Origin of the sequence: Microcystis aeruginosa FD4 (assembly GCF_009792235.1) — a bacterium.
In the GTDB taxonomy this organism is placed as follows: domain Bacteria; phylum Cyanobacteriota; class Cyanobacteriia; order Cyanobacteriales; family Microcystaceae; genus Microcystis; species Microcystis viridis.
In genome coordinates, this window is record NZ_CP046973.1 from 1,836,748 (window position 1) to 2,067,433 (window position 230,686).

Sequence of the window (230,686 nt, forward strand, 5' to 3'; positions counted from 1 at the left end):
AACTAGAACCCGATAGTGATGGCATAATACGCTCCCAAATCTTCCCCGGTTTATGGCTAGATAAAAACGCTTTATTAATGGGCGACTTAGGAAAAGTTTTAGTGATTTTACAGCGAGGGTTAGAAACAGCAGAACATCGAGATTTTGTCAATAAACTAACTGCCAATCACAGCTAGATTGTAAAATTAGATAATTATTCTTTATCCACTGTCCTATAATTACAGAAAGAGTATTTCTGGCTTGCCGTTTTACCCCCAATAATCTCGCTCCTGATAATCTTCTCATCACCTTACTTTATGTCAAATCTAATCCTTTTCTGGCATCGTCGCGATTTACGTCTCTCGGACAATATTGGACTTAGTAAAGCTAGGGAACGTAGTCCGAAAATTATCGGGGTTTTCTGCCTCGATCCTGCTATTTTAGAAGGAGATGATATCGCCCCTGCTAGAGTTGCCTATCTCCTCGGTTGTCTAGAGGAATTAGCCAAAAATTATCGCCAAAAAGGTAGTCAATTACTGATTATTCGCGGCAACCCCAGTCAAACACTCGTCAACTTAGCCAGCAATTTATCTGCAAAAGCAGTTTTTTTTAACCTCGATATCGAACCCTATGCGCGTCAACGGGATCAACAGGTAATCGCTGCTTTACAAACAAAAGGAATTGAGGTAGAAACCTTCTGGGATCAACTTCTCCACGCTCCAGGGCAAGTCCTCACCCTCTCAAAAAGCCCCTACACCGTATATACTCCTTTTTGGAAAAATTGGAGCCAATTAGCCAAAGCCAGCCCCAAAACCCTAGAAAACCTGCAAGGATTAGACGAAAATGAGGGGGAGAAACTCACAGAAACTATTAACTTACCAACCCTAGAAAATTTAGGTTTTACTTGGCAAAATCCCTTACCCCTCACCCCCGGAGAAAAGGCCGCCAATAGCAGATTAGAAGAATTTTGTCAAGGGGTTATTAACAATTATCAAGAAGATCGTAACTTCCCCTCTGTCGATGGCACCTCGCGCTTGAGTGCCGCTTTAAAATTTGGGGCGATTGGCATTCGCACAATTTGGACGGCAACCCTAGAGTTATTAGAAAATTGCCGCGCCCAGGAAGCAAAAGATGGTATTATCACTTGGCAGCAAGAGTTAGCCTGGCGGGAATTTTACCAGCATTGTCTCTATTTTTTCCCAGAATTGGCGGTCGGTGCTTATAGAACAGAATTTCGTCATTTTCCTTGGCAGGATAACGAAGAACATTTTCAAGCTTGGTGTGAGGGAAAAACCGGCTATCCCATCGTTGACGCGGCGATGCGACAATTAAATGAAACAGGATGGATGCACAATCGTTGTCGCATGATCGTGGCGAGTTTTTTAACCAAAGACTTAATTATTAACTGGCAAAAAGGCGAAAAATACTTCATGCAGAAACTTTTTGATGGCGATTTAGCCGCTAATAATGGTGGTTGGCAGTGGAGTGCCTCTAGTGGCATGGATCCGAAACCTTTAAGAATTTTTAATCCCGCTAGTCAGACACAAAAATTCGATCCAGAAGGGGAATATATTCGTCAATGGTTGCCGGAATTAGCTTCCGTAGATACGGAATATTTAGTAACCGGGAAAATCCCCCATTTAGAAAGACATCGTTGTGGTTATCCTGAGCCAATTGTCGATCATAATCAACAACAAAAAGAATTCAAACGACTCTATAGTAATCAGAAGCTAAAACGGTAAAAATAGCTACTTTTGACCGGCTTTAATCTGGTTCCAAACATCCTCTAAACTTAGATATAACACAGGCACAACAATTAAACTCAACAGGGAAGAAGTGACTAAACCTCCCACAATTACCATCGCCATGGGTTGCCGCAATTCCGCACCAGTACCCAATCCCAAAGCGATCGGAATCATGCCTAAAATTGTCGAACAAGTGGTCATTAAAATCGGTCTTAACCTAATCATTCCCGTCTCTAAAACCGCTTGCTCCCGACTCCAACCCTGTTGACGCAATTGGTTAGTATAATCCAGCAATAACACAGCGTTTTTATCAAGTAATCCCAAGAGGAAGATAAACCCGATCAGAGAAATCATACTAAACTCACTACCCGTTACCAATAACCCCAACATTGCCCCCACAATCGCTAAAGGTAAACATAAAGCGATGACGATAGTTTCTAACAGTCTTCTGAATAATAACCATAAAACTCCTAACATTAAAATTGTCGCTAGGATTAAAGTGCGACCAAAACTGCCCAAAACATCGCTACTTTGAGAAGAAGTACCCCAACGCTGTAAAGTTATCCCTTCCGGTAAAGGAATCCCTTCAATTTTAATGGCCGCATCTTCTAATCCTAAATCCGGACTAAGATTAGCACTGAGAAAAATCGCCTGTTGACCATTTAAACGCTCGATCGCCAAAAAATCCCCCCGCTCATTTAATCTAGATGATAGGGAAATATCCTTTAAACCGGCGATTTTAGCGGCCTCAACCCGCAATTTCTCGGCACTATCGCGCAACAGCTGCAAATCATCGCTTTTAATCGCAATTTGGATCGGCTTTTCCGCTTCCGTCTGCACAAAAGGAATGTCCTCGATACTGACATTCACCCCTCTAATTGTCGGTAAAATTTGCCGAATCCGTTGCTGCACGGCACTGGTGTGAGATTGCCGATCGCTCTTCAGTTTAATGTGAATTTTGCCACGATTCGGCTCTCCCCGTAAACCGGCGATCATAAAAGTCGATTCCACTTCCCCATCCCCCAAAATCGGCGCTTCTAATTTGCTGCCATCGCGGATAGTGCGACGCAGGAGAAAACTTTCGGGAGAACTCGCTAACTGGGAAATCCAAGCGAAACTATCGCTAGAACTCTTAGCCGTCGGTTTATTAGGACTAATTTGCGTTATTTTCGGCAAAGGAGAAGTATAAACCAGATTAAACTCGCCGCGATCGAGTCGGGGAATAAATCCCCTAGAAATGAAAGGAATCAGGGCAATACCCGCCAAAAAGGTAATTAGGGCGATAGCAATGACCAGCAAACGATGACGCAATGACCAGTTTAAGAGCCGTCGATAGGCATTCTCAACCGGTCGCTTTTGTTTCGTCATTTTTGCCTGTGACTGCGGTTTCAGCCAATATACTGCCAAAACGGGCGATAAAGTTCTGGCGATCAACAGAGAAAAAATCACCGCAGCCGAGACAGTTAAACCGAAGGGTTGGAAAAACTGTCCCACCGCACCCCCCATAAAAGCGACGGGTATAAACACGGCAACAATGGTTAAAGTGGAAGCAGTGACAGCTAATCCGATCTCCCTTGTCCCCTTGAGTGCCGCATTTTTCGGGGTTTCCCCCGCGTCGATTAAACGGGAAATATTCTCCACATCAACGATCGCATCATCCACGACAATGCCAATCACCAAAGCGAGGGCCAGCAGCGTCAGGGTTTCCAGATTAAACCCATAGATTGCCATGATAATGAAAGTCCCCAAAAGAGATAGGGGGATAACCAGAGCAGAAATGATTGTAGCGGCGAAACTGCCTAAAAATATCAATATCACCAGCACCGACAGCAAAACTGCCAAGAGTAAATCATCGATCGTGCCTTGTAGGGCAGCGCGAATATATTCCGCTTGGGTTTCAGCTAAAATTATCTTGACATCGGGCAGTTTTTGTGCTATGTCTTTAACCCGTTTTTCTGCTTGGGCGGCCAGATCGAGACTATTGGCGGCACCTTTTTTGATTACCTGCACTGCGATTGCCTCTTGGCCATTAAAGCGCACCAGCGTGGGCAATGGTCGGGTTAAGCTTTTATGGGGATTATCTTCCCTAACTGTACCTTGACCGAGTAAATTAACTTTAGCCGTACCTGGGAGAGCTTTTAAGGGCGGAATTAAATAATCTTGGGCGATTTGGCTTAATTCTTCTAGAGTTTTCTGCTCACTCACCAGCGCATAGGTGACTGTTGCCGACTCATTTAAATCAACGGGGATAACTTCTGTGGTAGCTTGAGGTGGTAAAGGGACTTGCGAGATAGCCTGTTTAACTGCTGCGGTGGCCTTGTCTAAATTTGTGCCAATTTTAAAGAAAATGCTGATTACTGACTGTCCGGAGGAAGTAGTCGAGGAAACATCACGACGACCGGGGAGAGAGAAAAGAGGATTTTCTAGGGGTTTAGTTAATTGCTGTTCCGTGGTGATAGCAGTAGCTAAATCCGCTTGGGCGTTAATTATTACGACTGGAAAGCTGATATCAGGGAAAAGAGCGTATTTTAGGGAACTAAAAGCCAAAATTCCCGCCATGGCCACCGCTAACCAGAAAGCAATGGTTAACCTCGGGGCATTAATCGCTATTCGAGAGATATTCAGACGTTCTCGCCATGATTCTTTCATCTTTGTTGAATAAGTGGGGTGTGGGGTGTGGGGTGTGGGGAGTTTTCTCAGTGAACTGATAACTGATAACTGATAACTGATAACTGACTCCTAACCCCATGGTAGATGTGGGATTTTTGCAGGAGTTCTATTTTCCGACAAAGATAAGTAAAAATTATTTATTTACTGCAAAAACTTGAGAATATTTAAATTAACATTTCGCAATATTTATAAATTCTTAAAAATTAATTGAGAAAGATTTTTATTTAACAACGATGTTGCAATGGTTACAGCGATTTGATAGAATTTCATAGTCGGTTATTCTGTGCTTTTTTGGACAGTAATGGTTGAAACCCTTGCCACACCTAGAAGGTGATCCTAATTAAGACGGGTAAATCAGTCATTTTCACCCACAACGATGATCTTTTTTTTGTGTAGTTTTATTGCAAAAAAAAAGTTTTTTTGACAAAAAGCAGAAAGTATGATATTGGAGAAGGTAGCGGGGAGAAGGGAATTATGAATTATGAATTATGAATTGGGGAGAGTGATTGCCTTTATTTAGAAAACGGGTTTCTTGAAGAAACCCGTTTTCTTGCAATATTAATTTCTGTTACAGGGGTCTTGAAAAATTGGCGATTCTTTGCATAAAATAGCCGCAGTCATCCTTTCCAGTCAATGTCATGACTTCTCCCCTGTTGCCGATTCTTCCTGCTGTTGACGATGTTTTGTTCAATTTTGCTGAATCTGATGGCTTGAGTCAAGTTAATCAGGTGAATAGTGCGAGAAATCAGGGTTTAACCGCACCGGAATTAAATACTGTGGTTTTCCTCGATGCTGGTGTTACCGATTATCAAAGTCTCCAAGCTGGGGTAATCCTCGGAATCGCCACCGTTATTCTCTCCCCCAATCAAGACGGAATCGAACAAATCACTGCTTTTTTACAACAAAATCCCCAGATTACCACCATTCACCTCGTTTCTCATGGTGCGCCAGGATGCTTATATTTAGGGAATTGTCAACTCAATTTAACAAATATTTACGATTACCGCCAACAGTTACAGAGTTGGGCAAAAGACATCTCCAAAAATTTATAAGTCAGTCACAGCAAGGAAGAGAGGCAGATTAGACCAAGAGTCAAAATTAGCTCTCAAAACCGATTAATCAGGGCCAAAAGAGACAAAATCCAATTTTGACGGAAAACTATGGCTAATTATAACGTCAATTACTTCCCCTGATTGCTCCCATTCTATTACTTCTAAAATTAGCGCATCTCAACCTTACTCAGCCGCCAACGGTAAGTAAAACCGATTTATATCGACTTTTCTTTAATCTAAATCTTTCTTGAACCACTTTAAATACTTTGACAAATCGAATTAAATGCTCAACAAAAATTCGCCGAGATGATAAAACTTTATTTTCTTTAATTTGATTCTCGGTTAATTCTCCATTCTTGTTTTTTTTCTCAGGAGTTCTGCTTTGATTTTCTCCCAGGTAAGCTTTATCCCCAATAAAAGTTTGTTGAGAATCGAATTTGCTTAAAGTTTGCCGACAGATTTTTATGTCGCTCGTCGGACCAGGTTGACCAATAACTACATCAACAATATCTTCAGCTTTTGGCCAGACAATAAATTGACTTTTAAAAGTATGTCTTCTTGGCTTTCCCGAATAATATATTTTTTGTTCTTGATAATCGGTCGGTCTCTCCACGGGCTGTTCTGCGCTATCAACAATCAACTCATAATCCCTTAATTGTTCAATTATTATTTCCTCTTCTTGGCACTTCTTTATTTGTTCTAACAAACTTGGCGGTAACTCGCCTTCAAAAAGTTTTTGCCAATAGGTAAAGATATTATGAGCCGTTGATTCACTCACTTGAAATATTAGTCCTCAGAGTTGAAAGCTTAGATGATGTCTTAAATAAACCAACATTAGAACAATTTGTTCCCATAGCTGATAATTTAGGAGGTGTTCCGCTTCCTGGTTGATTAATCCTAATTTTGGTTTTTTCGATTTCTGATTGGTTTTTCCGATGTATAAGTTTTCCAAGTGCCCTCAGTTGTTCTAGTTGTTGGTAGTCAATTCCTAATCGTCTTTTAGTTTGTTTTGGATATTTTTGAATGGATTCCCAAGTGTAGTTTTTCATGGCTTTTTTTGAGTCACTATTTGTTTTATTATATCCTATTATTGTGATTTAATTAAATTAGGTCGAGGTCTAAAGATTAATCATATTCTACTGTACGGTTGTCAGGTCGCTGCGGGAGATGCGGGGACAGAGTTTATTAATAAATTGTCGCAAATTACTGGAGCGAAAATAGCGGCTTCCAGCAGACGGGTAGGAAATGCAGCCTTGGCAGGAAGTTAGGAATTAGAGGTGAGTTTCCCTGCGACAAAGGGAGAGAATAAAACCTTTGTCGAAACATTAGCTAAGATGTAGATGTAGGTTGCTCTAATGGGAAGTTTTGTGACGACAAGTAGCATTGATGATATTTATTGGGAATAATGAATCTAGAGGATTGCCTAACTTTCCAACTGGTAGCGACTTGCCATGAACCAAACAACCGCCAACTATGATGAACCCTAGAAAGAAGCATTAACCGAGTATTTTGAGGCATTTTTACATTTCTTCTTTCCCGAAGTTCACCAATTGATTGATTGGACAAAAATTCCCGAATCCCTAGAAAAAGAACTCAAACGGATTACCGCTTCAGCAAAGACAAAAAAACGTTTCGCTGACAAACTCTATAAAGTTTGGTTACTCAGGGGTGAAGAAGTCTGGATTTTGATTCATATTGAAATTCAAAGTCAATACGAAGAAAATTTCCCTCAGAGGATGTATATTTATAACTATCGGGCCTTTGATTTGTATCAGAAACCAGTTATCAGTCTCGCTATATTAGGAGATGAACGAGTAAATTTGCGACCAGACTCCTATAATTATACTATCGCCGGCTGTGAATTGACTCTGAAATTCCCAACAGTCAAATTACTGGAATATGAGGAAAAATGGTCAGAACTAGAAGCAAGTAGTAATCCCTTTGCTATAATAGTGATGGCACACCTGAAAACAAAAGCGACTACTAGGAACCTGCCAGAACGGGAACAGTGGAAGTGGAGGTTAATCAGGGGATTATATGAAAAGGAGTTCGAGAGGGAACAGATAATTAAACTGTTTGAAATCATCGACAATATGATGACTTTATCCTCTGAATTACAGTCAAGTTTAGAAAGTAAAATTAAACAATTTGAGGAGGAAAGAACCATGCCTTTATTAAGTAATATGGAGTTACGAGGAATAGAACGTGGTAAGGAAATTGGGGTGCTAGAAAAAAGCCGCGATGCCATAAAAACAGTTTTAACTGTGCGGTTTGGACAGATTTCTTCAGAAATTGAAGAGATAATCGGCAAAATGACTAACCCTACTATCTTAGAAGAGCTACTAAAATTAGCAGCTACCACTAATTCTCTCGCAGAATTTAAGCAGTCTTTGGCAAAAATCCAATCCTAGAACTTCTTTAGAAAACGGGTTTCTTTGAGAAACCCGTTTTCTTGCAATAAATGTTAATTTTTGTGATAGCACCCTTGAAAAATTGGGAATTGTTGGGCTAAAACTGTTAGCAATAAACCTTTCCAGTCAATGTCATGACTTCTCCCCTTTTGCCGAGCCTTCCTGCTGTTGACGATGTTTTGTTCGATTTAGCTCAATCTGATGGATTTTGGGCGAATTTGGCAATAGCTGTAGGTTAAGGGGGTGAGGTCATAACAATCCGTTGCCAAAACCGACTTTTCAGAATACAATGGAGAAGAGTAGTCATTCATCGCTCAGATTAGTTAAGATGACATTACATGACTAATAATATTGACCATGATCGCTTATTTAAGGAGTTAATCTCCACCTTTTTTATCGAATTTATTGAGTTGTTTTTCCCTCAATTGATGGATTATTTAGATAGGGACTCGATTACTTTTTTAGACAAAGAAGTATTTACCGATGTCACGGAAGGAGAAAGACATGAAAGCGATTTAGTCGCACAAGTTAGGTTTCGAGGAAAAGAATCTTTTTTTCTGATTCATGTAGAGGCACAGGAAAGTTCTCGAAAATGGTTTAACCGGCGAATGTTTACTTATTTTGCTCGCTTTCATGAGAAATTTGTCTTACCGATTTATCCGATTGTAATTTTTTCTTATTCAAAGCCAAAAAGAGAAGCGATTAGTCAATATGTAGTCGATTTTCCTGATTTAAAAGTCTTAGAATTTAATTATCAAGTAGTGCAGTTAAATCGATTAAATTGGCGAGATTTTCTCAATCAACCGAATCCGGTTGCTTCAGCTTTGATGGCGAAGATGAACATTGCCGAGAAAGAGCGAGCTAAGGTAAAAGCGGAATGTCTGCGCTTGTTAATTACTTTAAGGTTAGATGCGGCGAGAATGCAATTAATTTCCGGATTTATTGATACATATCTCAATCTAAATCCAGTGGAAGAGAGACAATTTCAAGAAGAGATTAGCACATTTAGTCAACCCGTACAGGAGGGAGTTATGCAAATTACCACCAGTTGGATGCGTCAAGGTATCGAACAAGGTATTGAACAAGGTATTGAACAAGGTATCGAACAAGGTATTGAACAAGGTATCGAACAAGGTATTGAACGGGAAAAGACATTGATTATTCGTCAACTTAAACGCAAGTTAGGGGAGATTAATCCTTCATTGGAAACTAAAATCATGGAGTTAAGTATTGATGATGTCGAAGTATTAGGAGAAGCTTTATTCGATTTCTCCACGGTTGAAGATTTAATCAATTGGTTAAATACTTTAACTGCCTAGTTCTTACGTTAGCGATCGCATCTTCGCAACAAATGAGAAAACGGGTTTCTTTGAGAAACTATTTAGAAAACGGGTTTCTTTGAGAAACTATTTAGAAAACGGGTTTCTTTGAGAAACTATTTAGAAAACGGGTTTCTTTGAGAAACTATTTAGAAAACGGGTTTCTTTGAGAAACCCGTTTTCTTGTATGTATAAATGTTAATTTTTGTTATGGCACCCTTGAAAAATTGGGGATTGTTGGGCTAAAACTGTTAGCAATAAACTTTTGCAGTTAACGTCATGACTCCTACCCTGTTGCCGAGCCTTCCTGCTATTTACGATGTTTTGTTCTATTTCGCTCAATCTGATGGCTTTTGGGCGAATTTAGAAACAGCTTTTGGGACAAATTATGATGTGGTTAAGGCGACAGAATTACGAAATCAGTGGCAAAGTCGCAATTTCAGTCAACTTCCCCCAATTGAGGTACTTAGTGATGAAGTTTTAGGGACAGCGAAGGGTGCTTATGCGGTTAGCACTAATAAAATTTATTTATCAGAGTCTTTTTTGAATGTTGCTTCCTCAGAATCGCTAGTTAAGGTAATTTTAGAGGAAATTGGGCATTATGTGGATGCTCAAATTAATCCGGTGGATAGCGCGGGAGATGAGGGTGAATATTTTGCTAAGGTGGTATTAAATCAACCGTTGACTGAAGCAGAAATTACCCGCTTAAAAACGGAAAATGACCAGGCTGTGGTGGTGATTGATGGACAATCAGTACAGATTGAACAGGCTATTACTTTAGTCGGGAGTTATGATACTCCTGGCTATGCTAGGGATGTGCAAGTAGTGGGTAACTATGCTTACGTAGCTGATTTTTTTTCAGGACTGCAAATCATCGACATCAGCAACCCCGCTGCACCTACTTTTAAGGGTAATTATAATACTTCTGGCTTGGCTGTTGGTGTGCAAGTAGTCGGTAACTATGCTTACGTGGCTGATAGTAGTTCAGGACTGCTAATCATCGACATCAGCAACCCCGCAACACCTACTCTTAAGGGTAATTATGATACTTCTGGCTATGCTAATGATGTGCAAGTAGTCGGTAGCTATGCTTACGTAGCTGATGAGGGTTCAGGACTGCAAATCATCGACATCAGCAACCCCGCTGCACCTACTCTTAAGGGTAATTATGATACTTCTGGCAATGCTTGGGATGTGCAAATAGTGGGTAACTATGCTTACGTAGCTGATGCTTATTCAGGACTGCAAATCATCGACATCAGCAACCCCGCTACACCTACTCTTAAGGGTAATTATAATACTTCTTATGCTTATGATGTGCAAGTAGTCGGTAACTATGCTTACGTAGCTGATGATTATTCAGGACTGCAAATCATCGACATCAGCAACCCCGCTGCACCTACTCTTAAGGGTAATTATGATACTTCTGGCTATGCTTGGGATGTGCAAGTAGTGGGTAACTATGCTTACGTAGCTGATGGTCTTTCAGGACTGCAAATCATCGACATCAGCAACCCCGCTGCACCTACTCTTAAGGGTAATTATGATACTTCTGGCTATGCTTTGGATGTGCAAATAGTGGGTAACTATGCTTACGTAGCTGATGGTGGAGATGGCTTGCAGATTCTTGATGTGAGTGAGTTTACTAACCCATCTACTTCGACTATTACCCTTGCTGTTTCTCCCACAAGTGTCACCGAAGACGGAACAACTAACTTAGTCTATACCTTCACCCGTTCTGGTGTAACAACAAATGCTTTAACCGTCAATTACACCCTCGGAGGGACAGCGACTCTTAATACCGACTACACTCGTACAGGGACTACCAATACAGTCACCTTCGCAGCCGGTTCATCCACTGCGACTGTAACAGTTGACCCCACTGCTGACACAACTGTTGAATCTGATGAAACCGTCATTTTAACCCTTGCGACCGGGACAGGTTATACCGTAGGTACTCCTAACGCAGCTACGGGGACAATCACCAATGATGATATCAGTGTCACCCCAATCGAAGCTTTCGGTAACACCAAATTAGTCAAAGACGCAACTAACAAACTTTACGCTCAAATTGGTAATAATAACCCCATCGCCATCAAAAATGGGGGGACTCAGATTACCACAAATATCTATCCGGGTTGGCAAACTCTAGCAGCAGAAACCGTCAATGGTGTCAATCAAGTTTTATGGAAGTATAACGATGGAAACTACCTCCATCTGTGGAGTTTAGATAATAATTGGAATTGGCAATCTTCCACTGGATGGTGGGGATTAAACTCATCGGAAGCTTTTACTCAAGAAACCAACTTCCAACAAGACTTTAATAGTGATGGAGTCATTGGTCAACCCTTCACCCCAATCGAAACTTTCGGTAACACCAAATTAGTCAAAGACGCGACTAACAAACTTTACGCTCAAATTGGTAATAATAACCCCATCGCCATCAAAAATGGGGGGACTCAAATTACCACAAATATCTACCCAGGTTGGCAAACTTTGGCTGCTGAAACCGTCAACGGAGTCAATCAAGTTTTGTGGAAATATAACGATGGTAATTATCTGCATCTGTGGAGTTTAGATAATAATTGGAATTGGCAATCTTCCACTGGATGGTGGGGATTAAACTCATCGGAAGCTTTTACTCAAGAAACCAATTTCCAACAAGATTTTAACGGTGATAATAAGATTGGTAATCCCTTACCCATTATCGGGTCATCAAACGATGATATTATCACCGGTACTTTGAACAATGATATTCTAGTTGGTGGCTTAGGTAATGATACCATAACAGGGGGTGCAGGTAGCGATCGCTTCACCTTTAACAACCGCAATGAAGGGATTGACACAATTACTGATTTTCTCTCCAGTCAGGGGGATAAAATTGCTCTCTCTGCTGCGGGTTTTGGCGGTGGTTTAGCCGCAGGAGTTGCGATTACAGCCGCTCAATTTGTATTAGGAACAACTGCATTAAATGCCAGCAATCGCTTAATTTATAATACAATCACTGGAGGACTATTCTTTGATGGGGACGGGACAGGTACACTAGCAGCCATTCAAATTGCAACTCTTAGTTCTAAACCCACTCTTACCGTCTCTGATATACTTGTATTAGTTTAATGTTAATACAGCTTGTAGGGTGCGTGTTTGCGGTTAAAAAGGGCTGTAATCGTTACATGGCAAGGATTTTAAGGTTTTATTCTTCTGAGCACTCTTAAGCATTAGGCTAAAATTTCTCGTCTGAAACCCTTACTCTGAGCCAATCAGCACTTTTTGAGAAGTTACATACTGATAACTGTTTACTGATAACTGATCACTGATAACTGCTATTCATACAAAATCTCATCAAAACAAGCTTCTCCCACACTGGATAAAGTCCTAGCGGCAGCTTTATCGGTTTTCGACTTCTGCACGAGGGCGCGGAATTGCTGTAGATTGTAACGAGCCTGGAATTTTTTAATCGTGCAGTCGCATAGGTCTTTTGCCACATCAGCAGCTAATCCCTCCCCGCGCGCTCTTTGTAAACATTCTTGACGATAACTGTCGAAAGTCGTGGCAGTATTAGAACTTTGGCTAAGGTAAACGGTATTATTAGCCTGTAATGGCAAGCATAAAGCCAATAAACCGATAAAAGTTAGTAAATATCTTTGATTTCCCATCATAATCGCTTTTTTAAGCCTGAAATACCCCACTAGATTAGAGACCCGCTGCATAAACTATAGATCGATCGCTTAACTCTTGGGTTCCACTCTTGGCAAACTGTCATCTGTTATGCTAGGATAAATACTGCTTGATCGGCGCCATCGCCAAGTGGTAAGGCAGAGGTCTGCAAAACCTTTACCCCCAGTTCGAATCTGGGTGGCGCCTTGGAAAATATCGGCAATCTTTCTTTTATTACCTTGTCTAAATGAAGGTTTAACAAGGTTTTACTTGATAGGCTGCCACTAGATAGCGAAAAATATACTCGACTATCTCTAAATAATTCTCGGTAGTTTCTAGAGACTCACCCCACACCGTCACACCATGGTAAGAAATCAGTAAAGCGGGAATTTCTGGGGGAAAAGTTGACAATCTACTTTCTATTTCTGCGGCAATTTTCGGCACATCGAGATAGTTAGCAAAAACTGGCATAAATACTTGAGGATTTTCTACCCAAATACCTAAACCTTTCAACATTTCTAAGGGGGGTAACGATAACTTATCCTCGCGAGCAAAACGGGAAACTAAATTCGCTTCCACCGAGTGAACATGATAACAAGCTTGTGCTTGGGGAAAGAGGCAATAAATCACCTGATGAATGCTAGTTTCTGCGGAAGGACGATTATCCCGATGAGCTAATTCTCTGACTTTTCCCGTCAGATCCATGCGCACAAAATCCTCTTCTGTGAGTTTACCTTTACTTTTACCACTGGCAGTAATCCAAAAACTATGATCATCAACTTTAGCGGACAAATTACCTGCCGTGCCAAGCATCCAACCCAGTTGATAAAATCTTCGGGCAGCTGCCACTAGAGATAGACGAGGATCACTCATGGTTTTTAGAGATATGGTAGATAGGTATCGACCTATTATAACAAGTTGAAGCCAGCAGACTACCCACTTCCCCGCAGATTTGGTGAGGGTGTCAATCTGGATAATCTCGATCAAAACTAAACCCAAGGTAGAATAGAGCGAGGAACCGGTGGGTCAAAAAGAAGATTGAACCAGGGAAAAGTGTTAGGAATGTGTTAGGTTAAAGATAATTGCAGCTTTGATGAATCGAGGGTTGAGCCGTGAATAACAACTTTTTCCGCAGCTATTCTGTCAATGATTCTGGTTTGGGTTGTTTCTTATCTTTGATTTTAGTCGGATTGTTGTTAGGCTCGATCGGACTGGGTTGGTTAGTCAATGGTTTTTTAATTCTCGTGGCATTCCTAATAATTTCCCCTGTCATTGCTTGGGTAATTTTTCGCTGGTGGTTACGACGCAATTTAGTTGAAGATAGCTGTCCCGTCTGTAGCTACGAATTTACGGGTTTTAATCGCATGGAATGCCAATGTCCTAACTGTGGTGAACCATTAAAAGTGGCAGGGGGTAAGTTTATTATTCTCACCCCTCCCGGGACGATCGATGTACAGGCGATCGAAGTGCCTAGCCAACAGTTAGAAGATTAGGGTCAAACCATCACCATCTAGGCACGCGCACCAAACTGAAAGCGGGGGTTCTGAATTTTAACAATAACAGCAGTCCCAGCAGGTGAATTGACCAATGAACGAGAACTAAGCCCCAAATAATTGCAAAAATCAAACTACTAACGGCAAGAGCTTTAAAAATATCATTATCGGTCTTTTGATACCAGAGAAGACTAAGGAAGGAAAGCAGTAGGAGTAGAAGGGGAAAAAGTGGGGAGAACATGGGGATCACCATTGGGTGAGGGGACTGTCTTCACATCCATAGCCTATCATTTTCCCTTGATAGCTACGGGTAGCAGCTGCTACATTCCCCCTATTTGTCATAAATCTTTAGAATTAAATTAAAAAGTTGACCGAAAAATTGGGTTTAAAGCCTCGCCCTTTTAGGGCGACTTTATCTGATGTATGATATTAAGAATAGCGGGCAGGGTAAGCAACCGCTTAAAAAACCCAGTCATCGCAGGATGAACGCACCTTGAAAACTAGAGTTATGGGGTTCTATAGGGGAATGCTCCTATAGGTAAAAGCTCTAAGCGTCAAGTACCAGAGAAACCAATTATTTTAGAGGTTTTGAACTGTATCGTAGGGCATACGAAAACAGGCTTCTGTAAGGGAGCGAAAGTCTGAGGAGAGAACCACCTCTGGGTGGGATTTCGCCAGGAATCTAATTCAAGTGGACTCGTTGAGCCAGAAATTCTCAGCAGTGATGCTAGAAGAATCCACGTCCGTTTACGGCGTGGGGTATGTCAAAAGCCAATCTTTTAGTATAAAGGTGGCGCGACAATCATCCTCATTGTAACGTAAAATAGCCGCCAATAAAGTCCGATCTCCTGTTTTTAACCACTGGTCATACCACCAAACGCATTGATCCCCGCTTACTCCTCGATCGCGCCATTGAAAGCCAATCCAGTTAGCGAGGGATTTTAAAGAATAACTTTCCACGGGAAAAGTTACCGAGTTAACTACATGATAGTGCAGATCAAAACAGCGAGAAACTAACTGATTAATCAAAGAAGAAGGAGTTTTATAAAGATAACCTAATCGCTTAATTGTTTCCACTTCGTACTCAGAAAAGTGAAAAATTGGTGCTTGATAATCCTGCATGACTAAGGTTAAGAATTCCTGCCAAATCCTGCCTTCATCTTCTGGCTTTTCTGCCAAAAAGGGATAAAATTGCTGGGTATTAACTCGATGGTCAACCCGTAAAACCCCCAAAAGATAATCTAAATTCTGTTCTGGTTCCGCTTCGATGTCAAAATAAAATTCAATCTCGGCCCTCGGTAGGGGGGACAAATAAGCAGTTTTGCCGTTGCTTTTGCGAAAGGCCCGATTTTCAATAATTGCTTGGGCCTGTAATTGTAACTGATTAGCCACCTCTAACCCCATCCCCTCCCCCATACGGGTAGGACAGGTAAGCGCCAGGGATTCCATGGTGGAAACCCCCAAAGACTGTAAAAATTGGTAACGACTGGGAGTCACCCCCGGGACTAAAGAAAGATGTTGACTCGCTTGGGCGATACCATAACAGTGACTATACCAATGACATAAACTGCAACGCTGACGCGAGATAAAAACTTCTGGTTCTTGGTGATTAATCACCATTTCGCCGAACTTTTTGATTATTTCCTCTAGTTTAGTTAACCAGAGATTCAATTCCACTCGATAGCGATTATGACGACGTAGGACAATTTCTGCGTAATTGGGAAAAACTCCCTGCATACTGGCTAATAAATAGGCGTAAAAAGTAGCCAGCATTTTATATTCAGGCTTAGGACGGCGACCGAGTTGAATATTGAGGGGATAATAAATCCAATCGCCAAATTTCGACTCTCCTGCCTGTTTAATTAATAAATGCGGGGAACCGGTTAAAGAGACGGGATAGCCAGATTGTAAAAGGACTCCGTGATAAATACAGGGGACACCCTGACCCATCAAAGCTTCCGTTTCCCTAGCGGCGGCTAAAATATCGGTGCTGGGAGTAGTCAGGGAACAATAATCGGGATAGGAGTCTTGCAGGACTTTTTTAACGTGACTTTGACTCTCCTGGCGCAATTTAAGCAAAAAATCTCGCTCAGGGTCTTTTTCTTGGCTATTGCCGTAGAGATTTAAAAACCCACGGCGTTGACAACGTTGGTAGTCTAGAAGTAGATCATCGGTCAGTAGCATTCTATACAAGGAGAAAAGTTAAGCTTTCCTGGACCAGTGAAGTAAAGTAAAAAATAATAAACTTAAAAAAAGGAAACATTCCCAAGTGTGTTTCCTCTACTCTAATACTATTGTGACAATTACGACTTAATCCGTCGATAGAATTCAGCCGTCGGTCGTCAGGAAGTGGGGAAATGGGGAAATGGGGAATTCAACTAAAACCCTAAAACCCTAAAACCCAACACCTTCTAACTGATAACTGATAACTGATAACTGATAACTGACCCCCCATCTCCTCGCTTATGCAGAATTTAGACGAAAATAGCCTCGATTTCGCCGTTAGTAAACCGGATTTAGCCGAACAAAGACAGGAATTTCGGGGACTTAGTAATAAAGTTTATTTTAATTTCGGTGGTCAGGGAACCTTGCCCAAGGCCGGATTAGAAGCGATTATCGATGCTCATAATTTTCTCCAACAAAAGGGGCCTTTTTCAGGACGGGTAAACGATTGGATTACAAAAAAAACGGAACTTCTACGGCAAGAAATGGCTCAGGAGTTGGGAATCAGCCCCAGCACTCTCTCTATCACCGAGGATGTCACTGTAGGCTGTAATATCGCCCTCTGGGGAGTTGATTGGCAAGCGGGGGAACATATTTTACTAACCGATTGTGAACACCCCGGAATTATCGCCACAGTTCGGGAAATTGCCCGTCGTTATCATCTGGAAATCTCCACTTGTCCTATTCGGGAAACTTTAAACGGCGGCAACCCGATAGAAGTCATTTCCGCTCATTTACGGCCAAAAACTAGGGTTTTGGTGGTCAGTCATGTTCTCTGGAATACTGGACAGGTTTTACCCCTCAAGGAAATCTCCCAGCTTTGTCATGATAATTCTGTCACCGAAAAACCCGTTTTAGTGGTGGTGGATGCTGCCCAATCCGTGGGTTGTTTGCCCTTGGATTTAAGCGCTACTGGGGCCGATTGTTATGCTTTTACGGGTCATAAATGGTGGTGTGGACCGGCCGGTGTGGGAGGATTGTATATTCGTCCCGAAATTTTCTCTAGTTTACAGCCCACTTTTATCGGTTGGCGCAGTATTGAAACAGATAAGCAAGGACAGCCTATCGGTTGGAAACCGGATGCCAGACGCTTTGAAGTGGCCACTTCTGCCTATCCTCAATTTGAGGGTTTAAGGGCAACTATTGCGGTACATAACGCCTGGGGTGATGGGGGACAAAGATACGAAAAAATCTGTCAATTAGCGGCTTATCTCTGGGAAGAATTAAAGACGATTAAAGGGGTGAAATGTTTAAAAAATTCTCCACCGGAATCTGGTTTAGTTTCTTTTCAAATTGACTCGGCCATCACCCCACAAAAGTTGGTGCAACAGCTAGAAAAACAAGGGTTTTTACTGCGAACTCTCCTCGACCCCCTCTGCGTGCGTGCCTGTGTCCATTATTTCACTTTGCCCTCAGAAATCGAGCAGTTAGTAGCAGCTATCAAAAAGTTAGTTTAAACGGGGTCGGGGATATTTTTATCCCTCGGCCATTAAGCGTAATAATTCGTCAGTAGATAGCTTCCCGCTTGCGTCGGTTCCCTCCAATAAACTATCGGCAAGATCGCGTTTATGGTGGTGCAGATCGACGATTTTTTCTTCGATCGTATCCTTGGCAACTAAGCGATAAATCGTCACTGGACGTTTTTGGCCGATGCGGTGAGCGCGATCGGAGGCCTGATCCTCCACTGCGGGATTCCACCAGGGATCAAGATGAATAACGTAATCGGCTGCGGTGAGATTTAATCCTGTCCCCCCGGCTTTTAAACTAATTAAAAATACGTCCCCTTCCCCCGCTTGAAACGCTTTCACCTGTTTCTGCCGATCGCCAGCAGGGGTACTACCATCGAGGTATTGATATTTTATCTGCCTTTGATCGAGATAACTGCGGATAATTGCTAAATGATCGACAAATTGACTAAATACCAACGCTTTATGCTGATTATCCAATAAATCATCCAGAATTTCCCCGAAACGAGACAATTTCGAGCCGGGTAAATCCAAATCTGGAGCCACTAACTGCGGGTGACAGCAGGCCCGGCGTAATTTCATGATCTCTGCCAGTACCTGGAGATGTTTTGCCCCGGCGGTACTGTCACTCTCCCTTAGTTTCTCCAAAGCACGCCGTCGTAAGGCCTCGTAAAACGCCTTCTCCTCGACGCTTAACTCGATCGGGACTAAAATCTCGGTACGGGGCGGTAATTCCGCCAGAACTTGGTTTTTGGTGCGCCGGAGAAGGAAAGGCCGCACCAGTTTTTTTAACTGTTCGCGAGCGGTTTTATCGCCGTATTTTTCGATCGGGGTGGCGAAACGGCGATCAAAACTTTCCAAGGATCCCAATAATCCCGGATTAATAAAACGGAAAAGATTCCATAATTCCCCTAAATGATTCTCGATCGGTGTTCCTGTGGTGATTAATTTAAAATCCCCCCGCAGATTCATCGCTGCTTTCGATCGCTTGGTGGAGAAATTCTTAATCGCTTGGGCCTCATCAAGAACGATTGTCCGCCATTCTACCCCGGCCAACATGGTGGCCACTTCTTCCTGCTGTAATAACCCATAGCTACAGACCAACAGATCAAAAGGTTGCAGTCGATCGAGTAGCGCTTGCCGATCGCCTGTTCCCAATTGGATGATATTTAAGGTGGGTGCGAACCTTTCCGCCTCACTAATCCAGTTCAAACATACTGAAGTAGGAGCGATCGCTAAAGTCGGACCCTCCGAGGCGCGGGTTAGGATCACTGCTAGGGCCTGTAAAGTTTTCCCTAATCCCATATCATCGGCCAAACAGGCCCCGGCCCCCCACCGGGCCAGCCTAGCTAACCAACGAAAGCCTTCCAATTGATAGTCGCGCAATTCTGCCTGTAGAGTTGAGGGGACTTCCGGGATAAAATCCTGACTCTCCTGAAAGCGTTGTAAATTATCGCGCCAACGTTTATCGGCCTTGAGTTGTCCCACTTCCTCGCTGAGTTCCGAGAGAATCGGGGCAGCGAAGGGATGAAACCGCAAACCGTCGCCGGACTTTTCCGAGAAAGCGCGCATTTCCTGTAACCGTTCCCGAAATGCCTCGGTTAGGGCGAGAAATTGACCATCTCCGAGGGGAATAAACCGCCCCGGCGATCCGTCTAGCAATTTCATCAACTCCTGCATACTCAGCACCGATTTCTCCTCTAGGTGCAGTTCCCCACTGACGGCAAACCAATCGCGCTGACTGTGGATATTTAGGTGTAGGTCTTGTAATCGAAGCTGACGCGACACCCGCCATTTTTCCCCTTCTGGCCATTCCACAAGGACGCTATCGCTTAATTCCCGCAATTCCAGCAGTAGATCTAGACAATCCTCTGGATTTTCTAGCCGCCATTCCCCATTTTCTTCCTCGAAACTGATCAGGATCGGACAAGAATCGATCGCTGTTTGGGCCAGTTTTTTCTCTAGGGCCAGATCCCTAGTGGTTTGCAGCCGTTCCCCCTCGATCTCGGCGATTACTGTTTCTCCCCCTTTTCCAGGCCGGAAGTAGGGACCGGCTGCCCCAAAAGGACGGCTGAGAACCGCCACTTTTAAACCCTCTCCGGCCGGTAAGAGATGAATCCGGGGTTGACTATCGGCTGCCACTGACCGGGCTGCTTTTCCTCCCCCGATATCGGAATGTACTGTCACCATCCCGGACAGGGAATTGATCGCAGCCAGGACTTTTTCCCGGCCCTTGTCGGGGACTTCTAGGCGGTTGCTTTTGCCGATAATGTCGGCGATGCTTCGGTGTTCCGGCTTGACTTCGATTACCTTAACGCGAGTGGGGGTTTCTTTCCAAATCAGCACTTCTTGGCGATCGCTGAGATCGGGCAGTAAAGACAGGATTAATTTACCCGATTTTCCCTTTCTTACTCGCAATTCCGGTTCCCCGGCGACGATTTCTACCCTCGTTCCGGGGGAATCTTCCCAAAACACCAGGGGATGACCGATCAGTTCGATAATGGCCCGGCGCTCAAAGTGATACTCGTTCTGGCCATAGTAACTGGATTCCACGAAGATATGGGCGCAAATTTTCAGGTCTTGCGGGGTTAAATAGTCAATTTCCCCAGTTTTTCGCAGACGTTTAAGGGAGACGGTACGGCCACGACTCCAATTACCCCGCGCGTCGAGTTTTTGTTCTTTTGGTTGCAGGAAATAATCCTCGGAATGGATAGTGATAAACCAAGCAAGGCGGACGACGGGGTTAGATTTACCCGGGGTTGGTGTTGGCGCGCACAGATTAGTCAAGGCATTCAGGCACAGTTGCCAAGCTTCTTGGGGTTCGATCGCATCTACCAGGGGGGAAGGGAGACGCTGGTTTTTAAGCACCTCCGCTTCCGGCGCTCGATTCGAGTCGAGACAGTAGGGCCCCGGTTTCTAGGGCTAACCAATGGTAGCCGGCCGCCTTGGCATCTTTGTAGAGGGGCAAGAGTAGGCGGGGCAGATGTTTTTTAGCGATGTCGCTACTCATCCAGTAGAGACAGATACTACTGATAAGAGTCTCTAGACCCTGGCCCATTTGGTAGGGATTGATCGTCGCATCGATGATTGCGTCTTTGGCCTGCATATCTCCCTGACGAGCAGCGATGATTTTTTCCAGACGGGCATAGATAGGGAGGAAAGGATGATCGTTTTGACGCGTCACCCAACTGGTATAGCTGGCGGCTTCGGCGAGACTTTCGGGGGTTCCTTCTTTGAGGAGGGCGAAAATAAAGGAGAAGCCGCTAATCGAAGAAAAATAGATTTTTTGTTTTCCTTTGGCTTTTTTTAGGGCTTTAAGGGCGAGGGTATATTCTTGGATCGCTTTGCTGTTTTCCCCCCCTAGAAAGGCCATCCAACCCCGGATCGCCCCGATTGCTGCTGCTTGGCTTTCTGGGAAGGGGCGATCAAGATACCGACGCACTTTATCACTTTGTCCTCGGATGATCGCCTGTTCGAGCCACAAATGGGCTTCGGAAACACTGGTCTGGTCTTGACAGAGTTCTTCTAGGAGGGAAAAAGCTCCATCGGCGCGAGTTATTTTTTCAAAGGCCTTGACAAGAATGCTATTTAGTGCTAGGGCTTGAAATTTGGTCGGTTGCGTCCGTAACCAATCCCCATCGAAGGGGTTATCGTAGATGAGGATAAGAAGGTCTTCTAGGCTGGTTTTTGAGGAGGAATAGCTGGTTTTCTGATAATCGGCGATTTGTTGTTCGATCGAGTCGAAATCCTGACGATAGATGGCCAGACGGATTTCTCGGATTAATTGCTCTTTTCCCTGAAAAACTAGGCTTTCATCCCAACGAGTTCGGGGTTGCGGCAGTTTTGCCTTGATAATCTCGGCAAAACGCTTGAATTCTCCCTTACTAACGCTATCACGGCTGGCAATCTCGACGAGTCGGGGATGACAGCGCGGCCCGTAGCCTTTGTCCTGGGTGATCACTTCCGCTTCTAGGAGGATATCTAAATGGGATTTCAGGGTTTGGCCGTTAAATCGCCGGTTGTTCTCGTCGCGGTAAGGGGTTTGATTTAAACAGTCTAGAAAAGTGCTGCGGGCGATCGGTTCATAGATTAGGGAAAAAAGACGGACGATCACCTGATCTAGTGCCGATAATTGTTGGTAGCGTTCGATGAGTTGGCGGCGGATTTGCTCGATATCTTGCATATTCGGTTATATTCGCTGATAATCCTAATCTTGTTGCGGGGATATGGCGGCAATTTATGGAGGGGTTTCCAGAAAAGGTTCGATATCGATCGGGAACCAATCCCCGTCTAATACCTGTTCGAGAGTGAATATAGACTCTGGGGGAATCGCATTTTTATCGACTATCCTGGCGTTAATCAGGGATTTTCTGGCGGTTACATAGGCTTTCTCCCAAGAATCGCGGGCATGGTTGACGAGGGTGGCACTATCTATTTTTTGTTCTAATTGCGCTCGGAAAGCCGCGATCTCCACTATCCAGTGACGGGCATTCCGTTCTTTTTCCGATTCCCAATAGGATAGTTTGAGCAAGTGTTCGATTAAAACGGTTAATAAACTCGTTATTGCCTGTCTCTCGCTTTTTCCCATGCACTCCACTTCCTCGATCAGGTTTTCCCAGTCCACCCTGTCAAACTCTTTTCGCTTTAACAGTTCGGCGGTTTTTTCTGTCCAGAGAACAAAATCTTCCTCGTAGAGAGCGGTCATCATAGATTTCTCATCCCGACCGGGAGCGCGGGGTAATGGCTCGATTATAACGCTCGATCGCTATCCTCGATCAGCTTCTAGTCCGGGGAATTTTTGCCAAGTTAGAGATTTATCCCTTAGCACAAGTTGTTCTTTTTGTCAAAAAAACTTTTTCTTTTTAACAAAAGTACACAAATATTTTGATCAACCTTATTGACGATGTTATTTTGGGACTACAGGGGAAAGATAACGTCGCTGCTAGAATTTAATTTTCAGACAAGTAACCTCAGAGCAGAAATTATGACCTTTACACCAGCTATTGATCCAGATATTGAATACCCCGATAGTGACGGTAAACCCATGGCCGATAATACCGAACAATACGAATGGATCGTGAAAATCAAAGAAAATCTTGAGATTCTCTTTGCTAATTCTCCTCAGGTTTTTATTGCCGGAGATCTGCTCTGGTATCCCGTCCAAGATAAAAAAATTACTGGACCGGTTGCTCCCGATGTTATGGTAGTATTTGGTCGTCCGAAAGGAAGAAGGGGTTCCTATAAACAATGGCAAGAAGATAATATCGCTCCTCAAGTGGTCTTTGAAATTCTCTCCCCTTCTAATAGCTTAGAAGAAATGGAGCGAAAACTACTCTTTTATCAACGTTATGGAGTGGAAGAATACTATCTTTATGATCCAGATTCTCATAATTTTCAAGGATGGTTGAGACAGGAAGGACTATTAAGCTCTATACCTGAGATCAAGGGATGGGTTAGTCCTCGGTTGGGTATCCGATTTGAATTGAGAGAAGATGGATTAGAAATTTATAGTTTAGATGGTCAGAAATTTTTAACTTCTATCGAGTTATCTCAAAGGTTAGAACAAGAGCGTCTTAAAGCTGAACAAGCAAGTTTACAATTGGAACAAGAGCGTCTTAAAGCTGAACAAGCAAGTTTACAATTAGAACAAGAGCGTCTTAAAGCTGAACGTTTAGCTGAATATATCCGTTCTCTGGGAATTAATCCCGATACTTTATGAATATTTAAAGGAGTATAAATTATGACCTTTACACCAGCTATTGATCCAGATATTGAATACCCCGATAGTGACGGTAAACCCATGGCCGATAATACCGAACAATACGAATGGATCGTTAAAATTAAAGAAAATCTTGAGATTCTTTTTGCTAATTCTCCTCAGGTTTTTATTGCGGGGGATCTGCTCTGGTATCCCGTCCAAGATAAAAAAATTACCGGACCGGTTGCTCCCGATGTTATGGTAGTATTTGGTCGTCCGAAAGGAAGAAGGGGTTCCTATAAACAATGGCAAGAAGATAACATTGCTCCTCAAGTGGTCTTTGAAATTCTCTCCCCTTCTAATAGCTTAGAAGAAATGGAGCGAAAACTACTCTTTTATCAACGTTATGGAGTGGAAGAATACTATCTTTATGATCCAGATTCTCATAATTTTCAAGGATGGTTGAGACAGGAAGGACTATTAAGTTCTATACCTGAGATTAAGGGATGGGTTAGTCCTCGGTTAAATATCCGATTTGAATTGAGAGAAGATGGGTTAGAAATTTATAGTTTAGATGGTCAGAAATTTTTAACTTCTATTGAGTTATCTCAAAAAGCTGAACGTTTAGCTGAATATATCCGTTCTCTGGGAATTGATCCCGATACTTTATGAATATTTAAAGGAGCAGAAATTATGACCTTTACACCAGCTATTGATCCAGATATTGAATACCCCGATAGTGACGGTAAACCCATGGCCGATAATACCGAACAATATGAATGGATCGTGAAAATCAAAGAAAATCTTGAGATTCTCTTTGCTAATTCTCCTCAGGTTTTTATTGCGGGGGATCTCCTCTGGTATCCCGTCCAAGATAAAAAAATTACTGGACCGGTTGCTCCCGATGTTATGGTAGTATTTGGTCGTCCGAAAGGAAGAAGGGGTTCCTATAAACAATGGCAAGAAGATAATATCGCTCCTCAAGTGGTCTTTGAAATTCTCTCCCCTTCTAATAGCTTAGAAGAAATGGAGCGAAAACTACTCTTTTATCAACGTTATGGAGTGGAAGAATACTATCTCTATGATCCAGATTCTCATAATTTTCAAGGATGGTTGAGACAGGAAGGACTATTAAGTTCTATACCTGAGATTAAGGGATGGGTTAGTCCTCGGTTAAATATCCGATTTGAATTGAGAGAAGATGGATTAGAAATTTATAGTTTAGATGGTCAGAAATTTTTAACTTCTATTGAGTTATCTCAAAGGTTAGAACAAGCAAGTTTACAATTAGAACAAGAGCGTCTTAAAGCTGAACGTTTAGCTGAATATATCCGTTCTCTGGGAATTGATCCCGATACTTTATAATGACATAAGTGATGGGTTGTGACGAATACTAAATTAACTGGTAAACTGCCTAAGTTATCGTCATTAAACCTAGTCTAGGGCTATACTTAACTATGTAATCACTAAAAAAGCAAATCTATGAAAGCTTGGGCAAAATCTTTAGAAAAACCAGCAGTGGAATTTTCTGAAACCCAATTAACCCTATTATCGGGGAAAATTCCCGATGGATTGCGGGGTAGTCTCTATCGCAATGGTCCGGGGAGATTAGACAGAGGTAAGCAAAAAGTTGGTCATTGGTTTGACGGAGATGGGGCAGTTTTAGCTGTACATTTTCATGATAAGGGAGCCAGTGCCACTTATCGTTATGTTCAGACTGCTGGTTATCAGCAAGAAAGCGCCGCTAATCAATATTTATTTCCTAATTATGGCATGAATGCCCCCGGATTCTTTTGGAATAATTGGGGAAAAGAGGTAAAAAATGCCGCTAATACTTCGGTGTTAGCTTTACCCGATAAATTATTAGCTCTCTGGGAAGGGGGTTTTCCCCATAAATTAGATTTACAATCTTTAGAAACCCTAGGTTTAGATAATTTATCTAGCTTACAAGCAAAGGAAACTTTTTCCGCTCATCCTAAACTAGATTTATCCAGAGGAGAGATTTTTAATTTCGGGGTAACAATCAGTGCCAAAGTTAGTTTAAATCTCTATAAATCTGACTCCACTGGTGAAATTATCCAGAAAAACACTTTTGAGTTAGATAGATTGTCTCTGCTGCATGACTTTGTTTTAGCGGGACAGTATCTCGTCTTTTTCGTTCCACCGATAAAAGCGGATAAATTATCGATACTGTTGGGATTTAAAACTTTTAGTGATGCCATGCAGTGGCAGCCAGAATTAGGAACAAGAATACTAATTTTTGAGCGAGATTCTCTGGAATTAGTCAGTGAAAGTGTTACAGATTCATGGTTTCAATGGCACTTCGCTAATGGTTGTGTGAATGACCAAGGCAATCTTGAAATTGTTTTTGTCCGTTATGACGACTTTAAAACTAATCAATTTTTAAAAGAAGTTGCCACGGGTGAAACCGAAACTTTAGCCATCGGAAAATTGGCAAGTATCACCATTAATCCCCTATCAGCAAAGGTGATTAATCAGGAAATTCTCTCGGATTTAAGCTGTGATTTTCCCGTGGTTTCCCCGCAACTGGTGGGACAAAAATGGCAAAATACTTTTTTAGCTGTCCATCGTCCCGATAGCGATATTCGTCGGGAAATTATCGGACTTCCTGCTTGTTATAATCACTCCACAGGTAAGTTAACTATTGCTTATCTAGAAAATAACTGTTATGGTGGTGAACCGATTTTTGTCTGCGATGGTTTATCTCCAGAAACGGGATGGTTAATCGTCGTGGTTTACGACGGCAATAATCACAGCAGTCAAGTGAGAATCTATGACAGTCAGCAGTTAGAAAAAGAACCCCTTTGCTGTCTGCAATTACCCAGTGTTATCCCTCCCAGTTTTCACGGCACTTGGCAAGAAAAATCAGAAAAAGGTGCAGAAGCAATCTCAACTGAGAAAAGGGGTTTCTATTTAGAAAACGGGTTTCTTTGAGAAACTATTTAGAAAACGGGTTTCTTCGAGAAACCCGTTTTCTGGAGAACGGTTGAAGATTTAATCAATTGGTTAAATACTTTAACTGCTTAGTTCTTATGTTAGCGTTCGCCTTCTGACAACAACCCACTAAAATTGTCATAATGAAACAACCAACCGCCAATTATGATGAACCCTGGAAAGAAGCATTAACCGAGTATTTTGAGGCATTTTTACATTTCTTCTTTCCCGAAGTTCACCAATTGATTGATTGGACAAAAATTCCCGAATCTCTGGAAAAAGAACTCAAACGGATTACCGCTTCAGCAAAGACAAAAAAACGTTTCGCTGACAAACTCTATAAAGTTTGGTTACTCAGGGGTGAAGAAGTCTGGATTTTGATTCATATTGAAATTCAAAGTCAATACGAAGAAAATTTCCCTCAGAGGATGTATATTTATAACTATCGGGCCTTTGATTTGTATCAGAAACCGGTTATCAGTCTCGCTATATTAGGAGATGAACGAGTAAATTGGCGACCAGATTCCTATAATTATACCATTGCTGGCTGTGAAGTCAGCCTCAAATTCCCAACGGTTAAATTACTGGACTATGAGGAAAGCTGGTCAGAACTAGAAGCAAGTAGCAATCCCTTTGCTATAATCGTCATGGCACACCTGAAAACAAAAGCGACTACTGGGAAGCTGCCAGAACGGGAACAGTGGAAGTGGAGGTTAATCAGGGGATTATATGAAAAGGAGTTCGAGAGGGAACAGATAATTAAACTGTTTGAAATCATCGACAATATGATGACTTTATCCTCTGAATTACAGTCAAGTTTAGAAAGTAAAATTAAACAATTTGAGGAGGAAAGAACCATGCCTTTATTAAGTAATATGGAGTTACGGGGGATAGAACAGGGTAAGGAAATTGGGAAGGAAATTGGGAAGGAAATTGGGAAGGAAATTGGGAAGGAAATTGGAGCGTTAGAAAAAAGCCGCGATGACATAAAAACAGTTTTAACTGTGCGGTTTGGACAAATTTCTTCAGAAATTGAAGAGATAATCGGCAAAATGACTAACCCTACTATCTTAGAAGAGCTACTAAAATTAGCAGCTACCGCTCATTCTCTCGCAGAATTTAAACAGTCTTTGGCAAAAATACAATCCTAGAACTTCTTTAGAAAACGGGTTTCTTTGAGAAACCCGTTTTCTGGTAATAAATGTTAATTTCTGTTACAGGGGTCTTGAAAAATTGGCGCTTGTTGGGCTAAAACTGTTAGCAATAAACCTTTGCAGTTAATGTCATGACTTCTACCCTGTTGCCGATTCTTCCTGCTGTTGACGATATTTTGTTTAATTTCGCTCAATCTGATGATTTTTGGGCTAATTGGCCAACTGCTTTTGGCACAAGCTATGATGTGGTTAAGGCAACAGAATTACGAAATCAGTGGCAAAGTCGAAATTTCAGTCAACTTCCCCCAATTGAGGTACTCAGTGGCGAAGTTTTAGGGACAGCGAAGGGTGCTTATGGGGTTAGCACTAATAAAATTTATCTATCAGAATCTTTTTTGAATGTTGCTTCCTCAGAATCGCTAGTTAAGGTAATTTTAGAAGAAATTGGGCATTATGTGGATGCTCAAATTAATCCGGTGGATAGCGCGGGAGATGAGGGAGCAATTTTTGCAGAGTTGGTGCAGGGAAATAGTCTGGATGTGGCAACCTTAGAGGCTTTACGAGAAGAGAATGACCAGACAACAATTATAGTAAATGGCGAAATTATTCAAGTAGAACAGGCAAATTTTACGGGGACTAATGGGAATGATAATATTACGGGAACTACTGAGAATGATAATATTTCTGGGTTAGATGGAAATGATACTTTAAGTGGTTTGGGGGGAAATGACGAACTTTATGGTGGTAATGGTAATGATGTCCTCAATGGTGATACAGGAGATGATTACTTTACCAATGATGGAGGTAATGACACGATAAATGGTGGTAATGGGATTGATCGCTATGAGGTTGACTACAGTAGTGCTAGTAGTGGTTTAACCATGACCTACAATACCGCTACCGGGAGTGGGACGATTACTGTCGGTACAGAAACTGATACCTTTACTTCGATTGAGGATTTTAACGGGTTTAAGGGAACTGAGTATAATGATGTCATTTTTGGCGGGACAGAAAGTGAATTTTATTATTATTATACTGGACTCAAAGGTGGAGGTGGTAACGACACCATTTCAGGTAATGCTGGTGATGACGAAATTTATGGAGAAGATGGCAATGATGTCCTCAATGGGGGTGCTGATAATGATGCACTTTATGGTGGTAGTGGGAATGATCTCCTCAATGGTGATGCAGGAGATGATTACTTTACCAATGATGACGGTAATGACACGATAAATGGTGGTAGTGGGATTGATCGCTATGAGGCTGACTACAGCTATGCTAGTAGCGGTTTAACCATGACCTACAATACCGCTACCGGGAGTGGGACGATTACTGTTGGTACGGAAACTGATACCTTTACCTCAATTGAGAGTTTTGAAGGGTTTAAGGGAACTGAGTATAATGATGTCATTTTTGGCGGGACAGAAAGTGAATTTTATTATTATTATGGTGGACTCAAAGGTGGAGGTGGTAACGACACCATTTCAGGTAATGCTGGTGATGACGAAATTTATGGAGAGGATGGGAGTGATGTCCTCAATGGTGATGTAGGGAATGATAGCCTTTTTGGTGGCAATGGGAATGATGTCCTCAATGGTGATGTAGGGAATGATGTCCTCAATGGTGATGTAGGGAATGACACGATAAATGGTGGTGGTGGTAGTGATAGATATCAGGCTGACTACAGCTATGGTAGTAGTGGTTTAACCATGACCTACGACACCGCTACCGCGAGTGGGACGATTACTGTCGGCACGGAAACTGATACCTTTACTTCGATTGAGAGTTTTGGCCAGACTTCTCCATTTAAGGGAACTGAGTATAATGATGTTATCTTTGGCGGGATAGAAGGAAATAGACTCTCTGGTGGAGGTGGTAACGACACCATTTCAGGTAATGCTAGTGATGACGAAATTTATGGAGAGGATGGGAATGATGTCCTCAATGGGGGTGCTGGTTATGATGATCTTTCTGGTGGTAATGGGAATGACACCCTACAAGGAACAGATGGCGGTACAGGAGAATCTGATGATTTAGTAGGAGATTCAGGAAACGATCGCTTTATCCTTGGAGATACGACAAGGGTCTTCTATGATGACGGTTTTTCAACTACTCAAGGTACTAGCGACTACGCGATAATCTATGACTTTAACCCCACTGATGACACAATTCAACTACGGGGTTCAAGTGGTGACTATCTGTTAACGGTTGATGGTTATCATACTAATCTCTACATCAACAAACCAGGAAACGAAGCAGATGAACTGATTGCTTATATCATTGAGCAAACAGCATTAAGTCTAACTGCTAGTTATTTTAGCTATGTTTCTAGTCCGACTCTTCCCAGTATTACTCTTGCAGTTTCTCCCAGTAGTGTTACTGAAGATGGGACAGCTAATATGGTTTATACCTTCACTCGCAGTGGAGTAACAACCGATGCTTTAACCGTCAACTACACCATCGGTGGGACAGCTACCAACGGGACAGACTACACATCTATTCCCACCAGTGTCACCTTTGCTGCTAATTCAGCGACTGCGACTTTAATAGTTGACCCCACTGCTGACACAACAGTTGAATCTGATGAAACCGTCGCTTTAACTCTTGCGACCGGGACAGGTTATACAGTAGGTACTCCTAATACAGCTACGGGAACAATTACCAATGATGATACCAGTGTCACCCTAGCGGTTTCTCCCAGTAGTGTGACAGAAGACGGGACAGCTAACTTAGTCTATACCTTCACCCGTTCTGGTGTAACAACAAATGCTTTAACCGTCAATTACACCCTCGGAGGGACAGCTACTCTTAATACCGACTACACTCGTACAGGGACTACCAATACAGTCACCTTCGCAGCTAATTCAGCGACTGCGACTGTAACAGTTGACCCCACTCCTGATACTACAGTTGAAAACAATGAAACCGTCGCTTTAACTCTTGCGACCGGGACAGGTTATACAGTAGGTACTCCTAATACAGCTACGGGAACAATTAATAATGATGATACCAGTGTCACTCTTGCTGTTTCTCCCAGTAGTGTGACAGAAGATGGGACAACCAACTTAGTCTATACCTTTACTCGTTCTGGTGTAACAACCAATGCTTTAACCGTCAATTACACCCTCGGAGGGACAGCAACCCTCAATACCGATTACACTCGTACAGGGACTACCAATACTGTCACCTTCGCAGCCGGTTCATCCACTGCTACCGTAATAGTTGACCCCACTGCTGACACTACAGTTGAATCTGATGAAACCGTCATTTTAACCCTCGCGTCTGGGACAGGTTATACAGTAGGTACTCCTAATACAGCTACGGGAACAATTACCAATGATGATAGCACTGTCACCTCGCAACTCTCCATCAACGACATCACCGTGGTGGAAGGTCAAAATAATAATGCAATCCTCACTGTTACTGTCAATAACCCCAATCCACAACAAATTACTGTCAACTATACCACTGCACCCATTGATGCTACCGCCAATGTAGATTACACTAGCCAGACAGGAACCCTCACCATTGCACCTAATACTTCCACCGCTAGTATTAGCATTCCCATCCTCAATGATAATCTCAATGAACCGGATGAAGTCTTTACCGTAACCCTGTCAAATCCCGTTAATGCTACCATCAATCCCGACGAAGCAATTGGACAAGTAATTATTACTGACACCCTACAAAGCGCAATTACTCGCACCTTACCCAATAATGTCGAAAACCTCAGACTAATTGGCACTAATAATATTAACGGTACAGGTAACGCTGGTGACAATAAAATTACCGGAAATAGCGGTAACAATATCCTCGCTGGTGCTAATGGCAACGATATTTACTGCTTCAATGCTTCAACCCTATTAGGAAGCGATACCATCCAAGAAACTACCACCGGCGGTATCGATACCCTCGACTTTACCTGGACAAATACCGCAGTAAGAGTTAACTTAGGTGTTACTACAAATCAAACCGTCGTCACCAATAATCTAAAATTGACTTTTTCGGCAAATAACACCATCGAAAATATTATTAGCGATAGCGGTAATGACCGGCTAACCGGGAATAGCCTTAATAATACTCTAACTGGCGGTGGTGGTAACGATCAATTAACCGGTCAAGACGGAAACGATAGTTTAATTGGTGGTTCCGGCGATGATTTACTCACTGGTGGTAATGGTAGCGATAACTTTATCTTCAATAGTAGTAATTTAGGCATCGATGCCATCAGCGATTTCACCCCAGGCAGTGATAAAATAGTATTAAGTAAAGCTATCTTTACTGCCTTACAAAGTAGCATTGGCAATGGCTTCAGTCAACCGGCTGAATTTGCCAGCATCGATGACGATGATTTAGTCGCCACTAGCAGCGCTTTTATCGTTTACAGTACCAGCAGTGGCAGTATCTACTACAATCAAAATGGTAGTGCTGCTGGCTTAGGAGGTGGCTTTGAATTTGCCAACTTGTTGACTGTTTCTACCCTGATACCGGCTGATTTCGCACTGATAAATTAACCTAGCCACACAGAGAAAACGGGTTTCTCGGAGAAACCCGTTTTCTCTGTGTTAAACCTTCCCAAATCCGGGCTGCACAATTTTAGGTATGTCAATCTACTGGACTGACACACTAGGTTTTGAGATTGCTTCGCGGGTATTTTCGTGAAGTTAGTTAAGTTATCGCTTCGATTGCCCGCTCGCAATGACACTTAGAGATTTTCACGCTGCACAAATTTAGCTGAAAGGTCTACTACTAGTTGTATTGGAGAGCTTTACAGGCAAGATGCCTGTGTCACAAGTAGTTATGATCCTGTGACTTGTCAAACCCCATCAATACCTGTTCTAATGCGGGTAAAAGTCGGTTAACCTGTTTAGCTCGGATCAAAAAGTCCCAGATGGGTTCGCATTTTTTCCATGCTCCAGAATAAGCTAAATGTCGTAAGCGATCGCCCCATTTATCTTTAACCCAAGCTCCTTGAAAAATAGCATACCAACGATAGAAATTATCATAAGATCTCTTATAACCTGCTTCTAATTCTTCTTTTGTTATATTAGCTGGTTGATAGACTACATGACGAGTATTGTATAAATCCCAATTATTGCTAATTATTCTATTACTAGCTTGCAAACGGTCATATAAAGGAGTACCTGGATAGGGGGTAAGAATATGAAAAGTTGCGGTTTCAATGCCTTGTTTAATTGCCCATTCTACGGTATAATCAAATACCGTGTTATCATCACTATCCATTCCGAAAACAAAACTACCATTAACCATCACACCATAATCATGTAAGCGTCTAATAGCCTGATCATAATCTCGATTAAGATTATGATATTTATGCTGTTCTTTAAGACTATTAGGGTTAAGAGTTTCAAATCCTACAAACAAGCTTTTTAAACCACATTCTACCGCTTTTTCTAATAGTCCTGGTTTTAGAATAGATTGAACTGTTGCTGCTGCTTGCCATACCCTACCCATCCCTTTCATCCCCTCAAATAACTCACCAGCAAAAGCTTCATTAGCAAATAAATGATCATCTAAAAAATAAAGATGTTTACCGGGAAGTCTAGCAATTTCAGCTAAAGCAGCATCTACGGGTTGAGTATAGAAAGATTTTCCTTCTTGATAAAAAGCATCTTTATAACAAAAATCACAATGATGGGGACATCCTCTAGATACAACAATAGAATTAGGTACTAAATAAAGATGACGTTTAATTAAGTCCCTTCTCACTGGAGGAACTCCCACAAGCGATCGCTCTTTAGATTGATATATTTTCTGAGGTTTTCCTTGACGAAAATCAGCCAAGAATTGCGGCCAGGTATCCTCACCAGGTCCAAGGAAAATAGTGTCTGCGTGTTGTGCTGCTTCTAGGGGTAAAGAGGTAACGTGCAACCCTCCTAATACCACATAAACCCCCCTTGAACGATAATGATCCGCGATTTCATAGGCGCGATAAGCGGAAGTAATATAAACTTGAATAACTACTAAGTCTGGTTCATCGTTTAAATTCAATGGTTCAACGTGTTCATCTTGTAAACAGATCTGATCTGACTCAGCAAAAAAAGCGGCGATCGTTGCTAAACCAAGAGGGGGAAAAAGATGATATTTAATCGGTCGCCAAAAGGGACTAAGAGCTTCAGTCAAGGCCGGCAGGATCATTTTAACTTGCATCTGTACCTCTTATTGATAATAAACACCCCGAGCATATCTAGTTCTAATCGCAAATGACTAAAACTTAACTTATATTTAAGCTTTTAGGTGAATATCCACTTTTGGCTCTCGTCGGTTAAACTGCTATATTATTACTCTGGTAATAGTAGCTATCCGTAGGGTGGGCTTTGCCCACTACCCTGTACCAGTAGTGTTTTAAACCTCGATTTGCGTAAGTCCTGATAAGTTCGAGACCCTTTGATGTAAGTTAATCTCTTAATAACATAATCTCGACGGTGGGCTTCGCCCACCCTACTTATGTCTCATTCTTATTTGAATTAACTATATCAAACAGATGAAAATTAAACTAAATTATGACGCAAAAAACCGCCAATTATGATGAATCATGGAAAGAAGCCTTAAGCGAGTATTTTGAACCCTTCTTAAGCTTTTTCTTTCCCCAAGTCCATCAATTAATTGATTGGACACAAATTCCCCAATCTCTTGATAAAGAACTGCAACAAATTACCACTTCATCAGAGACGAAAAAGCGTTTTGCTGATAAACTTTATAAAGTTTGGCTATTAGATGGCCAAGAGGTGTGGATTTTAATTCATATTGAGATTCAAAGCCAATATGAACTTGATTTTCCTCAACGGATGTATATTTACAATTATCGTGCCTTTGATCTGTATCACAAACCCGTTGTCAGTCTAGCCATTTTAGGGGATGAACAAATCAATTGGCGACCCAATTCTTATAGCTATGAGATGGGGGGTTATCGAACAAGTATTGAATTTCCATCTGTCAAACTCCTAGATTATTATGAGCGTTGGAGTGAACTGGAAACAAATACCAATCCCTTTGCTATAATTGTGATGGCACACCTAAAAACAAAGGCAACCACCAAAAACTTGCAACAGAGGGAACAGTGGAAATGGACATTAATTTGCGGGTTGTATGACCGAGGATTGGAAAGAGAACAAATCATTAAACTCTTTCAAATCATCGATAGAATGATGACCTTACCCAACCAACTACAGGAAAGTTTAGACAACAAAATCAAACAATTTGAGGAGGAAAGAACGATGCCTTTATTAAGCAATATGGAATTAAGAGGAATCGAACGCGGCAAGGAAATTGGCAAGGAAATTGGCGCGTTACAAAAGTCCCGTGATGCTATCAAAACGGTTTTACAAGTTCGCCTCGGCGAACTTTCTGGAGAAATAGCTGATTCTCTGGGTAAAATTTCCGATTTATTAGTCTTAGATGAAATGCTGAAACTCGCTGTAACCGTTAATTCTCTAGAAGAATTTAAGCAATCTTTGACAAGAATACAATCCTAAAATTAAACAATTTAATGAAGAAAGAACTTTATTACTGTTCAAAATATCTCACTTGCTAACCTAAACAATCCCAGTAATTTTATCTTCAGCTAAAATAGTCTTATATTTCGACTATATAACTTAATGATCGCACAACCATCAAACTCCAATACTAATCAATCTATCCCCGTAAAGATAATTGCTTCCCGTAACTTCATTGATTGTTTAGAGTCTCAGCAGATTAGTCTGGCTTTTACTACCTATCAAAGTTCTCAACTGATGTTTTTAGAAGTAAACGTCATCAAGCGGTCGGAAAAGAAACTGGTCAAACTAATCCTATTGAAAGATTAAATAATACCTTTCGACAAAGGATTTCTCTGCTGGTGAGAGAGAGTCTATCTTGTTCTAAAAAAATGGAGAATCACGTTGGGGAACCCTTTGGTATTTTATCCATGACTACAATGCTCAATTAGCAAAGGTTTGAGCTATCACCACTACAATAAAATCACTACCAGTTAACTATTGCTTATCTAGAAAGTAACTGTTATGGAAGTGAACCGATTTTTGTCTGCGATGGTTTATACCAAATTTCTAAATCCATGACAGACATCCACGCTCGAATGCTTGCCAAGCCTGCATTCGTTGTGACGCGAATAAAGAAAAATGGTATCCTATTGGTGATTTTCTCTCACTTAAGGTGAGCAGCAGAAGTTGTTCAAAGAGGGCGAAGGCAATTCGCCCCTACAATAATATTATTTCGCCAATGGTAGGGGCGCACCGCGTGCGCCCAAAATGTAATATAGATATTTCGACAAAATTGAGATGCACCAGGCATAACCATCTCTGTCATTACTTTTGAAAAATGGTATTATCTCCAGAAACGGGATGGTTAATCCTCGTGGTTTACGACGGCAATAATCACAGCAGCCAAGGGAAAATCTATGATAGTCAGCAGTTAGAAAAAGAACCCCTTTGCTGTCTGCAATTACCCAGTGTTATCCCTCCCAGTTTTCACGCTACTTGGCAAGAAAAATCATAAAAAGTATTGGTTAAAAGTTTCTAGTTTTTACCAAAAATATTGGCTGCGTCTTGAGAAGAAATCTTGAAAATTAGGTAGCTATAAGCAAGATGATCAATAGGTTTACGACTGGAACGCAGCCAATAAAAATGGTTAGAATCGGTGGTAATACCGATTAATTGATTAGCTTCTATCACCAGTAAATTAATTGGATTATCGAGGGAAACCTGTGAGGGTGGAACTTTTTGATTCTCGATGACTAAATTAAGTTTATTATCTCGATCATAACGGATAAAGAGAGCGTGAGGATGTTTTTGGAGATAGTCTTGCAGATAATTTTTATTTTGTCCCCAATCTAAATTGGAATCGGCCAGAACTTGATAGCTCATTTTGCGATCGATAACTAATTCGTTAAAATAGGAAATGTAATGGGGAAAATAGGAGAGATTGGAAATTAGTAAGTAAAGGGTCAGGACAATAATTAAAATGCGATAGGGTGGTTTATAAGTTGGCCAACCGGTAACAATCCGACTAGCAAAGACAAATAAAAAGGGGAAAATCATCAAAATATATCTAATACCTATTTGAGCAGTGTTAAAACTCATTAAGATGAAATATAATAGAGTGGGGATAAGCAAAAATGCTTCATTCTGCCAAAAATTTAACTGTTTTCTCCAGAGAAATAAACTAATAAATCCCAACCAGATAAATATTTGGGTAGCTATCGGTACTTTATAGAGAAAAGCGATCAGAAAATATTGGGGAAATCCCTTAATTTGGAATCCTTGTACTGGATCGAATATAAATCCTAACTGTCCCAAAAGATAGGGCATTCCACTACCAAAACCCGTTTCTTGTTTATACTTGCCAAAATCTAACGCTTGCAGATAAGCAGCGGGAATAGGAATCGGTAAAGACTTGAAGATAGGATAGGTTTGCAGCTGCTGAAAACTCTGACTGAGAAATTGATAATTCTGCAATTGAGTTCCACTTCTCTCAAAAGAATAACCAATATTTATGATTAAAATTGTTGATAGAATCATAGTTAATATATAGAAAATACTGCGCTTAATTCCTTGTTTAATAACTGCAATACTTTTCTGTTGAATAGATTGAATAATTGCCCGGTGGTAAAAACCTAAGCTTAAAATTACATAGATGGGAACTAAATAAACGGCTGTCAAGCGGCAAATTTGGGCAATTCCAAAAGTTAATATACTTAAAACTAGATTTTTTCTGCCCCCAAATCTTAGGAAAGACCAGAAATAGTAAACAGCAATAAAAATTGAGGCAGACCCAAATAAATCTTGAGTAATTATCCGTGAATTTCCGATAATATTGGGATCGAGAATATAGAGAATTAAAGCCAAAAATCCTGCTAATAATCCATAGAGTTGTTTTGACCAGATAAAAACATATATGGCTAGAATTACTGAGATAATAATCGTGGCAAACCGTCCAAAAAAATTATTTTCTAAGTTTATCTCTTTAGAGATAGGAAAAATATTTTGTATTGTTTGAGCGACTAGGGGATGCAGTGCTGAAGCTGGTAAAATATTACGATGATAAATATCGTGATCGCCCCGTTTCGCTGCCGTACCTCTGAGAATTTCTACTCCACTTTCATAATGATAACCTTCATCATAATTGAGGGATTCTGGTAGGGGAAAAAATAAACTGGTGACAGATAAAACCATAAATATCACCAAAATAATTACTAAATAGAATCGGTATTTTTGGGGGGAATTAAAGCTTATTTTCATAGATTAAATTTGCTTGACAAAATGACTTATATGTGTTAGTAAATTAAGTCCTAAAATTGAATTACCTTGCTCATTTAACAGAGGACTATAACAAGCGATCACTCCCTGTTTCGGTACAATTGATAATAAGGCCCCACTAACTCCCGATTTAGTGGGAAAACCCACCTCAAGGGCGAATTGTTGGGAAGCTTCATAAAGACCGCAATTAGTCATAATTTCTAGAATAATTTCGGCAAAAGAAGAAGCTAAAATCAACTTACCTAAATTAGCAAGATCGGCAATTTTGCCAGATAAACAACAGATTCGATTGTAGGTTTCCAGAGCTAAATAACGATGACTAATATAACCATTTTTTTCTAATTCTAAGCTTAAAGCTTGATTGTGAATATTAGGATAGGAGTGAACAGACTCAAGCACAGAGCGATCAAGAAATAATTGACAATTACCCATTTCATTTAACCATAAAAGCAAATTTTCACAGCGAGATTCTGGCGTTTCCCCTCCTAATAAATCCGCCAAAGCGATCGCACCACTGTTAATCAGAGGATTACGGGGAAAACCGCGATCCTCTTGCAGTTGAGTTAAGGAATTAAAAGGATAACTAGAAGCTTCTTTTCCCACGCAACGAAAAACAGCATCTTCCCCTAAATGAGTTAAAAGATATAATAACAAAAAAGGTTTAATCACACTCATCAAAGGAAAAGTTACAGTTTCATCTCCCCAAGACAAAATCTCCCCCTCAAGACAGTGAATCTGAAGAGCGAAAACCTCCGGATGAACTCGGTTCAAAACCGGTATATAATAGGGAGTCTGACCCTTCCTATCCGATAAATGCACTTCCCCGACCCAAGCTTGTATATCTTCCACCCTTAATCTAGCTAATCGGTTCATTTGTTTAATCCATGTACTCAGTCAAAGAAGCAGAATCTATAATTTTAACTCAAATTCAACCCCGACAAGAAACAGAAAAAGTTGCTCTAGAGGCAGCTTTTGGGCGCATTTTAGCCGAAGATATCAGCAGTGATTTAGACTTTCCCTATTGGGATAATTCTGCTATGGATGGCTATGCTGTCCGCTACGAAGATGTCAAAGACACTAACCCAGAAAATCCCGTTACTTTAAAGATTATCGCCGAAATTCCCGCCGGCAAAGCCCCCGAAACAATTATTCAACCCGGAGAAACAGCCCGAATATTTACAGGAGCGATGTTACCCGCCGGCAGTGATACGATTATCATGCAGGAAAATACTGACAAAAAAGGCGAGCGAGTGGCGATTCTTGTCCCTCCCGAAAAAATAGGTCTTTTCGTGCGTCAACGCGGCACATTCTATCAAGCAGCAAATACCTTATTAAAAGCCGGTATTGCCATTAATTCTCCAGAAATAGCAGTTTTAGCCACGGCACAAGCTACCGAATTAACAGTTTTTTCCCGTCCCAAAGTGGCAATTTTCTCCACGGGAGATGAATTAATTAATCCCGATGAAACCCTCCAAAAAGGTCAAATTATTGACTCAAATCGCTACGCTTTAACGGCATTTGTCGCCAGTTTAGGGGCAATTCCCAGACCTTTAGGTATAATCAAAGATAGTCCCGAACTTCTCAGAGAAACTATCAGAAAAGCCATTAATTCTAGTGCTATCGTCCTTTCCACCGGCGGTGTTTCCGTGGGAGATTACGATTATATCGAGGGAATTTTAGGGGAATTAGGAGCAGAAATTCTGATTCGCAGCGTTGCTATTCAACCGGGTAAACCCTTAACCTTCGCTACTTTTCCTAACGGTTGTATTTACTTTGGTATCCCCGGTAATCCCGTCTCTGCTTTAGTTTCCTGTTGGCGCTTTGTGCAAATGGCAATTAAAAAATTATCGGGATTGACAGATTATCAGAACAAATTTCTGCGAGTTGTCACCCGCGATACTCTCAAATCTAAGGGACAAAGAGAAGTTTATCTCTGGGGAAAAATAGAAATTATCGAGGGAGTTTATCAATTTCAACTTGCCTCTGGACAACACAATTCGGCTAATTTAATTAATTTAGCGGGTACTAATGCTTTAGCCATAATTCCCCAGGGTAAGACTACTATACAAGCGGGAGAAACAGCAGAAGTTATGATAGTTTCCTAAAAAAATACCTAACCAAATTTTTGGCTAGGTATCCATCAATTTACTTCATCGAAAATGTTGCCAGATAATTTAACCAACACCAACTAATGAACCCTGCAATTTAACATTGTCGCTATTCTTGGATATATCAGCTAATTGACTAATATTCTCTAACTCAATTGCGGGAACAGTTCGTTTAATTAAACCAGTTAAAACTTTACCCGGTCCCACTTCGAGCGCTTTTTCCACACCCACATCCGGCAATTTTAACATAATTTCTCGCCATCTTACGGAGCTAGTCATCTGCTGGATCAGATATTTTTTTAATTCTTCCCCGTCCTGGGTAGGATTGCTCGGATCGACATTAGAAATCACAGGAACTTTTGCAGACCGAAAATTAACCAATTCTAAAATCTGCTGAAATTGAATAGCAGCATTTTCCATCAAGGGAGAGTGAAAAGCGCCAGATACTTTTAACTGCATAACCCGCTTAACTTTCACTTGACCTAATACCAAATCCACCGCTTCAGGAGTCCCAGAAATCACCACTTGTTCGGCGCTATTATCATTAGCAATAACTACATTTTCCGTCTGATTAACCACTGTCTCTAGACCGATGCGATCGAATTTCATTAAGGCGGCCATTTTACCACCTTCGGCCGCATCCATCAAACGGGAACGGTTTTGAACTAGATTTAATCCTGTTTCAAAATTAAACACCCTGGCCGCATATAAAGCGGAATATTCACCGAGACTATGACCAGCAACTAGGTCGGGAAAATGACCTTTTTCTTGCAACAAATCCGCTAAAATACTCTCCACCACAAATAAACAAGGTTGGGTATAAAGAGTACGAGATAGGGTTTCTTCATCCCCTTGACATTTTTCCAGGACCGACCAACCGAGGATTCTTTCTGCTCTTTCTAATCTCTCTTGGCCAAGCGCGCTTTCCGCTAAATCTCCAATCATTCCTAACGCTTGCGATCCTTGTCCCGGGAATATCCACGCTGTTTTCATAAGTTCTTAAAATAGATAGATAGTTGTTTTTGGGTCAGTTATCAGTTATCAGTTATCAGTTATCAGTTATCAGTTATCAGTTATCAGTTATCAGTTATCAGTTATCAGTTATCAGTTATCAGTTATCAGTTATCAGTTATCAGTTATCAGATGTGAGTTATCAGATGTGAGTTTTTAGTTTACTGTTTACTGTTTACTGATCACTGTTTACTGTTTACTGTTTACTGATCACTGTTTACTGTTTACTGTTTACTGATCACTGTTTACTGTTTACTGATCACTGTTTACTGAATTAATCTCCCCAACGGAAGATAATCCCACCCCAAGTTAAACCGGCACCAAAGCCGGAAGAAGCAATAATATCACCTTTTTTGACCTTACCACTCCTGACAGCTTCATCGAGGGCTAGAGGAATCGAGGCCGCGGAAGTGTTGCCATACTCGCTGAGATTGCTGATCACTTTTTCCGGAGGCAGTTTCAGGCGATCGCTCACCGCATCCATAATTCTTTGATTAGCTTGGTGCAGAACTAACCAATCGATGTCACTGGTGGTTAAATTAGCTCGATAGAGAGCTTTTTCGATCACCTCTGGCACTTTCGCCACAGCAAAACGATAGACTTCCCGTCCGTTCATCCTTAGGGGCTTATAGGTCCCTTTTTGAACGCTTACCCCCTCCTTAAGAGGCAATTCCTCCCCCTGATAGGCGAGATTGAGAGAACTATTCTGGCTGCCGTCGCTATGGAGTTCAAAACCGAGAATGTTATCTTTTGTATCATTTGCTTGACAAAGAACCGCCCCTGCCCCATCACCAAAGAGGACACAGGTAGCGCGATCGTTCCAATCCACCCAACGGGAGAGAACATCGGCCCCAATAACCAAGACATTGCGGTAAGTACCGGTACGGATAAACTGGGTGGCGGTGACTAATCCCACCAGAAAACCCGAACAGGCGGCGGTGAGATCAAAAGCGATCGCCCGATTAGCCCCGATCTGACTTTGAACTTGGGCCGCACTACCGAACAGATCATCGGGGGTAGAAGTAGCCAAGAGAATCAGATCGATGTCCCTAGGCGACACCTGAGCCATTTCTAGAGCCTTAATCGCCGCTTGGGCTGCTAATTGGCTCAAAGACACCGATTGATCCGCTAAATGGCGTTTACCGATGCCTGTGCGACTTTTAATCCACTCATCGGAAGTCTCGACAATTTGGCTGAGTTCTTCATTACTGAGAAATTGCCCTGGTGTGGCCGATCCACAACCAGTAATGACGACTGCTGCCCCGAATCCGTTCAAAATATTCCCCCTTTTTCAGTGATCAGTGATCAGTTATCAGTGGGAAGTCGGGAAGTCGGGAAGTCGGGAAGTGGAGCATTTGGCTGAAATTTCCCTAAACCCCTAAACCCCTATCTCCTGCCTCGGAGCCTCGGAGTCTCCTGATCCCTTCAAGATGGCTCACAGCTTAATCTTCACTGTTCACCGACAACTCTTTTAATTGATGATGGTGGTCATTGTAGGCTTGAATGCGCTCAGAAACGCGATTATCGACGGCATTTTTCGCCTGTCGGATGGCATTAAAAATCGAAGGCGCTTGGGAACTGCCGTGACTGATCACACAGACCCCATCGACTCCAAATAACAGCGCACCACCGTGTTCCGCATGATCCATACGTTGTTTGATCTTTTTAAGATTGGGTTTAATTAAAGCCGTCCCCACTTTACCTTGTATCCCCCTAGGTAATTCCTCTTTGAGAATTTGTAGGATAACTCCTCCCACTGCTTCGGCAAATTTTAACAGGACATTACCAACAAAACCATCGCAGACGATCACATCAAATTGTCCCGATAGCACATCCCTGCCTTCAGCATTGCCGATAAAGGGAATTTGCTGGTTATTTTCTAATAATTCGTAGGTTTTTAGGGCGAGATCGTTACCTTTGCTGGCTTCTTCGCCAATATTGAGTAAACCGACTTTCGGTTCTTCAACCCCCATAACGTATTTACTGTAAATTGTCCCCATTAAGGCAAACTGCTCTAAATACTTGGGTTTACAGTCCACATTCGCCCCGACATCGAGGATAATCACCGATTTACCCGCCAACATCGTCGGCAGCACCGCACCGATCGCCGGGCGATCGATTCCTTTTAAACGACCTAAACGCAGCAACGCCGCCGCCATGGCTGCCCCGGAGTGACCGGCGGAGACCACCGCATCGGCGCGATTTTGTTTGACTAAATCCATGGCCACATTAATCGAGGCCGCTGGTTTGCGACGGATAGCGGTGATCGGTTCTTCGTCCATGGCCACCACTTCCTCTGCGTGGACAATGGTGAGATTCTTGGGACGGGGATGATGCTGGAAATAAGCCTCAATCCGTTCAGAATCGCCGACTAATAATACTTCTACATCTAATTCTTCGGAAGCTCGCATCGATCCCGCGATAATCTCGTTGGGAGCGTAGTCACCTCCCATCGCATCTACTGCGATTCTTGCCCGATTTAATGCCGTTTCTGCCATTGAGTCAGTGGGATAGAAATCTTTAATAAGTTGAGCGGCAGCTCTTGACAAAAGCTGACCGATCGAGGATTAGTGTTTTCTGATCGAGCAATTGTTAAAAATTACCAATCATCTCTATACAATAAGGCATCATTGCGATTAAGGAAAAGATGTTCTCAGTTTTTAATTTGGCAGTTTTCGGCTTTCTCTTCGGTTGGTTGGGGGGGCAATCCCAACCGATCGCCAATATTCCCCTAATTTCTTGGCAAAATCAGCCTATTTTTGACCTTCCCACCGCTCCCGATCCCCGGGTGGCGGCGATCGTGGCCGATTATCTGCAAGACTTGACTAACAAAGGTTTAAACTCTAGTCAACAACGGGTCTTAATTGAGACGGAATGGGCTGATTTAGCTGATCATCAGGGTAATCTGCCCGCTTCGGGGGCTTCTTTAACTAAAATCGCCACTACTCTCGCCGCCGTGGCAACCTGGCCTCTCGATCATCGTTTTGCTACTCGTTTTTACAGCACGGGAGAGGTAAAAAACGGGGTGTTAGAGGGAGATTTAATTATTGAAGGGTCAGGGGATCCTCTTTTTGTCTGGGAAGAAGCGATCGCAGTGGGCAATGGCCTCCATCAATTAGGCATCCGTCAGGTCAAAGGCGATCTGATCGTTACGGGTAAATTCGCCATGAATTTTCAAACCGACCCCCTCAAAGCGGGAGAATTGCTGAAAATTGGTTTTAATCAATCGAAATGGTCAAAAGAAACCAAAAAAGCTTTTCAGAGCCTTCCTAGCGTCACAGAAGCCCCACAGGTAAAGATTTTAGGCATGGTTCGAGCCAGTCAAATTCGCCCCGAAAATGCCCGATTATTGTTGGGCCATCAGTCCTTGACTTTAACGGAACTGTTGCGTCAGATGAATATTTATAGTAATAACGTCATGTCAGAAATGTTAGCGGAGTTGCTCGGTGGTCCGGCGGCAGTGGACGCAATTAATACTAAAATCACCGGGGTAGGAGAGGAAGAAATTCAATTAATTAATGGTTCGGGATTGGGTGTAGAAAATCGCTTGTCTCCCCGGGCAGTTATTGAGATTCTTAAAGCATTGGATCGCCAGTTAGCCAATCAACCGATCAAAGTCGCTGATTTATTTCCGGTGGGGGGACGCGATACCAAAGGAACTATGCAGTGGCGCGCCATTCCCAAAGGAGTGATGATTAAAACTGGAACTTTAGCCCAAGTTAGCGCCTTAGCCGGAGAAATTCCCACCCAAGAAAGGGGTAAAGTTTGGTTTGTAATTATGAATGCTGGTAGTAGCAATATCGAGGGATTCAGAAATCAGCAGGATCGGGTGTTACAAGCTTTAGATCAACACTGGCAAATTCTCCCGGAAGCGACTAAAGGATCGATTCCTGAAAGAGCCTTTCTAGGTGATTCCCAGTCGGGTAAGTCAGGGTTTCTAGAATTGATTGGCTAAGAGGTTATGGTGATGAGCGAATCTTATCGAAGGGAGGGCCTACGCTATACGGCCAGGGCGTACGCTATACGCCCCTACCAATCACACCGGCTGGAATGTAGGGGCGCAACGCTTGCGCCCATAATGTAACATCTTGAACATTTTTTACCCAATATCCAAGAGAGCCGAATTTTTAAGGATAGAAACATAACTGCGGCAAACCAAGGGATTCTTCCCAACCCATCATGAGATTGAGACATTGTACCGCTTGTCCCGATTGTCCCTTAACTAAATTATCGATCGCTGACATCACTATCACCCGATCGGTTCTCGGATCCACTTCAATACCGAGATAACATAAATTAGTACCACAGGCCCATTTAGTTTGTGGATAGACTCCCCCCGGTAGGATTTTGACAAAGGGAGAAGTGCGATAAAAAGCATTGTAGATAGTGATCAAATCATCCCGCACCAGATTGGGATCCCGCAAAGTTGCATAGACTGTGGACAGGATACCCCGAACCATAGGCATTAAATGGGGAGTGAACTGGACGCGCACCTCATGACCGGCTAAATCGCTGCAAATCTGCTCAATTTCGGGAGTATGACGGTGTTTTCCCGCTACATTATAGGCCCCGATCGAACCATCTGCTTCTGCCAATAACATATTAATCTTAGCTTGTCTTCCCCCTCCCGAAGTTCCCGATTTGGCATCAATAATCGTGGTTTCCGGGAGAATTAAACCCTGTCTTAACAGGGGAGACATCGCCATTAAACTAGCAGTAGGATAACATCCGGGGCAACCGATCAAAGAGGCATTTTTAATATCTTCCCGATAAAGTTCCGGTAAACCGTACACAGCCGTAGATGCGATCGCTTGATCCTGACGTTCCTTGCCATACCATTTACTATAGGTTTCTAGGCTAGTAAAACGATAATCTGCTGATAGATCCAAAACTTTACACCCTTTGGCGATCAAAGGAGGGGCTAAATCACAGGCTAAACCATTGGGTAAACCCAAGAAAACCACTTGACAACGGGAGGCAATTATCTCTAAATCGATCGCCTCCACATTAAGATTAATGCTATGACCGAGATGGGGATATAAATCACTGTAGGGTTTCCCCGCACTACTATCGCCCCCCAGATAGGCTAATTCTACTAAGGGATGTTCTTTGAGCAAACGTACCAACTGTACGCCACCATATCCGGAAGCGCCGACAATACCCACTGAAACCTTCTGTTCTTGCGTCATGTCCCTTATTCCTAAAAATTCTTATCGTTAAGATAACGCTTTAGTATGGCTGAATTTTAGCCTAACCAGTGGTATTTAAATCAAAAAACTTCCTGTAAAAACCTAGTATCTCGGCCGGGTTGTTCATAAACCGTCAATTTCTCTTGATCAATAGGCGGTTATCTTAATGATGAGGTACAAGGTTTTCCTTTTAGGGAATCTGTCATCGGGAGATGAGGCCAAATTAGGTTAAACTTCATCTTTATGAGAAAACCTGTAATTCAATCCCCCATCTTTACAATTTTGATCGCACCGTAAATTCATAATCTCCTCCCGGTTCTAATTGATAATCGTAGCGTTCTAAAAACCGATTCAAGGGTTCAAAAATCAAAGCCCTACCTAGGGAAGGTTGTACTAATAACTTGCCTTGAAGAAAATGCCATTGAAAACGCCATTGATATTGTTCCGTCCGCACTTCTCCCTCTAATTTCCCCGTTTGCCAAGATTGCTTAATTATCCGCACATAAGCCGTGCTTTCTGGTCGATTGCCGCCACTCACCTGAACCCTACCTATAGATTAAATATCAAACATTAAGATAGCGAATTAATCCTTGTTTGTCATTACTTCAGCCAATTTTCTCGACGCTATTCCGGCGAAGTGACTTCATTAACCTTAGAAACCAAGACATTTAATTGAAAAGGTCGCCCCATTTCCTTAGTAATGAATTTTTCCAACAATTCTACCTGTCTGGGAGTAATGCTTTCCGCAGTTCTTACTACTAATCTCACCCGGGGAGGTTGATTGAGCCAATTAATCGAAGATTCCAATAATTCTGCCCGTTGAAAGGTAATCGTTCGTTGTAATAAAGCTTTTTTGATCAGCCTTTCTAAGCGAGCTTGATTAGCCAGAGTTGCAAAACTTATTCCTAAGGGAATTAGCAAAACTGCTGTCAGGATAGAAGTCAAAATTAAAGCGTTACGCGCCCGATGAAAATTAGAATAACCTGCCAGCAAAAAGACCAACAAACAGGAGAGAGCAATGCCTAATAAATTGGTAATATATAACAGAGTTGCCCCCAAACTTAGGAGCCAATTGCCCTGGGATAATCCTAAACCGATCGTGCAAACTGGTGGCATTAAAGCCACGGCGATCGCTGTTCCCGCTAAAGTACCTGAAATTTTCGGTTCTATTTTGGCATAACCACTGATTGCCCCCGCGGTAATTGCTACTCCTAAATCTAAAAGATTCGGTTGAGAACGAGCTTGAATTTCACTACCAAATTCAGAAATTCCGATTAATAATCCTAGCAACCAAGCTATCGCTAAAGCGATAATCGTACCGACTAAAATCGCCAGGGCTGACTTACGAATTAATCGCCAACTGCCAATTAAACCACCAAAAGCCAGACTACGAATCGGCAACATCAAAGGGGCAATAATCATCGCCCCAATGATCACAGCCGCGCTATTGGCGACTAAGCCAAAGGTAGCGATCGCACAAGAACTAACAATCAAAGCTAGATAGGGAAAATCGAGGGACGCTTCTGCCCATAAATCGCGCCACATGGCCCGCGATTGTTGCCAGGTCAAGGGTTTTCTTGAGAACCACGAGTAGAGCCGTTCTTTTCTCGTCATTGTGCTTAGGAAGATGGACTTTTATTTTACTTATAACTTTTTTTCTCTAATCAATGTATATTTGTATCATTTTCTTTAACTAATCTTACCATTTTTTCTTCCCCTCCATTGATGAAACCTCATGACCAATTTGCCAAAAACTATCTGGAAGAATTATTGTCGCCCCTAGGCCGGGTAGAAATTAGCAAAGAAATTACCGACGAAACCCGACAGATTGATGTGTTTTTTTCACCTCATCCAAATCGGCAAATAACTGTCGATAATCTCGGATTATTAGGTCAAATTGCCCTAAATAGCGCTCTTCTAGAACCCGATCGTAATTCTCCCGCTCGTGCCGATGTGCGGAATTGTCTGACGAAATTAACCGCCGTTTTGGCTGAACTACAGCGACAGGCCAAACGAGAAAACATCCCCTACAATGAGGAAAATTTGCCCCGTTTATGGATTCTTGCTCCTGTGGTTAGTCAAACCATATTAAACGGTTTTGGGGCGGCCTTAGACCCGAATTGGCCTGAAGGGGTGTATTTCTTGCCTCCTTTACAGCGCACGGCTATTATTGCTATCAATCAACTTCCCGTCAATCCCCAAACCCTCTGGTTAAGGTTATTGGGTAAGGGTAAAACTCAGAATCAAGCCGTGGGAGAGTTGCTAAAATTACCATTAGGGAACAACTACCGTCAAAATGTCATAGAACTATTAGTTAGTTGGCGGGTGAGCGTGGAAATACAAAATATTTTAGAAGAAGAAGATCGAGAGGTGTTTATGACGTTATCGCAAACTTATCTGGAATGGAAAGAAGCAGTGAGACGACAAGCTAGACAAGAAGCTCTTGAAGAAGGTCGTCAAGCAGGTCTTCAAGCAGGTCTTCAAGAGGCGCGTCGGGGGATGATCGAGAATTTACTACAAGTGCGCTTTGGACAGTTAGATGATTCCTTTAATCCCGTGATTGAGGGATTGTTATCCTTATCCCCCAGCGAATCTAGCCGTTTATTGATAGAATCTAGCCGCGGGGACTTATTTCAGCGTTTTCACGATATAACTCCCCAGTAGATGGGAGAGGGGAAATGGGAGAGGGGAGAAAAAAGCTGACACTGATAACTGATAACTGATAACTGATAACTGACTTCTAACCCAATGTTGGTTAAAGATAAGCAAAAGTTATTTATCGACTCCAAAACCTTGAGAATATTTAAATTAACATTCCGCAATATTTATAAATTCTTAAAAATTAATTGAGAAAGATTTTTATTTAACAACGATGTTACAATGGTTACAGCGATTTGATAGAATTTCAAAGTGGGTTATTCTGTGCTTTTTTGGACAGCAATGGTTGAACCCCTTGCTACACCTACAGGGTGATCCTAATTAAGACGGGTAAATTGGTCAATTTCACCCACAACGATGATCTTTTTTTTGTGTAGTTTTATTGCAAAGAAAAAGTTTTTTTGACAAAAAGCACAAAGTATGCAGTAGTAGTTATGGCAGAGTGGGGGTTGGGGAAGTGGGGAAGTGGGGAAGTGGGGAAGTGGAGAAGTGGGGAAGTGGGGAAGTGGGGAAGTGGGGGAATTTCAACTAAAACCCCAAAACCCTAACACCCCAAAACCCTATCACCCGACCACCGATCAATGAATTTACCGTTTAGCGGCAACAATGGCAAAAACGGTGGTATGGGGATCATCTTTTAAAGTCACCCCTTCCGGCATTTTTAAATCACCCACGAGCAGGGATTGCCCCACACCGATGCCCGACACATCAAATTCGATCACTTCTGGGATATTATCGGCAATACAGGAGACATTAACTTCGTTAACGAACTGTTCGATTAAACCGCCCTGTTTAGTTCCGATCGCTTCTCCAATGGCTTTAATCGGAACAACGATATCGAGCTTACCGTGGGCAGATACCGAGAAGAAACTGAGGTGATAGAGATTTCTTTTCCAGGGATGAGATTGTACCTCTTGGATCAAAGCTTTTCCCGTCCAGGGCATTTCGGGAACATTCACATCCACCAGGGTATTATTTACCGAAGCCTTTTTAAGTAGGGTTAAGGCCGCTTTTTCTCCCACCACGAGGGAAACCGATTCCGTGCCGTTGTGGCCATAGAGAACCGCCGGGATCAAACCCTGACGACGCAGGGCCCTGGGGTTAATATTTTCGGGTCTTTTTTGACATTCAACGCTAACTTGCATAGTTGACTAATCCTCTTTGGCAATGATTTAAAATTCGTGATTATCCCAAGGTGAGCCATTTTCGTCCAAAAGAGCGCGTTTGGGTCCGTGAATGGGGTCTTCAACGATGATAGTTTGGTCGCGACTAGCTCCTAGGGAGATAATAGCGATCGGTACTTCCATGATCGCCCCTAGGAATTTTAGATAATCGAGGGCCTGTTTGGGCAGGTCTTCCAGACTGCGACAATCGCTGGTGGGTTGTTGCCACCCCGGCATCGTTCGGTAAATCGGTTGACAATGGGCGAATTCCACCGCACTACTGGGTAAATGGCGACAGGTTTGGCCGTCCAATTGGTAGGCAACACAGACTTTGATTTCCTCTAGGGTATCGAGAACATCTAATTTGGTGATCGCTAGACAATCTAAACCATTGATTCGCACTGCGTAACGACCGATAACCGCATCAAACCAACCGCAACGACGACGACGGCCGGTGGTGGTCCCGAATTCCGCCCCGCGATCGCATAATAACTGCTCGATCTCCCCCTCTAATTCCGTGGGAAATGGACCTTCACCTACCCTAGTGGTGTAAGCTTTGGCCACACCGATCACTCGATCGATTACCGTCGGACCGATGCCAGAACCTACACAAGCGCCACCAGCGATCGGGTTGGAGGAGGTAACGTAGGGATAGGTTCCGTGATCGAGGTCGAGTAAGGTTCCTTGGGCCCCTTCAAAAAGAATATTCTTACGCTTGCGGATTGCTTCGTAGATTTTTAAGGAACTATCGACCACATGGGGACGCAGTTTCTCGGCATATTCTAGATATTCCTCGATCACCGTCTTCGCATCTAAAGGCGGTAAGTTATATAACTTTTCTAAAATGACGTTTTTATAATTGATCGTCCATTCTAGTTTGTGCTGCAGATTCTCGGTATTGATCAAGTCGATGACTCGAATACCGATGCGCTCAGATTTATCCGCATAGGTGGGGCCAATACCCCTTCCCGTGGTGCCGATTTTGTATTTACCCCGTTTTTCCTCGGATGCTTGATCGAGCAGCCGATGATAGGGCATAGTGACATGAGCCGTTTGCGAGATATAGAGATTGTCGGTGGTAACATTGAGGGCGTGTAATTGCGCCATCTCTTTGAGTAACACCGAGGGATCTATGACTGTTCCCGAGCCGATTATACATTCCGTATCCGGGTAGAGAATCCCAGAGGGAATTAGATGGAGTTTGAACGTTTGCTCCTCGACGACGACGGTATGACCCGCATTTACGCCACCTTGAGAACGCACCACCACATCCGCCGATCGACTCAGCAGATCCGTGATTTTTCCTTTTCCTTCGTCGCCCCACTGGGCGCCGATTACAATAACGTTAGCCAAGGTATTTTAGTCTAGCTAAAGTTCACACAAACTACTATTATCCCTCTTGACGAATAGAACTGTCAAGTTATCTCTCTTAGCTAATTGTGGGGAGAAGGCGAGGGGAAAACTCGCCTATTTTCAGGGTTTATTGACCTTCCCGACTGATTTGACGCTCGATAGTTTCGATAGCGGCATTTAATCCCGCTAGACGGGTTTCGAGGTCATCGCGCATCCATTTGAGGAATGTTAATTTACGCTCTTGACATTCTTGGCGGGAAGTGCTGCCACAAGTGTTGAAGAAAAAGGGAAACATAGACTAAGAGGCCTGCTATAACTCTACGTCTCCTATCTTGACGAAAAATTTTAAAAAAGTCTAACCGTTAAGTCGCCATAATAACCACAGACCTAAACCAAAACCGAAAAAGTTAGGCAGCCAGGCAGCTAGGAAGGGGGAGAGGGTGGCAGTTAGTCCCAAGCTGCCGACAAGGAAGTTTAAAAGATAATAGAGGAAAACAATGGCGACACTGAGACCGAAACTGGTTCCCCGACCGATTCTTTGTGGTAGAGAACCCAAGGCACAACCTATGGTGGCAAAGACGATACAGACAAAGGGAAAGGCGATTTTTTGCTGGATTCGCACTTGAAAAAACCTGACTCTCTTATCATCGCCACTGAGTTTGAGTAGTTGCACATATTCGATCGCCTGTGGTATGTTCATCTCGTAGGGATCGCGGCTTTGACGAGCAAAATCGAAAGCGGAGCGAGATAAAGCGATTTTTTCGGCTTTAAAGGGGATAACTTGGCTATAGGAGGCGTTAGGGGGGGTTAATTCATAGATAATGCCGTTAAAAAAGTCCCAGACGTTATCGACGGCATTCCAACGGGCCGAATCGGCGATAATAATTTGATTTAATTCTTGTTTTAGCCAACGGATAACAGTGACGGTTTTCATTTTTTCCCCGTCAAATTGTTCGGCATAAAATAAACTTCTTAAATTGCGATTAATCGTACCATTTTCTAAGGTTTTTATTTCATAATCGGGATAATAAAAGTCTTTGTTTTTCCAAAAGTTTGCTTCTTTATTAATTTTCTGCACTAAAATTTCTGTGGCTCGATAATTAGCATTGGGAACCACATATTCGTTTAATAAAAATGTCACAACTGTAACTATTAAACTCAGGCAAAAAGTGGGTATAAAAAGACGGTAAATAGTGACTCCACAGCTTTGCAGGGCAACGGTTTCGCTATCACTACTTAAACGACCGTAGGTGATTAAAGTGGCCAATAAAAGAGAAACCGGTAGGGAATAAGTGACAAATTCAGGCACTTTTAACAGGAGAATTTCTAGGGCCGAGGCGAGGGGTAGATTAGCATCAACTACCTGATTAGCTAAATCGGAAAGATTGCCGATCGCTACTCCCAAAGAGGCAAATAAACCAACACTAAATAAAAATGGGGGTAGTAGTTGGCTGATCAGATAGCGATCAATGAGGGCAATACCTCCATTTACCCAGTAAGAAATCTTTTTCTTAATCATTGATTTTGGTTAACTCACTCCTATTTCATCCCATTTCCTAACCCGCGGCCGTCTTGCTTATACCTTCGGTTAGCCTATCATATTTTGTCTTTGACGAAAAACACCGCCGGAAGTTGTATGATGGCGGAGAGAGTGGACAGAAGTAAGGATTTGGGCAAGTGTAGATAATTTTTCTGTTCCTATTCCCCGCTCATCCCTAGGTGAATTATGCTGCTAAACTGGCAAACTTTTACTATTCATAAACGAGTACCTTTAACGATTAGTCGCGGCACTACCAGCGAAAATACTAATATCTGGCTGAAAATTAGCGAGGAAAATATCGAAGGTTGGGGAGAGGCATCCCCTTTTGATATTACCAGCGAGGAGAAAAAACCCGATAAAATCCTGCAAGAATTAAACTCGATCGCTCCTATTTTACAATCTTTTCACCCCTGTCAACGCCAAGAAATTGAGAAAATTTTATGGCAAAATCAGATAGCTTCGGCTACTCGTGCCGCTATTGATACGGCACTGCACGACTGGTTAGGCAAAAAAGCTAATTTACCTCTCTGGCAAATTTTTGGACTCGATCGCTCTTTGATTCCGCCAGTTTCTGTTACTATCGGTTTAAATTCTCGAGAAAATGTGCAGAAAAGGCTGTTAGATTGGCTAGAAATCGGCGATTTTAGCTTATTAAAAGTCAAATTAGGCTCACCGGACGGTATAGAAGCCGATCGAGCCATAATTCTGGCCATTAAAGAAATTGTCCCCCATTTGCCCCTAACTGTCGATGCTAACGGTGGTTGGAAATTTAGCGATGCGGTGAAAATGTGCCAATGGTTAGAGGAAAAAGGCGTTATTTATGTGGAACAACCCCTATCCGCAGGACAAGAACGAGATTTAATTGATTTATACCAAAAATCGCCCCTACCTATCTTCGTCGATGAAAGCTGTTTTTCTAGTCAAGATATCCCGAAACTGGCCGATCGAGTCCACGGCATTAATATTAAACTAATGAAAGCCGGTGGATTAGCGGAAGTACAAAGAATGATTCATATTGCCCAAGCTTGCCGACTGCAAATTATGTTCGGATGTTACTCTGACAGCAGTTTAGCCAATACTGCCCTAGCACATCTTGGCCCGCTTGTCAACTATCTTGACCTAGATAGTCATTTAAATTTACGCGATGATCCCTTTACGGGATTAAGCTTAGAAAAGGGACGTTTACAACCAAATAATTCACCCGGTTTGGGTGTTAGTTTACGGACAAAAGATGACTAATTATTTGACTCCTGACAAGAAAGTAGCGATTCTTCTCCACGAAGGAATCAAAGGAACTCGCGGCAAAACTGGATTAAGTTATCTGCGTTACGGGAAAGCGCAGGTAGTGGCGATTATTGACGCAGAAAGTGCCGGCAGCGCCTTAAAAGAAGTGGCCGGAATCGATCGCCCCTTGCCGATTGTTGCTAGTGTTAAGGAAGCTTTAACCTATCATCCCGATACTCTGTTAATTGGAATCGCACCCTCAGGAGGCATTTTACCCCCCCATTGGCTAGAAGAAATTAAAGAGGGGGTAAATACAGGGTTATCCCTAGTTAATGGTCTCCATACACCCCTAAAACCCCTGTTTCCTCAGCTTAAACCGGATCAATGGATTTGGGATATTCGTCTGGAACCCCAAGACTTAAAAATCGGGCAAGCGCGGGCGAAAAATTTAACCTGTCAGCGTATTTTAACCGTAGGCACGGATATGAGTGTGGGCAAAATGTCCACTAGCATCGAATTACATCGGGTTGCCGCAGAAAAAGGGCTAAAATCGCAATTTTTAGCCACTGGACAGGGGGGAATTATGATCGCGGGGAAAGGTGTACCCTTGGATGCAGTGCGCGTCGATTATGCTGCCGGTGCGATCGAGGCTTTGGTGTTAGAATCAGCAGAAAATAACGATATTTTGTTTATTGAGGGTCAAGGCTCCCTTTTACACCCCGGATCGACCGCTACCTTGCCCTTAATGCGTGGCAGTCAACCAACGGGTTTAATTCTCGTCCATCGCGCCGGACAAATTCACATCAAAGATTTACCCGATATTCTCATCCCTCCCCTAACAGAAGTGATTAAACTCTACGAAATGACTGCCAGCGCCGGGGGAAGTTTCGGGGAAGTGAAAGTAAAAGGAATTAGTTTAAATACTTTTCATCTTAGTCCAGAGGCGGCAGTTAAAGCTATAGAAACCGTGCAGGAGGAAACGGGGTTATTTTGTACCGATGTTGTCCGTTTTGGCGGTCAAGGGTTATTATCAGTGATCAGTAAACAGTGATCACTGAGCAGTAAACAGTAAACAGTGATCACTTCAATCATAGTCCATCACATAATTACACCATAAGGGCGTTGGGTTTCATGCTTCAACCCAACGCCCTACAAATAATTGTGCCTCCCTACTTAGATATTTTTCCAAAATTGAGATGCACCCAGTTTTAAAGTTCCCTATAGCCAAAGTCAACTAACATCAATAGGTTTTGAAAATTTTCCATTATGATCCTGATTACAGACCAAATTTACCAGTGTATTTTCAACCACGCAGAATCCACCTATCCCGAAGAATGTTGTGGGTTACTCTTGGGAAAAATTACCGAAACAGCAGCCCAAGTGATCACCGTGCAAGCAACGGAAAATAACTGGTCAGGTAATAGGAAAAACCGCTTTAGTATTGCCCCAGAAGTGCTTTTACAAGCTCAAAAATCGGCGCGGGAAAGCCAGCTAGAAATTATTGGTATCTATCATTCCCATCCCGATCATGCCGCCATTCCCTCAGAAATCGATCGCCAATTAGCTTGGTCAGGATATACTTATTTAATTGTCTCCGTAGTTTCAGGGCGAGCGATCGATTTACAAGCTTGGCAACTGGACGAAGGCGAACAATTTCAACCAGTAAAAATATTGTAGTCTTGTGGGAAATACCAAACAGCCCCAAGCTGATTCTCCCCGTTGGCAACCCTAATCCTGCGACAATTAGAGGCAACATCGATGATGACTAGCGCTTCCGCTGCTTTCCACCTACCTGCAATCGATTTAATCGGGATCAGTCCTCTCTGGATTAGTTTTAGCCAAGGACGTTTTTCCCCCGATCCTTCCCGGGCAAAAGTGCAATGGCATGGACGAGTATTATGGCTAGGAATAGGTTGCATCCGTGGGACGGAGAAAGCAGTCATAGATAGGGCAATTAGGGATGTTTTTAAGCGTTATCACCTCTGTTTAGCCGCTATTGCTGGTATCGCCACCGTTGACATCAAAGCTGATGAACAGGGTTTAATTGCCTACTGTCAAGAGAAAGGATTGCCCCTAAAAACCTTTACTGTTGAGGAGTTGAGGGATATTAATGTCCCCAATCCCTCGGCTATTGTCAACAAGGAAGGGGGAACCCCTAGCGTCGCTGAAGCTGCCGCTTTAAAAATGGGCGAGACTTTGCTAGTAAGCAAGCAAATAGAAGCAAAATCGGTGACAGTGGCAGTTTCTTTGGCAGCAAGGAAATATAGAGGATAACAAATCGATGCTTAAACAGGTTTTATTTCTTAGTAATGGTCATGGCGAGGATTTAAATGCTAGTTTAATTCTGGGGGAATTAGAAAAAATTCAGCCCCAATTATCTATAGCTGCTTTGCCTTTAGTGGGAGAGGGAAAAGCTTATCAAAAATTGTCAGTACCAATTATTGCCCCCACTGCCACTATGCCATCGGGGGGAATTATTTATACCAATCCTTTTAATTGGATTAAGGATATTGGTGCGGGATTAATTAGTCTAACTATTCAGCAAATTCAGGCAGCTTTTAAAGTTAGCAAGGATTGTGATTTATTGATAGCAGTGGGGGATATAGTCCCGATTGTGATCGCTCGTTTAACTGGTCGTCCTTTTGTGGCTTTTATTGTTTCTACTTCCAGTTACTACGAAGGTACAATTAAATTACCTTTACTCACAGAATTATGTTTAAGATCAGACAAGTGTTTAAGGGTTTTCACTAGGGATAAATATACAGCAACAGATTTACAAAATCGGGGTATTAAGAAAGCGATTTTTGCCGGTTATCCGATTATGGATGTGTTAACACCAACGGGTAAAGATTTAGAATTAGATAGTCAAATTCCCATGATTGCTTTATTAGCGGGGAGTCGTTTACCTGAAGCTTTGAGTAATTTAGCTCTACAGTTGCAAGTCTGTGAGGAAATAGTTGAAATTAAACCGATGCAGTTTCGGGCTGCTATCGTTCCTAGTATCACAGAAACCGACTTAGAAAATTTAGCTAAACAAGAGGGATGGCATTATTTAGGAGCGGGAAAATTAGAGAAAAATGGGGCTTTATTGTGCTGTTATCGTGATGCTTTTGCTGATATTTTACACCATTGTGACGCTTGTTTAGCCATGGCGGGGACAGCAGTAGAACAAGCGGTAGGATTAGGAAAACCCGTCCTACAAATACCCGGATTTGGTCCCCAATTTACCTACCCTTTTGCTGAGGCACAAATGCGCTTATTAGGGGAATCGGTGATAACTATTGGACAAAAACCCACGGAGGTAAATTTATTTAAAAATGCCGCGGTTAAAATTATCGATATTTTGGCAGATTCTCGTTATTTACACAGATGTTTAGAGAATGGTAAAATTAGAGTGGGGGAGTCTGGAGGTAGCAGAAATATTGCCGAAGAAATTTATATAAACTTAGGGGGTTAGCCAGTGCGGAATGTGGTTTAAAATTAACTCAATTACCTTTTAATAAAACATTGTCATTTTCCTGAACAGATAAAAACTCAGCCACTGCTTGATTAAAAGTTTCAGGTTCCCCTAAAAATGCCCAATGATTACCTGGTATCTTTTTAATCTCTAGAGAAGTTAAATACTTTTTATAGGATTGAATTTGCCAAGCAGTGGGATTCAATCCCTGTTGGGGAAGGATTAATAAACTGGGAATATCTAAAATTTTAGTTAATCCGGCAAACCCCATTACATCCTCAAAAATTTCCCCGCGTGCCGATAAAGTGAATTTACTGCTCCAACTGCCATCAGCTTTTTGTTCAATGGCATTTTTAAACACCTCTTGCTGTAAATTTGACCAACCTTTATATTGTTTTAATTGACGAGCTATCGCTTCTATGCTCTGATAACTATCAAAGGAGCGAGTAATCTTTAAAAAGGGCAAAACTTGATAGAGAATTGGAAAAGTTATCCTAATCCAATTAGGCATTTTATCGATAAAAAAGGGATCAACTAAAATTAAACTCTTAAATACTTCCGGCTGTTGAGTTGCCCAAATTGCCGCTATTTTAGCGCTCCAAGAATGACCTAAAATATGTGCTGGCGTCCAACCTAAATGATTAATTAAAGCCCTTAAATCGCTGATATAATCCTGAAAGTGATAACCAGTTGCCGGTTTACCGCTTTCCCCATGTCCCCGCAAATCTGGGGCAATAACTTGATAATTTGAGCTTAAATAATCACCCAAACTTGACCAAACCAAAGCATGATCCGCCATGCCGTGCAATAATAATAGAGGCCTACCTCGATCGCTCCATTGTAAATAGGAAATTTCCATCGAGTTATTGGTAAAAGTCCGGCGTTGTGGCATAAATTCTCGGCTGATTTTTACTTTATAATTTACCTATCACTTAATAAAACTTCATACAATGGCACTACAACCTCCGCTCACTGCCACTAGCTTAGAGCAATTGTCTTGGACATGGCAAGGTCACACCATCCCCTACACTGTGCGGGGAGAAGGACAACCCCTAGTATTAATTCACGGTTTTGGGGCATCTATCGGTCATTGGCGCAAAAATATCCCCGTTTTAGCGGAAAATGGCTATCAAGTCTATGCGCTAGATCTCTTGGGATTTGGGGGTGCGGATAAGCCCGCTTTAGATTATAGTCTCAACCTTTGGCAGCGGCAAATACAAGACTTTTGGCGAGAAAAAATCGCCAAACCGACGGTATTTATCGGTAATTCCATCGGGGGACTGATTACCTTAATGCTGATGGCAGAATCTCCCGAAATCACTGCTGGAGGCGTAATTATTAACTGTGCCGGAGGATTAAACCATCGTCCCGAAGAATTAAATTTCCCTTTGCGTTTAATCATGGCTGCCTTTACCAGTTTAGTTAGTTCCCCCGTGACAGGAAAGTTTATTTTTGAACAGGTAAGGCAGAAAAATCGCATCCGTAACACCTTAAAACAGGTTTATCGCGACCATACCGCGATTACCGAGGAATTAGTCGAAATTCTCTATCAACCTTCCTGTGATGCGGGTGCGCGGGAAGTCTTCGCATCGGTGTTGACAGCACCCCCCGGACCATCGATCCAGGAATTATTACCGCAAATCGATCGCCCTTTATTGGTACTCTGGGGAGAGGATGACCCTTGGACACCGATCGCTGGTTCGGTAATTTACCAAGAAAGAGCTAAAATGGGACATAATACCCAATTTTATCCGATTGCCAAAGCTGGTCACTGTCCCCACGATGAACATCCCGAAAAAGTTAATCAATTAATTTTGAGTTGGCTGTCGGAAATAGAGATTTAGTCAGTTAAAAAAGTTGGGGTTGAGAGATAATTTTTCTCGGCCTCAAAGGTGAACGAAGATTTTAGCGATTAATAGTTACTGGAGAAATCTGCCAATCGGGGCGAAGATTTTTGGCTCCCCGGAGATAGACGTGCTGCATTTCAGCTTGCAGTTTAGGAGTATTAACGTGGAGAATTACCCGAATACATTTTTCCAGACTACCAGCGACGTGCATCTGTTGCACATCGAGGAGGGGGACATTTTGCCAATGGGGACGTTCCCGAGCGATAGCAGCGGGGAAAATCGCGTCTAAATCCTGAGTTGCCGTAAAGATAATACTAACAATATCATCGGGATCGATACTATTGTTGATTTCGAGCGCTTCGAGGAGTTCTGTTACTGCTTCTCGTATAGCCTCAATATTATTAGCTGTTACTGTCGTTGCTCCCCGAATGGCCCGAATCTTCCACTGCACGATTGTCATCCTCCACTAATCCTGATGAGTCAATTTTAGGGGTTAACGCGCCCTTTTTCTCGACTTTAATCTGGCCATCAGGGTCGGTATAACCACAATAGTTGTCCGTTAACTTCTAATTCAAATTCTAGACGCTGTAGGGTTTTTTGTAATCCTAGGGGTATTTGGGAACGATTGCCCGTCAGACGACTGAGAAGGGGTTTCGGTTCTTCGATAGTCTGACATTTAGTTTTATCTGGGGGTAATCCTGCCAATTCTAGCGCCCAAAGTCGCGCATCTTCCTCGCTTCCCAAGCGATCAACCACTCCTAATTCTAAAGCCTGTTGGCCGGTAAAAATGCGCCCATCGGCAAAACTTTTCACCTGATTGACATCTAAATTTCTAGCGCTGGCAACGGTTTGCACAAATTGCTGATAACTGGTATCGATCATATCTTGGAGAATTCTTTCTTCTTCATCAGTTAACTCTCGATCGAAGGAGAGAATATCTTTATAAGGGCCAGATTTAATCACTTTAAACGAAACTCCCACCTTATCCAACAATCTTTCCAGATTGTTTCCTCTCAGGATAACACCGATCGAGCCGGTAATCGTGCCGGGGTTAGCCATAATATAATTGGCCCCCATACCGATATAAACGCCGCCAGAGGCGGAAATATTGCCAAAACTAGCGATTATTTGGGTGGTTTTTTGTAACCGCTTCAATGCTTCATAAATTTCTTGGGAATCCCCCACGGTTCCCCCGGGGGAGTCAATTCGGAGAAGTAGGGCGGGATATTGCCTTTCTTTGACGATTTCTAGGGCTTTTAAGACTCTTTTACGGGTATCGGAGGCAATTGCACCTGTAATTTCTATTCGAGCGATTTGTTTGCGGGTTTTCGGTTTAAAAGGCCAGACCATCAGGGTTAAATATCTCTAAAAAAAGGACTCTTTCTAATCTAACGCTTTGATTGTTAAGTAGGTAGGTGTTAAAAATTAAGTGAGTGGGTAGAATTAAATATAAGATGAACGTAGGTTGGGTTGAAGCATGAAACCCAACGCCCTACAAATAATTAGGGTTTGCGGCAAAAAGTTTTTCGTGGGGACAGGGTGTGGGGTCTGGGGTCTGGGGTGTAGGGTTTTAGCGATTTTGAGGGGGTCAATTACCTAATTTTCAGGGAAAAAGTCCAGGGATTTTCCCCCCGATCACTCCCCGATCGGGTACTTTTTGATTGACAAAAAGTCTAAAAGTCTTACCCAACAATGTTTTTAGATTTATTCAGCCAGCCCTAATTAGAGTTCTTGCATAATTAATTTTTGAGAGTTCAAAAATGAGAAAAATAGGCATAAAATTGCATAAAATCCCTAAATAGGGTTTGCGGCAAAAAGTTTGTTGGTGGGGTTAGGAGTCGGTCGTCTCCGAGTCAGTAGCCGGTCGTTTCAGGCTTTGTTGCCCTGCTTTTTTTGTACCAGTTTGTGTACTACAAAAAGAATAATGCCAGGTTTTTGAATGTCCCAATCCTATTTTCGCAGCATGAACATCGGATTTTAACAGGTCAAAAGCCTTATTTTAAAAGGGTTTTACCATTATTCAGCCAGCCCTAACTACCAGCAGAGAAGACAGTGGTGATCAGGGAATAGCTGCATACCATGGCGGCTATTTATAACTATGAGTTAGGGATAGGTATAGCAACTTCTTAAAAGTTGCCAAACATTAATCAAGTCAAGGAGAATTTATTCTCAATTTTTATAATTGAGATAGTTTGTGCCGCTTAAACAAAGAGGTTTTGATAACCAAATTAAAGCAGCTCTAAAGAGTTTTGAGTTAAAAGTAAAACTTCAAGTTTTTATTTAAAACAAATGTACTGGCTAACTATTTTTTTTGGTAAAATTAGTCAATCCATCATTATAACATATAATTAATTTGCAAGAGTTCTATTGGTCCGATTGGTTTACCTTCCTCTATTCTCAATAAGCCCTACTTGTTGCTGTGACTAATTACCCTAATTCATAATTCATAATTGATAATTTCCACTCCCCACTTCCCCAAACCCCAACCCCCAACTTGCAATGTATCTCGAACACCTGCACCTTCACAGTTTTAGAAATTATGCCGAACAGTTGCTGAAATTCGAGTCCAAAAAAACAATATTATTGGGCAATAATGCTCAGGGAAAATCCAATTTACTGGAAGCGATCGAACTTTTGGCCACTCTCAAGAGTCATCGAGTCAGCAAGGATCGGGATCTGGTGCTAGAATCGGACTCGGAGGCGAGAATTTTTGCTAGGGTTAATCGTCTTTATGGGGCATCAGAATTAAGTTTAATTCTCCGTTCTTCTGGTCGTCGCACCGTGATCCGCGACCGTCAACCCCTGCGCCGTCATCTCGATTTTTTGGGCGTGATTAATGCGGTACAATTTTCTAGTCTCGATCTGGATTTAGTGCGCGGTGGTCCGGAAGCTCGCCGAGACTGGTTAGATACTTTATTAATTCAATTAGAACCCCTATACGTTCATATTCTACAGCAATATAATCAGGTTTTACGACAAAGAAATGCTCTCTTAAAAGAGATTCGTAAACAGGAATTAGAGGGAAAAGTTTATGGGGATTTATCCCAGCTAAAACTCTGGGATTTACAACTAGCAGAAACCGGTTCAAGAGTAACGAGAAGAAGGGCGCGAGTCCTGCAAAGATTAATTCCTTTAGCCCAAAAATGGCACGAAAGTATTAGCGGAAAAACCGAACTTTTAGAATTACAATATATTCCCAATGTGCCTTGGGTAGAAGATGATGTCAATGGGGTACAAAGGGCTTTTTTAGATAAGATTGAAACCCGTCGTTTGGCCGAGAAACAACTAGGGACATCGGTAGTCGGTCCCCACCGGGATGAAGTGGATTTTTTAATTAACCAAAACCCCGCTAAATCCTACGGTTCCCAAGGACAACAAAGAACCTTAGTTTTAGCCTTGAAATTAGCGGAATTACAGTTACTAGAGCAGATTATCGGAGAACCTCCCCTACTACTCCTCGATGATGTTTTAGCCGAATTAGATATCGAACGACAAAATCAATTATTAGATGCGATCGAAGACCGGTTTCAAACTTTAATTACCACCACTCATCTCAGTTCTTTTGAGTCTCGCTGGTTGCAATCTTCCCAGATATTTTCTGTCAAAAAGGGACAGATTTTTTATTAGCCTATAGCCACCATAGGTCATCCATTGCTGTCAATCTGGGTCTTCCTGATTGCTGGCTAAATTATTGCCGTTAGAAAGTCCGTATAGTTCCTTAACCGATTGGCGGGAAAGGACGATAATTGTGAAGACTCCGAGAATTGTACCCAACGGGGTGAACAAGCAGAGGATGCAAGCTATCACAAAAGAAAACCAGTATTTCTTGTGACGGCTGAGAAATCGACCCGAAAGAATCGTAGAAATCGCTAAAGCTTCTCCTAGCAGTGCTATTGTTAAAGCTTTTAGAAAGTCTAATAGACCTCTGATGGGTAAATCTTCCGACGGCATTGGGAATGGCTCCGGGACAGCCATTATAAAAAATTGAGTCAAGAAAATAAAAGAGAGAACACCAATTAAAATCAAAGGGTAAAAACCAATTATTCCTCCCACAACGTAGTGAGATATTGACAATAATCTTAGGTATTGTCTGTCATTATTTGTGTTCATATAGGTAATTAATAATAGACATCTAGACAATATCATATCGAAGCTGAAAACTTTTCTAGTCAAGGGATTTACTCGAATAGAAATGATTCTAATTCTCCCATAGTTTTTCGATGAAATTGAATTAGTAACGAAAGACATACACTTCAGCTATCGAACTATTTTTGTTAGTACAGATGGGAAAAGCAGTCCGTGATCGGGTTGTCGCTTTTGGGGATATCTCGTGTAATCATCTCGACATCACCTCCCTTGCCTAGCTTCAGGTAATTCCGATTCTGAGGGTTAACTCTCGAAGGTATTGACTTCTGGCAATAGCTAGAGATTTGTTATTAGCTAAAAGCAAATATTATTTGAGCCAAAATTGCTCGATTCCCCCTAACGATGGGTCTGGTAAAACGTCCTTGACTTTTTTCTTTGTCTGTACACATCCATAATAATAAAACAGGCCGCAGGCCTGTTTCACTATTAGATTAAGAATAATTAAGCCTACTTAATCTCGCGGACTACCGGTTTCCCGTCGATAATTTCACCGACGAGAATCAGATCAGCAACCCCAACAAATAAACCATTTTCTAAAACCCCCGGCATATTATTAATAGTTCTTTCCAAATCAGCCGGATCATCGATACTATCAAATTTAACATCGATAACTAAATTGCCTTGATCCGTGACCACGGGGCCGGCTTTTTTCACTCCCATGCGCAGGGAAGGTTTACCACCGAGGGCCTCTAATTTCAGCATCACCGGAGTCATGGCCATGGGTAACACTTCCACCGGCAAAAGAAAAGTCGATCCCAACTTATCCACCAGCTTATTGCCATCCACTACCACGACGAAAATATCGGCGAGACTATCGACAATTTTCTCCTGAGTATGGGCAGCACCGCCACCTTTAATCAGGTTTTTCTGCGGATCCACCTCATCGGCCCCATCGATAGCGATATCCATGTTTGCGATGACATCGAGGGTAGTGAGGGGAATTCCGTACTTCCTCGCCAACACTTGCGCTTGAAAAGAAGTAGGAACCCCGACAATATTGCTGATTTCTCCGCTTTGCAGTCTAGCGCCCAGATATTCGATCGCATAGGCCGTCGTTGAACCAGTTCCCAATCCCACGACCGAATTAGATTGAACTAGATTAGCGGCGGCCTTACCGACCTCCTGTTTCATGATAATGACCGGATCGATTGCTGTCATGATGCACATTCCTAAAAGCGATGTTTTGAACCTCTTAGTTATCGGCTATCCCTTGCCCTCTTGTCAATGGAATTAGGGATTAGTGGCCTGAGCTGCTAACATTTCCTTGAGTTTAGCCAATTCATTGGCCCAACGGGGATCTGGCTGTAAAGCGTCACCATCGCCGGTAACTTTCGGGGTACTGCTGCTACCCCGTTCAGCCTTGCGTTTTTTGCCGCTGCCGCCGCCACTGGATTTGCGCGGTGCTGCCGTCGTCGGTTTTGGAGTCGGTCTTCCGACTTTTTCCGGGGTTTCTACGCTGGCCTCCGGACCTTCTGCTTCTTCTCCTTCTTCTTTACCTCCCTTGCTGCGGGGGAGAGCTTTCTCGATTTTGATCGGGTTTTCCATGAAGGATTGACCGTTGTATTTTTCGATAAACTGGTCAGCTAGTTCATCGCTAGGGACGGTAACGAAGGCAAAACCGCGACATTTGCCAGTTTTGCGGTCTTTGATGACTTTAGTGGTGATCGTATCCCCTTCATCGGCAAAAAGCGCCTGTAATTTTTCGCGCTCGACGGATTCTTTGGGTAAATTACCAACGTATAGACGAATGGACATGATGGATTCCTCCAAGTATAGGGTGATTTGACATACTCCCACCGTCAAGCTACGCTGTGACGGGGGATTCTTTCCACATTGCTGTTAGAAATTCCTTGTTCAACGAGACAGCTTAGATTCTCAATGTCTCCATTAAGAATCCAGAGGCCGGACTCTCCCAAGGCGTTTGGGTCGGTTTCTGTTTGCCCAACAGTACCGTTGAGATAATTTCCCAAATATTGTAACCCTTTTTTAAGAATATTTATTGCTGCATTATGATCCCTATCTAAGACTGTTTGACAATTGGGACATTGATGAGTTCTATTGCTTAATGTTTTTTGAACTCTCGTCCCACAAACTGAACAATCTTGAGAAGTGAAATGCGGTGGTACAGCAATACAGACAATCCGATAAATCTTGGCAAAATAATTCAACCATTCGGTGAATTGATACCAAGAAGCATCGGAAATCGACTTAGACAGCTTACGGTTTTTGACTAAGTTTCTTACCTTTAAAGCTTCATAAACTACCAGATCATTAGACTGGATTAACGCCAAAGCGTCTTTAATTGCTTTGTCTTGACGTTGTCTTGATACTTTCAAGTGAAGTTTAGCTACTTTTATCCGTTGCTTGTGATAGTTTTTAGACTGTTTTTTTCCTTGACGAAACTTTTTGGATAATCGTCGTTGTGCTTTTTGAAGTCGTTTTTCTGACTTTCTTAAATAACGTGGATTCTCTACGGTATTACCTTGGGCATCGGTATAAAATTCTTTTAACCCTAAGTCAATTCCTGTTATTTGTCCCGTTGGTTCATGGTATTCTTGCCGTTCTACGTCAATCAAAAACTGGCAATAATAACCGTCAGCACGTCTAACAACTCTTACCCGTCTAATCTGTTGCTCTGAATAATAAACTAAGGTTTTTTGACTACACCATAAATCAAATTCTCCTGCTTTAAAGCCATCGGTGAACTTAATTTTACGTCGCTCATCTGATAGTTTATATCCCGTTAGTTTATACTCAACGGAACGACTAGGCTTTTTGAACCGAGGAAAACCTTTTTTCCCTGGTATTTTGGCATGACAATTCTGATAAAACCGATTAATTGATTGCCAGGCTCTATCAGCAGCCGATTGACGAGCTTGTGAGTTTAATTTATTAACCCAAGGGGTTTCTTTATTGTTAGCTAGTACCGAGCAAAGTTTTTGGAGGTCATTGCGGGTTGTCCCTTTATTTTCTAGCCAATAACGAACACAAGAATTACGCACAAACTGAGAAGTTCTGATAGCTTCATCGAGCCGGTGATATTGCTCTGGTGTTCCGTTTTTTAGCTTTGCTTCTACGACTAGCATCTAACAATCCTCGACCCTTGGCTAGGTTAAGTATAATACAGTTTACCCACAGATGGTGGAATTAAACCGATGCTCCGCGGTTGATATTCTGGTCGGATTTCATCCCCCGCTAATTTTGTTGAGTATCTTGTCGAAAAATGTAGCGGGGGCATTCATCCGACATTTTGGGTAAAAACTTGTGCGACATTCCGTGGCTGTATGCTGATTTTTTTAAGGCAAACAGAGCTAAGGAGGATGTTTCCCAGCGATAAGCTTGTAGTTTCTGCACGATAGCGGCTGTGTCCGTCAATTTTGACTATCCTTAACGATTTCAACGAGAGGGACGGGATCTAGGGGTTACGTTTTTAGCTGTTAACAGGGCTAATCATTCAACTTACCCGATTTATGTCGCTCTCTTTGATTATTACAGAATGTTTACACAATTTGTCAAATATTTTCTCTCGCTCTGGGCTGCCTAAGTATAACTACTTAAGTATTTGTTCACGGTAAGCAAAATTTTATGAAAACTCTTGCTAAATGTATCATTATATGCTTCTTTCCTTTTGGCGGCGGGGTATCCTAGCTAACGGGAGGGAAAAAGCAAAACCCTCTTTACAGATACATTGACACTTTGTCAAGTATTTGTTACATTAGTTAAAAAAGGTGATACCAATCACCCATCTCGCTTGTTATCAACCACTGTCTTCATCGAGGAGAAACACCATGTCTCAACCGATCGAACTTTCCTTAGAACAACAGTTCAACATTCGTTCTTTTCAGACTCAGGTAGAAAAAATGAGTCAGGAGCAAGCGCAGGATTTCCTGATCAAGCTCTACGAACAAATGATGGTCAGAGAAAATATGTACAAAGCTTTTCTCAAACACCAGTGGGGTCTAGATTCTAATCCCTGGGCCCCCCAGTAACTCATTTCACCCCTGCGGGCGACCTCTTTCTCCGGCTGGGTTTCTCCGGAAACGAGCTAGGGATGCGGGGCGCATTTCTTCACCTTTTTAGCTATTCTTAGGGAAGAATAACCGAATTGCTAGGGGTTAATTTATGTTCGAGCGCGCTTTGATCTGTACAGATCTTTTCGATGGTCTCCATCGTCTTGTCCATTGTGTGCCACACTTAGCCCTGAGCGGCTTAAAACAAGTTATCTTCCTCCACAGTATTCCGATTTGGGAACAACCCACCCTAGCTGCCGTAGATCAAGCAAAAATTGACGCGGCCAAAGAAAAATTATCCCCAGCTTTAGCAAATATTCCCGACGGTATGACAGTTATTGTCGAAATCTCTAACCGTCGTCCCGTGGATGCCGTGCAGGAAATCCTCGCGCATCACTCTATTGACGTGATTTTGATGGGAAATCCCATGCGCGGTGCTGTCCAAGAAAAATTATTCGGTAGTACCAGTTTAGCGATCGCAGGTATTACCGATATTCCGCTGCTGATTTTCCGACCGCAATTATTATCAGTTTATACTCGCGATGAATTAGCCCTGCGCTGTCAGCATCTCTGGAAACATTTATTAATTCCCTACGATGGCAGTTCCGACGCAATTTATCTAATTGAACAGATGGAAAAATACGCTCAAACTTGCGCCACCGGCTCTTTTGAGCAATGTCTTCTCGTCTGGGTAGTGGAAAATATCAGTCGCGATCCCGGTGTCACCGAATACCGTTTAAATGATGCCCGTCGGGAATTAGAATCGGTGCAAGCGCGACTAGAAAAACTCGGTTTGCAAGTACAGAGCGAAGTGCGACAAGGAACACCTGTATTAGAAGTTTTGACGGCAGCAGAAGAAAATGATATCAGTGCGATCGCTGTAGCCACCTGCCATCGTTCTAATATGTTGGAATGGTTAGCAGTGCGTCGGATTAATGAAGATATTCTTCATCAACTGTGGTTCCCCTTATTATTTTTCTCACCGAAGGGATAGACTGGAAAAAAGATTCTCTTGGGGATAAACCACAGAGACACAAAGAACACAGAGAGGAAGACAGATTTGATCGCTAAAATCTATCACACAAACGACAAGAGATCCGAAAATTTTTGGGTAAAATTAACTTAACTGCTCGATTAATCCGATAACTTTAGCCTTAATTTCATCGCGAACTCGGCGAAAAGTTTCGATAGGTTGACCATCGGGATCATCAATTAACCAATCCTCGAAAATTTCCTGTAAAACCCATCCTTCCGGCAGATTGACACCGCAACCACATAGGGAGATAACGGCATCGTAATCTTCGGGATTAAAATCCCTAATTGGTTTAGAAGTTTGGTCAGTAATATCGATACCAATTTCCTGCATAACTTCGATTGCTCCGGGGTGAACTTTGGCCGCTTCTAATCCAGAACTGGTGACAGCAATTTTACCCGCGCCTAAAGTTTTAGCGAAACCTTCGGCGATTTGGGAACGACAGGAATTTTTTCTACAGGCAAACATTACTTTTTTCATGATTTTAACTCCTAGAAATTTAATTAGGGAAATGGGGAAATGGGGAAATGGGGAAATAGGGAAATGGGGAAATAGGGAAATGGGGAAATAGGGAAATGGGGAAATAGGGAAATGGGGAAATAGGGAAATTAGGGGATAGGGAAATAGGGAAATGGGGAAATAGGGAAATAGGGAAATGGGGAAATAGGGAAATAGGGAAATAGGGATTAAGAAACATCTTCCCCAACACCCAACCCCTAACACCGTTTTTTTCTCTTTTTCCTTCCTTTCACTATAGCGATCGGTCAGATAATCTACCTGATCTCGCAGGAGAATGGTAAACTTATAAAGTTCCTCCATCACATCAATAACTCGATCTCGATAGGGGGAATCTTTCATCGTGCCACCCTCAGGAAACTCCTGATAAGCTTTAGCCACAGAAGATTGATTAGGAATAGTAAACATTCGCAGCCAACGACCAAGAATTCGCAGAGTGTTAACCGCGTTAAAAGATTGGGAACCTCCGCTTACTTGCATGACTGCTAAAGTGCGGCCTTGAGTTGGCCGAATCGCACCAATACTTAAGGGAATCCAATCAATTTGGTTTTTGATAATGCCGCTAATATTGCCGTGTAGTTCGGGAGATGACCAGACTTGACCCTCGGACCATTGACTTAATTCTCGCAATTCCTGTACTTTGGCATGAGTATCGGGAACACTGCCATAAATCGGCAATTCACGAGGATCAAAAAAGCGCACTTCTGCCCCCAATTCAGTGATAATTCTGGCAGCTTCTTCTGCTAATAAACGACTGTAGGAACGTTGCCGCAAAGAACCATACAGAAAAAGAATTCTTGGTTTGTGAGTCGATTGGATCATGGTGAATAATTATTTGTAAGGACTCAAGCAACGAGGATCGAGAAGGGTGGCTTTTTCTGGCTCTCTGGGAAACCAAAAGGCGGTTTTTTTACAGAATTCTACCAACATTAACATCACAGGTACTTCAATCAATACCCCCACTACTGTCGCTAAAGCAGCCCCCGAATTCAATCCGAATAACATCACCGCAGTGGCGATCGCTACTTCAAAATGATTACTAGCACCAATTAAAGCAGCGGGAGCCGCATCTTCGTAAACTAAATTGAGTTTGAGAGCGGCCACATAACTAAGCAAAAAAATCAGATTAGTTTGAATAAAGAGGGGAATAGCAATCAGGAAAATATGCAGGGGATTACTAACAATTAAATCGCCTTTGAAAGCAAAGAGGAGGATTAAGGTTAACAATAAGGCAGTGATTGCCACAGGACTGAGATAGTGAAGAAAATGCGATTCAAACCAGACCCGTCCTTTATGTTTAAAAATCCAGTGACGGCTATAGATACCAGCAATAAGTGGTAAACCAACGTAGATTAACACAGAAAGAACAATGGTCTGCCAGGGGACTACAAAATTATTAGCTGCCAGTAACCATTTACCCAGGGGAGCGTAGAGAAAAAGCATCGCTAGGGAATTGACTGCTACCATAATTAGGGTATGACCTTGGTTACTGTAGGAAAGATAGCCCCACATCAAAACCATGGCCGTACAGGGAGCAATTCCTAGTAAAATAGCTCCAGCAGTGTAGGAATTAGCTAAACTTACCGTCTGTCCTCGGATAATCTCCGTTTGACTCAACCAAGGCAGAAACAGCCAGCCGAGAAAAAATTGAGCCAGCGCCACCATTGTAAAGGGTTTGATCAGCCAATTAACCACTAAAGTTAAAATAACTGGTTTGGGAGTACGGGCAGCCCGAAGAGCTTGGGAAAAGTCGATCTTAACCATGATCGGATACATCATGAAGAAAAGACAGATGGCGATCGGAATAGAAACGTTATAGACACTCATGGCATCTAAAGTCCGCGCTACGTCCGGAAATAACCGACCGAGGGCAATTCCCGCCAAAATACAGAAAATAACCCAAAGGGTCAGATATTTTTCAAAAACACTAAGGCTACCACCAGCTTTGGCGGCTTTAGGATTGATGTGATTAGTCATCGCACAAAGGTGGAAAGGGAATAATGGGAGATTGGGCAACCCACCTTTATTATTTCAAAAAAAGTTGATATGTCAAGAATAAAAGCTAGTCATAAAGCTTTAATATTTCTAAAAATCTTGATTGGTTACTTATTTTCCTCGCAGGAACGAGCCGGGACGAGGGCAGCAAAACGACGATATTCGGATAGATATTCTTCTAGGAGAAGAAATTGAGATAAATTTAGGCTGTAGTAGATCCAACGACCTTCTTGACGACTGCGGACTAAATTGGCTTCTTTTAGCGTTTTTAGGTGAAAAGATAATTTAGATTGGGCGATATCGAGGTGGTCGCGCAATTCACAGACGCATAATTCCTGATGTCGCAACAGTTGCAGAATTTGCAGCCGCAGGGGATCCGAGAGTGCCTGAAAACCAGTATAAATCTGGGTTAACGAGTCGGGAGATGTGGCCAGAGAGTTGAACATTGAGATTGCCCCTAGTGGCAAGGAAATAGGAAAGCGGGAAAATTCAGAATTGCAACAAAACTTTATGTATTTTTGTATCGAATCAGGAAAACCAGCGAATCATCCCCTGTATGATAGACAATGGTTTTGACCAGATTAGCCTTTAAAATCATTGTAGACAGGTTAGGAGACATCATGGAATTATTTGCGGCTCTCAATTTAGAACCTATTTTTCAACTCACCTTCGTGGCGCTAATCATGTTAGCTGGCCCCTTTGTCATTTTCCTACTAGCTTTTCGTGGGGGCGACCTATAAAAACCGCCTCCCACCCATTGTTATTCGTGCTTTTTTGACTTCTCTCCTCTCTAGGGAGAGATTTTTTGTCTAAAACCCAGTCATCAGTTATCAGTTATCAGTTATCAGTTATCAGTTATCAGATGTGACGCGATGTGCAACTAAAAACGACAGAATCAGGGTAGGGTTCCAGAGGATACTTTACTTCCCCACTTCCCCACTTCCCACTTCCCCACTGATAACTGATTACTGTTTACTGGACGGCTACGCCGTGCCTTTGGCAACACTGAAAAAAGCACCCCATTTCCCCTCTCCTAACAATCGACTGCTAAGATCGAACATAGCGATCGATCTCTCGCTCCCACGATAACTGATAAAACTATCTATGATCATTAAAAATAACCCCCATTATCGGGCTGTAATCGGCTTTTGGGTCGCTCTCCTTGTGTTTTGGGGTTTTGGGAGTTTCTCACCCCTTCTTGCCCAAGGGAAAGAGCAGTCAGCCGATGTACAATCGATTACCCCCTACCTTAAGCAATTTCAACAAAAAATTACCGAATTTCGCCTCGATAACGGACTAAAATTCATTATCCTAGAAAATCGCGATGCTCCGGTTATTTCCTTTGTCACCTACGCGGATGTGGGAGGTGCCGATGAACCGGACGGTAAAACAGGAGTTGCCCACTTTTTGGAACATTTAGCCTTTAAAGGCACAAAAACCATCGGTACTATCGATTATCTTAGCGAGAAAAAAGTCCTCAATCGCCTTGAAGCTATAGACAAAGAACTACAAGCGGCCAAAAAAGCGGGTAAAAGCGCAGAAGTGGCTAAATTAACGGAAGAATTTCAACAAGCTAAGGCAGAGTCCGAGAAATTCGTCCAACGCAACGAATACGGGCAAATCGTCGAAACGCAGGGGGGAGTCGGTTTAAATGCCACCACTTCCACCGATGCAACTAGCTATTTTTACAGCTTCCCGTCGAATAAATTGGAATTATGGATGTCTTTGGAATCGGAAAGATTTTTAGAGCCGGTGTTCCAACGGGAATTTTACAAAGAAAAAGACGTAATTCTGGAAGAAAGACGGATGCGGACGGATAATAGCCCCTTGGGTTTATTAATCGAAGCTTTTCTCGATCAAGCTTATACTGTCCATCCCTACAAACGTCCCGTTATCGGTTACGATCGAGATATTCGCAATCTGGAACCCTCAGATATCCAAAACTTTTTCGATAAATTTTATCCTGCCAGTAATCTAACCATAGCTATCGCCGGAGATGTGGACCCAGAACAGGTAAAACAGTTAGCTAAGGTTTATTTTGGTCGTTTTCCCGCTAAACCGAAACCCCCACAGGTGACAGTAGTGGAACCGAACCAAACCAAAACAAAGGAAATTACCCTAAAATTAGCCTCGCAGCCTTGGTATTTAGAAGGATACCATCGTCCCGCCCTCAATCACCCCGATCATGCGGTTTACGAGGTTATTGCCACTTTAATGAGTGAAGGAAGAACCTCGCGACTGTATAAAGCTTTAGTGGAGGACAAACAACTTGCCCTCGCTGCTCAGGGATTTAACGGCTTTCCGGGGGATAAATACCCGAATTTGCTGTTATTCTATGCTCTCAGCGCTCCTAATGTCAGTGTGGAGGAAGTAGCGCAGGGTTTGAATTGGGAATTGGAAAGATTGAAAAATGAACCGGTTTCGGAACAGGAATTAGAACGGGTTAAAAATCAACTACGGGCAGCCCTATTAAGAGGTCTTGATTCTAACATGGGCATGGCGCGATCCTTGATTGAATACGAGGTAAAAACCGGCGATTGGCGTAATTTATTCGCCCAATTAGATGCTTATAATGCTGTCACGGCAGCCGATATTCAACGGGTGGCTAAAGAGACTTTTACCCCCGAAAATCGCACTATTGGCCGAATTTTACCGAAATAGAGAGATGGGGAGATAGGGAAGTGGGGAAATGGGGGAAATGGGGGAAGTGGGGAAATGGGGAAATTTTAGGTAAAACCCCAACACCCTAACACCCCAACACCCTAACACCCCAACACCCTAAAACCCTAACCCCCCAACACCTAACACCTAAAACCGAAAACCTAAAATAAATATAATCATGAAAAAACGCTTCCAATGGCTAGGTTTAATAGTTATCACCCTGATAGGTGTCCTAGCTTTTCGTTCCCCGGCAATTGCCCAAACCCCGCGACATTTTACCGATTTAACTTTTCCTCCCCTTCCTGAAGTGACAGTTCCCCAATACGAGCGCTATCAACTAGATAATGGTATGGTGGTTTATTTAGTGGAGGATCGGAGCTTACCTTTAGTAAGTGGTACGGCGATGATTCGGACGGGAGGAAGATTAGAATCCGGGGAAAAAGTCGGATTAGCCGATATTACTGGAACCGTGCTGCGTAGTGGTGGCACGGAAAAACATCCTTCTAATGTCTTAAATCAATTATTAGAACAAAGAGCAGCCCTCGTAGAAACCTCGATCGATCTTAACGCTGGAACTGCTAGTTTTAGCGCTCTTAGTGAAGATTTAGAAACAGTTTTTAATCTCTTTGCCGAAGTTTTACGTTCCCCAGCTTTTGAAAATCAGAGAGTGGAATTAGCCAAAGTTCAGGAAAAAGGAGCAATTGCCCGACGTAATGATGATCCCAGTGATATTGCTAGTCGGGAGTTCCGCAAGCTAGTCTATGGTGATAATAGCCCCTACGCTCGTACTGTAGAATATGGCACTTTAGCTAATATTAACCGTCAGGATTTAATCGATTTTTATCGTACCTATGTCCGTCCCGATCAAATAATTTTAGGAATTGTCGGGGATTTTGATTCTCAGTCGATGAAAGCATTAATCAATAAAACTTTTGGCGATTGGAAAAATCCCGCAACTGCCACTAAAATTGTTACCCCTTCGGCAACCCAAAAAAATCTTCAAGGTGTCTTTGTTGTCAATCAACCCCAATTAACCCAGAGTACGGTTTTATTAGGTCATCTTGGGGGTCGTTTGGATAGTCCCGACTATCCCGCTTTAACGGTATTAAATGAGATTTTAAGCGGTTTTGGTGGTCGTTTATTTAATGAAGTGCGCTCCCGTCAAGGATTAGCTTATTCTGTCTATGGTGTCTGGAATAGTCGTTATGATTATCCCGGGTTATTTATTGCTGGAGGTCAAACTCGCACCGATGCTACCGTACCTTTTATTAAGGCAATTTTAGGCGAAATCGAGCGCCTTCGCGATCAACCCGTAACCGCAAAAGAATTAGAAGATGCTAAAAATGCTATTCTCAATTCTTTTGTTTTTAAGTTTGAGAAACCTGCTCAAAATTTATCGCGATTGATGACCTATGAATACTATGGTTATCCCCAAGATTTTATCTTCCGTTATCAACAAGCGGTAAAAGGGGTGACAATTGCCGATATTCAACGAGTGGCACAACAATATCTGCAACCGAATCAGATTGTGACTCTTGTGGTGGGTAATGAACAGGAAATTCAACCTCCCTTATCCAGTTTGGGAACTACGGTTAAAACTGTTGATGTCACCATCACACAACTATAAATAGGGTTTGCTGAAAAAGTTTTTCCTGGGGGTCGGGTGTGGGGTGTAGGGTGTGGGGTGTAGGGTTTTACCGATTTTGAGGGGGTCAATTACCTAATTTTCAGGGAAAAAGTCCCTGAATTTTCCCCCCGATCACCCCCATATCTGGTACTTTTTGATTTCCCAAAAGTCTAAAAGTCTTACCCAACAAGGTTTTAAGATTTATTCAGCAAGCTCTAAATAAATCTAGGTTGGATTGAGCTAAACTAGGTGAAATCCAACCTAGAAAAATGAGATAAATATAGCACGATATATGACTTTACAACTCACCATAAATTATCCTGAAAATTTACCCGACTTTCTTCAAAAAACACGAGAGGAATTCGAGAGAGAAGCAACCTGAGCTATGGTAGTAAAACTCTTTGAGATGAAACGTATTTCATCGGGTATGGCTGCCAATTTATTAGGAGTGGATAGGGTTAATTTTTTATTGAGATTGACCGATTTTGGCGTAGGGATGATTGACTTAACAGAAGAAGAACTATTATCAGACTTTGAAAATGCCTAAAACTGAACGTATTGTATTAATACCTCACCTTTAATTGCTTTAATAGCAGCTTTGGGTGATTTAGAAATTCTACAGCACTTTATCGAGAGGTACTTGTTCCTTATGAGGTATGTCAAGAAGTTTTAGCCGGTGGGAAAAGTGGTTTTGCTATTTCTGAATTTATATTTGATTCTTGGTTAAGAAAGCAAGAATATCCTCTTACAATTATGCCAATATTGCTTAATTCTCTAGATTTAGGAAAGGCTGCGGTTATTCATTTGGCTTTGCGGGAAAATATTCAAACAGTTTGTATTGATGAAACAGTAGGAAGACGTATTGCTAAATTAAGTGGTCTTTTAGTCACAGGATCAATTGGCATTTTACTTCGTGCCAAGCAAGAAGGCTATCCAATTTCAATTAAATTAGCCATAACTCGAATGCAAAATCGAGGGATAAGAATTAGTGCAAGGGTCATTAGTTTCGCTTTAAAACAAGCTGGAGAGTAATAAATAATCGAGTCACTCTCTCAACTAAATTATTAATTTTTGTGTTAAGTACCTAGACAATTAAACCCTTTAGAGATAAGGTGAGCGTGGCTGAGTTGGCTATTATAGAGTTTTGTAAATAAATATCAAACTCAAGGGTTTTTGAGAATGGTATGTCGCTAAACTGAAAGTATAGAGTACAGAGGTAAAAATACTTATGATGCTACTACAAGATGTTGCGAGAACCTCTAGAGAACAAGCATTAATTCTGTGGTTTGAAGAAGTAGACAGCAAAGATGTGGGATTAGTCGGTGGCAAAAACTCCTCCTTAGGCGAAATGATCCAACAATTAACCCCGAAAGGGATTAATGTCCCCACAGGATTCGCCACCACCGCTTACGCTTACCGTCACTTTGTCGAAAAAGCCGGACTAGACGCACAATTAAGACAAATTTTCCAAGATTTAGACGAAAACGATGTGCAGAACTTGCAGGAAAAAGGTAAACAAGCACGCACATTAATCCTCAATACACCGTTCCCCGATGATTTAAGTCATGCGATCGCTATTGCCTATCGCCGACTCTGTGAACGTTATGGCGATGATCTCTATCATTCCATCGATGTGGCCGTTCGCTCGAGCGCCACTGCCGAAGACTTACCAGAAGCGAGTTTTGCCGGACAACAGGAAACCTATCTCAACGTGCAAGGAGTAAGGGGAGTTTTAGAAGCTTGTCATAAATGTTTTGCCTCTTTATTCACCGATCGCGCTATTTCCTACCGTCATCATAACGGTTTCGATCACTTTGCCGTCGCCCTTTCCGTCGGTGTCCAAAAAATGGTGCGTTCAGATCTAGCCACCTCCGGGGTGATGTTTTCCATCGATACGGAAACAGGGTTCAAAAATGCCGCTTTAATCACGGCAGCCTACGGTTTAGGGGAAAATGTCGTGCAGGGTGCTGTTAACCCCGACGAATATCTGGTTTTTAAACCCACTCTTAAAAACGGTTACAAACCCATCCTCGAAAAACGCCTCGGCAGTAAAGCGATCAAAATGATCTACGATGATGGAGGATCGCGTCTAACCAAGAATATCCGAGTTAACAAGCTAGAACAGGATCAATTCTGCATTAATGACCAAGAAATCCTCACTTTAGCCCGTTGGACGACCCAAATCGAGGAACATTACTCGCAGGTGCGCGGAACCTACACCCCCATGGACATCGAATGGGCAAAAGATGGTATCACAGGAGAACTGTTTATCGTTCAGGCCCGTCCAGAAACCGTACAATCGCAAAAAGCCGCTAATATCCTTAAATCCTACGAAATTAAGCAAAGAAGTCAAGTTTTAGCGGTGGGACGCAGTGTAGGTGCGGCAATCGGTCAAGGAAAAGCCAGAGTCATCCTCAGTGTCGATAAAATCAACAACTTTAAACCGGGAGAAGTTCTCGTCACCAATCGCACGGATCCCGACTGGGAACCGATTATGAAACAAGCAAGCGCGATCGTTACTAATCAGGGTGGTCGTACTTGTCATGCCGCTATTATCGCACGAGAAATGGGTATTCCGGCGATCGTGGGTTGCAATAATGCCACGGAAACGATTAAAACCGGTCAGGAAGTCACCGTTTGCTGTGCGGAAGGGGATGAAGGGAAAGTTTACCTCGGATTGCTACCCTTTGAAATTTGCGAAACTCACCTAGACAATTTGCCGCAAACTCGGACAAAAATCCTCATGAATATCGGTAATCCCGAAAAAGCCTTCGCTTTTGCCGATATTCCTGCCCAAGGGGTCGGTTTAGCGCGTCTAGAATTCATTATCGCTAACCATATTCAGGCCCACCCCAGCGCTTTGCTCAAATTCCACGAATTGGAAGAAGGAGACGTAAAAGACCAAATCGCCGAATTAACCAAACACTATCAGGATAAACCCCAATTTTTCGTCGATAAATTGGCCCGGGGAATTGCCATGATTGCAGCCGCATTCTACCCCAAAGATGTAATTGTGCGGATGTCCGATTTTAAATCGAATGAATACGCTAATTTATTGGGTGGCAAACCCTTTGAACCCAAGGAAGAAAACCCGATGATCGGTTGGCGCGGCGCTTCCCGTTATACTGATCCTAATTATCGCGAAGCTTTCGCGTTGGAATGTCGGGCGCTGAAAATGGTCCGGGAAGAAATGGGATTAACTAATGTGATTCCGATGATTCCTTTCTGTCGTACCCCCGAAGAAGGGATGAGAGTCCTCGAAGAAATGGCGAAAAATGGTCTCGAACGCGGGGTTGATGGTTTGCAAGTTTATGTGATGTGTGAGTTACCAAGTAATGTAATTCTTGCCGACCAATTTGCTCAGGTGTTTGACGGATTTTCGATCGGTTCTAATGATTTGACCCAATTAACCTTAGGATTAGATCGGGATTCTGCCCTAGTTGCCCATCTTTTTGATGAACGGAATGAGGGAGTTAAACGCATGGTGAAAATGGCCATTGAAACCGCTAAAGCCCATAATCGCAAAATCGGTATCTGTGGTCAAGCCCCCAGTGATTACCCCGAATTCGCTCAATTTTTAGTGGAATTAGGCATCGATTCCATCAGTCTTAATCCTGATTCTGTCCTCAAAACTTTATTGATGGTGGCAGCAGTGGAGAAAGGACAATAATTTAGTTGCAAAGGTGGGACTTGCCCACCTTTTTTTCTATTGGTATATTTAAAATTAGATTTATTTAGGGCTGGCTGAATAATGGTAAAACCCTTTGAAAATAAGGCTTTTGACCTGTTAAAATCCGATGTTCATGCTGCGAATATAGGATTGGGACATTCAAAAACCTGGCATTATCCTTCTTATAGTAGATAAACTGGTACAAAAAAAGAGGGCAACAAAGCCTGAAACGACCGGCTCCTGACCACCGACTCCTACCCCCACGAAAAACTTTTTGCCGCAAACCCTATTTAGCAGACCCTATATACAAAGTCAGGATTCATCCCATCGCTAAAAGCGAGGGACTTCTGCTGACACTAAGTTAGATTGCGTACCAGTCGATTATCATTGATGCTTCCCCCTGTCATCTCGATAATTTCCCCGTCGTGATATTCGTGTTTAGTTTCTGCGCTAGTTTCTAAATTACGAGATTCTTCTAAGCTGAGGGTTTTGGGAGGAGATCGAGTTAACATTTTTTCTGTCACAGAATTTTTAATACTCCCGATGATAACCTAGATCACAGAAAAAAGGTGATCATTTATAAATTATTCCTCAATTGAGATTGAAGGGGACAATCAATTAAAATTAATTCCCTCGTAAATATCGGCAAGATTTAAGCTAATTCCTAAAGAATCTAGAGAGAGAATTCCCCTTGCTGGGGTGTATTCTTGCAGTAACCAATTATTTTCTGATGTTTGGCTATAGGATTCTATTAGTATCTCCCCTTGACTGACGAGAAGATATTGGTTTAATTGGGGTATAGAACGATAATAACGAAATTTATCGCCCCGATCATAACCAGAGGTAGAAGGGGATAAAACTTCGATAATTAGGCAGGGATTTAAAATTTCATCGTTGCGATTATCACTAAATAACGGTTCCCCGGCAATGATCATTAAATCTGGGTATAAACCGCAATTATACTGGGGTATCCATAGGCGTAGATCGCTAGATTGAAGACGGTAATTAGTTCCTCTTAAAGCTAATTTAAGCAGGACAATAAGATTAATGAGAATACTATTATGATTGATGCTTCCCCCTGTCATCTCGATAATTTCCCCGTCGTGATATTCGTGTTTAGTTTCCGCTCTAGTTTCTAGGTTGCGGTAGGCTTCTAAGCTGATAATTTCGGGAGGCGATGAAGTCAACATTTTTCTAGATTAGATATTCTTTTATTTAATCATAACACAATTAATGCTACCCATTTAATTCTAATTCCCCTTGAAGAAAATCAACAAATTGTCTAGCAGTTCTGCCCGATCGCCCATTATGTTGGGTTGCCCATTGTTTGGCACGAAATTCTAAGTCTTCTAAGCTAATTTTTAATTTAGCTAAACTGGCTAAATGACGCACTATTTCCAAATATTTTTCTTGATTAGCCGGTTCAAAAGTTAGGGTTAAACCAAAGCGATCGCTAAAGGATAATTTTTCTTGTACTGTGTCCCAATTATGCACTTCATCACTATCTTTTGGTCGGGGTCGATCGGCAAAAAATTCTCTGACTAAATGTCGGCGATTAGAAGTGGCATAAACTACGACATTTTTCGGTCTAGCGGTGACGCTTCCCTCTAAAACAACTTTTAAAGCTTTAAAAGCTTCATCGTCTTCTTCAAAGGATAAATCATCGACAAAGATAATAAATTTTTGTGGCAAATCTTGCAAGATTTCAATAATTAATGGTAGGTCTTTTAATTCCGATTTTGCCACTTCAATTAAGCGCAATCCCTGACTATGATATTTTTGCAATAATCCCTTGACTAAAGAGGATTTTCCTGAACCACGGCAACCATAGAGTAAGACATTTAAAGCAGGATAACCTGCCAATAAAAACTCAGTGTTTTTAATCAAGGTTTTCTTAGCCATTTCATAACCGACTATGTCTTGAATCTGCACGGGATCAGGATGAGTAATTCCTTGTAATCTGCCTTCTTGCCACCTTAAAGCTTGATAACGGGCAAAAATTCCTGTACCACATTCGCGATAATAATCGGCTAGATCTTCGACTAATTCTGTCCAATCTGAACTGGAATGCAGGAAACTTTCTAATTTATTTTCCACTTCCCAAGCGGGGAAAATTAGAAATTTAATTTGTTCAAAAACTGTCGAATTACTTAAGCTATAAATGCTCGAGTTATAAAGAGATTGGAGGATAGATAAATCCTGTTTAACGCCATTAATTAAAGATTCGGGTAACTCCCAAACACTTTTTTTCTGTACCTGTTGACTAAAGGGATTGTCATCTAATAAAATTTGTTCGATTAGAAAATCATTCCAACTGATATTTTTAGATGCTAAAGCTTGAAACAATTGACCATAAGCTTTGAGAAAATCGGCAACATTATCCGTAGCTAATAGGGTAATAAATGCCTGGCCAATAGCATTATCAAAAACCCCTTGATACAAAACTAACAAGCTGACTTTTTTGTAAATTTCAGAGATCATTTTTTCTTCTCCACTAATAACTAACATTTCATGGCCGCCTTTTGGCAATTCCTAATCCGATTTAATAATTGCCGCCTTGTAGCCGAGGGAATGCCAATCAGTTATTATTCTATCAAGATAGGGTGATCTCTGCAACATTAAGGTTAAAAAAGGGAAAATGCCTAACGACTAATTCCCCGGATTTCTTGAATTGATTCTCAGTTATCTTCATGGTGAGGTACGAAGTTTTCCTTTTGGGGAGACGGTCCCGATGAAAAAATTTTCACCCCCACAGATGAAAGAGGTTTCCTTTCCTACACCCCACACCCCACACCCCACACCCCACACCCCACACCCTACACCCTCTTTCAAGTCAGGAGAAGATACCCTGTCAGGTTACACTTCATCTTGAGGAGAAACGCTATATTTGATCAAATTTAACCAATCTTGGATTTCCTGTCCTAACCAGAGACATTCATCCTCGCGGAGATTCTGACCGATAAGATAATAATTTTTAGCCGTCCGCAGACGAATCTGATAGTTACCTTCTGTGCCATTGCTATGGAGAAAAATACCCCATAAATCTTGAGGTTTAAAAGCAAATTTTTTGTAGATAAAATTGAAAACTTTATATTTAATTAAAACCTCTTGAGGGGTAAGAATTAATTGCATCTCACGCAAACAAATAAAATTAATCAGAGCTATAATAAAGGTAAGAATCGGGGAGATAAAGACAGTGACAGTAAGGACAATCGCCAAAGACCAGAGAGTAGGCGCATCGGAAGGTAGCTTAATTTTTGGGGGTAAATTAATCTCTAAATTATCCCGGTGTTTAGCGATACGGATGGAACTGTGGGGAGGTTTTGGTAATTTCTTAGGATCGATTAAACTTGATGCTTGGCGATGGTAGGGATGTTGGAGAAATTTCAGGGCTTCTCTGGCACTTTTAAACCGCTTTTCTACCGCCATATCGGTCATAGTTTCTAACCAATCGATTAAATCATCATCGATTGTCACCAGTTGGCGAAATTGAATTTTAGAGTCGCGGTGGGGCAGTTCTATCAGGACAATTCCCGTCAATAAATGAATTAAAGTCATGCCTAAGGCATATAAATCAGAACTGGGAACTGCCCGGCCCCAAAATTGTTCTAGAGGTGCATAACCACTCGTCCCCACCACAGTAAAAGTAACTCCTGTCACTGCACCCCTGGACTGGACTGCCCCAAAATCTACTAAATAAACCTTATTTTCCGAGTTAATAATTAAATTACTAGGTTTAATATCTCGATGTAATACTGGGGGCGATAATTCATGTAAATAGATGAGAATTTCGAGAACTTCTTGGGCAATATTCCGAATTACCGTAGCGGTGAAACGTTGCCCCCTTTCTAAGCGATCGCTTAAGGATTCTCCCGGTATATAATCTTGTACAAGCACAAACCAAGGAATCCCGTCACCTTGATTTTTATCGAGGGAAAAATAATCGCGATAGCGGGGAATACGGGGATGCTGGAGAGAAGCTAAGACGGCTGCCTCTCGTTCAAATAATTTTAATTCTTCCCACTCCATCTGGGGACTAAAAGCGAGGAGTTTAATAATTACCGATTCCTGGGATAATACATCGATAGCTAACCAAGTTTGACGACCGATAGCGGTATTTCCTAGGCGTTGTTGCAGTTGGTAACGTTCAGCTAAAAGAGAATCAGAAGTAAAGGTCATAGTGGCTTTTCCCTTATTTAGGGTCTGCTGAAAAAGTTTTTCCTGGGGACAGGGTGTGGGGTGTGGGGTGTGGGAAGTGGGGAAGTGGGGAAGTGGGGAAGTGGGGAGTTTTCTCAGTGAACTGATAACTGATAACTGATAACTGATAACTGACTCCTAACCCCACCAACAAACTTTTTGCAGCAAACCCTAATTAATATCGATTTGTTTTTTGGCTGTCCAACAAAGGGCGATTCCTTTTTCTTTATAGGAAGATTCTCCGACAAAGATAGGATATAATTCAGATTCACCACGATAGATAATTTCCTGACCATCAAATCCTAGAAAAATCGGTTGATTGGGTTGAATTGCCTGATAATCTCGTTGGAGAATCTGAGGATGTAACATGGCTTTAATTTCACCCTGTTCATCCCTAGGATAATCGATCGAGCCTAAACGTTGGTAAACTGTTAGGGATTCGCTGAAAGTATCGAGATGGGCAGCGAGATAATTTTCCTGTTCGATATAGTCTAGGATTTGATAGATGAGTGTTTCGGTTTGACGAAAAAGATAGGGACAGATGACACCATGGTTAATTGGACCGATTTCGAGGGTAAAAGCTAGGGGACAAATTCCTTTCAGAAAATGATTTTCTTCCTCGCTGACGGGATGATAAATTAAGCGCACCTCAGGATTAATTTTAGTCAGATAGGTAAAGAGTTTTAATAGCCAAGGATGGGGGTTAGAATAAATAATCGCCAGCATCATGTTAGATGTGGTGCTGTGAATATCGATTAATAAATCAATGGATTTTTCTCGGATTTCTTTGACTATTTTTTTGGCTCGTTTTTGTTCGTATTGCTGACAATCGGGATTCACTAAATCTTTTTGGTTAAAACAGCGATTTAAATCCGTATCGATATATCTAACCCGTTGCTTTAGGGCTAAGGGATTAGCGATGAGACTGTGGGATTGAAAACTGCTGCGGGCAAGGAGATTAGCTGACTTTTGCAGGTATTTAACCAAATAAGCGGGAGTTAGTTCATTGCCATGCACACCTGCGATTAAAGCCAGATTTTTAATAGTAGTTTTCTGCTCGATCATTTTTTATAACTTTTGAAAAGTTGTCATTATTTATGGTTTGCGGCAAAAAGTTTGTTGGTGGGTTTAGGAGACAGGAGACAGGGGGCAGGGTTTAGGGTGTTAGGGGTTTAGGGGTTTTGGAGTTTTAGGGTTTTGGGGTTTTTAGTTGAAATTCCCTACTTCCCCATTTCCCCACACCCCACACCCCACACCCCACCCCTATAACTGATTTAGAAAAACCAGCCGTAGGAATGAAGACCTTTACCTAAAAGATTCACCCCTAAATAACATACCCAAACCACAACAAAACCACTGGCCGCTAGAATAGCCGGTTTTCTGCCCTGCCATCCCCGGGTAATGCGTGCATGGAGATAAGCGGCAAAAACTAACCAAGTGATTAGCGCCCAAGTTTCTTTCGGATCCCAACTCCAATAGGAACCCCAAGCTTCATTGGCCCAAACCGCCCCGGCGATGATACCGATAGTAAGAAGGGGAAAACCGAGACCAATGACCCGATAACTGATATTATCGAGGGTTTCCGCCAAGCTGAGACGTTGGGGCGAAAGGGTCGTCATCGCTGTTAAGGTGGGAGTTAAAAGGGCGGTTGTGCCACTGTTAGCCGTTTCCAGGAAAATTGGGGCGGAAAGAGTGGTAGATAACTTATTTTGGAGACGATAGGCTCCCGTACCCACGGAACTGCCTTTTAACTCGATATTTTGACCTCTAGTGACGATCAGAAAAGCGATCGCCATCAAGGAACCCACCATCAAAGCAGCATAACTTAACATCATGACGCTAACGTGCATCATCAGCCAATTCGATTTTAAAGCCGGAACCAAGGGGGCCGAAGTTTGCATTTCTCCTGGTAAGGACAAAGTGGCAAAAGCGGTAATCCCCATGGCTACAGGAGTCGTCACCACTCCCACCAGGCGACTGCGGCTAGTGTACTCAGCAATTAAATGAACCGCAGTTACACCCCAAGCGAGAAAGAATAAAGATTCGTAAAGATTGCTAATGGGGAAATAACCCGCTTCTAACCAGCGCGCCCCCAATAAAGCGGCGATACAGAGGTTAGCGATGGCCACTCCCGTGCTGCCTAAGCCAGACAACAAAGGTATGCTAGGAAAGGCTGCCCCGGCCCAATAAACCAGCATGGTTAAAAACAGGACTAAAAAAGAAGTGTTATCGAGAAAGTTCTCTAAGCTAACTAAATTCATGGGATTTCTCTCGTTTGTCGCTCGCTCGCTACCAAGTATTCCATCCTCTATCCTATCCCATCGGTAAGGCGATCGAGACAGGGAATTGTTAGCATGGACTTTGTATTTTCACTCTCACCTGCCCTAAAAATTATGGCTAATCAAGAAGATAATAAATTTTCCTGGTCGCGTTTGCCTCGGTTAGGCAAAATCCTAATCATTTGTTCTGGTGTTGCCGCTTTAGGCTATTTTCTTATCCCTCGTCCCTCAGAATTGTCCAATATTCCCCTCGAACCCTACAGCGAATTTATCAGTAAAGTGGAACGGGGCGACATCAGTAGGGTCAGAATTGGCAATCAAGTCATCTTTTATCAATCAAAAGATCCTTTAGAATCCTTGCCTATTCCGGCTAATCCCCCCGTTAATCCCCCAGAATCAAGTAATCCCTTTCACGGTGATTCTAGTTCTCTGGCGGGCAAACCAAGCAGTAATCTAGTCTCCGGACGAGTTTTTGTCACGATTCCAGTCTATAACCCCCAATTACCCCAACTATTACAGCAAAAAGGCGTAATCTTCGAGGCGATTCCCGTAGCCGAAAACAGTTGGATCAGCACTCTCCTCGCTTGGGTGGTTCCTCCCTTAATTTTAGTCGCCGCCATGCAGTTTCTGTTCTATCGCAACGATGACACCCGTAAATCGCTGCTTTTTAACAAAAATCTCGCTAAAGTTTACGGAGACGGCGAAAAATATCCGATTACCTTCAGTGATGTGGCCGGGGCCGAGGAAGCAAAAACCGAGTTAAAGGAAATTGTCGAATTTCTCAAGGATGCCGAGCGCTTTAATAAAATTGGGGCGCGTATTCCTAAGGGTGTTCTCTTAGTCGGACCGCCGGGGACAGGGAAAACTCTCTTAGCAAAAGCGGTCGCGGGAGAAGCGGGAGTGACTTTTTTTAGCATTTCGGCCTCGGAATTCGTGGAGTTATTTGTCGGCACTGGGGCAGCCCGGGTGCGGGATCTATTTGCCCAAGCGAAGAAAAATGCCCCTAGCATCATTTTTATTGATGAATTGGACGCGATCGGTAAATCAAGAAGTTCGGGATCGGGAACTAGCGGCAGCAATGATGAGCGCGAGCAGACTTTGAACCAACTTTTGACAGAAATGGACGGTTTTAGTCCCAAAGAAGCCGTTGTCATCGTTTTAGCCGCCACCAATCGCCCAGAGACTCTTGATGCCGCTTTATTGCGTCCGGGGCGCTTTGATCGCCAAGTTTTGGTGGATCGTCCCGATTTAGCGGGAAGATTGGCAATTTTGGAAATATACGCCAAACGAGTCCAGATGGGTGAAGATGTTAACCTCAAAGCGATCGCCACCCAAACCCCCGGTTTTGCCGGTGCCGATTTAGCCAACCTCGTCAATGAGGCTGCTCTCTTGGCTGCCCGTAATAATCGGGAAAAAGTCAGTCAAATTGATTTTAAAGAGGCGATAGAAAGAGTTATCGCTGGCTTAGAAAAGAAAAGTCGGGTTTTATCGGAAAAAGAAAAGAAAATCGTCGCTTATCACGAGGTCGGCCATGCTTTAGTTGGCGCTGTTATGCCGGGAGGTGGTCGGGTGGAGAAAATTTCCATCGTTCCCCGGGGTTTATCCGCTTTGGGTTATACCCTGAAAATTCCCACGGAAGACCGTTTTTTGATGACAGAAACCGAATTTAAAGAACAAATTACTATGTTATTGGGCGGTCGGGCAGCCGAAGAATTAATCTTTGGCAGTGTCACTAATGGCGCTTCCGATGATTTACAAAGGGCGACGGATATTGCGGAAAGAATGGTGACAATTTATGGTATGAGTAAATCCCTCGGTCCCCTAGCCTACGATAAAACGGGACAGGCTAATTTTTTAGGTAATAATCAGGGTAGTCCCAGGCGTTCGATCGGAGAAAATACGGCCAAAGCGATCGATGAAGAAGTTAAACAAATTATCGACGCTAGTTACCAAAAAGCCCTAGCAATTCTCAGTCACAACCGCAATTTATTAGAGTCCATTACCGCTAATCTTTTGACCACGGAAGTAATCGAAGGAGAAGAATTGCAAGAGTTATTAAATCAAGCGCAAATGGTCTGATCAATCCTCATCAATAGGGTCTGCTGAAAAAGTTGTTCGTGGGGACAGGGTGTGGGGTGTGGGGTGTGGGGTGTGGGGTGTGGGGAAGTGGGGAGAACAAAGCTGCCTATTGCCTATTGCCTATTGCCTATTGCCTATTGCCTATTGCCTATTGCCTATTGCCTTTTGCCTTTTGCCTTTTGCCTTTTGCCTTTTGCCTTTTGCCTTTTGCCTTTTGCCTCTCCTCCTAACTAGGGTCTGCTGAATAAATAGTCGAGAATAACTAACTTAAGGAGAGGGGAGGATCAAAGCATTGGAAAATTGATATTTCCCTGCTTTGACAGTTAATTTGCCCTTTTTCCATCCCAAAGAAACGGGAGAGTTATCTCGACTTAAACTGTTATAAAGGGCGAAATTTTTTGACCAATCGTGCTTTTGACCGTTACGAATTAACATCGGCAGTAGATTGATTTGATTATAGGTCAATTGTAAACTCTGCCCTTGACTGCCTTTAAATAAGAGGCTGCCTTGGTTAATTTGAGTTAAATTTAATTGACTTTTTTGCTTAAATATGCTCTTGAAATTCTCATAACTAGCCTGGGTTGCCGCTTCTCCCACTTCCAGAGCAAAACCCGCATAATTGTTACCTGTGGGTAAAGCTTGGTAGGTATTATCATCGGGATAAGGGGAATTAGGAATCTCGATCATTTCAGGAGAAGAAAGATTTATTAATCTCAGAGCTAACCAAGTTTTTTCTAATTGAATAAACCAGATATTATCATCTTTTTCTACCTTGGCAGTTTTCGGTAATTGCCAGAAAAAAGCTTGATCTGCTGGTCGTAACCAGATTAAAAGATTGCGATATTGTCCGATTTCATCCCCGGGATTTTTGCCCGGTTTTACGCCATTTTTGCCAGTGTTAGCCACAAAAAAATCCACCCCTTTGTCTTGATTAAAGGCCATTAATTTAAATGGGGCCACATCGCCATCGGGAAAAGTTCCCGCCAGACTACCCATTTGATAACTAGAACCGATAAATTGAGTTTCCCAATAACCCGGACTTTGATTATTGCCCGGTTTCCAGTTTTCATATAGGGGTTTACTGGCGAGAATTTCTACCGGTTTATTAAAGTTTTTTCGGGCTAATTCCATCACTGCTAAAGGAGGACGATAACCACTGGTAATTAGATAAAGAGAGTCCAATTCCGGGCGATTATTGGGGACAGGAGTATCACCAAAGTATAGCCAAAAAGTGCGTCCTGCGTGCGATCGCATTACCCCATTACTACCACCATAATCGCGTTTTACGGGACCCCCCCAACCACCGCGATAATATTTAACACTAGCGGCCATAGATAACCAATCTAAGGCCATTTTTGCCCATTGTTTAACTTCCGTATCTTGAGCAAAATCGTAGAGATTGAGATAGGGAGCAAAGGTATGACCGTGATAAACTTCTGAATCCCATTCTCCCATACCGATGTTATATAAAGCTGAAACGTAACGCTTAATTTTATTTTTATAAATTTGACGAGTTGCTTCATTTCCTGTTTCTTCGGCCATCAGATAAACCGATGTTTCGCGCATCGCCCGCAGGTTATCAGTATTGCGACTATCTACCCATAAACCCCGTCTTTTCATACTCCAATCATTACCCGTGCCTTGGCCGGTGCCATGGATAGGGTGGGGTCGTTGTAAAGGGTCAGTTTCTGTCCAAATTTTCGCCGCATTATACATTCTCTGACGATAAACTGGATCGAGATACTTTCCGAGCAGAAAATACTTTCTAATTTGTCCTTTTAGGGTAAAAGAAAAATAATAATCTATATAATCAGTGTGGGCCTGTTCCCGTTTTTGTGGGTCATCCTGCTGCAGGAAATCTAGGGCTTTTTGCCGGTTTCCTGCCAAGAAATCAAACATGGCCATAGGATAGGATCTTTTCTCGTTTTCTCCCCACAAATTGCCATAACTTTCCCGATTAGCAAAATGGTTAATAACCTGCTTGGCCCTTTGTTGAAATTCTGCCTCTAATTCCGGTGTCCAATCGTTAAGATATTGGGTTTGAACTTCGGCAACAGGGAAGGAAGCGATCGAGTTTTGAGAAACAGAATAGAGGGAATTAAAGCCAATAGTAAATAGGGCAATTATTCCCGCTAAAACTAGATATTTAATTCTAGATCCAGTCGTCATCTTCGGCAAATTCATCGATGTTTCCTTGATTTTCTGGGGACTGAGGTTGATTCTCTTGATCTAATTTTAAAGGAACTGGTTCGGGGGCGATAATTTCTGGTAATAATTCTTCGGGTTTTTGACCATCTACCTCCACCACAATTATTTCTGTGACGGGAAACCAAAGTATCCGGCCTTGATCATCACAAACCGTCACCGATCGAGATTTATCTGGAGTCTCGGTTGCGAAGAAATCTCCTAACATTTTTGTGGATAAAATATTCTTACTTTCACCCCCACTAACTCCTAGGAATATATATTCGTTACCTGTGGTCAAATGTTGGACAATAATCGCCATAGTTAAAAGGTTTTAGTCAATGAAATGTAGTGATTGATAGTTAACTCTTGAATGATAGCTTTCAGCCATAAGCTTTCGACTGATAACTGATAACTGATTACTGATAACTGATTACTGATTAACTTGACTACCGTGACTGCGGGGATCGGTTTGACTAGCACCCACAAGGATATTAAAATCAGAAGTCTCTCCCGTAGTGGTGGCATAGGGTAGGGTAGAATTAGTTAAAAGTGCTTCTAAATTAGCAGTTAAAATTGATTTTGGTTGTTCTCCGATCGCTTGGGCAACCGGTTGTCCTTGATTATTTAAAAAGACAAAATGGGGAATACCATCCACACGATAACGGAGAATTTCTGGCAACCATTTATTATTATCAACGTTGAGCATGACAAAATTAATGGCATTACCGTATTGTTTTTTAATTTCGGCAATTTCAGAGGCCATCGCCTGACAACTGCTACACCAATTAGCATAAAATTCTGTCAGGGTGGGTTTACCATTGCTGAGGGCAAGATCAAAAGGTGTCGCTTTTTCCGCTTGCGCTTCCAAAGATACAGAACTAGCGGTGGTTTGAAACCCGAAGAAAATCGCTACACTAAGGATAACTGCCGTTACTGCCAGCAGCAGATTTCTGATTTTATTGGTGGGTGTGGTGGCTGTCATGAATATTTAATCAAAGTTTACTTTGTCCTATTGTAACGACTGCTGCGCTCTTTTAGTATTGGTGTCGATTGAGTTATAATTAAGCTAGAGATGGGTAATAATTATGACCGAAGAAAGACTCGATCGAATAGAGGGACAGCTAAAAAGGCTAGAAGGGGGCGTTCATACAATTGAGGGGCGATTAGAAACTTTAGAAAGTAACGTTCAAAACATTGAAAAAAAGCTAGGAGACGTGATCAACCAAATTCGTGAACTTAGTCTTAGCATCGATACCTACCAAAAAGCTTATCAACAGGTAGTTAATTTGGCTTTTGGTCTAATCGTTGCCGCTACTGCTGCTATTGTAATTCCAGCCGTTTTCGGCAAATAAGCAAAAAAAAGATTCTTTGATCGGAAAGGCTGCATGAAAAAACGCGTTACTCTCACTTTTCCCAAAAAAGCCGTCCATATGCCCGTTACCTATCGACTGGCGAAGGATTTTAACGTCGCCGCTAATATTATCCGCGCCCAAGTGGCCCCCAATCAAGTGGGAACATTAGTATTAGAATTATCGGGGGATATCGATGAGTTAGAAGCGGCGATCGAATGGTTGCAATTACAAAATATTGGCGTTTCCCAAGTTAGTCGCGAAATCGTCATTGATGAAGAAAAATGTGTCGATTGTGGGTTATGTACGGGAGTTTGTCCCACGGAAGCTTTAACCCTTGATCCCGAAAGTTTTCGTCTTAAGTTTTTGCGTTCCCGTTGTGTGGTTTGTGAACAATGTATCCCCACTTGTCCCGTGGTGGCAATTTCCACCAACTTGTAAAGTAGCAGTTATTAAATTAATTTTTTTGCCCATTTAAATAATAGCAATCTCTGGAGATTTTAAGCCTTCATTTGTCTCCAACGCGGTTAATCGTCACAAATATCCTGGTCCCTTTCTACCTAAAGACCCTTTCTCCGATATCATAGTTAAAAAGAGATCCTTGACTCTGGCCACATCTGTGGGGATTACATACCATTAATCATGGTTTTTTTTGCAAAAAATACAAAAAACTTGACATGACTTCTGCCGTTCCTCGCCTTTCCTATCCTGATAGTCCGATTGCTGATCTTGGCGGCCTCTATAACTTTATCCTCAACCCGCAACTGTTAGCCGCAGAAAAGGGAAATCCGTCGATCGTTAGTTTTTGTCAAAAAATTTCCCCCCTTGATCCCCTAGAAATTCTCTCTCGGATTGCCTCTAGCTATCCCACCCATTATTATTGGGAAAATCCCGAACGAGAAACCGCTTTTCTTGGCTACGGCATCGCCTTTGCTGCCACTTTCCACGGCAAACAACGTTTTTTAAAAGCTCAAAAATTTATTGAAAACTGTCAACAAAGAATTATTAAAATTGATAACTATAGCGAGATTACTCCTCGCATCTTTTGCAGTTTCACTTTTTTCGACTCGGCAACAGCTACCCCCTTTCCCTCAGCTACCCTAACCCTGCCTAAGTTTCAAATTATCAAAAAACAGTCGGAATATTTTTTCCTTACCAATCTCTTAATCACCAGCGAAAAAGAAATAGAAAACTCCCTCGAAGAAACTATTAATAACCTCAAAATTATCCAAAATAACTCGAGCAATTGCCGACAAAATCCCCACTGGGATCCCTGTAGTTATTATATTCATCCTACCTATAATTTTCAAGCGGCTGTTGCCGATGCCCTCCAATCTATCCAAGCTCAAAAATTTAGCAAAATTGTCCTTGCTCACGCTCTTGACGTGATTTCTCCCCGACCTTTTCATCTGGTAAACTGTCTCGATAATTTGCGTCAGCGTCATCCCGATTGCTACACTTTTTCCCTCGGCAATGGACGAGGAGATCATTTTATCGGCGCTAGTCCCGAACGCTTGTTAACTGTCCATCAGGGGCAATTGATCACCGATGCTTTAGCGGGATCCGCCCCCCGGGGAGAAAATGCGATCGAAGATGCTCTCTTTGCCAATAAACTCCTCGCTAGTGAAAAAGAACAACGGGAACATCGGGCTGTTAGCGACTTTATTAACCAAAAACTGCGACAAATTGGCTTAAATCCTCAAAATTCGCCCTCTAGATTGTTAAAACTCTCCAATATTCAACATCTCTGGACTCCTATCCATGCCAAACTAAAACCCTCCATCCATCCCCTCGAAATTGTTGCCCAACTACACCCCACTCCTGCTGTTGCTGGGGTTCCCACCGAGATCGCTTTAGCACAAATTCGTCATTATGAAACCTTCGATCGCTCTCTTTATGCCGCTCCTTTGGGTTGGATTGATTGTCAAAATAATAGTGAGTTTATTGTTGGTATTCGTTCGGCATTAATTAAAGGCGATCGAGCGCGATTATACGCCGGTGCGGGTATTGTTGCCGGTTCCGATCCGGAAAAAGAACTAGCAGAAATTCAGCTGAAATTTCAAGCTCTCTTAAAAGCTTTAACTTAAGCTATAGCTTTTTACCGAACCAATAACTTAAATAAGCCTAATTTACCCTTAAAAGGCGGATATTTTAAAGCGGGATTGAACCAAAGAGGTGTTTTCATAATGGCTTTTTGGTGACTAAAATTCTCAAAGGAAAAACGACCATGGTAGCTACCAATACCGCTATTCCCCCGACCACCAAAGGGTAAACTAGGATTAGTAAAATGAAAACTATTGTTATTAATACAACCTCCCCCAAACTGGACTGATTCTAACCATTTTTTTTCGGTCTTTGCCTTGGTAGTAAACAGATAAAAAGCTAGAGGGTTAGGGTTTTTAGCAATAATTGCTAAAGCTTCCTCAAAAGTGCTAAAGGCAATGATCGGTAAAATTGGTCCGAATATTTCCCCTTGCATAATAGGAGCATCAAGGGAAACATTAGTTAATAAAGTTGGTTGAATATATAAATTTTCTCGATCGGTTTTGCCGCCAAAAACAATCTCACCATCTTGGAGAAAGTCAATCAGGCGGTCAAATTGTTTCTCATTAATTATCTTACCATAATCAGCACTTAATCTGGCATCTTCACCGAAAAAATTAACAATAGTATTAGCTAATTCTCTGATCAAATTCTCCTGCTGGGATTGATGTACCAAAACATAATCAGCAGCGATACACATTTGACCACAATTAGAGAATTTTGTCACGGCAATGCGACGGGTTGCCACGGAAATATTAGCATCAGCTTCGATAACACAGGGACTTTTTCCCCCTAATTCTAGAGTAACAGGAATTAACTTTGCTGCCGCTAGTTGATAAATAATTTTTCCTACCCTTGTACTGCCAGTAAAAAATATATGATCAAAGGTGAAACTGTCTAACATATTCGGAATTACTTCCGCACCATCTCCCGGGACAATTAACACATATTCTTCAGGGAATATTTCTTCAATTATTTTAACTACTAATTTTTCCGTCGCTGAGGCAAATTCACTCGGTTTTAATACCGCACAGTTACCGGCAGCAATAGCACCAACTAAAGGCACTAATAACAATTGTAGGGGATAATTCCAAGCACCAATAATTAACACCACTCCTAAAGGTTCCCGAATAATTTGACTGGAGGAGGGAAAATTTAAGAGATTAGTTTTAACAGTTTTGGGTTGCATCCATGAGCGCAGATTTTTTAAAGCGGTATTAATTTCCACCAAAAGAAAGCCATTTTCAGTAATCCAACAATCTTCGGGACTTTTCTTTAAATCCCTATATAAAGCTTGATATATCTCTGCTTCATATTTAATGATTGCCTGTTTTAACTTCTCTAACTGCTGACGACGGAATTGATAAGAACGAGTGGCACCACTAGCAAAATAGTGACGCAATTTGGCTAATTTTTCTGAGTTTGACAGCATCGAAATAATTCCCAAGTTAATAATGAAATTCTACGGCATCCACTGGGGACGAATTCCCGCTAGAGGTAATTCAATTAAATCAGATTTACTTGCTTTCACTCCATCTTGTAGGGGAGGAATTAACATCCACAAACGACCACCGATAATTGTTTCTCCTGAATCAGTAGTCAAGGGATTAGTCGGATTAGTATCATAACTGGTGCGAAGTTGATCAAAAATAATTGCTAAACCATCGGGAGATAAACTAATGTGAATATCACGATAATCAGCTAATTCCAGTAGGGGAGTCACTTGACCGGTCTTCACATCTATTTTAGCAAAATAGGTTTTTTCTTTGTACTCTTGACTGTTAGTAACTAACTCGGTTAACAAACAATACAAATCACTACCAGTGGCATTAAATTGACAATCTATAATCGAACCTTGTAGATTGAGTAAGCGTTTTTGTAATCCTTGATTATTGACATAAAAAAGCGATCGAATATAACGCATTTTGGCATTATCAGTATTAAAATTCACCATCGCCGCAGCCGTACCATCAGCAGAAAAATTCAAAATACGCCCAAATTTTGGTAAAAAATCTAGGGGTTTTGTTTCGGTTTTTAAAGGCAAAAGGGCGATTCCTTCCCCTTGAGTAACAGCTAAACTTTTACTATCAGGTGCAATCAAAAATTCCCCGCCTTGTATCTTTAATTGTTGGGGTTTTTCCCCCGATTTAACTGCCCATAAATCGAAGTTAATCGGATTGCGGCGCTCAATTCTCTGCACGACAATAGTTTCCCCATCTTTAGCTAAATCAAAATGATTATTTTGATAATCTTTATTGTCTAGCACTAACTCAATTTTTGGGGAAGATTGGCCAAAATCAACTTGGTAAAGCTGCAGTTCACGAATTCCCTCTATCCCCCGATTTTTCGCCACGGCCGAAAAGAGAATTTTTTTCCCATCAGGGTAGAATTCAAAAGCCATAATGGTCAAATTTGCGGGGGTTAAGAGGGTTTTCTTCTCCTCGGTCAAGTTATAAAAAATTAGTCTTCCCTGTTCTTCCCCATTAGTGCCAATATAGGCAAAAGCACGATCCCGACTTTTAAATTCTCTTTCAAACATTGCTAGGGTTTGTCCTAATCGATTACCGCTGGGAAATTGTTCCCGCGCACCTTCAATTTGCAGATGATATTTTTCTCCGTAGGGAATGGGAGAAGTGAGGGTATAAGCTAATCGTCTTCCAGTCCAACTAAACTTCCCTGGCAGCGGAGGATCGATAACTAGATTTTTTTCTACAGTAGCATGATCCATGGGGCGATCAAAAGTGATAATAAATGCTTGATCTTCCGCTCCAATTTCTCGATTTTCCCAGCTAAATTCCTTGACCCTTGGACCGGTTTGTAAAAGACATTGATTACCACAGTTATTACCTAACCAAATTAAGCCACCAATTACCAAGGTTAGGGAGACAATTAATGTTATCGCTAATTTATCAATCGGTTGTAGTTGTAAGGTCTTGATCATTATAGTAGATAGTTAGGAACAACCACTGCTCACTGCTCACTGATAAGTAGGGAGGCACAATTATTTGTAGGATGGGTTAGCGCACTTCGTAACATGATTGGGCGTTGGGTTTCATGCTTCAACCCAACCTACGTTCATCTTATATTTAATTCCACCCACCTACTTAACTGATAACTGCTCACTGATAACTGCTCACTGATAACTGATAACTGCTCACTGATAACTGTTAATATCCGTAGGGATCCACAGGAGTGGGTATAGGTTTCACGGATTTAGCCTTAATTACTAATTGTCTTCTGGTGGTTGATTTTCCCACCTCTACGGGTAAAGATTCCGTGGCCATTTCTCCGGTGATTTCTAGCCAAGTATCATTGGGATATTGACTGCGACTTCCTGATAGTTTCACCGGTAAACCCACGGGATAAGCATCCACGGCACAACAGGTAAGAATAAAGCGACTAATTAATAAATAATTATCGGGTAATTGGGGCAATTGCACCACAAAACCTGTGACTTTTACTGGTTGTCCCTTGTAAGCATCAGGTTCGGGGTAAGTATTTAAAGTTCTTACCCATTCAATTAAACTTTTTTCCTCTGGTTTAACGGTAGTGCCAAAGGATTGAGTTTGCAAGCGAGTTAGGGGTAAAGATTCACTAATTCCCCTCTGTAATGCGATTTGACTGCTGAGGGGCTGCGGGGCGATAAATAGGCCTAAAAGGGCAGTTAATACTAATAAACCTGAGCCAAAATGTTGAGGAAGAATGGTAATATGCGATCGATTATCATTACTATCTAAGTTAATCTTTTTTTGCCACTGCTTTAATAATGTCCAAAGCTTGACTAATCCCAGGGCAAATAAAGCAATACTGGTGATGAGAACCAGAATAAAATAATTAGGATGTATTAGTAAATTTAACTGTCCAGTTATCCAGTATTTAAATAGTAACGAACCCCAACCGATTAGGGCAATAATATCGAGAAATTGGGGGGCGATTATTTTTAGACGTGATGAATTCATGGGAAAAACTATCTAGGGACTGACCTAAAATAAATAACTGTGAGCCAAGGTGAGTAAAAAAGTCATTTGCGCTGCTAAAGCAAAGAGATAAATTAACATTCTCGGTTTAAAAATAGACAACATTAAACCAATCCCTTTCAGGTCAATCATTGGACCAAACACTAGAAAAGCCAGCAGGGAACTACTGGTAAAACTAGAGGCAAAGGAGAGGGCAAAAAAAGAATCAACCGTGGAACAAATCGAAACAATTACTGCTAACAGCATCATGGCCAAGATCGAAGTAATTGGATCCTGACCCAGATTAAGAACAAATTCCCGGGGAACAAACACCTGTAAACCGGCCGCTATAGCACTTCCTAAGATTAACACTCCTCCTAATTCCCGTAATTCCATCACCACGTTTTCCAGAAAAGTTAACCAGCGCCTTTTCATCGGGATAGCTTGCACTGCCGGTAGGACAGCAGTAGCGGCAAAACTTTCATCTAAGCGCAAAGTTTGACCAGAATTACCGATCAGAAAAGAACCAGATTGTAGTAGCAGTGGTATAGATTCTTTTTCTGGTGTTTGCGGTTGCCAATTGAGACTTTTTGCCAAAGAGGTTTGTAGGATTGGTCGCGGATCTTTTTGGATACTAAAGATAATACCGATAACCGTAGCGATGAACAAAGAAAAGATAACTCGATAGAAAACAATTTCCGGTTGATCGCGAAAAGCTACCCAAGTTGACCAGATAACAATCGGGTTAATTGTCGGCGCTGCTAAGAGAAAACTAACCGCTACTGCATTGGGCATTCCTTGCACAAGTAAACGTCGCGCCACAGGTACATTGCCACACTCGCAGACGGGAAACAAAAAACCAATACATCCCCCCACAAATGCTCCTAAAACAGCATTTTGAGGCATCAGGGCAACTAAGCGACGTTCATCGACAAATATTAAAAGAATACTAGAGAGAATCACCCCTAGCAGTAAAAAAGGCATAGCTTCGACCAACAGGCTCAGGAATAGGGTAAAGGCATTTTGTAGTTGACTCATCTATCCTCGCCTTGTGAATTGGAGGTTCAGGCATAAAGACTTAGGAACCCTAGACAAAGGTTCATCAGTCCGCTCCCTGGCTTTTTAACATTTTTTTAATATATCCGATCGAGTGACTTCTGTATCAATTGATAAGCCGTCAGCCGCTACTCCGTCAGCTTTTTTCTCCCTGCTCCCGACTTCCCCACCTCTTACAGATATAAGTAGGGTTTGCGGCAAAAAGTTTTTCGTGGGGGTAGGAGTCGGTGGTCAGGAGCCGGTCGTCAGGAGCCGGTCGTTTCAGGCTTTGTTGCCCTCTTTTTTTGTACCAGTTTATCTACTATAAGAAGGATAATGCCAGGTTTTTGAATGTCCCAATCCTATATTCCCAGCATCAACATCGGATTTTAACAGGTCAAAAGCCTTATTTTCAAAGGGTTTTACCATTATTCAGCCAGCCCTAAGTATTTTATAAAGATGTGAGTAATCACCAACAGGAGTGAGAGAATCAAGATAGAGATTTAGCGGAGCATGGTCAAAGACAAGGCTAAACAACAAATATCTCAAGCAGTGGTCGTGCATAGTTTCAGAGCATCTACCTAATTTGTCAATACCGCCAGCTATCGGATTGGCAACTTGGAGTTTTGGCCTGGTCATGACCAAATCGAGCAGCCTGACTCAGGTGTCGAGATTCGTTGGCGCAGTCAACGAGGAAAAACCCAACAGGGTCAGGCTGCGACTGAAAGAATGGTATGAGCCTGGAAGGCGAAAAAAGGGGAAAAGCGCAGGACTCTTGAGGTAAGCAGTTGTTTTGCACCTTTGTTAAGGTGGGTAATTAGTTTATTGCCTATAAGTAGGGTTTGCGGCAAAAAGTTTTTCGTGGGGGCAGGGTGTGGGGTATGGGGTGTAGGGTGTAGGGTTTTACCGATTTTGAGGTAGTCAGTTACCTAATTTTCAGGGAAAAAGTACCTGAATTTTACCCCCGATCACCCCCAGGTCCGGCACTTTTGGATTTCAAAAAAGTCTAAAAGCCTTATCCAACAAAGTTTTTAGATTTATTCAGCCAGCCCTAAGTAGGGTTTGCGGCAAAAAGTTTGTTGGTGGGGTTAGGAGTCAGCAGTCTCCGAGTCAGGCTTCGGCCGTGAGACTTCGGCTTCGACGGTGAGACTTCGGCGTGAGCTTTTGTCGAACCCTCAGCCGAACCGCCGAACGGAGCCGGTCGTTTCAGGCTTTGTTGCCCTCTTTCTTCGTACCAGTTTATGTACTAAAAGAAGGATAATGCCAGGTTTTTGAATGTCCCAATCCTATATTCGCAGCACTAACATCGGATTTTAACAGGTCAAAAGCCTTATTTTCAAAGGGTTTTACCATTATTCAGCCAGCCCTAACTAATACCCCAAAACCCCTAACACCTATCCCCCAACCCCCAACAATATCAATCATGATTGAGAATGGCTTTAGCCTCAATTAAAGCCGAGCGCACTTGTTCAAAACCTGTGCCACCATAGCTATTACGGGCCGCTACCACCTGACGAGGAGCGATCGCGTCGTAGATATCGGCCTCAAAAGCTGGATGTAATTCTTGCCATTCAGTCAGGGTTAAATCTTTCAATAACTTACCGGCTGCCAAACTGCTTTTAACGACTTTCCCGACTAAATTATAAGCTTCTCGGAAGGGAATTCCCTTACTGGCTAAATAATCCGCCACATCCGTCGCATTAGAAAAATCTTCCGCAACCGCGTTAGCTAATCGGTCGGTTTTAAATTGAATCCCAGTGGCTAAAAGTACTGTCATCGCTTGCAAACAAATCCGCACGGTTTTAACGCCATCAAATAACGCCTCCTTGTCCTCCTGCAAGTCTTTGTTATAGGCTAGGGGTAAACCCTTCATTAAGGTCAATAACGCCTGTAAATGCCCAAAAACCCGCCCTGTTTTGCCGCGCACCAATTCGGGAACATCGGGATTTTTTTTCTGGGGCATAATGCTAGATCCCGTGGCACAACTATCGGTGAGAGTGATAAAACTAAATTCTTGGGAAGACCAGAGAATCATTTCTTCGCTCAAACGGCTCAGGTGTACCATAATCAGACTAGCGGCCGTCATGAATTCAATGGCAAAATCTCGATCGCTAACTCCATCAAGACTATTGTTATACACCTGCTCAAAATCGAGTAAATTGGCACTGTAATGACGATCAATCGGAAAAGTCGTCCCTGCTAAAGCACCACATCCTAGGGGCGAAATATTAGTCCTGGCGCGAATTTCCCCCAATCTTTGGTGATCCCGTTCGGCCATTTGAAAATAAGCTAAGAGATGATGGGCTAAACTAATCGGTTGAGCGCGCTGCAGGTGGGTATAACCGGGGATCAGGGTTTCCAGATGGTTTTCAGCGTGATTGACTAAAGCTTGCTGAAAATTGCGAATTTCTTGCCTAATATCATCGATTTGTTGTCTAAGATACAGACGAATATCTGTTCCTACCTGATCGTTTCGCGAACGCGCCGTGTGCAGTTTTTTGCCCACATCTCCCACTATCTCAGTTAAACGACGTTCCACGGCAAAATGCACGTCCTCTTGATCGATGCCGGGGTTAAAATTGCCGGCGCGGTATTCTTGACGAATTTGTTCCAATCCAGAGACGAGACTATCAGCTTCTTCGGGGGTGATAATACCCGTATAGGCGAGCATTTTAGCGTGAGCGATCGATCCGGTGAGATCATACTCGATTAATTCGATATCAAAGCCAATACTGGCGTTAAATTCCACGATCGTAGGATGGAGACTACCTTCAAAGCGATCGCTCCAAGTTTTCTTTGCTGTCACTGTTTTCGTTAGATGATTGTGGATAAAGTTAACCAAAATATGCTGGACAATTTTTGGGGATAATCCGGTGCTGATAGCATTACCGCTTCAGGTTAGAAAAATCTCCAACTCTACAAACATAAGAATAGCAATAATTGCTCACTCTGGCTGAATGCCGATGTGCGAAAAGCTAATAAGAACCTGAGTTCGAGTTAAGCAGATTGGGGTAAAACCCAGTATCGGTCGGGAGGGCTTCTTGGGTTGGTGACCGTAAGCAATTAAGCCACACAAGATGCTAAGTACAGGACAAAAATTGCAGGGAATGAAGAAAATCCTGATGATTAGGCAAAAAAGGGTTAAGAATCAGATGACGAAGATGGTCAAAACCCAGAAGTGTTGAACGGGAAAAAAGTCGGACACAATTTGATTTATAGATAGGAAAACAAAGTAAATATACAGCAACAAGTGTGAATAAGCCATGCTGATAATTTTCCCAAAACTAATGAAAGAGCTTCTCAAGCGACTCCCCAAAAATGACTATCCTGCCTTAAGTACATTTACCTTTGTGTCCTGTTGGATAGGTTTGGCACTGGATAAAAGTATCGTTAGCATGAGAGACTTAAGCGCACGCCTGAAAATGCTAGGAATTAATGTCAATACGTCAACGTTTTCTAAGGCGAGTAAAATCCGAGAGACAGAACCATTTGAGAAAATCATAAATGAATTAAATAAAAGGTTAGTAAGCAAAAGAGTAAAAGAAGCAGCTCAAGCTTTGTTTCCAAACTTTTTACTGATTCTACCATCTTTCTATAGGTTTGTTTATACACACCGAAACGGCGTTTGAATTGTTCATCTGATAAGTTTTGATCATCCATATTTTTGCTAATAAACATAGCAAAAGTATAGATGATTTCCTCAACTAAGATCACATTTTATTCTTTTTTCCACTTCCATCTAAAAATTGAGAAAAAAGCCAAATCTTCCATTATACCATAAAAAAATTATGCAAGAGGTCTCTTAAATGTTGGCTTGAAGGAACTCTCGGTTTCACCTCGGAGATGAAAAGCCAACCAATATAGAAACAGCGAAGCACAATTAATATTCTGGGGAGTCTTGGCTCTCCACATATTTTTTAAGTTGATCTATCGTAACGCCACCACAACTAGCCACAAAGTAAGCTCCTGTCCATAATACTCTCTTGTCTTTCCAGTAAATCTTCTTTAAATGGTCACTGTAGTTATCCCACAAAAGCTTGCTTGAAGTAGATTTCAAATTAGCAATTAACCCGCTTAGTAATTTATGGGGGGGATAAGTTAAAAGAATGTGAACATGGTCAGACTCACCGTTAAACTCTACTATACTGGCATCCCATTTATCAGCAATAGACTTAAAAGCCTCATTTAAGAACTCTAAATGTTCTTTCTTGGGTGGTGATTCGGTAGTAGTGATGGCGGCTTAATCCTTTGCTTTGCTGTGCATTGTAGTCATGGATAAAATACCAAAGGACTCCCCAACGTGATTCTCCATTTTTTTAGAGAAAGATAGACTCTCTCTCACCAGCCGAGAAATCCTTTGTCGAAAGGTATTATTTAATCTTTCAATAGGATTAGTTTGACCAGTTTCTTTTCCGACCGGTCGATGACGTTTACTAGGAATTACTGTCTTATAGGACTCCCAAAAGTCTGTGTAAGCAACCGCGCATTGTCGGTAAACGCCTGGTAAACTGACCCCAAAGTTTTTTGGCTGATTGACGACTCCTATCTCCGCGCATAGCAACCAATAATTTCTCTTGTCTTTCTATCAATTAACCGCCAAATATAAACTTTTATCGTCTTAGAAAAAACAAAAGACCACATCTCATCACATTCTCTAACCAATTTACCTTTTGGTTTGTCCGAAACCTTTATTTGACGGGGGACAGCCGCCAGTTTATTGTTGACATAATTTTGTAACTATGACCAACTTACCCCTGTTACTCTAGCAATTCCTCGTCAGGAAATTCGTTCGAGTAAGAGTTTATCAATTAATTGTTTAGTTTCGTCAGACACGGTTTTATTAGTGGGATTGATCACAAACGGTTGACCACATTCTTTACATTGACGTTTGGGTTTTCCCTTATGAATAGAACCATTCTTGATCCTATGGTGAGAACCACAACGCTTGACAGGGGAATAGAGGTGAACTAGGGGGGGGACTTGGTTCGGTGCTAGACTGATATTTGAGTAAGCCAGACAGGAGCCAGAAAAAGATATTTATCAGAAAAGTCATGAGCAAGCTAGAGGTTTAAAGACTGAGCGGGTTCCAATTATTTTTATTAATAAATATTTTACACAATTCATACCAGGTAAGCAAGAGAGCTACGCCACTACTACCGAATCATTACCCACTAGCTAATTCAGCTTGACGGCGGCTTAAATCTAAGATTTTGGCACTTTGAGCTTGTCCTTGATAAGCGGCGGCCACAGTTTGAAAATAACTGACACTCTTTTCTAGTAAAGTGCCAATTCTTCGGGGTAGGGAACGTCTCTGCCAAATCGGCCAAAGATAGTAACTAATGACTGCCAAAGCTCCCCCCAGCACAGTATGAAAAACTCTTGTCTCGGCTAACTGCCAATCTTTGGGTACGTCTAGATCTAGAATCAGCACAATTAGCATGGTCAGAAAGAGCATAAAGAAAGCATAATTGACAAAACGGAAGGCAGCAGTTAGGGCAGCTAAGACAATTGGAATTATTATTAGTAGGTTTAGATATTGAATCTGCAAAACTATGGGGGTTGCTAAGATTACTCCTAAAATAGTGCCGCCAAGGCGCTGTATAGCCTTTTGGATTGTGCCACCATAATCTGGCTGGAGAACAAACAGCACTGTTAAAGCTATCCAATAACCGTGATGCCAATGGAGTAGAATGGATACCAACATGGCAAAAGTAGTGACAGTGGCTAGACGCATGGCCGCAGTAAAATTAATCGACTCAAAAGTCCAGTTATTTTTCAACATTTCCCAAAGGTGACAGGGGTTAAGGGAACTGATGGTCGTGCCACCTTGACTTGCCTTTGGTGATCGAGGAGTAGGGTAATAGTGGCATCAATTTGTTCTGCCAGATTGGGCGTTGCTGAATCAAGGTATGAATGACAACCTTGCACCCATCCAAAAGTTAGTTTGGGTCTAGGTTTTAAAAATCCCACAAAAGAAGATTCATATCTCAAATCAGCAACGCCAAAAAACGTTCATCTGCTGTGACCATTTGACAGCTTTTATGCACTGCCAAAGCTAGATAAACATAATCATAAACCGCCTGTTGTATTCTCACAGCAATCTGTACTATCACTAAAAATCCGCCCCGAATAATGTTGATGTATCTCTTCAAAAATTCGCCTCGATTCAGCGTGAGTGCGTGTCTGAGTTGTAGTTTTATCTAGGCTTGGTGCTGGTTTAAACGTTACTGTCACCTCTAAATCAGTTTCTTTAACTTCCACGGGAATATCTAAATGCAATATTCGGTCTTCACCCACAGGAGAACGTAATTTAACTTGCTGTATCATAGTTATTTCCTTTCCTTTTTTAGCGAGTAATCGACGGTAAACCTCTTGCTACTATAATAGCTATTTATGTCATTTGAGCGCAAACCACTTGACACTGCGACTATTTTGTGCAAACAATCGCCAATTTTTCAAGACCCCTGTAACAAAAATTAACATTTATTGCAAGAAATCAAAGAAAACGGGTTTCTAAATAGTTTCTCGGAGAAAACCGTTTTCTAAATAGAAACCCGTTTTCTAAAATACCCTAAGTCATAACTCATGATTAATAATTGAGCGAATGTCTTGTATAAATTGCGATGGCGTTTGTATAATTATTCCTGTCTGTTCAGCAACTTGTGACGTAAAATCTTTGGTGTTTAAGCTTAGTAATCTATCTGCATTAGCCAATAAAGCGGCTGCAAGAATAGGAGCATCTTTTTCTTCAATAATTTTACAAAATTGTAAGAATTGTTCTTGAGATGGATTCGGTAAAATTTCAGGATTTATCTGGCTGATAAGTTGCTTGAAAATAGGAAGTGCTAAGGGAATTTTTTTATAAAGATTTCGCTGGCATTCTTCTAACACTTGTTCTGAAATAAGTATTTTAAATAAGCCAATTTCAGCCATTGTCAGCACTGCTCGACTTGCACCTGTTTTAGAAGCTGCACCAGCAATTAAGATACTAGAATCAGCAAAAATCCTCTTCATCTTAATGTTTTTCTTGGTATATTTTTTGCCTTTCTTCGTCTAATTCTTGTAATAAATCATTTAGTGTAACATTGGCTTCTTCTCGAATTGTTGTAATTTGGTCAGACAGTTGAGGGACGTTGGGTTGTTGTAAAGTCAACAAAATAATACCCTCAATTTCTATTAAATTTAATAAATCTCCTTCGCAAATATTGAGTTTATCTTGGATAGCTTGAGGAACATTAATTGTTCCATTTTTTTCTAAGCGAATAGCAAAAGACTTCATGATTGATATTTATTGACGTAATTTATTTAAAAAAATAGCATTTTTTGATAGTGCGGTCTGCTCCTCAGTATTTTTGGCACGCTTATCTCGTAGTGCGCTCAAAAAAATCCAGAAAACGGGTTTCTCGAAGAAACCCGTTTTCTAAGGGGTTACCGGGTTGAGTCCCCAAAATGCCCCGACTGCCACCACTAACAGGTTGGGCAGAGTAGCGATCGCCAAACTCCTGTATGCAGTCGCAAGGGTATGCCGCGCCAGAGCAAAGGTGTAGCCGAGGGGCTGGATATCTTGGCTATGCAAAATGACATCTGCGGCCGCTTCAAAATCCCCTCTCCCTAGAGAAATGACCACCTGATCCTCAGGCTGGCAGCGGCGACGTAGATGATACCAGTTTTCGACTTCCATCTAAAAATCGAAAGAAAAGCACCCCCTCATTATGCCATAAAAAAATTATACAAGAAGTGCATTTAGCTAATCTAAGGATAGGCGGTCAAAGTGCGTCTTGGCTTAATAAGTAGGGTTTGCTGAAAAAGTTTGTTGGTGGGGTTAGGAGTCAGGAGTCAGGAGTCAGGAGAATTAAGAATGAATAATAATCAGAACATTAGATTTTTTCGACTTGTTCAAAGATGAACGTAGGTGGGGTTGAAGCATGAAACCCAACGCCCGCACGGGTTACGCTACCGCTAACCCATCCTACAAATAATTGTGCCTCCCTACTTAGGGCTGGCTGAAAAAGTACGGGCGAAGCATTCGGATAGAAAATCTACGGTTTCACCGATAGGTTATTGCCCGAATGCTTCGCCCCTACAGGGCGCGGGCTGATGAAGACGCAAGGTTTTGAACCACGATTCTCTCAAAATCTTGCACCTGTGAGAGCAAAACAGGACACTAAAACCCTTACCTTGTCTATATTTCACATTTATTCAGCAAACCCTACTTAGCAATTCTTTAAAGACAAACTACCCACCAGATTTTGGAAAATTGGCATAACAAAAATAACTAAAGGGAAAGCCAAATTTGATTAGGGAGTTGCCAGAAATTGACCAGGAGATAATTCGGCATTAACTAAAGACTTCAACGGGATTAATTTGACAGCACAAGCTTTTAATTCTGGTTGCAGGGAAATCGGACAAGCGGCCGGATGGGTGAGACTATTAGCCTCAGCATTTTCTGCCCATAAAGCCCCCCAGTGCATCGGCACAAAGACACAATTAGGAGCAATTGCTTTGGTAATTAAAGCGGGAAAACGGGCAAAACCGCGACGAGAACGCACCTCCACCCATTCCCCTGCTTCTATGCCCAATTTTGCCGCATCTTGGGGATGAATTTCCAGAAAAGGTGCGGGGTGCATTTTGACAATTTTCTCGATGCGGCCGGTGCGGGTTTGGGTGTGCCAGTGACCGTACAAGCGCCCCACGGTTAACACGAGGGGATAATCATCGTCGGGGGGTTCCGCTAGACCTTTACTGTGGTAGGCGGCGAAAACAGCACGACCATCGGCAGTATTAAATTTACCATCGGTATAAAGGCGTTTTGCGGCTGTTTTTTGGCTTTTATCGTCATCTTTAACTAAATTCCCTAGTAATTCCCCGGAATTAGCGGTTTTAGGGGCGGAAATTTCATCGATGGAATCGGGCCACGGTCGGGGAGTCTCGGCCAGGCGATCATAATTAATCCCTGTCATATCACAAGGACGTTTATATGTCAAGCGGGCAAACTCGGAATATACCTCGGCCGAATCCTGAAAATTAAATTGTGCCTGAAAACCCAAACGGCGACCAACTTCGGCAAAAATTTGCCAGTCGGCCTGAGCTTGTCCCACGGGAGGGCGAAAAGCCTTATTTAACGTCACCATGCGCTCAGAATTGGTCATTGTTCCCGTTTTTTCGCCCCATTGGGCCGCTGGCAGTAATAAATGGGCATAGGCGCTGGTTTCTGTGGGATAGTAGGCATCCTGATAGATAGTAAAAGGTGATTTTAACAAGGCCGCCTTGGTACGTTCTAGATCAGGCATACTAACAGCCGGATTAGTAGCGGCAATCCAAAGAAGTTTGACATCTCCCGTCTCTAAACCAGTAATCATACTCCAAGCGTCGCGACCAGGGACCGGAGAAATCCGACCAGCAGGTAAACCCCAAGCTTGTTCCACTTCGGCCCGGTGTTGGGGATTTTTGACGGAACGATAACCGGGGAGAAGATGGCAGAGGCCGCCAGCTTCCCGTCCTCCCATGGCGTTGGGTTGTCCGGTTAGGGAAAAAGGACCAGCCCCCGGTTTACCGATATTAGCCGTCATTAGGTGTAAATTGATTAAAGTGCGGGCTTTGGCCGTGCCTTCGCTGGATTGATTGATACCCATCGACCAGAGGGAAAGCACTCTTTTCGATTCGGCCCAGTAGCGGGCAGCCTGTTCTAAATCGTCGATGGGGATACCGCATTTAGGGGCGACGATTTCGGGGGGATAATGGCGGATAATTTCGGCGTATTTGGGGAAATCCCTGGTGCATTTATCGATAAAATAGGTATCGATCGCACCCCAACCCAGTAACAGGTGGGCAATACCGTTAAATAGGTCAATATCGGTCCCCGGGTTAATGGCTAGGTGGAGATTAGCGGCCTCGGCGGTTTTAGTGCTGCGGGGATCGACGACGATTAATTTCGCTTCTTTGTTACGTTTGAGGTACTTGTGCAGACGGTTAAAGATGATGGGGTGACATTCGGCTGTATTTGTCCCCACCAGAAAGGCACAATCGGTTAATTCTAGGTCATCGTAACAGCAGGGGGGACCGTCGGAACCGAAACTGTCAAGGTAAGCGGCCACGGCCGAAGACATACAAAGACGGGAATTAGCATCAAAGTTATTGACTCCCAGACAGCCCTTGACCAGTTTTTGGGCGATGTAGTAATCTTCGGTGTGAAATTGTCCCGAACCGTATAGACAGATACTTTCCTTTTCCCCCTGAGCGATTAGAGTTTGCATCTGGTTAACGATGCGCTCAAGGGCCTCTTCCCAAGTACAAGGACGAAATTGCTCTTGGAGAGAATCGCGGATCATCGGGGTTTTGAGGCGATTTTTATCGATTGATTCCGCTACGGTAGCCCCCTTGACACAGATCATACCTTGACTGGAGGGGTGGGACTTGTCCCCAAAGACTTTCCATGCTTGTCCGGCCGACGCGCCGGGGGTGACTGTCAAACCACAACCTACTCCACAGTAAGGACATTGGGTTTTTGTAGATTCAGTCATAAGCAGTGGGTCTGATTGGTGGCGCTATCTTTGGGCATACTAAGATAGTCCGCAGATTTTCTCGGCAAAATTGTAGTTATTAATACAATTTATTGCAAGCCTTAGCTAAATTGCCATTTTCGTGATGCAAATCGCGCATTACAACTGGCTAGATAAAAAGCATACACTTGTTCTCGTGTTGAAAAAGAATCGGGATAGGATAATAGTAGTCTCTAGGGTGGGGAAAAAGTTTTCAGCCAGTCATGACCTACGAACCTCTACATCATAAGTATCGTCCCCAAACCTTTGCCGATTTGGTGGGACAATCAGCGATCGCTACGACCCTGAGTAATGCCTTAATCAGTGAGCGAATCGCCCCTGCATACCTATTTACTGGACCCAGAGGCACAGGGAAAACTTCCTCGGCGCGAATTTTAGCCAAATCCCTTAACTGTCTGTCTAGTGACCATCCGACACCGATTCCCTGTGGTAAGTGTTCCGTCTGTCAAGCGATCGCCAATGGTTCCGCTTTAGACGTGATCGAAATTGATGCCGCTAGTAATACCGGTGTGGATAACATTCGGGAAATTATCGAGCGATCGCAATTTGCCCCCGTCCAATGTCGTTATAAAGTCTATGTCATCGATGAATGCCTGACTGGGGATAGCCTTGTTTTCACCGAAACGGGATTAATCCCCATTAATCATCCTGAGATTCTCGGAAAACGAGTTCTCAGTTACAACGAGAGCAGCGGAGAGTGGGAATATAAAAAAGTCCTGCGATGGCTAAACCGAGGCGTAAAAGCAACTTTAACCATTCAAACCAGAAATCGGACGATTAATTGCACTGGTAATCATTTGATTAGAACAGAAAAAGCATGGATACAAGCAAAAAATCTCAAAATCGGCGATCAGATCCTATCCCCTGTGAATGTGGCTGCGGGCAACTCATCTCTAAGTATGGAAGGGATGGACATAACCGACGTTTCGTTTCAGGGCATCAAAACTACGGCAATAGTAACGGAACAAGAGTCTATGACTTGGCCTCTATTTTGCAACAGGCTGAATCCATCAAGCCCTTTTGTCAGTGTGGCTGTGGGGAAAAACTGGAAATTCCCTTGTTTCTCCAACAAAAAGGCAGAGGGATCAAAAGTATTGAATCCTATTGGCAAAGACATCCTTACAAACAAGGACACGGTTTATGGGAAAAGCGAACCAAAAAATTACTGTTCCATCGAGAATCTTTGTCCTCAAACAGCCTCGGACTTATATACGGGACTTTACTCGGAGATGGAACTATCGATTACCCCAACCAAAACAGTCGATGGCCGAGAATACGCTGGAATCATGGCAGTAAACAACAAGAATGGCTTGAATACAAAGCCAGTCGTCTTCCAGAGTTACAAATTCAGTCACAAATCGTTGCCAACGGTGGATATGGAGAACTTTCAATCTATGCCCGCAGCGTTTGTCATCCCAGCCTTGGAGAAGTTTTCCAGATGGTCAGACCTCAAGGAGAACGAAAATTTGTTTCCCTCAATTGGCTGGAAAACATCACACCCGAAGGACTGGCTTGGTGGTATATGGATGACGGATCACTCAGTATCACCCCTCACGGAAGCCGTTCTATCCAATTACACACGGAAGGATATTCCCCCGCCGAAAATCAACTTATTGCCGATTGGCTCACTCAAAGAGGTTACGCTACAAAAAGCCTATCCTATACTCGACACAGTACGGGGAAGATCTATCATTACCTCAAAATGGGAGCATCGGCCACAGCCCGATGGATTGCCGATTTACAACCCTATGCAATCCCCTCAATGGCTTACAAATTTCGAGGAAGTGATAGGGATTCAAGAAGGTGACACAGAAAGCGTCTATGACCTAGAAGTGGAGGACAATCATAATTTTGTTGCCAATGGGTTATTAGTTCATAACTGCCATATGCTCAGTACGGCGGCCTTTAATGCTTTGCTGAAAACTCTGGAAGAACCGCCGGATCGAGTGATTTTTGTGCTTGCTACCACGGATCCTCAGCGTGTCTTGCCTACCATCATCTCCCGTTGTCAACGCTTTGATTATCGCCGTATTGCTCTCGATGCGATGGTGGCACACCTGCAAAAAATCGCCCAAATAGAAGCGATCGATATTAACCTAGAAGCATTAACCCTTGTGGCTCAGATCGCTAACGGTGGTTTACGCGATGCCGAAAGTCTCCTTGATCAATTAAGTTTACTCGCAGGAACGATTACGGCCGAGCGAGTCTGGGATTTAGTCGGTGCAGTCCCCGAAAGAGACCTTTTAACCCTACTTAAAGTCATTCATGGCAATATTCCCGATCAAGTTATCGAACAATGTCGCCATCTGATGAATCGCGGTAAGGAACCTTTAATCGTCTTGCAAAATCTAGCGGGATTCTATTTAAACCTACTTTTAGCTAAAACCGCCCCTAATCGTCCAGAAATGGTCGCTGTCACCGCTCCCACTTGGCAAGAATTGTGTACGGAAGCGCGTACTTGGTCTTTAGAGGAAATTCTCCGCGGTCAACAACTTCTTAAAGACAGCGAAACCCAACTAAAAAACACCACTCAACCCCGTCTCTGGTTAGAAGTCACCCTTTTAGGACTGTTACCCCAAGCACAGGTGATTCCTCTAGTTGCCACGGTAGCACCTTCCCGTCCCCAAACCAGCGCCGAGAGGCCCCCGGAAGTGATCACAGCACCGGCGCCGGTGAATGAACCGATCAAACCGGCGGTTATCACCCCGACAACTAGGGTCGAAGTGCCGAAAACTGAGGTTAAAACTGTTGCCAGTGATGACAATCATGAACAAATTTGGCAGCAGGTTTTAGAAGTAATGGAACCCCCCACTACTCGCACTCTCTTGCGTCAGCACGGTAGTCTTTTTAGTAGGTCAGAATCGAGTGCTTATGTAAGCATATCTTCGGAACAATTATTAAAAATGGCCCGGCTACGCTTGACTAATATTGAGTCAGCTTTCGAGGCTGTTTTTCAGCGCCGGATTAAAGTTCATTTACAGGTAGGTTCCGGTACTCCTGCCATGGCTGCGGAAGTTTCCCAATCCCCAGCGGCCAAGATGCCACCACCACCGGAAACCGCACCAATCCCACCAATAACCCCCGAAAATAAAGTTATGACCGTGGTGGATATTCCCCCGGTCAAAGAAGCAATTATCGAGAAAAAAGAAGCAAAGTTCACCGCGTCGGGAACACCAAAAACTCCTAGCACAGAACTGCCCGAAAAAATCTTAAATTTTGATTCATCTTTGGAGACATTGGATCAAGATGTCGATGTTAGCGAAATTTTGGCAGCCGCTCAAAAGTTAGCGAAATCTTTTGATGGTGAAGTGGTCAATATGGGTTATTCACTGCCAGAAAATTCGGCCGCAGAAACTAAAGTTAATAAGTCTCTGGAAAATATGACTATCGTGCGCGGGAGACCTGATGTTAACGAAATTTTAGATAGTTTGGAGGAGGACGAAGACCTGCCTTTTTAAAGCTATCTCAACGGCTTGTGCTAAACTAATAGGATATGCCACGTCTCAGGATTGGCTATTCTTGCTCAAATTCTAGCTACTAGACCTATGACACCCGAAACTAAGGCCAGAATCGATCAATTAGTCCAGAATAACAAAGTTATTGTGTTCATGAAGGGCAATAAATTAATGCCTCAGTGTGGTTTCTCGAATAACGTCATACAAATTCTCAATATTCTGGGGGTTTCCTACGAAACTGTCGATATTCTGCAAGATCAGGAGTTAAGACAAGGAGTTAAGGAGTATTCCGATTGGCCGACTATTCCCCAAGTCTATATCAACGGTGAATTTATTGGCGGTTCCGACATTATGATCGAACTCTATCAAAATGGGGAACTACAACAAATAGTCGAGGTAGCCTTAGCTTCCTAAAAATTTTCTAGGTTAGGATATCTAACCTAACCTAGTTTAAAGTTGTCCAACTAGCAATCTTGGTAGAGGTGATGATTGTGACAATTCGAGAAACTGCAATTTCTAAGCTACAGCAACTCCCCGAAGTCCTTGTTCAGGAAGTAAGCGACTTTATTGATCTTCTCGACCATAAATATCGAGTCAAAACCTTTGACACTCAGCCTGATGGAAAACTGATAGAAATGTGGTTACAATGGTTTGAAGGCGTAGATGGCTTAACTGTCAATTCACCGGAACCAATAAACGACTACCAACAACTCCTGCTCGAAAAATATCGGCAACAAGGACTAGAGCTATGATCCTGTGTGATGCAGGAGTCCTGCTTTGTTTGGTCGATCGCACCCAACCCCAACATAAAGCCTACAGAAATACGGTAATGCGTTTAGCAAAGCCTCTCGTCACAACTTGGTCATGCCTGACCGAATCCATGTACCTTGCGCTGCATCGGGGTGGTTGGCAAATGCAAAAACAACTGGGACAACTTCTTTTAGACAAACTGCTGGTGGTTTACAATATTCAGGAAAGTGATTTTAGTCGCTTGTTGGCTTTAATGGAACAATACTGTGATCGACCGATGGACTTGGCAGATGCAACCCTAGTTTTAGTAGCTGAAAAGACTGGGTATCGGCAAATTCTCACCCTCGATGCAGATTTCCTGTTTTATCGGATTCAAAACCAAGGCAGCTTTGATATTATTCAAGGGTAGTGATGGAAAATCTGCTTTCAACGGCCTATAACTCCACCGATAGAAAATGCTCCCCTTTAAAACTGTCCTTTGAATTGTTCTTTATCTTGTGCTATCAGGAAACTTTGTTGGGGAATACCGATGTGAATTCCCTTCTCCTCAAAAGCAATTTTTAGACGACGACGATACTCTCTTTCTATATCCCATTGTCGTAATCTTTTGACGACAATTCTGAGCATAATTTCCATTCCCATGTGAGAAACCCGACTAACACCAGCAACCTGCACGGGATTGATGATATCTTCTTGCCATTGTGGATCTACAGCCATATTTTCAGCGATGGCTGTCATTAAAGCGATCGCCACATCTGCCTCGGTGTCATAGGCGACTTCGATGGTAAAATTGACCCGCGCCCAATCTTTACTGAGGTTGTGTGCGCTAATAATTTGGTTATGGGCAATAGTGATTAAACGTCCATCGGCAGCCCGCAATTGAGTCGCTCGCAAACTCAGATTTTCCACCAAACCAATAAACTCCTGAAACTGGATCATATCACCAACAGTGTATTGGTCTTCAAAGACAATCAGAAAACCGTTAATCCAATCTTTTAAAAGATCCTGAAAGGCAAAGGTGAGCAATGCTCCCACTAAACCGGCTCCCGTGAGTAAAAAGGCGAAAGAAAGACCCATCCAAGCAAAAAAAATCAAAATTCCCAGAAAAATAGCAATAAATGTAATAATTTCTCGCCAAACTTTTAATAAAGTTGGAGCGCGCAGAATCCTCCTTTCCAAATTTTCGGAAAACACCGCTCCTTCCTCTACCCACTCCCGTAGCCGAAAATTAACGTAGAGATTAACCATATTGCTCACTGATGTCAGCAGCAACCAGATAATAAAAATCCGCAAAGGAATACGAATTATCCCCCGTCCTTCTAGCCTAGTTTCAGGAAATACATACAAAATCGCCGCTATTCCGCCAAACCAAAGCAGTATCAGTCCAATGAGAGCCAGTCTTTTCCAGAGAATATTTAATGTCAGTTGTCGCTGAATATCAGCCTGTTGACGGAAATTAGAGGAATGTTCTAGAGAGGCTAAAATCGGTTCTTGGGAGCGATCTTTTCTGGGGGGGGAATTTATGGCTAAATTCCGATCAGATTGACTTTTAGCCTGTTTTTTGAGGAGATTAAAGCGATTTCTTAAACGTTTCTGCCACCAAATTAATAAACAGCTTAAGCAAACCACCCCGAAAATAATTATAGGGGCAGTCATTACCTGTTGCCGGCGAGCGGCGGGCTGACGTTCTTGCCAAGCTTGGAGCAAAGCTGTTTGGATGATTTTAACCCATCGGTCTGCTAAATCGTCAACCGAAGAAGAATCGATCAGGGCATCAACTTCTGTTACTGTCAGAATTACCTGTTGCGGTAACTTCTGGTTATCCCTAGCCACAATCACGGTTAAATTATTGAGGGTCGCCGGACTTACTTGCAAGGTTGTCGGATCAAAACCCCCATTGATAATATTATTTAAACCTCTTTCAATGCGCCTAGCCCGTCTTTGTACTGGGGAGAGTTCCTGGGCCGCTTCCACCCTAGAAGCGGTAAAATCTTGGGAGGCAATCTGAAATAAGGCAAATCCATCTAAATACACGGAAGTATATTCTATATCCCCGGCTACAAAAATCCTTGTCCCCGTGGGAGATGCAAATGGAACCAGAAAATTTTGGCCTAGGGAGGGCAGGGAATTAAGAACAAACATACTAACCAAAAGGCAACCCACCAATCCTTGAAAGACCAGATTGAAAATTTTTCCTGGTTGCCGTCGTCCCATTGCCCAAATTTCCTTTTTGATTAACAATGATCTTTACTCGCTTTCTCAGCTTATAGCAGTTATCTTTATGGTGAGATACTAAGTTTTCCTTCCTCTCCCCTCTCCCTAACCCCCCACTGATAACTGATTACTGATTACTGAAATCCCCAACATTAGTTAACTTCTCATGTCCAATATACCCCCACAGTGGCGCGAGGAAATTACGTCTTTACCCGCTTGGTTACGGCGTTCGCTCGGCAAATCTAGCGAAATTTCCACGGTTCAGCGCATTATCAAACAAAGGAACATTCATACTATCTGCGAGGAAGGTCGCTGTCCCAATCGCGGCGAATGTTATGCCCAAGGTACGGCGACTTTTTTGTTGATGGGTCCCACTTGTACCAGGTCCTGTGCTTTTTGTCAAGTGGATAAGGGTCATGCACCCATGCCTCTCGATGTGGAGGAACCGCAAAAAGTGGCGGAAGCGGTGCAATTGTTAAATTTAAGTTACGTTGTCTTGACTTCTGTAGCCAGAGATGATATGGAAGACGGCGGAGCCAGTTGGTTTGTGCGGACGATGACAGCCATTCGCGAACTCAATCCCCACACTTTAATTGAGGTGTTAACCCCGGATTTTGCTGGAGGTAAGGGAAGTCAACAGGAACGGGTGGCGACGGTGGTAGGGGCAAAACCTGCCTGTTACAATCACAATATCGAGACGGTGCGCCGTTTGCAAGGGCCGGTTAGACGCGGGGCTAAATATGATCGCTCTTTGGCGGTTTTGCGTTATGTTAAGGAAATCGATCGGTCAATTCCGACGAAATCCGGCTTAATGGTCGGTCACGGTGAGACAAAAGAGGAAATTATCGAGACTTTGGCAGATTTACGGGCGATCGACTGCGATCGAGTTACTATTGGTCAATATATGCGTCCTTCTCTGGAACATTTGCTCGTACAGAAATATTGGACTCCCGCAGAATTTAGCGAGTTGGGAGAAATTGCCCAAAAAATGGGGTTTTCTCAGGTTAGATCCGGCCCCCTAGTCCGCAGTTCCTATCATGCGGGAGAGTAAATCAGTTATCAGTTATCAGTTATCAGTTATCAGTGATCAGTTATCAGTGATCAGTTATCAGTGATCAGTTATCAGTTATCAGTGATCAGTGATCAGTTATCAGTGATCAGTTATCAGTGATCAGTTATCAGTTATCAGTGATCAGATGTAAGTTTTAAGTTAATTAGTTAGTTCTACTAAATCTGGTTATTAAAGACTGATTATTTATTCCCCTTATGTAGCCTATATTCAACGGATTTAGTATTAGTTATCTTTATCTTTATCTTTATCTTTATACCTGTTTACTGATTACTGTTTACTGATTACTGTTTACTGATTACTGATTACTGTTTACTGATTACTGATTACTGTTTACTGATCCCTGATTAAGATGAATTTAGAAGCAATCATCCTAGAGGAAATTAAACAATCAGCAGCGGGTCGAATTAGCTTCGATCGCTGGATGGATTTAGCTCTCTATCACCCCGATTATGGCTATTACACCTCTGGAAAAGTAGAAATTGGCTCAAAAGGAGATTTTTTTACTTCCTCGTCCCTAGGGGCAGATTTTGGTCAATTGTTGGCGGAGCAATTTGTCGAGATGGCGGAATTTTTGGGCAATTCGCGAGGATTTACTTTAGTGGAAGTGGGAGCAGGTTCGGGAATTTTAGCGAAAGATATCCTGGATTATTTAAGTGATAGCTATGCTGATTTTTATCAAAATCTCAGTTATATAATTATCGAACAATCTCAGAAACTCAGGGAAAGACAACGGGCAACTTTAGCGGGATATTCCCCGGTATCTTGGCAAAGTTGGCTGGATTTAGCCGATAATTCCCTTGTGGGTTGTGTGTTTAGTAATGAGTTGATCGATGCTTTTCCTGTCCATCGAGTTGTGATCGAGTCGGGAGAATTACGAGAAATTTATCTGGGATTGGGGGAACCTTTTCAGGAGATTATCGGAGATTTATCCAGCGACAGAATCAAAGACTATTTTGATTTAGTGGGGATAAATATTCCCTCCCCACTTTATCGGGAGGGCTATCAAACCGAGGTAAACTTATTAGCTTTAGACTGGTTAGAAACGGTTAATCAGAAACTCGATCGAGGATATATCTTAACCATAGATTACGGTTACACTGCCGAAAAATATTATCATCCCCAAAGAAGTCAAGGAACCCTACAATGTTATCGACAACATCAGCGTCATGATCATCCTTATTTGTGGGTGGGAGAACAAGATATTACCACTCATGTGGATTTTACTGCTTTACAACGTCAAGGGGAAAAATTAGGCTTAAAAAATCTCGGTTTTACCCAGCAAGGATTATTTTTAATGGCTTTGGGATTAGGGGATAGATTAAATCAACTTTCTCAAGGAAAAATCGATATATTAACTATATTTCAGCGTCGAGATGCCTTACATCAATTAATCAATCCCACTGGTTTAGGAGGATTTGGCGTGTTAATTCAGGGGAAAGGAGTAGAGGAAAGAATACTTCAGGGATTAAATAGGGTTTGCTGAAAAAGTTTCTCGTGGGGGCAGGGTGTGGGGTGTAGGGTGTAGGGTGTAGGGTTTTACCAGTTTTCATCTGGTAAATTACCTAATTTTCAGGGAAAAAGTCCCGGAATTTTCCCCCTGATCACTCCCAGTCCGGTACTTTTTGATTGACAAAAGGTCTAAAAGTCTTACCCAACAAGGTTTTTAGATTTATTCAGCAAACCCTAAATAAAAAAATAGGGCTGAATGCTGTTAAATTTCAGCCCCAAAAATAATTAAGCTCCTACAGATTCTTTAGCGGCATACATTACCTCTAAAGTTATTTCACCAATACCTCGCTCCCGGGCGAATTTTTCGGTATTTCGTTTGACTTTCCCCCGCACAAAACCGGGGATTTTCTGCAATTCTACCGTAGCTTCCTTATTCCAATTTAGGTCAGAATCTGCCGAAATACCTTTAGTAATTACCTCTTTTGTATCATGACCACCAAATATCTCTAATAGGTGATCTTCCATCCCCAAAGTAAAGGAATTATAGACCAAATCGGCGATCTGATTAGTGCCTTCGTAACCTAAGAAAGGTTTATAACCGAGGGGGAAATTTTGGATATGAATAGGTGCGGCAATTACTCCACAGGGAATATCTAATCGTTTGCCGACGTGACGTTCCATTTGAGTACCAAATATCGCCGCTGGTTCTAATCGAGCAATAGCATCTCCGATCGCCCCATTATCATCACTAATTAACACTTCATCGCAATATTCACTCACTTGTTCCCGGAACCAATCGGCATCATACTTACAATAAGTCCCCGCTAAAACCACATGGATTCCCATCTCCCTGGCGAGAATTTTTGTCATAGCGGCTGCGTGGGTATTATCACCAAAAACCACCGCTTTTTTCCCCGTTAAATTCTGACAGTCGATGGAACGAGAAAACCAAGCAGCTTGGGAGATATGCAGAGTTTGTTCATTGATAAAATCTTCGTAATCTACTGCCGCACCTTGGCCATTAATTACCTCTTGAATTTGGCGAATACAGCGCGCCGTTTCCACTACTCCCATGGGGGTAATATCAACGTAGGGCATGGCGAATTCACTTTCGAGATATTTGGCTGTCATTAATCCCACTTCTCGATAGGGAACGAGATTAAACCAAGCGCGGGGCAGATTTTTTAAGTTTTCTACGGAGGCAGCTTCGGGGATAATTTCGTTAACTTCAATGTCCAAATCTGCCATTAACCGCTTTAATTCTGTACGATCATGTTGGTTATGGAAGCCGAGGGTGGTAATACCAATAATATTAACCGAAGGTTTAGGGGTTTTCTGGGAGATAATTTCCCCTTTTCTCTGGGCCTTATCGAGATAATATTTGATAATTTGATAGAGGGTTTTATCGGCCGCTTGTAGTTCATTATAGCGATAGTGGTTAACATCGGCCAGCAGCACATCTCCTTGGGCATCCTGTCGCGCTCTTTCGACAAAGTTTTGTAAATCCTCTTGGAGAATGCTGGAGGTACAGGTGGGGGTTAAAACGATTAAATCGGGACTTTCTTCGCGATCTTTGCGAACAATATTATCGACGACTTTTTCTTGGGAACCCCGGGCTAAAACATTACGATCGACAATACTAGCAGTGACGGGGGTGAAATTACGCTCCCTTTCCAACATCGAGCGCATGACGTTAAAATAATCGTCTCCCAGAGGAGCGTGCATGATAGCATGAACATTTTTAAAGGAACTGGCGATCCTTAAAGTGCCAATATGAGCGGGACCCGCGTACATCCAATAGGCCAATTTCATAGAGGTTTCTCCTACAGTCAGACTTTTTTGATTGTCTCAGACTTTACCGATTTAGGAGTGAACACTTAACGGAAGATTACAAAAAGTCCCCATGCAGATTAAGTATCTTTTTGGGGAAAAATGACACAAATATTAATATAATTTTTTTTTAACAATTTATGTCATTAGGGCAAAAATTTCTTTACCGACCGCTTGGTAACAAAGCCAACCGAAATTAGACCGGGGGTCGGGATAATCTTTGACGATGACTGCTTTTTCGGCCGCTCGTTCAAAAGCAACTAAACGGGGAATTTCTCGCTTAAATAGGGGTAATTTTGCTTCTTCTAGAGCTTTCCGCGCTTCTCTTCCTGTTTTCGTCCGTGAATCCACTTGGGTTAAAAGAACTCGATAATTATCGGTCATCGTGGACAGCAATTCTACCGCTTTAATCGTGACATCAATATCGAGATGATTGGGAGTGGTGGGTAGGATTAATAAATCGCTGCCCTGAGCTAAATCTTTTAACTCGTCCGGCTCCGGCCGGGCCTGGGTATCGACGATAATATGAGTGTATTGTTTCACCAGTCCCGTCGCTCCAGCTTGGGACGCTACCATAAAAGGAAGGGTATCTTCCCGGGACCAATGGAGAGCCGAACGATTTTTATCCGCATCAATCAATAAGGTGGGCGCTTTTTCCTGAAAATAGGCGGCCAAATGAATCGATGTGGTGGTTTTCCCGACCCCTCCCTTCAGTGCTACGACGGAAATAATCATGAACGGCTCGATCGAATAAGTGAGTATTTTCTAGTGTAATCCCAGACGGACTGAAAACCGTCTAAGTTTCCGTTTAGAAAGGCTATCAGTCAGGATTCTAGATTTTTGAGCGTGGCTGTCTCGACCTTATGGTGTAAAGTGTCCCTTGATGTTAGATTTTGGGCTGATACCCTCCCTTAGATAACGATAACTTTTGCCGCTTTAAAGCACACATCTATTATCTTGGCGAATATCCCAACTACCGTCAACATGGAATAAAAATAAACAGCGTTTGTCGGGTGTGCCAGCAGCAACTAAAGTAATTCTGCCTAACTGTCCCCAAGAACCTCCTAAACCCCCCCTTGTATCGGCCCAACTAGAGCGATAAATTGTACCTTGATTACCCGCCGGTCCACTAACTCGGCGTAGGCTAGAATTGTCAGTGTCGATGCTAACACCGCGAGTGATGGGAGTCCAGTCGGTGACATTTTCACATTCGTCCCCTTGCACTTTTGCAACTTTAATCTGTTGGGTTTCATTTTCTGCCATGCACAAAGATAGGGGATGAGAACCTTCTCCCGTGGCTTGATAACGGGTATTTTTCCAATGTTGTGATATTTCAAAGGTGGCGATATTTAAGCGAATCCAAGCCATTAAACGCTGATAAAAAGGAATGGCCATGGTTAAGAGAATTCCTAATAAAATTAGGGTAACTAACATCTCGACTTGAGTTAAGCCAGAGGTGGATTTTTGCCGATTAAAAAGCTGTAAATTGCGAAAAAAATGGGGAGAAAGGTCGAAGATATTCATGAGCCTCATCTTGCCTTTTTATTTTCAATAAATTATGGGATTAGAAAGGAGCAAAAATTAATTTGCGCTAGGATAATCCACATAATTTCTTGCTGTTATTACGGACAAAATTGACTGCGATCGCTATTTTTCCTGATATGGGCAAAAATGAGCTAAATAAAAGCAATTTTCTGATTTTTTGCTCAATTTAGTTTATTTGCTCTGTTTATATAGCAAAATGTCCCACTAACGAATAAATCCCAATTGTCGTCTGGCCTCAAATAATCCGATCGCCACACTAACGGAAAGATTTAAACTTCTCACCCCCGGTTCAGCCATGGGAATATAAACTGTATCATCACATTGATTTAATAAATCTGCCGGAATACCGTCGGTTTCACTGCCAAAAAGTAGCCAATCTCCGCTTTGATAGCTGTATTCCACATAACTACTGCTGCCGCGCACGCTAAACCCGATCGCCCGTCCCCCGCTCTTTTGTTGATAATCACAAAAGTCATCAATTGTCAAGTGGTACATAAGTTTTACATAAGGCCAATAATCTAAGCCGGCGCGCTTCAGATAGCGATCGCTAATTTCAAAACCCAAGGGACCGACTAAATGCAATTCTGTCTTCGTCGCGGCGCAAGTACGGGCAATATTCCCCGTATTTGGCGGAATTTGCGGATTGATTAAAACCACTCTTAAAATCGCTTCAGTCATCAGTTATCAGTCATCAGTTCACTGTTCACGGCAAAAAACTCCCCACCTCTCAATTCATAATTGATAATTTAAATTTATAATTCCCACTTCCCATCTCCCTTGGGTGAGGACTAACTATACTGCATTCTGCCCCACCCTAGTCAAACTTATTTTAAATTGGCATAACTGTCCATACTCAACGGGACTAAATCGCCATAGATAGTCAAACCTAATAACATTGTTTCATTAGCGGGGATTAGCTTGCCCGTAAGAGCGCAAATCTCATTTTTTCTAGCTGTAGCGTTAAATACTGCTCTTATATCGACGGCACAAAACTGAGGTCGATAATCTCCTGATTTCTGCTGAACGAAATTCCATAAGACATCGCGAATCAGTGCTTGATAACCTTGATTGCCAGAAATCTCTTTCAGCTTGTCTTTGAGGACTCTTTCCAGACGAATGCTAGTGACTTCCATCTCGGTGGTGGTGGTGCGTGTAATTGTCCGCATAATTTTTTTCTCCCAAATACTAAATAAATTAGTGTTACAAGTGTAGTATAAGAAAGATACCTTTAACAAGCACAACCGGCGAAACCATCACCTCTGCTGCTCTTTTATTGTTACCTCTAGGGGGAAACCGCATCTAGTCAGAATCCTAATTTTAGTGCTAAAAAAATATTGCTTATAGCCTATTTATTAAGAAAAATTTTAGGTGTAATACTAAATCTGTTTTTAATCCTGTGATTAACTGCCGATTCTAACTTTAAAAACCCAGTTATGGATTGTTTCCCCCTATCCCCTATCCCCCATCCCCCATCCCCCATCCCTTCTCTCCTATACTTTTTAAACAGGATTTAGTATAATGCGTCCTTGTAATCTCTTATTTTTAGGAAAAAAATCAAGCTCTCGTTAAGGAACGTATATTCAATTAGTAAAACTTATTACATAAAGTACAAGAGAGCAATTTATTCTCCTTATTTACGTTATTATTCGTCAAGTAAACCGTCTTTAATTTCCCTTCTGATCTCATCTAAGTATTTTGAAGCTTGCTCATAATCTCTCTGATTAATATCGGCAATTTCTGACTCTTCTGCTAATTTAAAATTTGAGGTAGTCTTTAAATCGTTTATTTCTAACCCTTCTGCTAATTGAAAATTTGAGGTAGTCTTTAAATCGATAATTTTAGGGATAGGCAGTTTGATAGGAATAGCTTTTGGATAGCTAAAATAGGTAACAAAATCAAAGTAGCCTAGTTTTTCATCAATTACTATCCATTCTTGATCGATTAAATCGATTAACTGCATTTTTGGTTCTTTGACATCAAAAGCATATAGAAAAGCTGCGGCATAAAAACCAGCATGGTAAAAGAAGTTATCTGTATTATTAGAACTACTGAAAGAGGTGGTTAGTGTAAAAGATCTTTGTCCAGTGCAAATACGATCAGAAAAAATGTCATCAGTTGAGCTTTTTAACAATTGCTCAAACTGATAGGTTTCTTGCTGATTAAGTGCGGGGGGTATTTCATAGTTATAAAAACAAGTCAAAGAAAATATATTATCTTTGCCAGAAAACTCCAGTCCAGATTTGTGTCGAGTGAAACGGATAGTTTTCTTTTTTTCTAAATCGCTTCTAGAATCTGATATGTAGTCGTAAAAGCATCGATAACTAAATTCACCGTCTTTACCCTGATAATTAATTTTTCGGAGACGAATAGCATTGATTAATTTAATCCAGTCAGACTTGAGCATAAACAGTAATCCCATTGATCAAATAATTAACTGTTATTATAGCAATTATCTTAAGGGTGAGATAGGAAGTTTTGGTTTTGGGGAGTCGGTCGTTCATACCAAATTAGGTTATACTTCATCTTGATAAGAAACGCTGTAATATACCCAACCCCCTAGAAAAAATTGTTATTGTTCCTCAGATTGACAATAGTTCTAATTGTCTCCCCTGTAGTTCTTGAAACTTGATATTTTCTTGAGAATCTCTGGATAAATCTAAAGCTTTAATCACCTCTTTTGCCACCGCTTCCACCACGGGAATAGCCACAGAATTACCGAACTGTTTATAAGCTTGGACATCGCTGACAACAATCCGAAAACTATCAGGAAACCCCTGTAATCTTGCCCATTCTCTAGGAGTCATTCGACGGACAAATAATTTATTTACCTCTCCCTTAATGCGAGTAACGGGAGTAAAATTATTCAGTCTTTTATCGATAACTAAATTTCTTTCTTTTCCCATACCTCCCACCACAATAGCATTAGCGATACCATCGGGAGAAATAATCTCATACCCAAAACCATTACCTTTATCTTGATGTCTAGCTTTGTGTTTAAATAAAGTTTCTAAATACTGATTAGAGAGATAATATTTAACGCTGACTTCCTTTTCTTCTAGGATATCTTCGAGACAAGTTTCTTGCTGGGTTGGTTGGGGATAGGAAAAATGGTAAATATTTAAATCCTCTCGAAAACCGACAATAAAAATTCGGGGACGATTTTGAGGAACCCCAAAATATCTGGCATTTAAAATCTGGGGACTAGGGACAAAATAATGCAAATCCTTTTCTAATATATCTAAAATAGTTTTTAAAGTTCTACCTCGATCATGATGGACTAATCCCTGGACATTTTCTAAGATAAAAGCTTTCGGTTTCTTTTCGTGTAAGATCCGGGCAACTTCAAAAAATAAGGTTCCGCGTGCATCTTCAAAACCGTGTTTTCTGCCAGCGATACTAAACGCTTGACAGGGAAAACCGCCGCACAGTATATCATGATCGGGGACAGTTTTTGCCTCTAATTTTCTGATGTCTTGATTATCGGGTAAATGACCATAGTTAGCCAAGTAAACCTTTTGGGAGTGAGGATCGATTTCCGAGGAAAAAACGCATTGACAACCGAGATTTTCTAGGGCGATTCTAAATCCTCCTATACCGGCAAATAAATCAATAAAAGTCCACATATTTTCTCTATTCTAAGCTTCCGTTTTGATCCCAGAGACGATATTAAACCGGCTATCTTAGATTTTAGTATAAATGCTCGCATCTTTTTCCTCGCCAAAAAAAATCAGGAGCAGAATTTCTACTCCTGATAACCTATTAACCTTAGACTTGCCAATTTATTGGAGGATACTGGCAACCTTGGCGCTTACATCTGGTTGAGTTTCAGCGTAGATATTTTGACGAGCAGCGGCGATTTCTGTGTAAGCTTGACGCACTTCCGAGTTAACTGCCACCGTTTTCACATCGTAGATACGGGTAGCCAGTTGGGGATAGAAACCGATAGCGACAATCAAAGCGAGGAAAGAGACAGCGATAAAGATTTCTCTGGGTTTAGCGTCAATATATTCTGATTCGTGAGGGAGAGCACAGCTAGTACCGAAACAAACTGCTTGTTCGTTGCTTTTGTTGGGGAGAATGTTAGTAATATCGCAGGAAGAACCATCTCCGTAGAAAACTTGACGAAGCATGGAGAGTAGATAAATCGGGGTGAGGATTAAACCAACGGAAGCGAGGAAGACAGTCACAACCCGGAAGGTTTGGCTATAAACGTCACTGCTAGTGACACCGATGAATACAGTAATTTCGCTGGCAAAACCGCTCATTCCGGGTAACGCTAGGGAAGCCATGGCCCCGGCAGTAAAGAGAGCGAAAACTTTCGGCATCGCTTGGGCAATCCCACCCATCTCGTTTAAAGCTAAGGTATGGGTGCGGTCGTAGGTGACACCAGCAAGGAAGAACAAGACGGCGGCAATTAAACCATGGGAGAGCATTTGTAACATAGCACCGCTAATACCCACATCGGTAAAGGAAGCAATCCCTAAAAGGACGAATCCCATGTGTGAAACCGAGGAATAAGCGAGACGGCGTTTCATGTTTTGTTGACCGAAGGAAGCGAAAGCACCGTAGATAATATTGACGACACCGAGAATCGCTAGAATCGGAGCAAAGTATATATGTGCATCGGGTAGAAGCCCCATATTAAGGCGGATTAAACCATAACCACCCATTTTGAGGAGAACACCAGCGAGAATCATCGATACAGGTGCAGAAGCTTCACCGTGAGCATCGGGGAGCCAAGTATGGAGGGGGAAGATGGCGAGTTTGACCCCGAAAGCGATTAATAAACCAGCGTAAAGGACTAATTCTAAAGCGAGGGGATAATCTTTAAATCCTAATTCCGCCATATCAAAGGTCATCGCACCACCACCGTAAAGGGCCATGGCTAGACCGGCAACGAGGATGAAGATAGAAGCGGCGGCGGTGTATAGTAAGAATTTAGTGGCGGCATAACGACGTTTTTGACCACCCCAGATGGAAACGAGTAGATAAACGGGAATTAACTCGATTTCCCACATTAAGAAGAATAATAATAAGTCTTGGGCGACGAAAACACCAATCTGAGCGGCGTAGAGCAACAGCATCAGGAAGTAGAATAAACGGGGTTTGCGGTCCACTTGCCACGCGGCCAAGATAGAAAGGGTTGTCACCAATCCTGCTAATAAAACTAACGGTGCCGAGATACCATCCACCGACACCGCCCAACTTAAACCAATTTGGGGAACCCAATCGATTTTTTCCACTAATTGTAGGTTGGGGTTGCTTAAATCATATTTTTGTAAAAAGACGTAGCACATTAATATAAAGTCTGCTAGTCCGACTCCAAGAGCGAACCAACGAACAGTTTTTCCTTCCTTGTCGGGGATTACAGGGATTAGGAAAGAGGCAAGCAGGGGGAGCAAAATGATGGCAGTGAGCCAGGGGAAGTTAGCCGTTAGCATGGCGGTAAGAAAAAATACCTATTTGGTTATGTGTTCATTCTAGGCGACTTTGTAAAATTTTGTTAATATTTTTTACCAAGTTCTACTATAGATTTTCTTCAATGATCCCCGCATTGTGATTGATCAGCCCAAATAAGCTTGTTTGACGCGCTCATCCTTGAGTAAATCCCCAGCTTCTCCTGCGATAGTCAAGCGACCAGCTTCCAAAACATAGCCTCGATTGGCAGTTTCTAGAGCCAAATTGGCATTTTGTTCCACTAACAGGATAGTTACTCCCGATTCGTTTAATTGACGGATAATACTGAAGATTTCCCGCACTATCTGCGGCGCTAGTCCTAAACTGGGTTCGTCTAGTAACAATAACTTGGGACGACTCATTAAAGCTCTGGCGATCGCCAGCATCTGTTGTTCCCCACCGCTTAGGGTTCCCGCTAACTGCTCTCGGCGCTCCGATAGTCGGGGAAACAGTTGCCACTGCTCTTCCATATCACTTTTTACTCCTCGGCGATCGCTTCTCGTATAGGCCCCTAACTGCAAATTTGTCAACACTGTTTGACGAGCTAAGATTCTTCTCCCTTCCGGACTATGGGCAATTCCCCGTTTAACGATTTCATGGGGCGGTAAATGGGTAATATCTTGACCCTGATAGATTATTCGCCCCGTCTTTGCCGTTAAAAGCCGAGATATCGTCTTTAGAGTCGTCGTTTTTCCTGCTCCGTTCGCTCCAATCAGGGTGACAATTTCCCCCGTTTCTACCCTTAAACTAACCTGCTCTAATGCCTTTATTCCGCCATAATTAACCGATAAATCGCTAATTTCTAACATAAACCCAGTCAAATCCCAATAGGATCACTATAGCAGTGATCAGTTACCAGTGATCAGTGATCAGTTATCAGTGATCAGCTACCAGTTACCAGTTATCAGTTATCGGTGATCAGATGTGAGTTTTTAGTCAGTCCCGATGAAAAAATTTTCACCCCCACAGATGAAAGAGGTTTCCTTCCCTACACCCCACACCCCACACCCTACACCCTCTTTCAAGTCAGGGATAAGGAAGAAGTTCGAGCATTTGTACTAAAATTTCCAAGACGCAGATTAACAGTGCTGTCTTTTCACTGCTTACTGTTTACTGATCACTGATCACTGATTATCTGCCTAAAACTTCCAAGACCACTGGGGCAACTCCCGATTGGAAGACACCGATAATCGCTGCCGCACCTCTGGAGAGGTCGATGACGCGACCACCGCTAAACGGACCGCGATCGTTAATTCGCACCACCACCGAGCGCCCATTACGCAGATTAGTTACCCTAACCTTGGTGCCGAAAGGTAGATAGCGATGGGCGGCAGTTAAACCACTAGAGTTAAAAGTCTCACCACTAGCGGTGCGACGACCGTGGAAACCGGAACCATACCAAGAGGCCATTCCCTTTTTACGGGGGCGACTGCTGGTTTTTACCGCTTGGCTTGTTTTCGGCTTCTCTGGCGGTGTCACTGAGGCAGGATTGCTGGCCGGGGCCGGCTTGACTTGATTGGGTTGTGATTGGGGTTGTATCGTCGAAGGAATGGCCTCTTGGGTCCGGGGTGTAACGCTTGCAGGGACGGTATTTTCTTTGTCCACTAGGGACTCCAAAGTCTTTAGAATTTCGTTAGCATTATCTTGAACAGAACGTGATAATTTAATATCCGAATCAGCTGTTCGACTATTAGAAAAAGCGGACAGAACGGTTTGAGTAGTTGACTCGATAACAGTTTGACGACCTACGCTAATATCCGTCAGGCTGTTGCTGTGTCCTGCTGTCTGGGAACAAATTATCGAGGCTGTAGTCCCCACTACGGTAAGGGCAGTTACAGCTTGTAGTTTGTTGATCAGTTGTTTATTCATAGACTTTCTTATTGTGCGTTAGCAAGTTCCCAATGCAAAGCAAAAAGGAACTTGCTAACATTCCTTTGTGCTTGCAGAGCTAACTTGGTTGCGTTCTGTTCAACCCTATCACGGAAAATCGGTTGGTCATTACGAGAATTTATATCGTTATCGGGCAAGAGAATCAAAAATTTAAATAAAGGGTTGACTTGCGCTAAAAACCAAGTTAAGATGGTAAGTTTTGAATTTTTTGTGTCCTAGAGGGGGTCAAGGTTAGGAAAACTTGGGGAATTAGTCAAATTTCGAGAGGGAATAATGCTAGTATTGACAAGGCTTTCAAGGATTATCAGCCTCCCTCGATTTCCCTCTATAAATGCAGATAATAGTTAATAAAACTGTTATCTTCGCTACAAAAAAACAGATTTTTAATATCAATGTTAAATCGGACTAAGGATCAGAGATTAAAAATTATAATAGGGGCTTGACAAGGAACTAAAAATAAGCTGTTATTAGCCAAACTTAACAACGCAATCAGAAATGTTAATACAGGCTAATACTAAATCCTGTTTAAAAGGGATAGGGAAGTGGGGAAGTGGGGAAGTGGGGAGTATTTTCAGTAAACAGTAAAAAGTAATCAGTGAACTGAAACTCGCATCTGATCACTGAATACTCACTCCTAACCCCACGAAAAGCTTTTTCGGCAAACCCTGGCGTTGCATAATAGAGATAGGAATCTTCTTTTGTGGGATTTTTAAAAACTAGACTCAAACTAACTTTTGGATACGAGGCCCAGTTGCCATTCATCCCTTGATTCAGCAACGCCTAATTTTTTTATCAGAGATTATCGACACAAACAGAAGCATAAATCGTAGGGTGTGAAGTGCGAAAACGTAACGCACCAATTTAATAATAAGGGACTTGCGTGGGAATAATATCCCAGCTTTGAAAATCGCTCTGTAGAAGAATCAGACCAGCCCTATGGCACATTATCAAAGCGCAAGTCCCTTATTGGAAGGGGGCTGTCAAAGGCTCTCCCCCTACTTAGGGTCTGCTGAATAAATCTAAAAACCTTGTTGGATAGGACTTTTAGACTTTTTTACCCTCAAAAAGTGCCAGCCATTGCGGGGATCGGGGGGAAAATTCAGGGACTTTTTCTCTGAAAATTAGGTAATTGACCAGATGAAAATTGGTAAAACCCTACACCCTACACCCCACACCCCACACCCTACCCCCACGAGAAACTTTTTGCCGCATACCCTACTTAGGGTGATCAGCAAACCCCCTCCGCGCGGAGGGCGCAGGTTCCAGGCGCCCCGACAGTAACGGATTTTGTCCACAATGTAGGGGCGAACTGCGTTCGCCCAAAAGGTACATTATCAAAGCGCAAGTCCCTAAATTTGCTGCGTGGGGTGCGGACTGTTAATTTTGGTTTTTTGTCAGAATTAGTAACCGCAAACACGCACCCTACAAGATTAGGTGATCGCACTAATCTTGGTAATGATAACGACAGGAAATAACTGTTAGATAATCATCATCGACAACATAGACAAGACGATTAGCTTCGTCAATGCGACGAGACCAAAAACCTGACAAATTCTCTCTCAAGGGTTCAGGTTTACCGATTCCTTCAAAAGGATTGGCTAGAGTATCTTGGATCAGCAGATTGATTCTTTTCAGGGTTTTCTTATCCTGAGATTGCCAATAAAGATAATCTTTCCATGCTTTACTACCCCAAGCTAACTTACGCATCAATTAAATCATGTTCTTGTATTTTACCTGCTTTATATTCTGCGATCGCTTCTTCTAAATGTTGAGCATTAGCTGGAGATCTTAAGAGATAAACCGTTTCCATTAGACTGTCATAATAACTTTTAGACATGATGACAAAATCTTCTGCATCTCTCCTGACAATAACGGTACAGTTTTTGTCATTGGCTACTGTATCTATTACAGATTTAAAGTTTTTTCGTGCTTCGCTAAAGTTGACAATGTTGACGCTCATCAGAGTTGTACATAGTTAACTACAAGCATTATTATAGTCTGTCCCAAGGAAAAAATCTAAATCCCAGGGAAAACTATCCCAAGAAGGCTCCACGCACCAATTTAATGACAAAGTTGGTGCGTGGGGCGCGGATTGTTAATTTTGGTTTTTTGTCAGAATTAGTAGCCGCAAACACGCACCCTACAAGATTAGCAGATTAGCGATATCGTGTGGATACTATCTAAGTTTACCAACTTTAATCGTTTTTCGTCTATCATTCCGACAAATGAAGAGAACGATTTAAAATATCCTCAATACCGTAGGGACAAACGGGGGGAAACTCTAATCCCGTCTCTCTAAAGGCATCGGAACAAGCAACAGCATAGAGTTTAAATAGGCTTTCATCGGTTAAATATCGCTTTAAAACTGGGGCTATCGTCCAAATAAAGCCTAATATTAGCTCTTTCTCGTTGAATAGTCCCCAGCCAACTGTGCGATCGCCGTTGAGGTTGATAGTCCCACTTTAATAAATGATGCAAAATTAATCTGAGACTAGCGAGTAAGCGATCGCGCTCCCGTTTCGACAAATCCCGTACCTCTTCGACTAAATTCTCAATATCTAACTCGGAAAACCGACCAGAGGCTAATAAATCGGCCATTTGTTCGGCCCAAAGTCCAAAGTCTTGCTCATAGGATGCCGTCATCGATTTATCTCCTTCTAAGCTCAATTAACATTATATTGAACCTCTTGCATAATTAATTTTTGATGGTTCAAAAACGGCAAAAATAAGGATTAAATGGCATAAAATCTGTAAATAGACCATTTAATTGATTATTATTCATTGATGGCCGAGAAACCGGTGTCTTTTCAGCGATCGCCGACCAATTAACGGGTTTTGCGTCTTCGGATGACATTATTAGAATAACGAGAAGGTTTTGGCCGGGGTTCTTTTCCCCCTCCCAATTCGCGACTAACTTGCTGAAAAATATCCCGTCGCAGCAGAGGATATTCCCCTATCCACTGGTCGAGTTGGGGAAGATGGACATCAGAAAGCTGATTGATATCCCCTAAATCGGCATCTCGAGACATTAACAAAGCTTCGGCCACCATCCCGGGACGGATCGATTTATGAATGCGTTTGAGGGGAGCGCGAACGATCGCCGAGAAGCCAGTTTGATCACCGATTTCTAGATTAATACAGCGTTGGCGATTTTCGATAATCTCTAATTCCCCGCGTTTATTGACCCTTTCTTCTTCCCCGATTAATTCCTCGGTTACAAAAGCATCGAAAACGCGACCGCGCCAAAACCCCCCGTAGGGAAGACGACGATAGGTATTATTGCGAACACTGGCCCAATAAACCGGACCCCAGAGCCAATATAAACCGGCGATAATGTCGAAAATTAGTTTAATCGTTAAACCACCGGGGCCGAATAAATTACCGATTAACCAAGCTGCGGTGAGAGCGATGACAGAAATGAATAAACGGCGCAGAAAATCAGACCATTTACCCCAATAGTGAGCATACTGGGGACCTGTGGCGATAATCGGGACAATTTGCTCGATCGATTGACGGGTAAGGGGAACCAACATTATCAGTTATCGATTATCAGTTATCAGTTATAGTGTGCCTAATTGATTCGTGAATGGGTAGGCTCTAGAAGAGGACGTTTACCTTTCATTTAGGTGCGCTATATCAGTTATGACAGCATTTCTCATAACTAGATGAAGTGTAACCTAATTTGGTATCGACTACCGATTTCCCAAAAGGAAAACTTTGTACCTCACCACTAAGATAAATGCTATAGTTTTGGGTAATTGTCTATATGTTGGTCGCCATTCATACTATCGCTAAAAGCGCGGGACTTCTGGCGAAATTTCAGTTAAAAATTAAATCCCTCAAGAAGTCCAATGAAACAATCTATAATAAAATCAATGCTGTTTTGTTCCCAAAGACTGCCACCATGACTTCTTCCCCAGTTAAATCCTTAAATTCTCAGACTGTAACCACTCGACATTTACCCCCGTTAGAAAATGGGGATCGCTTAATTCGTCCCGAATTCGAGCGCCGTTATCAAGCTATGCCAGGATTAAAAAAAGCCGAACTTATCGAAGGAGTTGTGTATATGGCATCCCCATTACGGTTTAAATTTCATGCTGAACCCCATGGAGGTTTAATCACTTGGTTGGGAGTTTATCAAGCTGCTACACCCCAAGTACAAATGGGTATTGAGCCAACCGTTCGCTTGGATATCGACAACGAATTACAGCCAGATGGGGTGTTATTAATTAGCCAAGAAAGCGGGGGAAAATCAACCCTAAGTGTAGAGGGATACCTAGAAGGAGCACCGGAATTAGTCGTAGAAATTGCCGCTAGTAGTGCCGCCATAGATTTAGGTGATAAAAAACGTGCTTATCGACGCAGTGGCATTCAAGAATACCTTGTTTGGCAGGTATTTGATCAAAAAATTGATTGGTTTAGTTTACAAGATGGCGATTATATTTCTTTGTTACCCAACCAAGAAGGGGTGATTTGCTCTCTAGTATTTCCTGGTTTGTGGTTAGATATTTCAGCCATGCTCAACGGCAATATGTCACGGGTGTTAGACAGCTTAAAGGCTGGAATTAACTCGGCAGAGCATCAAGAATTTATCCAAAAGTTAATCCCAGCGCAGTCGGGGGAAGCCAAATGAAACCTCCAGCTATTCTCATTTTAGGAGAAACCAGTATCCCCGTTGCTCGTCAAGTGCAAATGGCCTTCCCAGAAGCAGTGGTTTATGGGTTAATAGATCGTACCCATTCGGCGGATTTTACCTATACTAATTTTGGCGAAACGGTGCGAGAATTTTTCCAGATGGGAACGCCAATTATTGGCATTTGTGCGGCGGGTATTTTAATTCGCACTTTAGCACCTTTATTAACTAATAAATGGCAAGAACCGCCTGTATTAGCAATTGCGGAAGATGGCAGCGCTGTAGTGCCTTTGTTGGGGGGTTTACAAGGGGTTAATGATCTCGCTCGTCAAATTGCCTCGGTTTGGCAAATTTCCCCCGCAATTACCACCACTGGTGATATTAGATTTAAAACGACTTTATTATCGCCACCACCGGGTTATCAGTTAGTTAATCCCGATGATGCTAAGAAGTTTCTGTCCGATTTATTGGCGGGTGAAAAAGTAAAATTAATTGGTGAAGCGGAATGGTTAAAAAATAGTAATTTACCGATTTCATCAGCAGCAAAACTGAGCATTGAGATTATCGATAAAAATAACTTAAACTTGGCAAAACCTAGCAGTGCCTGTTTAGTTTATCTCTGTGAGGAAAGCCAGCCAATTAAGGAAAAATCAGGTTTACTACCAGGGGATTTGGCCCAGGAAAGTCAAGGTAAATTAGCCATAGTCGGGACCGGACCGGGTGCGCTAAATTGGATGTCGCCGGAAGTTCGAGAAGTGTTAGAAAAAGCCACGGATTGGGTGGGTTATAAAACCTATTTGGATTTGGTAGAATCCCTGGGAAAACCAGAAATTGTCCGCCATGAATCGGATAATCGGGTGGAACTCGATCGCGCGGAAATGGCCCTAGATTTAGCGGCTAAGGGGCGATCAGTTGTCTTAGTTTCCTCCGGAGATCCTGGCATTTATGCCATGGCTGCAGCCGTGTTTGAGGTATTAGAAAAAAAAGCAAAACCGGAATGGCAGCAGATTGCCATTCAGGTCTGTCCGGGTATTTCGGCCATGCAAGCGGCAGCGGCGAGGGTTGGCGCACCTTTAGGCCATGATTTTTGTGCGATTTCCCTATCGGATCTTCTCAAATCTTGGCAGGTGATTTCTCAGCGCATTGAGTTAGCAGCCCGAGCCGATTTAGCGATCGCATTTTATAATCCTGTGTCTCAAGAGCGCACTTGGCAATTGGAGAAGGCAAAAGAGATTTTATTACAATGGCGATCGCCGCAAACTCCCGTGGTACTAGCGCGTAATTTAGGGCGAAAAGGGGAAACAGTGACAGTGAAATTCCTAGAGGATATGACTATTAAAGATGCGGATATGCGGACCATAATTTTGATTGGATCGAGTAAAACTCGCCTGATTGAGCAAGGTAAAACCAAGCAATGGGTTTATACTCCACGTCACTATTAAGTAGGGTAGCAAAAAAAGAATTAGATTCGGAGAATGAATCAGCCCTAGGGGTTGGGGGCGAGGGCAAAACCTCCCTTTTCTGGTGCTAAGATAGAACCCCAGCAGCAGATAAAAAAAGTGGAGTCACCCCCCACCCTACTTCTTATTTTCGTTTCTTCAGTCTAGAGACCAACCCTAATCCTCCTAATCCTAACAAGGCAACAAGGGAACTGGGTTCAGGAATGGACTGGGACTGTTCTGTCCCATTAACGCTAAATTGGAAAGGGCCAGAAGTAGGGGAAGAATTCCAAGTTCCCCCTTGATTGGTACTACTAACATTACCACCACCAATAGTCCAGCCAGGGAGTCCTGTTTCAGAGTCAGAAAATGTAAAACGCCAACCGAAATTTCCGGAAGATGAAACACCACTGACTAACCAGTAAGTGGTACTGGCGGTTAATGCCTGGGAGGTAGCAAGGGTAAAGGTGTTATTGGCGAAACTGCTACTAATAGAACCAGGGTTGGTAAAAGTGGTTATCAGAGTGCCAGGAACTCCACTATTGTTGCCATAGAGACGAACAAACAAGTCACCTGCGATGTTTTGTCGGAATAAAAGAGTGACAGATTCAAGATTATAACTGCCACTGCCAGTGGTAAAGCTTGATCCCAGCCATTGGAGGTTATTAACAGTAATTTCGCCGCCATTTGTTTGACTTAAGTTTTCAACAAGGGTGACAGCAGAAGCCTGTTGTCCTAAAGCCAAGGAAACAAGGAGAGCAAGGCTACCCCCCCGATTTTTGCGATAATTTGCTGATTTTTCGTCATTTTTTATCGTCCTAAAGACCAAAAAAGTTCAATTGGTCTTGATTGATGGTCTATCTTCCGAGAGTCTGCTCGGAAAATAAACTTTGTGGTAACTTAGCACAGATTCCTCGTTTTTGGGAAAAAGTAGCGTGATTTAACCCCCAAATCTCCTTCCTTTGCCAGGGAAGATAGGAAGATGGAAAATTAGTTAACCTTTTGGCGATTGCTAGATGACTAAAAATAAAAGAGTGCTGATTTTAGGGGGAACGGGGGAAGCGGCGGCATTAGCGACCAAAATTGCGGCAATTCCGGGTATGGATGCCATCGCTTCTTTTGCCGGTCGCACGAGAGAACCGATTACTTTCACAACTCCTTCTCGCCGGGGGGGGTTTGGTGGTGCCACTGGGTTAGCCAATTATCTGCGGCAAGAAGGCATTGATTGTTTAATTGATGCCACCCATCCCTTTGCCGCACAAATTTCCTTTAATGCCGCTCAAGCCGCCTCAGATTGTGGTATTCCTCGATTAATGTTAAGTCGTCCAGCTTGGGAAAAAGTATCTGGAGATAATTGGATTGAAGTAGAAAACAATCAAGCAGCGGCGAATATTTTACCGGGGTTAGCTCCGCGGATATTTCTCACTATTGGTCGGCAAGAACTGGCAAGTTATGCACATTTAAAAAATATCTGGTTTTTGATGCGGATGATTGACCCTCCGGGAGCGGATGCTATCGTACCAGTGGGAAAATTATTGTTGGCACGGGGGCCTTTTTCCTTGCAGTCAGAGCGCTCTCTTTTGCAAGAATATAAGATTGGGGCGATCGTGAGTAAAAATAGCGGCGGTGATGCCACCTACGCTAAAATTATCGCCGCTAGAGAGTTGGGAATAACCGTGGTAATGGTGCAACGTCCACCTGTACCCGAAGGAGAAAAAGTGGCGGATGTTAACAGTGTCCTGGCATGGTTAGAAAAAAGATTGCTCTCTTGATTTTTCTGGGAAAATCATCAGTAATAAGTAATCTTGCCAAATCAATTTCCTAGTCGAGACAGGAGAATCCGAGACAGCTTATCAGTGATCAGATGTTATTTTTCAGTTCACTGATTACTGTTTACTGATTACTGATCACTGATAAGCTTCCCACCTACTCTAGGAAAATTACACTTTTACCACGTTGCTAAAAGAGATTTTCAGGTAATCATCTTCCATTTTTGCTCCCGAAGGTTTCAGGGCTGCCAAAGCTTGGGGTAAGACTAAATTACGACGGTGATTCCCAATGCGAATATTTAACTCATCTCCAGTTTTATTTAGTTGTATCTGTTCCTTGGGTATGCCGGGTAAATATAATTCCAGACTGTAATTATTTTCCTGTTGAACTACCCGAATGGTGTTTTCTTGGTAATAAACCTTAGTCGGATCTTCCCCGGCAAAAAGAGTTTCTTTCAGTCTTTCTAAAGCGGGTAAACCACACATTTCTTCAGAGTAGAGAGGAACTTCCTTAACTGGTAAAGGATGAAAATTATCGTAAATTTCCTGTTTATAACCCTGTTGATTTTCTTTCCAACGGGCAAAGAAAGGATCGGTTACTTTGTCGGGAATAATCCGATTAGCAATAATCAAATCGGTGGAAACATTATAGAGACTTAGATAGGCATGGGCGCGTAAAGACTCCTTAATCACCATTTTTTCGGGGTTTGTCACCAAACGTACCGAGGTTTGAGTATTATCGGTCAAAACCTTTTCTAAAGCCTCGATCTGCTCATAAAACTCGTAGGGAGCATCCATAACTTCCTTGTCCGGTAGGGAAAAACCGGCGACTCGGTCGAAATAAAGGTTCCACCAGTGGTCGCAATGCCACCGACATTCCCTGTAAAGGTTTGTAAAATCTTCTCATGTACCAACCGCCCACCTCTGGCAAACTCAGCAATCGTAAAGCTGTCCCCGTGGGTGCGGAATCGATAATCAACACATCATAAGTCCCCTCATCGTAGTGGCGTTTCATGCGAACTAAGCCGAAAATCTCATCCATTCCTGGTAAAATCGCTAATTCTTCCGCTTGCACTCCATCTAAACCCCTAGCTTGCAATACCTGAGTAATGTAACGTTTTACTGCGCCCCAGTTGCCTTCTAACTCCATTAGTGCATCTAATTCTGCCCCCCAAAGATGGGGGCGTACCAAACGAGGATCGTGACCTAATTCGAGATCGAAACTGTCAGCGAGAGAGTGAGCGGGATCGGTGCTGAGAACTAGGGTTTTATAGCCAAGTTCGGCGCAGCGGAGTCCTGTAGCGGCGGCGACGGAGGTTTTACCCACGCCTCCTTTACCGGTCATGAGAATTACACGCATGGGGGCTGATTCTAAGAAAATTTACATTACTTATTCTTATTATGACGGGAAAGTTAACAAATTGAGGACAAGAATCAGCATTCTCGGCTATAAAATTCCACTCCCCGACCATCACCCCGGGGAATTAGGCTCTGTTCAAAAAATTGCTGACAGCGATTTTCGGCATCAGCGACGATAACTTTGGCAAAATGACCGTTTTCGAGAACTTCTTGCCGTGGACGTTGTTCGTAGGCATAGATAATCAAAATATCTCCTGGTTGACACAGCAGAGCCGCACCACCGTTGGGGCAGATTTCCCCGGTTTGGCCGGGAAAAACGTAGGTGGAAAAGCGCTTACCATTGCTAAGATTGACCACATCCACCTCTTCAAGGGGCAAAATACCGACCCGCTCAATCAATTCTCGATCGATAGTGATACTGCCGACATAATCGACGTTAGCCTCGCTGACGCGCACTCGATGGAGTTTGGCGTGCATTAATCGAATTGTTCCCATGTATTTTGTCCTATTTCCCCCAATTACTTCAATTATTATGCTCTCCCAGTGGGAATGTTTACTAAAAAATCTCGGTCAATGGCAAGGTTCTTTTACCCGTCTGTCTCCCCAAGGCGATTTGATCGAAGATACCCCGACTTTGGTATCTTTGCAAGGCATTAATAATAATCGATCGATTCGTCAATTGGTCCGTCGTCTCTACAGCGATCGAGTGCCGGAAGATTTAATTTTAGAGTATAGTTCTCTCCATCAGGGTATTCTATTTAGCCAGACGGGAGCTTTTTGCCAAGGTTCTTTATATTTTAGTAGTTTTTCCTCACAATTCGGCGCAGAATTTGGGTTAATCTCTGGGGAAAGACGATTAAGAATCGTACAGTTATTTAATGAGCGCTGTGAGTTCGATCGCTTGACTTTAATTCGGGAAAAGTTAGTTGATTCTCAGTCACCAGAAAGACCGCTGTTAGCGGTGGAGCAATTACTAGGTCAATGGCGAGGACAGGCGGTGACAACGGGACGCGATTTTTATAATTTTCCTGCCTATTCTACTCATGTATCGATCGAGCGTCAGGGGGATAATTATCTCTCGCAAACTTTGACTTTTGGCGATAATCAAATTACTTCTAGCGCTCGTATTGAGGGACAAAGATTGTTGTTTGAAAATAGTCCGCTGCCGATTCAAATCCTGCTGCTGCCAGATGGAGCTTCCTGTAATACACCTCTGAAAATTACTGCCGGTCATCGTTTTGTTTTAGAAGTGGGTTGGTTACTTTCTCCTACTCAAAGACAGCGCCTAATTCGTTCTTATGATGAGAAGGGAGAATGGACAGGTATTACTCTGGTGACGGAGGAAAGGGTGAGTTGAGGTGTTAGGAGTGTTTTCAGTTATCAGCTTCTGAAGGCAAGAGGCAACAGGCAATAGGCTCCAAGGAGGAATCTGGCAATTCTCCTACCTAAAAAGAAGGTTAGAAACTAAGTAGGGGTTGCTGAATAAATCTAAAAACCTTGTTGGATAATATCTTTAGGCTTTTGTGAAATCAAAAAGTACCAGATCTGGGAGTGATCGGGGGGAAAATTCCGGGACTTTTTCCCTGAAAACTAGGTAATTTACCAGATGAAAATGGGTAAAACCCTACACCCTACACCCACGAGAAACTTTTTGCCGCAGACCCTAAGTACATCAAAGCTTTTATAGCGGTTTTCAGTCTAATAAGGTATAGTAAATCCCTTGATAGATAGGCGTTTCAGCGTTTCAATCGGGACTCACTTCTGTGAAAACCGCTATAGCTTAAGTAGTCGTGCAAAATTAATTTCCTAGTCGAGACTCCGAGACTCCGAGACTCCGAGACTCACAAGACAGCTATTAGGGATCGGATTTGAGTTTTCAGTTCACTGTTTACTGATCACAGCAGCAGTCTGACGGAGTAGTGGCTTAGATGTGTAATTAATTGTGCTTAGATACTTAACAAATTAGGTTTTAGATTCGGCCCTTGTTATCAGTCATCAGAAATGATTTGGTAGTAGTGCCGTAGCCCTCTTGCTTACCTGGTATGAAGTGTGTAAAATATTTATTAATAATAATAATTGGAACCCGCTCAGTCTTTAAACCTCCGGCTTGCTCATGACTTTTCTGATAAATATCTTTTTCTGGCTCCTGTCTGGCTTACTCAAATATCAGTCTAGCACAGAAGAAAATACCCCCCCTAGTTCACCTCTATTTACTTGTCAAGCGTTGTGGTTCTCACCATAGGATCAAGAATGGTTCTATTCATAATGGAAAACCCAAACGTCAATGTAAAGAATGTGGTCAACCGTTTGTGATCAATCCCACTAATAAAACCGTCTCTGACGAAACCAAACAATTAATCGATCAACTCTTGCTCGAACGAATTTCCTGACGAGGAATTGCTAGAGTAACAGGGGTAAGTTGGTCATGGTTACAAAATTATGTTAATAATAAATTTAGCCAAGTTCCCCGCCAAGTAAAGGTTACAGACAAACCTAAAGGCAAATTAATCCTAGAATGTGATGAGTTATGGTCATTCGTATTTTGTCAGAAAATCAAGGTATATATTTGGTTAGCTATCGATAGAACTACGCGAGAAATTATTGGTTGCTATGCGCGGAGATAGGAGTCGTCAATCAGCCAAAAAACTTTGGGGCCAGTTTACCTGGTGTTTACCGACAATGCGCTGTTACTTACACAGACTTTTGGGAGTCCTATAAGACAGTAATTCCGAGTAAACGTCATCGACCAGTCGGGAAATAACTCCCATAGAGCCACTTTATCTATAATATATAGTATAATACAATGAGAAATACCAACTAAACCTAGCAGATTTTAACAGTTGATAATTACTCCGATAGTTAATTTGTATGAGTCGATGATAAACCCGATTATTTTTAGTAACCGATCAACAATGTTTTTTAATTGGATAACTTTACCCTATTTATTAATTAATCCTGTTTTAATTCCCGTGAGCATAGCTCGATCGGAAACTATTCTTGCTCAAGAAGTAAGCGATCCTAATTATCAAAAACTGGTGCAGTACGCCCAAAATCAACAACTCGATCGCTTACCCATGGCTGATATAATCCAGAATATCGCCACTCAATTTTTAGGAGCAAAATATCAAGCAGGATTAATTGATCGCTCGGCAACGGAAAAATTATTTATCTCTTTAAAAGAGTTTGATTGTGTCCTTTTTGTGGAAACAGTTCTCGCTTTGAGTCACAATTTTGCTTTAAAAAATTATCAGTATTCTGCTTTTAGTCAGCAGGTTTTAAATCAACGTTATCGCCACGGTATTCTCGACGGTTATTGTAGTCGTCTGCATTACTTTTCCGATTGGATTAATGACAACCAAAAACGAGGCAATCTAGAAGATATTACTCAAAAATTAGGGGGAATTACTCTTGACAAAAAACTCAACTTTATGAGCAAAAACCGCTATCTATATCCCCAGTTAAAAAGTCAAAGTAATTACGATTGTATTCAACAGGTAGAACGGCAATTAGAAAGCTTATCCTTAACCTATATTCCCACCGCTAAGATTAAAGATATTTATCCACAACTGCAAGCGGGCGATATTATCGGTGTCGTGACTAATATCGCTGGTTTAGATACCACCCATACCGGCCTAGTTTATCGCTTTCCCGATGGCAAAATTGGCTTAATTCATGCCTCTCCTGCCGGTCAAGTTACCATTGCTAAAGACCTACAAAACTACATCAGTAAAGTGGACAAAGCCATCGGTATTTTTGTCGTTCGTTCCCTTGATCCAAGAAATAATTAACCCTGAATTGCTTTAGCTAATTGAATGTGCAGTTTATGACTAGCTTTAAAAGCCATGTAATGAGCGGTGGGAATGGTTCCCAGTAAACTCAAATCACCAATTAAGTCCAATAATTTATGTCTTGCTGGCTCATTATCAAAGCGTAAAGGAGGATTTAACCATTGATTTTGATCGCAGACTAAGGCATTTTCTAAACTGCCTCCTTTAATTAAACCAGCCTTTTGTAAATATTCAATTTGATCGGCAAAACCGAAAGTACGGGCATCTGCGATCGCGGATCGAAAACTTTCTTGATCGGGACTCCAACTATACCATTGATTACCGATGGGTTTATAGGTAAAATCGATGCCGTAGGTAAAACGTAATTCAGGGGAAGGAATCGCCGCTACAAAAGCATCTCCTTCGTACAACCAAATCGGTTGAGAAATAGTTAAATCTGATCGAGAAAAAGAGTTATCTAAACCAGCATTTTCGAGTGCTTCCACCCAGATTTTGGCCGAACCATCGAGGAGGGGAATTTCCGCACCATCCACCTCAATGCGAGCATCCTCTACCCCCAAAGCGGTTAAGGCAGCTAATAAATGCTCAACGGTTCTAACCTTTGCTTCTCCTTGTCCCAATTCCGTTGATAAAGTCGTTTGGTAAACCGAAGAAACTAGAGCGGGAATAATCGGTTGATTGGCTAAATCTCTGCGGACAAAATAACGTCCTTCTCCCGGATTGGCCCCACAGACGCGCACCCGTGTTATTTCCCCCGAATGCAGGCCAATTCCCGATAATTCAAATTGTTTAGGGATAGTAGAAACCATAATTATTAAGTAATAAAGCTTTGATCAGTGAACAGCAAAAAGAACTAAATTTATCGATAACTGATAACTGATAACTGATAACTGATAACTGATTAGAATCGTTCCCCGATACCGAAATGGAGACGAGAACCACCATCGACATTAAAACCGTAGTCAACCCGAATTTGACCGACGGGAGACTGTACCCGAACACCTAACCCGTAACCGAGACCGGTACCGGGTAAATCCCGGACAATCCCGGGTTGACCGGGGACATCGCCTTGGGAACCAATAGTAGTGCCGAAATCGACAAATAACGCCCCCCCGATAATGGCGACAATGGGAAAACGATATTCGGCCGTCGCTTGGAAATAACTGCGACCGCTACCCACTTCTCCCTCGGCGTAACCCCGTACAGAGTTACTACCCCCCACAATAAAAGCATCGTAGGGGGGTAAATCACCTAATACTGTCCCTGCTTGCACATTAAAAGCGAGGGATTGCTGACCTTTAAAAATATCGGTTTCAAAGAGATTAAAGGAATTAATCAACCGAACGGGGATAAAATAACTGTAACTGCCCCGAACACGAGTGCCGAAAATACTGCCAGAACCGACCGGAATAGTTTGTTCTAAACCTAGACGCAGGAAAGAACCACTGGTGGGCTGCAGGGGATTGTCGCGAAAATCTTGAATAGCGCCAATATTTAGGGAAAGTAGATCATCGATCCCAGAGGAACTAAAAGCCAGTTGTTGACTGCCAAAACCATGGAGAGGTGCAGACAGGGGAGAGATGTCACCATTGGCATTTTGCACCTGTACCTGTTGATAGTTAAAGCCTAGGGAAACCACCCATTTTGGTTTCGTAAACACATCGGGGGCCAAAGGACGGACAAAAGTAATACCGCCACCCGTCCGGACGATACGGGGACTATCATTATCGTTAAGCGTCCGAATTGAGGAATTTTCCCCATCATAAACTAGAGAAATCGACTGTCGCCGGAAAACGTTGACCGTGTAGGAAGTGCGGAAATTATCCGTGGCAATCCAAGGATCGGAAAAACTCAGATCAAATAAAAATTCCCGTTCCCCTAATTGGACTTCTGCCCCTAAAGTTTGGTTATTACCGCCAAAATTGCGCTGTTGATAGCTAACAGTCCCGAATAAGCCCGCATTCGAGCTAATACCACCCCCAGCGGCCAGGGAACCGGTATTACCTTCCACCACATCGACGTTAACGACCACCTCCCTTGGGTCGCTGCCGGGGGAAAAAGAGAGACGCACATCCTCGAATAAACCGAGACCGAAAACACGCTGTAAATCCTGTTGGGCCGTATTGCGGTTGAAAATATCCCCCGCTTTTAGGCGCATTTCCCTAGTAATGATAAATTCTCTGGTTTTCCCCTTGACCGGCTCCTGTTCGACGTTAAAGTAGCGTACTTGAATTTTTTCGATTAAACCTTCAGAAATGACCAGAATCACCCTACCATCGGGAGTGACTTGCGGCGCACCGATCACCTGGGCTAGATCATAGCCGTTTTTGCTGTACCAGTCATTGATTTTTTTTACCCCCGCCTGTAATTCCCGCAAATTCAGGGTTTTGCCGTATTGACCGGCGAAAATTTCCTCGACCACGCCGGCAGGTAAAATCGATTTGTCCACGGTTTCTGGGGCAATTTGAATCTGTACGCCCTGAAAAACGGGGTTAGGTTGCACCTCAAAGGTGACTCGCACCCCTAGGGGCGTATCTTGGGGAACTGCCCGCACATCGGCAAAAAAACCCGTGGCAAAAACGGCGTTAATATCTTCTTGCAGTTGCGATCGAGTCGTGCTTCGTCCGGGTCGGGTGCGAATGGTATTATAAACTAGATTTTCTAATTCTCGATCGGCCCCTTGTACTACCACTTCGGCCACCAAAACCCGCGACTCCTCGACCTGCGCTGGTGGGGCTGTTGTGGGAGTTTCTGGAGGGTTTGGGGTTTCCGTCGGGGTTTCCGGTGCCGGTGCCACGGGTGGAGTAGTTTCTCCCGTCGCGGGGGGAGACTGTACTAGCTGCTCGACGCGGGGAAAAACCGTCTCTGGGGGTTCTTCTTGGGCAATTGCCGTCCCGTGAAATAATCCGAAAATAGCCAGCAGCACGGCCAGCGAGGAATATGGCCTCGAAAAATTGAGATTTTTAAGCACTTCCACACACCCAGTAACACCATTATGGTTTTGTTTGTTTTCTCTGCCCGAGAAATTTAACGAACGTTAAAACTTTAGCAGATCGCTTACTCTCAGTAAATCCCAGCTTGACTGGTGACTAAAGAGATACTGCATCAGGTCTGACATTGGGCAGCCCTGATGCATTAAGTTTTAATCTTGCCATATCTTAGCTTTTTCCGGTTTGGCTCTATTCCAATTTACCCTCTAGGATGATTACCACCTCGGTTTTGCACAATTAATTACGCCAGCGCAGATGTCAACCCCTGGTTTGTAATAACTCTACCAGTTGCGAGACCTGTTGGCGATTGAACATTTGCAGCAGGGTACTAGCTACTAATTCCGGTTCCAGGGTAATCAGGATTTGTGGTAATTTGGCGGTGGCTAATAATTGCAATTCTTGACTGACGGTGATTTCTTCCCCGCGACCCCATTCTAATAAATCACTGGCTTGTTTTAATTCTTTAATAATAACTGGGGCGAGAGTGCGATAGGAATGTTTGGGGTTAGCCAGGGCTGATTGGGCATTTTTAACTAAATATTGCCATTTTTGTGGTTCTGAAGCCAATTGAGACAGAGATAAAATTAATTCTTGTAATTGCTGACGGGAAGCACTGGTTTCTTCCTGTTTGAACAGTTGTAACATCTGTTGCAGGATATCTCTGACGCTGATGGAGATAGAAGACGCTGCCGCAATAGCTGGGGTAGATTTTCCTTGGCCGAGAAGATACTTAAGATGGACCCCTAATTCGGCAAAAGTCGGTTCACCGTTTTTAACGATAGCGTTAGCTTCCTCTGCTTGCAAACCTAAGGGACTCTGCAGCTTATCGATCAATATCTGAAGCAGATCATAACCTTTCAGAAACAAAGATTCTAATTTTTGATCGACTTGTATGGGATTTTCTTTCAGTATTTTGAAAGCATCCTCAAGACGGTGAGCAGTTTTTTGGATACTGGTATAACCTAACATGGCCGCCCCCCCCTTGATGGAATGGGCGGCTCGAAACATCTCGTTCATCTGTTCAGTGTTGTTCACGAGATTGCCTAAGTCTAAAATTCCCTGTTCCAAAGTTTCGAGGTGTTCTTTTGCTTCTTCGATGAAATAGCCGAGAATTTTCTGATTGTTAGCGGAGTCCACGGTCTTATCCCCCTTATCAAGATGCTGTCTAATCCTAGATTGCCCAGTTTTTTAGGAAATATATCAGTTATTAGGCAATGGCACTGGTGATTCGGTAGTAGTGATGGAGGCTTAATCCTTTGCTTTGTTGTGCATTGTAGTCATGGATAAAATACCAAAGGGCTCCCCAAAGTGATTCTCCATTTTTTTAGAGAAAGATAGACTCTCTCTCACCGGAAGTGTTGAACGGGGAAAAAAGTCGTCCAAAATTTGATATTATAGATAAGAAAATAAAGTAAATATACACAAATAAATGTAAATAAGCCCTGCTTATAATTTTCCCAAAACTAATGAAAGAGCTTCTCAAGCCACTCCCCAAAAATGACTATCCCGCCTTAAGTACATTTACCTTTGTCTCCTGTTGGATAGGTTGGCGCTGGATAAAATTATCGTTAGCATGAGAGACTTAAGCGCACGCCTGAAAATGCCAGGAATTAATGTCAATACGTCAACGTTTTCTAAGGCGAGTAAAATCCGAGAGACAGAACCATTTGAGAAAATCATAAATGAATTAAATAAAAGGTTAGTAAGCAAAAAAGGAAAAGAAGCAGCTCAAGCTTTGTTTCCAATTGACTCAACAATAATCTCACTGACAAGTAAACTGTTATGGCAAAAAGGACGGCATCAAGTAAAATTATTCTGTGGACTAAATAGTATCACCACAGAAGTGGGGGGGATCGTGAGCAATTTTGGTCAAGTACATGACTCTAAACAAGGGCAAAAAACTATCGAAGAAATTCCTTTAAATAGAGTTTAGGTACGGAACCGAGGCTTTTATTATCATGAAAGAATCAAAAAATTATTAGAGAAAAAAGACAAGCACTTTGTTTTAAGGGTTAAAAATGATCTGAAGCTATAAATGCTGGAAAATGGTCAAACTAGGAGCAGAAAAAAGAGAAGTAGAGGTAAGAATCGTTGAGTTTTGTGATCTAGAAAGTACAAGTTAATTTCGGATTGCGACGGACTTACCCTTAGAAGGATAAGGAGGGGTAAGTCATGAGGAAATTGCCGAAATTTATCGGCAAAGATGACCAATATAACTTCTTGGTAAATTTCTAAAAATGCAGCTAAAGCTTGACCGTTTAATCACAAAAAATGAGAGAGGAATTTCGATACAAATTTATAGCTTTATCATCGCTTATTTAATTTTGCAACTAATAGATATTGAAGAAGCATTCAGCAAAAGCTTATTAGATAAATTGCGCTATTTACAGAGTTTTATGTGTCAACATATCAGCTATTTACACTGGGTTAGGAAAATTGTCTATTCAATTTGAAAAATGGCGTTTTGGGGTTGTTATGTTCTTAAATGTAAATTTTTGTTACGAGATGCAACGTTTCTGGTAATTTAGGATAACCTTGTTTACCTTTTACCTTTTTCTTTCAATTATCATAGAAACGAGCAACAGCCGACCATGCCGGTTCTGCTGTTGCTTGTCTAGCAGTAGAATTTAATTCATCGACGAACTTAAACTATGAACACCAAAACTGCACAATATTTACTGAGAGCATATTTATCTACTTTATCCTCTCGTGGAAGCATCCATCCAAAGTCTTAAAGCCTTATTACCGATAAATTGTACTGTACGAATACCATAGTCAATGGTAGAACACTGACTCGGCTTGACCACTGCTTTCATTTCTAAGACAATCATTGTTTATTGGCCTTAAAAAACTTATTTTAAGCTAACACAATCCGCACAAAACCGTCAAGGTTCAATAATCGTGCTTCGCCGATGCTCTATTGGTCATGGTTTCATCCCATCTGTAAAACTGATACCATTTTTCAAAAGTAATGACAGAGATGGTTATGCCTGGTGCATCTCAATTTTGTCGAAATATCTAGAGGACATTTTGGGCGCACGCGGTGCGCCCCTACCATTGGCGCAATCATATTATTGTAGGGGCGAATTGCCTTCGCCCTCTTTGAACAACTTCTGCTGCTCACCATCAGTGAGAGAAAATCACCAATAGGAGATGCACCCGGTTATGTCTGCTACGGATAAAGAAAAATGGTATGAGGGTCTTTACCCTGACATTTTCGATAACCTTCAATTCTAATGATAGGATGAACGATCGAAGCTCTCCAGAGAAACCCTATGACTAGCTTACTGCGCGACTTTTGGTATGTGGCCACACCGGCAAATAAACTTAAACCCGGTCAGCTAATGGCCAAAAAAATGCTAGGTGAACCGATTGTTGTCGGCAGGAGACAGGATGGAGAAGTGTTCGCATTGCGGGATATTTGCCCCCATCGTGGCATTCCGCTGCACCATGGCTGGATTGAAGGGGATGGGGTTTACTGTTGCTATCACGGCTGGAAATTTAACACTAGCGATGGCGTTTGTTCTGAGATACCCTCATTAACTGAACACGATCGCCTTGATATTAGCAGAATTTGTGTCACCAGTTATCCCTGTCGCGAAATACAAGGTCATATTTGGGTGTTTATTCCGGCAGACTCAAAAAGAGAAATTAATCAAGAAAATCTGCCTCCTGTGCCGACTATTAGTGATTTTGGCAAACTTACACCGAAAATAGCCGAAACTATCCCTTTCGATTGCAATATTGACCATGCAGTGGTGGGATTGATGGATCCGGCCCACGGTCCCTACGTTCATACTTCTTGGTGGTGGCGCAGCGGTCCGCGCCAATTTCGGGTCAAAGAAAAACAATACGAACCTGTTCCCCTCGGTTTTCGTCTTGCCCCCTATGATATGCCCGTAAGTGCGAAACCCTATAAAATTTTGGGTAATAAAGTATCGATTGAAATTGTTTTTGAATTACCCTCGGTGCGTACAGAAATACTACGAGGTGATCGCTATTTGGCCTGTGCTTTTACGGCAATTACTCCCATCGATGAAAATCACTGCGAAGTCCATCAAAGTTTATACTATACGATTCCTTGGTTGGCATTTTTAACCCCTCTTTTGCGTTATTTAACCCGACAATTCCTCAAACAGGATCGCGATGTGGTGATTAAACAACAGGAAGGACTTAGTTATCATCCAGCTTTGATGTTAATTGATGATGCCGATACCCAAGCCAAATGGTATTATCGCCTCAAGCAAGAATACGAAAAATCTCAAGCAGAAAAACGGGATTTTGTCAACCCCATTAAAGCACAAATTTTACGGTGGCGCAGTTAGAATTTGCTCATTTTATTTAGCTTCTCACTAAGGATTTATTGACACTGGCTTCAATTTGATAAATGGATGAAAGGACGCTACCTTGATGATTATTGACTAGATCATATTTGACCTCTTGTAAATAATTAAAAATAGCATCCCGCAGAATCGGTTTTTCAATGTTTACCGTGTGCTGATAGTCCCATAAATCCCAAACTATCAAGCCAATTCCCACGATTGGATCGATTAATTCTGCCCCAAAACTACTCGCTACTGCCCCACCGGTTTTAGTGGCAATTTTCGCCCCCGTTTTTCCCGCTAGGGATAAATAAACTGTACTGCCCACTTTGATGACGGGAATTAAAGATTTAACCCCTAAAGCAGTGGTTCCACCGACTAAAAGTTTGATTGATGTGTTAGAAATATTGCCCTCGGTATCTTTAATTGTTATGGCTATATCACTAAGATAACGGTCCCATTTGCCTTGGGGAATTTGATAACTGGTCTGTATATTTGCCAATTCAGTGCTTAAATTATTTACATATAAATTAACAGTATCTCTAGTGATTCTTTCTAGGCGTAATTGTGCTTCTTGGGGACGAATTACCCGTTTAGTAAACTCGGTTTGAATAGTTTTGGTCAAATTTTCAGCCACCACCTGTTCCGGAGGTGGATTATCCCTATTGACCCAGTGAGCGATCGAGGAGTATAATCCGCTTAGAAAGGCCTTGCCCTCAAATTGTTTTTGATTGAAATAGTTAAAATACCAAGGCAGAAAACCCTGATCTACCCGTGTCATCAACTCCTCCACCCATCCCTCAATTTCTCCTAGGGCAAAGGTTTGAGAATTTGCTCTCGCTGTCTGTAAAGCTTGGCTAATTTCTCGCTCGATTTGACTGTTAGATTTTTTGGTTATACTGATGGGAATCTCTAGGTTAGTTTCGGTAGCAACTTTAGTTTTTAACGGTTCATTGCTGGCAGTTCCTAGCCAAATTTTCCCTAAAAGAGGCAAGATAACCACTAGAACAACTATAGCCCAAATTAACGGGGTTATCGCCTTAATCAGTTGACTGATTGCCTGAATGCGGTTAGTTTTTTCACTATACTGAGGTGGCTCAATATTCTCTTGTGAATCTGGCCTGGAGTTCATCGAAAAATTGGGTCTTAAACCCCGCCCTTTAGCGATAACGGAGGGCGGCTTTATATGAGTTGGTGAGAAACAATTAAACCGTTAGAACGACGAATTAACTGAATCTTGCTAACAGCCATCTGTCCCAATCGTTGACCATTGGTATCGCTTACAGATAGCTGTTTTTCGGTATCTCCACTAACATAACCAATTCCTTTGGGAGAAGAAACTAAATCTCCTTTACGGAACCCATGTCTTGTGGTAGAGCCACCATATTTACGTCGTTTACCACCTTTGGAAAAAACCATCAGGTGAAGTTGACGACGACTAATAGGAGGACGTTTGATGACAGCAAAGGGAGCGTTTGTTACTTCAACAGAACCCTTCCAATCGTATCCATGACCATTAGAAGTGTGAAATGGCCAATAATCTAAAAACTGAAAACAGGCAAGAGCAATGCCATCGTTAGCATGACTTTCTGGTGATTGTTCTGCTTTATTTTTGGACTTTTCTAGTCGCAAATGTTTTCTAAGATTAGAGGTTTGCCAACCAAAGCGAGTATGGACTGTTGCCAATTGAGATAGTTGCTCAATAGCCCATTTCTGTCCGACCATAACTGGCGAGAAACCTTTTCCAGACTTAGCTCCTTTTCTCCTGGAAGTTAGAGCAATATCGGCTTTGATGTACTCAAAGTAAATATCGGTAATTGGATAGATTTTGGTTAGTTCGGAAACGACTCGAAGTTCAAGTTGACGATTGGTTTTAATACTTGGTGCTAACTTAGAATTTGTCCGATTAGAAAATCGCTTTTGTCGATGCGCTCTTAGATTAAAAGGAAGTTGGCGGTTAATCCGTCTTCCTCTACGTCCTCTTCGCATTAACCGTCTATTGTCCAGGCACTCTCTTACTCGCTTAAAAGGAAGTTCTAAGTGAGCCTTCCAAAGAGTAAAAAGAGGGGATTGAACACCAATTCCAGAGAATAATTTACCCGGGTCAATACCAATAGCAATCGGTTGGGTTTTGTTGTCGGAAGGTTCAGTGGTTAGCTGGACATAGAAAATACCTAAGTCGTTGAATTTGCCGATAGCTTTTCCTTCCTTAATCCACCGTCTAGCCCGACTGGGTTTGGTGGGCATTAACGGTTTTCCTTCTTTTGAGATAACAGGAACTCTTTCCATGGAGATAATCCTTAAGAGTAAAGTTAAAGTCCCTTAGGGACTTGCGTGGGAATAATATCCCAGCTTTGAAAATCGCTCTGTAGAAGAATCAGACCAGCCAGATGGCACAGGATCAAAGCGCAAGTCCCTTATTGGAAGGGGGTTCTCGAAGGCTCTCCCCCTACTTAGGGTGATCAGCAAACCCCCTCCGTGCGGAGGGCGCAAGCTTTGCGCCCCTACAGTAACGGATTTTGTCCACAATGTAGGGGCGAACTGCGTTCGCCCAAAAGGTACATTATCAAAGCGCAAGTCCCTTTCCGCAACACAATCAAGATGTCTTGTCTAACAACGCTTTACCAATAAAGCTTAGAGGGAATCCGAACTAGGGAAGTATTCGGAGGTCTGGGCCAGATTGTGTCTCGATGCGGTAGTCTCTACTTGCATCGCCTAAATTGGTCTAGGCAAGCCCCGTCGCTTTTAGGCTATCCCTTATAGGGAGCTTTCTTAACAATTTTTTCAGTAAGCACTCCAACCCTTATCCTGACTTGATTTCAGTTTTTTCTTTGTCAGTAAGGGTGTCAACAAGGAATATTACAAATTGTTACCGAGTCTTGAAAGCCTTGTGCTACAAAGGTTTGAAATGTTAAGAAAGATGTGACTAAAGGACAGGCTTTTAGGGCGGGGTTAGTGACCAGCTAACCTAGTTAAAATTATTAGATCATCGTTCTCGAAAACCCGCAGAAACCCCAATTTTCCGAGCAGTAAACAGCGAGAGAGCATTATCGGGCAAAAGACAGCCAACACCCGATAAATATCGGCAATTTTAGCGAATTTCTGCCTTCATCCGTTCAAGGGTTTGCTGCATTTGGTCGAACATCATTTGGGGAGTCATACCAAATTGACCTAATTGGGTTTTTAGCTGTTCTACGGTCATTTGGGCGGAAAAATCCTCAGATAACTCAAAACGCTTCATAAATATCTTGTAGCGTTCCATTAACTCCTCCATCCTATCGATAAAGATGATTTTACCCTCTCGATCGAATTTCCCGTACTCGCTGCCTAGTTGTGTGAGGGACTGGTAATCTTCAAATAGCTGTCTAGCTTCCTGTTGAACCACCTCTGAGTCAAAGAATCCCATAATCTTAAAACTGCTTATCGTCGATAGTTACTCTCCCCCCCATTTTATTTTAGCTGGGAAAAAAGTCTAGAGCCAGTCGATTTACGGATTACCGTATTGGGGAAATCGAGAGGATGACAAACGGCCCTCTGGTCGCGGTTTAACAGTTACCCCGAGGAGTAAGTTAAAATTAAAAGTGATCAAATCTCTTGTAAAGAGCAAAAATTGTCCTTTAAATGCTCCACAGTGGCTATTTCGAGCAATTTGGGCTGCAGCCCTTATAATTTGCCAAAACGACGATGACGACCCTGATAATCTTTTAAAGCGTGGTGAAATTGCACTCGATCGAAATCGGGCCAGAGGGTATCAGTAACGTAGATTTCCGCGTAGGCCATTTGCCAGAGTAAAAAATTACTAATTCGCATTTCCCCACTACTGCGAATTAACAGATCTGGGTTAGGAATCCCAGCAGTATAAAGATACTGTTCAAAGAGAGATTCATCGATCGCTTCTGGGGAGACTAAACCCCGTTGCACCTGACGAGCGATCGCCTGACAAGCTTGCACGATCTCCTCTCGGCCACCATAATTAGTAGCCACCGTAAATTGAATACCAGAATTTTTGCTAGTTTCTGCGTGAGATTTAGCAATTTCCCGTCTTAAAGACTCTGGCAAGACTGATAAATTACCAATAAAGCGAATTTTGACATTTTGCTGCATCATTTCTTCTAATTCCCGCCGCAAAACCCGCTCGAAGAGAGTCATTAAAAACTCTACTTCCTCTAGGGGACGACCCCAATTTTCCGTAGAAAAAGCATAAGCAGTTAAAGCAGGAATCCCCCAGTCGCGACAACAGCGCAGCAAGTCTTTGAGTGCATCTACTCCCCGTTGATGGCCCATAATCCGCGGCAAACCACGATTTTTCGCCCAACGACCGTTCCCATCCATAATCACTGCGACGTGCTGAGGCAAACGGTTTTTATCTAAATCCGTAGGTAATTCTGGTGACAAGCTCGGTTTAACAGTCATTTTCTATCTTTCGGGGTTGCTCTGGGCGAACGGGAGAATTTTTCTAAGATTAGACGACCTTTTAAGCCAATTGTACGCCCTAAACGTCCCCAACTCGGTGCGACCACTTCCCCCTCTCCCGACGGAGAAAACTTCGCTTCGAGAAGCTCTTTTAGTTTACTACTGGTTAAAGGCCGATCCAAATTCCCCCCCGACGCGAGGGAAATCGAGCCAGTTTCCTCAGAAACCACAATACAGATACAATTATCTAGCCTTTCGGTAATGCCCATGGCTGCCCGATGACGGGTGCCTAATTGCCTAGAGGTACTGCGCTCCGATAAGGGTAGAATAACACCAGCGGCCACCACTCGATCGCCCCGAATAAATACGGCCCCATCGTGCAGTAAAGTTTTAGTTTGAAAAATAGTTTGAATTAATTCCTTAGATACTTGGCCATTGAGCGTCACTCCCGGATTGACAAACACCTTGGTGTCAAGATTGCCACTGGTTTCTAATACCATCAGCGCGCCGGTGCGATTTTGAGATAGATCCTTCACCGCGTCCACTAACTCATCAATGACATTATCAGTCTTGGGAGTGGGGGAACTTTTTTTAAATAATTCCCACACTTGACCTTTGCCCAATAATTCTAAAAAACGGCGGAATTCCGACTGAAAAATCACAGCAATCGCCACTGCTGCCCCCAAAATCAATTTTTCTAGGACTAACCCCAGCAAGCGCAATCCTAGAGCATCGCTAATCACCGAGGCCAGCATTAAATAGATTAGTCCTCGCACCATCCAAAAGGTACGCCGCTCGCCGATAATTAGCAGCAGCATATAGGTAAGCAGGAAAACTAACCCAAAGTCTAGGAATAACAGACCATGGCTGAGAATCCAGGACAATAACCGGCGAGGGTCCAGAAAAAAACCCGACATGGGGGGACAATAGCGATGAGGTTTACATCAAGGAGAGTCGATTGGGTAAGCGGTCTTGACGCAGCAAACCCGCCAGATTTTCCCGTTCAAGGATCAGATTAGCTTCTCCATTTTGGACAATTACCGCCGCCGGACGGGGTAAGCGGTTGTAATTAGAAGCCATACTGTAGTTATAGGCCCCCGTGGCTAAAACCACTAAAATATCTCCCGGGTTGGTTTTCGGTAGCGCAATATCCTTAATTAGAATATCGCCAGATTCACAATGTTTTCCAGCTATTGTCACCACTTCCTGACATTCTTGACTCATTTTATTGGCGACCACGGCCCGATAAACCGATTGATAGGTAATCGGTCGGGGATTATCGGACATTCCGCCATCGACGGCGATATAGGTGCGGATTGCGGGGATTTCTTTGCGATTACCCACTGTATAGGCCGTTACGCAAGCGGTGGCAATCAGAGAGCGTCCCGGTTCGGCAATCAGCAGCGGATAAGCGATACCTCTTTCCTGACAAGCTTTGGCCACTGCTAAGGACACCGCTTGCACCCATTCCTCGATACTTGGGGGGTCATCACTTTCGAGGTAGCGAATTCCTAAACCACCACCGACGTTTAATTGCTCTAGGGGTAAACCCCGTTCTAAACCTAATTTAAACCAGTCTGTCAACACAGCGGCTAAGTCTTGGTGGGGTTGACGTTCAAAAATCTGGGAACCGATGTGAGCGTGTAAACCCAGACAATTTAGCACTGGATGAGCTAAAACATAGTCAAATACCGCTTCGATTTGATGGGGGTCAAAACCAAATTTACTGTCTAAGTGACCCGTGCGAATATATTCGTGGGTGTGGCACTCGATACCGGGGGTTAAACGCAATAGGATCGGAATAGGGGTATCAGGACGGTTTTCGCCTAATTTAACCAGATTTTCTAACTCTAGCCAGTTATCAACGATAATAATGCAGTTATGCTCGATCGCATATTCTAACTCGGCGATCGATTTGTTGTTACCATGAAAGTAGATCGGCACATCAGTTTTATTGATCTGGTCTAAAGCGGTTAACACCGTATGAATTTCTCCGGCCGACACCACATCAAAACCTAATCCCTCCCTAGCGACCACGGCCGATACAGCCAGGCAATTCCACGCTTTCGAGGCATAAATTACCCTAGATTCTCCTGGATAATGAGTCTGGAAACCTTGCAGGTATTGACGACAGGCAGTGCGGAGGGTGACTTCATCGACAATATACAAGGGTGAACCGAAACGTTCCACTAGGGTGGTCACATCACAACCACCGATTTCTAGGCAATCGCGGTTATTAACCTTGGCCGTCAGGGGTAACAGGGTTTGATTCGGGGATAGACAATCTTGATAGGCTAAATATTTTTGTCCGGAATTGCTGATTTTAGGTTCGGTTGATAGCATGATCGGTGTTTTTTGTCAAAAAATCGATAATTTTTGTTACAATCTCCGCGCATCCCCGATTCAGTTAAGGGAATTTTGACCGACGGTGATCTAGATAACCAAAATAGTTCTCTCTTTCAGTGTACGATCAACCACCCGCTAAAAATCCCTTTTTTGTCAGGAAAAAATCGAGCAGCGACCCCGAAATAGTGGTAATAGTATTGAAGGAGTGGTCTTAAAAGTGATGATATGACTGACCAGAATGGCGTGTTAGTAGAAGAACAAAGCGAGGATATTACCCTTTTAGCGATTCAATTAGCCACCGAGTCGCCGAAAAATCAATTACAAATCCTGACACAATTAGCCGGGGCCGGAGAAGGTGGCCTAACTGTATTAAGAGATTTTTTATTGGCCATGCGCCCGACTCCTGTTAATCTGGTGACAGGTAAGGCCTATCAATTGCTCTATCAAGATAATAGCGATCAGAGCCAGGAATTTTTAGCTAATTATTTCCCCACGGGTGTTGTTCCCCTCGATAGTGCTAAAGGTATTGATTATCGACTTTTACAGGAACTATTGGCTAAACAGAATTTTCAAACTGCCGATAGTCTCACCCGTCAAAAACTCTGTGAATTAGCAGGAGAAGGAGCAATACAGAGGAAATGGGTCTATTTTACGGAAGTAGAAGCTTTTCCCGGTGTAGATATTCAGACTATTGATAATCTTTGGTTAGTTCATTCGGAAGGAAAATTCGGTTGGTCGGTGCAGCGCAAATTATGGATAGGTGTCGGTCAAGATTTCCCGAAACTCTGGCCGAAAATTGGTTGGAAAAATGGCAATAATTGGACAAAATACCCCCAAGAATTTATCTGGGATTTAAGCGCTCCCGTGGGTCATTTACCCCTGTTAAATCAACTGCGCGGGGTGAGAGTGGCTGCCTCTTTATTCTCCCATCCCGTCTGGAGTGAAAAATAGATTGAGAGCATTCAGCCCGCTATTGTATCAGACTTCTACATTTTCGGGACAATTTCCTCTAAGGCCGCTTCTAGATTAGGATAACGATAGTCAAAACCGATCGCTTGTGTGGCTTTTGGCAGCACTTCTTGACCTTCTAAGACGATTTTTGCTCCTTCTCCCAAGAGAATTTCGAGGGCAAAATCTGGCACTGGCAACCAAGAGGGACGCTTCATTACTTCCCCTAAAATCTGACAGAATTCTTTCATGCGGACGGGATTGGGTGCTGTAGCATTGAAAGTACCGCTAATTTCTGGGCGATCGAGACAATAGATGATTAAATTAATTAAATCATCCCGATGAATCCAAGAAAACCACTGACGACCGCTGCCAATCGGTCCGCCGGCAAAAAGTTTGAAGGGTGGGATCATTTTCCCTAAAGCACCCCCATTGCCTAAAACAATACCCGTGCGAAGAATGACTAAACGAGTGCCGTAATCTTGAACTTTTTGGGCTGCTGTTTCCCACTTTTTACAGACATCTGCCAGAAAATCGCCACCGGGAGGGCTATTTTCGTCAAAACTAGCGGTTTCACTGGTTCCATAGTAACCGATCGCCGAGGAGTTAATTAAAACTTTCGGTTTCTGGGCAGCAAGTGCGGTCGCAACGCGCTCGCTACGCGAGATCGCCTCGACAATTTTCTCGGTGCCGATTTCCCGACTAGCGACGATTGCCTGTTTTGTTTCCACAGTCCAGCGCTCGGAAATCGGCTCTCCCGCTAGATTAATCACCGCATCACATCCGGAAATCTCTTTTTGCCAATCCCCCGATTCTGTGGCGATATAGGGAATAATCTCTATCTTAGGATAGATTGACTTTGGGTAAATTCTCTGGGCTTTAGCGGGATTGCGCGTCAAAATTAAGATGTCATCGCCGCGATCATAGAGTTTGACCACTAACCGACTACCCACAAATCCCGTCGCCCCAGTAATCGCTATTTTCATGGTTTCTTGACTAAATTTATCCTTATTTTAGCTGGTTTTTAGTTATCAGGAGTCAGGAGTTGAGAGTTGGGGTTTTAGGGTTTTAGGATTTTAGGGTTTTAGGGTTTTATTTGAAATTTCCCCATTCCCCTATCTCCCCATCACCCTATCTCCCCATTCCCCCATTACCCCACACCCCATCACCCCAGTCCTGTCTTCTCACTTATCCTGATACCCCATCCCGTTAGCGGCTGCATAACGATTCATAAAGCGCATAAAACGCTCCCAGTGTTCATCGGTGATTTCAAAACCACATTCTACCCGTTGAATTTCATCTCCTTCATCTCCTCCAAAAATAAACTTGGTCGAGTTGGGAATAACTGTAATCACTCCTTCCTCATCGGTGAGACGGAGATCTCCGTAGGTACGAGTGGTGAAACTTTGGAAACGTTCGATCGCTTTCAGGGTTTTAAAAGTCATCAGGACATTGCGAATCCCGGTACTTTTATTTTTGCGGAGACTAACACCGCTTAATTCTTCTGATAAACCGACAAAAAACTCGATCGTGGGAGTGGTCATAGGTGTGGGTATAAAATTTTAGTTATTGATTTTCTCTTAATTACTTTTGAAGGGAAAAAAGTAGTTCATGATTACTAGGTAAAGTAACCATGAACCGAAAAACAGGCTATTCCGCTTCTCCACCTTGGATTTTGAGGAGGAGAAAACCCCAAGCTAATCCGACGAGGACGAGAACGCTCGCCACGATCGGCCCGTTAAATAACATACTTTCTGCGGTCATGGTGATTGCTCCTGAGCCTACAATAATCGATCATATAGATAAGTGGTATTTTAACCTACGAAGGCGATCGACTGCAGCCAGACTAGGGCAAAATTGAGGGAGAAAATCGGCAAATAAATTTGAGAACTTTCTTAGTATGTATGTTCTAGCCATGCTCCCCCTCTCCTCAAGGAAGGATGCTCACCCCTGGGCTGGATATTTTTAATACTATCTTTATCTTTGCTGTCACTACTTTGTGTTATCGTCTTATCTGCTTAATTCTTCACTTATCCTGGGAAAATTAAGTATTGATAACTATTGGTGATGACTGGTAAAAAATCATTTATGCTCAAGATCAAGTTAATACTATTTTTAGGTTTGTTGCTGCTGAGTTGTCAATCGACTAATCTCAATGGTAATAATAGTTCGATGGCTCAGATTACGACTGAGAATCAAGGGCAAATATTACCGATCACGGCCAAAGCAGATATTAATGGTGAGATGATTGAGTTAGAAGTGGCTCAAACCCCAGAACAACAGGCCAAGGGTTTAATGTATCGCTCGTCTTTGGAGAAAAATCGCGGTATGCTATTTCCCTTTGCACAACCTCTGATAGCGCGGTTTTGGATGAAAAATGTCTCGATTCCTCTAGACATGATTTTTCTAAAAGATGGTATAGTAAAAGCAGTTTTGCTGAATGTCCCCCCTTGTGCTGTGGATCCTTGTCCTGTCTATGGGCCAAACACCATGGTTAATCAAGTGATCGAACTAGCCGGGGGTCGAGCGAAAGAATTAGGAGTGAAAGAAGGAGATAAAATTAAGATTGAGTCTATCTCAAGACCTTGATTTTTGAAAATGGGGTTAACTTTCTTATAGAAGGTGTCCCTTGTCTGGAAATATAAGTATGGCTTTTAGAAGCTATTACGCATTTATACTGTTTAAAATCTAACCATATCAATTAAGATTTTTATAGTCTATCAAGTCATAGATTGAATAATCTTTACCCTTGCTATAGATTAAACAGAGACAAAATTCTGCTCGATCTAACGGGACTATCTTAAGAGAGCCAGCGATTTTTAGGAAAGCGCTCTCTATCATCGAGATAGCTTAGATACAGAAAAAACGGTCGCGAGACTAACTGTCCTTGAAACCGATCAGGTGGTGTTTTGTTAAAATCACGAGATGTACTATTGAGGAAAAAAATCCCCCTATGTCCACGATTGCCTATTCCCAATTCCGACAATTTCTACAAGAGGAATTGTCCCTTCCCCAAGAATCGATCGCTATGGCCGAGCGATCGATCCAATCTGATAAAATTCATTTACCGATGATTCTCTGGCAGTACGGTTTAGTGACATTAGAACAATTAGACAAAATTTATGATTTTCTCGAAGAGGTAGTCTAATCTTACAATTGCTCACTATTGACAAGGATAATAATTGCCATGGCTGCTCATAGTTTCTGGTACAATTTGAAAATTCCGATCCTAAAAACTACCAATCATCACTTGAGAAGTGGGTTATTTAAACCCACTTTTTTAAAAACTATACAATTGAGAATTATCGATTAACTGCTCAGTCCATGAAACCCCATGACCAATTTGCCAAAAATTACCTTGAACAATTACTTTCTCCCCTGGGAACCGTCGAAATCAGTAAAGAAGTCAGCGACGAAACCCGACAGATAGATTTATTTTTTTCCCCCAATCCCGAACCAAACCCCGATTATCTGGGATTATTAGGCAGAATTGTCCTTAATACTGTCTTAATTGAACCCTATCGCAATCCTCCCAATCGTAGCGAGATTCGTAATTGTTTAGCGAAACTTTTGGCGATTTTAGCTGAACTGCAAAGACAAGCTAAACGAGAAAATCAGAGCTACATTGAAGACAATGCCCCTCGTTTGTGGATTTTATCCCCGACCGCTGGTATCACTGTTTTAGAAGGATTTGGGGCAAAGTTAGACCCAGATTGGCCAGAAGGAGTCTATTTTCTTCCCTCGCTTTATCGCACGGCAATTATCGCTATTAATCAATTGCCTGTGACTGCTGAGACTCTCTGGTTAAGATTATTGGGACGGGGAAAAACTCAAGACCAAGCGGTGCGAGAATTGTTAGAATTACCTCAAGGTAATGCTTTCCGGGAAAATGTCCTGGAATTATTGATTAGTTGGCGGGTTAGTATGGAAGTAAATAACATCCTAGAAACTGAGGATAGAGAGGTGTTTATGACCTTATCTCAAACCTATCAGGAATGGAAGGAAGCAACTAAACGGGAAGGACGACAGGAAGGACGACAGGAAGGAAAACTAGAGGGTAAACTGGAATCTATTCCCCGTTTACTTGCTTTGGGTTTAAGTGTGGAACAAATAGCTCAAGCTTTGGATTTAGACTTAGAACAAGTCCGACAAGCTATTCAAGAAACTCCATGAAACCCCATGACCAATTTGCCAAAAATTACCTTGAACAATTACTTTCTCCCCTGGGAACCGTCGAAATCAGCAAAGAAGTCAGCGATGAAACCCGACAGATAGATTTATTTTTTTCCCCCAATCCCGAATCAAACCCCGATTATCTGGGATTATTAGGCAGAATTGTCCTTAATACTGTCTTAATTGAACCCTATCGCAATCCTCCCAACCGTAGCGAGATTCGTAATTGTTTAGCGAAACTTTTGACGATTTTAGCCGAACTGCAAAGACAAGCTAAACGAGAAAATCAGAGCTACAATGAAGACAATGCCCCTCGTTTGTGGATTTTATCCCCTTCCGCTAGTCTGACTCTTGTAGAGAGTCTTGGGGCAAAGTTAGACCCAGATTGGCCAGAAGGAGTCTATTTTCTTCCCTCGCTTTATCGCACGGCAATTATCGCTATTAATCAATTACCTGTGACTGCTGAGACTCTCTGGTTAAGATTATTGGGACGGGGAAAAACGCAAAACCAAGCGGTGCGAGAATTGTTAGAATTACCTCAAGGTAATGCTTTCCGGGAAAATGTCCTGGAATTATTGATTAGTTGGCGGGTTAGTATGGAAATAAATAACATCCTAGAAACTGAGGATAGAGAGGTGTTTATGACTTTATCTCAAACCTATCAGGAATGGAAGGAAGCAACTAAACGGGAAGGACGACAGGAAGGAAAACTAGAGGGTAAACTGGAATCTATTCCCCGTTTACTTGCTTTGGGTTTAAGTGTGGAACAAATAGCTCAAGCTTTGGATTTAGACTTAGAACAAGTCCGACAAGCTATTCAAGAAACTCCATGAAACCCCATGACCAATTTGCCAAAAATTACCTTGAACAATTACTTTCTCCCCTGGGAACCGTCGAAATCAGCAAAGAAGTCAGCGATGAAACCCGACAGATAGATTTATTTTTTTCCCCCAATCCCGAACCAAACCCCGATTATCTGGGATTATTAGGCAGAATTGTCCTTAATACTGTCTTAATTGAACCCTATCGCAATCCTCCCAATCGTAGCGAGATTCGTAATTGTTTAGCGAAACTTTTGGCGATTTTAGCTGAACTGCAAAGACAAGCTAAACGAGAAAATCAGAGCTACATTGAAGACAATGCCCCTCGTTTGTGGATTTTATCCCCGACCGCTGGTATCACTGTTTTAGAAGGATTTGGGGCAAAGTTAGACCCAGATTGGCCAGAAGGAGTCTATTTTCTTCCCTCGCTTTATCGCACGGCAATTATCGCTATTAATCAATTGCCTGTGACTGCTGAGACTCTCTGGTTAAGATTATTGGGACGGGGAAAAACGCAAAACCAAGCGGTGCGAGAATTGTTAGAATTACCTCAAGGTAATGCTTTCCGGGAAAATGTCCTGGAATTATTGATTAGTTGGCGGGTTAGTATGGAAATAAATAACATCCTAGAAACTGAGGATAGAGAGGTGTTTATGACTTTATCTCAAACCTATCAGGAATGGAAGGAAGCAACTAAACGGGAAGGACGACAGGAAGGAAAACTAGAGGGTAAACTGGAATCTATTCCCCGTTTACTTGCTTTGGGTTTAAGTGTGGAACAAATAGCTCAAGCTTTGGATTTAGACTTAGAACAAGTCCGACAAGCTATTCAAGAAACTCCATGAAACCCCATGACCAATTTGCCAAAAATTACCTTGAACAATTACTTTCTCCCTTGGGAACCGTCGAAATCAGTAAAGAAGTCAGTGACGAAACCCGACAGATAGATTTATTTTTTTCCCCCAATCCCGAACCAAACCGCAATTATCTGGGATTATTAGGCAGAATTGTCCTTAATACTGTCTTAATTGAACCCTATCGCAATCCTCCCAACCGTAGCGAGATTCGTAATTGTTTAGCGAAACTTTTGACGATTTTAGCCGAACTGCAAAGACAAGCTAAACGAGAAAATCAGAGTTACAATGAAGACAATGCCCCTCGTTTGTGGATTTTATCCCCTTCCGCTAGTATCACTGTTTTAGAAGGATTTGGGGCAAAATTAGACCCAGATTGGCCAGAAGGAGTCTATTTTCTTCCCTCGCTTTATCGCACGGCAATTATCGCTATTAATCAATTGCCTGTGACGACTGAGACTCTTTGGTTAAGACTATTAGGACGGGGAAAAACTCAAGACCAAGCGGTGCGAGAATTGTTAGAATTACCTCAAGGTAATGCTTTCCGGGAAATGGAAATAAATAACATCCTAGAAACTGAAGATAGAGAGGTGTTTATGACCTTATCTCAAACCTATCAGGAATGGAAGGAAGCAACTAAACGGGAAGGACTCGAACAAGGACTAGAGCGAGGACTAGAGCGAGGAAAACTAGAGGCTAAACTGGAATCTATTCCCCGTTTGCTTGCTTTGGGTTTAAGTGTGGAACAAATCGCTCAAGCTTTGGATTTAGACTTAGAACAGGTCCGACAAGCGGCGCGAGAGTAAAGGTGGAGAGTTAAAACGCAAAAATGCCACAATGGATAAAATAGGCATTTTCTGACTAACTGACATCTTCTATGAGTAACCACCTAAGCGGAAGCGAGATTCGCCAGCGATTTTTAGACTTTTTTGCGGCCAGAAACCATAAAATTCTCCCTAGTGCCTCTCTAGTACCAGAAGACCCCACCGTTTTGCTGACTATTGCGGGAATGCTCCCTTTTAAGCCGATTTTCTTAGGGCAAAAGACCCCAGAATTTCCCCGCGCTACCACTTCCCAAAAATGTATTCGCACCAACGATATCGAAAATGTCGGCCGGACTGCTAGACATCATACTTTTTTTGAGATGTTGGGCAATTTTAGCTTTGGTGATTATTTTAAAGAACAAGCGATCGCCTGGGCCTGGGAATTGTCCACAGAAGTTTTTAACCTTCCCCCCGAAAGATTAGTCGTTAGTGTCTTTAAAGAGGATGAGGAAGCTTTCGCTATCTGGCGCGATAAAATCGGTATTCCTGCCCATCGTATCCAAAAAATGGGCGAAGCGGATAACTTTTGGGTATCGGGTCCCACGGGTCCCTGTGGTCCCTGTTCGGAAATTTACTACGATTTTCACCCAGAATTAGGGGATAAAACCATCGATTTAGAGGATGATAGCCGTTTTATCGAGTTTTATAACCTCGTCTTTATGCAGTATAACCGCGACGCGGACGGCAATCTGACACCCCTAGCGAATAAAAATATCGATACGGGGATGGGTTTGGAACGGATGGCGCAAATCCTGCAAAAAGTCGCCAATAACTACGAAACTGACCTAATTTTCCCGATCGTCGCCGAAGCGGCCCGGTTAGCAGCCATAGACTACCAGAAAGCGGACGAAAAAACGAAAGTTTCCCTAAAAGTCATCGGTGATCATGTGCGTTCGGTAGTACACATGATAGCGGATGGTATCTCAGCATCGAATACTGACAGAGGTTACGTCCTGCGTCGTCTGATTCGGAGAGTAGTACGGCACGGGCGTTTGATCGGTATTGAAGGTCAATTTATCACCAAAGTGGCGGAAGTTGCGATCGCTCTTTCCGAATCCGTCTATGGCAATGTTCGGGAACGAGAAACGGTGATCAAGGCAGAATTAGAGCGAGAGGAAGCGAGATTTTTAGAAACCCTAGAAAGAGGCGAGAAACTGCTCGAATCGATTCTAGAAAAAGAAAAAAGCCAGATTTCGGGAGTTGATGCCTTTACCCTGTATGATACCTATGGCTTCCCCCTGGAACTCACTCAAGAAATCGCTGAGGAGCAGGGTTTAAGCGTCGATACGGCGGGTTTCGAGCAGGAAATGAAAAAACAGCAGCAAAGATCGAAAGCCGCCCACGAAACCATAGATTTGACGGTACAGGGTAGTTTAGATAAGCTGGCGGAACATATTCACCCGACGGAATTTCTCGGTTATACGGATTTGCAAGCAACCGCAACAGTAACGGCGGTTTTAGTCGCTGGTAAAACGGTGGAATCGGCCGCAGCAGGCACTGAGGTGCAGGTAGTTCTCGATCAAACCCCTTTTTATGCCGAATCGGGCGGACAAATCGGTGATAAGGGTTATTTAACCGGCGATAATCTGCTTATCCGCGTTGAGGATGTGCAGAAAGAATCGGGGATTTTTATCCATTTTGGTGGGATTGAGCGGGGAATTGTCACCACCGGCGATACAATTAATGCACAGATTGACCGTTCCTGTCGTCGTCGCGCCCAAGCTAATCATACCGCCACCCATCTGCTACAATCGGCCTTGAAAAAGCTTGTCGATGCCGGGATTTCCCAAGCAGGTTCCCTCGTCAGTTTTGAGCGCCTCCGTTTTGATTTTAACTGTCCTCGTCCCCTGACTGGTGCTGAATTGCAACAGGTGGAAGAACAGATTAACACTTGGATTGCCGAAGCGCATGACACCGAGATAGCGGTGATGGGATTGGAAGAAGCGAAGCAAAAGGGAGCTATTGCCATGTTTGGCGAGAAATACGGCTCAGAAGTGCGAGTTATCGATATTCCTAGCGTTTCTATCGAATTATGCGGGGGGACTCACGTTAAAAATACCGCCGAGATCGGTTTATTTAAAATCATCTCTGAGACGGGAATCGCTGCAGGAATTCGTCGCATCGAAGCGGTGGCCGGCCCTGCCGTGTTAGCCTATTTGAATGAACGGGATCTAGTAGTGCGGGATTTGTGCGATCGCTTTAAGGTCAAACCTCTGGAAATTCCCGATCGCATTACGGCCCTACAATCAGAGTTAAAGGGGACACAAAAGCAGTTAGAAGCGGTTAAACAGGAGTTAGCCCTAAATAAATCGGATGCTTTGCTATCTCAAGCTGAATCTATCGGCGAATTTAAGCTATTAGTCGCTTCTTTGGGCGATATTGATGCTAATGCTTTGATGGCTGCAGCCGAAAGACTACAGCAAAAATTAGGGGAAGGGGCGGTAGTTTTGGCCTCGACTCCCGCAGCTGATAAAGTGAGTTTAGTGGCCGCTTTTAGTCCCCGGGTGATTAAAGATAAGGGTTTACAAGCGGGTAAATTTATCGGTGCGATCGCTAAAATCTGCGCTGGTGGTGGTGGTGGTCGTCCCAATTTAGCTCAAGCTGGGGGACGGGATGCTAGTAAGTTAAGCGAAGCTTTAGCTAAGGCCAAAAGTCAGTTAACTAGCAGTTTACAATAGTTTTAAGGGTGGGCATTTTGTCCACCTTTAAAAAATTAGTTATCCTCTCGGTGTGATTGGTAAAAATAATATGAAACTACTGATCAAGAATTTGGGATCAATTAGAAATAATAATCAAACCATAGATTTAACTAAGAAGTTTTATACTTTTATTGGCTACAATAATAGTGGCAAAACCCTAGTTTCTCAGCTTTTATGGACAATTTTTAATCATGACAATATTAGAAAGTTTTACGAAAATACCCAAATTGATTCTTTAGTAATTGACTCGGAAAAACCTATTAAAAAAATTACGATCAATCAAGAATTAATCGATGAGATTCTCAATAAATTTAGCCAGTTTATTGAAAAAGAAGTTGTTAATACTTATAATCTTGATGCCAGTATTAAAGAAACGATTATTGGTTACAATAAATTAATTTTTCAAGCGGATATTAAAGAATTTAAAGATAAAAGCTTCAGATTAACCTTTGTTGTTGACAATGATCTGGAGTATTTACAGATTAGCAAGGGCAAAGGTAGCCTAACAATAAATATAAAAGAACCTAATATACCTGAAAAAGTATTTGATCAAATACCCAGAGACTTTTTTGAGAGAGCTAAACCATCCAAGGAATCAGTAATTATTTCGTCAATAATAAGAGTGCTTTTGTCTCAGACACAAGATACTTTTTTTATCCCCGCTAGTCGTAGTTTTTTTCCTGTTTTCTACCAGTACATTTATGAGATAGAGAGAAATAAAAGAAGTGAGTATAATCGTCGATTGCAAGAATTAATAGAAAATATTAATGATGATGTTGATACTAATAAAAATATATTCAAACGTCTTCAAGAACAATTACCCAAAAGGTCTTATACAGAACCAATGAATAAGGTGATTGAGTCGCTTTATTCTCTCAATACCAAGAAAAAAATTAATTCAGTTTATAATTCTCTGATTGAAAAGATGAGCGGATTAATGGGAGGAGAAATCACGATTTCTAGTCTAGAATCGATCGCACCTATTCAATTTTCTTTTAAATTCGATGAAAGCAAAGATTTACCCATGTATCTAGCTTCATCTTCAGTCAATCAGTTGACTATCTTGTATCTTTACCTGAAATATTGGGCCAAGGAAAAAAACAATTTTTTGATGATAGATGAACCAGAAGTTAATTTGCATCCCGAAAATCAAATTCGCTTAATGGATATTTTAGTTCAATTTGTCACCGAGCATGATAATCGAGTTTTAATCACCACCCATAGCCCGATTTTAACCGATATTCTCAACAATTATGTTTATCTTCATACCTTAAAAAGTTATGATGTTGATGTCACAAAAATTATTGAAGATAATCAATTAAAAAATTTAAATCCAGAAATTTCAATTGCTAAAGAAGACTTAGGAGTTTACTTTTTCACGGGTGATAAAATTATTGATTATGGAACCAGTCAATATGGTGTTTATTTTCGTAACTTTAAAGAAGTTATCAACTCTGTGCAGAAATCTGGAGAAATTTTAACTAATCATATCTATTTAGCAGAGAATGAGTAAGTCTAACTCAAAAAAAGAAATATTTTTCCTTAGACAAGAGTTTCACCAAGCTTTAGAAAAACAGGGTTTTATTCAAGAAATCTGCCTTAGTCAGGATGCGTGTATTGAAATTCAAGAAACAAATAAGAGCGATTTAAAGAAAGTAGTTATTAATCACTTAAAGTTATCGTCTAAAAATGACAAAAATATATCTACTTCTGTAGATAAAATCTGGGTTATCAATTTAGAAAAAGAGTTAGCCGGTATCTCTGCTTCTGGCAAAACCCCTGAAAAAGCTATATTAGTTTTACAGAGAAAAGTCGATGATGCCGGTAAAATTCTCAATTATCATCTGCAAATTTGTTTAATTGAACTTAAAGCATCCCTACAGGCAAAAAAAGACAAAGAAAGCACATTAAAGCAGATTGCTGGTAAATTTCAAAGCGGGATGAATAGAATCTATATGCTTCTGACTCTCAATAATCATGCTAATCCCCAGAAAAACTATCAAAATGCACAAATAATTGTGCAATTCAGAGGAATTATTTTTTATAATCGCAACGACATTAAAGATAGTGATATTGCTAAAGAAAATGAGCGAGGCTATAATTCGAGCGAGAGTACCTTATATAAAATTCTCTCTCAATCTACAGAATCAGATTTATTAACCCTAGAAACCCTATTAGAAGAACGAGATAAAATCGTCGTTAGGTTTATCCAAAATCCCAATCAAACTCAAGACTCTATGACCATAAAACTAGAAGATTTACTCTGAATAAATGCTGCTTCTCTGCAATCTTGATACTAAATCTGGTTATTAAAAACTGATTATTTATTCACCCTTTTGCATGAGTGCCTCTTGCTTTTTGCCTGTTCTTAAGTATCTAAGCACAATTAATTACACATCTAAGCCACTACTCCGTCAGACTGCTGCTGTGATCAGTAAACAGTGAACTGAAAACTCAAATCCGATCCCTAATAGCTGTCTTGTGAGTCTCGACTAGGAAATTAATTTTGTACGACTACTTAGGGACTTGCGTGGGAATAATATCCCAGCTTTGAAAATCACTCTGTAGAAGAATCAGACCAGCCAGATGGCATATTATCAAAGCGCAAGTCCCTTATTGGAAGGGGTTCTCGAAGGCTCTCCCCCTACTTAGGGTGATCAGCAAACCCCCTCCGCGCGGAGGGCGCAAGCTTTGCGCCCCTACAGTAACGGATTTTGTCCACAATGTAGGGGCGAACTGCGTTCGCCCAAAAGGTACATTATCAAAGCGCAAGTCCCTTATAAGTAGTTTATGCTCAACGGATTTATTATTATCTTGACGAGATGGATTGACTTCAAGGGGTGACAAACGTCAGATTTCGGCGTGAACTCAGCCAAACCGCCGAACGGTCTTCACCTGACATTAAAGATCAAACTCCCTACTTTTACCCCTGCTCTCTTGAACGCAGTGTGTCAACCTATTTTACTGCCCAGTCTTGACGATCGTTCAGGTCAGACATTCAGTCCGCACCTAATCATGGATGGTTGGCAGTGGTCTCGCTTTCTGGTGTTAGGTTACACCTCGGAGCCTTCCGTTCCCCGCTTCAATCCCAGAGTTGTGATTTCTGAAATTGGGGGTGGCCATCGCCGTTACTCTCACCTTTATAATCGGGTCTGATGACACCATTGTTACTCCAGTGTGAGTTCAGGAGCCTTCCTAGTTTAGGATATCAGGGTTTACCCCTAGTTTCTGTTTTTCTTTTTAGAGCGCATAGCGTCCTTACAGTAGCTGATAACTGATTAACTGAGCCAAATTTTTAGGCTGCGGCTAAATTAGCAGCCACGAAATCCCAATTAACCAACTTAGTTAAAAAGTCGCTGATGTAATCGGGACGACGATTTTGGTAATCGAGATAATAAGCGTGTTCCCACACATCCATAGTTAACAGGGGAACCTGTCCGGCGGTTAAAGGATTGTCAGCGTTGCCAGTTTTGGTGACTTTGAGAGTACCGTTATCGAGAACCAACCAAGCCCAACCGCTACCGAATTGAGTGGCACCCGCGGTTTTGAAAGCTTCGACAAATTTCTCGAAACTGCCGAAATCTGCCTGAATTTTATCGGCTAAAGCACCGGTAGGCGCGCCGCCACCACCAGGTTTCATGCAGTTCCAATAAAAACTATGATTCCATGCTTGGGCGGCATTGTTGAAAACCCCAGCTTTAGAAGCATCACCGGCAACCTTAACGATAACTTCTTCTAAAGAGAGAGCATCGAGTTCCGTATCTTTGACCAAACCGTTATAGTTATTGACATAAGCGGCGTGGTGCTTGTCGTGGTGGAATTCTAGGGTACTTTTGGTGATGTAAGGCTCTAAGGCAGTGTAATCGTAGGATAAAGGGGGAAGTGTGTAAGCCATCTGTTGTTCTTTATATCCTCTCTTGAGAGCTTGTTTAAGGTAGTGTTGATAAAACTTTACATCCTCGATCATAGCACCGAAGGAGACTTGATCAGTGATCACTGATCACTGATCAGCTTTTTTCTCCCTTCTCCCCTCTCCCTTCTCCCCCATCACCCCAACCCCTCACTGATAACTGATTACTGATTACTGATTACTGAAAAATCACCCCAGCCCCTATTGACCGTCTCGTAAATCCTGAGAAGATTACCAAACAATGTTAAAATAATTCCCGTACTGTAGGCGCTTGCAGATTCTTGTGGGCGTGGCAGGGCAGGAGAAAAACGATTCCGTTAGGAGTTAGACCAAAAAAGCTCCACTGGAAACAGCAGTAGATTTTATCTCACTGGGTTGACCGGTTGGCACTTCGTCAAATTACGGATCAATACAAAATTATCATTTACAGATCTTTCTTGGTAACTTATGGCACAGCGTACACGCTTAGGTGAAATCCTTCGTCCCCTCAACTCGGAATATGGTAAAGTTTCCCCCGGTTGGGGAACTACCTTGCTGATGGGAGTGTTTATGGCTCTGTTTTTAGTCTTTTTGCTGATTATTTTACAGATCTACAACTCCTCCCTAATTTTAGAAGGATTTAATGTAGATTGGGGTCAGTAAGCAGATTCCAACAATCTTGTCGGCATTTTTGGCGGCAGAATTGTCCCTCGGACTTTAGCAGGTGGGTTATTGCCCACCGCGATTTTTTTATTAGGAGCAGAAAAATGAATATTTTTGGGATTGGATTGCCAGAAATGGGGTTAATTCTCTTGATTGCCCTGCTAGTTTTCGGACCGAAGAAATTACCAGAAATCGGTCGCAGTTTAGGCAAAACGATTCGAGGATTTCAAGAAGCATCAAAGGAATTTGAAAGTGAATTTAAGCGAGAGGCCCAGCAGATTGAAGACTCGGTAAAAATCAAAGCTGAATTAGAAGAAAGTCAATCTACTAGGGATCAAACTCGTTCCAGTTAAGAACTGTGTAGAGATGTAGATTAGGTCAAATTCGAGGCTATCCGCTAGATTAACATCGAGAATGACCAGATCGAGATTAAATTGCCAGTTTTACCATCGGCCACCACTTTTATTTGCTAGTTTTTTTGATCGAGAAAGCGGAAAATCAGGTTTTGGAGCGCAAAATCGTCTTTAAACATGATAGTTTTGGCAGCAGTCAAGGCCATAGTTTCGATGAGTAGGCAGTCCCGATGAAAAAATTTTCACCACCAGAGATGAAAGAGGTTTCTTTCCCTACACCCCACACCCCACACCCTACACCCTCTTTCAAGTCAGAATATACCATTAGTTTGAGAATTCCCAGACGGCAAGGAAAAAATGACTATTTCCTTGCTATAAGTATTGTAGATGTCAAGAGTGTTAACTGAATGTCTATAGTGGTATCCCCCGAACAAGTCCATCAAATCGTCAACAACCTCCATCACGATCCCTTTGAGGTTTTGGGGGCCCATCCCCTAGAAGAAGAAGGAAAAGTGAATCAATGGGTTGTTAGAGCCTATTTACCGAAAACCACGGCCGCTTGGGTTATTTTACCGTCCCAAAGACAAGAATATCCCATGACGACCGCTTATCATCCCCATTTTTTCGAGTGCGTTATCGATATCAGTGAACTGAACAATTATCAATTACGCATCCACGAGGGAGAACAGGAACGGGTAATCTATGATTCCTATGCCTTCCGTTCTGCCAAACTGAGCGATTTTGATTTACATCTGTTTGGAGAGGGCAACCATCACCGCATTTATGAAAAATTAGGGGCGCATTTAGCCGAAATCGAGGGTATTAAAGGGGTTTATTTTGCTGTTTGGGCTCCTAATGCTCGTAATGTCTCGATTATTGGTGATTTTAATAGCTGGGATGGTCGTGATCACCAAATGCGGAAACGTAATAATATGGTCTGGGAATTGTTTATCCCGGAAATCGGTGTTGGCACTAAATATAAATACGAGATCAAAAATTGGGAAGGTCATATTTACGAAAAATCTGATCCCTACGGTTTTGCCCAAGAAGTACGCCCAAAAACCGCCTCGATCGTGGCTAATTTAGATAGCTATACTTGGGATGATAGCGATTGGATGGAAAAACGCCGCCATAGCGATCCTTTAACTCAACCGGTTTCCGTTTACGAATTACACCTCGGTTCTTGGCTGCACGCTTCTAGTGCCGAACCACCCCGTTTACTTTCCGGGGAAGGGGAAGCGGTTCCCGTGTCGGAATGGAACACTGGGGCGCGCTTTTTGAGTTACTACGAGTTAGCTCAAAAACTGATTCCCTACGTTAAAGAATTAGGTTACACCCATATCGAATTATTACCGATCGCCGAGCATCCTTTTGATGGTTCTTGGGGTTATCAAGTGACGGGTTATTTTGCCCCCACCAGTCGCTACGGCAATCCTGAAGATTTTATGTATTTTGTCGATCAATGTCACCAAAATGGCCTTGGTGTGCTAGTGGATTGGGTCCCCGGTCACTTCCCCAAAGATGGCCACGGGTTAGCTTTCTTTGACGGGACTCATCTCTATGAACACGGCGACCCGCGCAAAGGGGAACACAAGGAATGGGGAACCTTAATTTTTAACTATGGTCGCAACGAAGTCAGAAATTTCCTCGTCGCTAATGCCCTATTTTGGTTCGATAAGTACCATATTGACGGCATTCGCGTGGATGCGGTGGCTTCTATGCTCTATCTCGATTATTGTCGTAAAGATGGGGAATGGGTGGCCAACGAGTACGGTGGCCGGGAAAATTTAGAGGCCGCGGAATTCCTCCGTCAAGTCAATCATGTAATTTTTAGCTATTTCCCCGGAATTCTCTCTATTGCCGAAGAATCCACCGCTTGGCCGATGGTGTCCTGGCCCACCTATATGGGCGGTTTAGGCTTTAATTTAAAGTGGAATATGGGCTGGATGCACGATATGCTCGATTATTTCGGCATGGATCCCTGGTTCCGTCAATTCCATCAAAATAATGTCACTTTTAGTATGTGGTATAACCACAGCGAGAATTATATGCTGGCTTTGTCCCACGATGAAGTGGTTCACGGCAAAAGTAATATGATTGGCAAAATGCCGGGAGATGAGTGGCAAAAATTTGCCAATGTCCGGGCATTATTTAGTTATATGTTTACTCACCCTGGCAAGAAAACCATGTTTATGAGCATGGAATTTGGCCAGTGGAGTGAGTGGAATGTTTGGGGTGATTTGGAGTGGGGTCTTTTGCAGTACGAACCCCATCAACGGCTAAAACGCTTTTTCACTGATTTGAACGCCACCTATAAGAGTGAACCTGCTTTATATACCCAGGATTTTGGTCAGGATGGCTTCGAGTGGATCGACTGTAGTGATAATAGTCATAGCGTCGTTTCTTTCCTGCGCTGGAGCAAAAATTGGCAGGAGTTCGTGGTGGTGGTCTGTAATTTTACTCCCCAACCCCACAGCCATTACCGCGTTGGTGTACCCCATCCCGGTTTTTATCAGGAAATCTTTAACAGCGATGCGGGTAAATATGGCGGTAGTAATATGGGCAACCTCGGTGGTAAATGGTCGGAGGAATGGTCCTATCATAGCCGTCCCTACTCGATTGATCTCTGTTTACCACCTTTAGGGGTTTTGGTTCTCAAAATCGATCCTCATGCTTCTGGGCAATAGGGAAGTGGGGTGTGGGGTGTAGGGTGTAGGGTGTGGGGTGTGGGAAGTAGGGAAGTGGGGGAATGGGGGAATTCAACTAAAACCCTAACACCCTAACACCCTAAAACCCCAACACCCAACCCCTAACAAAAAAATTTAGAGGCCATCTTGCGGAAAGTGGCCTCTTTTTTGGCTGAATTTTGCGGAAACTATTAAGTTGTTAGATTAGCGAGCAGTGTTTGCGCCCATTCTTGAGCTAGTTCTTCCACGCTGCCATTACTGAGTAACGCACAGAAAACGGGTTTCTCCGAGAAACCCGTTTTCTACTCATGTAATAGGCAAAAGGATCAATAGATAATCAGTCTTTAATAACAGGATTTAGTCTGAACAGGTACAGACAAGAAAGTGCAGAAAGTGGGCATTTTCCTCCGTCGAGCATCGGAACCATAAACAAGCAAAAGTATCTGTATATTTAGTGACTAAATAAGACAGATTTGCTCTAGATGCAGCCCGGGGAAAAGCCGGTCAAAAACTAACCCATCAGGATCACCGTATCGATGACGTGGATCACACCATTATCTGCCTCGATATTACCCGCGACCACCGTGGCATTTTTCACCTCAAAACCCTCGCTACAATCGACGGGAATCGGTGAACCCTCTAGAGAAGTCACTACAGCCAATTTTGCCAAATCTTCCTGCATATATTTGCCCGCAACGACGTGATAGGTGAGAATTCGGGTTAATTGGGGGATATTCTGCACTAGGGTTGTAATCGTCCCGGGGGGCAATTTGGCAAAAGCTTCATCGCTGGGGGCAAAAACCGTGAAGGGGCCAGGACTTTTTAGGGCATCCACAAGATTAGCGGCTTGTACCGCCGTTACTAGAGTTTTAAAATTATCGGCACTGACCGCAATATCGACAATATCTGCCATAAACTTGACTCGATCCTTAAAAAAATCATCTATTTCAGATTTTAAACTCAATCTTGTCCCAAAGATCGTTCTAGGGATGGGGTGTGGGGAAGTGGGGAAGTGGGGAAGTGGGGAAGTGGGGAAGTGGGGAAGTGGGGAAGTGGGGAAGTGGGGTGTGGGGAGAATAAATAAAAATAATCTCCTATCTCCTGTCGACCGTCTCCTATCTCCTGACTCCTGACTTCTAACCCAATTTTGGACAAAGATAAGCAAAAATTATTTATTGACTCCAAAAACTTGAGAATATTTAAATTAACATTCCGCAATATTTACAAATTCTTAAGAATTAATTGAGAAAGATTTTTATTTAACAACGATGTTGCAGTGGTTACAGCGATTTGACATAATTTCATAGTGGGTTATTCTGTGCGTTTTTGGGTAGCAATGGTTGAAACCCTTGCCACATCTACAAGGTAATCCTAATTAAGACGGGTAAATTAGTCAATTTCACGCATAACGATGATCTTTTTTTTGTGTAGTTTTATTGCAAAAAAAAGTTTTTTTGACAAAAAGCACAAAGTATGATATGTACGTCAACGTATTTCCAGCTGCGAGTAATTATTGCAGAGTTAGGTCAAAATCAGAAGATTTTCTGTTTTCAAGTGATGAAATGCAGAAAAGCAGCAATTCGATCGAGAAATCGATAAAAACAGCCTAGACTAGAAAAAGAATCCTCTATCCTGACAGCTATCCTGTGGAGATTACTTTTTTAGGAACCAGTTCCGGGGTTCCCACTCGTTCCCGCAATGTCTCTAGTATCGCCCTTCGTTTGCCGCAACGGGCGGAAATATGGCTGTTTGACTGTGGAGAAGGAACTCAACACCAGTTACTGCGTAGCGACCTGAAAAGTTCCCAAATTCGACGCATTTTTATCACCCATATGCACGGGGATCATATCTTTGGTTTAATGGGACTGTTAGCCAGTATCGGATTAGCCGGTTCTGCTCAGGATATTGATATCTATGGACCCCCCGGACTAGCGGACTATCTGCGCGCTTGTGCTAAGTATTCCTATACTAATTTAGCCAATCGGGTGCGTGTCCATGCCATTTCCCCCGGCATACTCTACGAAGATGAAGAATTTACCGTCTCCTGTCAACTATTAAAACATCGTATTCCCGCCCACGGTTATCGCATCGCCGAAAAAGACCGTCCAGGACGTTTTGATGTGGAAAAAGCCAACGCTTTGGGTATTCCCCCCGGACCAATTTACGGCAAGCTGAAAAAAGGGGAAACTGTCACCCTCGCCGATGGCAGCAAAATTCGCGGTCAGTCCCTCTGCGGAGAAACGGAAATCGGCCGTAAAATTGCCTATTGTACCGATACTATTTTCTGTGAAGGCTCGATCGAATTGGCACGGGATGCAGATGTGCTAATTCATGAGGCGACTTTTGCTCACCAAGATGCCGGGTTAGCCTTTGAAAGTGTTCACTCCACTTCGACGATGGCAGCCCAGGTGGCCTTGGCAGCCCGGGTAAAATTGTTATTAATGACCCATTTTAGTCCCCGTTATCTACCGGGGAATTCTCTGGATATTTCCAATCTGTTAGAGGAAGCGCGGGCGATTTTTCCTAACACTAAATTAGCCTACGATTTCCTCACCTACGAAGTCCCCCGCAACCGTCAAGAAATGGTCTTAGGAGTTAAGTAATTATGCCAGCAGCAGTGGAAGAAAAAAGCATGGTTCCCACGGTTTTAGTGGGTATTGGTGGTACGGGTAACGAAATTTTATCGCGATTGCGTCGTTTAATCGAGGAAAGTTATGGCAGTTTGAGTAATTTTCCGATTGTCAGTTTTTTGGTGGTTGACACGGATAAGGATTATAAAATCAGTAATCCTGAAGCTGCCGGCAGTGCTTTTAAAGATAACGAAAAACACTGGTCCCGGGTGAGTGGAAAACAGGTACAGGAGATGGTATCTGACATGGATAGATATCCCTGGATTAATAGTTGGTTTCCCCCGGAATTAGAGAGAAATATTACTTCCCTAGAAGCGGGAGCGGGACAAATTCGCGCCTGCGGCCGTTTTGCTTTATTTTGTAATTATCATGAGATACAAAGAAAATTTCTAGACGCGGTGAGACGAGTAAAGGGACAAGAAACCTTTATGCTCGATCGCTATGGAATTAAAGTGAGTAATAGTGCTATTAATGTCTTTACTACGGGGTCTTTAAACGGTGGTACGGGTAGCGGAATGTTAATCGATATAGGCTACTGTATTCGTAATTGGTTACGAGGGGAAAGTAGTCCTTTGAGTACGGCAATTGTTCCCACTCCTGAAGCATTTGCGGGGATTAGTGTCGGCGATCGAGTTTTGGCTAATGGTTACGCTGCCTTGATGGAATTAAATTACTTTTCTGACTACAGAACCGAATATCATCAACAGTTTAGCAGTGGTTTGGTCGATGAAGTTGTTAGTAAATTACCCCCCTTTGATTTTACTTACTTAGTGGGGACAAAAAACGGAGAAAGTGATTTTAAACTTGGTCAAATTCGGGAAATGATCGCCCAAAATATCTTCCTAGATCTGACCTCTGATTTTGCCCCCCATAAACGTTCTATTAGAGATAATATTAAGGGTTCTTGGGCGCAAGCTGACCCGGGGGGGCGCGGTTATCCTAAGCAATTTATGAGTTTTGGACTATCAACTATTGAAATTCCTATTGCCCAAATTCGTGCTTCCTTATCGGAACGTTTAGCCAAAGATTTAATTAATTGGTGGCTGAATGATTCCGTGATTTTACCCGCTCAAATGTTGGAGTTAGTAAGAGGTGATATTCTCAAAAAAATGCGCTTGAGCGAAGGGGAATTAATTATGGATTTATGTGCCGACAAGGATCGATCTTTAATTGCCATAATCTCCCAATGGACTAACGAAACTCGTCAGGAAATCAATCAAGATAATTGGCTCTCTTGTACCAAACAGGGTGTTAATATTTTAGGAAATGAACAAGGAAAAATTCTGCAATTTATTAATGATTATTTAACGCCAAGAGTCGAGGAATTTAAACGCAATCATTTACTAGAATTGAGTCCCGATGAACGGCTGCACGGCGATTACTTGAAAAAGATTTATAACAACCGGGATGAAATTATTCAACGGGGTAAAAAGTCCCTGGAAATGGAGTTTTATAATATCCTTGAGGATCGAAACCGTGGGGTAAAATTTGCCGAGAGTTTTATTGTTTCAGTACGACAAATATTCACCGACATAGCAGAAAAATTTCGTCGCGATCAAGAACAGGTTTGGAGTCAAAACGAAAGTAAACGTCAACGAGAATACGACACAGCCTTAGCAGAAATTAATGATCTGAAAGATAAAATTCATATCTCGAAAAAAGATAAGATGGAACAATATTGTGAACAAGCTTTAACGGGATTGGAAGGCTATTTAATGGCCAATATTCAACGAAAAACCCGAGGTGCAGGAGTAGAGGTTATTAATCGTTTACTGGAACATCTTAATCAGTTAGAAAGCCGTTTTAATCGTTTTCGTCAGAAATTAATTCAAAGTCGCGATCTATTTAATCTCCAAGCTAACCAACAGATCGATAGTGCCGATGCTTTGTTAATTAATGGGATTAAATTATTTGACAGACAAGAATTAAATAGCCTTTATCAAGACTTTATCGAACAATTTGCCTCCGGGATTGCTGGTAACAAAAATGCCTACGATACGGGTATGGATAACCTTTGTTTACCCCTCTCAGAAGAGATTTTAAAGCAATCTAGTCCCCTCTGGAAAGAAACGCGCCGCACCGATGAAAATATGCGTTTATTTGACATCACCGAGATTGCCGATATTCGTCAAGGTGATTTTCAAAAAGTTATCCTAAACCAAGCTAATCAACGCCTACAAAATGCTCCCGCTAGTAGTCGCATTCAGCAGGAATTAGCCGCTTGTGATCGCTTGTTAAAAATCTATAACAACGATGCCGATATTATCAATAATCTTCGCATTGCCTACCAAAAATCGCGACCCCTAATTATGCTCAATCCTGCGGTTTTGCGGGGAAAAGATGCGGGTTTTACACCCCAATTAAATCAAAATGTTGCCCTGATTGGAGGAAGAAATACCAGTAACCCAGCAGCCCAAAAAATTATTCCGAAACTGCGGGAATTTATTGCCAACGAAGACGATATTAAACCCTTGGGAGAAGTGGAAAAATATCGTCTTGTCTTCGTGCAGGAAATTGGCGGTTTTTCCCTACGCTGTCTGGAGGGAATGCGAGATTTGCGGCAATCCTATCAGGACTGGAAAGGAGAATTTATTCTCGCTAAACGCGCCCAACAAATGGGGGAAAATCGCGATTTACCCATCCCCGTACATATCCAAAAGGAACCTCCTTTCTGGGATGTTTTTCCCGAAGATCCGAGTATTTATCAATTGGTGGTGACAGCCCGAGCTTTAAAAGTGCTTTTTCCAGAAGTCAATCGAGTCACTAATGAGAAAACAATTCGCTATGAAATTAAAACCGCAACGGGATTAAAAAAAGTCGATATCGCCACCAGTTGGGAAGATGCGGTACAGGTGTTAGAAGTAAAAGCTTGTCGCGAAGATAAGGAAAAAATTCAAAGTCAGGTTACGGCTAAGTTACAGGCTGCAGCCACTCCGGAGAAAAAACAAGCTTTGTATCGGACTTTTATCAAATATTTACAACAACGTTCCGAGGAGTTGACAGGAGGAAAAGACAATACAGAATATAAACGGGAAGATGCAATTATTTTGCAGTTAATCCATAACTATAAATTGGATAGTGCTGGAGAAATTCCTCTTTCTCCGGTGACGGAAGTGGCTAACCCAGCTTTGATTATCTGTGGTAATTGTGGACACAAAAATCCGCCCTCATCTAATTTTTGTTCTAAGTGTGGGTCAAAATTAGTTAAGTAGAAATTAGATTTTGGGTTTGATCCCCCCTGCTCCCCTTGATAAGGGGTGTGCCGATAGGCGGGGGGATCCGCCTTAATAAGGGGGGAATCTGACAATTTTTAACACTTACCCAATTTAACAGAAAAAGTGGGGGGGTGTTAGTTGGACTAACATACCCCACAATCAAAAATTTTCGGGAAAAATTGCCTAATAGCGAAAAAACTGGATTATAATAAGGTCTTTACTCAAGATTTTTGCAGCCTCGCTAACTGCCATAAAACCCAATCAAAACCCCTGTTTATCGAGAGAAAAACCAATGGTAGCCACCTTAAAAGGACGAGATGTTTTAAGAATAACCGACATGAGTAGCGAAGAAATCAGCGCCCTACTCAATCTATCGGCACAGCTTAAAGCTGGCACTCTTAACCCTAGCTGCAAAAAAGTCTTGGGATTGCTATTTTATAAAGCTTCCACCCGGACGCGGGTTTCCTTTACCGTCGCCATGTACCAGTTAGGAGGACAGGTGATCGATCTTAATCCCAGTGTAACCCAAGTGGGGCGCGGGGAACCCTTAGCCGATACGGCCCGGGTACTCGATCGCTATCTCGATATTCTCGCAGTTCGCACCTTTAAACAAGAGGATTTAGAAGCTTTTGCTAATTACTCGCGCATCCCGATTATCAACGCTTTAACAGATTTAGAACATCCCTGCCAGATATTAGCCGATTTACAGACTATCCAAGAGACTTTTCAGACTTTACGGGGAATTAACCTCACCTATGTCGGGGATGGTAATAATGTCGCTAATTCTCTCCTCTTGGGTGGCGCTTTGATGGGGTTAAATGTGCGAGTTGCTTCCCCCGCAAACTATCAACCGGATGGGGAAATTGTCGCCAGCGCCCAGGCTATTGCCGAGACAACTGGTAGTAAAATCTTCATTACCGACGATCCCGTTACCGCCGTAAAAGACTCTCAGGTGGTCTATACTGATGTCTGGGCAAGTATGGGACAGGAAAGCCTCGCTGATGCCCGAATTCCCGTTTTTCAGCCCTACCAAGTCAATGAACAGCTAATGAGTCACGCTGACAAAGACGCAATTATTCTCCACTGTTTACCTGCTCACCGCGGCGAAGAAATTACCGACGGGGCGATCGAGGGTGTACAATCAAAAGTCTGGGAGCAAGCGGAAAATCGGATGCACGCCCAAAAAGCTTTAATGGTGAGTTTATTGGGATTAATCTAGCATTTATCATCGGTTCCCGCCGGGGTATGGCGACTCCACTCAAGGGAGAACTGCTAACTGCAATATAGTGTTTTTAACTTAGTGTCAGCATTCGTCCCGAAGCACTTAGGGACTTGCGTAGGAATAATATCCCAGCTTTGAAAATCGCTCTGTAGAAGAACCAGACCAGCCAGATGGCAGATTATCAAAGCGCAAGTCCCTAACATCTCGAAGGCTCTCCCCCTACTTAGGGTGATCAGCAAACCCCCTCCGCGCGGAGGGCGCAAGCATTGCGCCCCTACAGTAACGGATTTTGTCCACAATGTAGGGGCGAACTGCGTTCGCCCAAAAGGTACATGATCAAAGCGCAAGTCCCTTACCTCATGAATGCTGACCAGCATATAGACAACTTTTGTAATTATGTTATAATTGTCTGTAAGAGAAAGCGGAGATAAAAAGAGTAGCCGAGGTGGGCGAACTTTCCGTTGTATAAAGACTAGACACCTCCAATTCTAATTGGCTAGAATTGTCCCAAAACCCGCTAATCGTTATTGTGAGATTATGGCTGGGAGACAAAAAAACCCTACTTATACTCTTTGGGACACAGAGAGTCTGCCTCGGTAATAGGAAACTATTACGCCAGTTAGTGCCTTCTTTAGGGAAGAGCAAAAGCTGCGGAGGCTGAGTAAGACCAAAGCTAAGGAACCACTTGGCGGAGGCATTGGCCTATGAAAGAGGAAGCCCTCGCTTTTAGCGACGGGTATGTCACCGCTAGGATTGATGGTAAGAGCAATAATCAGGGCAGCCTCCACACCTAACTATATGTCAGACACCTCCGCAGTTAAAAAATATCTCGCCCATTGGTTTCAATTGGGAAAAAAAGTTATTTGTCCCAAAAACCAAGCTATGCTATTTCCGCTGCCAATTTTCAATGCTGATCGCTATTCAGCGGAGTTTGAAGATTGTTGGCAAAAAATTCTTGATCCTGAAAGTGGCGATTGTTACCTAGAGGGTACTCAACAAACTATCCAAGACTTACTTTCCCCCCAATGGGAATTTCATCCCTGCGCTCGTTGTACTATACTTGTACCAATTGAGGTACTGGGCCAATCGGGTTTATCCTGTCCCTGCCATGATTTGAGTAATTGGCCCAATTTAGAATTACCCCTACCCCATTTACCCGTCAATAGTCAAGAAAATCTCGATCGCATCCGGCAAAGATTGCTAAAAAATTCTCACCCACATTAACCAGACTAAAAGAGACGTTAGGAGTAACGTCTCGAAAAAAGGATTGAGATTTAACGATTTCTGCCGAAAAAATTGACTAAATCTCGCAATCTGTCGCTATATTCTGTCGTTAAAGCTTCCTGACGATAGCGCCATGACCAATTCCCTTCTGCGACACTGGGGGTATTCATACGCGCATCCGATCCTAAACCTAACACATCCTGTAACGGTACGATCGCCTGATTAGCCACGGAACTATAGGCAAGTCGAATCAGATCCCAAGCCACTCCCTGACCACTGGCAGCGCCAAGATATTGATAAAGTCGCGCTTTTTCGTAGTCATTGGCGTTATCTTGAAACCAGCCCAGAGTGGTATTATTATCGTGGGTGCCGGTATAAATCACACAGTTGCGTTCGACGTTGAAAGGAAGATAGGGATTACCCGCATCACCCCCAAAAGCAAAGTGGAGAATCTTCATCCCCGGGAAGGCAAAGTGATCGCGAAAATCTAGGACTGCCTGGTCAATATCGCCCAAATCTTCGGCAATAATCGGCAATTTACCCAAACGATCCCGGATGGTATTAAAGAGATCATAACCCGGGGCCTTCAGCCAACGACCATTAATAGCGTTTTCCTGGCCAAAAGCCACCGACCAATAGGCCTCTAATCCGCGAAAATGATCGATACGGATGATATCGACTAGGGAAAGAACCGCTTTTAAACGGCGTACCCACCAGTCAAAGCCCGTATTTTTAAGATAATCCCAGTTATACAAAGGATTTCCCCATAATTGCCCCGTTTCTGAGAAATAATCTGGGGGAACCCCGGCCACTTCCAAGGGATTACCGGTTTGGGTATCTAGTCGAAAAACCTGCGGATTTGCCCAAACATCGGCGCTATTATGGGAGACATAAATGGGGATATCACCGATAATCTCGATACCGAGGGAGTTAGCATAGCGTTTTAGGGCTAACCACTGCTCAAAAAACTCAAATTGCAGGAATTTGTGCAGAAAAATCTCCTCTTGTAACTCCTGTTTCGGTGTTTCCAACGCTCCCCAATGACGTTCGCGAATTTCTGTCGGCCATTCCATCCATGCTTTACCCTGGTAAGCGTGGGATAGGGCCATAAATAGGGCGTAATCCTCTAACCAATCAGCATTGCCACCACAAAAGCCGGCAAACTGTTTGTAAAGAATTGTGTCAGAACCCTTGACAAAATTGCTCGCCGCCTTTCTAAGTAGGGGAATTTTCCAAGCGATCAATTTATCGAAATCCACTTGATCGAGGGGAAAATCGGGAATATCCTCGAAATCTGCCTGACTAAGCAGGTTTTTTTCCCGAAGAATATCGAGACTAATCAGGAGATGATTGCCAGCAATGGCACTAAAACTCATGTAGGGAGAGTTACCGTACCCTGTGGGGCCTAAAGGGAGAATTTGCCAGAGTTTTTGACCACTTTGAGCCAAAAAATCGATAAATTGATAGGCTTCCCTACCTAGTTCTCCAATCCCGTAACGACCGGGATGACTGGTGGGATGAAGCAAAATACCGCTACAACGGCTAAAAGCCATGAAAAAACCCCCTTATCAGTGATTCGGTTAGCAGTTATTAAGTGTTTAAAGCTGAATGCTCACTGCTATCTCCAAGCTAACCCGATCTCGATCGATAAGGGCAATACTTAACAACTTTATTAGACCTATGGGACAAAATGAGGCATTACAGCCGTACATTAACAGACCGTCTTTCCAGTGAAAAAGATTCCTTCGGATCACGTTCCACGTTACCCTGGTAGGTGAAACTGGCACTCGTTGCCGTCGGTTTGACGCAGCCCGACAGTTGGCAGAGGGCAGCCCTTTCCTCTTGGGTGAGGGGGCGATCGATATCGCTTGGAATTCGTAATATTGGTATTCGCTCAAGGTGTGCAACCTATCTCAAGGTTTATGATCGATATGCTGATAATTGTACGGGGATAGTTAGGGTTTAAAGATAGATAAGACGGGACGGGCGCTCTCGGATGTATTAGGAATAGCAAGAATAGGCAAATCGACCGATCTTTACGGATAAAGAAAAAGTTCGGGTGATTACTCGGTAATTTACTCTCATTGGTCTTTTCAAGAAATCTAATCTATTCCTTTGGATAGTGGCACGGTCAAAATCGATAAGATTACAATTTCTTTTGTTAAGCACTTTAGCGATCGCTGGATATTTCTGCGATTCATTGTCGGCTAATTATTAAAATTAAGGGGTTTAAAACTATGGCAAAAGATACTTGGGATAAACTGAATATTGTAGTTAGTAACATTATTTTGGTCGCCATTTCCATAGTAATTGGATTTGTCGGTGAAAATATTTCTCGGTCATTAGAGAGAGGCAAACTTATAGATTCTTTGCTCGATGATCTGACGGCTCCAAAGACTGAAACTAGCTGATTAAGCTTTTCAACCTCGACAATGTACCTCTTGCGAACAGGAAATGCTATAAATAAGCGGTAAAAATGAAATAAAATGATATAATAAAATTATTAACGTCCTTTTTATGCTTGATTATTAATTTGAATGACACGCCAAATTCATGACCAATTTGTCAAGGAATATTTAGAGGAATTACTTACCCCTCTAGGGACGATTAGAAAAAGTAAGAAAATAAAAAGTGAGGTTCAAGAAATTGATGTCTGGTTTGAACCATTTAGCTCACCTCCTCCCACTGAGTTACCTTTAGGATTACTCGGAAAAATGGCGGCTACTTCCTGTTTGTTTGAACCTTTCCGCAATCCCCCGACCGAGGTAGAGATTTGCGGTTGTTTGTCAAAGTTATATGCCGTTCATGGGGATGTCTTGAGAAAAGCGAAACGGTCAAACAAAACTCTGACTGAAACACAATTGCCTTTCTTATGGATTCTAACGCCCACCTTTTCAGCTAGAATGATTGAAGATTTCGGGACTAACAGCGATGAGAGTAATTGGTTAACAGGGGTTTACTTTTTAGCTAAGTCTCTCAAAGCGGGCATCATTGTCATTCATCAGTTACCTGTGAATGAAGACACCTTATGGTTGAGAGTATTAGGTAAAGGGGGAACTCAAAAACGAGCCGTAGAAGAGTTAGTTGAACTGCCAGAACGCAATCCTTTTCGAGAGAATTTACTAGAAATTCTGGCCAACTGGCGCAAGAATTTAGAATTGAGAGATAATTTAAGTACAGAAGAACAGGAGGACATCATGAACTTATCGCCAGCTTATCTAAAGCAACGAGAAGAGTGGAAGCAAGAAGGAACTTTAGAGGGACAACTTTCGCTGATAGCCAGTCTTCTGGAAGGGTGGTTTGGAACGCTAGATTCGGAATTATCCAGTCTAGTAGAAAAGATTGCCCAACTTCCCATCTCGGAACGCACCGGGTTACTTCTTTCTTTGGCGAATTTATCCCGCGAGGAATTGTTAGAAAGATTGTAAATTTCGTTTCTCGCTCTTCTTACGGTCGTTCAACGAAAATTGTTTTCCTTTTGTTTTTGCCGATAAGCTTCAAATTCGGGGTTAGTAGAAAGAATTTGACGGACGCGCTCTCGACTTATGCCGTATTTATCCGCTATTTGCTGATAGCTTAATCCTTGTCTATGGAGTTCTAAAAAATCGTAACTTTTTTTAAGTCTTTCCTTTCTCTGTGCATCCCGTCTTGGGGTTAGACTCTTATTGCTAAGGTGTTTTACTATTTCCCTTCCCAACTCGGTCAAAGAATATTGACGGTTGCGACACCTAACCAATCCTTGTTTTTCCAATTCTTTAAGTATTTTATGTATTCTGGTTATATTATTAGGAGTTATGGCCAATTGTCGAGACGGATCGGAAAGTATCCGAATTGCCGAATCGATTTGAATCGGATAATCTAACATCCCTTTCAGAATCTGTTTCTGTTTTACTTGGAGATTGGCGATCGTCTCTTCTAAATGTTGAAAGTCTTCGTTTTCATCCGTCGGAATTATCATTTTTAATAGACCTCTCCCTGGTCTGGTAAAATCACAATCATGAGATATTGTCAGCAACTAACCGTAGCTTGCCCGGTCGTTTATCCCTTGGTAATGCACTTTTTGAAAAATGGTGATAAACTCAACTGTATTGGGTACACTCTCCCTATCGGAGGGATTTGAGAAAAAATCGGGAGAAAAGGCGATGAACGAACGGGAAACATCGGACAAAATTGAAGCGGGTGGGGGTTTTCCCGTATTGCAATATTGGGCAGAAAAAACCCTCTCTCCTCAAGGGGTTAAACTCTGGCAAACCTTAAATCATAAAAGTGCCTGTTTAGCTTGCGCTTGGGGAACGGGAGGACAAAAGGGTGGTTTTGTCAACGAAGCGGGGGAAAGTCTGCAACGTTGTCTCAAAAGTGTCGAAGCGATTACTTCCGAATTAATGCCAGGTATTAAAACCGATTTTTTTCAGACCTATCATCTCGCTCAATTACAGTCCTTAACCTCCTTAGAATGCGATCGCTTGGGTCGTTTCAGTTATCCCGTCCTCTTAAAAGCCGGAGAAAGTCACTATCAACGTATTAGTTGGGAAGAAGTTTATCAATTAGCCGAACAAGCTTTTCGCCAACCGTCCGAGACTCTGGCCTCCTATAGTTCGGGACGTTCTTCTAATGAAGCAGCCTATCTCTTACAATTGTTTTTCCGGACATTAGGAAGTAATAATTTAGCCGATTGTTCCGATCTCTGTCATGCCGCCTCGACCGTAGGATTAAAACAGGTTTTCGGCTCCGGGACTTCGATGGTCAGTCTGGAAAGTTTAAAACAAGCCGATTGTGTGGTGTTAATCGGTTCTAACGCCCCCGCTAATCATCCTCGCTTGATGAATGAATTAATTCAAATTCGTGATCGCGGCGGTAAAATTATTATTATTAACCCGCAAATTGAAGTCGGATTGGTCAAATTCTCCTCGCCCGCTTTTCCGATTAAATCTTTATTGCGGGGCGGTTCCGATATTTCAACTCTCTACCTACAGCCGATACCGGGTAGCGATACTGCCCTATTCGTCGGATTACAAAAATCTTTAATCGAACAAAATTTAGTCCGGTGGGATTATCTCAAATCCCATACAGAAAATTGGCAATCTGTTATAGATTATGCCCGACAAATACCCTGGGAAACCATTACTAAAACCTGCGGTTTATCTCGAGAAGAAATTGAAGCAACCGCCGCCCTTTTCGGCAATTTAGAGCGTGTGGTTTTCGCTTGGGCGATGGGGGTTACACAACAGGAAAACGGTGTCGATAATATTATCAGTATTGCCAATACCGCTTTAATGACGGGAAATGCTGGCAAAATAGGTGCAGGAACCATGCCAATCAGAGGTCATTCTAATGTACAGGGCTTCGGTTCTATGGGCGTTACGGTGAGATTACGTCGGGAAATCGCCGAGGCACTTTCTCAACTTTTAGGAAAGCCATTAAATATAACTGGCGGTTATGATACAAGGGCATTAATTGAAGCTGCCGAACGGGGAAAAATCAACACCCTTTTCTGTTTGGGAGGTAATCTTTATGGGGCAAATCCAGATTTAACTCAAGCCAAAAAAGCCTTAGCACAAATTGATACGATTTTTTATGTGGCTACTAAGCCAAATTTAGGACATTTTCACGGATTAGCCCGACAAAATACGGTAATTTTACCCGTCTTCGCTCGTTTTGAAAATCCTCACCCGACAACAACCGAATCGGGCAATAATTTTGTCCGTTTTAACGAGCGGGGAAGCAGTCATCTACAGGGTTCTGATGTGGATATCATCTCGGAAGTAGAACTATTAACAAATATTGCCGTCAAGGTTTTAGGCACAAACCCGATTGATTGGTCGAGATTACACGACACCGTCTATATTCGTCAGTTAATCGCCAAAACGATTCCGGGTTATCAAAAAATCGGGCAATTAGATCAAACCCAAACAGAATTTACCATTAGCGGACGGATTTTTACCGAACCCCATTTTCCAACATCGACCGGAAAAGCGCAAATGTCCGTCACCCCTTTACCCACTTTAAAAGCACCGGAAAAGCAAGATTTCAACCAACCGGAAAATGCCCCCGGAATTGCCCTGATTCTCGGAACAGGACGCAGTTATGGACAACATAATACCGTCGTTTATCAAGTGGGCGATAAATATCGGGGAATGCCTCACCGTCATTGTTTATTGATGAACGCCGAAGATGCCAAAAAAGTGGGCTTTCGGGAACATCAACGAGTCACCGTCCAAGGAGATGCCGGCAAATTAGAGAATATTGAAATTATTTTCGGTCCGATTCGCGAAGGTGTTGGCTTTATGTTCTATCCCGAAGCCAATGTTTTATTCAAAGCTAAAATCGACCCTCGCTGTGGTACTCCCGCTTATAAACGAGTTCCCGTCTGGGTTTTTTAGTTATCAACTCCTCTGATTTTCTTTTTGGGAAATAATGAAATAGAGTTAAGCAAGCGAATAAATGAATCAAGCAGAATGCGCTTCCTAAAAAGCTATGGTCGGTTCGATCGCATTTCTGTTATCCTATTTTTACCATCATTAAAATAAGTAGCCATGGATAAGTTTTTACTAACCGTATTAGGCATAGCAAGTTTATTTGCCGTCGGGATGGCTACCCCTAGCATTGCAGGTCCCACATCTGCAGCGACAAACTTGCAACTGGCTCAACGCCCTAACTGTAACAATCCCCAGACTCAAAGCGAAATGAACATTTGTGCCAGCATCGCTTATCAAAACGCTGATCGCAAGTTAAATCAAGTTTATCGACAACTACTGCCAAAACTGTCAGCTGCTCGCCAACAAAAATTAATTAGCGCCCAACAAGCTTGGATTAAGTTTAGAGACAGCAGTTGCGAATTTGAAAGAAGTGCGTTTGAGGGAGGCTCTATAGCTCCCATGATTTACAGTAATTGCTTGGCAGCTGTCACCGAGCAGCGTACCAAAGATTTGCGGAGATATTTAGGGTCTGCTGAAAAAGTTTTCCCTGGGGGCAGGGTGTGGGGTGTGGGGTGTGGGGTGTAGGGTTTTACCGATTTTCAGGTGGTCAACTACCTAATTTTCAGGGAAAAAGTACCTGAATTTTCCCCCCGATCACCCCTAGCCAAGGCACTTTTTGATGGGAAAAAAGTCTAAAAGTATTATCCAACAAGGTTTTTAGATTTATTCAGCAGACCCTATTTAGAAGACAGCGATCTCTAAGTCAGAATCGCCGTTGATATTACCGGTAATTCCTTAGGGCTGGCTGAATAAATGTGAAATGTATGCAAAGTAAGGGTTTTGGGGCTTTACGAGCGAAACAGGTGCAAGATTTTGAGAGAATCGTGGTTCAAAACCTTGCATCTTCATCGGCCCGCGTCCTGTAGGGGCGAAGCATTCGGGCAATAACCTATCGGTGAAACCGGAGATTTTCTATCCGAATGCTTCGCCCGTACTTTTTGCTGCAAACCCTCCTTAGACGTTTACTGCACAACAACTTAAGCGGGTGAGGGGAATCGAACCCCTATCATTAGCTTGGAAGGCTAGGGTTTTACCACTAAACTACACCCGCATTTTCTTAGCACTTTCGTTAGTATAACACGAATTGCCGATTTTGGCAAGGGGGGCTTTTCAACTGGTTAATCGCCCCTAAAGTCCCGATCGCTCCTTTATTTCCCCGATGTGGCTAAAAGTTTCCTCCACGCGATCGAGATCTAGTTGGGAGAAATTATCGATCGCCCAGTTGGACACTCTCTGCATAAAATGGAAGGGATAGGTATGAGCGATTCCCACCACCTGCATTCCCGCTCTTTTTGCCGCTTCGCAACCGACAAAAGTATCTTCAATCACCAGACATTCCTGGGGTTGCAACTGTAGATTAAAATTCCAACGATTAAATCTTTCTACGGCCAGTAAATAACCATCTGGTTGGGGTTTACTGGTGCTAATCTCATCACCAGTGACAATGACACTAAAGTAATCCCCAAGGGCTGCCTGTTGCAAGATTGATTCTACTTCCGAGCGCACTGCTCCCGTCACCAAACCGATTTGTAGCTCCCTGGCCTTAACTCGTTTTAAAAAAGAGTAGATCTCTTCATAAATAGGAAGTTTCTCTAATTTTTCTAATCTTGATCGGTATAAACTGGCTTTTTTGTTAATTAACTTAGTCAGATATTCCTCGGTCACTTGACGATTGCGACGGGTGAGAACATTACGCAAACAGACGCGATCGCTTCTCCCCAGACATAACTCCGCAAATTCCGACCCTAGGGGCAGCAAATTTTCCCCGAGCAAGATTTCATTGATTAACTCTTGATGGATTGGTTCATCATTGATGATCACCCCATTAAAATCGAACAGAACAGCCTTTAACATCAATCTTAGACAGAAAAGCGAATAAATACTAAATATTCTTGATTATACTAAAGTTTTTCGTCGGGGCAGGGCGGGTCTTGCCCCTTATACCAAATTTCTAAATCCATAACAGACATCCACGCTCGAATGCTTGCCAAGCCTGCATTCGTTGTGACGCGAATAAAGAAAAATGGTATCCTATTGGTGATTTTCTCTCACTTAAGGTGAGCAGCAGAAGTTGTTCAAAGAGGGCGAAGGCAATTCGCCCCTACAATAATATTATTTCGCCAATGGTAGGGGCGCACCGCGTGCGCCCAAAATGTCATCTGGATATTTCGACAAAATTGAGATGCACCAGGCATAACCATCTCTGTCATTACTTTTGAAAAATGGTATTACCCCATCTCAACAAACAATTTTAACCGGAAAATTGCCAAGGCCTTGACAAATTCCCAGATTTGTTCTATTATTTTGTTATAGTGGGAATCCGTGCTGCCCTGTAACCCCCCTATTGGGGACTAAGATATTAGAGAAAAATATAACAAAAGAATTTAGGCCATTTTTGCCGATAGCCAACGACGGAATAATTCCACAGCAATCTGATAACGGGAGTCTTGGCATTCGATGACATGATGATTTTCAAGGGTTTTTAGGGCCAGGTCGAGAGTTGTGGCAGTTAATCTGGTGCTGGACAGTAAATCTGCCCGGGTTAATCCTTGCAGATGGGAAGAAAGAACTATTAAAATCTCCCCTTGTCCGGCCGCATCTTGTTTAGCCTGTTTCCAGACACCCGTAAAATAATAATTCCCCCTTTGGAAAAACTCGGCATCGATGGCTTTTTCCACATCTTCCACCTGAAAACGAATATCTTGGGGACGTTGCAACTCAAAGACCTGTTTATTATAAAAACGTACCAGATGAAACCCGATAAGTTGCACTAGATAGGGTTGACCGTGGGTAAGTTGATAAATTTTGTCCAAAGCGGATGGGGTATAGTCTAGGGGAAAATCCTCGTGTTCCCCAACGGGATTAGCGAGGATAACGCGAGTGGACTCTGGAGAGAGGAAACTAACTGGAATCGGGTAAACACTGCCAAAAAAAGGATGAAAATAATCGGCAGTCATCTCCTCTAGGGTATGTAATCCGGCAAAAACAAAAGCTAGACGCGGACTACTCTGGACAAGGGAACGCAGATAGCCGAGGAAATTCCGGGGGAGGGTATTCTCTTTGATTAAATCCTCAATTATCTCGAACTCATCGAGGGCAATAATTAAACCGGTTTTGGCTTTTTCCGGCAGAATCTGGCCTATCAGACGATCTAAATAACGATTAAAATACATTTCTGGATGTTGGGAGATTTTTTCCTCTTCTGGGGCATCAATTGCTAAAGTTTGGGCGATTTCCTCAGCTATATTCAGGAGAACTTCGGCTAGGCTGGTTACTGTGGCCACGCGCTGTAAATTAATGTAGATAACCGAGATAGCTGGTGGAAGATATGCCTCCAGATTGCGTAGAATCGAAGTTTTACCCATGCGACGATGACCATAGAGAACCACTGAGGATAGGTTATCTCCTGACCACATTGACTGAAGTTCCCGCAGGATATCCCCACGACCAACAAAGCGTTTACCGATCACCGGATCACCGATAATGTAGGGATTAGGAATCGGTTGGGTAATAGTCACCGTTCCCACCGTTCCCGCGATGGATGTGCTAATTTTTGCCCATTTTTCGGCCATAGAAAGGATTAATTCTTTTTCTGCTTGGGGTAAATTGGCCGCTTGTTGGTCGCTTATATCCCTTAATTTCCCGATAATCCGATTAAGAGCGAGGGATCTAGTCTGTTGGGAGTAACTTCTCTGGACTAAAGCCATTTCTGCGATAACTCGATTGAAACTGCTGATAGCTTGCCAAGTTTGCGGACGTAATGACGGTTCTGCGGCAATAGGGGCAACCGCTAGGGAAGCGATACTATCGGGAGTTGCTGCCTGACTAAATCGGTGTAAAGTTTGGGCGAGGCTATACATTTCTTCCCCGTAGGCGAGGGAACGTACCACAGCAAAGGCTTTTTCGGCTTTTTCGGTGTCCTGTTGGTGAAGATACCAAAAACCAGCAGCAGCGGCGCGAGCAGGAGTATCTAGACGGATTTTGCTGCGAGGAAGAGAAAACGGTTTCGCAGACGCATATTTTAACAATTGCCAATCGGAGGGATTTTCTGCCAGACAGGAGACCCGATAGATAATTTCTGCCTCTGGGAATTGCGATAAAACGCGATTAACGGCGACAAGGACAGGAATAAACTGGCGGCTGTACTGAAGGTATTGATTGAGGTTATTAATAGCTGTTTCCCAGTCTTGCTGTAACCATTGTTGTAGAGTCGAGGTTAACCCCAGCAGCGGTAGAAGGGTAATACGGGGAAAAAGTCGCCCTTGAGGGCCAGCAAAAAGCCCGATTAGCCAATTATCAAGACGGAAAAAGGCGAATATAAACCCCACGCCGTACACCACGCCGAACCCCACGCCCAACCTCACGCCCAACCTCACGCCCCACCCCACGCCCGACACCACGCCCAACACCACGCCCAACACCACGCCCGACGCCACGCCCGACGCCACGCCCCACGCCACGCCCCACGCCACGCCCCACAGCACGCCCAACACCACGCCCAACACCACGCCCGACACCACGCCCGACACCACGCCGTACACCACGCCCAACACCACGCCCGACACCACGCCGTACACCACGCCCAACCCCACGCCGGACACCACGCCCAACCCCACGCCGAACGCCACGCCCACCCAATTAACAGAAAGTCCTAAATTTGCCGCTATGCTATAGATAATCAGAGGGGTAATTACAGTTAAGAGAAGACCCTGAATCCCTAGACGCAATTGTACGGGATGGTCGCGGAGAAATTGCATTTTGTCGCGCCATGTTTTCTGTTCTTGGAATTTATCGCCGCCGCCTCTCGTTTCCACATACCAGCGCACTGCTTGGGGAAAATAAAACACCCAGTACAACAGCAAAAGATAATCAAAGGGATTCCATAAAGATAAATCGCGTTTGAGTTTAGGAGCGAGATTAATTCTGGGGACGGTGCTTTCCTTCATAATTTTTATCTCTAGCTATTTACCCGGTGATGGTTCATTAAGTAGTTAGGTGTTACTCAAGGTAGGGTTGATTCATGAATCAACCCTAGGGGGCAGGGGGTATCAAACCCAAAATTAAATCAACTTATTATTTAGTTATAACCTAAGTTCGGGATGCTGAGTTATTGATTTTGGTTTGATAAAGTTTAAAACAACTTTGCATTACCTCTCGCGGCTTTCCTTGACTTTGCCTAACAAGATAATTTATTTCCTCCTCGGTAAAAGTCACTCCTGTTTGACTTAGACGATGACTAATAAACTCTTGAATTTTAGCTTGATTCCATAATCTAACCGGACATTCTAGACAAATTCCCTCGAAAGGTGAATCACCTCCTTTGTTATCAGGAAATAAAACATTAAGGGGACGATTAGCCGCTACTACTAATCTTAAAGGTGGATCGGGACGATTAGCCAACTCTCTTAATTGACTTCTAAGCTGATAGCTGAAATATTTTTGAGTCATATTATCTACCACATCTAGTAATAACAGGATTTTATGTTTTTCTAATTCCCTAGTTAATCTAGTTCCTTTGAGCGGTTTATCATAATCTGCAGCTATACCAATCTGATGACATAATTCATAATAAAAATCCTTATCTCCTACTAATCCTTCTAAGTTCAGATACAAGGGTTTTCGAGGACTACGCAGATACTCCCTTGCTTGATGGTAAAGTCCCCAAAGCAGCGTGGTTTTTCCTGTACCGCGTTCCCCAATAATAGCTGCACTACTGCCGGAATTTAAAATCTCAAAAATATCTTTAATTTCTTGTTCTCGTCCAAAAATTTGCTGAATTTCTTTAATACCTCCGGAAGTGGGTATAAAAGGATTATTCGCATTTTTTTGGGGTTGTAATTGCGGAAAATATTTAAAAATAGTCTGAACTGGAATCGCTCTTCCTCCCAAATTACTGTACTCATCTCTGGTTTTATTCACCACTCCGCACACTTTCCCCGTGCGTAAATTTAAAAGCGGTGAACCACTAAAACCGGGTTGTACTTGCCCTAATTTAAACTTGATTAGGGGGTTTTCATCCCCGGTTAAACCTATATACTCAAAGTCGCTAGGATCACCGTTCGGATAATCATTGGTATAGCCAAAAGTGTATAATTTATCTGTTAATTGTAAATCTTGATCAAAATCGATATATTTGTGATCTAAAGGAGAGTTTAATTGTAAAAGAGCCAAATCGATCCCGTCTAAATTCGGCAAGTTGATAATTTTGGCACTAGAAATTTGACCTTGCCAAGTTATCTCGATAGTCTCGTGATTATCCCGCGCATCTTTCACCACATGAAGACAGGTCAAAATTAACCCTTGTCCCACAAAAAAGCCTGTTCCTGACCCATAGATTAACTTTAACCTGACAGTGTGCGAGGGTAGAGATTCCGGGGTAAGCATTTAATCAATTTATCCTCCCCATTCCAGGGTAATTTTTAAATTTCCCTTTCCTTCACCTTCCACAATTAAAGCGGTTAGTTTACCGGATTTTACCGTGACTTCTACCCCAAACTCTACGGTGGCCTTTTTGGGTTGCACTTTATTTATCGTAGCAGCGATCGATTCGGTAATTGCCTCAATTGTATCAGCCACACTTTGAAAGTCAAATATTTGATCGGATACTTCCCGTTCACCACCGAAACTTCTCGCTTCCACTAACATGGTGACATTTTCTTTAACTTTAACTGAAATAATCTCAGATCTAGATTCTGGCATAAGGCTCCTCGAATGACCCGTTTATGGTTTTCTCGATTGGTTCTCGGACAAACTTATATGGGAACTAAAAAGGCTTATATATATTTTGGCACGGATTCCCATTATACTAAAAAGTATATGTCAAATCGAGGGATTTTGTCAAGTCTTTTTTGCCATTAATCTATAGAATTTGGAGACAAAAAGGAATTATTGGGCAGAAAGAGGCGATGGGATGTTATTATTTAAAGCCGATTGCCCGGAAGCAATGGCGAATAGTAGTGGAATAGGCGATTAAAGGAGTGAAACCTGTGCAAATATTCACGACAATCCCCGGTTTACGTACTTTTTTGGCTGATTATCGCCATGATCGCAGTATTGCCCTTGTGCCAACCATGGGGGCGCTCCATAAAGGTCATGCTAGTCTAATTCGACGCGCAGTGGCCGAAGCAGAGGTAACTGTGGTCAGTATTTTTGTTAATCCTCTACAATTTGGCCCCACAGAGGATTTTTCTCGCTATCCCCGCAGCCTTGACAGCGATCGCCAATTGTGTGCATCCTTGGGAGTTGCTGCTATTTTTGCTCCTAGTGCGGAAACTTTAGGAATTGGTGATTCTGAGGAGATAACCGCAGTTATTCCCCCGATTTCTCTGACTAGCGGGTTATGTGGTGCTTTTCGTCCGGGGCATTTTCAGGGAGTAGCCACAATTGTCACCAGGTTATTTAATATAATTGCACCGACGATCGCCTATTTTGGCGAAAAGGATGCCCAACAGTTAGCGATTATCCGGCAATTAGTCAGGGATTTAAATTTAGCGATCGAGATTCGCTCTTGTGCTACAGTGCGAGAAACATCGGGATTAGCAGTTAGTTCTCGCAATCAGTATCTATCGGCCACAGAAAGGGAAAAAGCGACAATTATCGCCCAAAGTTTGCAATTAGCTCTCGAAAGTTTTCGTTTAGGGGAAAGACAAAGGGAAAAACTACTGGCTATTGTCCAAAAAAATCTCGACAGAGTACCAGAATTTCGCTGTCAGTATCTGGATTTAGTCCATCCCCAGAGTTTACAACCGATCGAGCAGATCGAGACAGATGGCTTGTTAGCGATCGCCGGATTGATCGGTCAAACCCGTTTAATTGATAATATTATCCTGCGTCAACGTCGGCCAGTTATCGCTATTGATGGGCCTGCTGGAGCGGGAAAATCCACAGTCACGCGCTTAGTAGCGGAAAAATTGGGGTTAACCTATCTCGATACCGGTGCGATGTATCGCGCGGTGACATGGTTAGTGGTCAATTCCGGTCTGGATTTGTCCGCAGAAGCGGCCATCGCCGAGTTATTATCTTTAGCGAAGATAGCAATAATTCCGGCCGATAGTCCCGAAAATGTGACTATAGTGAAGATTAATGGGCAGGATGTGACTTTAGAGATTCGCTCTCCCGCAATTACCGCGCAAGTGTCCAGAATTGCCGCTCAAAAAGCGGTGCGACAGCAGTTAGTCACCCTGCAAAGAGAGATGGGAATGTCAGGGGGAATAGTTGTGGAAGGTCGGGATATTGGTACTAATGTTTTCCCAGAAGCGGAATTAAAGATTTTCTTGACAGCGACACCCGAAGAAAGAGCCAGAAGAAGATTGAAAGACTTAGAAGCGCAGGGAAATGGGGGTATTAGTCTCGCAGAATTAACCCAAGAGATTGAAAAAAGGGATTATTTGGATAGTAATCGCTCCCTAGCACCCCTGCGAAAAGCCACAGATGCGATCGAAGTTAATAGCGATCATCTCAGTATTGCAGAAGTCACGGAAAAAATCATTGCTCTTTATTATCTTAACCAAGGTGATTTAGGGAGATAATTATGAAGTTAAATTACCTGACTTTCTCATCTATCTGTTTAACGGTAACTTCCTTGATAATTCTTGGCAGTCCAGCTATATCTTTAGCCGATCATAGATCACCAATAACTTTAGCTTCTCGGGATTTATCAAACCAGCAACAGGGAAAAAAAATTATTCTTAATGGTCGTTCTTTGCCCGTTTCTTGGCGACAGTGGACAACAGCAAATAGTACCAGAATCGCCATGGGTGACACGGGAGCAAGACAATTATTCGGCATGGATTTTCTTAGCACAAATGATCCGAAAAAGCAACCGATCAACTGGTTTAATTTACAAACTTTATCAGCTAATTTGATCAATTCCGATCGCTGGCTAGACGTTACGGATATTTTACTAAAAATGGTGGCAACAACCACTATTAATGGCGATAGTTTAACTATTAACTTTCCTGCTCCCCAGATTCAAGATATTCAGCTAGAAAATTATGGAGCAGTACAAAGGATTATTATTCAACTCGATCGCCCGACCTTTTGGCAAGTTAGTCAGGCAAAAAATGAAGCAGTGATTACCCTAGAAGGAAATGCCCAGCAATCGCTTATCTCTAAGTTTCAACCCCAAACTATTAGCAACAGTAACCAAAATAACGATGAAGATGATCTAGGCAACTCTAATAATAACTTACCCACTCAGATCACTGCCTTAGAAAATAATGGGGTGATCAGTCGTTTAAAAATCAATCTTCCCACTGCCTACGGATTACAGATCAGCAGTGTGGATAATCCTCCCCGAATTATTATTGATTCTCGTCCCGATGCTATGGATGAAAAGCGCATTGTTTGGCAACCAGGGTTAATCTGGAATCAAAAATATATCCAGTTAGACAAAGATTGGTTTCCCGTGACTTGGTTAGAAATCGATCCTAAAAATCCCCAGATAACTATTAAACCGATTACCGCTAATTCCACCTCAATGCGCGGCACTAATCCCCTGATCACGATTAATAGCGAAAGTAATGCGGTAGCGATGATTAATGGCGGCTTTTTTAATCGTAATAATCAGTTACCTTTGGGGGCAATTCGTGTGGATGGCAAATGGTTATCCGGACCAATTTTAAACCGAGGGGCGATCGCATGGGATAATCGTGGTCAGATCAGGATCGATCGCCTCAGTTTAGAGGAAACTCTCATTACTGCCACTGGACAACGTTTTCCCCTAACCCAGTTAAATAGTGCTTTCCTGACAGCCGGCTGCAGTCGTTATACTCGCGATTGGGGAAGTAATTATCATCCCCTCACCGAGCGCGAAACCGGGTTAGTCGTTCAAGGCGATCGCATAACGGAGAAATTAAATAATCTTTTCCCACAGGATAGTATCGCCATACCAGAAAATGGTTATTTAGTCATCTGCCGAAAGACAGAGATTAATTTAAATATTGGTGAGAGAGTCAACCTCGATAGCGTCACCCTACCGAGAGATTTTGCTGATTATCCCCAGATTTTAGGTGCTGGCCCCCTATTATTGCAGAATGGGCGCATAGTTTTGGACGGAAATGCCGAAAAATTTAGTCCTGCATTCCAAAATCAACAGGCTTCCCGGAGTGCGATCGCAGTTAGCCGAGAAGGAAAAATTTTGCTAGTTGCTATCCACAATCGCGTCGGGGGAAGGGGGGCAACTTTAGGCGAATTAGCCCGAATTTTGCTGTTAATGGCGGCAAAGGACGGTTTAAACCTAGATGGGGGTAGTTCCACGGGGATAGCTTTGGGGGGTTATCTACTCGATCGCTCTGCCGTTACTGCCGCAAAAGTCCATAATGGAATAGGAATATTTTTATCCCCGTCTCCTTGAAAGGTGTGAAAACAATGGATAATAGCGACTGGATTAAACAATTGCTGCTGATGGGTATTGGCACTACTTCCATGGTGGCAGAAAAGATCAAAGAAGTGAGCGACGAATTAGTAAAAGACGGTAAAATCAATTCCGATCAGGCTAAAAACTTTGTCGATGATCTGATGACACAGATGAAGTCCGAACAGGGAAACTTCGAGAATAACTTAGAACGCTATATTCGCCATATTTTGCAGGATTTAGGGGTTCCCCGACAATCGGAAATGGACGAACTGCGGGGAAGGATTGATAGATTAGAACGACAGGTGAGAGACTTAGAGAATAAACTCTGGCGTTAGGGAACTATGAAATCAATGCGCGAAATCTTGCTCAGTTTTGCTATTATTGCGATTTGTGGCCTATTTTTAATCGTTGCTTCCCTCTTTGGTGGAGGGGAAAAAGCTAATGCGATCGCCGCAGAAACCAATCCACCCGCTATCACTCAAACTATTAATCAGGAAATCATCTCCATGGATTTAGAGCAAGCAGTCACCACCGATTCGGGACTAAAATACATCGATATCGTGGAAGGAACTGGAGAAAGTCCCCAAAAAGGTCAAAAAGTGACTGTTCACTACACGGGAACCCTCACAGACGGCAAAAAATTCGATAGTTCCAAGGATCGCAATCAACCTTTTACCTTTACCATTGGAGTTGGTCAAGTGATCAAAGGATGGGATGAAGGAGTGGCATCGATGAAAGTCGGTGGGCAGCGTACCTTAATTATCCCCCCAGAATTGGGTTATGGTGCGCGGGGTGCTGGTGGGGTAATTCCTCCCAACGCGACTTTACTTTTCGATGTGGAATTGTTGGAAGTTAAATAGCTTTTTCCTCTGATTTCTTACCTTTACCCGCATCGATCCTGAATGCGGGTTTTTTACTGGTTAATCAGGAGGATTTAGTAAATTCTAGACCGTTTTCGCTACCGTAACGTTCCATAAAACGCATAAAACGATCCCACTCTGCGGGAGAATTGAAAATAACCGTAGCTTCGATCGCTGTGGGTTTCCCGTTGATGAATTTGCCTTTTACTTCCCTGGTGACGATTTCCCCTTCCTCATCGATGAGATACATCCCCGTGATTTCCTCGGTTTGTTGATCTCCGAGGATAGTCGGTTGCTCAAAATAAAATTTTGCCGATCCTTTCTCTCCCGTTTTAGTGCGACTTAAGCGGATAGCGGGAACAACCGGTTCTTTTAACCCCCTGGAAAACTGAATTTCTGCCATTACTTTTCTTTATCCTTGTCATGAAATACACATTTCTAGATCATCTCACACCGAGTCGCAAGTAAAAAGCAGATGGGGTAGTATAAACTTGAAAAGTCAATACTACAGGAGTTATCTTAATGGTGAGGTGCGAAGTCTCCGGGGAACGCCGGAACTGCGGAACGCTGGAACATTAGCTGGTCGTCCAGAAATGATGCCAAATCCCGTCATGCTTCATCCTTAGCAGAAACTGTATAATTTGAAAAAAAAATTGTTGGTTGCCCATCATGAAAAAACTTACTCATTTATTGCTCCCCCTGGGGATTACCGTTGGACTTTGCCTAAACATTGCCCCTGCTTCCGCTGGTATGATAGTACGAGAAGTCATTTCCAACTCTGCTCTTTCTATTGACGGCTTTGGCAGCACTACCAACAGTGGGAACCTACAGGCCAATATACCCCTAGGTTCTGCTATTAAGAAGGCTTATCTCTATGCCACCTCCGTCTGGAATATGAGTGTTTACGGAGTAACTTTTAATGGGACTCCACTCCCCTTGGATTCAGCAACTATTCTTAGTCCCGATCAAAACCTAGCTACCACTGCCCTTTGGGATGTCACCAATATCATCGCTTCTTCTTTTACGGGAGGATTGCAAAACTTTAGTATCGTTGAGAATGGAGATAACGATGGTGAAGTTCTCGTCGTTGCTTATAGCAATTCTTCCACCCAAGGTTTTACCTCGGTTATTTTGGACGGGGAACTGTCCACCGCAGGATCCAGGATCAGGTATGATTTTCCCAGTAAATACAGTGGGGGAGATTTTCTGGTTTCACTCGCCGCTAGTTACAGTGCTCAACCCAGCGAGCAAGCAACTGAAATTGACGTAACCACTAATTCGACCAACAATCGACTACTGACCATTAGCGCAGGAGGACAGGATGATGGTGGACCAGACATGGACGCCGGATCCCTAATAACCGTTGGGGGGATAGGTGATGACCCTGCTAACCCCGACCCATCCGCTTCTCCCCTTCATGGACCGAGAATCGATGATGAATACTATAACCTCGCTCTCGGCAACAGTGCTAATTCCGCTCCCTTTATCTTGTCTGGAGATACTTTCGTTGAATTCACAACAAAGAACCCCAGTGCTGATGATAACGTCTTCGCATTGTTTATCAACACAAGTGGATTTACCGCTCCTATCCCCGAACCATCGATGACACTGGGTATTTTTGGTATCGGTGCCATCGGTGCCTTACTATCTCGTCGTGGTAAAAAATCCTAAGCTGCCCGCGAATTCAAATTGCTTGTTGAGATGAGGCAAGAGTGCCTCTTGCCTCCTATTCCCCTCTCCCAGAACGGGAGAGGGGTTGGGGGTGAGGGCAATTAACCATCTCTGCCATTACTCTTGAAAAATGGCACAGTACTAAATCCGCTTATTAAAGACTGATTATTCATTCCCCCTTTTGCATGAGTGCCTGTCCTCATAAGTAGCCTATACTCAACGGATTTAGCATAAATAAATTCACCCTAAGAGACTCTCGGACTGCAATCAGTGACAAAATCAAGGCTTTGACATCCTCACCGCCGTAAACGGACGGTGATTCCCAAACCTCACGATTTGGGTTTCTGCTTCTTTCCCTTGCGGGGTTCCGCACCTGCCTTAACAGATTTACTCTGTTCTGGTCTTATGGTCGCTCTACAGACTGACACCGCAAGTCCTGCGGCCAAAATGTTTTTACTGGCGTTAATATCTCGGTCATGGTGTGTCCCACAGTCTGGACAATCCCATTCTCGAATATTTAACGGCATTTTCTCAGCAATATACCCACAATTACTACACCGCTTAGAACTGGGAAACCATCTATCTACTTCGATGTAATTTCTCCCATACCAACGGCATTTATAGGCTAATTGTCGGGTAATTTCTCCCCAACTAACGTCAGATATTGCCTGAGATAATTTCGGGTTTTTGACCAGATTCTTGACGGCTAAATTCTCAACTACAATCGTTTGGTTTTCACGAACTAATTGAGTGGTTAGCTTGTGTAAATGGTCTTTTCTACTATCAGTAATTTGGGCGTGAATTTTGGCTACTTTGATTCTCGCTTTTTCCCGATTTTTTGAACCTTTCTGTTTTCGAGAAAGGCTTTTCGATGCTCTTCGCAGTCTCTGATAATGCTTTTTAAAATGCTTAGGATTAGACACTTTGTCACCATCGCTGGTAATTACTAGGCTACTAATTCCTAAGTCAATTCCGATGGCTTTATCTGTTACTGGTAATGGCTTAATTGTTGGGTCATCAAATCTTATTGAGATATGCCAACGCCCAGAAGGATGTAATCTGACTGTTACTGTGCTTGGTTCACAAGCTTCTGGTATTTGTCTTGACCATCGAATAGGTAAAGGTTCTGTGCATTTGGCTAAATAGATTTGTTTGTCTTTGAACTTAAAAGCAGATTTGGTAAATTCGGCACTTCCTCCTTGATGTTTTTTCTTAAAGTTGGGATACTTAGTACGACCAGCAAAGAAGTTAGTGAAAGCTGTTTGTAGGTGTCTTAACCCTTGTTGTAAAGGTACACAGCTAACTTCGTTTAAAAAGTCTAATTCTTCTTGTTTTTTCCAATCAGTTAGCATTGAAGAAGTTTCAGCATATCCTACTCTTTCTTGCTTTTCGTACCCTGCTTGTGTTCTGAGATGGAGAGCTTTATTGTAAACTAATCTTACACAGCCCAAAGTGCGCCGCAATAGCGACTCTTGTTCGGGTGTGGGGTAAAATCGGTAAGAATAGGCTTTCTCCATGTCTTACATTCTAGCATATATCGTGTAAATGTGTTAATATTTAACAGTAAAGCCGTCGTAGAACGACGGGGTTTCAGACCCAAAATTTTCGATGATCGATCACTGATAACCAATAACTGAGATGAGATGGTTTTATTAGAAGCAGCGGTTCATTCTTCCCTACGCGCTTTTTTACGCGAACAAGGGCGCTTTTACTGGTCTCATCATCTCACTATGGGGCGACTGGTGGCTAGAGCTTTACGCTTAAAACGTTCCTCTCTCATACAAACTGGAACTACTCTCACCCGTTATTGTCTCAGTTATCTCACCCCGGCTCTTTTAGGTGATACACCTGTTCTGATTGTTGCCCCAGAGTCAGAAGTAAACCTACTGTTAGAAGTGGAAATCCCCCATCTGCAAGCATGGTTAAAAACTCAGCGAGATATCCTCAAAAGCGATCGCTTTCCGGCTAATTTTACCGGTTTACTCCTCACCACACCCCAACAATGGTTAGAGGATAAATTGGGCAATCTCGGTCATTTTCCCCAGAATATCGCCACGATAATCGATCGAGCCGAAGATTTAGAAACTTGTCTAGTAGATTATCTCACCGTCACCATTACCCCCGAACAATGGTTCGCTTTAGGGTCAGCATATCCCCAGCATAGAGAGTTTATAGACTTAATTAAAGCACAACTTAGCCAAAGTATTCTTGGCCATCCAATTAATCCCTATAATTGCTATCTTATTGATGCCAAGGAAAAAGAATATATAATTGCCCTGCTGCAACGCTTGGATCAAGACTTAGCTGCTGATTCTGCTTGGCAACTTTTAGCGGCAAAAATCCCCGAGCATAATTATCTCCTCTGGACATCAGTAGATCGAGAGCGAGAAGAATTTACCCTAAAAATCAGTCCTTTGGAGGTGGCTAGTTTTCTCAAACCAATTTGGCAGCAGCAACCCTTTGTTTTAATCGGCAGTTTTTTAGATAGCGAAAAATCCGCTAATTTATACCGTCAAAATCAGGGTATCGGAGATATTTTAACTCTAAAGTTTGCAGCTGATCGTGAAAGTGAATATATTCATTTATATCTACCCGATCGCATCAGCGCCCCCAATACGCCCGAATTTCAACCGATGCTATTAAAGCAAGTGCGGGAATTAGTTAGTGCTAATCATAGCAGTGAACAACCGATAGTAATCCTGATTGAAGATGTTCCCCTCAAGGCACAAATTGCCACCCAAATCGCAGCCGATTACGGTTCGCGAGTGCAAGGGGAAAAAACCGAGATTAATAGTAATACTATTCTCGTTTGTGGTTGGCAATTCTGGCAAACCCATCAAGAAAAATTTCCGACTCCCAGTTTATTAATTATCGCTACTTTACCCTTACCATCCCCCGAAAATCCTCTCGTTGCTGGCAAAATTGCTTACTACAAACGACAACATCTCGACTGGTTTCGTGCCTATCTTTTACCCACAGCAGTGAGGGAAATTCAGAAATCTGTCCAGTCTCTCCGGGAGTGTCAAGGTTGTGTGGCTGTCCTCGATAATCGTGTCAATGCCCGCAGTTATGGCCGACAAATTCTCTCCGCTTTAGAACCCTATGCTAAAGTCAATTATCTCGATCAACAATTTTTTCAAGATAAAGATTAAATCAGTTATCAGTTATCATACTAAATCAGCAGAAAACGGGTTTCTCCGAGAAACCCGTTTTCTGTGCGTTACTCAACGGATTTACTGATAAAATCTCCCCCAGAGCCATATTTCCAACTATCCAAATAACGATGATAAAGATATTTTTGCTTGTCGGGTAACTTTTCTAAAACAGGTTGTAAGGTGGCTGCTAAGGGATATAAACCACTATACAAAGCTAAATTAAAATAATGTCCCGTCCAATCAATAAAAGGACTGATACCCACTTGCGGAATCATCGGTAAAACTAATTGAGGATTAACCAAAGGCAAAGTTTTTGAGAGGGAAGAAAACTGCACCACATCCTGTAAAAACGGTTTTAATACCTCATCTCCCAACTTGTCCATTACCCGAAAAACTCCACTCATTAAGTCATTAATTTGATTGGGATTAGGGTTAGCAGACATCGGGACACTCATGGTTTTTTGAAATAGCCACGTTACCGATATATTCGGTTGATAAGGTTGTAAAAGGGCTAAATCTTCTCGACTTAAATCATCAATTTGTAAAGCTTCCTCGATGCCGAAAGTTAGCCTTTTTAAATGTCTGACCATTGCCCCAAAACCACCAAAACTGACCGGAGATTGACTACCGCTACTATCTCCCACTGCTAGAATTCTTGACCAAGGCATTTTTAGAGGACTTTGACGATAGGCAGGGAAAAAACCCGCTAGAAAACGCTGAAATTTTACCGCTTCTAAATCCACCTTTTGATACTCTGGCAGTAATCTTAAATACTCCTCCATCAGAAATTCTAAACTAAAGCGATCAGGATGGGTATCAAGATAGGTAAATAAATAAGTTGTCCGACCATTCCTAGCGGGAAATGCTTCCCAAAAGTATTGACATTGGTGCAAGATTGGGGTAAAAGAATAAATCAAATCACCAGTTTCATTACTGGGAAAACCCTGACCGCAACTACCCACCACTAAACAAACTCCATCGGGTTTTTCTCCTTTTCTTGCCTGTTTTGCAATTGGCGAAAAATGACCCATGGCATCGATTAATAAACGGGTTTTTAAAGTTACTTCTCCCGTTTTAACCATTACTCCATCGGGATGAATAATCGCCCCGCTAAACCCCGAATTTTCTAATAACTTTCCTCCCGCTTGCAAAAACTTAGTTTTTAAAGTCTCTAGCAAATAAACTGGATCAACACCAATATTTAAAATATCTCTAACCCAAAGTTCATAACCTTGATAGAATCCCACCCTCCCAGGATTATATTCCGTCGCTATTGCTTGATTTAATTCAGCTTCGGTCAATAAATCTAACTCTAAAAAACTGCTTAATTCTAAACGGGAAATATTCCACTCCTGCTCACGACCGCGCAGAATACCTCTTTCTAATAATGCCACACGCCAGCCCCTAGTTTGCAAAGCAGCCCCGATAAAAATTCCCAGGGTTCCCCCCGCAATCACTAGATCAAAATCCGTCTCTCCTAAAGATTCTTGACTTTGATTAATTACCGTAGGAATAACTGGATTTTCTAAACGCAAAGCTTGCCAAGTTCGATCGCTGGCTCGCAATTGTTGTAAACTCTGAGGAGATACTCGATCGAGTAAAGATGCTACTAAAGACATAATCTTATATCAGTTATCAGTTATCAGTTATCAGTTATCAGTTATCAGTTATCAGTTATCAGTTACCAGTTATCACCATATCCAGAGGAGAAAACTATTTAGATTGGAAAACCTTTTTCCCTGCTTCAAAGAGTTTATTAATATCCTTGAGAGAAACTCCAAAAATCGTTAAAACTCCCGTAAAGACTAACAAAAAACCGATAAAACTATTCCGATCATAGAGGAATAAACCCACCAAAACGATAAAATAGGGAGAGAGAATTTTACTAATATTTTCAACTACAGTAACCACCTCTGGCGGGGGAGTCTCAACAAGATTAATATCAGTTTTATCCTGATCGGGTTCGAGATTTTGCTTAATCGAAAACATCACTTCCTGTAGGTCTTTTACCTCTGGTGGGTTCGGTTCCTTCGCTGGTTTGCCAAACATTGTTAACTCCCTCGCCAATTTATCCATATCCTCTATGGTAGCCAAAAAAAGGGCAAGCAGGAAAAGCGCGAGCAGGTCGAGAAATTCTCAGGGCAATTTTCCTTAATAACCCCCTCGGCCTCGGCTGCTATAATCAGAGGAACAACTCCCAAGTTCGTTAACGGTACAAAAAACTATGAATACCAGTCCAGACCGTGTGATTATCTTCGATACCACCCTTCGAGATGGGGAACAGTCCCCGGGTGCCGCTTTAAATGTGGATGAGAAGCTAACCATAGCGCGCGCACTGGCACGACTGGGAGTTGATGTCATTGAAGCAGGTTTTCCCCACGCTAGTCCGGGGGACTTTGAAGCTGTGCAGAAAATTGCCGCCAGCGTCGGCAGCGAAGCTGATAGCCCGATTATTTGCGGATTAGCCCGCACTACCCAAAAAGATATCAAATCTGCCGCCGATGCACTCAGACCCGCCGCCAAGCCCAGAATTCACACCTTCCTAGCTACATCTGATATCCACCTCCAATACAAACTTAAGAAGACTCGTCAGGAAGTTCTTGACATTGTGCCAGAAATGGTGGCCTATGCCAAATCCTTCCTTAATGATGTGGAATTTTCCCCCGAAGATGCTGGCCGCAGCGATCCGGAATTCCTCTATCAAGTCCTCGAAAGAGCGATCGCCGCAGGAGCCACCACTGTTAATATTCCCGATACTGTCGGTTACACCACCCCCAGCGAATTTGGGGCTTTAATCCGTGGTATTAAGGAAAATGTCCCCAATATCGACCAAGCGATTATCTCCGTCCATGGTCACGACGATTTAGGGTTAGCGGTGGCTAATTTCCTCGAAGCAGTTAAAAATGGCGCTCGACAGTTGGAATGTACCATGAACGGTATCGGTGAGCGCGCCGGTAATGCTTCCCTAGAAGAATTGGTGATGGCCCTTCATGTCCGGCGCTCCTATTTTAATCCTTTCCTCGGTCGTCCCCCAGAGTCCACCGAACCTTTAACCAAGATCAACACCAGGGAAATCTATCGCACTTCTCGCCTAGTTTCTAATCTTACCGGCATGATCGTGCAACCGAATAAGGCGATCGTCGGTGCTAACGCTTTCGCACACGAGTCGGGAATCCATCAGGACGGGGTGTTAAAACATAAACTCACCTATGAGATTATGGATGCGGAATCGATCGGTTTGACTAATAATCAGATCGTTCTCGGTAAACTCTCCGGCCGCAACGCTTTTCGCTCTCGTTTACAGGAATTGGGTTTTGAGCTTTCGGAAACGGAACTTAATAACGCTTTTATCCAGTTTAAAGAAATGGCCGATCGCAAAAAGGAAATCACCGATCGCGATCTGGAAGCGATTGTTAACGATGAAATTGATACGGTTCCCGATCACTTCCGCCTTGAGCTAGTACAAGTGTCCTGTGGCAATAACGCCAGACCCACGGCCACGGTAACGATTCGCACTCCCGACGGTAGCGAGTTATCCGATGCGGCCATTGGTACAGGTCCAGTGGATGCTCTCTGCAAAGCGATCAATCGAGTGGTGCAGATTCCGAACGAATTAATCTCTTTCTCGGTGCGGGAAGTTACCGAGGGAATCGATGCTTTAGGAGAAGTGACTATCCGTCTCCGTTACGAAGGACGCACCTATTCTGCTCACGCGGCCGATACCGATATTATTGTCGCCTCCGCTCGCGCCTACGTCAGTGCCTTAAACCGTCTCCACGTGGCACTGCAGCAGCAGGAAAAAACCCCAGAAATGCTACAAGTCTAGATAGGGTTTTAGGGTGTTAGGGTTTTAGGGTTTTAGTTGAAATTCCCCCACTTCCCCACACCCCACTTCCCCCCGCAACGCGCACGAAGTGGTCTCCCCAATTCCCCATCTCCCCATCTCCCCAATTCATAATTGATAATTCATAATTCCCACGGCGCTGTTGGAGAAAATCTTAAATTTGTCTGGCAAATTTCTAAAATGTTGCTAACTTAATATTATGAGCTTGCGCCCTAATTGTCATGGTGCAAGTGTACTAACAAAAGATTCCCCTAAAAGCAATGAGGGATGAAATTTATCCGCAAGAATCCGCTCAAATTAAATACAATGGCTAAGGACGAAAGGAATTAGCAAAGGCAAATAGGGATGCTGTTCCCCTTGCCAATGGGAACAGTTGACCCGTCCAATAATTCCTTTGATTGTTAGCTATCTGGTCAACACCGCAGACAAACCGGCGATCAGATTTCAGTCCTCCAGCCATTTACCCAATTTTTGCAGGAGCCAGATTATGAGTTGACCGAGCTAAAACAGCATTCCGTGTCGCTAAAATCGCATCGACACAAGAGAATTTAAGCAAAGATCTTCTCCCATTTGTTGTAATTAAAGCTACAATCGGAAAAGTCTTTCCCCGTCTCGGATTTGAGACACAAATTTGTTCAGTATCACCTAGATTGAGATTCGATCTTCTAGTTTTGCACAGAAGGAGCAAGAGGAAAACGGCATGATGCAGGCCCACGATGTACTAACCCTTACCGAGCCGCTATTGGATTTAGATTTGATTGACCTAGACGAAGACTTCGATGATGAGGATATCGAGTTAGAGCTAGAAGAAACCAGCGATAGCAACGATGGCAAAAAAACCCGCCGCCTTGCCAGCGCTCGTCGTCGCGACGCAGCCAGAAAAAAACCCTATACAGAAGATTCGATTCGGATTTATCTGCAAGAGATCGGCAGGATTCGGTTATTGAGAGCGGAGGAGGAGATCGAATTAGCGAGAAAAATCGCCGATCTACTGAAATTAGAACGTATTCGCGAAGATTTTTGCCTCTATAGCGATGCTGAATGGGGAAAACAGGTTTTCTTGTTCGAGCGCATCGAGAAAATTATCGTTGAAAAATTGGAAAAAGAACCGAAACTATCGGATATTAAGGCTTATTTAGGTAAGACGGAGCTAACGGCTCCCCTGCTGGAAGAATGGCTGGCGAAATCAAAGGAATACTTATCGGCCTTTAAGCGTCGTTTGTACCATGGTCGTCGCGCTAAGGAAAAAATGGTACAATCGAACCTGCGTTTAGTGGTTTCGATCGCCAAGAAATACATGAATCGCGGTCTTTCCTTCCAAGATTTAATTCAAGAAGGTTCCCTCGGTTTGATTCGCGCCGCCGAAAAATTCGACCACGAAAAGGGTTATAAATTCTCCACCTATGCCACTTGGTGGATTCGTCAAGCCATCACCCGCGCGATCGCCGATCAATCCCGCACCATTCGTCTTCCCGTCCACCTCTACGAAACCATCTCCCGGATCAAAAAAACCACCAAGATTCTTTCTCAGGAAATGCGTCGCAAACCCACCGAGGAAGAAATCGCCACCAAGATGGAGATGACCATTGAAAAACTGCGTTTTATTGCCAAATCTGCCCAATTACCGATTTCTCTAGAAACTCCCATCGGTAAAGAAGAAGATTCCCGTTTAGGAGACTTTATCGAAGCGGATGGGGAAACCCCAGAAGATGAAGTTTCTAAAAATCTATTACGCGAGGATTTAGAAAATGTCCTCGATACCCTGAGTCCTCGCGAACGCGATGTGCTGCGGCTGCGCTACGGTTTAGATGACGGCCGGATGAAAACACTCGAAGAAATCGGCCAGATTTTCAACGTCACGCGCGAGCGCATTCGTCAAATAGAAGCCAAGGCCCTGCGGAAACTGCGTCACCCTAACCGTAATAGTATCCTCAAAGAGTACATTCGTTAATTTCCCGTCCTTAAAAAACTAGAAACTGAGTCTCCTGGAGGCTCAGTTTTATTGTTATCTAAACTTTCCTCGAGCGAATTTACAGCAGTTATCTTAATGATGAGATACGAAGTTTTTCTTTTGGGGAGTTGATCGTCGATACCAAATTAGGTTACACTTTATCTTGATGAGAAACACTATAAATATCTCATTGATTAGAATCAAGAAATGTATGATAATGTCTGTAAATTTCTCGCCGAAAATTATAGTCGTGACTTCGCCTAATGGTTATTAGGAGAACCTCTCTCCTTCACCCAATTGAGTCGGGTGCATCTCATAAGTGAGACTTTCTCTCACATATAGGTGAGCAGCAGAAGTTATTAAAAGAGGGCGAATGCAATTCGCCCCTACAATAATATTATCGCGCAAATGGTAGGGGCGCACGCGATGCGCCCCTATGTAATTTAGATAATTTTCTCCAAAATTGAGATGCACCCAATTGAGTCCCTCGGAACTGTCTCTAGAACCGATTCGGGCTGATGCCCTGATTTTGTTAGAATCAGATCAGATGATTCTTCATCTCGAATTCCAGACCGATTCTGACCCAAAAATGTCCTTTCGGATGTTAGATTATCGCACTAGAGTCTATCGTCGCTTCCCCAAAAAAACCATGCGACAAGTGGTAATTTACCTGAAAGAAACCTCATCACCTTTAGTGCAGGAAAACGCTTTTATTCTTCCCAATACCCGTCATGAATACGAAGTGCTTCGTCTCTGGGAAATTGCTGCCGAGGAAATGTTAGGATTATCAGGATTTTTACCCTTGGCCAATCTAGGAAAAACCTCTAATCGTCCCGAAATTCTACGACAAGTAGCCGCAAAAATTGATAATATCGAGGGGAGAACTGAAAAAAGCAATTTAGCCGCCGCTACAGCAATTTTGGCGGTGTTAGTATTTAAGTAAGGAAATCATCGGAAGCTTATTAAGGGAAGAAATTATGCGCGAATCAGTCATTTATCAGGATATCCGGGAAAGTGGAAAAGCACAAGGAAGACGAGAAGAAGCGGTTTCTTTGATTCTACGGCTACTTAACCGTCGTTTAGGTGAAATATCCTCGACTTTAAGCCAACAAATCCGAGAACTATCTCTAGAACAATTAGAAACTTTAGGAGAAGCGCTGCTCGATTTTACCAGTTTGACAGATCTGACCACTTGGTTATCGGAGATACAAACTTAAATCCCCAGAAGATGTCTGCTCGTCCTGCGTTAAATTTTTAAATACTGGCTTTTTTCCTGTATTGATTTAACCATGGCTACTAGCGATATCTCCAATTCTACTCACTCATCCCCGAAACCCCTGCCAAAACTGGGACTTTTCACCATGTTTCGACTAGGACTCTTTCAGATGGGACTAGGTATTATGTCCCTGCTGACTTTGGGGGTTCTCAATCGAATTATGATCGATGAGTTAAAAGTTTTACCCTTTCTTGCCGCAGCTGCGATCGCTATGCACCAGTTTGTTAGTCCAGCACGCATCTGGTTTGGGCAAAGATCCGACGGTAAAACTATTTTCGGTCATCATCGCAGCGGTTATGTCTGGATTGGGGCGGCAGTTTTTACCGCTTTAGCTTTTATTGCTTTGCAGGTAGTCTGGCAATTGGGACTTAGTATTCAAGCTTCGGGATGGAATACCATTTCCTACGCCTGGATTGCCCTCTTAGCCTTAATTTTCGCCCTCTACGGACTAGCTTTAAGCGCCAGTTCTACCCCTTTTGCCGCTCTCTTGGTGGATGTGTCCGATGAAGATAATCGATCGCAATTAGTTGCTATAGTTTGGTCAATGTTGATGGTGGGAATCGTTGTCGGGGCGATCGTTAGTTCTCGTTTGCTGGATACTCCCAATATCTGCGGTACAAATATTTTGACCTATGATCCGACTCAATCAGCCCCTATAGCCAATATTCCGCAGCTACAGGCGAATATTAACCCCGTGTTCGCGATTATGCCCGCTATCGTTTTTGTTCTCTGCATTTTAGCGACTTTTGGCGTAGAAAAAAAATATTCTCGTTTTAGTAGTCGGTCCACTCTTGTGCAAAGAGAGGATCAAATTACCTTCAAGGATGCGTTACAGGTTCTCACCGCTAGTCGGCAAACCGGTTTATTTTTCACCTTTCTGCTGATGATGACTTTGAGTTTATTTATGCAGGATGCAATTATGGAACCGTTTGGGGGCGAGGTTTTTGGGATGTGTATCGCCCAAACCACCCAATTAAACGCTTTTTGGGGAACCGGAACCCTTTTTGGTATCGCTGCCACGGGATTTATGCTCATTCCCCGCGTCGGTAAACAAAAAACCACTAAATATGGCTGTATTTTTGCAACAATTTGTTTTATTCTCTTGATTTTTGCTGGATTTTCTGCTAATCAAAGTTTATTAAAATCAAGCTTGCTCTTTTTCGGTTTAGCTTCGGGAATGATTACTGCTGGGGCTACCAGTTTAATGTTAGATTTAACCGCTGCCGAAACCGCAGGAACTTTTATCGGCGCTTGGGGATTATCACAAGCGATCGCAAGGGGATTGGCCACGGTTTTAGGCGGTACGATTTTAAATATCGGTAAAGTTGTCTTTTCTAGTCCGGTTTTAGCCTATGGCTTAGTTTTCCTCCTGCAAGCATTGGGAATGATCCTAGCAGTTTGGTTATTAAGTCGCGTCGATGTCAAGGAATTTAAGGAAAATGCCCGAGCAGCGATCGCAACGGTGATGAAAGGAGAGATCGACTAGCAAAAGCAAGCAAAAGTGAGATAACAGGAGAATTAGCCCGATCGGGGGAAGTTGGTTAGCAGCTTTTTTCCTATCCTAAAAGTAGAGAGGAAAACGAAAGAGGAGGCTAAAACGATGAAAAGGACTTTAATGATTGCCCTAGGTTCCCTAGCTTCCTTACTGCTGATTAACCCCGTCGGTGCGGAAAATCCCCGACAGGTGCAACAATTATTGAATACGCGGGAATGTCCGGGGTGTGATCTCCGGGGTGCAGATTTAAGAGGGGCGCATCTAATCGGTGCAGATTTGAGAAAAGCGAATTTACAGGGAGCTAATCTGGAGGAAGCTAACTTAGAGGGCGCAGATTTGACCGATGCTAACCTAGAAGGCGCAAATTTAACCGCAGCTTTTCTGACTAATGCCAGTTTGAATCAAGCTAATCTCGATGGAGTCAATTTCACCAGTGCCGTGATTTATGATGCTGATGTGACGGGTGCATCAATGGAGAGAATTAACTTGACAAATGCTCAGATTTATGGTACAGGCATCGCTGTGGGTGGTGAAAATCCTTAGATGTTCTTGTCCCCAAAATATAGTTAATTTTCTAACGGATGCGAGTGTCGCGTCTGTTTTTTTATACACTTTTACTAAATAGTTTGAGTTATAAAATAACCGGCATGACTCAACTCACACCGCGCCCTAGTGTCTTAATTGTCGATGATTTGCCCAATAATGTGCGGCTATTGTCGATTATGCTCACCGAGAAGGGATATCAGGTACGCAAAGCGATTAATGGACAGATGGCCCTGAATACAGTGCGATCGCTAATTCCCGATCTGATTCTCCTTGATATTAATATGCCCGATCTCAATGGTTATCAAGTTTGTGAACAGTTAAAAGCTGATGAAAAAACCAGAGAAATTCCCGTGATTTTTATCAGCGCTCTTGATGATGTCTTAGATAAAGTCAAAGCTTTTCAAGTGGGAGGTGTCGATTATATTTCTAAACCTTTTCAAGGGGAAGAAGTGATGGCACGCATCGAAAATCAATTGACTATTTGCCGTCAAAAAAAACAACTACAAAACGAAATTAAAGAACGTCAAAAAACTGAGGAAACCTTAGAAATTTATCTTCATGCTGTCTCTCATGATCTCCGCAATCCGGTGATCGGGATGTCAATGATCTTAAATAATTTAATTAAAAATTCTCAGGGAGAAACTAAAGAAGTATCCCGGAAGATTTTACAACAGATGGCCAACAGTTGCGATCGACAATTAACTTTAATTGATTCTCTTGTCGAAACCCGACAAAATGATCTTTGGGGAGTTTCCCTAGAACTAAAGCCTTTATCTCTCTACGAAATTGGTCAACAGATCAGTCAGGAATGGGAGTTAAGATTAAAGGAAAATCAAGCAACTTTAATTAATAACTTTTCCCCCGATTTACCCTTAGTTAATGCCGATGCTCACCATCTCTGGCGAGTTTTTGAGAATTTATTAGCCAATGCCCTTAAACACAATCCCCAAGGTATAATTATCACTTTATCGGCTAGACTAGAGGGTAATTATCTCCTGTGTAGCATTGCTGATAATGGGGTGGGAATTAGCGAAACCCAGAGAAAACAATTATTTGATCGCTATCAACGAGGCAATAATAACAATCAGATTAGTCTAGGACTAGGTTTATATCTATGTCGTCAAATTATCCATGCTCACGGAGGTGAAATTGGCATTATGAATAATGACGAAAAAGGTTCACAATTTTGGTTTACTTTGCCCTACTAAGCTATTGACTAAATAGGTAGATGTTAAAAACTGTCAGACACCCCCCTTATCAAGGGGGGATTAAGGGGGGATCTATCTTCAATTTAATTATAACCAGCTACTTATCTACATTACTCGTTAAGACTGTCTATGAGCAGGAAGAGCCAGTTTAAACATTTGTTTTTTTCCGTGACCGGGGAAAGAAAGGGCTAAGATCTATCTAGATCAACTATCTTCACTTGCCATGGCCGCTAATGCCGACTATTCTGCCCATTCTAGACTTAACTTGCAACAACCTTGGCATACCTATCCGGTGGAAACCACCCTATCTATCCTCGGTAGTTCCGCTGTTAATGGCCTCAATAGGGAGCAAATCGCCGAAAGAATTAAACATTATGGCAAAAATGAACTACAAGAACGTCCAGGGCGCAGTAATTGGCAAATTCTCCTGGATCAGTTTACCAATATTATGCTCCTGCTCTTAATTGCCGTGGCCATAATTTCCGGGGGACTAGATTTACTGGAATTGCAGCGCGGTCATCTGGCTAAAATTGGTGTTCCCTTCAAAGATACGATCGCTATCTTAACAATTGTCATCCTCAATGGTATCCTCGGCTATCTGCAAGAAAGTCGCGCCGAAAAAGCTCTGGCCGCTTTAAAAAAACTTTCCTCTCCCCAAGTTAATGTTATTCGCGAGGGCCAACGCACGGAAATAGATGCGGTTAATCTCGTCTCCGGGGACATCATGCTGATTGAAGCGGGAACCCAAATCAGTGCCGACGGCCAAATTATCGAAGCTTTTAACCTGCAAATTCGCGAATCGGCCTTGACAGGAGAGGCAAATAGTGTTAATAAATCCGCCTCCATTGACCCCTTAGACCGGGATACTCCCCTTGGCGATCGCTTAAATTTTGTCTTTACTGGAACAGAAGTACTGCAAGGCCGGGCCAAGGTCATCGTTACCAATACGGGAATGACGACGGAATTAGGCAAAATCGCTCAAATGTTAGCAACAGTCGGCAATGAACCCACTCCTCTCCAAAAAAGAATGACTCACTTGGGTAATGTCCTTGTCGCTGGTTCTCTCATTCTAGTTGCCCTGACTATTACCATCGGACTGATCAATGCCGGTTGGTCGGCCCTAGAGGAATTGGTCGAAGTTTCCCTTAGTATGGCAGTAGCCGTTGTTCCCGAAGGATTACCCGCAGTTATCACCCTAACGCTCGCCCTCGGTACTCAACGCATGGTCAAACGTCAGGCCTTGATTCGTAAACTGCCAGCAGTAGAAACCCTCGGTTCCGTTAATGTGATCTGTTCCGACAAAACCGGGACGCTAACGGAAAATAAAATGATTGTACGGGAGATAGAGACAGTTAATCGCAATTTTTCGGTGACAGGAGAAGGATATAGCCCAAAAGGACAATTTTTAGACTCCGAGCAACGGGCGATCGATCCCAAAACCGATCTAGAATTACATCATCTCTTAATTGCCAGTGTCCTCTGCAACGATGCCAGTTTATACCTCGATAACGGTCACGATAGCATTTTAGGCGATCCCACGGAAGGAGCTTTATTAGTTTTAGGGGCGAAAGCGGGCTTAAATTTATCCCTAACCAAGCAAGAGTTCCCTAGAATCGCTGAAATCCCCTTTTCTTCCCAAAGAAAGCGAATGTCGGTCATTTGTCAAGGAGTCAATCCCGTACTATTTACCAAAGGTTCCCCGGAATTAATCCTTGAACAATGTCTCTCCTATCAATCGGGATTAGAAAGTCTTCCTTTTGGGGATAGGGAAAAAGAACAAGTCTTAGTCGCTAACAATGCTATGGCTAACAGGGGTTTGCGAGTCTTAGGATTAGCCTATAAAAACCTGATTTATCCACCAGAATTAACTGAAATCAGCGAAGATGAGCTAATTTGGTTAGGAATGGTCGGTATGATCGACGCAGCGCGACCAGAGGTACAAATCGCCGTGACTAGGTGTCGAGAAGCGGGAATCCGTCCGATTATGATCACCGGCGATCATCAATTAACTGCTCTAGCGGTGGCTAAAAGTCTTGGTATTGCCCAAGCGGGAGCTTTAGTCATCTCAGGACAAGAATTAGATAAATTATCACCAATTCAGCTAGAAAAACTTATTGACAAAACTAACATCTATGCCCGTGTCTCCCCCGAACATAAATTAACTATTGTCCGCGCTTTGCAAAAAAAGGGTAAATTTGTCGCTATGACCGGAGATGGGGTGAATGATGCTCCGGCCTTGAAACAAGCAGATATCGGTATTGCCATGGGAATCGCTGGCACCGATGTCACCAAAGAGGCTAGTGATATGATTCTCCTTGATGATAATTTTGCCACCATCGTCGCTGCTACGGAAGAAGGGCGAGTAGTTTATCACAATATTCGCAGTTTTATTAAATATATTCTCGGCAGTAATATCGGGGAAGTAATTACTATCGCTGCTTCGCCTCTTTTGGGTTTAGTTACTCCTCTCACTCCCCTACAAATTCTCTGGATGAATTTAGTTACCGATGGTTTACCTGCTTTAGCTTTGGCAGTGGAACCCGCTTCTCCTAATATTATGCGTCGCCCTCCTTTTAGTCCCCAAGAAAGTATTTTTGCTCGCGGTTTGGGAACTTATATCGTGAGAATTGGGATTATTTTTTCGATTATTAATATCACTCAAATGTTAATCGCTGTGCGCTTGGATCCGCTTTTTGGTAATACCGGTTCATGGAAAACTATGGTTTTTACTACTCTCTGTTTAGCTCAGATGGGTCATGCCATTTCTGTGCGATCGAGCGATCATCTTACCATAGAAATGAATCCTTTGACTAATCCCTATCTCTGGGTAGCAGTAACCCTGACGACAATTTTTCAACTGATGTTAATCTATGTTCCTGCTCTGCGGGATTTTTTCGGCACTCAATTTTTAACTAAAGAAGAATTATTAATCTGTTTGGGGTTTAGTACCTTGTTATTCGTTTGGGTGGAGTTAGAAAAATTATTTACCCGTTGGTATCATCGGCGATAATCAGGGAGCTTTTTTCATTGTTCAGTAAACAGTGAATTGAAAACTCAAATCCCATAACTGATAAACCCCATCCACAGGGAAAACCGTAGTTTGGCTTTTTCGGCTAAGATTTTTGCATAAGTAGCTGGTTATAATTAAATTAAAAATCGATTTTAGGTTCGATCCCCCCTTAGTCCCCCCTTAATAAGGAGGGTATCTGATAATTTTTAACGCCTACCTACTTAGCAATACTTTTAAGGCTTAGTGGCTTGGCCGTGAAATTCCAGTTCTCTAGCTGATTGCGATTTGGCTTACTATTAAAAACTGATTTGATGTAAGATTGAGTTAGCAATATCTAATTTGGAGTCTCAGGCAATGGAACCGATTTCTCTAATTCTCGCTGCGTTGGCTGCTGGTGCGACGGCTGCTGCTAAGGATACGGCAGGAACAGCCGTTAAGGATGCTTATGAGAGTTTAAAAGCGTTGATTAAGAAGAAATTTGCCGAGAATACTAAAGCACAGGAAGCACTAAAAGATTATGAAGAAGATACTGAAACTTATGAGAAACCTTTTGAAAAGCAATTAAAGACATTAGAGCCTAATGACCGAGATGAAATCAAGGAGTTGGCAGAGAAATTAAACCAAGTGCTGAAGACAAATGAATTAGCAGGTTCTCAACCTAAATTTGGTGGAACGTTTACAGCAGAAAAACAGGTGATTCAACAAGGGGAAAAGAATGTCATTGACAATATTAGTCTTTGACTAAATTAAATTTAGGGAGAGCATGAGGAGAAACAAATGTCTGAATCTATTTTTCGCTCCCATTTTCAGGCTGAAAAGCAGGTTATTCAGCAGGGTGATAATAATACACAGAATATTATTGTCAAGACAGAAATAAACTATGGCGATGATCCTGAAGAGGAGAAAGTTGCTGCAACCATCAATGAAAATTCTCCCTATTTAGGTTTGGTTGCATTTACAGCAAATGATGCGAATCTTTTTTATGGACGCAAAAAGGTCATTAATGATTTATTAAAAGAGCTAGAAAAAGAGAATTTAATTTTTCTTTTAGGAGCATCAGGAAGTGGCAAGTCTTCTTTAGTACAAGCTGGTTTAATTCCTGCTTTATCGGCTAAATATAAGCCCAATTTCTCTAATTTAAGCATGGTTCCTAATGATGATCCTTTTTTCTCATTCTATCTTCAGGTTGCCAATTTTATTTCTCAATCTCCCACGGACTATAAACAATCGGAGACTCAAGTTGCTTTACCACCCCAAGATAATATAACGGCTGCGGTTGAATACCTAGAAAAGGTCATCACAACCTTAAAGAAAAAGCCAGAGTCTTTGTGGTTAATTTTTATTGATCAATTTGAAGAAATTTTAACTCAAAGTCAGGATAATAAGGGTTGTCTATTTATTCAATCTTTAGAGAATTTAATTAGTTATTTACAGCGAACTAATAATTCATCAGTCAAAATTGTCTTGACAATGAGAACTGACTTTTTAGATCAATTTATGCATACGTTTCCTGATTTTGTAGTGACGATACAAAGCGATGGAAGAAAGCCATTTAGTTATATTACGCCCATGGCAGATCGGGAATTGAAGTTAGTGATTAAAAATCCGGCGGCGACTCATGGAGTAAATGTTGATCTGAATTTAATTGAGAAGATTATTGAAGATTTTAGAGGTGAATCTCGGTCTTTACCTTTGTTACAATATACCTTAGATCTTTTATGGCAAAAGGATGATTTATCGGATAGGTTACTTGATTACGATACTTATAAAAATTTGGGCGGTGTTGGGGGAGCTTTACAACAACAAGCAGAGAAAATTTATCAACATTTTGAATCTCAGGGTCAGGGAAAAGCTGTTGAAAGTATTTTTGTTCAGTTAGTGACAATTACATCGGATGGAAAAAGAGTTAGTAAACGGAAAAATAAATCTGGATTTAATGATGAATTAGGAAAAATTGTTGATGAATTAGTGAAAAAATATCGTCTGTTGGTGAGTGGCCGTCAGGAAGGCATGGTAGAAATTGCCCATGAAGCTTTGATTGGCTCTTGGCAAAGGTTACAGGACTGGATTACTAAATATGAGAAGGAGATTATTTTAGAAAGACAATTAAAAGAAGCGGCTGAATCTTGGTGGAAAGATAAAGCGGATGAGAAAAAAGCAATTAGTGAGCTTTGGACTGGCTCTAAGTTGACGCAAGTGAGCAATCTATTAAAAGCGAAATCTCTACCTGATTTAAATGCCTTAAGGAATTATTTTGGGGATGTAACGGTTGAGTTTATGAGGGCAAGTCGGGAATACCAGCAACGACTCCAGAAAGCCGAAGCCGAACGCAAACAACGTGAAGTTAATACAGAACTTAGTTTAGCAAATTCTCTCAGTGGTTATTCTTTGTATCTCTTTAATGAAGGGGGAAAAGATTTAGAAGCTTTTGTTGAAGCGATTAAGGCTGGAAAAATTTTGCAGAAACACAATGCAAGCAACACGAAGGTAATAGATGCCTTGCAGAAGATTCTGGTTGAAGGAAGGGAATATAATCGCTTGAAAGGGCATGATGGCAGTGTTTATAGCGTGAGTTTTAGCAGCGACGGTAAAACATTAGCGACCGGTAGTGGTGACAATACAATCAAACTTTGGAATGTAGAGACTGGTCAAGAAATCCGCACTCTCACAGGGCATAATGAAGGTGTCAATAGCGTGAGTTTTAGCAGCGACGGTAAAACATTAGCGACCGGTAGTTTTGAGAAGACAATCAAACTGTGGAATTTAGAGACAGGTCAAGAAATCCGCACTCTTTTTGGGCATACTTATTTCTATAGCGTGAGTTTTAGTCCAGACGGTAAGACTTTGGCTTCTGGTAGTTTTGACGGCACAATTAAACTGTGGAATGTAGAGACAGGTCAAGAAATCCGCACTCTCTCTGGGCATAATGGTGCCAGTGTTTATAGCGTGAGTTTTAGCCCCGACGGTAAGACATTAGCGACCGGTAGTCGTGACGATACAATCAAACTGTGGAATGTAGAGACAGGTCAAGAAATCCGCACTCTCTCTGGGCATAATGAGACTGTCAATAGCGTGAGTTTTAGCCCCGACGGTAAGACTTTAGCGACCGGTAGTGAAGACAAGACAATCAAACTGTGGAATGTAGAGACAGGTGAAGAAATCCGCACTCTCACTGGGCATAATGAGATTGTCAATAGTGTGAGTTTTAGCAGCGATGGTAAGACATTAGCGACCGGTAGTTATGACAGGACAATCAAACTGTGGGATGTAGAGACAGGTCAAGAAATCCGCACTCTCTCTGGGCATAATGAGACTGTCAATAGCGTGAGTTTTAGCCCCGACGGTAAGACATTAGCGACCGGTAGTTGGGACAACACAATCAAACTGTGGGATGTAGAGACAGGTCAAGAAATCCGCCTGTGGAATGTGGAGACAGGTCAAGAAATCCGCACTCTCTCTGGGCATAATGATGCCAGTGTTTATAGCGTGAGTTTTAGCCCCGACGGTAAGACATTAGCGACCGGTAGTGATGACAAGACAATCAAACTGTGGAATGTAGAAACAGGGGAAGAAATCCGCACTCTCACTGGGCATAATGGCTATGTCAATAGCGTGAGTTTTAGCAACGACGGTAAGACTTTAGCGACCGGTAGTAGTGACAACACAATCAAACTGTGGAATGTAGAGACAGGTCAAGAAATCCGCACTCTCACTGGGCATAATGGCAGTGTCACTAGCGTGAGTTTTAGCAGTGACGGTAAGACTTTAGCGACCGGTAGTTGGGACAACACAATCAAACTGTGGAATGTAGAGACAGGTCAAGAAATCCGCACTCTCACTGGGCATAATAGCTTCTATAGCGTGAGTTTTAGCCCCGACGGTAAGACTTTAGCGACCGGTAGTGAGGACAACACAATCAAACTGTGGAATGTAGAGACAGGTCAAGAAATCCGCACTCTCACTGGGCATAATGAAGGTGTCAAGAGTGTGAGTTTTAGCAGCGATGGTAAGACATTAGCGACCGGTAGTTATGGCAGGACAATCAAACTGTGGGATGTAGAGACAGGTCAAGAAATCCGCACTCTCTCTGGGCATAATGGCAGTGTCTATACTGTGAGTTTTAGCAACGACGGTAAGACTTTAGCGACCGGTAGTTGGGACAGCACAATCAAACTTTGGAATGTGGAGACAGGGAAAGAAATTCGCACTCTCTCTGGGCATAATGGCAGTGTCTATACTGTGAGTTTTAGTCCAGACGGTAAGACTTTAGCGACCGGTAGTCATGACAAGACTATCAAACTGTGGAATGGAGAATACGGTTGGGGTTTAGATGGTTTAATGGGGCGGAGTTGCGCTTGGGTACGGGCTTATTTGCACAACCCTAATTCTGATGTTAGGGAGGAGGATAGGCATTTGTGTGATGGTATTGGTACAAAGAATTAGCCCACCAATTTAATAATAAAGTTGCTCTGTTACAGCCGATTCTTAATTTAGGTTTTTTTTCAGAGATTATCGCCACAAACACGCACCCTACAAGAGTGGCTATTCAGAAAAAAATAAAAATCTACACTTCAACCAAATGAACCCAACTTAGAGAAGATTTAACGCTGTTAAATAAGCGTTTATCGCTGGTGTATAAATTTGCTTGAAATCGTTGAGCTAATACTAGATAATGGGCATCATAAGTAGCAGGAAGATTCAAGGTTTGCGAAATTTCTATTGCTTGGTAATGGAGGTAACGATCTTCATGAAACTGAATGGGTAAATCTAAGACTTCTGTAAGGAGGGTTTGCGCTTCTGTCTCCAAAATTTGACCAGCTTTTTTCAGACGATGAAATACGTTAGTCACTTCGTAACATAATAAAGTTGGCGCAATCACTAAATTTTCCTCGGTCATCCATTTTTGCCAGAGTTGACTATACATTGTTACAGAAGGTTCAACCGTTGTTAAACGAACTATAAAACTAGAATCAACACAGATAAATGTATTAGTCATTATTTTCTCTATTCACTCACAATTTCTTCCATCAATTGCCGATCTCTTTCTTCTCTCATTTGATGAATAATTTCAGTAACATCGGTTTCAAATGGGTTTCCCTGACGACGTTCATAAATGGCTTTTCGAGTTGCGTCAATTCGTTCTAATGCAATTTCCCAAGAGGGGTGATCTTTGAGTTTTTTTCCTAACAATTCCTGTTCTTCTAGGGACAAGGATTTAATTGCATTAACTAGAGATTCCACGAGTTGAATATTCATTTTTTTTACATCTTTGACCAAAATTATCGGTGTTTATGAAGAGTTATCATAGCCTAGCCTTTGATTATAACAAAGAGACGCAAACTCCGTCGCTTACGTCCCCAATTCATCCCCAATCAAAGTTTACCGCTTGGATAACCGAGAAATAACCCGTGTAAGGAAAATTAGCCCGACTTTTTTAACAATTGTCGGCAAAATTTTGCTTGCTTTTTTCACGGCTTTTTGCAATAATATTTTTATAAGACTTTATATATAATGGAGTGGTGGCACTCTAGAAAAGACAGACAGATTCCCATTATAAGAAAAGTATAACCGAAGCCGCCGCCCAAGTCAAGGGATCACTCCTTTTTTTTGAGAAGTTTTCAGAAAAAAAAATCAAAGAGGCAGCCGGAGATATTCGGTTTTTCTTCACTTTTTGGGCGAAAAAACCCTTTTAGGATGCCTATAATAGGAGAGAGAAAGGGTTAAAAACTAAAAAAAAATGGCGGAGAGAGTCCAGAAAATCCTTGCCCAGTGGGGAATTGCCTCCCGAAGAAGGGCGGAGGAGATGATCGTGGCCGGACGAGTGAGACGGAATGGCAAAATCGTGCAGTTAGGAGAAAAAGCCGACCCCGAAAAAGATCACCTAGAGATAGACGGAAAAAAAATTGAACCGGCCAATCGTCCCCAAAGATTGTATATACTGGTCAACAAACCCATTGGTGTGGTTTCTACCTGTAAGGATCCGCAAAACCGGCCGACGGTAATTGACCTTTTGCCCGACTCCCTCGCCAGCGAGACAGGGTTACATCCCGTAGGAAGGTTGGACATTAACACCACTGGGGCTTTACTCCTCACCAACGACGGTCAACTCACCCTCACCCTCACCCATCCCCGTTATCATTTGCCCAAAACCTATCGGGTTTGGCTAGATGGTGCGATTGATAGACTTGCGCTCCAGCGTTGGCGAGAAGGTATCCTCTTAGAGGGAAAAAAAACCTTACCCGCACAGGTTGAGATACTCAAGCAAACCGACCAAAAAACCCTACTAGAAGTTATTTTAGTGGAGGGAAGAAATCGGCAGATTCGCTGTGTAGCCGAAGAATTAGGTTATCACGTCCTGAAACTTCATCGCAGTGCCATCGGTCGTATTCAACTAAACTCTGGTAATAATTCCCCCTTACCCTTGGGTCATTACCGTTTTTTAACCCTTGATGAACTGAAATATTTAACAAGCCAGATTAACTAAGCTGAAAGTCAGCCCCTAATAGCGATATGTTTCGCCTTCTCCAATCACAACTCGATCCCCAGCATAAACAGCGAACCAAATTACTGGAAATCGGCGTTTATTTGCAAAAAAATCGCCTAGAACAGTCCCTTTCCCTCGAGGAAATTGCCCAGAAAACCTTAATCCCGCGCCATCGCCTAGAAGCGTTGGAAGCGGGGGATTTGGAAGCATTGCCCGAGCCGATTTATATTCGTTGGTTAATCAAGCAATTTGCCGATAGTCTCGCCTTGGATGGTGAGACGATTAGCCGACGTTTTCCCACCAAGGTAAATAACTTTTTTAGGGGAACAAAACCGTCTTTATCGCTGCCGCGTCTTCAAATTCGCCCGATTCATCTCTATTTTCTTTATTTAATCTTAGTTATTGGTTCCGTACAAACCCTATCCCACGTCCTGCAAAAATCGGTACTGCAATCGAATCGCTTACCGCCGCCTTCCTTGCCACAACAGCAAATTGTCCAACCGAAAAGCAATCCCCTTCAACCGGTAGCCAACAAAACCAGCAATAATCAGCAGCTGGTGGTGGAGGTAAAACTGGAAGATGACTGCTGGCTGCGGGTGGTGGTGGATGGCAAGACAGAATTTGAGGGTGTGCTGCCCCAGGGAAGCCATCGCACTTGGCAAGCAAACCGAGAATTAACCGTGAGAGCGGGTAATGCCGGCGGGGTTTACGTTGCTGTTAATAATGCCAATGCTAAACAACTGGGGCAACCGGGCAAAGTCGAGGAAGTCACCTACCGGGCAAATTGAGCTAATTTATGCAAAAGGTTTTTTCACCCCTCGATCGCCTTCAGGGAGGGTTAATCGGGGCATATATTGGGGAATCCTTGCATAATCAACCCCTAATACCAGCCTTTAACTATGAGGCTACACCAAGGACGACCCTGCTTTTGCAAGCTCTGCAATCTCAGGAAGATTTGCCCATTGCGATCGCATCTAGGCAGCAGTCGGAATCGGCGTTATTATTTGTGCTGTTGCCGGAGATTTTAACCTGGCCTGACCATGGGGAACGTTGGCAAGCTAGATTAGATTTTTGGCTGAAAAAGGGCTTAATTTCCGATTTAACCCGACAAGAAGCGATAATTTGGGGAGAGGCGGTAGGTCTGTTATTAGAGGGGAAAAAGCCTTTAAATCAGTTAATCGGGCAATTACTAACTATTAACCCCAAGAATAAGCTATTAGAGCAGATTCAGTTAGCTTTAGGGCAAAATCATCCCTTCGAGTCCATTTTATCGGCTTGGGCGAAAGAAATCTCACCTTTAGGAATTGCGATCGCAGCTTCTCTCTATACCTTTCTGCAAACGAGCGAGGATTTCGCCATTAGCGTGCGTCGTGCTAATTCTAGTCCCTATCAACGGCAATTAACCAGCACTTTAGCGGGAATTTGGGCGGGATTGTACAACGGCATCGAGGGGATTCCCCTAGCTTGGCGGCAAAATTTGCCGAAAGAGCCAGTTAAACAGCAATTAATGGATAAAGCCGAGGAAATCTATCGAATTTCTTTGGGCATATCTCCTCATCTTGTCCTATCTCCTCATACTGCCATCGCTTACGGGGGAACAATCCAACCCCGTCCCAGCTTAAAATTGGTCTCTCAAGACAGCTGAAGATCGCTGCTATTTGGACTACAGGCGATCGCTGGCTTTAATGAGCGATCACATCTCCTTCTTCCCAGTCGAGGGGAACATGGGGGAGTTGCCCGGCAATAGACTGGCGTGTGGTGGCGGAAATGCCTTTGGTGAAGATGCGTAACACCAGCTGCCCTCTGGCATCTAGACCGATTCCAGTGCCAGTTACACCGGGTTGAGCCATCAACCAAGCTTCTTGGCTGTCACGCAAAGCCAACAACTGTTCCTGAGTATAATTTTTCATCGAAAATTTGGGTCTGAAACCCCGTCGTTCTACGACGGCTTTACTGTTAAATATTAACACATTTACGAAATATATGCTAAAATGTGAGGCATGGAAAAAGCCTATTCGTTTCGATTTTACCCCACACCAGAACAAGAGTCGCTATTGCGGCGCACTTTGGGCTGTGTAAGATTAGTTTACAATAAAGCTCTCCATCTCAGAACACAAGCTTGGTACGAAAAGCAAGAAAGAGTAGGCTACGCTCAAACTTCTTCAATGCTAACCGATTGGAAAAAGCAAGAAGAATTAGACTTTTTAAACGAAGTTAGTTGTGTACCTTTACAACAAGGGTTAAGACACCTACAAACAGCTTTCACTAACTTCTTTGCTGGTCGTACTAAGTATCCTAACTTTAAGAAAAAACATCAGGGAGGAAGTGCCGAATTTACTAAGTCAGCTTTTAAATTTAAAGACAGACAAATCTATTTAGCCAAATGCACAGAACCTTTACCTATTCGATGGTCAAGACAAATACCAGAAAGCTGTGAACCAAGCACAGTAACAGTCAGATTACATTCCTCAGGACGTTGGCATATCTCAATAAGATTTGATGACCCAACAATTAAACCCTTACCCCCAACCGATAAAGCCATCGGAATTGACTTAGGAATTAGTAGCCTAGTAATTACCAGCGATGGTGACAAAGTGTCTAATCCTAAGCATTTTAAAAAGCATTATCAGAGACTGCGAAGAGCATCGAAAAGCCTTTCTAGAAAACAGAAAGGGTCAAAAAATCGGGAAAAAGCGAGAATCAAAGTAGCCAAAATTCACGCCCAAATTACTGATAGTAGAAAAGACCATTTACACAAGCTAACCACTCAATTAGTTCGTGAAAACCAAACGATTGTGGTTGAGAATTTAGCCATCAAGAATCTGGTCAAAAACCCGAAATTATCTCAGGCAATATCTGACGTTAGTTGGGGAGAAATCACTCGACAATTAGCCTATAAATGCCGTTGGTATGGGAGAAATTACCTCGAAGTAGATAGATGGTTTCCTAGTTCTAAGCGGTGTAGTAATTGTGGGTATATTGCTGAGAAGATGCCGTTAAATATTCGAGAGTGGGACTGTCCAGACTGTGGGACGCACCATGACCGAGATATTAACGCTAGTAAAAATATTTTGGCCGCAGGGCTTGCGGTGTCAGTCTGTAGAGCGACCATAAGACCAGAACAGAGTAAATCTGTTAAGGCAGGTGCGAAAAATCCTTCGGGACAGAAGCAGAAACCCAAATCGTGAGGTTTGGGAATCGCCGTCCGTTTTACGGCGGTGAGGATGTCAATGGTGTTACCCCTATTAAATCGATGGTCGGCGACAAATAAATTTTAGCTGAAACAATACCCGATCGCCTCTAGGATTCGGCGATCAGGTGCGGAGATTGGCCAGAGGAAAACTTGAGGGTGAATTAGCGACTGTTGACAAATCTCTGAATGGAAAGTTGCGAGATCACGGCTTCGATCGGGTTAGCAAAGGTGATACTGTTGTCTGTTCGTCCTGCAAAGAGGAGGGCGACGGGTTGATTGCTGTTTGCCGTCACGATCAGTGAACCAGAGTCCCCACCGCGACTAAAAGGATTGCCGCCGATGCCACGGATGCCGATCTGATTGCGGAATTGGGCGGCACCGCAGGAGTAGCCCCCGACGGAGATATTGACGTTAATATCGGTAATCGTGCCGATAGTTGCTTGGGTTGTCCGACCATTTTTCTTCACCGTCATACCTAGGCGGGCGGCGATCGGTGTAGGATTGAGGGTGTAGTTGACATGACGCGGATCGACAAAACTAAAAGCTGTCCAAGCAACGGCCGCATCTACCAAGTTAGGGCCTGGACAGTTGACCCGGACAAAATTTTCCAAGAGGGCGATTCGATCGCCAGGGACAACCCCACCATCAACCCGTCCGGGCTGGATAATCGGATCGCCGATACGGGCGTTGTTGGAATTGGCGATGACGTGGTTATTACTCAACAGGCACAGCTTATTATTGCGTAGCACCACTAGACAACCAAGAGTCCCCGCGGTTACTTGCGGATGACCGATGGAGACACCACAACGAACTGGGCGCGCATAACGACGATTATATAACTGGGTGACGATCTCGCCCACTTCTTCGATTTCTACAGGCATACCCCCGATCGAGGTGGGTACGGCGGCAAAAGCACTAGCGGCAATTGTCCCAGCCACTTTTTCGCTGACGTAGACTTTCAGAGTCACATCGGGGGTAAGCAGTCCACCGACGCTACGAAAACCGATGCCAGTGCCGAGAATGCGTTCCCCTCCGGTGTCATAGTCCGCAATCGACTCGGATAGGGAGGCGGTAAAGGTTTCACTGCCACCGAGGCGCTGTTCTAATTCTTCTTGGGCTGAAAACCAATCTTGAGTGATACCGATCGTATCGATCGACTCGGAGGCTTCCATTACTTCTAAGGCTTGATTTTCGCTTCCCAAAGGCGCATTGGGATCAAATTCGATCACATCTTTATTCGTTGACGATTCCATACCAGAACCCTCCCGCTCATCGGGCATTTCATAAGGTTGATTCATTGTTAAAACCGCCTTGTTCACAAGTTTTTTACTGGGGTTATTATTACCAGAGTAAGAGAACCGATCATAACCACTTGACCTCTCAAGAATTTATTTCTCTTAACTGGAACAAACCCTAGCTATAGGCTATCTATAACTCCTAAACATTGACCCCTGTAACCAAGATTTTGAAATATTTATTTGTAAAACTTTTTAGATCTTTATTATCTCTTCTTGTTCGAGCGAACTCAATTATAGCAGTTATCTCAATGGTTATATAGGAAGTTTTTCCTCTGCATTTCATAGGCAGAGTCCGATGAAATGCGAAAATTGTTGCCTGTTCCTACTCCAAGACTTTTTCAGCAAACCCTACTTAGTTTGAAAGATATTTTGTACCATTTTTTTATCTAAACCTGCGGCAATTTTATCTAATTCTGCTATTTCCCCACTGTCTAAACTCCATCCTAAAGCACCTAAATTATCCTCAGCTTGCCGAACATTTTTAGCTCCAGGGATAGGAATTGTTCCCTTACAGATACACCAATTTAAAGCAACTTGACTAATAGTTTTATTTTTAGCTTGGGCGATAACTTCTAGGCAACTTATCAGAGGCGAAATAGCGGGAATTAATTGAGCAAAAAGGAAGCGACGTAATCCTGGGGGTAAGTTTTTATTATCTCGATATTTCCCCGTTAATAACCCCAAAGCTAAGGGACTGTAGGCAATAATTTTAATACCCAATTGATCACATAGTTCCTTTAATCCCAAGTCAGTGAGAGGATAGGTAGAAAGGAGAGAATACTGTACCTGTAAACTGGTAATAGGAATGCTGCGACTGGCAAACTTTTGATAGGCAGACTGCAATCTTTGCGGTCCAAAATTGGATAAACCCACTCCTTTAACTAACCCTTTTTCCAGACAATCCCCCAATCCGTCTAATAATCTTCCCTCCTGCCATGGCGCATAATTGCCCGTTGACCAGTGCATTTGCACTAAATCCACCGGGCGACCCAATCTGGTTGCCGAAGCTTGACAAGCTTTCACCATGGCATGACGGGTTAAACGCCAAGGATAAGGGGCGAGTTTGGTGGCAATCTGGATATGATCAGCGTTATAACCGCTATATTCGCCTGTAAAGCGTCCTAATAGCTTCTCACTCTGTCCGTTGAGTTTGCCTGTGCCGTAGGAGTCTCCCGTATCAAATAGGGTGACACCCCGCTCGACGCAGAGATTAAAAACCGCTTGTAACTGGCTATCCATGCTCTCATCGTAACCCCAGAGAAGACGATTTCCCCAGGCCCAAGTACCGCAGCCCATGGGGGGAAGGGATAGAGTTTGATGTGTGACTGTCAAGGGATTCATGGGTCAGTTTCTCTGGGTTTTTTCTCAAGCTTTCAGCAAGATATTTTATACTAAATCTGGTTATTAAAGACTGATTATTTATTCCCCTTTTTGACTTTTGCATGAGTAGAAAACGGGTTTCTCCGAGTAGAAAACGGGTTTCTCCGAGTAGAAAACGGGTTTCTCCGAGTAGAAAACGGGTTTCTCCGAGAAACCCGTTTTCTGTACTAAATCGACTTGGGTTTTTGTTTAACAAATAATCCCCGCAACCAATAGTAAAAACTATCGATATAAGTAAAGATTACCGGCACAACCACCAAAGTTAATAGGGTGGAAGTGGTAAAACCACCAATAACGGCAATTGCCATCGGTGCGCGAATTTCCCCATCTGCACCTAAAGCTAAAGCAATCGGTAACATCCCGGCAATTGTGGAAACGGAGGTCATAATAATTGGTCGTAAACGAGAGACTCCCGAATCAATCACTGCCTTAAATTGCGGTTTCCCTTCCTGAAGACCACTCAAGGCAAAATCTACTAACAGAATCGCATTTTTGGTGACTAATCCCATCAGTAAAACTATGCCAATTAAAGCGTATAAACCTAACTCTTTTTGGGTAATTAAAAGAGCAA

At 42.7% G+C, this 230,686-nt stretch carries 195 protein-coding genes, 2 tRNA genes and 17 pseudogenes (2 of these 214 running past the window's edge); 102 read left to right on the forward strand and 112 right to left on the reverse strand.

The features are described 5' to 3' along the window. Together GQR42_RS09535 and GQR42_RS09540 are read left to right on the forward strand one after the other, a co-directional pair. On the forward strand, window positions 1-176 hold the 3' end of the coding sequence (locus GQR42_RS09535; protein ID WP_158199790.1) for a Uma2 family endonuclease. The gene continues 517 nt to the left of window position 1, outside the view; only the last 176 of its 693 coding nucleotides appear in the window; the start codon falls outside the window, past its left edge; the stop codon is at window positions 174-176. Window positions 177-296: 120 nt separating this feature from the next. Beyond that, window positions 297-1,721 (forward strand): FAD-binding domain-containing protein, encoded by a 1,425-nt coding sequence (locus GQR42_RS09540; protein WP_158199791.1) that lies wholly within the window; start codon window positions 297-299, stop codon window positions 1,719-1,721. Window positions 1,722-1,727: 6 nt separating this feature from the next. On the opposite strand, the gene GQR42_RS09545 is transcribed toward GQR42_RS09540, so the two are convergent. Together GQR42_RS09545 and GQR42_RS09550 are read right to left on the reverse strand one after the other, a co-directional pair. Beyond that, window positions 1,728-4,373 carry an efflux RND transporter permease subunit gene (locus GQR42_RS09545; protein WP_158199792.1) on the reverse strand — a complete coding sequence of 882 codons (2,646 nt, stop codon included), beginning with the start codon at window positions 4,371-4,373 and terminating at the stop codon, window positions 1,728-1,730. Continuing rightward, entirely contained in the window at window positions 4,324-4,473 is a 150-nt protein-coding gene (locus tag GQR42_RS09550; protein ID WP_158199793.1) for a hypothetical protein, read from the reverse strand. The genes GQR42_RS09545 and GQR42_RS09550 overlap by 50 nt, the downstream gene beginning before the upstream one ends. A 559-nt stretch (window positions 4,474-5,032) precedes the next feature. Here GQR42_RS09550 and GQR42_RS09555 point away from each other — a divergent pair. Continuing rightward, entirely contained in the window at window positions 5,033-5,446 is a 414-nt protein-coding gene (locus GQR42_RS09555) for a DUF4347 domain-containing protein (RefSeq protein WP_158199794.1), read from the forward strand. A 187-nt stretch (window positions 5,447-5,633) separates the two neighbouring features. Here GQR42_RS09555 and GQR42_RS27635 read toward each other — a convergent pair whose 3' ends face one another. Both GQR42_RS27635 and GQR42_RS28595 read right to left on the reverse strand, forming a co-directional pair. Next, a complete protein-coding gene (locus tag GQR42_RS27635; RefSeq protein WP_233271342.1) occupies window positions 5,634-6,224 on the reverse strand; it encodes a transposase in 591 nt (196 codons plus the stop codon). Next, window positions 6,217-6,495, reverse strand: a complete 279-nt coding sequence (locus GQR42_RS28595; protein WP_233271343.1) for a hypothetical protein — start codon at window positions 6,493-6,495, stop codon at window positions 6,217-6,219. The genes GQR42_RS27635 and GQR42_RS28595 overlap by 8 nt, the downstream gene beginning before the upstream one ends. Window positions 6,496-6,546: 51 nt before the next feature. Between GQR42_RS28595 and GQR42_RS29925 the strand changes: the two genes are divergently transcribed. From GQR42_RS29925 to GQR42_RS28600, 4 genes are all read left to right on the forward strand, one after another. Next, window positions 6,547-6,714 carry a DUF4347 domain-containing protein gene (locus GQR42_RS29925; protein WP_371731321.1) on the forward strand — a complete coding sequence of 56 codons (168 nt, stop codon included), beginning with the start codon at window positions 6,547-6,549 and terminating at the stop codon, window positions 6,712-6,714. A gap of 285 nt (window positions 6,715-6,999) precedes the next feature. Further along, on the forward strand, window positions 7,000-7,857 hold the full coding sequence (locus GQR42_RS09570) for a transposase (RefSeq protein WP_233271399.1): 858 nt from the start codon (window positions 7,000-7,002) through the stop codon (window positions 7,855-7,857). Between the two features lie 338 nt (window positions 7,858-8,195). Then, complete coding sequence (locus tag GQR42_RS09580) at window positions 8,196-9,176, forward strand: DUF4351 domain-containing protein (protein ID WP_158199795.1); 981 nt, start codon at window positions 8,196-8,198, stop codon at window positions 9,174-9,176. Between the two features lie 279 nt (window positions 9,177-9,455). Then, window positions 9,456-12,293 carry a Calx-beta domain-containing protein gene (locus GQR42_RS28600; RefSeq protein ID WP_233271344.1) on the forward strand — a complete coding sequence of 946 codons (2,838 nt, stop codon included), beginning with the start codon at window positions 9,456-9,458 and terminating at the stop codon, window positions 12,291-12,293. Window positions 12,294-12,499: 206 nt separating this feature from the next. Here the strand turns inward: GQR42_RS28600 and GQR42_RS09590 are convergent, their stop codons facing one another. Continuing rightward, window positions 12,500-12,835, reverse strand: a complete 336-nt coding sequence (locus tag GQR42_RS09590) for a hypothetical protein (RefSeq protein WP_158199796.1) — start codon at window positions 12,833-12,835, stop codon at window positions 12,500-12,502. Window positions 12,836-12,969: 134 nt separating this feature from the next. Between GQR42_RS09590 and GQR42_RS09595 the strand changes: the two genes are divergently transcribed. Then, a tRNA-Cys gene (locus tag GQR42_RS09595) sits at window positions 12,970-13,040 on the forward strand. Between the two features lie 48 nt (window positions 13,041-13,088). Here the strand turns inward: GQR42_RS09595 and mtnB are convergent. Next, window positions 13,089-13,706, reverse strand: a complete 618-nt coding sequence (mtnB, locus tag GQR42_RS09600; RefSeq protein WP_158199797.1) for a methylthioribulose 1-phosphate dehydratase — start codon at window positions 13,704-13,706, stop codon at window positions 13,089-13,091. Window positions 13,707-13,945: 239 nt separating this feature from the next. On the opposite strand from mtnB, the gene GQR42_RS09605 reads away from it, so the two are divergent. Next, entirely contained in the window at window positions 13,946-14,326 is a 381-nt protein-coding gene (locus GQR42_RS09605) for a hypothetical protein (protein WP_158199798.1), read from the forward strand. A 10-nt stretch (window positions 14,327-14,336) separates the two neighbouring features. Here the strand turns inward: GQR42_RS09605 and GQR42_RS28605 are convergent, their stop codons facing one another. Together GQR42_RS28605 and GQR42_RS09615 are read right to left on the reverse strand one after the other, a co-directional pair. After that, the gene (locus GQR42_RS28605; protein ID WP_002738501.1) at window positions 14,337-14,579 is read right to left on the reverse strand and encodes a hypothetical protein; all 243 of its coding nucleotides are present in this window, start codon (window positions 14,577-14,579) and stop codon (window positions 14,337-14,339) included. 494 nt (window positions 14,580-15,073) lie between these two features. Further along, entirely contained in the window at window positions 15,074-16,510 is a 1,437-nt protein-coding gene (locus GQR42_RS09615) for a TM0106 family RecB-like putative nuclease (protein WP_158199799.1), read from the reverse strand. A 281-nt stretch (window positions 16,511-16,791) separates the two neighbouring features. On the opposite strand from GQR42_RS09615, the gene GQR42_RS09620 reads away from it, so the two are divergent. Further along, window positions 16,792-18,006 (forward strand): aminotransferase class V-fold PLP-dependent enzyme, encoded by a 1,215-nt coding sequence (locus GQR42_RS09620; protein WP_158199800.1) that lies wholly within the window; start codon window positions 16,792-16,794, stop codon window positions 18,004-18,006. Between the two features lie 18 nt (window positions 18,007-18,024). Here GQR42_RS09620 and GQR42_RS09625 read toward each other — a convergent pair. Together GQR42_RS09625 and GQR42_RS09630 are read right to left on the reverse strand one after the other, a co-directional pair. Next, window positions 18,025-22,198 (reverse strand): annotated as a pseudogene (locus tag GQR42_RS09625) (DEAD/DEAH box helicase). 54 nt (window positions 22,199-22,252) lie between these two features. Next, complete coding sequence (locus GQR42_RS09630; protein ID WP_158199801.1) at window positions 22,253-22,723, reverse strand: DUF29 domain-containing protein; 471 nt, start codon at window positions 22,721-22,723, stop codon at window positions 22,253-22,255. Between the two features lie 276 nt (window positions 22,724-22,999). Between GQR42_RS09630 and GQR42_RS09635 the strand changes: the two genes are divergently transcribed. From GQR42_RS09635 to GQR42_RS09660, 6 genes are all read left to right on the forward strand, one after another. Then, complete coding sequence (locus GQR42_RS09635; protein WP_158199802.1) at window positions 23,000-23,734, forward strand: Uma2 family endonuclease; 735 nt, start codon at window positions 23,000-23,002, stop codon at window positions 23,732-23,734. 21 nt (window positions 23,735-23,755) lie between these two features. Next, window positions 23,756-24,385, forward strand: a complete 630-nt coding sequence (locus tag GQR42_RS09640; RefSeq protein ID WP_158199803.1) for a Uma2 family endonuclease — start codon at window positions 23,756-23,758, stop codon at window positions 24,383-24,385. A 21-nt stretch (window positions 24,386-24,406) separates the two neighbouring features. Then, complete coding sequence (locus tag GQR42_RS09645) at window positions 24,407-25,078, forward strand: Uma2 family endonuclease (protein WP_158199804.1); 672 nt, start codon at window positions 24,407-24,409, stop codon at window positions 25,076-25,078. A 117-nt stretch (window positions 25,079-25,195) separates the two neighbouring features. After that, entirely contained in the window at window positions 25,196-26,668 is a 1,473-nt protein-coding gene (locus tag GQR42_RS09650; RefSeq protein ID WP_158199805.1) for a carotenoid oxygenase family protein, read from the forward strand. A 143-nt stretch (window positions 26,669-26,811) separates the two neighbouring features. Next, entirely contained in the window at window positions 26,812-27,819 is a 1,008-nt protein-coding gene (locus GQR42_RS09655; protein ID WP_158199806.1) for an Rpn family recombination-promoting nuclease/putative transposase, read from the forward strand. A 134-nt stretch (window positions 27,820-27,953) separates the two neighbouring features. Further along, the gene (locus tag GQR42_RS09660; protein WP_158199807.1) at window positions 27,954-32,336 is read left to right on the forward strand and encodes a beta strand repeat-containing protein; all 4,383 of its coding nucleotides are present in this window, start codon (window positions 27,954-27,956) and stop codon (window positions 32,334-32,336) included. Window positions 32,337-32,610: 274 nt separating this feature from the next. Here the strand turns inward: GQR42_RS09660 and GQR42_RS09665 are convergent, their stop codons facing one another. Beyond that, window positions 32,611-33,993, reverse strand: coding sequence for a B12-binding domain-containing radical SAM protein (locus tag GQR42_RS09665; protein ID WP_158199808.1), 1,383 nt, complete (start codon window positions 33,991-33,993; stop codon window positions 32,611-32,613). 353 nt (window positions 33,994-34,346) lie between these two features. On the opposite strand from GQR42_RS09665, the gene GQR42_RS09670 reads away from it, so the two are divergent. The 4 genes and pseudogenes from GQR42_RS09670 to GQR42_RS09675 form a co-directional block, all read left to right on the forward strand. Then, window positions 34,347-35,318 carry a hypothetical protein gene (locus tag GQR42_RS09670; protein WP_158199809.1) on the forward strand — a complete coding sequence of 324 codons (972 nt, stop codon included), beginning with the start codon at window positions 34,347-34,349 and terminating at the stop codon, window positions 35,316-35,318. A gap of 260 nt (window positions 35,319-35,578) precedes the next feature. Further along, window positions 35,579-35,781 (forward strand): annotated as a pseudogene (locus tag GQR42_RS28615) (IS1 family transposase); the annotation flags it as partial. Between the two features lie 28 nt (window positions 35,782-35,809). After that, window positions 35,810-35,878, forward strand: a pseudogene (locus GQR42_RS30290) (carotenoid oxygenase family protein); the annotation flags it as partial. Window positions 35,879-36,165: 287 nt separating this feature from the next. After that, window positions 36,166-36,336: pseudogene (locus tag GQR42_RS09675) on the forward strand (carotenoid oxygenase family protein); the annotation flags it as partial. A gap of 20 nt (window positions 36,337-36,356) precedes the next feature. Here the strand turns inward: GQR42_RS09675 and GQR42_RS09680 are convergent. Together GQR42_RS09680 and GQR42_RS09685 are read right to left on the reverse strand one after the other, a co-directional pair. Next, entirely contained in the window at window positions 36,357-38,078 is a 1,722-nt protein-coding gene (locus tag GQR42_RS09680; RefSeq protein ID WP_158199810.1) for a glycosyltransferase family 39 protein, read from the reverse strand. 3 nt (window positions 38,079-38,081) lie between these two features. Continuing rightward, on the reverse strand, window positions 38,082-38,969 hold the full coding sequence (locus GQR42_RS09685) for a glutaminase (RefSeq protein ID WP_158199811.1): 888 nt from the start codon (window positions 38,967-38,969) through the stop codon (window positions 38,082-38,084). Between the two features lie 11 nt (window positions 38,970-38,980). Here GQR42_RS09685 and GQR42_RS09690 point away from each other — a divergent pair, with 11 nt between their 5' ends. Next, the gene (locus tag GQR42_RS09690) at window positions 38,981-40,201 is read left to right on the forward strand and encodes a molybdopterin molybdotransferase MoeA (RefSeq protein WP_158199812.1); all 1,221 of its coding nucleotides are present in this window, start codon (window positions 38,981-38,983) and stop codon (window positions 40,199-40,201) included. A 69-nt stretch (window positions 40,202-40,270) separates the two neighbouring features. On the opposite strand, the gene fabD is transcribed toward GQR42_RS09690, so the two are convergent. The 3 genes from fabD to plsX form a co-directional block, all read right to left on the reverse strand. Continuing rightward, on the reverse strand, window positions 40,271-41,197 hold the full coding sequence (fabD, locus tag GQR42_RS09695; protein ID WP_158199813.1) for an ACP S-malonyltransferase: 927 nt from the start codon (window positions 41,195-41,197) through the stop codon (window positions 40,271-40,273). Between the two features lie 292 nt (window positions 41,198-41,489). Further along, the gene (locus tag GQR42_RS09700) at window positions 41,490-42,491 is read right to left on the reverse strand and encodes a beta-ketoacyl-ACP synthase 3 (RefSeq protein WP_158199814.1); all 1,002 of its coding nucleotides are present in this window, start codon (window positions 42,489-42,491) and stop codon (window positions 41,490-41,492) included. A gap of 166 nt (window positions 42,492-42,657) precedes the next feature. After that, window positions 42,658-43,713, reverse strand: coding sequence for a phosphate acyltransferase PlsX (gene plsX / locus GQR42_RS09705; protein ID WP_158202438.1), 1,056 nt, complete (start codon window positions 43,711-43,713; stop codon window positions 42,658-42,660). 149 nt (window positions 43,714-43,862) lie between these two features. Between plsX and GQR42_RS09710 the strand changes: the two are divergent. Next, window positions 43,863-45,156 (forward strand): annotated as a pseudogene (locus GQR42_RS09710) (D-alanyl-D-alanine carboxypeptidase). A 186-nt stretch (window positions 45,157-45,342) separates the two neighbouring features. Here the strand turns inward: GQR42_RS09710 and argC are convergent. The 3 genes from argC to GQR42_RS09725 all read right to left on the reverse strand — a co-directional run bounded on the left by argC (window position 45,343) and on the right by GQR42_RS09725 (window position 48,018). Beyond that, window positions 45,343-46,404: an N-acetyl-gamma-glutamyl-phosphate reductase gene (gene argC, locus GQR42_RS09715; RefSeq protein ID WP_158199815.1), complete on the reverse strand. Its 1,062-nt coding sequence runs from the start codon at window positions 46,402-46,404 to the stop codon at window positions 45,343-45,345. A 274-nt stretch (window positions 46,405-46,678) separates the two neighbouring features. Further along, the gene (locus GQR42_RS09720) at window positions 46,679-46,942 is read right to left on the reverse strand and encodes a DUF3146 family protein (RefSeq protein WP_004157975.1); all 264 of its coding nucleotides are present in this window, start codon (window positions 46,940-46,942) and stop codon (window positions 46,679-46,681) included. An 86-nt stretch (window positions 46,943-47,028) separates the two neighbouring features. After that, window positions 47,029-48,018 (reverse strand): DUF389 domain-containing protein, encoded by a 990-nt coding sequence (locus GQR42_RS09725; RefSeq protein ID WP_158199816.1) that lies wholly within the window; start codon window positions 48,016-48,018, stop codon window positions 47,029-47,031. Between the two features lie 111 nt (window positions 48,019-48,129). On the opposite strand from GQR42_RS09725, the gene GQR42_RS09730 reads away from it, so the two are divergent. Further along, window positions 48,130-49,068, forward strand: coding sequence for a hypothetical protein (locus GQR42_RS09730; protein ID WP_158199817.1), 939 nt, complete (start codon window positions 48,130-48,132; stop codon window positions 49,066-49,068). Window positions 49,069-49,649: 581 nt separating this feature from the next. Here GQR42_RS09730 and GQR42_RS09735 read toward each other — a convergent pair. The 4 genes from GQR42_RS09735 to GQR42_RS09745 all read right to left on the reverse strand — a co-directional run bounded on the left by GQR42_RS09735 (window position 49,650) and on the right by GQR42_RS09745 (window position 53,097). After that, window positions 49,650-50,207, reverse strand: a complete 558-nt coding sequence (locus tag GQR42_RS09735) for a 50S ribosomal protein L25/general stress protein Ctc (protein WP_002781534.1) — start codon at window positions 50,205-50,207, stop codon at window positions 49,650-49,652. A 27-nt stretch (window positions 50,208-50,234) separates the two neighbouring features. Beyond that, window positions 50,235-51,578: an adenylosuccinate synthase gene (locus GQR42_RS09740; protein ID WP_158199818.1), complete on the reverse strand. Its 1,344-nt coding sequence runs from the start codon at window positions 51,576-51,578 to the stop codon at window positions 50,235-50,237. Window positions 51,579-51,705: 127 nt separating this feature from the next. Beyond that, a complete protein-coding gene (locus tag GQR42_RS27665) occupies window positions 51,706-51,873 on the reverse strand; it encodes a hypothetical protein (RefSeq protein WP_002759244.1) in 168 nt (55 codons plus the stop codon). A gap of 60 nt (window positions 51,874-51,933) precedes the next feature. After that, window positions 51,934-53,097, reverse strand: a complete 1,164-nt coding sequence (locus GQR42_RS09745) for an LptF/LptG family permease (protein WP_158199819.1) — start codon at window positions 53,095-53,097, stop codon at window positions 51,934-51,936. Window positions 53,098-53,304: 207 nt separating this feature from the next. Between GQR42_RS09745 and GQR42_RS09750 the strand changes: the two genes are divergently transcribed. The 5 genes from GQR42_RS09750 (at window position 53,305) to GQR42_RS09770 (ending at window position 57,799) form a co-directional block, all read left to right on the forward strand. Continuing rightward, entirely contained in the window at window positions 53,305-54,357 is a 1,053-nt protein-coding gene (locus GQR42_RS09750) for a dipeptide epimerase (protein WP_158199820.1), read from the forward strand. After that, on the forward strand, window positions 54,350-55,393 hold the full coding sequence (locus GQR42_RS09755; protein ID WP_158199821.1) for a DUF1611 domain-containing protein: 1,044 nt from the start codon (window positions 54,350-54,352) through the stop codon (window positions 55,391-55,393). Before GQR42_RS09750 ends, GQR42_RS09755 begins: the two co-directional genes overlap by 8 nt. A 215-nt stretch (window positions 55,394-55,608) precedes the next feature. Continuing rightward, window positions 55,609-56,019: a Mov34/MPN/PAD-1 family protein gene (locus GQR42_RS09760; RefSeq protein WP_158199822.1), complete on the forward strand. Its 411-nt coding sequence runs from the start codon at window positions 55,609-55,611 to the stop codon at window positions 56,017-56,019. A gap of 84 nt (window positions 56,020-56,103) precedes the next feature. Continuing rightward, window positions 56,104-56,616, forward strand: a complete 513-nt coding sequence (locus tag GQR42_RS09765; RefSeq protein WP_158202439.1) for a cobalamin biosynthesis protein — start codon at window positions 56,104-56,106, stop codon at window positions 56,614-56,616. Between the two features lie 7 nt (window positions 56,617-56,623). Then, window positions 56,624-57,799: a lipid-A-disaccharide synthase-related protein gene (locus tag GQR42_RS09770; protein ID WP_158199823.1), complete on the forward strand. Its 1,176-nt coding sequence runs from the start codon at window positions 56,624-56,626 to the stop codon at window positions 57,797-57,799. A gap of 28 nt (window positions 57,800-57,827) precedes the next feature. Here GQR42_RS09770 and GQR42_RS09775 read toward each other — a convergent pair whose 3' ends face one another. Further along, complete coding sequence (locus GQR42_RS09775) at window positions 57,828-58,691, reverse strand: alpha/beta fold hydrolase (RefSeq protein ID WP_158199824.1); 864 nt, start codon at window positions 58,689-58,691, stop codon at window positions 57,828-57,830. A gap of 58 nt (window positions 58,692-58,749) precedes the next feature. Between GQR42_RS09775 and GQR42_RS09780 the strand changes: the two genes are divergently transcribed. After that, the gene (locus GQR42_RS09780) at window positions 58,750-59,643 is read left to right on the forward strand and encodes an alpha/beta fold hydrolase (protein WP_158199825.1); all 894 of its coding nucleotides are present in this window, start codon (window positions 58,750-58,752) and stop codon (window positions 59,641-59,643) included. A 61-nt stretch (window positions 59,644-59,704) separates the two neighbouring features. On the opposite strand, the gene aroH is transcribed toward GQR42_RS09780, so the two are convergent. Both aroH and sppA read right to left on the reverse strand, forming a co-directional pair. Next, a complete protein-coding gene (aroH, locus tag GQR42_RS09785; RefSeq protein WP_158199826.1) occupies window positions 59,705-60,106 on the reverse strand; it encodes a chorismate mutase in 402 nt (133 codons plus the stop codon). Window positions 60,107-60,174: 68 nt separating this feature from the next. Continuing rightward, the gene (sppA, locus tag GQR42_RS09790; RefSeq protein WP_158199827.1) at window positions 60,175-60,996 is read right to left on the reverse strand and encodes a signal peptide peptidase SppA; all 822 of its coding nucleotides are present in this window, start codon (window positions 60,994-60,996) and stop codon (window positions 60,175-60,177) included. A gap of 1,149 nt (window positions 60,997-62,145) precedes the next feature. Between sppA and recF the strand changes: the two genes are divergently transcribed. Next, window positions 62,146-63,273 (forward strand): DNA replication/repair protein RecF, encoded by a 1,128-nt coding sequence (gene recF / locus GQR42_RS09795; protein ID WP_158199828.1) that lies wholly within the window; start codon window positions 62,146-62,148, stop codon window positions 63,271-63,273. Window positions 63,274-63,303: 30 nt separating this feature from the next. On the opposite strand, the gene GQR42_RS09800 is transcribed toward recF, so the two are convergent. The 5 genes from GQR42_RS09800 to GQR42_RS09820 form a co-directional block, all read right to left on the reverse strand. Then, window positions 63,304-63,756: a hypothetical protein gene (locus GQR42_RS09800; RefSeq protein WP_158199829.1), complete on the reverse strand. Its 453-nt coding sequence runs from the start codon at window positions 63,754-63,756 to the stop codon at window positions 63,304-63,306. A gap of 483 nt (window positions 63,757-64,239) precedes the next feature. Next, entirely contained in the window at window positions 64,240-64,950 is a 711-nt protein-coding gene (gene rpiA, locus GQR42_RS09805) for a ribose-5-phosphate isomerase RpiA (protein WP_158199830.1), read from the reverse strand. A 72-nt stretch (window positions 64,951-65,022) separates the two neighbouring features. Further along, complete coding sequence (locus tag GQR42_RS09810; protein ID WP_158199831.1) at window positions 65,023-65,547, reverse strand: RNA recognition motif domain-containing protein; 525 nt, start codon at window positions 65,545-65,547, stop codon at window positions 65,023-65,025. A 44-nt stretch (window positions 65,548-65,591) separates the two neighbouring features. Continuing rightward, complete coding sequence (locus GQR42_RS09815; RefSeq protein ID WP_158199832.1) at window positions 65,592-66,878, reverse strand: RNA-guided endonuclease InsQ/TnpB family protein; 1,287 nt, start codon at window positions 66,876-66,878, stop codon at window positions 65,592-65,594. 109 nt (window positions 66,879-66,987) lie between these two features. Next, the gene (locus GQR42_RS09820; protein WP_158199833.1) at window positions 66,988-67,167 is read right to left on the reverse strand and encodes a hypothetical protein; all 180 of its coding nucleotides are present in this window, start codon (window positions 67,165-67,167) and stop codon (window positions 66,988-66,990) included. 413 nt (window positions 67,168-67,580) lie between these two features. Here GQR42_RS09820 and GQR42_RS09825 point away from each other — a divergent pair, with 413 nt between their 5' ends. Together GQR42_RS09825 and GQR42_RS09830 are read left to right on the forward strand one after the other, a co-directional pair. After that, window positions 67,581-67,781, forward strand: a complete 201-nt coding sequence (locus GQR42_RS09825) for an NblA/ycf18 family protein (protein WP_002739006.1) — start codon at window positions 67,581-67,583, stop codon at window positions 67,779-67,781. Window positions 67,782-67,914: 133 nt separating this feature from the next. Further along, complete coding sequence (locus tag GQR42_RS09830) at window positions 67,915-68,796, forward strand: universal stress protein (protein WP_158199834.1); 882 nt, start codon at window positions 67,915-67,917, stop codon at window positions 68,794-68,796. A 123-nt stretch (window positions 68,797-68,919) separates the two neighbouring features. Here GQR42_RS09830 and arsC read toward each other — a convergent pair whose 3' ends face one another. The 4 genes and pseudogenes from arsC to GQR42_RS09845 all read right to left on the reverse strand — a co-directional run bounded on the left by arsC (window position 68,920) and on the right by GQR42_RS09845 (window position 71,792). Then, the gene (gene arsC, locus GQR42_RS27670; RefSeq protein ID WP_002780509.1) at window positions 68,920-69,315 is read right to left on the reverse strand and encodes an arsenate reductase, glutathione/glutaredoxin type; all 396 of its coding nucleotides are present in this window, start codon (window positions 69,313-69,315) and stop codon (window positions 68,920-68,922) included. Window positions 69,316-69,555: 240 nt separating this feature from the next. Continuing rightward, window positions 69,556-70,173 (reverse strand): annotated as a pseudogene (arsH, locus tag GQR42_RS27675) (arsenical resistance protein ArsH); the annotation flags it as partial. A 9-nt stretch (window positions 70,174-70,182) separates the two neighbouring features. Continuing rightward, window positions 70,183-71,328, reverse strand: a complete 1,146-nt coding sequence (gene arsB, locus GQR42_RS09840; protein ID WP_158199836.1) for an ACR3 family arsenite efflux transporter — start codon at window positions 71,326-71,328, stop codon at window positions 70,183-70,185. A gap of 125 nt (window positions 71,329-71,453) precedes the next feature. Further along, complete coding sequence (locus tag GQR42_RS09845; protein WP_002744139.1) at window positions 71,454-71,792, reverse strand: ArsR/SmtB family transcription factor; 339 nt, start codon at window positions 71,790-71,792, stop codon at window positions 71,454-71,456. A gap of 174 nt (window positions 71,793-71,966) precedes the next feature. Between GQR42_RS09845 and psb30 the strand changes: the two genes are divergently transcribed. Beyond that, window positions 71,967-72,086 carry a photosystem II reaction center protein Ycf12/Psb30 gene (psb30, locus tag GQR42_RS09850; RefSeq protein ID WP_002736367.1) on the forward strand — a complete coding sequence of 40 codons (120 nt, stop codon included), beginning with the start codon at window positions 71,967-71,969 and terminating at the stop codon, window positions 72,084-72,086. Window positions 72,087-72,241: 155 nt separating this feature from the next. On the opposite strand, the gene GQR42_RS29485 is transcribed toward psb30, so the two are convergent. Next, window positions 72,242-72,364 carry a hypothetical protein gene (locus GQR42_RS29485; protein WP_257792628.1) on the reverse strand — a complete coding sequence of 41 codons (123 nt, stop codon included), beginning with the start codon at window positions 72,362-72,364 and terminating at the stop codon, window positions 72,242-72,244. A gap of 86 nt (window positions 72,365-72,450) precedes the next feature. Between GQR42_RS29485 and GQR42_RS09855 the strand changes: the two genes are divergently transcribed. From GQR42_RS09855 to ppsA, 6 genes and pseudogenes are all read left to right on the forward strand, one after another. Further along, complete coding sequence (locus GQR42_RS09855; RefSeq protein WP_158199837.1) at window positions 72,451-74,007, forward strand: M16 family metallopeptidase; 1,557 nt, start codon at window positions 72,451-72,453, stop codon at window positions 74,005-74,007. Between the two features lie 178 nt (window positions 74,008-74,185). Beyond that, a complete protein-coding gene (locus GQR42_RS09860; RefSeq protein ID WP_158199838.1) occupies window positions 74,186-75,634 on the forward strand; it encodes a M16 family metallopeptidase in 1,449 nt (482 codons plus the stop codon). A 36-nt stretch (window positions 75,635-75,670) separates the two neighbouring features. Continuing rightward, a pseudogene (locus GQR42_RS29930) lies at window positions 75,671-75,857 on the forward strand (hypothetical protein). Between the two features lie 69 nt (window positions 75,858-75,926). Continuing rightward, a pseudogene (locus GQR42_RS29935) lies at window positions 75,927-76,181 on the forward strand (UPF0175 family protein). Window positions 76,182-76,387: 206 nt separating this feature from the next. After that, complete coding sequence (locus GQR42_RS27680) at window positions 76,388-76,666, forward strand: DUF3368 domain-containing protein (RefSeq protein ID WP_199273300.1); 279 nt, start codon at window positions 76,388-76,390, stop codon at window positions 76,664-76,666. Window positions 76,667-76,862: 196 nt separating this feature from the next. Further along, a complete protein-coding gene (ppsA, locus tag GQR42_RS09875; RefSeq protein WP_158199839.1) occupies window positions 76,863-79,304 on the forward strand; it encodes a phosphoenolpyruvate synthase in 2,442 nt (813 codons plus the stop codon). Window positions 79,305-79,660: 356 nt separating this feature from the next. Here ppsA and GQR42_RS09880 read toward each other — a convergent pair whose 3' ends face one another. From GQR42_RS09880 to GQR42_RS09890, 3 genes are all read right to left on the reverse strand, one after another. Then, window positions 79,661-79,816 carry a Uma2 family endonuclease gene (locus GQR42_RS09880; protein ID WP_233271348.1) on the reverse strand — a complete coding sequence of 52 codons (156 nt, stop codon included), beginning with the start codon at window positions 79,814-79,816 and terminating at the stop codon, window positions 79,661-79,663. 102 nt (window positions 79,817-79,918) lie between these two features. Continuing rightward, the gene (locus GQR42_RS09885) at window positions 79,919-80,494 is read right to left on the reverse strand and encodes a Uma2 family endonuclease (RefSeq protein ID WP_158199840.1); all 576 of its coding nucleotides are present in this window, start codon (window positions 80,492-80,494) and stop codon (window positions 79,919-79,921) included. A 46-nt stretch (window positions 80,495-80,540) separates the two neighbouring features. Further along, window positions 80,541-81,785: an ATP-binding protein gene (locus GQR42_RS09890; RefSeq protein WP_158199841.1), complete on the reverse strand. Its 1,245-nt coding sequence runs from the start codon at window positions 81,783-81,785 to the stop codon at window positions 80,541-80,543. 250 nt (window positions 81,786-82,035) lie between these two features. Here GQR42_RS09890 and GQR42_RS09895 point away from each other — a divergent pair, with 250 nt between their 5' ends. Beyond that, the gene (locus GQR42_RS09895; protein ID WP_158199842.1) at window positions 82,036-82,176 is read left to right on the forward strand and encodes a hypothetical protein; all 141 of its coding nucleotides are present in this window, start codon (window positions 82,036-82,038) and stop codon (window positions 82,174-82,176) included. Here the strand turns inward: GQR42_RS09895 and GQR42_RS09900 are convergent. The 4 genes from GQR42_RS09900 to ccsB all read right to left on the reverse strand — a co-directional run bounded on the left by GQR42_RS09900 (window position 82,161) and on the right by ccsB (window position 85,762). Then, entirely contained in the window at window positions 82,161-83,483 is a 1,323-nt protein-coding gene (locus tag GQR42_RS09900; RefSeq protein ID WP_158199843.1) for a serine/threonine protein kinase, read from the reverse strand. The two genes, GQR42_RS09895 and GQR42_RS09900, sit on opposite strands and share 16 nt — an antisense overlap. Window positions 83,484-83,496: 13 nt before the next feature. After that, window positions 83,497-83,649: a hypothetical protein gene (locus tag GQR42_RS09905; RefSeq protein ID WP_158199844.1), complete on the reverse strand. Its 153-nt coding sequence runs from the start codon at window positions 83,647-83,649 to the stop codon at window positions 83,497-83,499. A gap of 23 nt (window positions 83,650-83,672) precedes the next feature. Further along, window positions 83,673-84,566, reverse strand: coding sequence for an aspartoacylase (locus GQR42_RS09910; RefSeq protein ID WP_158199845.1), 894 nt, complete (start codon window positions 84,564-84,566; stop codon window positions 83,673-83,675). Between the two features lie 209 nt (window positions 84,567-84,775). Continuing rightward, a complete protein-coding gene (gene ccsB / locus GQR42_RS09915) occupies window positions 84,776-85,762 on the reverse strand; it encodes a c-type cytochrome biogenesis protein CcsB (RefSeq protein ID WP_158199846.1) in 987 nt (328 codons plus the stop codon). A 132-nt stretch (window positions 85,763-85,894) separates the two neighbouring features. On the opposite strand from ccsB, the gene ftsH reads away from it, so the two are divergent. Continuing rightward, window positions 85,895-87,859, forward strand: coding sequence for an ATP-dependent zinc metalloprotease FtsH (gene ftsH, locus GQR42_RS09920; RefSeq protein WP_158199847.1), 1,965 nt, complete (start codon window positions 85,895-85,897; stop codon window positions 87,857-87,859). A gap of 267 nt (window positions 87,860-88,126) precedes the next feature. Here ftsH and GQR42_RS09930 read toward each other — a convergent pair whose 3' ends face one another. The 3 genes from GQR42_RS09930 to GQR42_RS09940 form a co-directional block, all read right to left on the reverse strand. After that, complete coding sequence (locus GQR42_RS09930) at window positions 88,127-90,043, reverse strand: hypothetical protein (protein ID WP_158199849.1); 1,917 nt, start codon at window positions 90,041-90,043, stop codon at window positions 88,127-88,129. Beyond that, window positions 90,012-90,365 (reverse strand): hypothetical protein, encoded by a 354-nt coding sequence (locus GQR42_RS09935; RefSeq protein ID WP_158199850.1) that lies wholly within the window; start codon window positions 90,363-90,365, stop codon window positions 90,012-90,014. The genes GQR42_RS09930 and GQR42_RS09935 overlap by 32 nt, the downstream gene beginning before the upstream one ends. Before the next feature lie 111 nt (window positions 90,366-90,476). Next, window positions 90,477-91,028 (reverse strand): thioredoxin family protein, encoded by a 552-nt coding sequence (locus GQR42_RS09940; RefSeq protein ID WP_158199851.1) that lies wholly within the window; start codon window positions 91,026-91,028, stop codon window positions 90,477-90,479. 103 nt (window positions 91,029-91,131) lie between these two features. Here GQR42_RS09940 and GQR42_RS09945 point away from each other — a divergent pair, with 103 nt between their 5' ends. The 3 genes from GQR42_RS09945 to GQR42_RS09955 all read left to right on the forward strand — a co-directional run bounded on the left by GQR42_RS09945 (window position 91,132) and on the right by GQR42_RS09955 (window position 93,482). Continuing rightward, window positions 91,132-91,398 carry a hypothetical protein gene (locus GQR42_RS09945; RefSeq protein WP_158199852.1) on the forward strand — a complete coding sequence of 89 codons (267 nt, stop codon included), beginning with the start codon at window positions 91,132-91,134 and terminating at the stop codon, window positions 91,396-91,398. Between the two features lie 33 nt (window positions 91,399-91,431). Next, a complete protein-coding gene (locus GQR42_RS09950; protein ID WP_002739790.1) occupies window positions 91,432-91,836 on the forward strand; it encodes an NIL domain-containing protein in 405 nt (134 codons plus the stop codon). 236 nt (window positions 91,837-92,072) lie between these two features. After that, the gene (locus GQR42_RS09955; RefSeq protein WP_158199853.1) at window positions 92,073-93,482 is read left to right on the forward strand and encodes an isochorismate synthase; all 1,410 of its coding nucleotides are present in this window, start codon (window positions 92,073-92,075) and stop codon (window positions 93,480-93,482) included. A gap of 11 nt (window positions 93,483-93,493) precedes the next feature. Here the strand turns inward: GQR42_RS09955 and GQR42_RS09960 are convergent, their stop codons facing one another. The 15 genes and pseudogenes from GQR42_RS09960 to GQR42_RS10030 all read right to left on the reverse strand — a co-directional run bounded on the left by GQR42_RS09960 (window position 93,494) and on the right by GQR42_RS10030 (window position 108,949). Continuing rightward, window positions 93,494-94,870: an aldehyde dehydrogenase gene (locus GQR42_RS09960; RefSeq protein ID WP_158199854.1), complete on the reverse strand. Its 1,377-nt coding sequence runs from the start codon at window positions 94,868-94,870 to the stop codon at window positions 93,494-93,496. 30 nt (window positions 94,871-94,900) lie between these two features. Then, window positions 94,901-96,379: a hypothetical protein gene (locus GQR42_RS09965; protein WP_158199855.1), complete on the reverse strand. Its 1,479-nt coding sequence runs from the start codon at window positions 96,377-96,379 to the stop codon at window positions 94,901-94,903. A gap of 226 nt (window positions 96,380-96,605) precedes the next feature. Then, the gene (locus GQR42_RS09970; RefSeq protein ID WP_158199856.1) at window positions 96,606-97,397 is read right to left on the reverse strand and encodes a TIGR03943 family putative permease subunit; all 792 of its coding nucleotides are present in this window, start codon (window positions 97,395-97,397) and stop codon (window positions 96,606-96,608) included. 24 nt (window positions 97,398-97,421) lie between these two features. Next, window positions 97,422-98,432 carry a permease gene (locus GQR42_RS09975; protein ID WP_158199857.1) on the reverse strand — a complete coding sequence of 337 codons (1,011 nt, stop codon included), beginning with the start codon at window positions 98,430-98,432 and terminating at the stop codon, window positions 97,422-97,424. A 1,414-nt stretch (window positions 98,433-99,846) separates the two neighbouring features. After that, complete coding sequence (gene argH / locus GQR42_RS09980) at window positions 99,847-101,235, reverse strand: argininosuccinate lyase (RefSeq protein WP_158199858.1); 1,389 nt, start codon at window positions 101,233-101,235, stop codon at window positions 99,847-99,849. Between the two features lie 191 nt (window positions 101,236-101,426). Next, window positions 101,427-101,535, reverse strand: a pseudogene (locus GQR42_RS30295) (IS982 family transposase); the annotation flags it as partial. Between the two features lie 455 nt (window positions 101,536-101,990). Then, window positions 101,991-102,107, reverse strand: a pseudogene (locus GQR42_RS09990) (IS5/IS1182 family transposase); the annotation flags it as partial. A gap of 202 nt (window positions 102,108-102,309) precedes the next feature. Beyond that, complete coding sequence (gene tnpA / locus GQR42_RS09995; RefSeq protein ID WP_199273340.1) at window positions 102,310-102,663, reverse strand: IS200/IS605 family transposase; 354 nt, start codon at window positions 102,661-102,663, stop codon at window positions 102,310-102,312. Beyond that, window positions 102,611-103,430 (reverse strand): annotated as a pseudogene (locus tag GQR42_RS10000) (IS1 family transposase). Before GQR42_RS10000 ends, tnpA begins: the two are co-directional and overlap by 53 nt. Before the next feature lie 163 nt (window positions 103,431-103,593). Then, window positions 103,594-104,211, reverse strand: coding sequence for an FUSC family protein (locus GQR42_RS10005; protein WP_233271349.1), 618 nt, complete (start codon window positions 104,209-104,211; stop codon window positions 103,594-103,596). Between the two features lie 287 nt (window positions 104,212-104,498). Then, complete coding sequence (locus tag GQR42_RS10010; RefSeq protein ID WP_002770636.1) at window positions 104,499-104,756, reverse strand: hypothetical protein; 258 nt, start codon at window positions 104,754-104,756, stop codon at window positions 104,499-104,501. A gap of 249 nt (window positions 104,757-105,005) precedes the next feature. Then, window positions 105,006-105,443: a PIN domain-containing protein gene (locus GQR42_RS10015; protein ID WP_002770638.1), complete on the reverse strand. Its 438-nt coding sequence runs from the start codon at window positions 105,441-105,443 to the stop codon at window positions 105,006-105,008. A gap of 1 nt (window position 105,444) precedes the next feature. Next, window positions 105,445-105,708 (reverse strand): AbrB/MazE/SpoVT family DNA-binding domain-containing protein, encoded by a 264-nt coding sequence (locus GQR42_RS10020; protein WP_158199859.1) that lies wholly within the window; start codon window positions 105,706-105,708, stop codon window positions 105,445-105,447. 141 nt (window positions 105,709-105,849) lie between these two features. Next, window positions 105,850-106,065: pseudogene (locus GQR42_RS10025) on the reverse strand (ATPase); the annotation flags it as partial. A 661-nt stretch (window positions 106,066-106,726) separates the two neighbouring features. Next, window positions 106,727-108,949, reverse strand: a complete 2,223-nt coding sequence (locus GQR42_RS10030) for a molybdopterin oxidoreductase family protein (RefSeq protein WP_158199860.1) — start codon at window positions 108,947-108,949, stop codon at window positions 106,727-106,729. Between the two features lie 242 nt (window positions 108,950-109,191). Between GQR42_RS10030 and dnaX the strand changes: the two genes are divergently transcribed. The 4 genes from dnaX (at window position 109,192) to GQR42_RS10050 (ending at window position 113,602) form a co-directional block, all read left to right on the forward strand. Then, window positions 109,192-112,446, forward strand: coding sequence for a DNA polymerase III subunit gamma/tau (dnaX, locus tag GQR42_RS10035; RefSeq protein WP_158199861.1), 3,255 nt, complete (start codon window positions 109,192-109,194; stop codon window positions 112,444-112,446). Between the two features lie 87 nt (window positions 112,447-112,533). Further along, window positions 112,534-112,857 carry a Grx4 family monothiol glutaredoxin gene (gene grxD, locus GQR42_RS10040; RefSeq protein ID WP_158199862.1) on the forward strand — a complete coding sequence of 108 codons (324 nt, stop codon included), beginning with the start codon at window positions 112,534-112,536 and terminating at the stop codon, window positions 112,855-112,857. A 71-nt stretch (window positions 112,858-112,928) separates the two neighbouring features. Next, window positions 112,929-113,195 (forward strand): DUF2281 domain-containing protein, encoded by a 267-nt coding sequence (locus GQR42_RS10045; RefSeq protein ID WP_002775724.1) that lies wholly within the window; start codon window positions 112,929-112,931, stop codon window positions 113,193-113,195. After that, the gene (locus GQR42_RS10050; RefSeq protein ID WP_158199863.1) at window positions 113,192-113,602 is read left to right on the forward strand and encodes a type II toxin-antitoxin system VapC family toxin; all 411 of its coding nucleotides are present in this window, start codon (window positions 113,192-113,194) and stop codon (window positions 113,600-113,602) included. Before GQR42_RS10045 ends, GQR42_RS10050 begins: the two co-directional genes overlap by 4 nt. A 56-nt stretch (window positions 113,603-113,658) precedes the next feature. Here the strand turns inward: GQR42_RS10050 and GQR42_RS10055 are convergent, their stop codons facing one another. Beyond that, entirely contained in the window at window positions 113,659-115,407 is a 1,749-nt protein-coding gene (locus GQR42_RS10055; RefSeq protein ID WP_158202440.1) for a mechanosensitive ion channel family protein, read from the reverse strand. Between the two features lie 166 nt (window positions 115,408-115,573). Here GQR42_RS10055 and lipA point away from each other — a divergent pair, with 166 nt between their 5' ends. Together lipA and GQR42_RS10065 are read left to right on the forward strand one after the other, a co-directional pair. Continuing rightward, entirely contained in the window at window positions 115,574-116,458 is an 885-nt protein-coding gene (gene lipA / locus GQR42_RS10060; protein ID WP_072926462.1) for a lipoyl synthase, read from the forward strand. 370 nt (window positions 116,459-116,828) lie between these two features. Continuing rightward, the gene (locus tag GQR42_RS10065) at window positions 116,829-117,962 is read left to right on the forward strand and encodes a class I SAM-dependent methyltransferase (RefSeq protein WP_158199864.1); all 1,134 of its coding nucleotides are present in this window, start codon (window positions 116,829-116,831) and stop codon (window positions 117,960-117,962) included. 251 nt (window positions 117,963-118,213) lie between these two features. On the opposite strand, the gene bchB is transcribed toward GQR42_RS10065, so the two are convergent. The 15 genes and pseudogenes from bchB to GQR42_RS10140 form a co-directional block, all read right to left on the reverse strand. After that, on the reverse strand, window positions 118,214-119,740 hold the full coding sequence (gene bchB, locus GQR42_RS10070) for a ferredoxin:protochlorophyllide reductase (ATP-dependent) subunit B (protein ID WP_158199865.1): 1,527 nt from the start codon (window positions 119,738-119,740) through the stop codon (window positions 118,214-118,216). 156 nt (window positions 119,741-119,896) lie between these two features. After that, window positions 119,897-120,493: a ParA family protein gene (locus GQR42_RS10075; RefSeq protein WP_158199866.1), complete on the reverse strand. Its 597-nt coding sequence runs from the start codon at window positions 120,491-120,493 to the stop codon at window positions 119,897-119,899. A 201-nt stretch (window positions 120,494-120,694) separates the two neighbouring features. Beyond that, window positions 120,695-121,282 (reverse strand): prepilin-type cleavage/methylation domain-containing protein, encoded by a 588-nt coding sequence (locus GQR42_RS10080; RefSeq protein ID WP_158199867.1) that lies wholly within the window; start codon window positions 121,280-121,282, stop codon window positions 120,695-120,697. 225 nt (window positions 121,283-121,507) lie between these two features. Continuing rightward, a complete protein-coding gene (locus tag GQR42_RS10085) occupies window positions 121,508-121,981 on the reverse strand; it encodes a tRNA (cytidine(34)-2'-O)-methyltransferase (protein WP_158199868.1) in 474 nt (157 codons plus the stop codon). A 146-nt stretch (window positions 121,982-122,127) separates the two neighbouring features. Continuing rightward, complete coding sequence (locus GQR42_RS10090; protein ID WP_158199869.1) at window positions 122,128-122,469, reverse strand: hypothetical protein; 342 nt, start codon at window positions 122,467-122,469, stop codon at window positions 122,128-122,130. 476 nt (window positions 122,470-122,945) lie between these two features. After that, window positions 122,946-123,707 (reverse strand): hypothetical protein, encoded by a 762-nt coding sequence (locus GQR42_RS10095; RefSeq protein ID WP_158199870.1) that lies wholly within the window; start codon window positions 123,705-123,707, stop codon window positions 122,946-122,948. A 175-nt stretch (window positions 123,708-123,882) separates the two neighbouring features. Then, a complete protein-coding gene (locus GQR42_RS10100) occupies window positions 123,883-124,926 on the reverse strand; it encodes a DNA cytosine methyltransferase (RefSeq protein WP_158199871.1) in 1,044 nt (347 codons plus the stop codon). 156 nt (window positions 124,927-125,082) lie between these two features. Further along, window positions 125,083-126,744 carry an NAD(P)H-quinone oxidoreductase subunit 4 gene (locus GQR42_RS10105; RefSeq protein ID WP_158199872.1) on the reverse strand — a complete coding sequence of 554 codons (1,662 nt, stop codon included), beginning with the start codon at window positions 126,742-126,744 and terminating at the stop codon, window positions 125,083-125,085. A gap of 123 nt (window positions 126,745-126,867) precedes the next feature. Continuing rightward, complete coding sequence (locus tag GQR42_RS10110; RefSeq protein WP_158199873.1) at window positions 126,868-127,569, reverse strand: ABC transporter ATP-binding protein; 702 nt, start codon at window positions 127,567-127,569, stop codon at window positions 126,868-126,870. A gap of 322 nt (window positions 127,570-127,891) precedes the next feature. Continuing rightward, window positions 127,892-128,629 (reverse strand): septal ring lytic transglycosylase RlpA family protein, encoded by a 738-nt coding sequence (locus tag GQR42_RS10115; protein ID WP_158199874.1) that lies wholly within the window; start codon window positions 128,627-128,629, stop codon window positions 127,892-127,894. A gap of 1,464 nt (window positions 128,630-130,093) precedes the next feature. Continuing rightward, window positions 130,094-130,357: a Txe/YoeB family addiction module toxin gene (locus GQR42_RS10120; RefSeq protein WP_158199875.1), complete on the reverse strand. Its 264-nt coding sequence runs from the start codon at window positions 130,355-130,357 to the stop codon at window positions 130,094-130,096. After that, the gene (locus GQR42_RS10125) at window positions 130,350-130,610 is read right to left on the reverse strand and encodes a type II toxin-antitoxin system Phd/YefM family antitoxin (RefSeq protein WP_158199876.1); all 261 of its coding nucleotides are present in this window, start codon (window positions 130,608-130,610) and stop codon (window positions 130,350-130,352) included. The genes GQR42_RS10120 and GQR42_RS10125 overlap by 8 nt, the downstream gene beginning before the upstream one ends. Window positions 130,611-130,863: 253 nt before the next feature. Beyond that, a pseudogene (locus GQR42_RS10130) lies at window positions 130,864-131,293 on the reverse strand (DUF29 domain-containing protein). Between the two features lie 67 nt (window positions 131,294-131,360). Then, on the reverse strand, window positions 131,361-131,504 hold the full coding sequence (locus GQR42_RS10135) for a hypothetical protein (protein ID WP_158199877.1): 144 nt from the start codon (window positions 131,502-131,504) through the stop codon (window positions 131,361-131,363). Continuing rightward, window positions 131,476-132,183, reverse strand: coding sequence for a phosphate ABC transporter permease (locus GQR42_RS10140; protein ID WP_158199878.1), 708 nt, complete (start codon window positions 132,181-132,183; stop codon window positions 131,476-131,478). Before GQR42_RS10140 ends, GQR42_RS10135 begins: the two co-directional genes overlap by 29 nt. A gap of 233 nt (window positions 132,184-132,416) precedes the next feature. Between GQR42_RS10140 and GQR42_RS10145 the strand changes: the two genes are divergently transcribed. Then, on the forward strand, window positions 132,417-133,283 hold the full coding sequence (locus tag GQR42_RS10145; RefSeq protein WP_158199879.1) for a Uma2 family endonuclease: 867 nt from the start codon (window positions 132,417-132,419) through the stop codon (window positions 133,281-133,283). After that, complete coding sequence (gene cobJ / locus GQR42_RS10150) at window positions 133,280-134,725, forward strand: precorrin-3B C(17)-methyltransferase (protein WP_158199880.1); 1,446 nt, start codon at window positions 133,280-133,282, stop codon at window positions 134,723-134,725. The genes GQR42_RS10145 and cobJ overlap by 4 nt, the downstream gene beginning before the upstream one ends. A gap of 142 nt (window positions 134,726-134,867) precedes the next feature. Here the strand turns inward: cobJ and GQR42_RS10155 are convergent, their stop codons facing one another. After that, a complete protein-coding gene (locus tag GQR42_RS10155; protein WP_233271352.1) occupies window positions 134,868-135,551 on the reverse strand; it encodes a choice-of-anchor R domain-containing protein in 684 nt (227 codons plus the stop codon). A gap of 187 nt (window positions 135,552-135,738) precedes the next feature. Here GQR42_RS10155 and GQR42_RS10160 point away from each other — a divergent pair, with 187 nt between their 5' ends. Then, the gene (locus GQR42_RS10160) at window positions 135,739-136,494 is read left to right on the forward strand and encodes a cobalt-precorrin-6A reductase (RefSeq protein WP_158199881.1); all 756 of its coding nucleotides are present in this window, start codon (window positions 135,739-135,741) and stop codon (window positions 136,492-136,494) included. Between the two features lie 168 nt (window positions 136,495-136,662). On the opposite strand, the pseudogene GQR42_RS10165 reads toward GQR42_RS10160, so the two are convergent. Together GQR42_RS10165 and panD are read right to left on the reverse strand one after the other, a co-directional pair. Continuing rightward, window positions 136,663-137,851: pseudogene (locus GQR42_RS10165) on the reverse strand (TRC40/GET3/ArsA family transport-energizing ATPase). A 74-nt stretch (window positions 137,852-137,925) separates the two neighbouring features. Continuing rightward, on the reverse strand, window positions 137,926-138,345 hold the full coding sequence (gene panD / locus GQR42_RS10170) for an aspartate 1-decarboxylase (protein WP_158199882.1): 420 nt from the start codon (window positions 138,343-138,345) through the stop codon (window positions 137,926-137,928). Window positions 138,346-138,382: 37 nt separating this feature from the next. Here panD and GQR42_RS10175 point away from each other — a divergent pair, with 37 nt between their 5' ends. From GQR42_RS10175 to GQR42_RS10185, 3 genes and pseudogenes are all read left to right on the forward strand, one after another. Then, entirely contained in the window at window positions 138,383-139,207 is an 825-nt protein-coding gene (locus tag GQR42_RS10175; RefSeq protein ID WP_158202441.1) for a DUF3598 family protein, read from the forward strand. 756 nt (window positions 139,208-139,963) lie between these two features. Then, window positions 139,964-140,611 (forward strand): annotated as a pseudogene (locus GQR42_RS10180) (IS1 family transposase). A gap of 151 nt (window positions 140,612-140,762) precedes the next feature. Then, window positions 140,763-141,638 carry an N-acetylmuramoyl-L-alanine amidase-like domain-containing protein gene (locus GQR42_RS10185; protein ID WP_158199883.1) on the forward strand — a complete coding sequence of 292 codons (876 nt, stop codon included), beginning with the start codon at window positions 140,763-140,765 and terminating at the stop codon, window positions 141,636-141,638. Here the strand turns inward: GQR42_RS10185 and lpxC are convergent. The 3 genes from lpxC to GQR42_RS10200 all read right to left on the reverse strand — a co-directional run bounded on the left by lpxC (window position 141,635) and on the right by GQR42_RS10200 (window position 145,765). Then, window positions 141,635-142,447, reverse strand: a complete 813-nt coding sequence (lpxC, locus tag GQR42_RS10190; RefSeq protein WP_158199884.1) for a UDP-3-O-acyl-N-acetylglucosamine deacetylase — start codon at window positions 142,445-142,447, stop codon at window positions 141,635-141,637. The genes GQR42_RS10185 and lpxC overlap by 4 nt on opposite strands. Window positions 142,448-142,539: 92 nt before the next feature. Next, entirely contained in the window at window positions 142,540-144,615 is a 2,076-nt protein-coding gene (locus GQR42_RS10195) for a BamA/TamA family outer membrane protein (RefSeq protein WP_158199885.1), read from the reverse strand. A 271-nt stretch (window positions 144,616-144,886) separates the two neighbouring features. Continuing rightward, window positions 144,887-145,765: an Hpt domain-containing protein gene (locus GQR42_RS10200; RefSeq protein WP_158199886.1), complete on the reverse strand. Its 879-nt coding sequence runs from the start codon at window positions 145,763-145,765 to the stop codon at window positions 144,887-144,889. Window positions 145,766-146,070: 305 nt separating this feature from the next. Here GQR42_RS10200 and GQR42_RS10205 point away from each other — a divergent pair. Beyond that, window positions 146,071-147,081, forward strand: a pseudogene (locus tag GQR42_RS10205) (transposase). 109 nt (window positions 147,082-147,190) lie between these two features. On the opposite strand, the pseudogene GQR42_RS10210 reads toward GQR42_RS10205, so the two are convergent. Further along, window positions 147,191-147,459: pseudogene (locus tag GQR42_RS10210) on the reverse strand (RNA-guided endonuclease TnpB family protein); the annotation flags it as partial. 444 nt (window positions 147,460-147,903) lie between these two features. On the opposite strand from GQR42_RS10210, the gene GQR42_RS10215 reads away from it, so the two are divergent. Continuing rightward, entirely contained in the window at window positions 147,904-148,953 is a 1,050-nt protein-coding gene (locus GQR42_RS10215) for an aromatic ring-hydroxylating oxygenase subunit alpha (RefSeq protein WP_158199887.1), read from the forward strand. 16 nt (window positions 148,954-148,969) lie between these two features. Here the strand turns inward: GQR42_RS10215 and GQR42_RS10220 are convergent, their stop codons facing one another. From GQR42_RS10220 to lysA, 6 genes are all read right to left on the reverse strand, one after another. Next, window positions 148,970-150,082 (reverse strand): hypothetical protein, encoded by a 1,113-nt coding sequence (locus tag GQR42_RS10220; protein ID WP_158199888.1) that lies wholly within the window; start codon window positions 150,080-150,082, stop codon window positions 148,970-148,972. A gap of 50 nt (window positions 150,083-150,132) precedes the next feature. After that, window positions 150,133-151,239: an RRXRR domain-containing protein gene (locus GQR42_RS10225; protein ID WP_158199889.1), complete on the reverse strand. Its 1,107-nt coding sequence runs from the start codon at window positions 151,237-151,239 to the stop codon at window positions 150,133-150,135. Window positions 151,240-152,041: 802 nt separating this feature from the next. Continuing rightward, on the reverse strand, window positions 152,042-152,356 hold the full coding sequence (locus tag GQR42_RS10230; RefSeq protein ID WP_002738222.1) for a DUF1825 family protein: 315 nt from the start codon (window positions 152,354-152,356) through the stop codon (window positions 152,042-152,044). A 257-nt stretch (window positions 152,357-152,613) separates the two neighbouring features. Beyond that, entirely contained in the window at window positions 152,614-153,363 is a 750-nt protein-coding gene (gene uppS / locus GQR42_RS10235) for a polyprenyl diphosphate synthase (RefSeq protein ID WP_158199890.1), read from the reverse strand. Then, window positions 153,360-154,280 carry a diadenylate cyclase CdaA gene (gene cdaA / locus GQR42_RS10240; protein WP_158199891.1) on the reverse strand — a complete coding sequence of 307 codons (921 nt, stop codon included), beginning with the start codon at window positions 154,278-154,280 and terminating at the stop codon, window positions 153,360-153,362. The genes uppS and cdaA overlap by 4 nt, the downstream gene beginning before the upstream one ends. A 22-nt stretch (window positions 154,281-154,302) precedes the next feature. Continuing rightward, window positions 154,303-155,706: a diaminopimelate decarboxylase gene (lysA, locus tag GQR42_RS10245; RefSeq protein WP_158199892.1), complete on the reverse strand. Its 1,404-nt coding sequence runs from the start codon at window positions 155,704-155,706 to the stop codon at window positions 154,303-154,305. A 228-nt stretch (window positions 155,707-155,934) separates the two neighbouring features. Here lysA and GQR42_RS10250 point away from each other — a divergent pair, with 228 nt between their 5' ends. Beyond that, window positions 155,935-156,660: a GUN4 domain-containing protein gene (locus GQR42_RS10250; protein WP_158199893.1), complete on the forward strand. Its 726-nt coding sequence runs from the start codon at window positions 155,935-155,937 to the stop codon at window positions 156,658-156,660. Window positions 156,661-156,695: 35 nt separating this feature from the next. Here GQR42_RS10250 and thyD read toward each other — a convergent pair whose 3' ends face one another. From thyD to petM, 3 genes are all read right to left on the reverse strand, one after another. Next, entirely contained in the window at window positions 156,696-157,643 is a 948-nt protein-coding gene (thyD, locus tag GQR42_RS10255) for a thylakoid membrane protein ThyD (RefSeq protein ID WP_158199894.1), read from the reverse strand. 198 nt (window positions 157,644-157,841) lie between these two features. Continuing rightward, complete coding sequence (psb28, locus tag GQR42_RS10260; protein ID WP_002789257.1) at window positions 157,842-158,201, reverse strand: photosystem II reaction center protein Psb28; 360 nt, start codon at window positions 158,199-158,201, stop codon at window positions 157,842-157,844. A 106-nt stretch (window positions 158,202-158,307) separates the two neighbouring features. Beyond that, on the reverse strand, window positions 158,308-158,421 hold the full coding sequence (petM, locus tag GQR42_RS10265; RefSeq protein ID WP_043995981.1) for a cytochrome b6-f complex subunit PetM: 114 nt from the start codon (window positions 158,419-158,421) through the stop codon (window positions 158,308-158,310). A gap of 303 nt (window positions 158,422-158,724) precedes the next feature. Here petM and GQR42_RS10270 point away from each other — a divergent pair, with 303 nt between their 5' ends. The 9 genes from GQR42_RS10270 to GQR42_RS10310 all read left to right on the forward strand — a co-directional run bounded on the left by GQR42_RS10270 (window position 158,725) and on the right by GQR42_RS10310 (window position 168,295). Next, entirely contained in the window at window positions 158,725-159,246 is a 522-nt protein-coding gene (locus tag GQR42_RS10270; protein WP_002799085.1) for a DUF192 domain-containing protein, read from the forward strand. A 364-nt stretch (window positions 159,247-159,610) separates the two neighbouring features. Continuing rightward, window positions 159,611-159,805, forward strand: coding sequence for a DUF2949 domain-containing protein (locus GQR42_RS10275; RefSeq protein ID WP_002732568.1), 195 nt, complete (start codon window positions 159,611-159,613; stop codon window positions 159,803-159,805). 176 nt (window positions 159,806-159,981) lie between these two features. Continuing rightward, window positions 159,982-160,830: an Rpn family recombination-promoting nuclease/putative transposase gene (locus GQR42_RS10280; RefSeq protein WP_158199895.1), complete on the forward strand. Its 849-nt coding sequence runs from the start codon at window positions 159,982-159,984 to the stop codon at window positions 160,828-160,830. Further along, window positions 160,827-161,663 carry a flagellar assembly protein H gene (locus tag GQR42_RS10285; protein WP_158199896.1) on the forward strand — a complete coding sequence of 279 codons (837 nt, stop codon included), beginning with the start codon at window positions 160,827-160,829 and terminating at the stop codon, window positions 161,661-161,663. Before GQR42_RS10280 ends, GQR42_RS10285 begins: the two co-directional genes overlap by 4 nt. After that, complete coding sequence (locus GQR42_RS10290; protein WP_158199897.1) at window positions 161,660-162,496, forward strand: flagellar assembly protein H; 837 nt, start codon at window positions 161,660-161,662, stop codon at window positions 162,494-162,496. The genes GQR42_RS10285 and GQR42_RS10290 overlap by 4 nt, the downstream gene beginning before the upstream one ends. Next, complete coding sequence (locus GQR42_RS10295; protein ID WP_158199898.1) at window positions 162,493-163,311, forward strand: flagellar assembly protein H; 819 nt, start codon at window positions 162,493-162,495, stop codon at window positions 163,309-163,311. The genes GQR42_RS10290 and GQR42_RS10295 overlap by 4 nt, the downstream gene beginning before the upstream one ends. Before the next feature lie 71 nt (window positions 163,312-163,382). Beyond that, window positions 163,383-166,007, forward strand: coding sequence for an alanine--tRNA ligase (gene alaS / locus GQR42_RS10300; protein WP_158199899.1), 2,625 nt, complete (start codon window positions 163,383-163,385; stop codon window positions 166,005-166,007). Between the two features lie 70 nt (window positions 166,008-166,077). After that, entirely contained in the window at window positions 166,078-167,541 is a 1,464-nt protein-coding gene (locus GQR42_RS10305) for an AAA family ATPase (protein WP_158199900.1), read from the forward strand. Continuing rightward, window positions 167,534-168,295, forward strand: coding sequence for a hypothetical protein (locus GQR42_RS10310; RefSeq protein WP_158199901.1), 762 nt, complete (start codon window positions 167,534-167,536; stop codon window positions 168,293-168,295). The genes GQR42_RS10305 and GQR42_RS10310 overlap by 8 nt, the downstream gene beginning before the upstream one ends. A gap of 1,028 nt (window positions 168,296-169,323) precedes the next feature. Here GQR42_RS10310 and GQR42_RS10320 read toward each other — a convergent pair. Continuing rightward, window positions 169,324-169,923, reverse strand: a complete 600-nt coding sequence (locus GQR42_RS10320) for a superoxide dismutase (RefSeq protein ID WP_158202442.1) — start codon at window positions 169,921-169,923, stop codon at window positions 169,324-169,326. Between the two features lie 462 nt (window positions 169,924-170,385). Here GQR42_RS10320 and psbH point away from each other — a divergent pair, with 462 nt between their 5' ends. From psbH to glgB, 4 genes are all read left to right on the forward strand, one after another. Continuing rightward, window positions 170,386-170,580, forward strand: a complete 195-nt coding sequence (gene psbH / locus GQR42_RS10325; RefSeq protein ID WP_002736544.1) for a photosystem II reaction center phosphoprotein PsbH — start codon at window positions 170,386-170,388, stop codon at window positions 170,578-170,580. A gap of 104 nt (window positions 170,581-170,684) precedes the next feature. Continuing rightward, window positions 170,685-170,933, forward strand: a complete 249-nt coding sequence (locus tag GQR42_RS10330) for a TatA/E family twin arginine-targeting protein translocase (RefSeq protein WP_002735474.1) — start codon at window positions 170,685-170,687, stop codon at window positions 170,931-170,933. Between the two features lie 230 nt (window positions 170,934-171,163). Beyond that, the gene (locus GQR42_RS10335; protein ID WP_158199903.1) at window positions 171,164-171,340 is read left to right on the forward strand and encodes a hypothetical protein; all 177 of its coding nucleotides are present in this window, start codon (window positions 171,164-171,166) and stop codon (window positions 171,338-171,340) included. Further along, window positions 171,341-173,620 carry a 1,4-alpha-glucan branching enzyme gene (gene glgB, locus GQR42_RS10340; RefSeq protein WP_158199904.1) on the forward strand — a complete coding sequence of 760 codons (2,280 nt, stop codon included), beginning with the start codon at window positions 171,341-171,343 and terminating at the stop codon, window positions 173,618-173,620. Window positions 173,621-174,131: 511 nt separating this feature from the next. Here the strand turns inward: glgB and GQR42_RS10345 are convergent. Further along, window positions 174,132-174,533 (reverse strand): fasciclin domain-containing protein, encoded by a 402-nt coding sequence (locus GQR42_RS10345; protein ID WP_158199905.1) that lies wholly within the window; start codon window positions 174,531-174,533, stop codon window positions 174,132-174,134. 4 nt (window positions 174,534-174,537) lie between these two features. Here GQR42_RS10345 and GQR42_RS29940 point away from each other — a divergent pair, with 4 nt between their 5' ends. The 5 genes from GQR42_RS29940 to GQR42_RS10370 all read left to right on the forward strand — a co-directional run bounded on the left by GQR42_RS29940 (window position 174,538) and on the right by GQR42_RS10370 (window position 181,911). Then, the gene (locus GQR42_RS29940; protein ID WP_199273301.1) at window positions 174,538-174,753 is read left to right on the forward strand and encodes a hypothetical protein; all 216 of its coding nucleotides are present in this window, start codon (window positions 174,538-174,540) and stop codon (window positions 174,751-174,753) included. A gap of 513 nt (window positions 174,754-175,266) precedes the next feature. Then, window positions 175,267-176,223 (forward strand): ribonuclease Z, encoded by a 957-nt coding sequence (locus GQR42_RS10355; protein ID WP_158199907.1) that lies wholly within the window; start codon window positions 175,267-175,269, stop codon window positions 176,221-176,223. Window positions 176,224-176,225: 2 nt separating this feature from the next. Continuing rightward, on the forward strand, window positions 176,226-179,462 hold the full coding sequence (locus GQR42_RS10360; RefSeq protein WP_158199908.1) for a tubulin-like doman-containing protein: 3,237 nt from the start codon (window positions 176,226-176,228) through the stop codon (window positions 179,460-179,462). Between the two features lie 295 nt (window positions 179,463-179,757). After that, entirely contained in the window at window positions 179,758-180,684 is a 927-nt protein-coding gene (gene argF / locus GQR42_RS10365; protein WP_158199909.1) for an ornithine carbamoyltransferase, read from the forward strand. Window positions 180,685-181,485: 801 nt separating this feature from the next. Beyond that, window positions 181,486-181,911 (forward strand): hypothetical protein, encoded by a 426-nt coding sequence (locus GQR42_RS10370; protein WP_158199910.1) that lies wholly within the window; start codon window positions 181,486-181,488, stop codon window positions 181,909-181,911. Between the two features lie 50 nt (window positions 181,912-181,961). On the opposite strand, the gene malQ is transcribed toward GQR42_RS10370, so the two are convergent. Then, window positions 181,962-183,464 (reverse strand): 4-alpha-glucanotransferase, encoded by a 1,503-nt coding sequence (malQ, locus tag GQR42_RS10375; protein ID WP_158199911.1) that lies wholly within the window; start codon window positions 183,462-183,464, stop codon window positions 181,962-181,964. A 684-nt stretch (window positions 183,465-184,148) separates the two neighbouring features. Here malQ and GQR42_RS10385 point away from each other — a divergent pair. Together GQR42_RS10385 and GQR42_RS10390 are read left to right on the forward strand one after the other, a co-directional pair. After that, entirely contained in the window at window positions 184,149-184,322 is a 174-nt protein-coding gene (locus GQR42_RS10385) for a hypothetical protein (protein ID WP_158199912.1), read from the forward strand. Between the two features lie 126 nt (window positions 184,323-184,448). Then, complete coding sequence (locus GQR42_RS10390) at window positions 184,449-185,339, forward strand: hypothetical protein (protein ID WP_158199913.1); 891 nt, start codon at window positions 184,449-184,451, stop codon at window positions 185,337-185,339. Between the two features lie 29 nt (window positions 185,340-185,368). On the opposite strand, the gene GQR42_RS10395 is transcribed toward GQR42_RS10390, so the two are convergent. Continuing rightward, window positions 185,369-185,869 (reverse strand): sigma factor-like helix-turn-helix DNA-binding protein, encoded by a 501-nt coding sequence (locus GQR42_RS10395; protein ID WP_158199914.1) that lies wholly within the window; start codon window positions 185,867-185,869, stop codon window positions 185,369-185,371. 184 nt (window positions 185,870-186,053) lie between these two features. Between GQR42_RS10395 and GQR42_RS10400 the strand changes: the two genes are divergently transcribed. Together GQR42_RS10400 and GQR42_RS10405 are read left to right on the forward strand one after the other, a co-directional pair. Then, window positions 186,054-188,291 (forward strand): FdhF/YdeP family oxidoreductase, encoded by a 2,238-nt coding sequence (locus tag GQR42_RS10400; RefSeq protein WP_158202443.1) that lies wholly within the window; start codon window positions 186,054-186,056, stop codon window positions 188,289-188,291. Window positions 188,292-188,444: 153 nt separating this feature from the next. Beyond that, a complete protein-coding gene (locus tag GQR42_RS10405) occupies window positions 188,445-188,912 on the forward strand; it encodes a lysozyme inhibitor LprI family protein (protein WP_158199915.1) in 468 nt (155 codons plus the stop codon). Window positions 188,913-189,367: 455 nt separating this feature from the next. Here the strand turns inward: GQR42_RS10405 and GQR42_RS10410 are convergent. The 5 genes from GQR42_RS10410 to GQR42_RS10430 all read right to left on the reverse strand — a co-directional run bounded on the left by GQR42_RS10410 (window position 189,368) and on the right by GQR42_RS10430 (window position 195,086). Continuing rightward, window positions 189,368-189,438, reverse strand: a tRNA-Gly gene (locus GQR42_RS10410). A gap of 77 nt (window positions 189,439-189,515) precedes the next feature. After that, window positions 189,516-190,241 (reverse strand): HAD family hydrolase, encoded by a 726-nt coding sequence (locus GQR42_RS10415; protein ID WP_158199916.1) that lies wholly within the window; start codon window positions 190,239-190,241, stop codon window positions 189,516-189,518. A gap of 530 nt (window positions 190,242-190,771) precedes the next feature. Next, window positions 190,772-193,333, reverse strand: coding sequence for an AAA family ATPase (locus tag GQR42_RS10420; protein WP_158199917.1), 2,562 nt, complete (start codon window positions 193,331-193,333; stop codon window positions 190,772-190,774). Between the two features lie 142 nt (window positions 193,334-193,475). Next, window positions 193,476-194,771, reverse strand: a complete 1,296-nt coding sequence (locus GQR42_RS10425) for a S1 family peptidase (RefSeq protein WP_158199918.1) — start codon at window positions 194,769-194,771, stop codon at window positions 193,476-193,478. A gap of 9 nt (window positions 194,772-194,780) precedes the next feature. After that, window positions 194,781-195,086, reverse strand: coding sequence for a CU044_2847 family protein (locus GQR42_RS10430; RefSeq protein WP_158199919.1), 306 nt, complete (start codon window positions 195,084-195,086; stop codon window positions 194,781-194,783). A 287-nt stretch (window positions 195,087-195,373) separates the two neighbouring features. Here GQR42_RS10430 and GQR42_RS10435 point away from each other — a divergent pair, with 287 nt between their 5' ends. The 4 genes from GQR42_RS10435 to GQR42_RS10450 are packed head-to-tail and all read left to right on the forward strand — an operon-like array spanning window position 195,374 to window position 199,604. Then, window positions 195,374-196,915 (forward strand): bifunctional pantoate--beta-alanine ligase/(d)CMP kinase, encoded by a 1,542-nt coding sequence (locus GQR42_RS10435; RefSeq protein ID WP_158199920.1) that lies wholly within the window; start codon window positions 195,374-195,376, stop codon window positions 196,913-196,915. Between the two features lie 2 nt (window positions 196,916-196,917). After that, entirely contained in the window at window positions 196,918-198,741 is a 1,824-nt protein-coding gene (locus tag GQR42_RS10440; protein WP_158199921.1) for a phosphodiester glycosidase family protein, read from the forward strand. Between the two features lie 14 nt (window positions 198,742-198,755). Further along, entirely contained in the window at window positions 198,756-199,079 is a 324-nt protein-coding gene (locus GQR42_RS10445; RefSeq protein ID WP_002765298.1) for a phasin family protein, read from the forward strand. Between the two features lie 6 nt (window positions 199,080-199,085). Further along, window positions 199,086-199,604 carry an FKBP-type peptidyl-prolyl cis-trans isomerase gene (locus GQR42_RS10450; RefSeq protein ID WP_158199922.1) on the forward strand — a complete coding sequence of 173 codons (519 nt, stop codon included), beginning with the start codon at window positions 199,086-199,088 and terminating at the stop codon, window positions 199,602-199,604. Window positions 199,605-199,668: 64 nt separating this feature from the next. Here the strand turns inward: GQR42_RS10450 and psb28 (GQR42_RS10455) are convergent, their stop codons facing one another. Next, window positions 199,669-200,007: a photosystem II reaction center protein Psb28 gene (psb28, locus tag GQR42_RS10455; RefSeq protein ID WP_158199923.1), complete on the reverse strand. Its 339-nt coding sequence runs from the start codon at window positions 200,005-200,007 to the stop codon at window positions 199,669-199,671. Between the two features lie 88 nt (window positions 200,008-200,095). On the opposite strand from psb28 (GQR42_RS10455), the gene GQR42_RS29490 reads away from it, so the two are divergent. Continuing rightward, the gene (locus tag GQR42_RS29490) at window positions 200,096-200,230 is read left to right on the forward strand and encodes a hypothetical protein (protein ID WP_257792629.1); all 135 of its coding nucleotides are present in this window, start codon (window positions 200,096-200,098) and stop codon (window positions 200,228-200,230) included. A 43-nt stretch (window positions 200,231-200,273) separates the two neighbouring features. Further along, complete coding sequence (locus GQR42_RS10460; protein WP_158199924.1) at window positions 200,274-201,275, forward strand: DUF3344 domain-containing protein; 1,002 nt, start codon at window positions 200,274-200,276, stop codon at window positions 201,273-201,275. A gap of 329 nt (window positions 201,276-201,604) precedes the next feature. On the opposite strand, the gene GQR42_RS10465 is transcribed toward GQR42_RS10460, so the two are convergent. Continuing rightward, entirely contained in the window at window positions 201,605-202,792 is a 1,188-nt protein-coding gene (locus tag GQR42_RS10465; protein WP_158199925.1) for an RNA-guided endonuclease InsQ/TnpB family protein, read from the reverse strand. A gap of 126 nt (window positions 202,793-202,918) precedes the next feature. Here GQR42_RS10465 and GQR42_RS10470 point away from each other — a divergent pair, with 126 nt between their 5' ends. After that, complete coding sequence (locus GQR42_RS10470) at window positions 202,919-204,427, forward strand: helicase C-terminal domain-containing protein (RefSeq protein WP_158199926.1); 1,509 nt, start codon at window positions 202,919-202,921, stop codon at window positions 204,425-204,427. Window positions 204,428-204,495: 68 nt separating this feature from the next. Here GQR42_RS10470 and GQR42_RS10475 read toward each other — a convergent pair whose 3' ends face one another. Both GQR42_RS10475 and GQR42_RS10480 read right to left on the reverse strand, forming a co-directional pair. After that, complete coding sequence (locus tag GQR42_RS10475; RefSeq protein ID WP_158199927.1) at window positions 204,496-206,049, reverse strand: FAD-dependent oxidoreductase; 1,554 nt, start codon at window positions 206,047-206,049, stop codon at window positions 204,496-204,498. 94 nt (window positions 206,050-206,143) lie between these two features. After that, entirely contained in the window at window positions 206,144-206,479 is a 336-nt protein-coding gene (locus GQR42_RS10480) for a hypothetical protein (protein WP_158199928.1), read from the reverse strand. A gap of 175 nt (window positions 206,480-206,654) precedes the next feature. Here GQR42_RS10480 and GQR42_RS10485 point away from each other — a divergent pair, with 175 nt between their 5' ends. From GQR42_RS10485 to GQR42_RS10530, 10 genes are all read left to right on the forward strand, one after another. Further along, a complete protein-coding gene (locus tag GQR42_RS10485) occupies window positions 206,655-208,256 on the forward strand; it encodes a 2-isopropylmalate synthase (protein WP_158199929.1) in 1,602 nt (533 codons plus the stop codon). Between the two features lie 718 nt (window positions 208,257-208,974). Continuing rightward, window positions 208,975-210,225 carry an RNA polymerase sigma factor RpoD gene (gene rpoD, locus GQR42_RS10490; protein WP_158199930.1) on the forward strand — a complete coding sequence of 417 codons (1,251 nt, stop codon included), beginning with the start codon at window positions 208,975-208,977 and terminating at the stop codon, window positions 210,223-210,225. A 478-nt stretch (window positions 210,226-210,703) separates the two neighbouring features. Further along, the gene (locus tag GQR42_RS10495) at window positions 210,704-211,168 is read left to right on the forward strand and encodes a hypothetical protein (RefSeq protein ID WP_158199931.1); all 465 of its coding nucleotides are present in this window, start codon (window positions 210,704-210,706) and stop codon (window positions 211,166-211,168) included. A gap of 34 nt (window positions 211,169-211,202) precedes the next feature. Then, a complete protein-coding gene (locus GQR42_RS10500) occupies window positions 211,203-211,442 on the forward strand; it encodes a DUF4351 domain-containing protein (RefSeq protein WP_158199932.1) in 240 nt (79 codons plus the stop codon). Window positions 211,443-211,514: 72 nt separating this feature from the next. After that, entirely contained in the window at window positions 211,515-212,987 is a 1,473-nt protein-coding gene (locus tag GQR42_RS10505) for a BCD family MFS transporter (protein ID WP_158199933.1), read from the forward strand. A gap of 114 nt (window positions 212,988-213,101) precedes the next feature. After that, complete coding sequence (locus tag GQR42_RS10510) at window positions 213,102-213,539, forward strand: pentapeptide repeat-containing protein (RefSeq protein ID WP_158199934.1); 438 nt, start codon at window positions 213,102-213,104, stop codon at window positions 213,537-213,539. Between the two features lie 104 nt (window positions 213,540-213,643). After that, complete coding sequence (locus GQR42_RS10515; protein WP_158199935.1) at window positions 213,644-214,750, forward strand: hybrid sensor histidine kinase/response regulator; 1,107 nt, start codon at window positions 213,644-213,646, stop codon at window positions 214,748-214,750. A gap of 223 nt (window positions 214,751-214,973) precedes the next feature. Next, window positions 214,974-217,760 carry a cation-translocating P-type ATPase gene (locus GQR42_RS10520; protein WP_158199936.1) on the forward strand — a complete coding sequence of 929 codons (2,787 nt, stop codon included), beginning with the start codon at window positions 214,974-214,976 and terminating at the stop codon, window positions 217,758-217,760. A 354-nt stretch (window positions 217,761-218,114) separates the two neighbouring features. Continuing rightward, entirely contained in the window at window positions 218,115-218,501 is a 387-nt protein-coding gene (locus GQR42_RS10525; RefSeq protein WP_158199937.1) for a hypothetical protein, read from the forward strand. 36 nt (window positions 218,502-218,537) lie between these two features. After that, complete coding sequence (locus GQR42_RS10530; protein ID WP_158199938.1) at window positions 218,538-222,203, forward strand: nSTAND1 domain-containing NTPase; 3,666 nt, start codon at window positions 218,538-218,540, stop codon at window positions 222,201-222,203. Between the two features lie 121 nt (window positions 222,204-222,324). Here the strand turns inward: GQR42_RS10530 and GQR42_RS10535 are convergent, their stop codons facing one another. Together GQR42_RS10535 and GQR42_RS10540 are read right to left on the reverse strand one after the other, a co-directional pair. After that, window positions 222,325-222,756, reverse strand: coding sequence for a type II toxin-antitoxin system VapC family toxin (locus tag GQR42_RS10535; protein WP_158199939.1), 432 nt, complete (start codon window positions 222,754-222,756; stop codon window positions 222,325-222,327). 8 nt (window positions 222,757-222,764) lie between these two features. Then, a complete protein-coding gene (locus tag GQR42_RS10540; RefSeq protein ID WP_158199940.1) occupies window positions 222,765-223,016 on the reverse strand; it encodes a hypothetical protein in 252 nt (83 codons plus the stop codon). 481 nt (window positions 223,017-223,497) lie between these two features. On the opposite strand from GQR42_RS10540, the gene GQR42_RS10545 reads away from it, so the two are divergent. From GQR42_RS10545 to GQR42_RS10555, 3 genes are read left to right on the forward strand one after another with little or no spacing between them, the layout of a single operon-like run. Beyond that, window positions 223,498-224,244, forward strand: coding sequence for a pseudouridine synthase (locus GQR42_RS10545; protein WP_158199941.1), 747 nt, complete (start codon window positions 223,498-223,500; stop codon window positions 224,242-224,244). Window positions 224,245-224,270: 26 nt separating this feature from the next. Further along, window positions 224,271-225,032, forward strand: coding sequence for a helix-turn-helix domain-containing protein (locus GQR42_RS10550; RefSeq protein ID WP_158199942.1), 762 nt, complete (start codon window positions 224,271-224,273; stop codon window positions 225,030-225,032). An 8-nt stretch (window positions 225,033-225,040) separates the two neighbouring features. Continuing rightward, window positions 225,041-225,889 (forward strand): hypothetical protein, encoded by an 849-nt coding sequence (locus GQR42_RS10555; RefSeq protein WP_158199943.1) that lies wholly within the window; start codon window positions 225,041-225,043, stop codon window positions 225,887-225,889. A gap of 37 nt (window positions 225,890-225,926) precedes the next feature. On the opposite strand, the gene GQR42_RS10560 is transcribed toward GQR42_RS10555, so the two are convergent. Continuing rightward, the gene (locus GQR42_RS10560; RefSeq protein WP_158199944.1) at window positions 225,927-226,154 is read right to left on the reverse strand and encodes a hypothetical protein; all 228 of its coding nucleotides are present in this window, start codon (window positions 226,152-226,154) and stop codon (window positions 225,927-225,929) included. A 90-nt stretch (window positions 226,155-226,244) separates the two neighbouring features. On the opposite strand from GQR42_RS10560, the gene GQR42_RS10565 reads away from it, so the two are divergent. Next, window positions 226,245-227,432, forward strand: coding sequence for an RNA-guided endonuclease InsQ/TnpB family protein (locus tag GQR42_RS10565; RefSeq protein WP_158199945.1), 1,188 nt, complete (start codon window positions 226,245-226,247; stop codon window positions 227,430-227,432). A gap of 166 nt (window positions 227,433-227,598) precedes the next feature. On the opposite strand, the gene GQR42_RS10570 is transcribed toward GQR42_RS10565, so the two are convergent. The 3 genes from GQR42_RS10570 to GQR42_RS10580 form a co-directional block, all read right to left on the reverse strand. Beyond that, window positions 227,599-228,735 (reverse strand): hypothetical protein, encoded by a 1,137-nt coding sequence (locus tag GQR42_RS10570; RefSeq protein WP_158199946.1) that lies wholly within the window; start codon window positions 228,733-228,735, stop codon window positions 227,599-227,601. Between the two features lie 348 nt (window positions 228,736-229,083). Then, on the reverse strand, window positions 229,084-230,076 hold the full coding sequence (locus tag GQR42_RS10575; protein WP_158199947.1) for an aldo/keto reductase: 993 nt from the start codon (window positions 230,074-230,076) through the stop codon (window positions 229,084-229,086). Window positions 230,077-230,282: 206 nt separating this feature from the next. Beyond that, on the reverse strand, window positions 230,283-230,686 hold the final stretch of the coding sequence (locus GQR42_RS10580; RefSeq protein ID WP_158199948.1) for an efflux RND transporter permease subunit. 2,662 nt of this gene lie beyond the right edge of the window; the window shows 404 of its 3,066 coding nt (coding positions 2,663-3,066); the start codon falls outside the window, past its right edge; the stop codon is at window positions 230,283-230,285.

Bases quoted from the DNA above. Each gene is read 5' to 3' on its own strand.
- psb28 (WP_002789257.1), bottom strand. From the start codon at position 158,201: ATGACCACTCCCACGATCGAGTTTTTTGTCGGTTTATCAGAAGAATTA.
- GQR42_RS10480 (WP_158199928.1), bottom strand. From the start codon at position 206,479: ATGTTTGGCAAACCAGCGAAGGAACCGAACCCACCAGAGGTAAAAGAC.
- GQR42_RS10065 (WP_158199864.1), top strand. From the start codon at position 116,829: ATGAATTTAGAAGCAATCATCCTAGAGGAAATTAAACAATCAGCAGCG.
- GQR42_RS09665 (WP_158199808.1), bottom strand. From the start codon at position 33,993: ATGCAAGTTAAAATGATCCTGCCGGCCTTGACTGAAGCTCTTAGTCCC.
- GQR42_RS10220 (WP_158199888.1), bottom strand. From the start codon at position 150,082: ATGAACTCCAGGCCAGATTCACAAGAGAATATTGAGCCACCTCAGTAT.
- GQR42_RS09910 (WP_158199845.1), bottom strand. From the start codon at position 84,566: ATGATCGAGCAGAAAACTACTATTAAAAATCTGGCTTTAATCGCAGGT.
- GQR42_RS10405 (WP_158199915.1), top strand. From the start codon at position 188,445: ATGGATAAGTTTTTACTAACCGTATTAGGCATAGCAAGTTTATTTGCC.
- GQR42_RS10425 (WP_158199918.1), bottom strand. From the start codon at position 194,771: ATGCTTACCCCGGAATCTCTACCCTCGCACACTGTCAGGTTAAAGTTA.
- GQR42_RS10310 (WP_158199901.1), top strand. From the start codon at position 167,534: ATGAGTAAGTCTAACTCAAAAAAAGAAATATTTTTCCTTAGACAAGAG.
- GQR42_RS10530 (WP_158199938.1), top strand. From the start codon at position 218,538: ATGTCTGAATCTATTTTTCGCTCCCATTTTCAGGCTGAAAAGCAGGTT.
- GQR42_RS10185 (WP_158199883.1), top strand. From the start codon at position 140,763: ATGTTTTTTAATTGGATAACTTTACCCTATTTATTAATTAATCCTGTT.
- GQR42_RS28600 (WP_233271344.1), top strand. From the start codon at position 9,456: ATGACTCCTACCCTGTTGCCGAGCCTTCCTGCTATTTACGATGTTTTG.
- argC (WP_158199815.1), bottom strand. From the start codon at position 46,404: ATGACGCAAGAACAGAAGGTTTCAGTGGGTATTGTCGGCGCTTCCGGA.
- GQR42_RS09620 (WP_158199800.1), top strand. From the start codon at position 16,792: ATGCAGAATTTAGACGAAAATAGCCTCGATTTCGCCGTTAGTAAACCG.
- GQR42_RS09645 (WP_158199804.1), top strand. From the start codon at position 24,407: ATGACCTTTACACCAGCTATTGATCCAGATATTGAATACCCCGATAGT.
- GQR42_RS10285 (WP_158199896.1), top strand. From the start codon at position 160,827: ATGAAACCCCATGACCAATTTGCCAAAAATTACCTTGAACAATTACTT.
- GQR42_RS09540 (WP_158199791.1), top strand. From the start codon at position 297: ATGTCAAATCTAATCCTTTTCTGGCATCGTCGCGATTTACGTCTCTCG.
- GQR42_RS09890 (WP_158199841.1), bottom strand. From the start codon at position 81,785: ATGATCTCTGAAATTTACAAAAAAGTCAGCTTGTTAGTTTTGTATCAA.
- panD (WP_158199882.1), bottom strand. From the start codon at position 138,345: ATGGGAACAATTCGATTAATGCACGCCAAACTCCATCGAGTGCGCGTC.
- GQR42_RS09760 (WP_158199822.1), top strand. From the start codon at position 55,609: ATGATCCTGATTACAGACCAAATTTACCAGTGTATTTTCAACCACGCA.
- psb28 (WP_158199923.1), bottom strand. From the start codon at position 200,007: ATGGCAGAAATTCAGTTTTCCAGGGGGTTAAAAGAACCGGTTGTTCCC.
- GQR42_RS10525 (WP_158199937.1), top strand. From the start codon at position 218,115: ATGGAACCGATTTCTCTAATTCTCGCTGCGTTGGCTGCTGGTGCGACG.
- GQR42_RS09730 (WP_158199817.1), top strand. From the start codon at position 48,130: ATGAAACCTCATGACCAATTTGCCAAAAACTATCTGGAAGAATTATTG.
- arsC (WP_002780509.1), bottom strand. From the start codon at position 69,315: ATGAAAAAAGTAATGTTTGCCTGTAGAAAAAATTCCTGTCGTTCCCAA.
- GQR42_RS10135 (WP_158199877.1), bottom strand. From the start codon at position 131,504: ATGTCATCCGAAGACGCAAAACCCGTTAATTGGTCGGCGATCGCTGAA.
- thyD (WP_158199894.1), bottom strand. From the start codon at position 157,643: ATGAAAATAGCGATTACTGGGGCGACGGGATTTGTGGGTAGTCGGTTA.
- grxD (WP_158199862.1), top strand. From the start codon at position 112,534: ATGACACCCGAAACTAAGGCCAGAATCGATCAATTAGTCCAGAATAAC.
- GQR42_RS10075 (WP_158199866.1), bottom strand. From the start codon at position 120,493: ATGATTATTTCCGTCGTAGCACTGAAGGGAGGGGTCGGGAAAACCACC.
- GQR42_RS09545 (WP_158199792.1), bottom strand. From the start codon at position 4,373: ATGAAAGAATCATGGCGAGAACGTCTGAATATCTCTCGAATAGCGATT.
- GQR42_RS09770 (WP_158199823.1), top strand. From the start codon at position 56,624: ATGCTTAAACAGGTTTTATTTCTTAGTAATGGTCATGGCGAGGATTTA.
- GQR42_RS09975 (WP_158199857.1), bottom strand. From the start codon at position 98,432: ATGAGTCAACTACAAAATGCCTTTACCCTATTCCTGAGCCTGTTGGTC.
- GQR42_RS10515 (WP_158199935.1), top strand. From the start codon at position 213,644: ATGACTCAACTCACACCGCGCCCTAGTGTCTTAATTGTCGATGATTTG.
- glgB (WP_158199904.1), top strand. From the start codon at position 171,341: ATGTCTATAGTGGTATCCCCCGAACAAGTCCATCAAATCGTCAACAAC.
- GQR42_RS09690 (WP_158199812.1), top strand. From the start codon at position 38,981: ATGTACTCAGTCAAAGAAGCAGAATCTATAATTTTAACTCAAATTCAA.
- GQR42_RS09615 (WP_158199799.1), bottom strand. From the start codon at position 16,510: ATGCTACTGACCGATGATCTACTTCTAGACTACCAACGTTGTCAACGC.
- GQR42_RS09800 (WP_158199829.1), bottom strand. From the start codon at position 63,756: ATGAACACAAATAATGACAGACAATACCTAAGATTATTGTCAATATCT.
- GQR42_RS10175 (WP_158202441.1), top strand. From the start codon at position 138,383: ATGCTCTCCCAGTGGGAATGTTTACTAAAAAATCTCGGTCAATGGCAA.
- GQR42_RS10535 (WP_158199939.1), bottom strand. From the start codon at position 222,756: ATGACTAATACATTTATCTGTGTTGATTCTAGTTTTATAGTTCGTTTA.
- GQR42_RS10440 (WP_158199921.1), top strand. From the start codon at position 196,918: ATGAAGTTAAATTACCTGACTTTCTCATCTATCTGTTTAACGGTAACT.
- sppA (WP_158199827.1), bottom strand. From the start codon at position 60,996: ATGGTCTGGCCTTTTAAACCGAAAACCCGCAAACAAATCGCTCGAATA.
- GQR42_RS10045 (WP_002775724.1), top strand. From the start codon at position 112,929: ATGATTGTGACAATTCGAGAAACTGCAATTTCTAAGCTACAGCAACTC.
- fabD (WP_158199813.1), bottom strand. From the start codon at position 41,197: ATGAAAACAGCGTGGATATTCCCGGGACAAGGATCGCAAGCGTTAGGA.
- GQR42_RS10295 (WP_158199898.1), top strand. From the start codon at position 162,493: ATGAAACCCCATGACCAATTTGCCAAAAATTACCTTGAACAATTACTT.
- petM (WP_043995981.1), bottom strand. From the start codon at position 158,421: ATGACCGCAGAAAGTATGTTATTTAACGGGCCGATCGTGGCGAGCGTT.
- GQR42_RS09950 (WP_002739790.1), top strand. From the start codon at position 91,432: ATGAAAAAACGCGTTACTCTCACTTTTCCCAAAAAAGCCGTCCATATG.
- lipA (WP_072926462.1), top strand. From the start codon at position 115,574: ATGTCCAATATACCCCCACAGTGGCGCGAGGAAATTACGTCTTTACCC.
- lysA (WP_158199892.1), bottom strand. From the start codon at position 155,706: ATGCTATCAACCGAACCTAAAATCAGCAATTCCGGACAAAAATATTTA.
- GQR42_RS10225 (WP_158199889.1), bottom strand. From the start codon at position 151,239: ATGGAAAGAGTTCCTGTTATCTCAAAAGAAGGAAAACCGTTAATGCCC.
- GQR42_RS10460 (WP_158199924.1), top strand. From the start codon at position 200,274: ATGAAAAAACTTACTCATTTATTGCTCCCCCTGGGGATTACCGTTGGA.
- GQR42_RS09640 (WP_158199803.1), top strand. From the start codon at position 23,756: ATGACCTTTACACCAGCTATTGATCCAGATATTGAATACCCCGATAGT.
- GQR42_RS09670 (WP_158199809.1), top strand. From the start codon at position 34,347: ATGACGCAAAAAACCGCCAATTATGATGAATCATGGAAAGAAGCCTTA.
- plsX (WP_158202438.1), bottom strand. From the start codon at position 43,713: ATGGCAGAAACGGCATTAAATCGGGCAAGAATCGCAGTAGATGCGATG.
- ccsB (WP_158199846.1), bottom strand. From the start codon at position 85,762: ATGAATTTAGTTAGCTTAGAGAACTTTCTCGATAACACTTCTTTTTTA.
- rpoD (WP_158199930.1), top strand. From the start codon at position 208,975: ATGATGCAGGCCCACGATGTACTAACCCTTACCGAGCCGCTATTGGAT.
- GQR42_RS10335 (WP_158199903.1), top strand. From the start codon at position 171,164: ATGAAAAAATTTTCACCACCAGAGATGAAAGAGGTTTCTTTCCCTACA.
- GQR42_RS10465 (WP_158199925.1), bottom strand. From the start codon at position 202,792: ATGGAGAAAGCCTATTCTTACCGATTTTACCCCACACCCGAACAAGAG.
- GQR42_RS10160 (WP_158199881.1), top strand. From the start codon at position 135,739: ATGACTAAAAATAAAAGAGTGCTGATTTTAGGGGGAACGGGGGAAGCG.
- psbH (WP_002736544.1), top strand. From the start codon at position 170,386: ATGGCACAGCGTACACGCTTAGGTGAAATCCTTCGTCCCCTCAACTCG.
- GQR42_RS10485 (WP_158199929.1), top strand. From the start codon at position 206,655: ATGAATACCAGTCCAGACCGTGTGATTATCTTCGATACCACCCTTCGA.
- GQR42_RS10505 (WP_158199933.1), top strand. From the start codon at position 211,515: ATGGCTACTAGCGATATCTCCAATTCTACTCACTCATCCCCGAAACCC.
- GQR42_RS09810 (WP_158199831.1), bottom strand. From the start codon at position 65,547: ATGTCCATTCGTCTATACGTTGGTAATTTACCCAAAGAATCCGTCGAG.
- GQR42_RS10055 (WP_158202440.1), bottom strand. From the start codon at position 115,407: ATGGGACGACGGCAACCAGGAAAAATTTTCAATCTGGTCTTTCAAGGA.
- GQR42_RS09590 (WP_158199796.1), bottom strand. From the start codon at position 12,835: ATGATGGGAAATCAAAGATATTTACTAACTTTTATCGGTTTATTGGCT.
- GQR42_RS09780 (WP_158199825.1), top strand. From the start codon at position 58,750: ATGGCACTACAACCTCCGCTCACTGCCACTAGCTTAGAGCAATTGTCT.
- GQR42_RS27665 (WP_002759244.1), bottom strand. From the start codon at position 51,873: ATGTTTCCCTTTTTCTTCAACACTTGTGGCAGCACTTCCCGCCAAGAA.
- GQR42_RS10250 (WP_158199893.1), top strand. From the start codon at position 155,935: ATGACTGACCAGAATGGCGTGTTAGTAGAAGAACAAAGCGAGGATATT.
- GQR42_RS09765 (WP_158202439.1), top strand. From the start codon at position 56,104: ATGACTAGCGCTTCCGCTGCTTTCCACCTACCTGCAATCGATTTAATC.
- GQR42_RS09630 (WP_158199801.1), bottom strand. From the start codon at position 22,723: ATGATGACCGCTCTCTACGAGGAAGATTTTGTTCTCTGGACAGAAAAA.
- alaS (WP_158199899.1), top strand. From the start codon at position 163,383: ATGAGTAACCACCTAAGCGGAAGCGAGATTCGCCAGCGATTTTTAGAC.
- GQR42_RS09735 (WP_002781534.1), bottom strand. From the start codon at position 50,207: ATGCAAGTTAGCGTTGAATGTCAAAAAAGACCCGAAAATATTAACCCC.
- GQR42_RS10565 (WP_158199945.1), top strand. From the start codon at position 226,245: ATGGAAAAAGCCTATTCGTTTCGATTTTACCCCACACCAGAACAAGAG.
- GQR42_RS10115 (WP_158199874.1), bottom strand. From the start codon at position 128,629: ATGAATAAACAACTGATCAACAAACTACAAGCTGTAACTGCCCTTACC.
- cobJ (WP_158199880.1), top strand. From the start codon at position 133,280: ATGAAACCTCCAGCTATTCTCATTTTAGGAGAAACCAGTATCCCCGTT.
- GQR42_RS09930 (WP_158199849.1), bottom strand. From the start codon at position 90,043: ATGAATTTGCCGAAGATGACGACTGGATCTAGAATTAAATATCTAGTT.
- GQR42_RS10125 (WP_158199876.1), bottom strand. From the start codon at position 130,610: ATGAGCGTCAACATTGTCAACTTTAGCGAAGCACGAAAAAACTTTAAA.
- GQR42_RS10545 (WP_158199941.1), top strand. From the start codon at position 223,498: ATGGCGGAGAGAGTCCAGAAAATCCTTGCCCAGTGGGGAATTGCCTCC.
- dnaX (WP_158199861.1), top strand. From the start codon at position 109,192: ATGACCTACGAACCTCTACATCATAAGTATCGTCCCCAAACCTTTGCC.
- GQR42_RS09750 (WP_158199820.1), top strand. From the start codon at position 53,305: ATGCTGCTAAACTGGCAAACTTTTACTATTCATAAACGAGTACCTTTA.
- GQR42_RS09900 (WP_158199843.1), bottom strand. From the start codon at position 83,483: ATGACCTTTACTTCTGATTCTCTTTTAGCTGAACGTTACCAACTGCAA.
- GQR42_RS10520 (WP_158199936.1), top strand. From the start codon at position 214,974: ATGGCCGCTAATGCCGACTATTCTGCCCATTCTAGACTTAACTTGCAA.
- GQR42_RS10385 (WP_158199912.1), top strand. From the start codon at position 184,149: ATGGCAAAAGATACTTGGGATAAACTGAATATTGTAGTTAGTAACATT.
- ftsH (WP_158199847.1), top strand. From the start codon at position 85,895: ATGGCTAATCAAGAAGATAATAAATTTTCCTGGTCGCGTTTGCCTCGG.
- mtnB (WP_158199797.1), bottom strand. From the start codon at position 13,706: ATGAGTGATCCTCGTCTATCTCTAGTGGCAGCTGCCCGAAGATTTTAT.
- GQR42_RS10320 (WP_158202442.1), bottom strand. From the start codon at position 169,923: ATGGCTTACACACTTCCCCCTTTATCCTACGATTACACTGCCTTAGAG.
- GQR42_RS10555 (WP_158199943.1), top strand. From the start codon at position 225,041: ATGCAAAAGGTTTTTTCACCCCTCGATCGCCTTCAGGGAGGGTTAATC.
- GQR42_RS10510 (WP_158199934.1), top strand. From the start codon at position 213,102: ATGAAAAGGACTTTAATGATTGCCCTAGGTTCCCTAGCTTCCTTACTG.
- GQR42_RS09635 (WP_158199802.1), top strand. From the start codon at position 23,000: ATGACCTTTACACCAGCTATTGATCCAGATATTGAATACCCCGATAGT.
- GQR42_RS10475 (WP_158199927.1), bottom strand. From the start codon at position 206,049: ATGTCTTTAGTAGCATCTTTACTCGATCGAGTATCTCCTCAGAGTTTA.
- GQR42_RS10090 (WP_158199869.1), bottom strand. From the start codon at position 122,469: ATGCGGACAATTACACGCACCACCACCACCGAGATGGAAGTCACTAGC.
- GQR42_RS27680 (WP_199273300.1), top strand. From the start codon at position 76,388: ATGCCAATATTGCTTAATTCTCTAGATTTAGGAAAGGCTGCGGTTATT.
- GQR42_RS10020 (WP_158199859.1), bottom strand. From the start codon at position 105,708: ATGAAGTCTTTTGCTATTCGCTTAGAAAAAAATGGAACAATTAATGTT.
- GQR42_RS10570 (WP_158199946.1), bottom strand. From the start codon at position 228,735: ATGAATCAACCTTATGAAATGCCCGATGAGCGGGAGGGTTCTGGTATG.
- GQR42_RS10330 (WP_002735474.1), top strand. From the start codon at position 170,685: ATGAATATTTTTGGGATTGGATTGCCAGAAATGGGGTTAATTCTCTTG.
- GQR42_RS09880 (WP_233271348.1), bottom strand. From the start codon at position 79,816: ATGTTAACTCGATCTCCTCCCAAAACCCTCAGCTTAGAAGAATCTCGT.
- GQR42_RS10500 (WP_158199932.1), top strand. From the start codon at position 211,203: ATGCGCGAATCAGTCATTTATCAGGATATCCGGGAAAGTGGAAAAGCA.
- GQR42_RS09830 (WP_158199834.1), top strand. From the start codon at position 67,915: ATGTTCGAGCGCGCTTTGATCTGTACAGATCTTTTCGATGGTCTCCAT.
- GQR42_RS10345 (WP_158199905.1), bottom strand. From the start codon at position 174,533: ATGGCAGATATTGTCGATATTGCGGTCAGTGCCGATAATTTTAAAACT.
- GQR42_RS28595 (WP_233271343.1), bottom strand. From the start codon at position 6,495: ATGAAAAACTACACTTGGGAATCCATTCAAAAATATCCAAAACAAACT.
- GQR42_RS10095 (WP_158199870.1), bottom strand. From the start codon at position 123,707: ATGCTCAAGTCTGACTGGATTAAATTAATCAATGCTATTCGTCTCCGA.
- GQR42_RS09965 (WP_158199855.1), bottom strand. From the start codon at position 96,379: ATGATCAAGACCTTACAACTACAACCGATTGATAAATTAGCGATAACA.
- GQR42_RS10450 (WP_158199922.1), top strand. From the start codon at position 199,086: ATGAAATCAATGCGCGAAATCTTGCTCAGTTTTGCTATTATTGCGATT.
- GQR42_RS09685 (WP_158199811.1), bottom strand. From the start codon at position 38,969: ATGAACCGATTAGCTAGATTAAGGGTGGAAGATATACAAGCTTGGGTC.
- GQR42_RS10030 (WP_158199860.1), bottom strand. From the start codon at position 108,949: ATGACTGAATCTACAAAAACCCAATGTCCTTACTGTGGAGTAGGTTGT.
- GQR42_RS09725 (WP_158199816.1), bottom strand. From the start codon at position 48,018: ATGACGAGAAAAGAACGGCTCTACTCGTGGTTCTCAAGAAAACCCTTG.
- GQR42_RS09940 (WP_158199851.1), bottom strand. From the start codon at position 91,028: ATGACAGCCACCACACCCACCAATAAAATCAGAAATCTGCTGCTGGCA.
- GQR42_RS10400 (WP_158202443.1), top strand. From the start codon at position 186,054: ATGAACGAACGGGAAACATCGGACAAAATTGAAGCGGGTGGGGGTTTT.
- GQR42_RS10085 (WP_158199868.1), bottom strand. From the start codon at position 121,981: ATGACTGAAGCGATTTTAAGAGTGGTTTTAATCAATCCGCAAATTCCG.
- GQR42_RS10215 (WP_158199887.1), top strand. From the start codon at position 147,904: ATGACTAGCTTACTGCGCGACTTTTGGTATGTGGCCACACCGGCAAAT.
- ppsA (WP_158199839.1), top strand. From the start codon at position 76,863: ATGATGCTACTACAAGATGTTGCGAGAACCTCTAGAGAACAAGCATTA.
- GQR42_RS10430 (WP_158199919.1), bottom strand. From the start codon at position 195,086: ATGCCAGAATCTAGATCTGAGATTATTTCAGTTAAAGTTAAAGAAAAT.
- GQR42_RS09660 (WP_158199807.1), top strand. From the start codon at position 27,954: ATGACTTCTACCCTGTTGCCGATTCTTCCTGCTGTTGACGATATTTTG.
- GQR42_RS10415 (WP_158199916.1), bottom strand. From the start codon at position 190,241: ATGTTAAAGGCTGTTCTGTTCGATTTTAATGGGGTGATCATCAATGAT.
- GQR42_RS10005 (WP_233271349.1), bottom strand. From the start codon at position 104,211: ATGTTGAAAAATAACTGGACTTTTGAGTCGATTAATTTTACTGCGGCC.
- GQR42_RS10470 (WP_158199926.1), top strand. From the start codon at position 202,919: ATGGTTTTATTAGAAGCAGCGGTTCATTCTTCCCTACGCGCTTTTTTA.
- GQR42_RS10550 (WP_158199942.1), top strand. From the start codon at position 224,271: ATGTTTCGCCTTCTCCAATCACAACTCGATCCCCAGCATAAACAGCGA.
- bchB (WP_158199865.1), bottom strand. From the start codon at position 119,740: ATGAAATTGGCCTATTGGATGTACGCGGGTCCCGCTCATATTGGCACT.
- GQR42_RS09935 (WP_158199850.1), bottom strand. From the start codon at position 90,365: ATGGCGATTATTGTCCAACATTTGACCACAGGTAACGAATATATATTC.
- GQR42_RS09755 (WP_158199821.1), top strand. From the start codon at position 54,350: ATGACTAATTATTTGACTCCTGACAAGAAAGTAGCGATTCTTCTCCAC.
- uppS (WP_158199890.1), bottom strand. From the start codon at position 153,363: ATGACTGTTAAACCGAGCTTGTCACCAGAATTACCTACGGATTTAGAT.
- GQR42_RS09650 (WP_158199805.1), top strand. From the start codon at position 25,196: ATGAAAGCTTGGGCAAAATCTTTAGAAAAACCAGCAGTGGAATTTTCT.
- GQR42_RS09655 (WP_158199806.1), top strand. From the start codon at position 26,812: ATGAAACAACCAACCGCCAATTATGATGAACCCTGGAAAGAAGCATTA.
- GQR42_RS10015 (WP_002770638.1), bottom strand. From the start codon at position 105,443: ATGAAGAGGATTTTTGCTGATTCTAGTATCTTAATTGCTGGTGCAGCT.
- GQR42_RS10140 (WP_158199878.1), bottom strand. From the start codon at position 132,183: ATGTTGGTTCCCCTTACCCGTCAATCGATCGAGCAAATTGTCCCGATT.
- GQR42_RS09550 (WP_158199793.1), bottom strand. From the start codon at position 4,473: ATGGGGTTAGGAGTCAGTTATCAGTTATCAGTTATCAGTTATCAGTTC.
- GQR42_RS10120 (WP_158199875.1), bottom strand. From the start codon at position 130,357: ATGCGTAAGTTAGCTTGGGGTAGTAAAGCATGGAAAGATTATCTTTAT.
- GQR42_RS09855 (WP_158199837.1), top strand. From the start codon at position 72,451: ATGATCATTAAAAATAACCCCCATTATCGGGCTGTAATCGGCTTTTGG.
- GQR42_RS10540 (WP_158199940.1), bottom strand. From the start codon at position 223,016: ATGAATATTCAACTCGTGGAATCTCTAGTTAATGCAATTAAATCCTTG.
- malQ (WP_158199911.1), bottom strand. From the start codon at position 183,464: ATGGCTTTTAGCCGTTGTAGCGGTATTTTGCTTCATCCCACCAGTCAT.
- GQR42_RS10395 (WP_158199914.1), bottom strand. From the start codon at position 185,869: ATGATAATTCCGACGGATGAAAACGAAGACTTTCAACATTTAGAAGAG.
- GQR42_RS10420 (WP_158199917.1), bottom strand. From the start codon at position 193,333: ATGAAGGAAAGCACCGTCCCCAGAATTAATCTCGCTCCTAAACTCAAA.
- GQR42_RS28605 (WP_002738501.1), bottom strand. From the start codon at position 14,579: ATGGTGATCCCCATGTTCTCCCCACTTTTTCCCCTTCTACTCCTACTG.
- GQR42_RS10370 (WP_158199910.1), top strand. From the start codon at position 181,486: ATGTCAGACACCTCCGCAGTTAAAAAATATCTCGCCCATTGGTTTCAA.
- aroH (WP_158199826.1), bottom strand. From the start codon at position 60,106: ATGACAATCGTGCAGTGGAAGATTCGGGCCATTCGGGGAGCAACGACA.
- GQR42_RS09845 (WP_002744139.1), bottom strand. From the start codon at position 71,792: ATGTTCAACTCTCTGGCCACATCTCCCGACTCGTTAACCCAGATTTAT.
- arsB (WP_158199836.1), bottom strand. From the start codon at position 71,328: ATGACTAATCACATCAATCCTAAAGCCGCCAAAGCTGGTGGTAGCCTT.
- GQR42_RS10280 (WP_158199895.1), top strand. From the start codon at position 159,982: ATGAAACCCCATGACCAATTTGCCAAAAATTACCTTGAACAATTACTT.
- GQR42_RS10080 (WP_158199867.1), bottom strand. From the start codon at position 121,282: ATGAATATCTTCGACCTTTCTCCCCATTTTTTTCGCAATTTACAGCTT.
- GQR42_RS09885 (WP_158199840.1), bottom strand. From the start codon at position 80,494: ATGTTGACTTCATCGCCTCCCGAAATTATCAGCTTAGAAGCCTACCGC.
- GQR42_RS09815 (WP_158199832.1), bottom strand. From the start codon at position 66,878: ATGCTAGTCGTAGAAGCAAAGCTAAAAAACGGAACACCAGAGCAATAT.
- GQR42_RS10575 (WP_158199947.1), bottom strand. From the start codon at position 230,076: ATGAATCCCTTGACAGTCACACATCAAACTCTATCCCTTCCCCCCATG.
- GQR42_RS10050 (WP_158199863.1), top strand. From the start codon at position 113,192: ATGATCCTGTGTGATGCAGGAGTCCTGCTTTGTTTGGTCGATCGCACC.
- GQR42_RS10110 (WP_158199873.1), bottom strand. From the start codon at position 127,569: ATGTTAGAAATTAGCGATTTATCGGTTAATTATGGCGGAATAAAGGCA.
- GQR42_RS10560 (WP_158199944.1), bottom strand. From the start codon at position 226,154: ATGAAAAATTATACTCAGGAACAGTTGTTGGCTTTGCGTGACAGCCAA.
- GQR42_RS09860 (WP_158199838.1), top strand. From the start codon at position 74,186: ATGAAAAAACGCTTCCAATGGCTAGGTTTAATAGTTATCACCCTGATA.
- GQR42_RS10275 (WP_002732568.1), top strand. From the start codon at position 159,611: ATGTCCACGATTGCCTATTCCCAATTCCGACAATTTCTACAAGAGGAA.
- GQR42_RS09895 (WP_158199842.1), top strand. From the start codon at position 82,036: ATGAAAAAATTTTCACCCCCACAGATGAAAGAGGTTTCCTTTCCTACA.
- GQR42_RS10390 (WP_158199913.1), top strand. From the start codon at position 184,449: ATGACACGCCAAATTCATGACCAATTTGTCAAGGAATATTTAGAGGAA.
- GQR42_RS09970 (WP_158199856.1), bottom strand. From the start codon at position 97,397: ATGAATTCATCACGTCTAAAAATAATCGCCCCCCAATTTCTCGATATT.
- rpiA (WP_158199830.1), bottom strand. From the start codon at position 64,950: ATGACAGCAATCGATCCGGTCATTATCATGAAACAGGAGGTCGGTAAG.
- GQR42_RS09775 (WP_158199824.1), bottom strand. From the start codon at position 58,691: ATGCCACAACGCCGGACTTTTACCAATAACTCGATGGAAATTTCCTAT.
- GQR42_RS09555 (WP_158199794.1), top strand. From the start codon at position 5,033: ATGACTTCTCCCCTGTTGCCGATTCTTCCTGCTGTTGACGATGTTTTG.
- GQR42_RS10230 (WP_002738222.1), bottom strand. From the start codon at position 152,356: ATGGGATTCTTTGACTCAGAGGTGGTTCAACAGGAAGCTAGACAGCTA.
- argF (WP_158199909.1), top strand. From the start codon at position 179,758: ATGGTAGCCACCTTAAAAGGACGAGATGTTTTAAGAATAACCGACATG.
- GQR42_RS10360 (WP_158199908.1), top strand. From the start codon at position 176,226: ATGCCAGCAGCAGTGGAAGAAAAAAGCATGGTTCCCACGGTTTTAGTG.
- GQR42_RS10010 (WP_002770636.1), bottom strand. From the start codon at position 104,756: ATGATACAGCAAGTTAAATTACGTTCTCCTGTGGGTGAAGACCGAATA.
- GQR42_RS09945 (WP_158199852.1), top strand. From the start codon at position 91,132: ATGACCGAAGAAAGACTCGATCGAATAGAGGGACAGCTAAAAAGGCTA.
- GQR42_RS09955 (WP_158199853.1), top strand. From the start codon at position 92,073: ATGACTTCTGCCGTTCCTCGCCTTTCCTATCCTGATAGTCCGATTGCT.
- GQR42_RS09825 (WP_002739006.1), top strand. From the start codon at position 67,581: ATGTCTCAACCGATCGAACTTTCCTTAGAACAACAGTTCAACATTCGT.
- GQR42_RS10305 (WP_158199900.1), top strand. From the start codon at position 166,078: ATGAAACTACTGATCAAGAATTTGGGATCAATTAGAAATAATAATCAA.
- GQR42_RS10145 (WP_158199879.1), top strand. From the start codon at position 132,417: ATGTTGGTCGCCATTCATACTATCGCTAAAAGCGCGGGACTTCTGGCG.
- GQR42_RS10100 (WP_158199871.1), bottom strand. From the start codon at position 124,926: ATGTGGACTTTTATTGATTTATTTGCCGGTATAGGAGGATTTAGAATC.
- cdaA (WP_158199891.1), bottom strand. From the start codon at position 154,280: ATGTCGGGTTTTTTTCTGGACCCTCGCCGGTTATTGTCCTGGATTCTC.
- lpxC (WP_158199884.1), bottom strand. From the start codon at position 142,447: ATGGTTTCTACTATCCCTAAACAATTTGAATTATCGGGAATTGGCCTG.
- GQR42_RS10290 (WP_158199897.1), top strand. From the start codon at position 161,660: ATGAAACCCCATGACCAATTTGCCAAAAATTACCTTGAACAATTACTT.
- GQR42_RS09745 (WP_158199819.1), bottom strand. From the start codon at position 53,097: ATGATTAAGAAAAAGATTTCTTACTGGGTAAATGGAGGTATTGCCCTC.
- GQR42_RS09960 (WP_158199854.1), bottom strand. From the start codon at position 94,870: ATGCTGTCAAACTCAGAAAAATTAGCCAAATTGCGTCACTATTTTGCT.
- GQR42_RS09580 (WP_158199795.1), top strand. From the start codon at position 8,196: ATGACTAATAATATTGACCATGATCGCTTATTTAAGGAGTTAATCTCC.
- GQR42_RS10270 (WP_002799085.1), top strand. From the start codon at position 158,725: ATGACTGGTAAAAAATCATTTATGCTCAAGATCAAGTTAATACTATTT.
- recF (WP_158199828.1), top strand. From the start codon at position 62,146: ATGTATCTCGAACACCTGCACCTTCACAGTTTTAGAAATTATGCCGAA.
- psb30 (WP_002736367.1), top strand. From the start codon at position 71,967: ATGGAATTATTTGCGGCTCTCAATTTAGAACCTATTTTTCAACTCACC.
- GQR42_RS10105 (WP_158199872.1), bottom strand. From the start codon at position 126,744: ATGCTAACGGCTAACTTCCCCTGGCTCACTGCCATCATTTTGCTCCCC.
- GQR42_RS10445 (WP_002765298.1), top strand. From the start codon at position 198,756: ATGGATAATAGCGACTGGATTAAACAATTGCTGCTGATGGGTATTGGC.
- GQR42_RS09680 (WP_158199810.1), bottom strand. From the start codon at position 38,078: ATGAAAATAAGCTTTAATTCCCCCCAAAAATACCGATTCTATTTAGTA.